The following is a 193,118-nucleotide window of genomic DNA, read 5'->3' on the forward strand; positions in this document are numbered from 1 at the left end:
TTATAAAAATTTATATGGTGAGATGAGATTAGATGGTGCTGAGGATTTTTATAGAGCTGAGCTTAGTCTGCCGTGCCATCAGATGATGAGCGATGATGATGCAAGAGTGGTTATATCAAGCTTAAATCAAATGTTAGAAAAATATAGTTTTGGGTGTGGGATTTGATGAATTTAGGATTTTAACACTCAAATTCCTACTCCCTAGCATCGGCTAAAACTAGGCCAAAAAGCACCCTAACTCCGGCTCTTTTCAAGAGCTTTTGAGCCTCTAGCATACTAGAGCCGGTGGTGATTATATCATCTACTAAGATTACAGGATATTTAATCTGCTTTAAAAGCTTGAATTGCCGTGGATTTTTGCGACGAAACTCCAAAGATTTTCCAGCATATTTCACGCTATTTGTAGCACGCAATGCCCTATAAAGCGGTGATAATTCTGAATTTGATAAAGCCTTGGCTAAGATCGCAGTATGAGAATATCCGCTTTTTGTATTATCATCAAGCGGAATTACTAAAACCTTGCTCCCAAAGCTAAACTCACTAGCAAATTTAGTTAGGCTCAAACTAGCCAAATTCGAAATCGCAAATGAGCCACAAAGATGATGCTTAGTAGATAAAATCTCTTTTATATCACTATATTTATAAAAATAATATACCTTAAATCCATCTACTAGCCTGCAACCTTGCTGATACTCACTAAGTATCTTTTGGCAATCTTTACATATCAATTTAAGCGATATTTTAGCACATTTCACACATCGCATTAATTTACCAAAATAGCCTTAGAAATGGCCTTTTATAAATTTGATATCTCTTGAGCAACTTTATTGGCTGATTGCTTGATTAGTAGATTCATATATAGGTCAAAATCCTCTATCTTGCTTACGCTTAGATCGCTTACATTTTGAGTTGTAGTGATATAGAGTGTTCTATTTTTATTGATATTTTTAATTTTTAGCGTACCAAAGAGTTTTGAATTTAAATAATTTGCACCTGGACTATAAATGCTTTTGATATTATCAAATTCAAACTGAACCCTATATGTATAAGGCGAATCACCATCACTTGCAACATAAATTCCACGAGCTTCTAGTTCAGCAGCTAATGTTTCGTAAAATACTTTAGCAAAATTTTTATCAAATTTAATATATTTACCATTAATTTTTATTAACTTTTGTGTTTCTATTAAATCGATAACTTTATGGATATATACCTTTTTTAGTGCTGCTGATGTATCGATTGTGCGGATATTTTCACAACAATTTATTGCTACATCGCTTCTGTATAATTTACCATCAATTAGCGTCTCATAGCCTCTTTGTGAGCAAGGCTCACACTTTGCATCTATGCGAAATAGTGTTTGTTTAGGTTTTTGCTCCTGGTTAGTTTGTGTGTTATTGCTTATAGCGCATCCACCTAAAATCATTGTTAAAACTAAAACCAAAAATACTCTCATTTTCTCTCCCTTATAGATTTTATACTCTCTCCTGCTAGGCCATAATTTTGCATATCTATCTCATCGATGATTACAACGGTACTAGATTTATTCCTGCCTAAGACCCGACTTACCAACTCTGTTACCCCCTCTATAAGCTGTGCTTTTTGCTCAGCTGTAGGCTCTCCATTTTCTTTAGTTACTCTAATGTTGATATATGGCATTATTTTCCTTTTAAATTATATTAGCAAATTTTGTGCCATTGTTAATTTTATATACTATTTTACTATTTGCCACTCTCCGTTATTATCTCTTTTGAGTTTGATCTTATCTCCATCTATGTGGGCATTAGCAGATCTGATTTTGATAGTTATATAGGCGTTATTTTCACTGATATCTTGGTCTAATATCTCTATATTTTTTATTATCTCATTTTGATTTTTATCCATAGCGTTTTGTATATACTCCATTGCTGGGTTGGATTTGATCTCTTCTGGCAAGGCAACCTTGATAATCTCTTGGATATTACCATCTTTTACGCTATTTAATATATCTGTCGCCTTAGAGCTATCAGAGTTACATCCAGCTATAATCAATGCTGGTATAATCCATAATCCCCTTTTCATCATCTCCCCTTAATCTATCTTAAGCACGCTTAAAAACGCCTCACTAGGCAAGGTTACCTTGCCTATGGCTTTCATACGCTTTTTACCCTCTTTTTGTTTTTCTAGAAGTTTTCTTTTGCGTGTTATATCGCCACCATAGCATTTAGCAGTTACATTTTTACCCATTGATTTGACCGTTTCTCTAGCGATAATTTTGCTTCCTATACTAGCTTGGATCGCTACTTCAAATAGCTGTCTTGGGACTATCTCTTTCATCGCTTTGACAAAATCCCTACCCTTGCTCATAGCCTTTTCTTCAGGCACTATGATAGATAGAGCATCTACGGTCTCGCCTGCTACTTTGATATCTAGCTTAACTAACTTGCCAATCCTATACTCACTTGGCTCATAATCAAAACTCGCATAGCCTTTTGTGGCGCTTTTGAGCTTATCATAAAAATCCATAACTATCTCATTCATCGGTATATCATACTCTAAAAGCACTCTTGAAGTGGTGATATAATCCATCTTAGTTTGAATAGCACGGCGTGAGCTTAAAAGAGTTATGATATTGCCTAAAAACTCGCTTGGCGTGATAATAGTAGCCTTGACATATGGCTCTTTTATATGCTCTATTTTATTTACTGGTGGTAGTTCGCTTGGGTTTTGAATATTTATAGTAGCTCCATCGGTGCATACTACTTGATAGGTAACTGTCGGTGCGGTAGCTATCAAATCTAGATTAAACTCACGCTCTAATCTCTCTTTGACAACTTCCATATGCAATAAACCCAAAAATCCAACCCTAAATCCAAAACCAAGAGCCGCTGAAGTCTCAGGCTCATAACTTATAGAGCTATCATTTAATTTTAATTTATCTAAAGCATCTCTTAAATCTTCAAATTTATCCGTATCAATAGGATATAATCCAGCAAAGACAAATGGCTTGGCCTTTTCAAATCCACCTATTGGCTCTGCGGCTCTATTTTTAGCTAGGGTTATGGTATCGCCTACACTTACACTAGCTACATCTTTTAGCCCCAAAACCACTATGCCTACCTCGCCAGCTTTTAGCTCATTAGTCTTGATAGGCGAAACGGGATTTGGATACATCAGGTCTAATACAATATGCCTTTTATCAGTTCCCATTACATAGACTTCATCACCCTTTTTAAGGCTACCATCGTATAATCTCACAAGAGCCAAAGCACCTAGATAGTTATCAAACCAACTATCATAAATAAGCGCTTTAAGTGGCAAATTTAAATCCGCTTTTGGTGGTGGAATCTTGCGAATTATCGTCTCTATTAGCTCTTTTATCCCAACTCCACTTTTAGCACTCACCTCTAAAGCCTCAGAGCAATCAAGCCCAATAACATGCTCTATCTCATTTTTGACTCTATCAGGATCGGCTGCTGGGAGATCTATTTTGTTTATTACTGGAATTATCTCAAGATTATTTTCAAGTGCGATATATACATTTGCTATTGTCTGGGCCTCGACTCCTTGAGAGGCATCTACTACTAGCAAAGCCCCTTCACAACTTGCCAAACTCCTACTAACTTCATAGCTAAAATCCACATGCCCCGGGGTATCAATCAAATTTAATATATAATTCTGTCCATCAAGTGTATAGCCAAGCCTTACAGATTGCGCTTTTATAGTGATTCCACGCTCTTTTTCTATATCCATTGTATCCATGACTTGAGAACTCATAGATCTCTCATCAACAGCGCCACACTCTGTTATAATGCGGTCTGCTAGCGTGCTTTTACCATGATCTATATGGGCTATAATGCTGAAATTTCTTATATTTTCCATAATTTTCCTAACTATTTGATAAAATCTGCGGCTCTCCAAACAGCCGTTTTAACTCTTTTAAATTCATATCCTCTTGGCTTATTGATGATTTTAGTGCCTCTAATCCTTTTGGCTCATCGGTTGGTTTTGAATTTGGATTTTGCTTATTTAGCGTAGTCTGCTCTATTATTGGTGGCATTGGAGCACGGCTAAGCGGGCTTTGCTTTTTTGGTTCACTTTTTTGTACATTTAGCTTGCTATTATCTCCATAAATACTACGAACAGATGGTAAAATTACATCATTATAAAATTTCCTAGCCAAAATTAGCTGATCATCACTCATAGCAAACTCAAGATTTAAAGTGTTATCTTTAAACCCTTTAAAACTCACACACTCATCAAAAATTACACCTAGTTCATAGCTTTTATCATAAATGGCATCAACAAATAGTTGATAGTTATTTTTTGATTTTGGCTTAACTGATGTTAAATTAGAATGGTTTTGCTCTGTTGGCTGCGAGGTTAAATTTGACACTGAATTTAGCGATAAATTTGAATTGGGTGATTGAGATTTTAGTGATGATATCGCATCATCAATATTTGTAAGATTAAATGCCTCAAGCATCATAAATAATGTGATAAATAAAACAAATTCTGGATCGGCTGAGTTATTTAGCATAGCTTTAGCTTCGCTTAATATCCTAAAAAATCTCTCAAAAATCAAAAGTGAAAAGTCGCCATTTTGGTGTATAAATTTATACTTTAAATGCTCGATTAATTCATCAATTATTGAGCTAGAATCATAATTTTGAAGCTCATTTAAAAGCTGTAAAAGATTATTTTTATCCCTTGAATTTATTATTGCAAATATCTCATCAATCTTGACTGGATCAAGCAGTCCTAGCATATCTACAACAACCTTATGCGTGAGCTTTTCGTGTGAGTAGATAATAGCTTGATCAAGTAAGGTAAGAGTATCTCTAAGGCTACCACCACCACTTCTAGCTAGCACTTCTAAGGCTCTTGGCTCAAATTCAATCCCTTCTTTATTTAATATAAACTCCAAATGCTTCACCACACTAGCCTTAGCAATAGAGTGAAATCTAAAATGCTGAGTCCGTGATAAAACAGTAGCTGGAAGTTTCAGCGGATCAGTAGTCGCTAAAATAAATTTAACATAATCAGGTGGCTCTTCAAGCGTCTTTAAAAGTGCATTAAAGGCCTCTTTGGTTAGCATATGAACCTCATCAATGATAAATATCTTAAATCTCGCACTACTTGGTGAGTATTTTGTCTGCTCGATTAACTCTCTGATATCATCGATTTTACGATGGCTTGCTGCGTCCATCTCTATGATATCCATATGTCGATTTTCATTAGCCATTATACAATTTGGACAAACTTCGCACGGATGAGCGCTTATACCCTTTTGACACAATAAAGCCTTAGCAAAAATCCTAGCGCTACTAGTCTTGCCACTCCCTCTAAGCCCCGAAAATAGATACGCATGGCCTAATCTATTAGAATCTAAGGCGTGAGATAGCGTATTTGCCACCACATCTTGACCTATTAATTCATCAAAGCTCTTTGGGCGATATTTGAGTGCTAAAGCTTTCAAATTTAGTCCTTATTCATTCATTATGCTTAAAAGCTCTTTATTGTTTTTGGTTTTTAACATTTTAGAGTATAGGAATTTAAGAGCCTCTATATCATCCATAGTAGCTATAATATTTCGTATAGCCCAAATTTTGCCTAAATCATCGCTACCTTGTAGTAATTCATCTTTTCTAGTGCCAGATTTGAGTATATTTACAGCTGGATAAATTCTACGATCTGAAATGGTGCGATCTAAGATAATTTCGCTATTGCCCGTGCCTTTAAACTCTTCAAATATCACATCATCCATTCTAGAACCTGTATCGATCAAAGCAGTCGCTACTATCGTTAGACTTCCGCCATTTTCTATATTTCTAGCTGCACCAAAAAATCTCTTTGGTTTATGAAGGGCATTGGCATCCACACCACCGCTTAAAACCTTACCGCTACTTGGGGTTACTGTGTTATACGCTCTAGCAAGGCGAGTAATGCTATCAAGCAATATCACAACATCTTTTCCCATCTCTACTAGCCTTTTAGCCTTTTCTATCACCAATTCAGCCACCCTTACATGATTTGACGCTGGTAAGTCAAATGTAGAGCTAAATACCTCACCACGCACACTGCGTTGCATATCTGTAACCTCTTCTGGCCTCTCATCTATTAAAAGCACTATTAGCTCAACTTCTGGATGATTTCTTGTAATGCCGTGAGCTAGCTCTTTCATAAGCTCAGTTTTACCTGTTCTAGGTGGGGCAACTATAAGTCCCCTTTGCCCCTTGCCTATCGGGGTGAAAAGATCAAGCACACGACCTGTAAGCTTCATTGGATCATATTCTAATTGAATTTTTTGATTTGGAAATAGCGGAGTTAGATTATCAAATAATGGGCGCTCTTTGGCTTCGGCTATGGATTTATAATTTATCGCTTCTATCTTTAAAAGAGCGTAATATTTCTCTTGTTCTCTTGGCTCTCTTACTTGTCCGGTTATGATATCACCGACTCTTAGGGCGAATTTTTTAATCTGGCTTAGGCTAACATATGTATCATTAGCAGAATCACTCAAATTTGCATCAGTAGAGCGTAAAAAGCCATATCCGCCCTCAACTATCTCTAAAATTCCAGTAAATAAGATAAATCCGCCTTGCTTGGTTTGGGCCTTTAAAATTTCAAATACTAGCTCTTGGCGGCGAAATTCTCTAGGGTTTTGGACGCCTACTTCTTCAGCGATTGCTACTAAGCTATCTAGGTCTTGGAGTCTTAACTCTTCTATTTTATAGCCATCAACTGGCGTGTGTGTGCGTGTGTGTTGTTTTTTGGTTGGTTGGTTTGATTGTTGAGCAGTTTCCTTATTTTCCATTAGTCCTCTTTAATATAGTGAATAAATAGCAGTACAACGAATAAAATTGTAGTTTGAAAGAACCAATTTTATACAAATTTTCTTAAATTGTCAATAAAATTTGAATTTAAATAAATGAATAAAATTTCAAAATTAAATCTACCATTAAGCCAAATCTAGATAAAATATCGTATTAAAAAAAGGGGCAAAAATGGCATACTCCAAAAAGGATCTCATCTCTACAAAAGATCTTACCACTGAGGATATATATCAAATTTTAAACCTAGCTAAAGATTATAAAAATCTAAATTTACAAAATGAGAAAAAGTCTCCACTTCTAAAAGGTGTAACGGTTGTAAATTCATTTTTCGAAAACTCCACTAGAACTCGCACAAGCTTTGAAATTGCGGCCAAAAGGCTATCTAGCGATGCTATAAATTTCACTGCTAGTAACTCAAGCACCAATAAAGGCGAAACCCTAATAGATACAATCAAAAATATAGAATCTATGCAAACAGATATCTTTATAATGCGTCATAGTAGTTCAGGTGCAGCACAATTTGTCGCTTCTCGCACTCCTAGCTGTGTGATAAATGCAGGAGATGGTTGCAATGAGCATCCTACTCAAGCGTTATTAGATCTTTTTACAATATATGAAAAATTTGGCTCATTTAATAATCTTACAGTTTCAATCATTGGTGATATAGCTCACTCTAGGGTAGCTAGATCAAATATTTATGCTATGCAAACATTAGGTATAAAAGTTAAACTATTTGGCCCACCCCAAATGATGCAATATGCTAAGGTTTTTGGTTGTGAAATTTGCAAAGATATGGATGAGGCAGTAAGCGGTAGTGATGCTATTATCATGCTTAGAATTCAGCTAGAAAGAAGCGATGATGAGACTCCATTTCCAAGCATTAGAGAGTATTGCAGATATTTTGGACTAAGCAAAACTAGAATGCAAAAAGCAAAAGAAAATGTAATAATTCTCCATCCAGGACCAATCAATCGTGGAGTAGAGTTAAATAGCGATGTAGCTGATGACCCACGCATATCTACAATCTTATCACAAGTAGAAAATGGCGTAGCTGTGCGTATGGCTATATTAGATATAGTTTATAAAAATCTAAAAGGGCTATAATGAAAACTTTAATAAAAAATGGAACAATAATCAATGCCAACGAGAGTAAAAAAGCAAATATATTAATACAAGATGATAAAATTATCTCTATTACCACAGATGAGCCATCTGCTGATATAGTAATAGATGCTAATGGCAAACTAGTTATGCCAGGATTAATTGATATCCATGTGCATTTTAGAGATCCGGGGTTTGAGTATAAAGATGATATTATCACTGGATCGCAAACTGCAGTAGCTGGTGGAGTAACTGCTTGTTGTCCAATGGCAAATACAAACCCAGTAAATGATAATGCTACAATAACTAGAGATATGATAGAAAAGGCTAAAAAACGAGGCCTAATAGATTTAATGCCAATTGGAGCTATAACAAAAGGTATGAAAGGCGGTGGAATTACTGAGATGGGAGAGATGAGTGAGGCTGGATGCGTGGCATTTAGCGATGATGGATTGCCTGTTAGCTCTAGCGATGTTATGAGAGCTGCGCTTGAGTATTCAGCGTTTCACGGCTCATTTATCATAAATCACTCTCAAGACTGCTCACTATGTAGAAATGGCCACATGAATGAAGGTCTAATGTCTATGAAGCTAGGTATCAAAGGTATGCCAAGAGAGCAAGAAGAGATAATGATAAGTCGTGATATGCTCTTAGCTAAACTCACAGGCGGCCATATCCATATAGCTCATGTTAGTAGTGCATGGAGTTTAAAACTAATAGAAACAGCTAAAAAAGAGGGCATAAATATCACTTGTGAAGTCTGCCCGCACCACTTTACTTTTGATGAAAGTGAGCTAGAAAACTACGATACAAATTACAAAATGTCTCCACCACTTCGCACCAAAGCTGATGTAGAGGCTATGAGAGATGGATTAAAAAATGGCGTGATAGATATCATCTGTACTGATCACGCTCCGCATCATAATGATGAAAAACAAAGAGAATTTGATAAGGCTCCATTTGGAATTTTAGGTCTTCAAACGCTCATTCCACTTACTTTAAATTTAGTTCGTGATGGGGTGATAAGCTTAAATAAAATGGTAGAGCTAACTAGCCTAAATCCAGCCAAACTACTAAAACTAAACGATAGAGGAGTTATCGCTGAGGGTTATTTGGCTGATATTACAATTGTCGATCCTGATTTTGAATATCTCTACGATGAGAAGCTAAACAAATCTAAATCACAAAACTCACCACTTCTAGGTAAAAAACTAAAAGGTGCTGCAATCAAAACTATAAAATCTGGAAGATTAGTATATGATTTTCCAAATGTGGTGGCGTGATGAGAAGCGCATTTACAATGATTGAGCTAGTCTTTGTCATTGTGGTGCTTGGCATTTTAGCTAGTATCGCAGTACCTAGGCTAGTTGCTACTAAGGACGATGCAAGTGCTGTAACATCAGCTACTTTACTAAAAGATACCATCGTCCAGCTTACTGCATATTACACTATAAATGGCAAACTACCAGCTGGTGAATTAAAATCTCAAAGCAATCTAGAAAATCTCGCTCCAACATATAAAAAATCACTAGATAAAAACGAAGCTTGGACAAGTTGCCTAAATATCACGCTCGCAAGCGATACTATTAGTGTTGATGATGCTAGTAATTCAAGCGAGCCATTATGCAAAACTTTAGTTAAAATCCCAGCTGTTAAAGAGTGGATAGATAATGATATCACCCTAAGCAGTAGCGGAATATTTAATTAATTTTTACTATTAAAAGGTAAATTTGCTTATTATCTGGATCGACTGGAGCGTTAGCTAACTGGATATTAAAAAACCGTCCTGAATTTGGCCGTACAGCTTACTCGATTTATTCATTAATGGTTTGGGGTAAGGATGCTAAAATGCTTGCTAATCTTAATAATATCGATGCCTTTGGGAGTTACTTGCCATTTGGTTATATGTATAAATTTGATGCGAAAATGGTCTTTTTTAATGTAGCAATCAATATGGGAATTACATTTACACACTATGTAGAATAGGCTTTGCAAGTTCCATATCGCTATTTTAAGCCTTTTACGGCTGGATATATTGATGCTAATGGCGTAGAGACTAAGAGAACTTATGTGATGTATGTTCGTGCTGCTGGGGTAAAAAAATATGCCAAATAGTTTTTATGAAAGTATTTTAAAGGAAGTTAAATTTGATAATTATTATATCAAGCTGCTTGGTTCTTGTGATACTTTTAGAATTACAGATAATGATTTATTAAATAATGGCGGTAAAAATCTTTATACATTTATTGATTATGAACTTGATTGGAATAAAGGGGTGTTTGTTAGTGAAAAATAAGATATTTAAGGTAGCGTGATGATTAGCAATATTTATGAATTTCTAGATAAAAGTGTAGCAAAATATCCAAATAAAACACTATTTGTAAGCGGTAAGAATTGTATTAGTTATCTTGAATTTAGCCATAAAAGTAGTGCTTTGGCTAGCAAGATTTTAGAATTTGGGTTAAATAAAAAGCCAGTTTTAATAATTTTGCCAAAATCCATCGAAGCACTTATAGCGATGTTTGGCGTGGCTAGAAGTGGAAATTTTTATAGTATTATAGATGAGAAAATGCCATTTGAGCGAGTGCAAAAAATTATAAATATTTTAAAACCTGCACTTATTATTACAGCAAGGGATTTAGGTGCTAATAATTATGATATTCCAATGATTTATAGCGATGAATTTGATAGCTTTAAGCCAAATTTATCACTGCTTAGTAGAGTTGAGATTATTGATACTGACTTGCTTTATGTGCTATTTACTAGCGGAAGCACAGGTGAGCCAAAAGGTGTGAGTATCAGTCATAAAAGTGTGATTGATTATATATTTTGGGTTAGTAAAACCTTTGATGTTGGAAATGATGAAATATTGGTAAATCAAGCACCATTTTATTTTGATAACTCAATTTTAGATATCTTTACTACAGTTAGATGCGGAGCGACTTTACATCTTTTATCTACTTTTGAATTTGCCTTTCCAGCTAGAGTAGTGGAGTATTTAAAAACTCACGGTGTTACGATGATATTTTGGGTTCCTAGCGTGTTAATATACTTTGCTAATACAAGAGCGTTAGAACATCAAGAGTTAAAAACACTTAAAAAGGTGCTATTTTGTGGTGAGATAATGCCAAATCGTCAGTTAAATATCTGGAGAAAAGCCTTGCCAAATGCACTTTATGCTAATTTATATGGGCCAACTGAGATAACTGATGTGTGCTGCTACTATGTGTGTGATAGAGAATTTGGCGATGATGAGCTACTACCAATTGGCAAAGCGTGTAAAAATACACAAATTTTACTTTTTGATGAAGATAATAACCTTATTACTCAGCCATTTATCAAAGGTGAATTATGCGTGCGTGGTAGTAGTCTTAGCCTTGGTTATTATGGCGATAGGTCTAAGAGTGCGCAGGTATTTATCCAAAATCCACTTCATAATAACTTCTACGACCCAATTTATAAAACTGGCGATATTGCAGCTTATAATGAGTATAATGAGTTAATCTGTTATGGCAGGCTAGATTCTCAAATCAAGCTAAATGGTCATAGGATTGAGCTAGGTGAGATAGAAGTGGCATTAAATTCACATCCGCAAATCAAGCGTTCAGCGTGTAAATTTACTGGTGAGAAAATTGTAGCGTTTTATGAAGCTAGTAGAGATATAGATAAGATTAGAGAGTTTTTAAGTAAAAAAATTCAAGAGTATATGATCCCAAAAATATTTATAAGATTGGATAAGTTTACTCTAAATGCCAATGGCAAAATCGATAGAAATGCGCTTGATGATAAGCTTTGAGAGTATTATAGTAATTGGTAAAGGATAAGGCGATTTAATAAAAATATCTATTTATTAAATCGCTTCATTTATGCTTATTCTTGCAATGACTAAAAGCTTAGCCATTGCAAATATTTAAGTGAATTTAAAATTTAAATTCGCTAATTTTATCCCTTAAATTCTCAGCTTTATGCTCTAGTGTATCAGAAACTGAGCTAATTTTATCCATTGAATTTGAGATATTTTGTAGCCTATCATTTAACGTTTTATTATTACTTAGTAGGTTATTGGTTTTATCATTTAACTCTTTTGAACTAGCCATTGCTTGGGTAGCTAGGGCGATGACATGATCAATGTTATCATTTGCTGTTTGGATTGTATTTTGAATATTTTGCGCTTCATCGACAAATGTCGTAAAATCTCTTGAGGTTTGTGTGATTTTTGAGCTTACATCATTAATTGACTTAGTAATAGCATTGATAGTTATATCAATCTCATCTAAAGATTTGCCAGTTCTTTCAGCTAGCTGTCTAACCTCATCAGCAACAACTGCAAATCCTCTGCCATGTTCGCCTGCTCTTGCTGCTTCGATGGCAGCATTAAGTGCAAGAAGGTTGGTTTGATCAGCAATATCTGATATAGTTGTTAGAATATTCTTAACATTTTGAGCATCATTATTTAGCATTGAGATATTAGTTAATAGCTCTTGTTGGCGACTTGCATCAAGCGTTACTAGCTCAGAGAATTCAGATATAACGCTAGAGGTTGAGCTTAGTTCATTTTTAGCTGTGATGATATTGTTCATTGTATCATTGCTTTTTAAAGCATTATCGCTTAGGCTATCTTCTACGCTATGACCGATTATTTGTGAATCTTTTGATAGTTTAAAGCCCTCTTGAGTATCATTTTGAATTACTTTTGACTCGCTTAGTAAGTCATTTGCAATTTGTAGATTTTGCTGAATTTGTCCATCAAGCTGACCAAATAGCTGTCTAATAACTTTTAAAAATCCTTCTATTTGTTCATAGATTAGCCCAATCTCATCTTTGCCTTTGTTTAGAACATTGTTTGGTCTAATATCTTTTGTTTTTTGGACATATACTAGATAGTTTAGGATTTTAGCAATTCTACTATTAATATTATGGATTATAATGTAGCTAAATCCAAATGTAGCAATAAACGCAAAGGCTAAAATTCCAATTGAGAAAACAAGCACATTAATATTGCTTTGTCTTATCTGGTCTATGTCTTGAATCAATCTAGCTGCTAGTCTATCTTCTATCTGTTTTAAGATATCAATCTTTTTGGTAATAGTAGCAAACCAGTATGTACCACTAGTCTCAAATCCGCCAGTAAATGCATTTTTCATCGCCACAGCTCTCATACGCTCAACTTCTTGAAAATCTTTGTTTCCACTAGTTATATTGTTATAATTGATTAGCTCCTCAGGGTCTACATATTTTTTAAACTCTTCTGTATATAGATTTTGAGCTACAACTAATGCGATAAATTTGTTATAAATTCCATCGCCGAATTTATCAGCTGAGAATGTATTTGATAAGACTGCTCTTTCTTGACCGGCATTTTCTTTAGCATTTATAAAGCTCACAAATGCAGTTAAAGAGCGGATTATTTTGTAGTTGTTTGAGATATTAGAGATTACTACTATATTATTGATTAGTTTTGAGATAGTATTTGTATAGTATCCTAAAACATCTCCTACTTTAACGCTAAAATTATCTACACCTCTTCTTATAGATTGGATATTATTTAGTGCATTTATTGTATCTTTTATAGAGTCCCTAAGCTCAACTGGATATGCATCTATTTCAAATTTAGATAGATTTTCATTAAGCTTATTTATCTCTTTATCGCTTAGTTGGCGTTGATTTAGTAGAATTTTTTTAAAATCCTCACTTTTACTACCTAGATATCCTGATGATGAACCTCTTTCTTTTTGTAGTTCATGTATTACAAGTGAAATTTGAGATGAGAGCAAGATTCCATCTTCGAGTAATTGAGTGCGTTTATAGGTATCATACTCTTTATTGATGAGATTGCCAGCTATGATCATAGCGACGATGAGCGGAATGACGATGAGAATAAGCATCTTATTCTTAATCTTGAAATTGTCAAATATCGACATATTTTATCCTTTCAAAATATGAATTAATTCGTCTGATATTTTACTATTAATAAATTATTTTTAGATTAAAAGTTTGGATTTGAGATTAAAAAATTTATTTTTATGAGAGAATTTGGAGTTTGATTGTATTATTATATAATTATTATTGATAGTTAGTATCACTTGGCTTTGATGCTGCTTAGATTTTGGCATAGATTACTACGCCAAAATTTTTACTCTACTAAGATTATAAGCAAAATCCATCATCTACAATTATATTTTGTCCATTAATAAACTGGCTATAATCGCTAAGTAAAAATATTAAAGCCCCGCAGATATCATCTGGGTCTAACATACCTTTATTTAGACAGACATCTTTGTATTGACTTAGAAATATCTCATTTTGGTTATCTAGTATTCCACCTGGACTTATGCAATTGACTCTAATATTATCCCCTTTTAGATATTTAGCTAGGTAGCGACTTAGATGAATAACTCCAGATTTAATAGCGCTATAGGCTACTGGAGAACTCATCTGTGTATTTTTATAGGTTTGAAATTTAGGTGCTACTACGCCTTGAATAGATGAGAGTGTAATTATATTGCCATATCCTTGTGATTTAAAAAATTTAGCAAATCTTTGCATAACCAAAAACGCTCCACCAAGTTGAAGATTGGTATTAGTGCAAAAATCCTCATACTCTACATCAAAAAAGTGGTTAGAAAAGCTTTTTGTTCTTGGATAGGCAGAATTTACCACAGCGTCTATTTTGCCATATTTTTGACTGATTAATTCTATTAGATTATCAAGCGAATTTTTGCTAGTGATATCAGTATGGATAAACTCACAATCTAGTTTTGTGTTTGGCTGATTTATATCTGCGTTGATTACTGTAGCGTGATTTTGTATAGCTGATTTTACAAAAGCTTTGCCGATTAATCCTGAACCGCCAATTATTATAACTACTTTATCTTTAAGCATTTTTACTCCTTAAAATATGCTCTACTATCATAAAATCAAGCTCATCATCTATATCAATGCTGCGATTTGCAGGCATTACATATAGTCCAGTTTTAGGTAAAAACAAGGTATCGTTATTTAATAAAACTAAAGATTTCCATATATAAATTGAAGCGTTCATATCATATGTAGCCGGAGCATCTTGACGGCGTAAAATTTGATTTGGTAGAGTTTTGCTAAGATTTATCTTGCCATCTATTTTTTCTATTAGATTAAAGTATGGACTTCTACGACTTGGCGTAGCAGTAATAAGAATATCATTATCATCTTGTATAAACTGCTCAAAAGCCATATTAATATCGCTAGATAGACGCAAAGGAGATGTAGCATCAAGGTCTATAATATAATCAAATTTATGTTTATAATACTCTTGACTTTTTAGTAAGGCATCACGGATTACAGCTAGTTTGCCAGCAGTATCACTAGCTAAAGCGCTATCTCGTTTAAAAAAGACCTCCGCTCCATATTTTTGTGCTGTAGAGGCTATCTCATCGCTATCAGTACTAATTACAATATGCTTAAATAAACCGCACTCTTTGGCTTGATTTATAGTGTGAGCAATGAGCGGAAGACCAGCAATTGGGCGGATATTTTTATTTTTTACACCTTTGCTACCGCCTCTAGCGCAAATGGTACATAGTATATTGCTCATATATTTTCCTTTTGAATTTGATCTATTAGTCGCATTGTATCCATAGCTTGAGAAAATGTACATATATGATTTTGCATATTTAAAGCATCTATATGCATCGCTTTGAAAGTATCGTTTCTTTGTAAATTTGGTTTTTGTATTTGAGTGATTTTTCCATCTTGATCTACTATTTTAAGTGTATTTGCGATGAGGTCAAGATTATAGGTATTATTATTTGTCTCAATTAAAATTTGACGATATGGTGCTTTGCTTAGATAATTTAGGCTGATATTTATTAAAGTCTTATTGCATTTAGCTAAAATCATACAAATATCATCGCTAGTGATATTTAAATTTGATACTTTGGCTTGATAAGATTTAATCAATTCTAATTTAGAATTGCATAAAAAGCTAAGATAATCAATCTCATGACTAAGATCTAACAAAACGCCTCCGCCAAGCTCCTTTTTAGCGCTATAAGAGCTAGTATATTTTCGTTTTCGCCATGATGGCAAATATTGACCGCAGCGTGCTTCAATAGTTAAAATATCGCTTGGATTTAGCATATTTTTTAGCTCTAAAATTAGTGGATGAAAACGCAGATTATACCCAATAAAAATCTTATTGTTTGGATTAAAATCTCTAAATTTATCAAATAATGGCTTTTCGCAAAGTATTATTTTATTACAGACATTTAAATCAATATAGCTTAAATGTTTAAAATGCAAATATGTAGGCGAGGCAATGATAAAGTAATCAAACTGATTTATATCTACTGTTTCAAGCTCTTTATAACATTTTATATCAATAATTTTTTGTGATGAAATGGCGCTAATATCAAATCCTAATGAGCGCAAAACATCAGCGTGGCGGCGGCCAATTGACCCCATAGAAAGTATAAGCGCTCTCATGAGAAAATCTCACTATAAAGCTCATTTGCCAGGTTATACTCTTCGATTCTGCCTATATCTAGCCACTCTTCATTAATTAGATAAGCTTTTGGATTTTGATTCTTAGTAGCTAAAGAGTTAAAAAGATCTGGCATATCTAGATACTCATTTTTTGGAATAAAATTTAGGATTTGTGGGTTTAACATATAGATTCCAGCACTTACATGGAATTTTTGGCGTGGCTTTTCAGTGATAGATTTGATAGTATTATCATCTAAATTTACCACTCCATATGGCACTTGCATCTCATATTCTCGCACACACATTGTAGCAACAGATTTGTGAGCTGTATGATAGTCGTGAAGTTTAGTAAAATCAGTATTTGTTAGCAGGTCGCCATTCATTACAAAAAAATCATCTTTTGGTGGATTTATCAAGCTTAGCGCCCCAGCTGTACCAAGGCGTTTATCTTCAAAAACATAGTTTATGTTTACACCAAATTTTTTTCCATCGCCAAAGTAGTTTGTAATAATCTCAGCCTTGTAATTGACACAAATAGTAAAATCGCTATACCCATTTGCAAGAAAGCTTTCTATGATTGTTTGTAGAATTGGTTTTGGACCTACATGAAGCATTGGCTTTGGAATTTGATTAGTTAGTGGGCGAAGCCTTGTGCCTAATCCGCCAGCCATTAATATAACCTGGTTTGGTTTTTTAAAGTTTGGTTCATAAATATTAACAATAGCAGTTGGGATATCATTTTCATCGATAATTGGAATGTAGCGTATATTTTTAGCTTTGGCTTTAGCAATGATATCTGGAGAGACATGCAATGAGTGCGAAACTATAGGCGTGCGATAGTATAGGGATTCAATACTTTGAGTTAGCTCCATTGAGCTTAATAATCCTCGCCTAATATCACCATCACTAATTGTACCTAAAAGTTTGCCATCGCTATTTACAACTAGCGCCATTTGGAGTGCGCCACTATCGATTATTTTAAGAGCCTCTTTTATACTGCTAGTTGGGCTTAGCTTTAGAGAGTTTATATTCATATTATGGCCTTTTTGAGGTAGAACCCCCCCCCAATTTAAAGTCATACCAAATCCTTAAATCTTTTGACTGTGATATCTTTTAAATTTATATTTTTTAGAACTTTGACTATGGTTTTACTAGGCTTTGAGTCGCCATATGGATTTTGTTTTTTCTGGACTATTTTTTGAAATTTTGAACTATAGGCAAGTTTTATTGCTTTTAAAATTTGCGCCTTTATAGGCTTGATATCTATGATGCTTGGTGCTTTTAGTCTGCCATCTTGTCTTGGGCCTATATTTATGGTTGCAACTCCCATACTAGGGGCTTCTAAAAGTCCGCTAGAGCTATTACCTAAAATTATATCTACATGCTTAAGTGCGCTTAGGTATCTTAGGCTTCCAAGGGAGGCAAAGGCGATACAATTAGGGCGAGATTTGACATATTCATCTATCATTTTATTTATAGCTATTCCACCAGCATCACTATTAGCTTTTGTAAAAATTATATTTGTATCTTTTAGTTCATTTAGTGCTTTTAAAATCTCTTTAAAATCTTTTTTATTATCTGTTTGAGTAGTAAGTGGATGGTAGGTTACTAGGATATTTTTTTTATTTAGATTAAATTTAATTGAGTCTTGAAATTTGGATTTATTTAATAGCTTTAGCCTTTTTATATTTTCAATTCCCATACCGCCAACATTAAAGATATATTTAGGATCTTCGCCTAATTGAGCTACTCTTTTAGCATACTCTTTATTTGCAGTAAAATGGATATGCGACATCTTTGTAATGCTATGCCTAAATGACTCATCAATAGCTCCAGCGCTGAGTTCCCCACCATGAATGTGAGCTATTGGAATCCCTAATACTAGGGCCGCAGATGCTGCACAAAATATCTCATATCTATCGCCTAAAACCACAACAATATCAGGAGCTAGTTCGCTTAAGGCTTTGCCAATCTCGCTAGTAGCTACTCCCATAGATTTGCATACACCAAGAGCATCATTGGCAAAATTTAAAATATCAACCTTTTTATTGATATTAAACTCATCTTGAATTTGTAAATATGTATTGCCAAAATCGCTTCGCAAATGACTACCTGTTACAATTAATTGAAGTTGCAGACTTTTGCTAATGCTAAGCTCTTTAATCAGCCAGTAAAGTAGACCATATTCAGCTCTTGATCCAGTTATTACGCATATTTTTCTCATATTATCTCATCTTTTTTATAATTTTTTTGTGCTGGAGTTCCTATTATTTCATCCCATTTCATTGGGCTAATTCCTGCTGGCGTGGTACGTTTTGTAGTGATATTATCATCGGTAAAAATTTCACCTTTTTTAATATCAAATTTAGCTACAATAGACTTTCTAGCAATGTTTATATTTTTTATCTCGCTTGGGCTTGGGCTTTTGATTCCATCGCCTAGGGCTAGCTCAATTGCTCGAATTCCAGCTACCATTTGAGCTAATTCGTTTGGTTCTAAACTAGCCTTGTGATCTGGGCCTGGCTGAGTCTTATCTAGGGTAAAGTGCTTTTCAATCACACTTGCCCCAAGTGCAACCGCTGCAATTGGCACAGCAATTCCTAATGTGTGATCACTATATCCAAATTTAACTCCAAATTCAGCCCCAATACTAACCATTGCTTTTAAATTAACATCGCAAAAAGGTGTAGGATATTCAGTATTTGCATGTAAAATCGTGATATCTTCTAGTGCTACATTGGTAGTAAGAATATTAAAAGCATCCCAAATCTCAGCCATTGTAGCCATCCCAGTTGATAAAATTATTGGTTTTTTAAATTTAGCAATAGTACGAAGTAGTGGTAGATTTGTTAGTTCGCCACTTGGGATTTTAAATTTGCTCAGACCAAGTTCAAAAAGTAAATTTGCTGAATCAATATCAAATGGAGTAGATAAAAACTCAATTCCAATATTTTTGGTATGCTCTATTAGTTTAGTATGGGATTTAATACTTAGCTCAAGGGCCTTTAGCATCTCATATTGGCTTTGTTTAGAATCTGTAGTTTGTTTTTGATAGGCTGCCTTTAAAGCAGTTTTACTAGCTAAATTTTCAGCTTTAAAGGTTTGAAATTTAACAGCATCAGCACCGGCCTTTTTAGCTTCATCTATTAATTTTTTAGCTGTGTTTAAATCTCCATTGTGATTTACTCCAGCTTCTGCTATTATATAGACTTTTTGCATAGCTTACTCAAAGTCGCTAAGTTCTAAAGGCTTAGCAAATTTAAGATCTTTTGTAGCTTTTTTGCCAATGGCTTGTTCATAATATCGTGGGTGAAGACCTTGAGCTGGGCGAATAGAGCGGATATTTTCAGGGGTTAAAATTTCTCCTTTTTTAATATCTTTTGTTACAAAAAGCGATCTAGCATATTTACGATTTTGCTCGCTAAAGCTATAATCAACCTTACCAAGGGCTTTATATGCATTTTTAACCGCTTGAGCCATTACGCTAAATTCATCTTTGTTTAGCGAAAATCCGCTATCTTCTCCACCTAAGGCTCTATCAAGAGTAAAGTGCTTTTCAATCACACTAGCTCCAAGAGCCACAGCAGTGATTGGTACTTCTAAGCTCATTGAGTGATCGCTTAGCCCAACCTTTACACCAAGTGGAGCAAATCTAGCCATCATATCAGATATTGTTGCTATATTCATATCTTCTATTTGAGCTGGGTAGTTAGAGGTACATTTTAGGATTGTAATATCGTGATTACCAACACTTTTGCATGCGTCAATTGCCTCGTAAATTTCATCAATTGTGCTAACTCCAGTAGATATTATCATTGGCTTTTTATGCTTTGCAGCATATCGAATAAGTGGATAATCCATCGCTTCAAAAGAGGCTATTTTATAGCGACTGACATTGATGCTTTCTAAAAAATCAACTGCGCTAAAATCAAACGGTGTGCTAAAAAACTCAATCCCAATCTCATCAGCATAAGCTTTTAAATCAGCCTGCCACTGCCACGGCGTGTAGGCCTTTTGGTATAATTCATAAAGGCTTTGTCCAGCCCAAAGTCCATCATCTCTAGTCATAAATATCTCATCACGGCAATCAATCGTAATAGTATCTGCTGTGTATGTTTGAACTTTAATAGCATCAGCACCGCACTCTTTGGCAGCTTTGATAATTTTAAATGCTAAATCTTTATCTCCGCAGTGATTAGCCGACATCTCAGCTATAACAAATGGATTCATGATAACTCCAAATTTGATTTTATAGATTGTATCTAAAAAAGGTCAAAATATAGCTACAAATGTAGAAATTTAATCTAAATTTTAATCCAAATCCAAATCGCCCAAAGACAAGATGAGCAAATTTAGTAGTTTTTAGTTTATTTTATAAACTAGCGGGATTTGAATTTGAACGGTTTTATCGTGTTTTGGAAAACTTTTAGCCGCTGTTGTTATTGTAGCTAGTGCAGCTTCATTTAGAGCTTTGTGCTGGGAAGATTTTAGAATTTTTAACCCTTTTAACTCCATATTTTTTGTCCATATAAACTCAACTAATACATTGCCTTGTTGTCTTAGTCTTTTAGCGGTGCGTGGGTATATGTGATTATCATTTATAGCTGATTTTATCGCTGCTAAAAATGGATCTGGTGTAGCACTAGTTATATTATATGTTTGTATTTGTTCTACTGGTTGGGCTTGTGCTGCTGGAGTGGTTTGTGTTGCTTGTGTAGTTTGTTCTATTTTTTTAGCTGGTTTAGATTCTATAGGCATTGGTTTTGTAGTTGGAGTTGGCTTTGGTTTGACTGGAGCTGGTTTTGGGGTTTTGATTGGTTCGATTTTTTGAACTTGTTTTGGTGTCTCAAATTTAGGTGTTTGCACTGGAGCTGGTTTTGGAATTTGGACTATCTGATTTAGGCTAATGCTTTGTGTAGTGATAGCTGGAACGATTGGTTTTAATACATTTAGACCAAACCAAATAAATGGAATAAATAGCATACTAGTTAAGCAAAATGATTGGGTTTTGCTTGAGTAAATTGCTCGCATCATCGTGTTTTCTCCGTAATGATTGAGAAATTTTGGTGATTATTGACCTTTAAAATATCAATAATTTTGACAAAGCTATCAAATTTAGCACCTTTGTCGCTTTTTAATTCAACTACTGTTTGTTTTGGCGTAGCAGCAATTTTAGCCTCAAGGTCGTTAATATCTATGATAGTATCGTTGAGATAAAAGTTATCATTTTGGTCGATTATGATGGTTAGTTTTTCTTTGGATTCTAGCGGTTGAGCTGAGCTAGCACTTGGCAAATCAACCTTAATCTGCCCACTAGCAATAAATGTAGAAATGCTAAGCACCATAGCCAAAACAACAAGCATAATATCTATAAATGGGATTATATTTAGCCCTTCGTTTTTAGGTAAATTTATCAATTTTGCGCCTTATTTGTGTATTGACTAGAGATGAGATTTACCCAGCGTAATAGATAATTATAAGCTATTAGACTTGGTATAGCAACTAATAGGCCAAGGGCTGTGGCCTTAAGCGCAAGTGAGAGGCCTAAAACTACACTTTTGACATCAATAGTAGCTGAAATACTCATATCATAAAAGCTAATCATAATACCAATAACAGTTCCTAAAAGTCCGACATATGGAGCGTTTGAGTAGATTATATATAGTGTTGTAAGATTATAGCTTAGAGCATTATCAAGCTTGGTTTGGCTAGTGTAGCTGTTTATATCTACTTTGCGTAAGAACAACACTCTTTCTATCACGCACCAGCAGGCTATAAACGCCATAATTCCTAAGGTAGCAAATATAATATAATCTATATATTCTTTTAAAAATTCCATATAATTCTCCAAATCTTTTTGATAATTATACTCAATTTAACTTTAAATTAAGATTATAAAAATAGCATAAATTAGGAAATAAATTTGATATAAATTATTAAATATCTTTTTAATTTCATAATCTTAAGAATTATTATCATAGTTGAGATGTGATTTTGGAAAATTAGTACGGCATTAATGGCTAAATAATTTATTATAATTATTTTTATGTTTTTAAATTTACAATATTTAAATAATTTGATATATTATTAATTTAAGTGATAAATTTATATTTAGAGCTAAATTTGAGATTGAAATTTTAATCCCAAATTTAGCAATAAAATAAATTTATTAAAAATACTCTAAAATTACTTAGTATTTTTAATTAGCAATTTTAAAATTGAGCAATCCTTAGCAAAATCATCTAAATTATCTTTGCTATCCTTGATTGTTTCAATTGCTAAAAATTCCCCGCCGCACAAAAGCTTTAATACCCTTGCTAAATCAATACTCCCATCACCAAAATGCATATGTGCATCAAGTTTTGCGTTCTCATCGTTATCGCTTAGATGATAAATTCTAGGATTTAGCTCGTTTAATTTAGCAATATACTCATAAGGATTTAATCCTTGATAGTTTGCACTACAAAGCGCATGTCCAGCATCAAGGCAAAACTCACATCCTACTTCGTCTAAAATTCGCTTAATACTTAAAAAATCTGCCCCTACGCAAAATGCGGTTCCATTGTCCATTGGTACGATATATGGTTTATTTTCGATAGCAAATTTGAGATTTTTTACCATTTTCATCTGTCGCACGCTCTCATCAATGCTTCCACCAATTCCAGGATGAAATACAGTATAAACGGCCTCTAGCTCGCCGCTATAGCGTTTTACTTGTTCGCATAATTCTAGATTATAACGCTGTTTATTAGGATTTGAAAAATCTAGCCCACTGCTAAAATGTGGCGCATGAATGGCAAATTTAACACCGCAATCTTTAGCTAAATTTTTCCACAAAGGTAGCATTTGCGAGCTATTAGGCACGGTATAAAGTTCTATATAATCATACTCGCCACACTCATAAAGCTCTTTAGCTGGTGCTATATAATTCTCATTTAAACTCCAAAGCTTTAGTCCAATTTTATAGCTCATTTTTTACCTTAAATTTAATCTCTGCCATCTTCCAATCCTCCATTGTATCGATATCTTGCGCTACAGATTCATCTATTATATATGGAATTATATTTTTACCATTTAGCTTTGTGCCTTTGTAAAAGTAAAACATTCCTACATCATGATACATAGGCTCTAAATCTTGACTTCTTTTAGATGCATTTTGCGGCTCTCTATACTCTAAAAAACCATCTTTAATCCTAAAGGATCTTTGAATCGGAAAATTAAATTTAACAACAGGAGTAAGTCCATCAGCGCCACTTGATTTAAATTTATCATAAGCTAAGCGTAAAATCTCTCCATTTAAAAATGGCACGCACGGATAAACGCAACAGACCACAGAAGGCTCAATTCCACGCTTTTTATACTGCTCTAAAACTTCAATTAATACATCATTTGTAGTCGCATAATCATCTGAGTTTTTAGAAGATCTCATAAATGGTACATTTGCACCAAACTCTCTTGCTACAGTTGCGATTTCATCATCATCAGTTGAGACCATAATCTCATCGAAAATCCCTGAATCTTTGCACGCATCAATAGCGTATGCGATCATAGGCTTTCCCATAAATTCTTTAATATTTTTGCGTGGAATTCGTTTTGAACCACCACGAGCAGTAATAATAGCTAAAGCGTTCATTATAATCCTAGTGTTTTAGCATCAATTAGCATAGGCACACCACGTACAGCACCGGTGGTAAAAATTTTATCAACTTGAGCTTTAAACTTATCAATCTCTTCTTGGCTAATCATTTTAGGCTCTTTGGCATTTGGGGCAAAATATTTTCTTAGGATTTTTATTTTAGCGGTATCATTTTTAGCACTTTTTACTTCGTTTAGTATCGCAATAGATTTTTTAATTGCAGGAATACCGTGGTTTGAGACTGGCGCTAGGATTATTTTTAAATTTGTGCTTTTTAGTTTAGCTTCAATTAGCTCTAAATCCTGGCGACAATATGGGCAATCTGGATCTGTAAATAGATATTTTGTCTCTTTGTTTTTATCATTGCCAATTGAGATTATATTATCTTTTGGTATTGATTTGATAAGTTCGCCTAGTTTTTTGGTTGCGTTTTCTATGGCGATTTTGGCTTGAGCGTTTTCAAAATTTGCTAGATAGCTGATTTTATTTTTAATATCAATCACATCAGGAAATATATAAGCCCCATCACTATAAAGTGCAATGTAAGCGCTATTTTCACCATCACTCATTTTGATTTTGATCTCTTCAAAATTTGTATTTGGTAGATTTTTGCGTGAGTCGATTGTGTATTTTAGCTCTTCATCGCCACCTTCAAAAACTTGTAAAATCTCAGCATCGCTAAGTGCGCCAAAAAGTAGGCTTGAACTAAGCAAAGAGCTTATAAAAATTTTTTTCATTATAATGTATCCTTGTTTAAAATGGCTAAGCCAAATTATATGGTTAAATTTTAAATAAAAATCAACAATTTTAAGGAAGATTTTAAGAATTTATACTAAATTTTGGTATTTTAGTAGGATAAAATTTACCAATGGTAACATTTTTACAATTTTATTTAATTTTTTTATTATAAATTTTTATTATAAATTTAGTTAAAGATATTTAAATGGTTGAGTCAACATTACCTTTTAAGGACTATTTTACCAATATAAAAAGATTAAATTTATCTTAATTAAAATAAGTAAAATTTATATTTAATACAAATAATTAATACTTAAAGAGTATTTTTAGCTTAAATTCGCTATTTTTTATTTACTTTCAATTATTATATTTCTAATCGCAAACCAAATTTTGTAAGGAGTTTCATTGTGAAAAGTAGATTACTTTTAAGTTCTGTATTAGTTGCTACATCTTTATTCGCTGCTAGTGATGCTGATCTTTTAAAAGCTGCTAAAGATGCTGGTTTAAAAGCACTTCCAACTACACAAGCTCAAGTAGATGAGTTGCTAAAAGAGATAGGCGTAAAACCAAATAAATTTACAAAAGCAAAAGCCGAACTCGGTAAAAAACTATATTTTGAGCCAAGATTATCAAAAAGCGGTATAATCAGCTGTAATACATGCCACAACCTAGGTCTAGGCGGAACTGATGGTATCGCTGCTGCTGTAGGTCATAAATGGACGGTAAATCCGCATCATCTAAATAGCCCAACAGTCTATAACTCAGTGCTAAACACAACACAATTTTGGGATGGTCGTGCTATGACTTTAGTAGATCAAGCCAAAGGCCCAATCGAAGCTGAACCAGAAATGGCAACTCCAGCTAAATTAGCTGTAGAAAGAATAAGCTCACTTCCAGAGTATCAGGCTGAATTTAAAAAAATATATAAAGATGGTATTACATTTGATAATATCGCCGATGCGATCGCAAGTTTCGAAAGAACACTTCTTACTCCATCTAAATTTGATAAATTTATGAATGGTGACTTAAAAGCTCTAAACAAAGCTGAAAAACAAGGCCTACAAACTTTCATTGACAAAGGTTGTGTTACTTGCCACACAGGTGTAAATCTAGGTGGATCTATGCAAGCATTTGAAGTAGCAGGTAAATATAAATTTGCTAATATTGGCGACTTTAAAGGTGATGCAAATGGCATGGTCAAAACTCCAACTCTAAGAAATGTAGCAGAGACTGCTCCATACTTCCACAATGGTGCTATATGGAAACTTGATGAAGCTGTAAAAGAGATGGGAAGTGTCCAATTAGGTATCGAAATCAGCGATGCTGAAGCAAAAAGCATTATTAGCTTCTTAAATGCTCTAACAGGCGAAAAACCAAAAGTTGTATATCCACAATTCCCAGCAAGCACAGAAGCTACTCCAAAACCAGAGCTATAATCTCAAAGCCTACCAACTCGGTAGGCTAAATTCAAATTTCACCCCAAATTTAGTCAAAATTTATAATAAATTTAGTATAATCACGCCTTAATATCCAAAATAGCTCCATAAATCTCTTTAATAAATTTTTATTTAAGAGTGCTTTTTGGTCTTACCAAATTTTAAAGGATAGTTTGATGTATGCGATTATCAAACATGGCTCAAAACAATATAAAGTTAGCGAAGGTGACTTCCTAAATTTAGATCATTTTGAAGCCGAAGCAAAATCAATTGTTGAAATCACCGAGGTTTTAGCAGTTAATGATGGCAGTTTAAAGGTAGGTGCGCCGTTTGTGAGTGGTGCAAAAGTTGTTTTAGAAGTTATACGAGAAGGTAAAGACAAAAAAGTTGTTATCTACAAAAAACGCAGAAGAAAAGATTCAAAATTAAAACGCGGTTTTAGAAGAGAATACACTCGTGTAAAAGTTACAAGTATAAAAGCCTAAGGAGAGTAAGGTATGGCACACAAGAAAGGTCAGGGTTCAACCCAAAATAACCGTGATAGTATAGGTCGCCGCTTAGGTGTTAAAAAATTCGGTGGCGAGTTCGTAAGAGCCGGAAATATCATAATCCGCCAAAGAGGAACAGCAACTCACCCAGGCAACAATGTAGGTATGGGAAAAGATCATACTATATTTGCTTTGGTTGATGGTTTTGTGAAATTCGAAAGAAAAGATAAAGATAGAAAAAAAGTTTCTGTCTATCCAGCTGCATAATTTAAGCTCCGTAACGGGGCTTTCTCTTTAATTAATTTATTCTTTAAATAGCCTTTAGATAAAGGATATCCAAAATGTTTATAGATAGTGTAAGTTTTACTGTAAGTAGTGGCAAAGGTGGGCCAGGCTGTGCTAGTTTTCGCCGTGAAAAGCATGTTCCTCTAGGTGGGCCAGATGGCGGTGATGGCGGAAATGGCGGTGATGTATATTTTATAGTTGATAATAATACGCATACTTTAGCAAACTACAAAGGTAAAAGAGTTTTAAAAGCTGCAAATGGCGTACCAGGACTTCCAAGAAATATGACTGGTAAAAAGGGTGAGAACCTTGAATTAATTGTACCACCAGGAACTGCTGTGTATGATAATGATAGTGGAGAGTTGCTACTAGACCTTACAACTGAGGGGCAAAAAGAGTTATTTTTACTTGGTGGCAAAGGCGGTCTTGGTAATATTCATTTTAAAACTAGCGTAAATCAAGCACCTTCAAAAGCTCAGCCAGGACTTTCAGGTGAGACTAAGAATATTAGACTTGAATTAAAGCTAATTGCCGATGTTGGTCTTGTTGGTTTTCCAAATGTTGGTAAATCTACCTTAATCTCAGCTGTATCAAATGCTAAACCACAAATTGCAAATTATGAATTTACTACGCTTACACCAAAGCTAGGATTGGTTGAAGTAGATCAATTCAATGGATTTGTGATGGCTGATATTCCAGGTATTATAGAAGGAGCTAGTGATGGCAAAGGGCTTGGAATTAAGTTTTTAAAACATATCGAAAGAACTAAAGTTTTGCTATATATGATAGATTTAGCAAACTATAGAAGCCTTGAAGAGCAGTTTGAAACTCTAAGATCTGAAGTTGAAAAATTCTCACCTTTACTTGCTAAACGAAGTTTTGCCATTGCTCTTACTAGAGCAGATGTGGCTGAGGATATTGATGAAAAAGTCCAAAATTTTATATCTAAATTTGGCTTTGAAATAAAACAAAGTGGATATAAAATTGATACTTCACTTCCATATTTTGTAATGCCAATTTCAAGCGTTAGCGGAGAAAATTTAAAAGAGCTCAAATTCGCTCTTTTAGAGATTTTAAAAGATGATACTACAGCCTAAAATTAGGTGATAAATTTAGATAAATTTAGATATAATTCTAGCCCTAAATAATTATAAAAAGGGCTAGAGTGAAACGCATAGTTATAAAAGTTGGCTCACATGTTTTAAGCGATGAGAAGGCAATTAGTCAAAGTAGAATAGACAATCTTTGTAAATTTTTAAGTGATTTAAGCAATAAATTTGAAGTTATTTTAGTTAGTAGTGGAGCAATTAGCGCTGGTCAAGCCAAATTTGATCTACCAAGAACAAGTGTTATAAATAAGCAAATTTTATCTAGTCTTGGGCAACCATATTTGATGGAAATCTACTCTAATACCTTATCAAAATATGGTAAAATGGCAGCTCAAATTTTGCTTACAGCAGGTGATTTTGACTCTAGAAAAATTACTAATCATGCCAAAAATGTAATTAATGGCTTGCTTGAAAATAAAATTCTACCAATTATAAATGAGAATGATTCTACAGGAATTAGCGAGATAGTTTATGGGGATAATGATAGATTATCAAGTGCGGTAGCGTACTATTTTGATGCTGATTTATTAGTGATATTAAGTGATATAGATGGTTATTATACAGCCGATCCAAGTTTAGATAAAACTGCTACAATAAGATCAGTAGTAACTAGTATCGATCAATCTGAATTAACTAAAAATTCGCAAACAGGCTCAAAGCATGGCACAGGTGGAATTACTACAAAGCTATTAGCGGCTGATTTTTTAATGCAAAATGGCAAAGATATGTTTTTAGCCAGCGGGTTTGATCTTAGTGTAGCAAAAGAGTTTTTGTTAAACTCAAACCAAATTGGCGGTACAATTTTTAAAGGTAAAAGATGAAAAATATAGTTTTTATGGGAACTCCAAGCTATGCTAGTAAGATTTTAGAAAAGATTTATAAGGCTAAATTTAATATTCTTGCTATCTATACTCAGCCTGATAAACCAGTAGGTAGAAGCCAAACTCTTACCCCGCCAGATGTAAAAAAACTAGCCATAGATTTAGGACTTAATGATATAGTTTATCAGCCAAAATCTTTAAAAGAGAGCGGAGTTAAAGAGCATATTAAATCACTAAATCCTGATATTATTATAGTAGCAGCTTATGGACAGATTCTACCGCATGAAATTTTAGATATTGCGCCTTGCGTGAATCTTCATGCATCTATTTTGCCAGCATATCGTGGTGCATCTCCTATACAATCGGCTATTTTAGATAAAAATAGTTTAAGCGGAGTTACAGCTATGGCAATGAATGAAGGGCTTGATAGCGGTGATATTTTAGCATTTAGTATTCTTGATATTACCAATATGAACTCATATGAATTATTTGATAAGTTAAGCATAATGGCTGCAAATTTGACTATTAAAATACTAAATGAGTATGAAAATATCAATCCAATCAAGCAGTTTGATGCTCTTAGTTCAAAGTGTAAAAAGATAAAAAAAGATGATGGTCTAGTTGATTTTAGTGTTGATAGTGCTAGTCAAATTTGGACAAAATTTTTAGCATATTATGGATGGCCAGGGATTTTTACTAAAAATGGAATAAAAATTTTAGATATAGAAGTAGCAAATTTAAATGGTGGAATTGGTGAAATTTTATCCATTAATGATAATGGTTTTGTAGTTGGTGTAAATAATGGAAGTATTTTAATAAAAACACTACAAGCAGCTGGTAAAAAATCAGTTGATGCAAAAAGTTATTTAAATGGCAAAAGGCTAGGTGTTGGAGATAGAGTATATTTGTGAGTGCCAATCGACACAAACTAAACTAATTGAAGATATAAAATCATTTAAAAAATATCCCCCGTGTGCTATAGTGGCTGATTGTCAAAGTCATGGCATAGGAAGTAGAGCAAATAACTGGCAGAGCCCAAAAGGCAATTTATACTTAAGCTTTGCAATAGATGTCAAGGATTTACCAAGCGACTTAGAGTCAGTATCTGCAAGCATATATTTTGCCTATATTTTAGTCTTGGCACTTAGAGAAAAGGGCTCAAAATTATGGCTAAAATGGCCAAATGATATTTATCTAGGAGAGCATAAAATTGCAGGTATCATTACAACAAAAATTAATAGCGTATATGTATGTGGAATAGGGCTAAATTTAAAAAGTGCTCCTAGCTTTGCTAAGTGCCTAGATATAGAGCTTAGTAGGGATTTTATACTAGATTTGTATTTTAAAAGTTTAAATGCTAAGCCGCAATGGAAGCAAATTTTTAGCAAATATTTGATAGAATTTGGATTGTCAAAGAATTTTTGTGTCCATATAGATGAGAAGCCAGTGAGCCTAAGCGGTGCTACATTGCAAAGCGATGGCTCGATAATAATAAATAATAAAAGGGTGTATTCAGCAAGATGAGTGAGGTTATAACCATTGCCAACCAAAAAGGTGGCGTAGGAAAGACTACTACAGCTGTCAATTTAGCAGCTTCGTTGGCTGTGGCTGAGAAGAGAGTTTTGCTACTTGATATTGATCCGCAAGCTAATGCGACGACTGGGCTAGGCTTTAAAAGAAGTGATTATGAATTTAATATCTATCATGTTTTAACTGGTAGAAAAAATATCAGCGAAATAATATTAAAAACAGAGCTGCAAATGCTTGATATTGCCCCATCAAATATTGGGCTAGTTGGTATTGAGCAGGAATTTAACGAGCAAAATCGTGACTATAAAAATATTTTAAAAAGCAAGCTAGCAACCATCCGTGATAGCTATGATTATATAATAATCGATAGCCCACCAACACTTGGAATTTTAACAATTAATGCACTAACTGCTAGTGATAGCGTTATTATTCCGATTCAATGCGAGTTTTATGCTATGGAGGGTTTAGCACAGATTTTTAACACTGTAAAAGTGATAAAAGAGACAACAAATCCAAAATTAGCTATCAAAGGATTCTTGCCTACGATGTATAGTTCGCAAAATAATCTCTCTAAAGAGACGGTTGCTGACTTGAAAAAACACTTTAGTAATAAGCTATTTAAGGCTGAAAACTGCGAAGATGGGTTTGTCATAATTCCTAGAAATGTTAAATTAGCTGAGAGTCCAAGCTTTGGTAAGCCAGTTATTTTATATGATATAAAATCTAGCGGCTCTTTAGCCTATCAAAAATTAGCTCACTCGATAATGGGGTAATATGGCACTTGGTAGAGGATTAGACTCCATCTTAGGTGATGTTGAGCAAGCATATAATAAGGAATTACACAAAGAGTTAGTAGCTGATATTGAAATTGATAGAATTGAGCCAAATCCGTTTCAGCCTAGACGAAATTTTAGCGATGAATCATTAAGAGAACTTAGTCAAAGTATCGAGCGTCACGGGCTAATTCAGCCAATTATTGTTATTAGAAAGGGTGATAATTTTACACTAATTGCTGGCGAAAGGCGTTTAAGGGCTACTAAACTTTTAGGAGAGGATAAAATCAAAGCAATCGTCGCAAATATCGGCGATAAAAATTTAAGAGAATTAGCACTAATTGAGAATATCCAAAGAGAGAATTTAAGCCCAATTGAACTAGCAAATGCATATCAAGAGCTAATTAATGAATATAAAATTACCCAAGAGGCTTTAGCGTCTATTGTTAAAAAAAGCAGAACGCAAATAACCAATACTCTAAGACTTTTAGGGCTTGATGAACATACTAAAGAGTTAATAGATGAGGGTAAAATTACTCAAGGTCATGCTAAGATTATGGTTGGTCTAAATAAAGATAATCAAAAACTAGTAGCTGATAGTATAATGGGGCAAAAGCTTAGCGTAAGAGATACTGAAAATTTAGTAAAAAGACTTAAAAATAGCAATCAAAGCAGACCAAGGATAGATTTTGAGGATAGAAAAAATTTAAATTTGCTTAAAGATTTAATTGAAGAACTTGGAATAAAATGTAAAATAAACGGGCAAAAAATTACTTTAAATTTAAATGATAGTAAAAAAATCGATAATATGATAAAAATAATTCAAAAAATTCAGTAGAATTTATTTTTTAATATTGTAAAATACTCGATTAGTTTAATGAAATTACATAAGGAGAACCGATGCTACAGATAGATCCGCCGTTGTTGCTGATTACATTAGTGATCTTTTTAGGGCTTATCTTTGTGCTAAATTCCATTCTCTACAAGCCTTTGCTTGGTTTCATTGATGATAGAAATAAATCTATCAAAAATGATGAAGAGAGCGTTAGTAAAAATGCTAGCGATACTGGAAATTACGAAGCCCAAATAGAGAAGATCATAGGTGATGCTAGAGCTGAAGCTCAGGCTAAAAAGCATGCTGCTTTAAGTGAAGCTAAAGAGAGAGCAGCTACTAAAGTTGCTATCAAAAAAGAGAGTTTAGAAGCTGATTTTGACAGCTTTATGGCTGGACTTGCCGATAGAAAAGCTGAGTTAAAATCTAATTTAACCGCTAAAATTCCAGAATTAAAAAGTACCCTTGCTGGTTCTTTATCAAAAATGTAGGAGATTTGTATGAATATTAAATTTATCCTATTATTAGCAGCTCCAATGCTTGCTTTTGGTGCTGGTAGCGGAAGCGGTGAGTATGATATCATTCCTAGGGTGATTAACTTTGTTATATTCTTTGCTATACTCTACTACTTAATAGCTAAGCCAGTTAAAGCTGCATATCATGGCAGAATTAACGCTATTGCAAATAGATTAAACGCTATTCAAGAGAAGCTAAAAGCCTCAAATGCTAAAAAAGAAGAGGCTGCCAAAAAGGTAGAAAATGCTAAAGTTATTGCAAATGACTTAACTCAAGCTGTTAAAAAAGAGATAGAAATCATGTTAGTTAAGATAGAAAAAGATACTCAAAATGAGATTGCTATCTTAGAAAAAAGTTATGAAGAACAAAAAGACTTTGAAGAAAGAAAGCTTGTTAGAGCCGTAGTTAGCGAAGTTTTAGATGAGCTATTTGCAAGTGATGCTATGAAAATAGATCAAAATGAGCTTATCAATCTTATTATGAAAAAGGTGAGCTAAATGAGAGAAATAGTAGCCAAAAAATATGTAAAAGCACTAATTTTAGCTTTAGACGCTGATGAATTTAATAGAGTAGGTGACGAGATTAGTAAGTTAGCTGCTGCGTTTGGCCTAGATAAATTTAACTACATAATAGACTCGCCAATCATTGATGCGAAGTCTAAAGTTGAGTTTTTGCTAACTTTAGTTAATGATAATAAAAATGAAAAACTTGCTAATTTCTTGATGCTTTTAAGCCATAGAGGTAGATTACATTTAATTCCAGAAATTGCAAGAGAATTTGAATATCAAAAAGCTTTAAGAGATGGTAAATTTAAAGGTTTAATCTCTGGAAATATAGAGTTAAGCGAAACTCAAAAGAGTGAGTTGGAGCAGAAATTTTCTAATAAATTTGATGTAAATATTGAATTTCAAACTGTAAAAAACGAATTTAATGGCATTAAAATCGAGATTGACGATTTAGGTGTTGAAGTTAGTTTTTCAATCGATAGATTAAAAGCTCAAATGAGCGAATATATATTAAAAGTAATTTAATAAGGAGTAAAAGCGTGAGTGTTAAGTTAAAAGCTGATGAGATTAGCAGTATCATCAAAGAACGCATAGAAAACTTTGATCTTAGCGTTAATATTGAAGAGACTGGCAAGGTTATATCAGTCGCTGATGGCGTGGCAAATGTTTATGGTCTTAAAAATGTCATGGCTGGCGAGATGGTTGAATTTGAAAATGGTCAAAAAGGTATGGCGCTAAACCTAGAAGAGAGCAGCGTTGGTGTTGTTGTTTTGGGTGGTTGTAATGATATTAAAGAAGGAAGTAGCGTAAAAAGACTTGGTAGACTTCTTAGAGTTCCAGTAGGTGATGCACTTATTGGTCGTGTTGTAAATGCCTTAGGAGAGCCAATTGATGGTAAAGGTACAATTGATGCTACTGAGACTAGATTTATTGAAGAAAAAGCTAAAGGCATTATGGCTAGAAAATCTGTTCATGAGCCACTTCAAACAGGTATTAAGGCGATTGATGCTCTTGTGCCAATTGGTAGAGGTCAAAGAGAGCTTATTATTGGTGACCGTCAAACTGGTAAAACTACAGTTGCAACTGATACAATTATCAACCAAAAAGGTCAAGATGTAATTTGTATTTATGTAGCAATTGGTCAAAAACAATCAACAGTAGCCCAAGTTGTTAAAAAACTTGAAGAATATGGCGCTATGGACTATACAATTGTTGTAAATGCAAGTGCTAGCGATGCAGCTGCTTTACAATATTTAGCACCATATGCTGGTGTAACAATGGGTGAATATTTCCGTGATAATTCTCGTCATGCGCTTATTATTTATGATGATTTAAGTAAACATGCTGTTGCATATCGTGAGATGTCACTTATTCTTCGCCGTCCACCAGGTCGTGAAGCTTATCCAGGTGATGTATTCTATCTACACTCAAGACTACTTGAAAGAGCAAGTAAGCTAAGTGATAAACTAGGAGCAGGAAGCTTAACAGCATTGCCTATTATTGAGACTCAAGCTGGCGACGTTTCAGCTTATATTCCAACCAATGTTATCTCTATTACAGATGGTCAAATTTTCCTTGAGAGTGATCTATTTAACTCAGGTATTCGCCCAGCAATTAATGTCGGTCTATCTGTATCTCGTGTTGGAGGTGCTGCACAAATTAAAGCTATCAAAAAAGTATCTGGTACTCTAAGACTAGACCTAGCTCAATACCGTGAATTACAAGCATTTGCTCAATTTGCAAGCGATCTAGATGAGAGTAGCCGTAAGCAATTAGAGCGTGGTCAAAGAATGGTTGAAGTTCTAAAACAACCACCATACAGCCCGCTTCCAGTTGAAAATCAAGTTGTAATTATTTTTGCAGGAAGCAATGGATATTTAGACGATCTTCCAGTGTCTGCTGTTACTAAATTTGAAGCTGAGCTTTATCCATATATCGAGGCTAAATACCCAGATATTTTTGAACAAATTCGTAACAAAAAAGCGCTTGATAAAGATATCGAAGAGGCACTAGATAAAGCATTAAATGAATTTAAAGCAATATTTAGCGCTGAATAAGGCTAAAATATGTCAAATTTAAAGGATATTAAAAGAAAGATCAAGAGCGTACAAAACACGCAAAAAACTACAAAAGCGATGAAGCTCGTCTCTACTGCGAAATTAAAAAAAGCAGAAGAGGCAGCTCGCCATTCTCGTGTTTATGCTCTAAAGATCAATGAGGTCTTAAGCGAGATAGCTTATGAGATTAATAAGTTTAAAATCGTTGGCGAAGGTAATAAATTTTTTGATACAGAGGCTAAGGTAGAAAAGGTTGATATAATTTTTGTTACTGCTGATAAAGGTCTTTGTGGAGGTTTTAATATCTCAACTATTAAAGCTGTAAGAAATATGATAGATGAGTTTAAATCTAAAAAAGTTAAAGTTCGCTTAAGAGCTGTGGGTAAAAAAGGTATTGAATTTTTCAATTTCCAAGGTATTGAGATTTTAGAAAGTTACCGTGGCGTAAGTTCAGCACCTACATATGAGAAAGCTCAAGAGGTTATTAAAGTAGCTATTGCTGATTTTGTAGCTGGAGTAACTGATAAAGTTATTTTAGTTCATAATGGCTATAAAAATATGATTTCTCAAGAACTAAGAGTAAATACCATAGTTCCAGTTGAACCACCAGTGATTGAAGATAATCAATTGCATAGTTCACTTATGGACTTTGAGCCAGAACATGATGAGAGAATACTCGATGAGCTTATGAGAAAGTATTTTGAGTATAGTATGTATTATGCTCTTATTGACTCTTTGGCGGCTGAACATAGTGCTAGAATGCAGGCTATGGATAATGCAACAAATAATGCTAAAGCTAGAGTAAAAGAGTTAAATCTTGCCTATAATAAAGCAAGACAAGAGAGTATCACAACAGAGCTTATAGAGATTATAAGTGGCGTTGAGAGTATGAAGTAAATTTATAAGGAGTGATAATGAAAGGTGTAATTAGCCAAGTTATGGGTCCTGTAGTTGATGTTGATTTCAAAGACTACTTACCTAAAATTAACGAAGCTATTGAAGTAAATTTTACTGTTGAGGGTAATAGACATAGATTAGTTTTAGAAACTGCTGCACATCTAGGCGATAATAGAGTTAGAACAATTGCTATGGATATGAGTGAGGGTCTAACTCGTGGTCTAGAGGCTACGGCTTTAGGCGCACCTATTAGTGTACCTGTTGGTGAAAAAGTTCTTGGTAGAATTTTTAATGTTGTTGGCGATTTGATAGATGAAGGCACTGAAGAAAAATTTGACAATAGATGGTCTATCCATAGAGATCCGCCTCCATTTGAAGAGCAAAGCACAAAAAGTGAAATCTTTGAAACTGGTATTAAAGTTGTTGACCTTCTAGCTCCATATGCAAAAGGTGGTAAGGTAGGTCTATTTGGTGGTGCTGGCGTTGGTAAAACAGTTATTATTATGGAACTTATTCATAATGTTGCATTCAAACACAGCGGTTACTCAGTATTTGCTGGTGTTGGTGAGAGAACTCGTGAAGGTAATGACCTTTATAATGAAATGAAAGAATCGGGCGTTTTAGATAAAGTTGCCCTATGCTATGGTCAAATGAACGAGCCACCAGGGGCAAGAAACAGAATTGCTTTAACTGGTCTAACAATGGCTGAGTATTTCCGTGATGAGATGGGACTAGATGTTCTTATGTTTATTGATAATATTTTTAGATTCTCTCAATCAGGTTCAGAAATGTCAGCACTTCTTGGACGTATTCCAAGTGCGGTTGGTTATCAACCTACACTTGCTAGTGAAATGGGTAAATTACAAGAGAGAATTACATCAACTAAAAAAGGCTCTATCACATCAGTTCAAGCTGTTTATGTACCTGCAGATGACCTTACTGACCCAGCTCCTGCGACTGTTTTTGCTCATCTTGATGCTACTACAGTTCTTAATAGAGCCATTGCTGAAAAAGGTATTTATCCAGCAGTTGATCCACTAGATTCAACATCTAGAATGCTAGATCCACAAATTTTAGGTGAAGAACACTATAGAATTGCTCGTGGCGTTCAAGCAGTATTGCAAAAATATAAAGACTTGCAAGATATTATTGCGATTTTAGGTATGGATGAGCTAAGCGAAGAAGATAAATTAACTGTCGATAGAGCTAGAAAAATTGAAAAATATCTATCTCAGCCATTCTTCGTTGCAGAAGTATTTACAGGTAGTCCTGGTAAATATGTAAGTCTAGAAGAGACAATCGCTGGATTTAAAGGTATTTTAGAAGGTAAATATGATCACCTACCAGAAAATGCATTTTATATGGTAGGAAATATTGATGAGGCTATCGCTAAAGCTGAAAAGATGAAATCGTAAGCCAAAAAAGGAAGCTATATGAATACAATACATTTAGAAATAGTCACCCCAGAAGGGCTAATATTTTCTAATGATGCTAAAATGGTAGTCCTTCCTGGTGCAGATGGCGAGTTTGGCGTTTTGCCAGGCCACGCCTCTTTGGTTTCCTTGCTTAAAATCGGCGTAGTAGATATAGAAAATCTAGATGGAAGTCATGACGCAGTTGCTATTGATTGGGGCTATGCTAAGATCGATGAAAACAAAATTAGCATCTTAGTTGATGGTGCTGTACATGTAAGTGGCAATAGCGAAAGTGAGATTGCTAAATCTATAGAAAACGCTAAAGCTCTTGTAAGAAAAATGCATGATAGCAATGGAATCTTAGCTACTGCATTATCTAAGATTGATAGTTCAGTAAGGGTTAGATAAGTGGAGTCTATAGAACTTCTTATAAGTTATCTATCTAAAAGTAGCTTGGTGACAATCGTCGTTCTTGCGTGGTTGTCACTCTACTTTGTTATTAGTTTTACTATTTTATTCTCAAGATATAATGGACTTAATCGCTGGATTAAAAGAGAGAAGCAATCTTTGGAGGCGATCTTGCTTGGAAATAAGCTTGAAAATACAGATTCAGTTTTAAAAAAATGCCCACAATCAAATTTAAGCAAAGAACGTCTAGAAGTCTTTATATCACTAGCTCAAACTAACTCTACAAGTGGCCTTACAGCTCTTGCAATTATCGCATCTACTTCACCATTTATAGGGCTTTTTGGGACTGTTATTAGTATATTAGAGACATTTGCAGCACTTGGTCAAGGTGGTGGTGCAGCATCTCTTTCAGTTATTGCGCCAGCTATTTCAGAAGCTTTAGTTGCTACTGGTTGTGGAATATTTGTAGCTATTCCAGCTTATAGTTTTAATCTATTGATTAAACGTAAAGCTTATGAATTAATAAGTCTTATACAAAGAGAAACAAATTTATTGCTTAGTAGTAAATAGATGATAAATTTTGATGAAAATCCAGAACTAAATATTACCCCTTTAGTTGATATTATGCTGGTGCTATTAGCTATTTTAATGGTAACAACACCAGCTATTATTTATGAAGAGCAAATTAGTTTGCCAGATGGTTCAAAATCTAAAGTATTAAGCCAAGAGTTAAAAAGTTTAACAGTTAGAATTGATAGTCAAAGACAAGTATATATTGATCAATCTAAAATGTCTTTAAATGAACTTAGCGATAATTTAGTATTATTATCTAAAAAGTATGATAAAAATTCACCAGTATATATAAAAGCTGATAAGAGACTTATATATGATGATGTTATGTTTGTTTTAAAAAGTATGAAAAATGCAGGTTTTTCTAAGGTTGCCTTAGAAACAAATGGTTAATGAATAGTAAATTTGGAATCTCATATAACACTACAGGCGCTTTTTGGTGTTCTGTAATATTATATTTTTTCATTATATTTTTTATATTTTTTAAACTCAGTAGATATGAAGAGAGCATAAAATATACAAATGACAAAGACGCATTTATGGATGTTTTTGTAGTAGAATCAGATATTAGTCAAAGTATCAAAGCGCCTGAGCAAAATGAACAAAAAATAGAAGAATTTATAATTAAAAAGCAAATAGAACAACCTTTAGAATTAAAACAAGAGACAACAAATAAAGATATTGTGTCACAAAAACAAGATAGACCAAGTGTAAATTTAAGCGATCTTTTTAGCGAGGCTGCACCTATAGATATTACTCCACAGACAACTCAAGCAGTTCAAAGCAATGCTAAAAGCGAGACAAAATCTAATTCAAAAAGTGCAGCCGATATTATCGCTTCGCTCCAAAAAGATATAGATAAAAAAGCACCAAAATCATCAATGACAGGCGTATATAATAAATATATGGGCGATATAGTAGAGATTATTCAAAATAGATGGGTGCGCTATAAAGCAGATACAAACAATAATGCTAAGGTTAAAATTATTATAGATAAATTTGGAAAACTAAGCTATCATATAGACGAGTATTCATTAAATAGTGCATTTAATAGCAAGGTTAGGGAGTTTTTAGAGCAGTTAAAAGCCATAGATTTCCCAGTTCCACCTAGTAAAGATGCTACTGTATTGGATATAAATTTAATTGATTTAATAGAAACGGAGTAAAAGTGAAAAAGCTATTTTTGTTACTTATGATCTGTATTGGGTTAATAGCTGCAGATGGTAGAGTCGATATTGTAAATAAGGGGCTTGTATTGCCAAAAATTATAGTTCAAGATGCTACGCAAAATTTTGGCAATAGAGCATTACAAGATAAATTTTTTAAGCTTATCGTAGGGGATTTAAAGGTTGGTTCAGCATTTGAAGTCTTAGATAAGTATTATACTAGTGATTTTAATGATAGCGCAATCCTTACTAGCGAGCAAAATGCTGATTTGATATACAGATATGCTCTAACTCAGTTAGGCAATCAATTAAGTCTAAAAGTTAAGGTGTTAAATGCTAAAAACAATCAGATAAGATTTAGTGGTGAGTATATCCAAAGCGTGGATAAATTTCCATTTTTAGCGCATAAAAGCATTGTAGAACTTGCTAGAAATCTAAATTTATCTCCAATTGAGTGGATGGATAAATCTATTATATTCTCTCAATATACAACACCTGGTAAGAGCAATATTGTAGTAGCAGATTATACGCTTACATATCAAAAAATTATAATTAGCGGTGGATTGAATATCTTTCCAAAATGGGCAAATGATGATCAAAGTGCTTTTTATTATACATCTTATGTAAATTTAACTCCGACTCTTTTTAAATTTGATTTACATACTAAACAAAAGAGTAAAATCATTCAAAGTAGCGGTATGATTGTAGCAAGTGATGTCAGTCGTGATGGTGCTAAATTGCTTTTAACAATGGCACCAAATGATCAAAGTGATATCTATCTATATGATATATTTACTAAAAACTTAAAACGAATTACTACATTTAGTGGAATCGATGTCAACGGTAATTTTGTAGATAATGATACTAAAGTAGTATTTATCAGTGATAGAATGGGATATCCAAATATATTTTCTACTAGTCTTGATGGCAATGGGTTAGTTGAACAGATGGTATTCCATGGTAAAAATAATAACTCAATTAGTACTTTTGATAATTATGTGGTATATTCAAGTCGTGAGAGTGCAAATGAATATGAGCAAAAGACTTTTAATTTATATTTAATTTCAACAAAAAGCGACTATATTAGACAACTTACAGCAGGCGGAGTTAATACTTATCCAAGATTTTCTAGTGATGGTGGAAGTATTGTATTTATCAAAAATATTAATGGAAGTAGTTTGGTTGGAATTATCAGGGTTCATGAAAACCGCAGTTTTCAGTTCCCTTTAAAAATTGGTAAATTACAGTCAATTGATTGGTAATAAATATTAAATTTATATCTAAAATTTGAATATTTATGCTATAATTCGCCCAAAATTTTTTTAAAAAGGAATGAGATGAAAAAATTAGTCCTAGTTTCTACTGTTGCTGCGGCTCTATTTATGGCTGGTTGTAGCTCAAAATCTCCAGAGGTAGATATGAGTGCAGACGCAAATAAAGCTAATCAAGGTGTTATCAGCGCTGCTGAGAGATTAAATTCATTACAAGCTCAAGTTCAAAATGTATATTTTGATTTTGATAAATTTAGCATTCGTCCAGATATGCAAAGCGTAATTAATCAAAATGCTTCTATTTTTAATCAAGCTGGCAACTACAAAGTAATGGTAGAAGGCAACTGTGATGAGTGGGGTAGTGATGAGTATAACTACGCTTTAGGTGTAAAAAGAGCAAAAGCTGCTAAAGATGCTTTAATAGCACAAGGTATCGCTGCAGATAGAATCGAAATTACCAGCAATGGTGAGAGCAAACCTGTATGTACTGAAAAAACAAAATCTTGCGATGCTCAAAATCGTCGTGATGAATTTAGACTACTTCCATAATTTTATCTAATAAATGAAAAAATTTATCCATGTTGCAGCCGTTTTGGCTGCAACTTCTATATTTGCTGAAGTTTCAGTATTTGATGCAGGTAATATAAATAAAGAAAATCCATATGGTCTTACAGAAAGTGAAAAGGTTTTATTAAATAATAAAAAAAAGGTAGATAGACTAGATCAAAATATAGGCTCAATGCAATCTGATGTGGCTCTAGCTCAGGAGAATATCGAAGGTGTTAAAAGCCTTTTAGATGGTATAAATCAGCGAATTTTAGCAATTGAAAGCAGAGTAACTCAGCTAGAAAATAGCCTAAATTTGCAAAAAACTACTACCGCCAAAGATATATCAAATTTAAAATCACAGATCAAAGCAAACAAAACTAAACATGATGAAGATGTTAAAAATATCACTAAAGCACTTGGTGAGCTAACTGCTTTAATAGATAGCAAACATCAAGAGACTTCAACTGCTCAGCCAAAAGCTCAAACAAAATCTGAAGATAAAAAAGCTGTAAACAAAGAAGTTAAAGAGCAAACATCTCAAAATAAAGAGACAAAATCAAATTTAAAACTTGATGATATACCAGCTTCTGAGATTTTAATAATGGCTGATAAGGCCTATAAAGCTAAGGAATATAAAAAAGCTAGTGAGTGTTTCACTCATTTAATTAGTAAAAACTATAAGCCAGCCTACTCAAATTTTATGCTTGGCGAGATTGAATATTTTAACAAAAGCTATAAAACTGCCGTACCATATTATGAAAAGAGTGTAGCAATTAGCCAAAAGGGTAATTATATGCCAAAGCTATTGTATCATACAGCAATCAGTTTTGATAAAATAGGCGATATAAAAAGTGCTAATAAATTTTATAAAGCATTAAAGCAAGCCTACCCAGATAGCGCAGAGGCAAAAGCTGCGCCTGATAGAAAATAATTTTAGGAGAGAGATATGTCAAAAGTTATTAAAATGTTTTATGAGCTAAAAGATGCTAATAGTGGCGAACTTTTAGAATCAAATATAGGCGGTCAAGAGATTGCATTTGTAAGCGGTAAAAATCAAGTTTTAGAAGCACTTGAGAGTGGTGTTTTAAATTTAGAAGTTGGTCAAAAAGCTACAATTAAAATTCCAGCTAGCCAAGGCGTAGGCGAATATGATGAAAACGCTTTGCAAGTACTTCCTAAAGAGCAGTTTGCAGGAATTGATTTAAATATCGGAATGGAGCTTTTTGGCGAAGGAGAAGATGGTAGCACAGTTCGTGTAACTGTAAAAGCTATCGGTGAAAATGATGTAACTGTAGATTTTAATCACCCATACGCTGGTAAAGATTTGGAATTTAATGTACAGATTACAGAAAATAGAGATGCTGATGCTGATGAGGAGCTAACAGGTGTTGTAGCTATGCCACATGTATGTGGTTGTGGTGGTCATAGTCATGAACATCATCATGGACATGGCGGCTGTGGTGGTCATGGTGGTTGCGGTGGTCATGGTCATCATCATGATGATGAAGATGAGTGTTGCAATGGTGCACACCATGATGAAAATGGTGGCGGATGCTGCGGTAAACACCACTAAGAGTTTGATATGAGAGTAGCTTTTATTTTCCCTGGTCAAGGCTCACAAAGTATTGGTATGGGGCAGGAAATATATAATGAATTTAGCAGTGCTAAGGAGCTATTAGATAGTGCTAGTCAGCATTGCGGGATTGATTTTAAATCCTTGCTTTTTGAGCCAAATGATAAGATTGGTGAGTCTGAATTTACTCAGCCAGCAATTGTGTTAAACTCATTAATGTGTTTTGAAGCGTTTAAAAGTCAATTAAATTTAAAACCAGAGCTTAGCTTTGGACACTCTTTAGGTGAGTTTAGCGCTCTTAGTGTAAGTGGAGCAATTAAACCTTTAGATGCTATTAAGGTTGTAAATTTGCGTGGTAAATTTATGGCTCAAGATTGTGCAGAAATTGGCGCTGGAATGATGGTGATTTTAGGTCTTAGCAATGAAAAGGTTGAAGAGATCTGTAAAAATAGTAATAAGCAAATTTGGGCAGCAAATTATAACTGTGATGGTCAAATAGTAGTAGCTGGTATCAAAAGTGATCTTCAAGCAACCGTAGATGAGTTTAAATCTGCTGGAGCCAAAAGAGCAATGCTGCTTGATATGAGTGTAGCAAGTCACTGTCCTTTGCTTCAAAATGCTAGTATAAAGCTTGCCAATGAGCTTGAAAATTTACTAAGTGAAGAGTTTGCGCCAGTAATTTCAAATGTTACAGCCAAGACTTATACTACTAAAAAAGAGGCTTTAGAATTATTAAAACTTCAATTAACTAGCCCAGTTTTATATCAAAATAGTGTAAAAAATTATGTTGATAAGGTTGATTGTTTTATTGAATTTGGTGCAAGTGTATTAAAAGGAATGAATAAAAAAATCTGCGATAAACCAACATATAGTATCACAAATTTAAGCTCACTCAATGAAGCTTTAGAGGCGTTAAGATGAGAATTGCTATACTTGGAGCTATGAGTGAAGAGATTGAGTTTTTGCTAAAAGCAGTTGGTGATTATCAAAAGATTGATCATGCTAGAAATTCATTTTATAAAGCACAGTGTGGCGATCATGAATTAGTAATAGCCTATTCAAAGATTGGAAAAGTCAATGCAGCTTTAACTGCAATAATTTTAGTTGAAAAATTTGGTTGCGAAAAGCTGATATTTACTGGCGTTGCTGGTGCTTTAAATGAAAATTTAAAGATCGGTGATATGCTATATGCCACTACTACAGCTCAACATGATTTAGATATTACAGCTTTTGGACATCCACATGGTTATGTGCCTGGAATTAATATTTTTGAAAATAGCGACGAGAAGTTAAATAGCGTAGCTAAAAAGGTGGCTGATTCTTTAGGTATTGGTTTAATTGGTGGAGTAGTTGCTACTGGCGATCAATTTATCTGCAATGAAGAAAAAAAAGAGTGGATAAAATCTGCTTTTAAAGCTGATGCTGTAGAGATGGAAGGGGCAAGCGTTGCTCAAGTTTGTGCTGCTCTTGGTGTTGGATTTTGTATGCTTAGAGCTATTAGCGATGAAGCTGGTGGTAAAGCAGAGGTTGATTTTGATACATTTTTAACTCAAGCAGCAGATAAATCGGCTAAATTTGTTCTAGAAATGGTAAAAAATATATGATAGAACTAAGCAAAAAATTAATTAGACAAGTTGGCCAAACTAACGCTAAGTATAAGATGTTTGAAAAAGGCGATAAGATTTTACTGGGTTTAAGCGGTGGTAAAGATAGCCTTAGTTTGGCACATATTCTTAAGCATTTTCAAAATGTAACCCCTGATAAATTTGAATTTGAAGCAGTAACGCTAAGCTATGGAATGGGTGAAAATTATGAATATTTAACCCAGCATTGCAATGCTCATGGAATCAAACACAGCGTAATTGATAGCTCCATATTTGAGATTAGTAAAGATAAAATTCGCAAAAATTCAAGCTTTTGTAGCTTTTTTAGTCGTATGAGACGAGGATATCTCTATACTTATGCACTAGCTAATGGATTTAATAAGCTTGCTATTGGACATCATTTAGATGATGCTGTAGAGAGTTTTTTTATGAATTTTACATACAATGGAGCTATGAGAACTCTAGCACCAAAATATACTGCTAAAAATGGCGTTATAGTGATTAGACCGCTTATTAATGTGCGTGAGCGTCAATTGCGTGATAATGCTACTAGAAATGAGCTTAGAGTGATTGGAGATGAGGCTTGTCCGGCTATGAGATTTGATGTTAAAATGCCACACGCTAGGGCTGAAACTAAAGAGCTTTTAGCTACTCTTGAAAAGCAAAATCCAAAACTATTTGTAAGTTTGCAAGCTGCTTTTGAAAATATACATTTAGATACATTTTTTTAAGATTAATTAATAGCCAATAGCTTTTATAGCTATTTGGCTTTATTTACAATTAGCTTTTAAGATTAAAATCTATATAAATTCCAAGTTGTTTATCTCCATCATAAAGCTCTAAACGATAATTCATCACCTCTACTACGCAAGAACTTAGCACAACTGTACCTATATATAGATTGCCTTTATTTTCTAAATTTGCTTTTATAGTTCCCATATCCATATTTAAACCATAAATTCTAGCATTTAAATTTTTATATTGACCATTTAGCCCTTCTACTTTAAGCGTAAGTGGTGCCATAGCTTCAAGTGGTCTTGGATAAAAAGAAAATCCAATCTCTTTTCCTTTATAGGATATATTGCAGTTTTGAGTATTTAAATCGCAAGTTATGTTTGAATCAGCAGAGATCTTTTGGGTTTGTTTATCATAAGAATTTATTATAAAAGCAAATAATGCACCAATGATAATAGCACTTAAAACATATAAAATATTTTTCATTATCAATCCTAATCTAAATAATCAATCAATTTTTTATTAATTTTACTAAATTCAAAAATCCTACTAGCTGAGTTATCATCGGCAAATTTTTTCGCATCTTCATAGCTAGCAAATGGTATTAAATCATCACCACTAAAACTTACTATATTGCTGCCAAAAACATAAAATGCCTCCGTAGCTTCGATAAGCTCTTTTGTTTTATAATCTGTAACATACATCTTTTTAAGCGGCACAACCTCTTTTGGTTTGCTTGTATAAAAGTAGTAAAACATCTGTTTGGCTGAGCTAAATAGTACTTTTTTACCATTTTTATATTCTAAAACTGCAATCCAATCAGGATATTTAAAAACATCTATGAATTTAATAGGACAAGTAGAGTTTGTATCCTTAAAAAACTCATTATCTTTTAAATTTGTCCCAAAAACTATTCCGGTAAAAAGAGCTAAAAGTATAAGTTTTTTCATACTAAATCCTTCTTAGAAAACGAAATATATCCAAATATCATGCAAATTATACCAAGTAAAGTTGGATATAGTGCTGAATATATTAAAAAATTAATCTTGCCAAATCCATCTAAAATAAAGTAAGCTGCTGGACCAATTACAGCTAAATTTGGATCAAATAGACTAATTGCTGCGATTCTAAAAACTTGCATAGGGTTTGCTAATGAGATGGAGTAGATGATATTTTCATTTATTGAGCTTTGCATCATTAGGCCTATTAATGCAAGATCTAAAAATGCTAACAAAAATAGCCAAAATAAAAATGAAAATCCAAGCCCAAGTTCGCTACTTTTAATAAGGCTTGAGATTAAAAATCCAAACGATAAAAAGGCAAAAGATAGCACTAAAAGCAATAAGGTGTAATAAAAAAATACTCCCCAAGGAATATCTACATTTTTAAAAATAGCTATAATAAGCGATAAGATAAGAGCTATAAGTATAGGTAAAAAGACTGTAAATGCACGTCCTAAAGCTTTGCCAAAATAGTACTCTTTAAGCGATATTGGAAAACTAAGAAGATACTCTAAAGCCCCAGTTTCTCTATCTGAGTTTATACTTCGCACAGTTGTGATGAGAATAAAGATTGGCAAGATTATTATACAAATTTGAATAAATAGCAAAAGCATTCTAGTAAGTCCACTAAATCCAGCAACTCTGCTATCAACAACTCCTGTTACAAAAAATATCGCAATTAAGCCAGCAAAGGTAACTAAATAAAAGAAAAACCATTTTGAAGCAAATGTCTCTTTTATATCAATTTTTGCTATTAGGATTAAATTTTTCACTATTATACCTCGCTATCTTTAATGATATTGCCTAAATCCATCTCAATAACACGATTTACTATGCCTTGGACCTCACTTACTCTGTGAGAGATAAATATAAGGGTGTGAGATTGGAATTTAGATTTTAATATATTTATAAACTTCTCTCTAGCTTGAGGATCGAGATTGGCAGTAGGTTCATCAAAGAGTATAGTCTTTGAATCTCTTGCAAGAGCTAGAGCGATTAAAACCTTTTGCTTCATACCGCCTGAGAGCTTATAAAATGGCTTTTTATGCTCTTTTTCATAGCTTAAATCTAGCTCTTTTAAATAGTTAATTATATTATTTAAATCTGTTTGGGTTGAGCTTATAGAGTATTCACATAGTTGAGCGACACTAAGTTTAAGAGGCGGAGGAGTTTGCGGGACGAAACTTAGATATCTTAAAGCATTTTTTCTATCTATGATTGGATTGATATTATCTATGAATATAGAGCCATTATCGCAGATTAACTCACCTAATATTGCCTTCATTAAAGTAGATTTTCCAGCTCCATTTTGTCCCATTATTAGAACTTTTTGACCATCTTGAATGTTTAAATTTAAGTTATTTAAAATAATTTGAGAGCCAAATTTTTTAGTTAAGTTTTCTATTTTTATCAATACCAATCCTTATAAAAGCTTTTTAAGCCTATTTTCGTAATTTAAAGCATCTTGATGGCACACATCGATACATCTACCACACATAGTGCAATCCCCGCTTATTATACTAAATTTCTCTCCTGGAACATCTTTATTTTTAGACTTTGTAATTTCTAGAACTTTTGGGACAATGCAAACATCCATACATACAGCACAGTGATCGCATTTTTCTTTATTCCAGCTAACTTTTATAGCTCTAAATTTAGATAATAATGAATATAATGTTCCAATAGGACAAACATATCTACACCAAAATCTTCTACTAAAGAATACTTCAGCTAAAAATACCAAAACAGCCCACCAAATTGCAGCACTATATCCATATATGATGAATCTTGATACTATACCTACAACATTAAAAATCTCAAATATTAAATATCCACTCACTAAGCTTAAAATCCAAAAAATTATCAAAAATATATATCTGATTTTTGTATCAAATTCTCTTTTTTTGATTATTTTTTTGCTAACTAATTTAGCATTTAATCTCTCAGCAAATTCGCCAAAAAAATTATATGGACAGACCCACGAACAAAAAGCACGTCCAGCAAAAAGCATATAAAAGGCCAAAATAGTAAAAGCCCCAATGAGTAGATTTACAGGTAATTCTGCTCTACTAAGGATAATTTGTGTGGTTATAAATGGATCAGCTAAGTGAAATCCTAGCATTCTAGACCCAGTAATATCACCTTCAATGACTTGAATATCTGCTACAAATGAAAGCACAAACAAAAGATGAATCAAAATCATCGTAAAATATCGGTAAAACCTTATGCTAGGACGCTTTTTGCCATCTTTTGTTGTGGTTATAAAAGTAGAGAAAAAACTAGTATTTGCTACTGTTTGGCGGCCTTGATATTTATTCATGATATTTATTTAAATTTAGATATCTCTTCAGCTAGAATTGTTAAATTCTCATCGCTGACATTATCTAAAAGTCCTTCCATTAAACTATTTGGTATTTTACCAGCTTTATACTCATTTAATCTAGCTAGAATAGCTTCTTTGCTTTTGCCAATAATTGATGGAGCTAAGATTCCAGAGCCATCTTTAGCATGGCATGGTGCGCAACTTTGTAAATATATCTTGCTTACTCCATCGCTGCTTAGAGATACGCTTTGTTTTAACTCTTTAATTTTATTCAACTCATCGCTTGTTTGAAATTCACTTGAATTGCTAGTGGTTTGCGTTACTGGCTTTGGTTCATTTTTTACTGGTTCTTGTGTTGCTTGAGTTGAGCTATCAGAGCTAAATAGCATAAAAAGCATTAAAACAACAATCAAACCGCCCAAAAATAGAGCTATTACTTTGCCTATATTCATTTTTTACTCCTAAATTGTTCATTGAATTGGCTAATTTCATTGGCAATATCTGCCACCTCTTTATCATCCATTGATTTTACAAGATCTGCCATTAATATATTGGCTTTTGTTTTAGTGCGATATGCAATTATCATATCATATATCTGCTCGCTTGTCTTATCTAATAGCGATGGACCAATTATTCCATTGGCATAATCATCATGGCAGGCTGAACATTTGGTAATGAAATTTTTACTTAATTGGCCTTTTAGCAAGGCTTTATTTATACTTTGAAGTGGTGGCCTAGTAAAGGCAATAGCGCCAATAGATTTTGTAGTTTCGTTTGATTCGCCAATGCCAAATTTAATATTTTTCTTTCCATCTATATCATATACTACCCATTCATCAGATTTTGTTTGATTAGCACTGCTGCCTTTTTTGATTGTAATTGAGTTTGTAGTAGCCGTTTTGTTTGACTCTTGTGGATCATTTTTAGAATTTGTTTGATTTGAACATCCTAGAAATATTATTGCACTTAGTATAATCGTAATTGACTTTTTCATTTTGATTCCTCATAAATTTCGTTATAGCTTTTTTGTGGTAAGATTTCAATCACTCCAGCAAAGCATACCTCTTGACAAACTCCACATCCTACGCAATTTGACTCTATTTTTACAACCTTTTTTTCATTTAGTTGTATAAAACTTATAGCCTTATCAACTGGACAAGAATTTACACATAATGAGCAGCTTTTATCAATATTATCTTCTATAATCTTTTTAGCATCGCTCTCTCTTTGGTTATAGGTTTGGCGATTTAGTAGGATACTAATATCATCTTGACTTACATTTTTATTTAGCGTTGCATAGCATTTTTGTATATCTCTTACTACAGCAACTCCCATTTTAACATCTTTTATAGAGTTTATACTATGGTCTAGTGCGCCACTAGGACAGGCTAATACACAAGGAAATAAATCACATAGATAGCAGCCTCTTTTGCTTGGATTGATATATGCTGAGGCTAAATTTATCCCATCATCAAGCCCCAAAAGTTCAATGCTATGATATGGACAGACTTGAACGCACTGGCCACATTTGATGCATAAAGATTCAAAATTCTGAACACTTCCTGGTGGTCTAAGGTGTAGTTTTGGTTCATAGAATTTATTTATTAAAACTCCACTACCAGCAGCGCATCCAATCGCAGCAATGCTAAAAATGCTAAACTCTCTTCTATTCATGATATGGCTCCATATGCGGACTTGTATCTGTGATTAATAGCTCTGGTTCAGAAAATGGGGCGAGTTTAGAGATGAAGTTTAAAATACTCATAATTGCACTTCCATAAAATAGCCTTAAATTTGGATAGTATTGCCAAAGTGAATCAAGATAGGTAAAATTCTTATACTCTATATCGCCAATTCCATCTTTATTTCTATCAAATCCAGCATAATCATCAAAGTAATTATTACTCCACTCATTTATATCAATTTTAGAACCAGGTGTATCGTTGATAGCAATCTCCATATTACCTATAAAATCATTACGATTAAATATGCTTTTATGCTGAGTAGCATGGAATTGAACTCCAACTGTGTTGTATAGTATCTGATTATCTTCATAAACATTTGTAGTGCCTGGTTGAAACGGAGATTGGTCTAGATATAATCCTCTAGCATTATAGGCTAATATATTATCTTGTATTATAAAATCACTAGTATCTTTCATACCAATACCAACTCCAAAGGCACCAGTAGAGTTTAAAACTTGATTTTTTCTAGCAGTTGTTCCTGAAGAGAACATAAAAAATATACCAACAGAGTTGTATTTAAATATATTTTCTTCAACTAAATTCTTTCCAGCATACATAAAGTGTAGTGAATATCTGCCATACTCGCCATAATTTTTGCGAATTTGGTTATTGCTAGAATACCATACTACCATATCTCTGCTCTTGCTTAGATGGTTGTTTTGTACTATATTGTCATGGCTATACCATAGGCGAATTCCATCACCTCTAAGTCCTAAATCAACAGGCTTTGAAGTGATAAAATTATCAACTATTTTAGACCCATTACACTGCTTGAAATTTACTCCAAAAAGTGAATTTTTGATAGCATTGTTGATAATCTCAACTCCACTAGCGCTATCACAACTTATAGCTGAATCAATAGTAGTGTGAGAATTACCGCTATTTTCAATGGTTAAATTTAATAGCTTTACATTTGAGCTATTGATTTTTATCACATCGCCTTTTCCATCGCCTTTAATGATAGCGCTTCTATCTTTTCCATCTATAGTAATTGACTTATTTATAATGATATTACCACTATAAACTCCACTGCTAAGCTCTATTATATCTCCACTACTTGCACTATCTATAGCATTTTGTAAGTCATTTCCAAAAGTAAAGCTATATAGCAGAGCTATTAAGCAGAGTTTTTTCACGCATTTTCCTTAAGATATTTATTTTTAGAAAATATTGCTAAAATTGATAAAACGCTCATAGTAATCATAACCCAAAATCCTATAGTAGGATATGAATGGGTGGTAAATTGTGCCACTTTGCCATCACCTAGAGCTGTTGGCATAAATGGCTTAATCTTAAATGCGCCCCATTCTTGCATATTATGACCATACCAGTATAGCCAGCCAGCAAATGCACTCATAAATAGTACTGGAGCGATAATCGTAGGGATTAGTAATAGCGAATTTCCTTTACCGTTATAGTATAGATATAGCAACATAAAGATAGTTGCAATAAGCAAATAGTATGGTGCGATTGCTCTTTCTACATTGCCACCATGCTCCATAGGATACATACCTATATAGTGATTTATAGTATTCATTTCATGCACATCACCACTATAACCATCTACATGAAAATATACTGGAATTCCATCTGGAAAGGCCTCTTTAGGATAGTTAGGAGCCTCTAAAGATACATACCATATAGGAAGGCTTGGCACTCCAATTTCAGATCTTGTTTCTATCATTTTTGCTAAATCATTTCTAACTTCTGGTGCCATTAGATGATTTTTATATTGAATTTTAGTGTAGAGATTATATATTGGATATACATAGCTTGGAATCTCAGCACCATTTTTAATCTTATTGGCTACACCATGATATGCAATTACAGGAATAGTAAATCCCACAGTCATTAAAATTAGAGCTAGTATGGTATAGAGTTGATACCTTTTCATTTTTACTCCTTTAATTAAATTTACTATCAGTCCATCTGGGCGGATAGTAAATTTAATTAATGAGGCGGAATCTCCGCCCCATTTGCTAAATTTTAATACAATCCAGCATTTTCATCGATCCATTTTAGATACTCAATTATATCTTTGATCTCTTGGTCAGTCATATGTTGATTTGGCATTCTTAGATTAAAGAAGTTAATCATAGCTTTAACATAATCTTCTTCATATTTGCTAGCTGGATCTTTGATAAAATCAAACACCCATTGTTCGGCATTTTCATGTCTTAGAAGAACACCGGTTAAATCTGGACCTGAGCTTACTTGACCGATAACATGGCAACCATTACATCCACCTTTTAAATAAGCTTCTTCACCACGAGCTTGCACAGCTGTCATAGGTGTAGCAAGGGCTTTTGTTAGGTTGTTTTTAGCTCTTAGACCAACATCAGCAGTTTTAACCATATATTGCCATACTTGATACTCCCAAAGAATAGCGCCATTGACATCGCCTTTTTTATAGGCTTCATCAGCTTTTGCTTTTACTTCAGGAATTTTGCCATATTGATCTAGTGCATCTTCAACAAGTTGTTTGACTTTTGGATATTTCTCAAAGTGTTTCTCTTTTAAGAATTTAACAACGCTTTGGATAACATCATCAGTTGCTTTATTTGTAGCGATTACTTTTTTGTATTCAGCTTCTAATTGAGCTGGGCTTAACTCTTTTAGTTTTGCTTTTTTGACTGATTCATATTTTTTCTTAGGATCTTTAACATATAGATACCCCATCATCTCTAGATGTAAAGCAGAACAAAACTCAGTACAGTAGTAAGGGAATACACCTTCCATATCAGCTTTGAAATTCACGCTCGCAGTTTTACCAGGCTCTATAGATGCATGAACATTATATAAGTCAATTGCAAAGCCGTGAGTCTCATCTTGAGCTCTTTCTAAGTTAGTTAGATAGATAGTAACATTATCATCTTTGTTTACTTCTATATGCTCAGGATTTATATGGCTTCTAACAAGAGTAGCATATACAGTTACATTTTTGCCATTTCTCTCGACTCTCTCTTGACCGGCTAGAGTCATACCGACTGATTGCTCGCCTGTTCTTGAGTTAGTTCCCATTTTATAAGTCATTGCAGGTTTTAATTTACTAGCTGCAATCGAGATAACATCATGAGGTTCACCAAGAGGAATTGGCATATCATAGATTAGCTCCATTTTTGCACCAGTTATATCGATTAATTGGTGATTTTGTGGATGAAGTGGGCCTACAGGATTGAATCTATCTATAGAGAGTTTATCTAATGCTAGGGCATATTTACCAACAGGCTTAGCTGATTTACCCTCCATAGTATCAAGGTGTCCGATATTGTAATGGACATTTACTCTATCTAGAGTTTTTAACTTTTTATAATCCCATTTTACGATTTGACTATCTACATATAGTGAGGTATAAACCACGCCATCTTTAGAATCAAAAGAGTTGTGAAGTGGTCCAAGACCTAGTTCTACTTGACCATGCAAAGATTTTTGCATATCTAAAATCGGAATTCCAAAAGGATCTTTACCTGCAAATTCTTTTTTATCTATTAAAGCTTTTATTTTTCTAAAGTCATATACGCTAGCGTGAGTATCTAACTTACCGCCTACTAGGATATATCTACCATCAGGGCTTACATCTACACCATGTGGAGATTTTGGTTCTGGAACTAAAAATAGTGCGTTATTAGCTACAGCTACACTAATAGGAATAACTCTGTGGTTATTAATTACTTTGTAGTTTTTAGGATCTTTTGCTAGTTTTTCTAGAATTTGCCAGTTATACATATGCATGTAGTCAGTATCATTTCTACTCATACCAGCTTCAAATGGAGGAAGACCCTTTTCAATACCACCAGTATACATCTCTGAGTTAAAGCTATTTGTAAATGCCCAACCCATTGATTCACCCTTACCAGCGTCGCTTAAGTCTTGCATATATGGAGGAAGCTCAAGTGAAAATGAAGCTTTTTCATCAATTTTACCTTTTGGATAATCAAATTTCCAAAATGTAATCGCACCTCTATATACAGACTCGTACTCTTCGATTGGATGATAATTATTATCTAATGGAGCTGCGTATTGGCTAGCTTCGATTACATACTCTGTATTTGGAGTAACAAAACTTCCACCGTGTTCGCTTTTCATGATTGGATTTACCACGATTTGAGTAGTTTCAAAATCATGAAGATTGATTACAGCTGTTCTTGGGTTTGCTTTATCGTTGATAAATAGATAATCGCCCACATATTCACCATTTTTTTCAGTGAAATTTGGGTGGTGAGTATCACCCCATGTGATTTCCTTGCCTCTGATAGCACCGCCTTTTAATACAGCCTTACTCTCGCTATCATAGCCATAACCTTGCCATGGCTCTGGAGTAAATACACCTATATATTTGTAAATTCTCATAGATGGGACGCCATATACGATTACTTGGCCACTTTGACCGCCAGAACTAAAGACGATATACTCATCTTTGCGACCACTTGGTTGATATGTTTTAGCTGCTGCTAAGACATCTTTTTCACTCAAGTTTCGCTCTTTCATGATAGTTTCAAGCTCACTAGCACCAAAAAGGCTAGATAAGCCTAAGCATAAGCCAGCGCCAAGCACTAATGGCTTTTTGATAAAACTATACATAAAGCTCTCCTTTTATAAAATTTGTATCAATTACTCAATACCAAAATTACAAGAAAAAATAGCACTATTCCATAGTGCAACTTGGCTATTTTTACTAATAAATATATCCAGAATTGAATCATAGCCGATTTTTGTGCTATTTTTTAAATTTAAATTAAAATCATAAATATATAAATTTGAATCCCAATCGCCAATATAAATATTATCTTTATAAATTTTTATTGTGCTTATTTGGTTGTTTGAGATTTTATAAATTTTATCTTTATAGATTATATTGCCATCTATTAGTCCTATGATTAGTTCTTGATTTAAATCTATCATTGCAGTTGGTAAATTTGATGTTTGCATAATTTTGTTGATTGTTATCGTATCTAATTCAACTTTATATATATTTCTATCAAAACTAGCGATATAAAGAGCGTTGTCAATTATATGTGTAGCAGTTATCTTTGAGTTTAGGTTTAAATTTGATTTTTTATATATATTATTAATTGTATCATAGATTATTAAAGTCGCATTGCCAAGAGTAAATATAATCTTATCTTTGATAAAATTTATAGATGTAATGCCATCTATTATATTGGTTTTTGTCGGGTCAATTAGAATTGATTTAACCCCTTTTGGGTTAATTTGTATAGCATAGCCACTATCTAGGCCAATTATAAGATTTAGATTATTAAATTTAATTACATTGATTTTATCAGATTTTATATCTATTTGAGATAGGATTTTGTAGGTTTTAAGATCTGCTATATATAAATTTTTTAGATTACTATATGCTATTTGTGTTTGGCTAACATCTACGCTATTTATATCATCACTAGGTTTTTGCACTAGTTGGCACTTTGCAAAGCCTATTATAACAAATACAAAGATACAAAGTAAAATTTTCATATCTTAATCTTTCCATGCTTATTAATTTTTATAATGTTAATATAAATTATGTAATTCATAATTATATCATATTTTTTTCTAAATGATTATTGAAATTATCAAATTTTATTAATTAAATTTGTATATTTATTACAATGTGTAATTTATAAATATTAAAATTATGTTGATAATAATTTTGGATTTAAAAAGTGTATTAAATTTAGATGAGGTAGCTAGGCGAATTCGCCTAGCTAAAAGGATTATAAGCTTAGTCCAAATACTGTAGTTGCAAGGAATACAACTGTTAGTGTGATTAGGAATACACCTATTATATTTAACCATAAACCAGCTTTGATCATATTGCTGATTTTGACATAGCCAGAACCATAGGCAATAGCATTTGGTGGAGTAGCTACTGGTAACATAAATGCACAAGTAGCAGCAAGAGCAACTGGAACTGTAAATAGCATTATATTTTGTCCTTCGTATCCTAGACCGATCGCCACACCAGCAATTACTGGCAAGAACGCTGCTGCGGTAGCTGTGTTTGATGTGATCTCTGTTAAGAATATAACAAGAGCTGTAACAATTAATATAATTAATATAATTGGCATAAATCCAAGAGCTGATACTTGATTTCCAATCCATAAGCTAAGACCAGTTTTACTAAATTGAGCTGAAAGCGCTAGACCACCACCAAATAAGATTAAGATATCCCACGGCAATTTTTTGGCCGTATTCCAATCTATCAATCTCTCATGATTTGAATTTGCTGGAATTATAAAGAGCAATACAGCAACACTCATAGCAATAACAGAATCCAAACTAGCGACTTTAATTCCATAGTGTTTAAATATAAATCCAAGGAATATCCAACAAAGCGCAGCCAAGACAAACACGCCACCTACTAGCCACTCAGCTCTACTCATTGAACCTAGTTTTTTGTATTCTGCATGAATGACCTCTCTACCGCCTGGAATCTCATTAATTTCAGGTTTAAACAATACATAAACCAAAAGCGCCCAACAAGCAATCAGCATAATAATAGATAGAGGAACACCCATCAACATCCACTCGCCAAAGCCAATTTCGATACCAAATTCATTTTTCATATGAGCTACTAAAAGCGCATTTGGCGGAGTGCCGATAATAGTGCCAAGAGAGCCAACAGATGCAGCATAAGCTATACCAAGCATTAAAGCAATACCGAAATTTGAAGTATAGGCTGCGGTTTTGTCTTTGATTTCGCTTACTACATCTTTTCCTTTATGGATAACAGCACTTGCAAATCCGCCTTGAGTGCCTTTGCGGCTTACTTCATCAAGGTGTTTTAAATCGCCTTCTACTGTGCCATCTTCTTTACCGGTTAATTTACTTACTAAATGAAGAACAGAAAGACCAACTGGAAGCATCATAACAGCAGTTGCAGTATTGCTAACCCACATAGACATAAAGCCAGTAGCTATCATAAATCCAGCCACAAGGCGTTTAGGGCTAGTACCTACTAAAAGTACAATGCCAAGAGCAATACGAGTATGGAGATTCCATTTTTGCATAGCAAGGGCTAAAACGAAACCACCCATGAATAGATATATAGTATCACTTGCGTATGGAGCGGCGGCGTTTTTGAATGTATCAACACCAAGAATAGGGAATAAAACCATTGGAAGAAGAGCCGTAGCAGGAAGCGCGATAGCCTCAGTCATCCACCATATACCCATTAAAACAGCCACAGCGGCAACTATGGGAAGAGCATTTACATTGAGTGTTTTGCCATTTGCGGCTGCTAAGGCTATCTCGCCAGCATTGCTAGGCATTATGTAGTAAACAAGCATAGCAGCTATAACACCACCGATTAAGCCGATGATTTGTACAGCATTTGTCTGCTTGTCAACAGGGATGTTTGGATTAGACATCTGTTAACCTTTATTATGAAATTATTTAAAATTGCATTATATCAGCAATATCTCAAATTTAATAAATTTAAGCCTAAATTCAGTAAAAAATTTATAAAAATGTGTAATTTAGTAACACTTTATTATAATTTTGATTTAAAATTTTATTTCAAGTTATATTTAAATTTAATAATTATTGGCCCAAATTTAATTCAATAGAAATTAATAACTATTATCATTTACAGAATATTTACTTCTTAGAGCTAATATTTCGCTATTAAAATTAAATTTCAGGAGAAAATGATGAGAAAGATTATCATAGCTGCACTACTTAGTGCTACGACTTTGGTATCAGCTGAACTCAATATATATTCAGCTAGACACTATGATGCTGACTTTGAGATATATAAAAAATTTGAGGCTCAAACTGGTATTAAGATAAATCACACAACTGCAAGAGCGCCTGAGCTAATTAAAAGATTGCAATTAGAAGGCAAGAATTCTCCAGCAGATATATTTATAACTGCCGATGTTTCAAATTTGACTGAGGCTAAAAATGCAAATGTATTATCCCCAGTAGATTCTAAATTTCTAAAAGATACAATAGCTCCAAATTTAAGAGATAAAGATGATATGTGGTTTGCTATTACTAAAAGAGCAAGAATTATCGCATATGATAAAAATGCTAAAATCGATCCAAATTTAGTAAAAAATTATGAAGATTTAGCAAAACCTGAACTAAAAGGTAAAATCTTAGTAAGAAGCGCTACAGCTGCATACTCTAAAACTTTACTTGCTTCAATTATTGCAAATGATGGCAAAGAAGAGGCTAAAAAATGGGCTAAAGGAGTATTGGATAATTTAGCAATGCCTCCAAAAGGTGGCGATAGAGACCAAGCTAGACAGATGGTATCTGGCGTAGCTCCATATGCTGTTATGAATACTTATTATATAGGACTTCTAAGAACATCTAAAAATCCAAAAGATGTAGAAGTAGGTAACTCAATTGGTATAATATTCCCAAATCAAGATGGCCGTGGTGCGCATATTAATGTAAGCGGAATTGCTATGACAGCATCAAGTAAAAACCAAGAAGCAGCTAAGAAATTTATGGAGTTTATGCTAAGCAAAGAGGTTCAAACAATGCTAACAAATATCAACTATGAGTATCCAGCAAGAAGTGATGTAGAACCTTCAGATGTAGTTAAATCATTTGGTAAATTTAAAGAAGATAGCATAGAAGTATCAAAAATCGCAGATAATGTAAAAGATGCAGTACTTATCTATGATGAAGTAGGATTTAGATGAGAGATAAAACAAAAGCTATAAAGATCCTTGGGCTTTTTATAGCTTTTTTAGTTGTTGTTCCTGTTATTAGTATTTTTATTGAATTTGGCTCATATCTATTTGAGGCTTTTGCTAGTAGTGATGATTCAAGACTAGCTCAAATTAGTGGAAATTTAAGCCACTTTTTTGAGTTTTTATTTTTTAGATTTGTTAAAGATACATTTATAGTGGCCTTTTTTGTGCTAATAATTTGTTATATTTTGGGTGTTTCTACGGCTTATTTGGTTAGTAATTATAATTTTTATTTTTGTAAAATTTTAGAAAATTTACTAATTTTACCGCTTGCTATTCCGGCTTATATTTTGGCTTTTGTTTATGTTGGAATTATGGATTATGGAGCCGAGTTTGAAAGTATATTTGGCTTTAGAATTGATATTTTTAATATTTATGGTGTTATTTTTGTGCTTAGTGTATCTTTATATCCATATGTATATTTATTTGCCAAGTCAGCTTTTAAGAGCGAATCAATGGCTATTTATGAAGTGGGAAAAATCAATGGATATAGCGAATTTAAGATATTTTATAAAGTTAGCATTAAGATAGCTATGCCAAGCATTATAGCTGGGCTTATGCTTGTGCTTATGGAGGTTTTGAGCGATTATGGAGCTAGTGCGTATCTTGGGGTAGATACATTTAGTGCAGGGATTTTTAAAACTTGGTATGATCTTGGAGATCCATACTCATCAAGTGCGCTTTCAGCAATTTTAATGCTTTGTGTTTTTGCTCTTATGTATGTAGAGTATAAAGAGCGTCAAAAGAGCAAATTTAGCTTTAATCAAGATATTAGTGAGTTTATTCAAAAAAGAGATCTTAGCAAATTTAAATCCATAATAGCAACTCTATATTGTTTTATAATATTATTTATAGGATTTATATTGCCATTTATATGGCTTGGATATTGGGGGCTTAAAGATTATAAGCTTTTTGAAATTGATTTTTATATTTTGAGTTTAAATTCGCTTATTTTAGCTGGAATTACTGGACTTGTTACTACTATTTTGGCATTTATTTTGTGTTTTGTAGCTAGAATTAACAAAGGTGGAAAATTTGGCTTTTGGATACTTAAGGCTAGTTCAGTAGGATATGCTATTCCAGGGGCTGCTATTGGTGTAAGTCTTATGATAGCAGCTGCATTTATAGGCGAGATTTTTAATGTGGCAATTTTAGGAATATCATTTAGCGTTTTAATTTTTGCCTATGTAGTTAGATTTTTAGCTACTGCTATATACTCTATTGATGGTGGTTTTGCTAAAATTCATACATCTATTGATGAGGCTGGATATATGCTACGCCCAAGCTATTTTATATTAATGATAAAGCTATATATGCCGCTATTAAAGCAGTTTTTCTTACTCTCGTTTTTAGTTGTATTTATAGACACTATTAAGGAGTTACCACTTACTCGTATGTTATCGCCATTTAGTTTTGAGACATTGAGCGTTAAGGCGTTTTGGTACGCTACTGATGAGAGAATTTATGATAGTGCATTACCATCTTTAATGATAGTGGTGTTATCGTTATTTGTATTGATTTTTACCCATATATTTATAAAGGCAAAACGTGCTAGAAATTAGAAATTTGCATAAAAAATTTGGTCAAAATGAGGTTTTAAAAGGGATTGATTTAAGTCTTAAAAGTAATGAAATTTTATCTATTTTAGGTAGTAGTGGAAGTGGAAAAAGTACGCTTTTAAGATGTATTGCTAAATTAGAAAATAGTCAATACGATGAGTTAAGATGTGGATCAAATGTTGGATTTATGTTTCAAAATTATGCTCTTTTTCCTCATCTTAGCGTATATGATAATATCGCTTTTGCTTTAAATAAACTAAGCAAAAAAGAAGCAGATGATAAAATAAATGAGCTTTTGACTAAATTTGGCATACAAGGACTAAAGGATAAAAAGCCAGATCAAATCTCAGGAGGACAAGCTCAAAGAGTTGCATTTGCTAGAGCGATTGCTGCTGGTGCTAAATTACTACTTTTAGATGAGCCGTTTTCAAATTTAGATCAAGGATTAAAGCAAGCTTTAAGAGTAGAATTAAAAGAGATGATTCAAAAAGAGGGCTTATCTGCTATTGTTGTTACTCATGATATTGATGATGCTTATTATTTAAGTGATAAAATAGCCTTAATTGATGGTGGTAAAATTTTAGATATCGGTACTCCAAATAAGCTTTTTTATAGTGTAAAAGATGAAAAAAGCGCTCAAATGCTAGGTGGATTGAACTATATACACAGCGATTTAACATCTCAAGATAAGTTTTTTGATTGGATTAAGTCTCGCAATAATATATTTGCTTATTCAGAAATTTATATGGGTGGAGAGTTTGAAGCAAATGTAATAAGCAAGAGTTTTATCGGACTATTTTATAAGATTGAATTAGAGTATAAAGGTATTAGATTTTACACACTTTGGCCATCTTGTTTAGAAATTTCAAATAGTGTTAAATTTGGATTTTATAATTAGACAAATATCTTATTATTAAATTTTAGATATAATCCAAGATTTTATTTAAAATATGGATTAAAGATGAATGAAATGATTAAGATTAGAGGTGCTAAAGAGCATAATCTAAAAAATATTAACCTAGATATTCCAAAAAATAAATTAGTGGTATTTACTGGTCTTAGTGGAAGTGGTAAGAGTACGCTTGCATTTGATACTTTATATGCTGAGGGTCAAAGACGATATATAGAATCTCTCTCAAGCTATGCTAGACAATTTCTTGATAGAGTTGGCAAGCCAGATGTCGATCATATCGAAGGATTAACCCCAGCTATAGCAATTGATCAAAAAAGTACTAGCAAAAACCCTCGCTCTACAGTTGGAACGATCACTGAAATTTATGATTATCTAAGACTTTTATATGCTAGAATAGGTATTCAGCACTGCCCCAAATGCGATCAAGTAGTATCTCAAATGAGTGCAAGTGATATTATAGATCAGATTCTTAAACTCCCAAATGGTGCTAAAATCACAATTCTTTCACCTATTGTAAGAGAGAAAAAGGGTAGCTTTGCTGATACATTAGAGAGTCTTGCAAATAAGGGCTTTATAAGAGCGATGATAGATGGCGTGATGGTGCGATTAGATGAAGAGATAGAACTATCAAAGACCAAAAAGCATACTATAAAAGCTGTTATAGATAGAGTTGTAGTAAATGAAGAAAATAGTGCAAGAATTGCAGATGATGTTCAAAAAGGGCTTTATGAAAGTTTTGGTGAGTTAGAAATTGAAATTTTAAATGCTGATGAGATAGGACTAGAGAGTTCTCATATTCACTTTAGCGAACATAATGCTTGTTTTAATTGTAAAATTAGCTTTAATACACTTGAGCCACTTAGTTTTAGCTTTAACTCGCCTAAGGGGGCATGTCCTAGCTGTGATGGGCTAGGGATTCGTTTTAGTTTAGATTTAAATAAGATAATAGATGATAGTTTAAGCATTGAAGATGGTGCTGTTAAGGTAATGTATGGATTTAATAAGAGCTATTATTATAAATTTATAATGGCATTTTGCGAACAAAATGATATTAGTGTTAAAACACCATATTATCAACTCGATGAAGATGCTAAAAGATTAATACTATATGGCAATGCAAAAAGTATTGATTTTTTATGGAAAAGCCATAGAATTAAAAAGCACTTTGAAGGAGTGCTAAAAGTTGCATATGAGATATTAAAAGATGATAAAGATTTTAGCGAGTATATGACTGAAAAAGTTTGTGAAAGCTGTAAAGGTAATAGGCTATGTAGCGATAGTTTGGCTGTTAAAGTAGCGTCTAAATCAATAGGCGATATTATTAACATGAGCATAGAAAATGCTACTAAATTTTTTAGTAATAATGATAGATTTGCTCACTTAAATCCTCAACAAACTCTAATAGCTACTCCAATTTTAAAAGAGATAAATGAAAGGCTATTTTTCTTATATGATGTTGGGCTTGGCTATATTAGCCTTGGTAGAGATGCTAGAACTATCAGTGGTGGCGAGGCGCAGCGTATTAGGATCGCTAGTCAGATAGGAAGCGGACTAAGTGGGGTTATGTATGTATTAGATGAGCCTAGTATTGGATTGCATGAAAGAGATACTCTAAAGCTGATTAAAACCTTGCGAAATTTGCAAGAAAAAGGCAATACAGTAATTGTAGTAGAGCATGATAAAAAGACTATTGAAGCTGCTGATTATATAGTAGATATTGGCCCTGGAGCTGGAATTTATGGTGGTAATGTAGTTTTTAATGGTACATATAAAGAGTTATTAGCAAGTCAAACTCAAACAGCAAAATATTTAAATGGTCAAAAAGATATTAATTACTATCAAGGCAGAAAACAAAAACAGTGGCTAAGCTTAAGTGGAGTAACTATAAACAATATATCAAATTTAAGCGTTAAATTTCCACTTAGTAACCTTGTAGGTGTAACTGGAGTAAGTGGTAGCGGCAAGAGTTCGCTAGTGCTTAAAGCTCTTTTGCCAGCAGCTGAGATAGATCTAAATCGTGCTAAAAAATTTCAAGCTTTAAAGGGTGTTAAAATAGAAGGCTTAGATCAGCTAGATAAGGTCATCTATCTAGACCAAAGTCCAATAGGCAGAACTCCACGCTCCAATCCAGCTACATATACAGGCGTAATGGATGAGATAAGAGCGTTATTTGCAGCGACTAAAGAGGCTCAGATTAGAGGGTATAAAATCGGACGCTTTAGCTTTAATGTCAAAGGTGGTAGATGCGAAAAATGTAGCGGTGAGGGCGAGATAAAGGTTGAGATGCACTTTTTACCTGATATTAATGTAATATGTGATGTATGTAAAGGTACTCGCTATAATGCTCAAACTTTAGAGATAAGATATAAAGGCAAAAACATATCTGAAGTATTGGCTATGAGCGCTGATGAAGCGTTGGAGTTTTTTGCTAAGGTTCCTAAAATTTATGCTAAGCTTAGCACTATTTGCTCAGTCGGTCTTGGCTATCTTACTTTGGGTCAGCCAGCTACTACTTTAAGCGGTGGTGAAGCTCAACGGATTAAACTAGCAAAAGAACTTAGTCGTACCGATACTGGCTCTACTCTTTATATCTTAGATGAGCCTACAACTGGATTGCATTTTGCTGATGTTGATAGACTTACTGGAGTTTTACATCATTTGGTTGAATTGGGAAATTCAGTTATAGTAATAGAGCATAATTTAGATGTGATTAAAAATTGTGATTATATTATAGATATGGGGCCTGAAGGTGGAGCAGGTGGTGGCAAGGTAATTGCTAAGGGTAGTCCAATAGAGTTAGCTAAAGGATATCAAAAGAGCGGTTCTCATACTGGTAAATTTTTAGCTTTAGAGCTTAAGATAGAATAAAATTAATTTTTAATTCATAGTAAAAGAATTCGGCTAGACCGAATTCTTTATTTTAAAGATCACCAAAGAGTGCTTTTAGATTTTTTAGACCCTCTTCGTTGTTGATTTGACCCGCTGGTGTGGCATTTGTCAATTCTTCTAGTTCAATCTCATATTTAGTTAACATACTTGCTAGTCTAATATTTATACCGCTTGCTCCAATTGCTTTTGATTTTTGTTCAGGTACTAGTGATACTATAGCCTTTTGTCCATCTATTTTTACAGAGCTTACTATAGCAGGAGCTAAAGCGCGTGCTACAAAAATAGCTGGTTCATTACTATACTCAATAGCGTCTATATTTTCACCATTTAACTCATTACTTACAGCATTAATTCTTACGCCTTTTATACCTACTGTTGCACCAACTGCATCGATATTTGGGGTAGTAGAATATAAAGCAATTTTGGCTTTTTTACCTGGTATTCTAGCGCTATTTTGAATGATTACACCACCATCTTTAATCTCAGGAACTTCAGCTTTTAAAAGCGCTTCAAGAAATTTGGGTGATGTACGAGAGAGTTCAACTTTTATACCATCTTTTTTATCTAGCCTTACGCTTTTAATAACACATTTTACAACATCACCAATTTTAAATTTTTCATCTTTAATACGATTTTTCATGCTCATTACAGCTCTGATCTCATCAATTTCGATGAATGTATTTTCTTCAGAATCAACTCGTGTAACTGAACCAAAGACAAGTGAACCAATCTTAGCATTATATTTTTCAAAAATTTTCTCTTCTATTAGGCGTTGGATATGATACTCTATCTCACGGCTAAGCGTTCCAGCAGCTGTGCGACCTAGATCTTCTATATTTATTTCATAGTTTAGACTATCGCCTATTTCAAGGCTTTTATCAAATTCATGAGCTTTATCAAGGCTGATAAAATGCTCATTATCTAGGCGTTCATCATCATTATTAACAACTAGAATTTTTTGATATAGAGTGATATTTTTAGTTGTTGGATTAATTAGTGCTTCATACTCGCACTCTGAACCATATAGTTTCTTAGCAGCTGATTCAAAGGCCTTTAAGATTCTGGCTTTTACATCATCAATGTTTAAATTTTTTTCATTAGCTATTGACTCGATTATATCTAATATTCTCTCCATAAAGTTGCCTTTTGTGATTAATTTGTCAAAATAATAAATTATTGAGATTTAAAATTTGCAAGCCCGTTATTTTATCTTATATTAGCTTTTATAATCTTTAAATATATTTATACTATATAATTTAAACGAAATTTTATAGCAAATTTGATATACTAATGAGTTAAAATCACTCAAAAAGGGATAAAAAATGGAGTTAAAATTAGCTAGAGCTGAGTTAGATGCAAAACCAAAAACAATTAGTCTAGAAAAGATCGAGAGTGCTGCGCTAAAAGATGGTGGAAAGATATTCTATTTTGATCGTGATAACTCACATAAGCAGCTTATTGCCTTAGTTGAGCATTTTGAGAACAAAGGATTAAGCGTATATCACCGCACGGTAAAATATGGCCTAGATGAGAATGACTATATGTATGAGGTGCATATACTTTGAGTGGGGAAAATAGTAAAAAAAAGCTCTTTATAGAGACTTTGGGGTGCGCTATGAATGTTCGTGATAGCGAGCATATCATAGCTGAATTAGATGATGAGTATGAGACTACTAATCAGATTGGCGAGGCTGATCTAATCCTTATAAATACTTGTTCTGTGCGTGAAAGACCAGTGCATAAGCTCTTTAGTGAGGTTGGCGGATTTGAAAAAGTCAAAAAACCAGGAGCAAAAATAGGTGTTTGTGGTTGTACGGCTAGCCATCTTGGCTCTGAAGTATTTAAGCGTGCGCCGTATGTGGATTTTGTCCTTGGAGCTAGAAATGTATCAAAGATCAAAACCGCAGTCAAAACGCCTAAATTTGTGAGCGTAGATATCAATCACGATGAGAGCGAGTATGCGTTTGGCGAGTTTCGCACTAGCCCATATAAAAGCTATGTAAATATCATGATAGGATGTGATAAGAAATGCACCTATTGTATAGTCCCGCACACTAGGGGCGATGAGCTAAGCATACCAAAAGATATAATTTTAAATGAGATTAAAAAAGCCGCTAATAATGGAGCTAAAGAGATATTTTTGCTAGGGCAAAATGTCAATAACTATGGCAAAAGATTTAGCAATTCTAATGGCCAAAAGATAGATTTTAGCGATCTTTTGAATTTAATTAGTCAAATTGATGGCGTAGAGAGAATTCGCTTTACTAGTCCGCATCCTTTGCATATGGATGATAAATTTTTATGCGAGTTTAGCTCAAATCCTAAAATTTGTAAATCTATGCATATGCCACTACAAAGTGGAAGTACAGCAATACTAAAAGCTATGAAACGTGGATATACTAAGGAGTGGTTTTTAGATAGAGCAAGTAAACTTAGAACGCTTTGTCCTGATGTTAGCATATCAACTGATATTATAGTAGGATTTCCTGGTGAGAGTGACGCAGATTTTGAAGATACGATGGATGTTTTAGAAAAAGTGAGATTTGAGCAAGTTTTTTCGTTTAAATACTCGGCCCGCCCACTAACTCCAGCAGCCACTATGCCAAATCAGATAGATGATAGCATAGCTGGGGCTAGGCTCACACGCTTACAGTCTAGACATAATGAAATTTTAGATGAGATTGTAGCTAGTAAAATAGGACAAATTTATGATGTCTATTTTGAAGAGCTTAGGGCTGATGGAATGATAGCTGGTCGTACAGATAATAACTTTTTGGTTCAGGCCAAAGGCAGCGAGGAGTTGCTAGGCAAATTTGCTAAGGTTCAAATCACTCAACCAAGAAGAATGGTATTAAATGGGCAGATTATTTAGGGCTAAATTTGTTAATAAAATAGTAGAAAATTTACTAGTTTTTATAATTAAGCTTATATATCTAACTTGCAAAAAGGAGTTTATTGGAAAAGCGCCAAAGAGCAAGCCAGTAGTAGCTCTTTTTTGGCATGAGAAGTTAGCATTTATGCCATTTATTTTTAGTAGTTGTTGGCAAGGCAGAAATGCGAATGTAATGATCTCAGATCATAAAGATGGTCAAGTAATTAGCGATATTATTAGCCATTTTGGTATTGGTTCGATTAGAGGAAGTTCATCAAAAGGAGCCTTGAAAGTTTTTCTATCAGCAATAAAATCAATCCATAATGGAATTGATGTAGTAATTACCCCAGATGGTCCACGAGGTCCAAGACATAGCATTAGCGATGGCTCAGTGGCAGTTGCACAAAAAACTGGAGTAAATTTGATAGTTTTAAGTTACACAGCTAGCAGGTTTTGGCAGTTTAATAGTTGGGATAAAATGATTTTGCCAAAGCCTTTTTGCAAGCTTACCTATTGCATTGGGAACGAATTTGGCTTAGAAGGTTTAGATATGCAAGAAGCTAAAGCATTAATAGCTAAAAAATTTAATGAGGTAGATAATATAATCTAAATTTAAAGCTAAATTGGCTAAAATTTTTAAAATTTAAGGTTTAATATGTCTGGTTTAATCTCTTGGGTTCGTGGATTTTTGACTACTTTATATGTTAGTGTTATTATTAAAGATAATCAGTGCTATCTGTACTCACGTGCTGTAAAAGGCGATAAGATTATAGGTAGTAATGAGGCTGTATTTGATGTTCATAATGGCGTAGTTGATTATAAACTTGTTGATTATCTTAAAAAGCGTACCAAGCAGTATCACTCAGTATATCTAGCTGCTATGCTTAATAGCCCTAAGCAGTGGGCGCTTCCAGCTGTAGATGCTAGAGGATTTGAAAAATTTAATATCTCATACAATCTAGTTGCTAAGATTAAAATGAAAGGTTGGAGTATTGTTGTGCCCGATAGTGAGCTAACTAGTTTTGAAGAGACATTAAATGGACTAAAGCCTGATCTTATTTATTCTCCATTTGGTATTTTGCACTCACTTATTAAAGAGTCCCCAAAAAAAGGTAAAATTTTATATATGCTACATATGAATGATAATAATACTATCATGATTTTTGATGGCGAAGATATGAAATTTGGTGCATATTTTGATACTAGAAAAGAAAATGATGGTTTTGATTATTATGATAAGGTCTTTAGTAAAGAGGAGAGCGCAGATTTAGATAATGTTATCGAAGAAGAGCAAGATAGACTAAGCAAACTTGGAGGCCTAGGTGATATTGGCGGTGGATTTAGCGATTTTGATAATGTAGATAAAGATGATTTTGAGGATATACAGCATGAAGAGATTGCTAATGCTAATAAAAAATTAGAAGATAGTGTACGAGATATTGGTAAAGAAGTTACACTAATTAGTAATATCAAGCTTGCCATTACTGAGTATTATCAAAATAAAAATTACTTGGGTGATTTTATCGAGAGTGTTGTAATATTTGATGGACTAAGTCTTGATAATGAGTTTTTGATTATGGCAGAAAATGAGCTAATGCTAGATATTAAGTTAATTAAGCAAGATATTGATAAGCTAATAAATAATATGATGATTAGAGAGATTTGCAATGAGTTATAGTTTTATCAAGCCACGAGTTAAGCCGTTATTTTCTCTTTTTACTAGAATTTGGCTTTGGACAATGTTTTTAATAGGAGCAGCTTTTATATCTGGAGCAATTTTTATTGGAATGCAAATTTTTAATATAAATTTACAATCTGATGAGTTACAAGCTCAATACGATGCTAAATTTAAAGCTATTAATGAGTTGAAAAATCAGACTAAAATCACTTCTATAAAGCGTGATATGACTCTTGATATCTATCATAAAAATGCAATTTTAAATAAAAGTTTGATGAATTTATTTAATCTAGTTCCTGATGGAGTAACTCTTAAAAGCGTTCATATGGAAGAGTATATGCTAAAAGTAAAAGGATTAACACCAACAAAAGATCGTTTTAAGTTACTATTTGAAGCACCATTAAAGTCAATATTTGCTGTATCAAATACCACATTTTATCAGCTTCCAAATGGTTGGTATAATTTTGTAAGTATTAATAAAAATAGCCCTAATGGAGAAGTTGGCAAATGAGAGTAGATAGAAGTCTAGAAAATATCGACCTTACTAAGCTAGCAATTTATAGTTTGATTTTTGTGATTTTTGTGCTAGTAATGGTTTTTGCTGTGGCTATGCCTTCAATTGATAAATACAAACAAGCTGCGCAGATTCGCAGTGAAAAAGAGGTAAATTTAGCTAAAATTAACCAGCTTTATAATGATCATTTAGCAACCTATGAAAAGTTAAAACAGCAAAATACAAAAGCGTTAGAGTCGCTTAAAAATAGCTTTAATCAGATGAAATTTATCGGTGTTGCTGGGAAGTATTTTGATAATATCTACTTTACTAAGCCAAAAACTATAACAAGCAATTCTAAATATATAATTAGCGAAGCTAATGTAAGTGCTACAATGAAAAATCCGCAAAATTTATATGATTTTATCGCTGATATGAATACACATGATAATCTTATCAGAGTTGATTTTCCAGTTAAGATGGAGTCAAGAGATGGATATATACAAACTAGCTTTGTGATAAAAATTTATCAAGAACCTTAAGACGTTCTAAATTATTTGCTAGATATGGACGAAGCAAGGCCGGAACTTTTAGGATTCTAAATTTATCTTTTAGTTTCTTATCCATTATGGTTTTTATAAATGGAGCGATAAAGTAATATTTTTTATTTGATGTAATTGTGATTTTATGCGATATTACGCAATCATTTTGAGTACAAATTTGACGAGTCTTTTGACTCATTAGTACGCCTAGCCTTTTGCAGGCTTGATCTATTAGATAGATTGAATTTTGCGATTTAGCCACTATAAAGAGCTCTCCATCATTATATTCAAACTCACCTAAAAGTAGCTTTGCATCATCCCTTAAAAGCTCTAAGCTTTTTTTAATTCCATTTCTAAATTGCTCTACAAAAGAATCACTAAATTCAGCCCTAATTTTATTACGGGTAAATTTTAGATTTTGATTGGAGTTATCTATGAAATATTTTATATTTTGAGAGTGTAGAAATTCTAAAATTTCACTACGGCTAACACTTAAAAGCGGACGAAATACTCCTATTTCTCTATTTTGAGATTTTAGGTACCTTGTACTAAATTCGCTCATTCCAGCTAGTCCCACAGCGCCACTACCTTTAGCTAGTTGCATTAATAGCCATTCAGTTGCATCATTTAGCTGGTGTGCTAAAATCAAAATTTCATAACCAAACTCACATATTATAGAGTCAAAAAACTCATATCTAATTTTACGAGCTGTCATCTCAAAATTGGAGCTGGTTAAATTTAAATTAGCTTTATGAATAAATATTTTTTTATTAAATTGTTTGCAAAGTTTTATAGCACTTTGTTCTTCAGTATTGCTACTAGGGCGAGTTTGATAGTTTACCATTGCACAATCAAAGCTTACTCCGGCTTTAACTAAAAGATAAAAAAGAGCTGTACTATCTACTCCGTGTGAAAAAGCTAGCAGGGCCTTTTTGTCTTTTAATGGTTCTAAATTTAACTGCAAACAATCTGTCCAATTAGTTTATCATTAACAAATTCAGTGATCTGACAATCATAAATTTGTCCTACTTTTGGATTTTCAATCTCGCTATCATTGATAAGAATCTCACCATCGATATCTCTATCCCAAATTATAGCCTTAGCGCCATAAAACATATCGCCTTCGCTGCTTGTACCATTAATTTGTACTTTGATAGTATTTCCAATTAAGCTTTTAAAGCTCTCATCAATGCTAGATTTTATAATCTTTTCGATCTTATTTAATCTTTGCGTGATAATCTTTGGCTCTACTTGTTCCATTTCATAAGCTAGAGTATCTTCTTCTTTGGAGTAAGCAAATGCACTGATTCTATCAAATTTAAATTTGCTTAAAAACTCACAAAGCTCATCAAAATAGCTATCTTTTTCTCCTGGATGGCCTATTATGATTCCAGTACGCAAAAAGCTATTAGGTGCTTCTCTCATCATTTTCAAAAGCTCAATTATCTTATCTTTATTAGCACCACGACGCATTATCTTTAGCATCTCATCATTTATATGCTGTATAGGCATATCAAAATAATTGACAAATACTTTGGAATCAATAATTTTTTGAATTAGTTTTGCGTTGGTAGTTGTAGGATATAGATATAAAATTCTAGCTGCATTTATCCCTTCTATCTTTTCAACCTCATCTATAAGAGCTATAAGCCCTTCATTTTCTCCATGATCACGCAAGAATGAGCTGCTATCTTGTGCGATAAAGCTAAAATCATTATATCCTCTACTAATTAGCTCTTTTATCTCATCAACGATACTTGAAATTTCTCTACTTTTTAGCTTTCCTTTAAAGCTAGGAATTGCACAAAAGCTACATTTTTGATTACAACCTTCAGAGATTTTGATATATGCGTGATAGCTTGAACCAGTAATTACTCTTTTGGTATTGGCTGCTTGCAAGTATGTTTCTGGACTAAATAGATTTTGTTTTTTAAGGATTATCTCATCTATTTTAGCATAATCTCCAACGCCAGTAAATATATCTACCTCTGGTAACTCACGCATAAGCTCATCTTTATATCTTTGCATTAAGCAGCCAGTAACTACTAAAACTGAATTTGGTTTTTTATAACTTGCTAGCTCTAAAATTGTACTTATGCTTTCGCTTTTAGCATCTTCTATAAAGCCACAGGTATTTACTATCATTACATCAGCTAAGCTAGGATCATCTACTAAATCATACGCACTTAGTCTTCCAAGCATGATCTCGCTATCAACTAGATTTTTATTACATCCAAGTGAAACTAAATATAAATTTGCCATATTACACCCACAAATTATCAATTAAGCGTGTATTGCTTACATATACAGCAATTAAAATAATAGTATTGCCAAGCTCAATGCTATCAATCGGTTTTAAATTCTTATCCACAATTGCTATATAATCAACTTTTAAAGGCTCTAGACAGCTACTCATTGCATCTTTTATCTCAAGAGAGTTTAATTTATTTGCTTTAATTAAATTGCTAGCTTTCATCAAAGACCTTGAGAGTTTTAATGCTTGAGCTAATTCATCATCATTTAAGTATGAGTTACGACTCGAAAGTGCTAAGCCATCGCTAGAGCGAACTATATCAACAGGAACTATATTAATTGGCATAAATAGCGATTTTACCATATGCTGTACTATTAAAAGCTGTTGAGCGTCCTTTTTGCCAAAGTATGCGTTTGTAGGATTTATGATATTAAAAAATTTAGTTAATACTGTACAAACACCATCAAAATGTCCAGGCCTTGTAGCGCCTTCGAGTGTGCTAGATAGCTCTTTTGGTGCTAAGATTTTTGGCTCTATTTGGCTATAAATTTCATTAGCATCAGGCATAAATATTGCATCTACTCCACATAATTCACATATTTTAATATCAGCCTCAGGTGTTCTAGGATATCTATCTAAATCCTCACCGGCTAAAAATTGTGTTGGATTGACAAAAATGCTTACTATAGTATGATCATTTTGTGATACAGAGCTTTTTAATAGCTGAGCATGACCGGCGTGCAAAGCACCCATTGTCGGCACAAAGCCTACATTTCCACTGCAAGTAGCACGGAATTGACGCACTTCTTGTACTGTTTTTAATATCTGCATAAGACTCTCTTTTGAAATTTTTAATCTATAATTTTAGCATAAATTTCTAAAAATTTTTCCTTTAAATAATTAAATTTTAACCATATTTTAGATAAAATTTCGCCAAAAATTTAAAAGGTAAAACTTTGGATAACTATGAGTATAACGAACTTTTAAAGGGTTTAAAGATCAAGGTTGATAATATTGCTAAAGTTGTAAATCCCTCTTTAATACAATCAAGACTTAAAGAGATTGAAGCTTTAGAACAAGACCCTAGCTTTTGGAGTGATGTCCAAATGGCTGGACAAATAGGTAAAGAAAAGACCAAATTAAACTCTATGCTAGCTAAATTTCAAAATGCTAAAAACTCATTAAATGATGCTATAGAATTATTTGATTTAGCAAATTCAGAAAATGATTTAGATACTATAAATTCGCTATTTGAGGACTCTGTTAAGTTAGAAGAGACTATTATAAATTTAGAAGTTGCCATGATGCTAAGCAGCGAAGATGATAGCAAAAATGCTATTGTAAGTATTCATCCAGGAGCTGGCGGAACTGAGAGTAATGACTGGGCTAGTATGCTATATAGAATGTATCTAAGATTTTGCGAAAGAGAAGGCTTTAAGGTTGAGACTTTAGATTTTCAAGAGGGCGATGAGGCTGGATTAAAAGATGTTAGCTTTATTGTAAAAGGTGAAAATGCTTATGGCTATTTAAAGGCTGAAAATGGAATTCATCGTCTAGTAAGAACCAGCCCATTTGATAGTGCTGGTAGGCGTCATACGAGCTTTTCAAGTGTAATGGTAAGTCCCGAGATTGATGATGATATCGAGATTGATATTGATGAAAAAGATATAAGATATGATTATTATAGAGCCAGTGGAGCAGGTGGCCAACATGTAAATAAAACTGAATCAGCCGTACGCATAACTCACCATCCAACCGGAATCGTAGTTCAATGTCAAAATGATAGAAGTCAGCATAAAAACAAAGCTACAGCTCTAAAAATGCTCAAATCAAGGCTATATGAGCTAGAGTTAGAAAAGCAAAGAGCAGCTAGCCAATCAGTAGAAAAAAGCGAAATGGGCTGGGGTCATCAAATTCGCTCATATGTTTTATTTCCATACAAACAAGTAAAAGATAATAGAAGTAATATCGCCTACTCGCAAGCTGATGCAGTTTTAGATGGTGATATCAAAAAGATAATAGAAGCTGTATTGATTAGTCAAAAATCAAGTAATTAAAGGGAGATAATGAGTGTAGAACTAGTGCTAACTGGACTTGGATATAATGTAAATGATGCGCTTGTAGAGCAGGTAAAAAGAGTTTTATCAGCATCTGATTTTGATGAAAAAGAGATTGAGCATATTATAAATTTACATGAAAAAATAAAACATAGCGATGGGTTTGTCGCTCTATCTAATAGTGAAGATAAATTTAAAATCAAATGTGAAAGTACTATTCCAGAGATTATTGATGAATTTAATGAGATTGTGCAGTCATGGGCTAGTAAGTATAAAATTATCATAGAAAAACTAGCTGGTAAGCAGACCTATTATATATTAAGGAGGGAGGATTGAGACAGGTTATAGTAGCAGTTTTAGCTGGGTTTATTCTGGCTGGTTGTGTGCAAAAATTCCCTGGGCCAATTACTGTTAAACCTGAGCCAATCAACATTAGCGAACAAGAGGTTAAGGCTAAGATTGATAACTTTTATAGTGAATGCTCAAAGCTAAAAGATGCCTTTAAATGCAAAAGAGTAGCTGATGATATTTATAAAAGTGGAGATTTTAGAAGTGCAGCAATCGCTTATGATATGGTTTGCTATGGTTTTCAATATATTCCAGCTTGTAAGCAGCTTGCAGATATGTTTGCTCATGGCGATGGTATGCCAAGAGATATTGACACTGCTGCAACAATCTATCAAATTGCTTGTAATAACGGTGATAATAACTCTTGTGATTTAGCTAGAAATTTAAGAGCGCAAAATCAAAATCGATAATCTTTAGCCAAAGAGAAAATCTCTTTGGCTATTTAATTAAAATTTATAGTTATAACCTAAATAAGCACCATAATCCATTCTATTTTATAACCTTCTAAACCTGTAGATGTGTAATCGCTTTTTAGATAAATTCAATCTCATTGCTATCATTTATCGCATAAATACTACCAAGCTTCAATCCAAAATACCGCCTGTTTTAGTATCACCTACTTTTTGTGTTGAGCCATTATTGTCTGTATCAATACTTTCTCCTTTTGTTATAGCTACCCAATTAAAGCTTTAAAACTATCATTAATCGATGGAGTGTATCTTGCTCCTAAGATGATGTTATGTGATTTGAATTTTATTTCATTATTGCTATAGTTTGAATCATTTATGTCAGATTTATCTCTAGACTACATTTTATAGCTGTATCCAGTCCAAACTCTATAGATGTCAAAATCTTTACCAAATTTAAGGCTTAATTCTCCAATTACATCTAAAGTAATTGGGCAAAATGTAGCAAAAGTTAGAAAAGAGCGCAAGGTTTCGCAATTATCTTTATCTTTATCTTTGGATATGGGGTATAAATCTGTAAGTGTAGTAAGTTTTGCTGAGATTAGTCTAAAAGGAGCCCATTTTAATATTGCTCACTTACTTCAAATATCTACGATTTTAAATGTGCCATTAATAGAGCAATTATCTAATTAAGTTAAATTTGGGTAAAAGGATTAAAGATATTTTAGGCCTAATGAGTAAAATAGATTAAAATTTAGCCAAGTTATACTAAAACCTGGCTAAATAGTCAATTATTCATAAGCTCCAACAGAGAGTATTTTTTCCATTCTAGCGCTTACTACTTCATCAATTGATAACTTCTCAAGCTCTTCTAGCTTAGTTCTGATATACTCACCAACAGCAGCTATAGCGCCATCTTTATCCCTATGCGCTCCCATAACTGGCTCATCAATAACATCATCGATTAAATTTAGCTCTTTTAAATCATCGGCTGTGATTTTCATAGCTTTTGTAGCAGCTTCGCTTTTGCTAGGGTCATTCCATAAAATTGCTGCACAACCCTCTGGCGAAATAACAGAAAATACTGAGTTTCTCATCATCGCAAGCCTATCGGCCACACCAATAGCTAAGGCGCCTCCACTACCACCTTCGCCAATAACTATAGCAATAGTGCGAGTTCTAAGCTCACTAAGTTCAAATAGGTTTTTAGCAATTGCCTCGCTTTGACCACGCTCTTCAGCACCAACACCAGGATAAGCACCCGGAGTATCAATCAAAAATATTACAGGAATTTCAAATTTTTCAGCCAATCTAGCTACACGAAGGGCTTTTCTATAGCCTTCAGGATGAGGCATACCGAAATTTCTCATAATTTTATATTTTGTTCCACGGCCTTTTTGTTCGGCTATGACAATTACCTTTTTATTGCCTATGTAGCCACTATAACAGACAATTGATGGATCATCAGCGTAAGTTCTATCGCCGTGAATTTCATAGCTATCAGTTAGAAGAGCTCTGATATAATCAAGTGCATAAGGGCGATCTGGATGTCTAGCTAAATTTAATCTTTGGAATTCATTTAAATTTTTATATGTTTTTGCTATCTCTTTTTCTAAATTTTTGCTTAGGATCTCAATAGCATGCTCATCGCCTTTAATTTTAGCATTGGCGATATCTTCATCAATCTGTTGAATACCTTTTTCAAAATCAAGATAGCTAGCCATTATTTTAGCCTTTTGAATATGACTGAGCCATTAGTTCCACCAAAGCCAAATGAGTTGCTCATTATAGCATTTAGTTCGCAATTTCTAGCATTATTTGGAGTATAGTCTAGATCGCATTCAGGCGCTCTGTCTGTTTGATTAATTGTTGGTGGGATAATGCCTTGATCCATTGCCATAATAGAAATAACGGCTTCAATAGCACCAGCAGCACCTAAGCAGTGGCCTGTCTGACCCTTAGTAGAGCTAATAGCTGGGATATTATCGCCAAATACAGCTTTGATAGCAGCAGTTTCATTGGCATCGTTTGCTGATGTTGATGTGCCATGAGCGTTGATGTAGTCAATTTTGATATCTCCAGCCATTGATAGGGCTTTACTCATAGCTCTTTGTGGGCCATCTTGACTTGGGCTTGTGATATGATGAGCATCACCGCTTTCTCCAAATCCTGCTACTTCAGCATAGATTTTTGCGCCTCTAGCTATTGCACTTTCATACTCTTCTAGCACTAATGCACCAGCACCTTCTCCCATTACAAAGCCATCTCTATTTGCATCAAATGGTCTTGATGCAGCTGCTGGATCGTCGTTTCTTGTAGATAGTGCTTTCATCGCAGCAAATCCGCCGATACCTACAGGGCAGATAGCAGATTCAGCACCAATTACTAGCATAGCCTTTGTCTCGCCTATCATTATACTTTTAGCTGCTTCGCATATAGCGTGAGTTGATGCAGCACACGCTGTTACGCTTGATAAGTTTGGACCTTTAAGATTGTGAGCTATACTAACTAATCCGCCAAGCATATTTACCAAAGCAGAAGGGATAAAAAACGGAGATATTTTTCTAGGGCCTTTTTCTAAGCATATATTAGAATTCTTTTCTATATTAGGTAGGCCACCGATGCCAGCAGCTGAGCTAACGCCAAATTCACTTGGATCAAAATCTTTGAAATTCGCATCATCCATAGCGTCTTTAGCGGCTTTTAAGCCTAATTGGATAAATCTATCTACCTTTTTTATCTCTTTTGCTTCCATTATAGTAGCTGGATCAAAATCATCTATTTGAGCAGCTATTTGTACTGGAAAATCAGTAGCATCAAATAGGGTTATCTTTTTTACACCTGTTTTGCCATCGCAAATATTTTTAAAAGATACATCTTTATCAAGACCTAGCGCAGTTATCATGCCTAAACCAGTTACTACCACTCTTTTCAATGCTACTTCTCCTAAAATTTAAATTTAATCACTTAATATTTTAATTATTTTTTTAGACCTTCAACATAATTTACAACATCTGCGATGCTAATTAATTTTTCGGCTTCGCTATCTGGGATTTCTACATCAAATTTTTCTTCTAAAGCCATAACAAGCTCAACAACATCTAGTGAATCAGCACCTAGATCTTCAATTATTTTTGACTCCATTTTTACTGCGTCAGCTGCAACACTTAGTTGTTCTACAACAACATCTCTAACTTCGTCAAATATTGCCATAATTTTCTCCTAAAATAAAAATGAGTGTAATCTTACTATAATTTGGCTTAAAGTTTTCTACATATATAGGCCACCATTGATTTTAAGGGTATCGCCTGTGATGTAGCTTGCATAATCGCTTAGCAAGAACGCTATTGCTGTGGCTACCTCTTTAGCTTCTCCAAATCTTTTTAATGGAATATTTGCTGAGTAGTGTGCTTTAATTTCATCACTTAGAGCATCGGTCATATCTGTAGCTATAAATCCTGGAGTTACGCTATTAAATCTGATATTTCTACTAGCACCTTCTTTGGCAAAACTTTTACTCATTGCTATCATGCCGCCTTTGCTAGCTGAGTAGTTGGTTTGGCCTGCATTACCCATTTCACCAACTATTGAAGCTACATTTACAACTGAACCAAAGCGTTTTTTGCTCATTACTTTAAGTGCCTCTTTACAACCAATAAATGCGCTTTTTAAATTTGCATCAATAACGCTATCAAAGTCATCTACACTCATTCTTAAAGCTAGTTTATCATTTGTAATTCCCGCATTATTTACTAGATAGCTTAACTCTCCATCGCTTTGAATAATTAGATTTATAGCTGCTATAAAATCTTCTTCATTTGTTGCATCAAATTTAACAACAGCAGCACTTCCGCCACCAGCTTCTATTTGAGCTTTTAAATCATCTGCAAGCTTAGGATTTGATCTATAATTTATCCAAACTTTAAGTCCAAAACTAGCTAAAACTTTACAAATTTCAGCACCAATTCCACGGCTTGCACCAGTAACTAAAACATTTTTTCCGCTAAATTTCATTTATTATCCTTTAAAATAGTGGTTTATCCATAACTTCTGGAATTTCTAAATCCATTAATTTTAGTATTGTTGGAGCTACATTGCTTAGCCCGCCGTATTCTATTGAGTTTATACCATCAGCTACTACATAGTTAAATACATCAAATGTTGTATGATTAGTTAGTAATTCGCCATCGCTACTTTGCATTGCTTCGCAGTTTCCATGATCGCTAATTTGCATATATGAGTAGCCATACTCTTTAGCTTTTGCAATCACTTTACCTAAGCATTCATCTACTGCTTCAACTGCTTTTATAGCTGCGTCATAGTTTCCAGTGTGACCGACCATATCACCATTTGCATAATTTACTACTATAAATTCAATCCCATTTTCTATGCCTTTTATCACCGCATCGGTTACTTCATATGCACTCATAGCTGGCTGTTCATCATATGTTTTAACTTTTGGACTTGGTATTAATACTCTTGTTTCATTCTCTACAAGATCCTCTTTGCCACCATTAAAAAAGAATGTTACATGAGCATATTTTTCAGTCTCGGCAGTGTGGAGTTGTCTTAATCCATTTTTTGCTATAACATCAGCTAATGTATCTTTAATATCATCATTTTTAAACATTATAGGAAAGCTAAATTTATCATCATAGTTTGTCATTGTAATTAGATTTTTGCAGTAAGTTTGACGATTAAACTCAGTAAAATCATCACTAGCCAAAGCAGCACAAATCTCCCTTGCTCTATCATTTCTAAAGTTGATAAAGATTATTCCATCATCTTTTTTAATTCCACCAAAATCTATAAAACTAGCTGGTTCTATAAACTCATCAAATATCTCTTTTTGATATGAATTTTCCATATATTGGACTGGAGTTATTGTTTGTAAATTTTCATTTTGAGCTATGATTTTATAAGCAGTTTCTACTCTATCCCATCTTTTATCCCTATCCATAGCATAAAATCTACCGCTGATTGAGGCAATGGTAAATTTGTTTTGTAGAGATTTGATGAAATTTAATCCAGTTTTTGGATTGACATCACGGCCATCAGTGATAGGGTGAGCATAAACCTCTTTTTTATTTGCGATACAAATTTGACATATAGCATCAAAATGATTTATATGTGAGTGTACACCACCATCGCTATAAAGACCAATAACATGAACTCTATTTACTTTATTTAGTAGCTCTTTTAATTCTGGATTATCTTTTAATTTGTCTGATTCTATTGCTTTGTCAATCTTAACTAAATTTTGATATAGGATTCTTCCACTGCCAATAGTCATATGGCCAACTTCGCTATTGCCCATTTGCCCATCAGGCAAGCCCACAGCTAGACCGCTAGTTTTTAATAAATTTTTAGCAGCATTTGCTTCTAACCACTCATATGTTGGCTTTTTAGCAGCATTAAATGCATTAAATTCATTGCTTGGATTATATCCAATTCCATCAGTGATTACCAGTATAGATTTTTTGCTCATTTGGTTATGTCCTTATTTAAGCATATTTTAGGCACAATTTTAACATTGATTTATAAATAATTATAATTTTTTTAAATTTTTAACTAGATTTATCCAAATATTATCAAAAAATTTATATAATTTTGTCTTAAATTTTTTAGTTATCGTCTTAGGATTTTTGGTGTTTTATTATATTTATGAAATTTTTGAATTTAATTTTTTTAGTTATATTAGCGTTCGTGCTGGGATTAGCTTTTTTTTAGCTTTTGTTTTGACTCTATTTTTTATGCCTAAATTTATAGCTTGGGCAAGGATTAAAAATGCTAATCAGCCTATATATGAGCTAGCTCCGCAATCTCATCAGCAAAAAGGTAAAACTCCGACAATGGGCGGTGTTGTTTTTGTTATTTGTGCTGTAGTGGCCACGCTTTTGAGTGCAAATTTAAGCAATGCTTTTGTGCTTATTGGGCTTTTTGTTTTGGGTGGATTTTGTTTGCTTGGTTTTTATGATGATTATAGCAAGATAGTTGGTCGCCAAAATCACGCTGGTTTGCACGCTAGGGTTAAATTTATTTTTCAAATTGTGCTTGGTGTGATAGCTGCTGTGCTTTTATATTTTTTTAGTGGACTTGATTCTTTATTTTATTTTCCATTTTATAAGCATGCGATTTTAGATATATCTATTTTTGCAATGTTATTTTGGGTTTTGGTATTTACTTCAGCATCTAATGCTGTAAATTTAACAGATGGATTAGATGGACTTGCTAGTGTGCCTTCTATTTTTGGATTAGTTAGTCTTGGAATATTTGCTTATTTGATGGGAAATGCAGTTTATAGCTCTTATTTATTGCTACCTAAGGTGGTAAATTTAGGCGAAATTGTGATCTTAGTTACTGCTGTTATTGGGGCGCTTTTTGGGTTTTTATGGTTTAATTGCTATCCGGCTGAGGTTTTTATGGGTGATAGTGGTAGCCTTAGTATCGGTGCATTTATCGGATATATGGGGATTGTTACAAAAAATGAGCTTTTGCTTATAATAATCGGGTTTGTATTTGTGGTTGAGACGCTCTCTGTAATTTTGCAAGTTGGTAGCTTTAAGATTAGAAAAAAGCGTATATTTTTAATGGCACCTTTACACCATCATTTCGAGATGAAAGGATGGAGCGAAAATAAGATTATTGTGCGGTTTTGGATGATAGCTTTGGTGGCAAATTTAATTGCTTTGATAGCTTTAAAATTAAGGTAAAATAATGATAAAATCTCTATTTGGATATGCTAATACAACAAAATCTATCGCCAAAAGTGGCGGCTGGAATATCTATGATGATAAATTTAAAGTAGCTAGTAGTGATGAGTATGGTAATGCTTTGTTACCGATTGATAAATTTGATCCTAATCTTAGTGAATTAGAGATTCCAAGTCCTGGATTTCCGCCATCTCATAAGCTGATAAAATCGGCTAAAAATCTCATAAGCGAGTATGATTATTTTAGAAATTCCACCCCCAAAAGTATCTGGATTAGTGGCACAAATGGCAAGACTACAACGACTAAAATGACTGAGCATTTATTAAGAGATCGTGGTGCTATAATGGGTGGCAATGTGGGTATTCCACTTGGTGAATTAGTAGGTAAAGGGGCTAAAATTTGGATTTTAGAGACTAGCTCTTTTACTATGCATTATACGAAATTTGCAACACCTGATATATATGCGTTACTGCCTATTAGCGATGATCATATAAGCTGGCATGGAAGTGCTAAAGAGTATATAAATGCTAAGTTAAAGCCACTATCAATGATGAAAGAAGGCAGTGTAGCAATTATTCCTAAAGAGTATGAAAAATCAGTAAAATCATATGCTAAGATAATATCTTATGATGATGAGATTGATTTAGCTAATAAATTTAGTATAGATATTGGTAGGATTGATTTTAGGGTTCCATTTTTGATGGATGCGATTATGGCGCTTTGTATTGAGAGCATAATATTTAGTCGTTGTAGCATTGATTTGCTTAATAAATTTATCATTGAGCCTCACAAGCTTGAAGAGTTAAAGGACGCCAAAGGTAGATTATGGGTCAATGATACTAAAGCTACAAATATAGACGCAACTCTTCAAGCCTTAGCCAGATATGAGGGGTCTAAGATTCATATTATATTAGGTGGCGATGATAAGGGTGTGAGTATAGAAAAAGTAGTCGCTACAGCTGCTAAGCAAGGCGCTACAATCTATGCTATTGGCTCAAATTGCGATGATATAGAAAAGATGAGCTATAAATTTGGCGCTAAAGTATTTAATGCTAAAGAGCTTTATAATGCTGTAAATTTGATAGATAAAATGATGGAAAAAGATGATGTTGCTTTGCTTAGTCCAGCGTGTGCTAGTTTAGATCAGTTTAGTTCATATGCACATCGTGGAGATAAATTTAAAGAATTTATAGCAAAAATTATATAAATTCTTAAATTTGAGTAGAATTTTATCTATATTTAAGTTTTAAAAAGGTATAATTACAACTCATTTTTAAGGTGGTTGGATAGCTCAGTCGGTAGAGCAGCAGACTGAAAATCTGCGTGTCGGCAGTTCGATTCTGCCTCTAACCACCATTTTTATTCAATTTACATTTTTATATCATATTTAATTTTTTATCTCTTCTAAAGCCGCTAAGTGATTAATTAAGAAAATGATGCTCGTTAAAGAAAATTCTACAAATATCGCTCAAATCAAGGATTATTAAATGATATCATATGGATATAATAAATTATGCAAAATATGAAAATATGAATAGAAAATAGCCATCAAAACATTTAAAAAAGCTAAGAATAAATATAAAAAATTCAATAAAAAATTAAAAAAGAATAATGAGTTGATTGAATTTTTAATGATTAAAGATAAATGTTGTTATTTTAGTAAATTTAATATATAATTATAGCTTTTAAATTATCATAATTTCAGGAACTAAAATGGCTAAATCCAAAGTTCAATCAGTAGAACCAAATGTTGCAGATTACATTAATTCCCAGTTAAAAAGCTATAAATTAGATTATAAACTCGAACAAGAATCTTTAAATAGTCAAATTGATAACGCATTAAATTTATACTATTCTAAAAATGGCGGCGCAGGTGGTAATCGCCCAGATGCTAAGCTACTAAAGCAAGACCCAAAAAGTCTAAAATATTATCCAGTTTTAATTGAATACAAAGGCTATAAAGATAAGCTAATTAAGCTTGATAAAGATGGTCAAATCGATAACAAAAATACTAAAAATGAGCCAAATTTCAAGAATATTAACGAATATGCGGTTAATGGTGCTGTGCATTATGCTAATGCTATTTTACACCATACTGACTATGATGAGATTATTGCTATTGGCGTTACTGGCTTTAAAGATACATTAAGCGACAAACTTGAGATAAAAATTGGCGTATATTATGTAAGCAAAGCCAACTTAGCTAAAGCTATAAAAGTAGGTGAATATAGCGATTTATCATTTTTAAAAGATGAGAATTTTATCAAATTTACTCAAAAACTAAAAGAGTTAAATCTAACCCCTCAAGAGCTAGAAGCGATAAAAACCAAAAAAGATGAAGAAATTTCTATAGTTTTAACTAAGTTAAATAATGATATTTATAGAGATGAAAAAGGCTTAAGCGAAAATGATAGAGTCTATCTTGTTGTAGCAACGATTATCGCTACTTTAGGTGTTGAGGGCGGTAAGGTTGCACCACTTACAAAAGATAAGCTAATATCATCTGAAGAAAACGGAGAGAGAGATGGCGATAAAATTTTAAGCAAAGTCAAAAATTTTCTCAAAGAAAAATCAATCCCAGAAGATAAACAAGGGCTAATAATTCGCACGCTAGCTAACACTCTAACAGCTGAAAATTTAAATAAGCCAATAAACGGTGAGAGCCAACTAAAGCGTGTATTTTGCAAAATCGTAGATGATTTAGGTGAGTATTATAAAAGTGAGTTAAATATCGATTTTACCGGTAAATTATTCAATGAAATGTATGCTTGGCTAGGCTTTACTCAAGATCAGTTAAATGATGTTGTTTTGACTCCGCCATATGTCGCAACACTCTTAGTTAAACTCGCTAGAGTAAATAAAGATAGCTTTGTTTGGGACTTTGCTACTGGTTCGGCTGGACTTTTGATTGCTGCGATGAACGAAATGATAGAAGATGCTAAAAATCAAATTCAATCCCCAGACTCTCAAAAGCAAAAAATCGCCACAATAAAAGCTGAACAGCTAATGGGCTTGGAAATTTTGCCAAATATTTATATGCTTGCTGTGTTAAATATGATCTTAATGGGCGATGGTAGCTCAAATATTTTAAATAAAGATAGCCTTAGAGATTTTGATGGAGATTATGCCTATGGCACAAAGCAGGGCAAATTCAAAGCTACTGCATTTATTCTAAATCCACCGTATTCAGCTGAGGGTAATGGAATGATATTTGTCCAAAAAGCCCTATCGATGATGGACAACGGCTATGCAGCTATAATTATCCAAAGTTCAGCCGGAAATGGCAAAGCCCAAGCTATCAATAAAGAAATTCTAAAATCTAACACTTTAATAGCTAGTATTAAAATGCCAATTGACCTATTTATCGGTAAATCTAGTGTTCAAACTAATATTTATGTCTTTAAAGTAGGTGAGGCTCATAATGCTAAACATGTGGTTAAATTTATAGATTTTAGCGATGATGGCTACGCAAGAGCAAACCGCAAAAAGGCCAAATCTAGCCTAAATTTACGAGATATTGGTAATGCTAAGGCCAGGTATGCTGAGGTTGTCGATCTAGTGCATTATGGCAAAAATTATCTAAATTTGCTTAGTTCAAATGACTACTTCGAAGGCGTGATAGACCCTAGTAATGGCTCTGACTGGAATCAATCAGCACCGATTGATACAACGCCGACTTTAGAGGATTTTAAAAAAACTGTAAGCGACTATCTAGCGTGGGAAGTTTCAAACATTATAAAAAACAAACAAAGCAACCCAAAGGACTTACCCAGTAGCAAAAGATTAGAAAATATAAAATGGGGCGAGTTTAGAATTGGGGATTTGTTTGAACAATATAGAGGTAAAGAAAAAGCCCCTAATCAATGTAAAGACGGCAATATTCCCTTAATAAATGAAATTAGCACTAATAATGGACTATCAAAATATGCAACGCCTACAAAAGTTTTTAGTAGAAATGCGATTACAATTTCCATAAATTATGCTACAACAGTATTTTATCAATCTATGGATTTTTGTGCATCTGTAAATATTGCAATATTGAAAAATGATAAAATTCTAAATAGAAAAAGAGCATTATTTATAATTTCTCAATTAAGAAAAATTAATCAAAAATATAACTATACTCAAAAAATATCAAAAGATAAAATAAATGATACAAAAATCCAACTCCCAATAAATAAAGATGGTGATATTGATTTTGAATTTATGGAGAGCTTCGTAGCAGAGCTAGAGGCGGAGCGAGTAGCAGAGCTAGAGGCGGAGCGAGTAGCAGAGCTAGAGGCGTATCTTGCCGCCGCGTCACTAAAAGATTACGAATTAACCGCCGCTGAATTATCCGCTCTTTCTAAATTTGAAAATTATAATTGGGGCGAATTTAGAATTGCAGATTATTTTAAAAAAGTAAATTTAAAAAATGCTAAATTTGATAAAAGAAGTGATACAAACAGCGAAAAAACCGAAAAATATAATTTACCGCTAGTTAATGCAAAACATGGCGATAATGGAATTATGTTTTATGGTAGTAGCGATATATTTGATTTTACTGAAATGTCAATATGTATAGTTCAAAATGGTGCAGTTGCGACTGGCGATGTGTATCCGCAACCTCAAAAAACAGGCGTTTTATGGGACGCATATTTGATTAAATGGGAGAATATTGAGAGCAATAACGAAATTTTATTTTATGCTACAACTGCTATACATAAAACAATTAAGCAAAAATTTTCTTATGATTTTAAAGCAACTTGGGAGAGGGTAAAAAAAGAAAAAATTTATTTGCCTACTAATAACGGTGATATTGATTTTGAATTTATGAATAATTTTATCAAAGCGATTAAGAAGCTAGTAATAAAAGATGTAGTTTTATACACTGATAACAAAATCAAAGCTACAAAAAGCATAGTAAGCTCAAATCAATGAATAAATTTAACTTTTTAGCGTTATTAATTCTAAGTTTATTCTAACTTTGATAAAATATGGCCATTAATTAATAGAGGAATATAATGGCTAGAGTTTTTTTAAGCGCACCATATATGGGCGGTAATGAGTTAAAGTATGTCAATGAAGCATTTAAAAGTAATTATATAGCACCACTTGGAGAGTTTGTAGATAGGTTTGAAAATAGTATAAAAGATTATACTAAATCACCAAATGCAGTAGCTCTTAGCTCAGCAACTGCTGGATTGCATTTAGCGCTTAGAGTTTTAAAAATAGGCGATGGCGATGCTGTTTTGGCTTCATCTTTTACATTTGCTGCTAGTGTAAATCCTATAATGTATGAAAGGTGTGAGCCTATATTTATAGATTGTGATGAGAGTTGGAATCTTAGCCCAAAACTCTTAAAAGATGCAATAAATAAAAGCGATAAAAAGCCAAAAGCACTAATTATAACCCACTTATATGGCCAAGCAGCAAAGATGGATGAGATAGTAGAAATTTGTACTGAAAATAATATAGCTATTATAGAAGATGCAGCTGAGGCTTTGGGTGGATTTTATAAAGGCAAAGCACTTGGAAGCATTGGTGATATTGGAGTTTATAGCTTTAATGGAAATAAGATCATAACCACAGGTGGTGGCGGTATGTTAGTTAGCCATGATAAAAACTTAGCTAATAAAGCTAGATATTATAGCACGCAAGCAAGAGAGCCATTGCTACACTATGAGCATTTAGATTATGGGTATAATTATAGACTTAGTAATGTTTTGGGTGCTATTGGAGTAGGGCAGATGGAGGTCTTGCAAAGCAGAGTAGAGAGAAAAAGGCAGATATTTGATATCTATTCAAATTTACTCAAAGATGTGGCTGAGTTTATGCCTGAAATTCCAAATTCTCGTGGTAATAGATGGCTTACTACGCTTTTATTTAAAGAGAAAAATAAGCATTTAAAAGTTATAGAAGCACTAAATAAACACGATATAGAAAGCAGACCACTATGGAAGCCAATGCATCTTCAACCAGTATTTAAAGGTGCTAAATGCGTTGTAGATGGCACGAGTGAGGATTATTTTAGTAGAGGAATGTGCCTTCCAAGTGGTGCTGATATGAGTGATGAATTAGTAGAAAAAGTTGCTAATATCGTTAGGAGTGCGCTGTGATTAGGGCGACTAAGAGGCGTAGAATAGCATTTTTTTTACTATGCGATACTTTGATATTTGCATTTAGTATATATTTTGCTTTTTTACTTAGATTTAGTGGGGATATACCTGAGATATTTATTCCTGGTATGATATATAGTGGAGTAATTTTGATTGTTATCAAGATTGCTATGCTATGGGCTTTTCAAATTTATAGAGTGCCGTGGAGATTTTTTGGATTAAATGAATCTAGAAAAATTTCACTAGCTTGTCTGCTTTGTGCGGGAATATTTTTTGGAATATTTTTATCTTATGAGGAGATCTTTGCTCCTTTTCCAAGAAGTGTTATTATTATAGATGCGCTTATTTCGGCTATTATGGTAGGCAGCTTAAGAATTTCAAAACGAGCTTTAATGGATTTTAAAAAGGCTAAAAATGGCAAACCTTGCGTTATTATAGGCTCTACTTCTAAAACTCTACAAATCCTAAAAGGACTCAAAAGTGGATATGCAAACTATTACGCCGTAGGTATAGTAGATGGTAGAAAAGATCTAGTAGGCACATATTGCGATGGCTATCAAGTAGGTCATAAAGATGAGCTAAAAAGCTATATAGAAGATGGCGTAAAAAGCGCTATAATAGCTCTAAAACTTATGCCAAATGAGCTTAAAGAACTATATGATGAGCTAGATACTTTAGGATTTAAAGATATTAAAATATTTTCTTTAATTGGGCAAAAAAATGAGGGAATTACAGATATTAGCATAGAAGATTTACTAGCTAGAAAACCAAAAGACCTAGATAGTGCAGCTGTTGAGTCATTTATAGGTGGTAAGGTAGTGATGGTTACTGGCGCTGGCGGGACAATAGGTAGCGAGATATGTAAGCAGTGCTTGAAATTTGGTGCTAAAGAGTTAATAATGGTAGAACATAGCGAGTATAATCTATATCAGATTAATGAAGCCACAAACGCTGATGAGCGTAATCGCTTAGTTATGTTAAATATCACTCATATTAATGAATTTGATTTTGTATTTTCTAAATTTCGCCCAGATATAGTGATCCATGCAGCTGCATATAAGCATGTTCCATTATGTGAGTTTAATCCATTAATTGCTGTGCAAAATAATATAATGGGAACTAAAAATGTTATAGATTTAGCCAAAAAATATGAAACTAAAAAGGTAGTGCTAATCTCAACTGATAAAGCTGTAAGGCCGACAAATATCATGGGAGCTACTAAAAGGGTTTGTGAATTATATGCGTTAAATTCAAATACTAGCTCTACTGAGATTGTTGCAGTTAGATTTGGTAATGTGCTAGGAAGTAGTGGTAGTGTTATACCTAAATTTAAAGCCCAAATAGCAGCCAATGAGCCACTTAGTGTAACTCACCCAGATATTACAAGATATTTTATGCTTGTTAGTGAGGCGTGTCAATTGGTTCTTCAAGCAGCTAGTATAGCTAAAGGCGGTGAGCTTTTTGTGCTTAATATGGGTGAGCCAGTTCGTATCGCTGATATGGCTAAAAGAATGCTAAGATTAAGCAATAAAGAGCATCTTGGAATCAAATTTGTAGGTTTGCGTCCGGGTGAGAAGCTGTATGAAGAGCTTTTGATTGATCCAAATGATGTAGCAACTAAATTTGAAAGTATCTTTGTAACCAAAAGCCAACCATATGATATCGATCTATTAAATAGTCAAATTTCTGATCTATTACAAAGTCAAAACGACGCAGAAGTTGAACAAAGATTAAAACTTATCGTGCCTGAGTTTCATCATAATAAAAATAGGAATTAATGTGATTTTTAAAGAGATTGAAGAATTTAGTGAGATACGCTATAAGGCTAGAGCCTATTTATGCCATCTTTTAGATAGAAATATACCAAATAATCTCCCTGGTGTAAATGTTCAAAGCATTAATGATGGTTTTGATAAGATCGCACATGAGGTTGATAGCTTTGATGCGTTTTATATATTAGATAAAAATGGAATTCAACTAGATAATACCATAAGTCTAGATTCTAAAAATATATCTGGTAAGGGAATAAATAGAAGTAATAAGGCGTATTATTATAGATGTGTTCGTGAGAAGCGATGCGTGCTAACTGATCCATATCCATCAAGCCTTACTAATCGCCTTTGTGTTACAGCTTCAATGCCTATATGTAATGATAAACAAGAGTTGCTTTATATAGCATGTGTGGATATTGGGTTAAAAGAGCTTTTGGCTATGATTAGTCCTAGTTCTGTAGATGGAATATTTGGCAAATTTACAAAGCTTATATATTCTGTTTTTTCTATTGCTCTTTTTGCGATCTCATTGGTTTTATTTGTTTATGGTATAAAGAGCTTTGTATTAAAAAGCTTTAATGAGATTAATATTAGTGAGGTTTTTGAATCCACTATTGTGCTTACTTTAGCACTTGCAATATTTGATCTTGTTAAGGCGATATTTGAAGCTGAGGTTTTAGGTCGGCCAAATCACCATCAAAATGGCGGCAGTAGAACAATGGTAAGATTTATAGGGAGTATTATTATAGCTTTAGCTATTGAATCTCTTATGTTGGTATTTAAATTTGCAATTACTGATCCAAGTCAGATATTATACGCTATCTATCTTATCGGTGGGGTAGGGCTTTTGATGGTTGCTTTGAGTTGCTATTTATTTGTTTTAAAAAGGGGTAGTGTTGATAGGGATTATTGATTATGGTGCTGGAAATATAAGAAGCGTTCAAAACGCTCTTGAGTTTGTCGGTGCTAAGAGTGAATTAGTAAGCGATGCAGATAGATTAAAAAGCTATGATAAGTTGCTTTTGCCTGGTGTAGGTGCTTTTGGTAAGGCGATACAAAGATTAAGAGATACAAATTTAGATAATGCAATTTTAGAGTTTATAGCTAGTGGTAAGCCGTTTCTTGGGATCTGTCTTGGGATGCAACTTTTGTTTAAAAAGAGCTATGAATTTGGTGAGCATAGTGGTCTTGGAGTGATTGATGGGAGTATTATTAAATTTGATGAATCTAAATTTGATAAGCCTCTTAAAGTGCCGCATATGGGCTGGAATATGGCTAAATTTACTAAACAAAGCAAAATTGTAGATGGTCTTGGCAAGAGTGCTTATTTGTATTTTGTTCATTCATATCATGCTGTTTGTGATAGTAAATTTGCTTTAGCTTATACTGAGTATGGGTATGATTTTGTCAGTGCTGTAGAATATGAAAATGTCTATGGATTTCAGCCTCATCCTGAAAAATCACATGAGAGCGGACTAAGAATAATTAAAAATTTTATGGAGATATAGATGGAAAAATATATGGCAATAGACTTAAAAGATGGCAAGGCAGTTAGGCTATCTAAAGGTCTTATGGATAGTGCTAAAATTTACTCAAATGAGCCGTGGGAGCTAGCTAAGAGATTTAGCGATGCTGGGGCTAAGTGGTTACATATTGTAGATTTAGATGGAGCATTTGCAGGAGATGCTGTAAATTTAAAAACTATAGAAAAAATTGTAAATGCTACAAATTTAAATATACAAATTGGCGGCGGAGTACGCAATGAAGAGCGTATAAAAAGCTATTTAAACTCAGGAGTTAGTAGGTTGATTTTGGGTTCTGTTGCACTTAAAAATCCTGAGTTTGTAAAAGAGATGGCTAAAAAATACAGAATAGTTGTAGGAATAGATGCTAAAGATGGGTTTGTAGCAGTAGAAGGATGGGCTGAGGTAAGTCAGATAAGAGCTACTGATCTTGCTAAGCTATATGCAGATGCTGGAGTTGAAGCAATAATTGCTACAGATATTAGTAAAGATGGTATGCTGTGTGGGTTAAATTTAGAATTTACATCAAGCATTGCACAAGCTAGTGGTATTGATACGATTGCAAGTGGTGGTGTGGCAAGTTTAGCCGATTTAGAGACTGCAAGTAAAACTAATGGAATATCTGGAGTTATAATTGGCAAAGCTTATTATGAAGGAAAAATAGCACTTAATGATATTTTTAATAACAATTTTTAACTGTTAAAGTATTTTAAAAGTAATTTTAGATAAAATATCGTCTAAAGTTGAGAAAGGATAGTTAGTGAAGTTATTGGTTGTTGATGATAGCTCTACTATGAGAAGAATTATAAAAAATACATTAGAAAGGCTTGGACATAACGAAGTGTTGCAGGCTGAGCATGGTGTAGAGGCTTGGGATATACTTTGCCAAAATCCAGATGTAGGCGTGTTAATTACTGACTGGAATATGCCTGAAATGAATGGTTTAGAGCTAGTTAAAAAGGTTAGGGCTGAGTCTAAGTATGAAAATATGCCTATTATAATGGTAACCACAGAGGGTGGTAAGGCTGAGGTTATTACAGCATTAAAAGCTGGAGTGAATAACTATATTGTTAAGCCTTTTACGCCGCAGGTTCTTAAAGAGAAACTTGAAGACGTTCTTGGATAATGAAAGATAAATATTACGAATTAAAAGTTACATCCCAGCAAATTGAGCCATTAAAAGATCTTGTTTTTGAATTTGGATTTACCTGTATAGAAGAGATCGATAGTGGCTTTATCATTAGGGATGAGCAGAGCTTGGAAGATACCAAGTGGGGACTTGAAGAGTTTGCTAGTCGCTTGGGCTGCAAAATAACTACTGATTTACAAATCAAAGATAATATAGACTGGATTAATGAATATAAAAAAGGCATAGCTCCGGTTGAAGTCGGTGAGTTTTATATTAGGCCAAGTTGGGAAACTCCAAAAGATGGACTAATAGATATTATTATCGATCCAGCATTAGCTTTTGGCTCTGGTCATCACGAGAGTACAAATTCATGTCTAAAGCTAATTTCAAAATATTCTAAAGGATATAAAAATGCTCTAGATGTTGGTTGCGGTAGTGGTATTTTAAGTATTGCTATGGCAAAGTTAGGGCTAAATGTAAGCGCTTGTGATACTGATGAACTAGCTGTTCAAAGCAGTCTTGAAAATGCGCAAAAAAACAATATAGCTATAGATAAAATTTGGACTGGTTCTATAACTAATAGTAATGAGTCTTATGATATTGTAGTAGCAAATATCATTGCTGATGTTATACTATTTCTTGCAAATGACCTAAAATTTAAGATAAAAGTCGGTGGCATAATAATTTTATCTGGAATTCTTACAAAATATAAAAATAGAATTATAAATGCTTTTAGCGAATTTGAGTTGATAGAGAATTTAACTCAAAATGAGTGGGAGAGTTTTGTATTTAAAAATCAAGGAAAATAATGGAAAATAAAAATCAACCAAATAATAATAGTTTTTTTAATAAAAATCCTATTTTAATGTTTGCGATTTTTGCTGTGGTAATGGTGCTGATTTTTCGTAGTATGAGCCCTGATGAGATGGGAATATCTGGTACGAATTCAAAAAATATCAGCTACTCAGAGCTAAAATCCCTAATTAAATCAAAGCAGATAAATGAGGTTGTAATCGGACAAACTACGATAAAAGCTAGTGGAAATGGTCAAGCATATGTAGTAAAAAAAGTTGCTAATGATCAAACTTTAGTTCCACTTTTAGAAGAGAATAACATCAGCTATGGAGCATATAGTGAGAGTAATTGGCTAAGCGATATGCTATTTTCATGGGTTATTCCTGTATTTATTTTCTTTGCAATTTGGATGTTTTTAGCCAGTAGAATGCAAAAAAATATGGGTAGCGGAATCCTTGGTATGGGAAGTAGTAAAAAGTTAATTAATAGCGAAAAGCCAAAAGTTAAATTTGATGATGTAGCTGGCGTAGAAGAGGCTAAAGATGAGGTAAAAGAGATCGTAGATTTCCTTAAAAATCCTGAACGCTATATTCGCTTAGGTGCTAAAATTCCAAAAGGTGTGCTATTAGTAGGCCCTCCAGGCACTGGTAAAACATTACTTGCCAAGGCTGTTGCTGGTGAGGCCGAGGTTCCATTTTTCTCAGTTTCTGGATCAAGTTTTATAGAGATGTTTGTAGGTGTGGGCGCAAGTCGTGTTAGAGATCTATTTGAAAATGCTAAGAAAGAAGCACCTGCTATCGTATTTATAGATGAAATTGATGCTATTGGTAAGAGTAGGGCGGCTGGTTCTATGATGGGTGGTAATGATGAAAGAGAGCAGACTCTAAATCAGCTTTTAGCTGAAATGGATGGATTTGATAGCGATAAAAGTCCTGTAATAGTTCTAGCAGCAACCAACCGCCCAGAGGTTTTAGATGCGGCACTTTTAAGACCAGGTAGATTTGACCGCCAAGTTTTAGTTGATAAACCTGATTTTAAAGGGCGTGTTGATATATTAAAAGTACATAGCAAAGAAGTCAAGCTTTCAAATGATGTAAATATGGATGAGATAGGTCGCTTAACTGCTGGTTTGGCTGGAGCAGATTTGGCTAATATCATTAATGAAGCTGCTCTTTTGGCTGGCCGTTCTAATAAAACTAAAATTGATCAAAAAGATCTAGTTGAAGCAGTTGAGAGAGCAATTGCAGGTTTAGAGAAAAAATCTCGCCGTATAAATCCAAAAGAGAAAAAGATAGTTACATATCATGAGTGCGGACACGCTTTAATAGCTGAAACTACAAAAGGGGCTGATAAGGTTACAAAAGTATCGGTAATACCGCGTGGTATTGCAGCTTTAGGTTATACGCTTAACGCCCCAGAAGAGAATAAATTTTTAATGCAAAAACATGAGTTGATTGCTAAGGTTGATGTATTGCTAGGCGGTAGAGCTGCTGAACAGGTCTTTATCAAAGAGATTAGTACAGGTGCAAGTAACGATCTTGAACGCGCTACTGATATTATAAAAGCAATGGTATCAATGTATGGAATGACTGATGTAGCTGGCCTTATGGTATTAGAAAAACAACGCAATGTATTTTTAAATGGAGGCCAAACTCTAAAAGATTATAGCGATGATATGGCACAAAAACTTGATGAGTTTGTAAAGAGCTTTTTAAATGAGAGATATGAAGCAGTTCTTGCTACGCTTGAGCTTTATCGTGGTGCGATAGAAAAAATGGTAGAATCTTTATATGAAGAAGAGACTATAGAGGGCGATAAAGTTAGGGCGATTATTAAAGAATTTGAAGAAGCAAATGGTTTGCCTACACGCTTAATAGATGTTGAAGATGAGAATTCAGACATTAAAAAAGCAAAAGAGAATCAAGTAGATGAATAATCTAGGAATCATAAGCAGATATGGATATAAATGCATCACTATTTCAGTGGTGCTTTTAATACTATCTTGGATTTTTGATTTTTGGTTTAGTTTTTTTACTATCTTACTTTTAGCTACTTTGTGGGTTTATAGAAACCCTGAAAGACTACCGCAAAGTGAAGATTCTAAAGCTATATTATCTCCTATTGATGGAGTTGTAGAAGATATTAAAAAATGCAATTATAATGGCCGTGGTTATAGTGAAATTTTAATTCGCTCAAGAATTATTGACTGTGGTGTTTTGCGTGCTACTTGTGATATGGAGATATCCGATATTAAAAGGCGTAATGGTCTAAATTTACATAGCAGCGATTCAAACTTAAATTTATTAAATAACCGAGCTACCATAATATCTAAAAATCAAGATATTATACTTCGTATTAGCACTTCAGCACTTACTTCTAAGATTTATTTAGAAAGTATAAATTATGTTAAATCTGGTCGTAGAATAGGCTTTATTAAAGATGGCAAAATCTCTCTTTTGATGCCTTTAAATACGAGAATATCTCTTACTAAAGGTGATAAAGTAAAAGCTTGTAATATTATAGGTTATATAGATGAATAGTAATAATAAATTAATATATATACTTCCAAATTTATTTACAGCAGGTAGTGCATTTACTGGTATTATCAGTATTTTAGCTAGTGCTAATGGCGAATTTGGAAAGGCTATTTTTTATCTTGTAATCTCTCTTGTGCTTGATGGGCTAGATGGTAGAGTAGCAAGATTAACCAAAACCACATCTAAATTTGGTGTTGAATTTGATAGTTTGGCTGATTTAGTTGCTTTTGGTGTAGCTCCAGCTATGTTATTTTATTTTAGTATCGGAAGTGAATTTGGTAGATTTGGTTCACTTATTACGGCTATGTTTGTAGTTTTTGGGGCTATTAGACTAGCTAGATTTAATGTTACAACTAATGAAAATGAACCAAATATGTTTATTGGATTGCCGATTCCTACAGCTGCTATAGTCGCTGGATTTTGGATTGGAATTTATAATAAATATGAAATTTTAATTGGTTTTGAATGGGTATTTATCATTTTAATGGCGGCACTTTCGATACTTATGGTCTCAAATGTACGCTATCCAAGCTTTAAAAAGGTTGATTTTAGTCGTGCTAATTATATTAAAGCTCTCGTAATGCTTGTAATACTATTTTCACTTTTATATTTATATCCTTTAGAATCAGCTACTGCTTTGATTTCTATTTATACTACATATGGTATAATTCGTGCTGTTTGGGCGAGATTTTTTGCCAAAAATATCAAGATAAAGGAACAAAAATGATAGCAAATAGTAAAAAAATTTATATATTTATCTATAAACTTTCTCTCCTTAATCTGCTCTGTAGCTCCTTTTAATAACTCTATGCATAGCATACTATAAAATATATTAAATTTAAGGATAATAAAATGGATAAAAATAAAATTATAATTTTTGATACAACATTAAGAGATGGTGAGCAAAGCCCTGGTGCCTCTATGAATACTGAAGAGAAAATTCAAATTGCTCTTCAATTAGAACGCCTTGGCGTTGATGTTATGGAGGCTGGATTTGCTGCTGCTAGTCCTGGAGATTTTGATGCGATTAATCAAATAGCCAAACAAGTAGAATCCATTAAAGTTACTAGTCTTTCAAGAGCTCTTGAGCGTGATATAAAAGTAGCAGCCGATGCAATCGCTCCAGCAAAAAATAGAAGAATTCACACCTTCATCGCTACTAGTCCAATTCATATGGAACACAAGCTTAAGATGAAGCCTGATGAGGTTATCAAAAGAGCAGTTGAAGCGGTACAATATGCTAAAAGTTTTGTAGATGATGTTGAGTTTAGCTGTGAAGATGCTGGTAGAAGCGATATATCATTTTTAAAAGAGATATGTGATGCAGTGGTAAATGCTGGTGCTAAGACTTTAAATTTACCTGATACTGTAGGTTTTAGATTGCCATATGAGATAGCTGATATGGTTAGAATTATGAGTGAATACATCGGAGATAGAGCTATTATATCAGTTCATAATCACAATGACCTTGGACTTGCAGTAGCAAATACTCTAGCAAGTATTAAGGCTGGAGCAAGACAGGTAGAATGTACTATTAATGGTTTGGGTGAAAGAGCTGGTAATGCAGCTTTAGAAGAGATCGTTATGGCGATCAAAACAAGAAGCGATGAATTTAGTGGATTATATACTGATATCGTTACTAAAGAGATATATGCTACAAGTCGTTTAGTAGCTAGTATTACAGGTATAGAACCACAACCAAATAAAGCAATTGTAGGCAAAAATGCCTTTGCCCACGAGAGTGGTATTCATCAAGATGGTGTGTTAAAATGCGCTCAAACATATGAAATAATCAAAGCTGAAGATATAGGAGCAGAGAAAAATGCTCTAGTTTTAGGTAAGCATAGCGGTCGTCATGCCTTTAAAGATAAGCTAGTAAATTTAGGTTTTGATCTAAATGATGAAGAGGTAAATGAAGCGTTTAGCAAATTTAAATTACTTTGTGATAAGAAAAAAGAGATTTTTGATGATGATATTAGAGCACTTGTAAGTGATGAGATTATCAAAATACCTGAGATTTATACAATCGAAACTTTAAGCACTAGCTCATGTAACTCAGGCCATTCAAGTGCAGCTATTAGTATTAAATTTAATGGTGAGATTATTAGTGATGCAGCTCTTGGCAATGGTACGGCTGATGCGATATTTAAGGTAATTGATAGAATAAGCAAGGTTGCTGGAGAGCTAAAAGATTATAAAGTTTCAGCCGTATCTCAAGGCAAAGATGCTCTTGCTAAGGTTACTGTAAAGGTGGCCTTTGGTTCTAGTGAGCCTCCATTTATAGGTCATGGTTTAGATATAGATACTATGATGGCAAGTGCTAAAGCCTATGTAAGTGCTTTAAATAGCTATTTAAGTATGAAAAAATAGGTTTAAATTTGAATTTGGCTACTCTTTTAGCCAAATTCACTCAAAAATTAAATTTACCCACTAAAATACAACATATTTAACTAAAAAATCCGATATCTATAATAAACTTCTAAAAGGAGAAAATATGCAAATAAATGGCACAAATAGCTTAGATTTTTTAAGCATTAATCCAAATTCGAAAGATAGCATTGAAAGAATTAAAGAAGCTGCAAGCAAGATTGACGCAAGTGAGTTAACAAGAGGCTATCATATGCAGTTTATGCAACAAAGCTTTGAATTATCAAATGGTAATTTTAATATGCAAGTTGGCTTTATGAGTCTTAGCTTTGGGTTTAATAATCAAGATAATAGCGCAAATAATTTTACTCAAGAATTAAAAGATTTACTAAATCAAAATATAGATATTACTGGTTATAGCGGTAAGCCAATTGGCGACCTAAGCCCACAAGAGGCAAGCAACCTAATAAGCGATAGTGGATATTTTGGTATTGATAATACCGCAAATCGCATAGCTGATTTTGTTATTAATGGGGCTGGAGATGATGTAGAAAAGATGAAAAGCGGCTTAGAAGGGGTCAAAAATGGCTTCGCTCAGGCTCAAGCTATGTGGGGTCAAGCCTTGCCAGATATCTCTGAGCAAACAATGAATAAAACTCTAGATAGGATTAATCAAGCCATTATGGAGCTTAGCGGTAATGCTATTAATGTTACTGCGTAGTCTATCCTTATTTATATTACTATTCTTAGTAGCTGGATGTACAGCTGCTAAGAATCACACGGAAATTGCTAAAAACAGCTATATAAAAGGCATTGTAACTTCAATTAGTAAATTTAATAGCGGTTATGTTTATACTATTGAATCTACTGATACTAGCAATGGTAAGCTCACATCAGCTCAGGGATTTAGCTCTAAGCCTTGCAATGTCGGTGATTTGGTATATGCTAGATTAAATGGTGCTAAATTTGACTATTTTGCTGTTTTGGTTACCGGATTTGAGCGAGTGCAAGAACCGGCCATTATCAAAAAACATCACAGAACCAAGCAAAATCTCACAGTAGATAGTATTCCAGTAGTAGAGAGTATTGAATTTTAATAAATTTATATTATTTAGTGATTAAATATTCTAATAAAAATTATCTCAATTTAAATTTATTTAAAGCAAAAATAGATATAATCAAAGTATAAATTCATAATTTTATTTTTATAATATTTAAAAAATACTGAATTTAACATATTTTATATATTTTAAGGTAAAAAGTTGAAAAAGAGTAGCTTGGTCTGCGTTGATTTATATAAAAATGTAATTTATGACTACTCAAATCACTTTAATCCTAAAGTAAAATATAAAGTAAAAAATAATGAATTTAGTATTTGTTTTATACCAGCTAAAGCTTTAACAACTCTAAAATATTATACTGATGAGAAAGAGAATCTAGGTATAAAGATTATCAAATTTGCATACGATGAGCTGCTTTTAAATCCGCAAAAAGAGTATAAGATTAGCTATTTTGATGATAGTGATGGTGGTTATATGCTTTATATCATCGATATTGAATTAGCTTTGAAGGAATTAGATACTCAAGCAATTAATATCTTAAAAAATATTAATATAATTATTCCATCTCCTTTGTTAATGGGTGGATTTTATAGCTCTAATTTACTTGATAAATCTAGCATAGATTGTTTTATATTTTATGATAATGATGAGAGTTATTTATGCTTTTATCGTAATGGGCGATATGTTATGCATCATGGAATTATATGTGATACTTTGCCTAAGATAGCTAGGAATTACAAAATTGAATGCACGGCTAAGATTATAGATCAAAATAGCAATAAATTTACTGAGTTATTAAATATAACTATTCAAACTATCCAAAGTATTGCAAATATCGATAAAATCATACCAGATAGGATATATCTTAGTTCATTTATAGGAGATATTATAGGTCTTAATACTGCTTTATCTAATAAGCTTGGGCAAGAGGTTAGAGGGTTTGAGTTTTTAGATAATTTTAAAAGTCCAGCACCGCTTAATTTAATGATGGCAATATACGCTAAGGAGCTAATACATAAAGGGCAGCTGCTAAATTTTACACTATTTAACAAGCCTAAACCGCTATATAAAAGAGCTGATGGTAGGCTATTTATTAGTATTGCTGCTGGAGCGATTTTGGGATTGATTTATCCGATTTATATGCTAATATTAACTTTTAATATAGAGGCTAAATCTACAAAACTTGGAGCAAATTTGACTTTGCAAAACTCAAGCGTGAGTAGTTTAAATAGTAGTCTAATAGCACTAAATAATGAGATTAAAAGTATAACCATACAAATTCAAAATATAAAAAATAATATAAATAAAAACTTAGCTACAATCGATATTATTGCAAGTAAATTTAATAACCAAAATCTAGCTATAATTTTAGCAAATATCGCAAATTTGATGGATAAATATTCGCTTCAAGCAAGGAATATAGAATTAAAAAATAATCAAATCAACATTGCAATCATCTCACAAGATACTCAAAATATTAATAATTTTATAAACTCTTTTAGCGCTAAAACTTACATTGGCCAACTCATTAGCAATCAAAATATTTTTGAATCAAACCTTACGATAGAACAAGAAAATGGATTTTAAATCCTTGTTAGAATCACGCAGCCAAAGAGAACAACATATGATATTTATGGGTGGATTTTTGATTATGTTTTATCTACTTTATCTTAGCTGGGACTATTTTGATAGACTCTATCAAAGCGCTTTAACTAATTATGAATTACAGTTAAATAACTATATCAGTATGAATTCTCCGCAGCAAATTCAAAATCGCTTAGAGCTAGCAACAAAAAGATTGCAAGACAGTAAAATTGAACTAGAAAATTTAAAAGCTGAGAATAGCTTTATCCAATCTCACACTAAAAATCTAGTCGCAATCTTGGATAAATTTAGTTCTAGTAGTGAGATTTTAAGCTTTATTGCGGATAAGGCAAAAGAACATAATATAAAGATTTCTCAAATTACGCCAAATAATATAAAAGAAAATAGTGCTATTTTATATGATTATAATCTATCTTTTAGTTCGACTTTTACTCAAACACTAGCTTTTATAGATGAGCTTAAAGGGGGCTTTATAGATATTAAAGAGGCTAGATTTGAGCCATATAGTAGTCAAATTAGACTAAGTTTGCAGAGCGTCAAATGAGATTGCTTTGTTTATTTTTAACCATGACTACTTTGCTATTTTCTCAAGATTTAAGTACTAAATACAAATATATATTAGATTTATACAATAAAAGCCCATTAAGGGCAAATTTAAGCGATATAAACCAAGTAAAATCGCCATTTTACATCACTCAAAATGTTCAAACAGACTTTAATTCTAGCACTTTAAAATTAGAGGCTATAATAGAAAATAGAGCCAAAATCAACTCTAATTGGTATGAACTAGGTCAAAGTTGTCAAGAGATTTGCATTTTAGGGATAGAAAACCAAACTGTAATAATACTGCATAATAATAATAAAATTAGGCTTTCAATCTCAGAGGTAAATAATGATATTAAAGTTTTTTAAAATATTAAGCCTAGCTGCATTAACTATAAATCTAAATGCAAATGAGTGCAAAAATAAGAAATTAGATATGAGTCTAAGCCCAAATATAACATCATATGAAATTTTAGCTCAGCTTGCAAATATTTGCAAATTTAGCATTGCTTTAAGCGATTCAAATGCCACTAATGCATTAAAAACTCCAACAAATTTAATAAATATTTCACGCCTTAGTCTTGATGAAATTATACGCTTAGTAGCTGAGTCAAATGATCTTAGTTATGAGTTTAATGACAAAATGTTAAGTTTGTCATATATACAAACTAAAACCTTTAAAATGGATTATATTATCTCAGCTAGACAAGGTCAAGCAATTACTAAAGCTTCTGTAGATTCAGCTCCGATAGAGATTGGCGAGGATTATCAAAATAGTAGTCAAAATGATGAAAATAATCAAGATAATATAATAAAAACTACAGAAAAATTTGATTTTTGGCAAGATCTTGCTAATGAGCTAAAATTAGTATTAAATAGCCATAATGATTCATTTATTGCTCCAGCCCCAATCATTAATCCAGCAGCTGGGCTAATTCATATCACTGGTACTGCAAATCAACTACAAAGAGTACAAAACTATCTAAATTTGCTCTCAAACCGACTTAAAAAGCAGGTTTTAATCGATGTAAAAATAATCTCTGTTGAGCTAGATAATAGCTATACAAAAGGTGTTGATTGGAGTAAATTTGAGCTTGGTTTTAAAAGTTATTTAAGCGATGGTACTTCATCACGCCTAATCTTTAATAAAGGCACTACTCAAAATCCAGCCCATAGCCTAAAGAATATCTCTGGCGGATTTATCATTGGCGGAGATTTACGTCTTAGCCTTGATGGCGTATTAAATTTTTTAAATACTAATGGGAAAAGTCAAATAATCTCAAGTCCTAAAATAATGGCAATGAACAATCAACAAGCTCTAATCTCAGTAGGTGATAATATCAATTATAGAATTGCTGAAGATATTACTAATAATGATACTAGTGAGATTACTAAAACTACTTATAAACAGCACTCTGTATTTATAGGAATTTTACTAAACCTCTTACCTGAAATTAGCGATGAGAATCGCATAATGCTGCGTATAAATCCTAGCTTAAGCAGCTTTAAATATTCAGCTGATGATGCTAAGCAGACACAACCTCGTGTAATCGCTCCAGATACTATGCAAAAAAAGTTATCTACTGTGGTAGAAATTTCTAGTGGTGATAGTATAATTTTAGGTGGTTTAATCGCTAAAAGTCTAGGTAATGAGATTAATAAAGTTCCAATTTTGGGTGATATTCCTTTGCTTGGGTATCTATTTAAAAGCGACCGACAAACTAGCAAAACTAGTGAATTAATCTTTATTATCACTCCAACTATAATTAACGGCCCGATTTTACCAAATGAACTTGGATTTGATGGAGTAGAAATATTTAATAAATAGCGTTTTGTTTAATATTTTAGTGATTTTATAAATGCAAAAAAGTTAATAAGCTTAAGAATAATTTAGTGTTTTTATCGTATATTCAAACCAAAGAGTCAAGAAAACTTTTAGAAACTTCAGCTAGCATTTTATAACTTCTAGTAGTTTCGTTTAGTTTAGAGCCATTGCTTGAATAAAAGTTTGTTTCAAAAGCATAAATGCAATTATTGGTTTTAACTACATAATCAAATCTTTTAGCAACTTTACCTAGATTTGAAATTAGGTCAGATAAACCAGTTTTTCTCATAAATCTTTTTAACAATTCAATATTGTCAATATTAGTAAAGTTATATTTTAATTTTTTCCATTATCTATTACTTTGATTTCTTTTTCTTTTACAGCAATAAGTAGAGGTAAACATTTTCTTATTTTAGGGTATTTATTAAATAATAAATCAAAGTCATATTTCATATTTTTTGAACCTATTAAAGAGCTCATAATATTCAACTCAACTTTGATTTTATCTATGTTTTTTATAAACAATGCTAAAAGTCTGTGTAATATTCGTAAGTTGCTATACTATCAGTAAAATTTGCAAACCATTCATTAAAATTTCTTTTTATATTAAAAACCTCTTTTTTGACATTCTTGTAACAATATTACAGCACGTTTTCCTCTGCTAAAATTTGCAGCTTCATAGGCCGATAGATTTTCCATCATAATTTGATGAAACCCTAATCGTTTAATTTTTTTCTTTAGTATTGCATTAGCTTTTCTTTCTTCAGCCACCATTCCTAGATATATCACGGTAAACCATTTATCAACCCACAAGGAATTTTCTCCATACGAAACACTTATTTCAGTTATTAGGTTAAGTATTGCATTGTTAACAACATTAGTTGTTTTATCATATATCAAACAAAAATCATTATATATTTTACTATTACCATAAATTTTAGTTAAATCAATGAAATATTGAAAATATTCAATATCTCTGGGAGCTTTTGCAGATAAATCTTTTTCTTTTAGATACACACAATAGTCGTCAAATTTACCACGATCATAATATACTATAGAATTATCAATAAATGTTTTTAAAATATTCATTCTATTTTCTCCTTTTGTAGTTCATTATAACAATTTCAGTTATATCGCCACGCTTACTTGCTGAAGAGTTTATCATTCTTTTTGCAAAAACCCTCTCAATTTCAAAACCTTTATAAATATCATCAAAGAAATTGTCTTCTTCGTTTGTATTTTTAGGGTCAGAATTTGAAAGCATTAACAGACATTTTTTATTATCTAAAAATTTATAATTCTCTGTAAGTTTTATTTGATCATTATCATCAAATCCAGATTTATCATAACTCACAAATGAATTCTTTTCCATAAGTGGTCTATATGGTGGGTCAAAATATACAAATGTGTTATTATCTGCTTTTTCTAAGACTTGTTCATAACTACCAAAACTTATTTCAACTTTTTGTAATAGAGTAGAACACAACCTTAAATTTTCTTTATCGCAAATTAGTGGATTTTTATATTTGCCGTGTGGTACATTGAATTTTCCATCTTTATTAACCCTATAAAGTCCATTAAAACAAGTTTTGTTTAAAAATATAAAATCAGCACATTTTTCAAAGTCATAGTGTTCGTTTAAATGAATTTTATTGTATCTATCTCTAACTTTATAAAAATAATTAGTTCTATCTTCGCTTGTCAAATATTCTTTTTCTAATATATCTAATTGTTTTATTACTTCTTTAAGATCTGCCTTAATACAACGATAGCAGTTAATAAGCTCTTTGTTAATATCATTTATATATGCTTTTTCAATTTGATAATTTTGTAAAATATCAAAAAGAACAGCACCACCACCGACAAATGGCTCAATATATATTTTAATTTCTCCATTTATTAATTCTTGTGGATATAGCTCTTTAAATTTATTTAAAAGCTGCCCTTTTCCACCAGCCCATTTTAAAAATGGTTTAGATAATTTTTTGTTCATTTTAATATTCTTTCAAAATTACAACTCAATAATTTAATATATTTATCCAACTAAAAGCGTATTTAGCTCACTTTCGAAATCATCAGTTACGCTAAATTCAGTTACAAACTGCATAATTTGCGTTTTATTCTCATCTAAAACCCTTAAAATCAAGCTCTTTTTGGTTCCGATTATGGAGTTGTGTCTGTGTGCGAGTTGGTAAATTTGATTGATTTTATTTTTGTTTAAAGCGCTTAATTTTAGCTCAATTTCTAATTTTCCAACGATATTTGAGCTAGGTTTTTCGGTAGTGGCTTCTATATTTGCGGCTCGTTTTTTAGGTGCGTTTCTAAGGGTTATATCGCCATTTTTTGCCTCGTCTATATCGATGATTTGATTGACTATCATTTTTGAGTTTGTGTCTCTTGGTGGTGTGACTTTGAGCGCGTATAATCTATCTGTGTTGATTATCTCGCTAGCTTGAGTACAAGCCACATCAAAGGCAAACATATCGGCATTTGAGCTTTTGTCAGTTACGCTTAATACCGCCATTTTATTGCCTGATTTTGTGTCTTTGATGCTGATATCATTTAGTTTAGCGATGATGAGATGTTCGCCGTTTTTAGCACTTTTTAAGATATCTAGGATTGTAGAGTGCTTGATGGCGTCGAAATACTCTTTATTCTCTTCTATCTCTTCGGCGGTGATTTTGTTGGATTTTAGTGTGATTTTGGTATTTTCAGCCTCTTCAAGAGTGTAAATTTCATTTACTTTTAGTTTGACTTGTTGGTCGTCTCTATTAAAAAGCATCTTAAATACAAGCGGTTTATTTAGCTCATCTTTTGGCATTGATTCTATCTTTTGTATGTGAGAAAATACCGTAGCTTCCATACTTCCATACATATCAAGGATGGTTATGATACCCATTTTATTGCCAGATTTTGTCAGCTTGATTGAAATATCTTCTATCTTGCCTATTACGATAATCTCATTGCCATCTTCGATAGTGTCAAACTGCGTTGAATTCGTATGTGAAATGGCTTCAATGCTACTTTTAAACTCATCTAATGGATGCCCGCTGATATATACACCTAGATACTCTTGTTCGAAGCTTAAAAGCTCTCTTTGAGTGAATTCATCTGGGGCTAAGCTTAGATTAAGCACCATTTTACTCATACTCTCATCATCGCCAAATAGCGAGAATTGCGCCTCTTTTTTGATATCGGAGCTCTTTTTGGATTGGTCTGTGAGATACTCAATATTTTGCATCAAAGTTTTTCTAGTGTAGCCAAATTCATCCAAGGCACCTGATTTTATGAGTGATTCATAAACTCGCTTATTTACTGCGGTACAATCGCTCTTAGATACTAGATCTTCTAAGCTATTTAGGCCATCTTTTCTGATATTTGTGATATCTTCAATCGCAGATCCACCAACGCCTTTGATAGCGCCCAGTCCATAGATGATAGCATCCTTACCATCCTTGCTAATAACGCTAAATTCACTACTACTTTTAGTAACACTAGGTGGGAGTAGCTCTATATCTAAACGGCGGATCTCTTCTATATATTTGGTGACTTTATCGGCGTTATTCTCTTCACTACTTAAAAGAGCAGCCATAAATTCAGCCGGATAATATGTCTTTAAATATGCTGTTTGAAAGGTGATAAGAGCGTAAGCTGCGGAGTGGGATTTGTTAAATCCATATTCGGCAAATTTCATAATCAGCTCAAAGAGCGCATCAGCCTTATCTCTATCAAAGCCATTTTGAGAAGCGCCATCTAGATACTGAGTTTTGAGCCTTAGCATCTCATCTTCTTTTTTCTTACTCATTGCTCTACGGACTAAATCTGCTCCACCAAGGCTAAATCCACCCACAGTTTGGACTACTTGCATGACTTGTTCTTGATAGACTATAACTCCATAAGTCGGCTCCAATATCGGTCGCAAGGCATCAAAAGCGTATTCTACACTCTTTTTACCGTGTTTAATATCTATGAAGTCATCCACCATACCTGAATTTAGCGGCCCTGGGCGATAGAGTGCGATCATAGCGATTATATCTTCGAAGCAATCTGGCCTAAGCTTAGCGGCCAATTTTTGCATTCCGCTAGATTCTATCTGAAAAATTCCAAGAGTGTTGCCGCTTTGTATAGTTTGATAGGTTTTAGGGTCGTTAAAATCGATCTTTTCCCATAAAATATCTTGATTAAATCTAGCTTTAATAAGCTTAATCGCATCATCAATCACAGTTAGCGTTTTAAGCCCTAAAAAGTCAAATTTAATAAGATCTACATCTTCAAGATAATCCTTAGTATATTGCGTGACATAGTGGCCATCTTCGGCGTTGCTTTGTCGCCATAGTGGTGCCTTTTTCCATAGTTCTTCATTGCTGATTACTATACCAGCAGCGTGCATACCGGGATTTCTATTTAAGCCTTCAAGCTCGCAAGCATATTGCCACACGCTTCTAGCTAGCTCATTACTCTCTATCAATTCAGCGATTTTTGGCTCTTTTTCAAAGGCTCCAGGCTCAAATTCACCATTTTTATTTGTGTAGCCTTTTAAGCTATGCTCATCAGGAATTAGCTTTGCCATCGCATCAGCATCAGCGTATGGCATACCCATAACCCTAGCGACATCTCTTATAACGCCTTTGGCTAAGAGCTTACTAAATGTAGCTACTTGAGCGACATTATACTGGCCATACTTTTCAATCACATAATCAATAACTTCGCCTCTGCGATTTTGACAAAAATCCACATCAATATCAGGCATACTTATACGCTCAGGATTTAAAAACCTCTCAAATAGCAAGTTATATGGGATCGGATCAAGGTCAGTTATACGAAGGGCGTAAGCTACCAAGCTTCCAGCGGCCGAGCCACGCCCAGGGCCTACTGGGATACCACGCTTTTTGGCTTCGTTTATAAAATCAGCCACGATAAGCATGTAGCCTGGGAATTTCATATTTTTAATGGTGTTTATCTCTAAGTCTAGCCTATCTTTGTAAATTTGATGTTTGCTAGGATCGATAAACTCTAAACGCTTTTTAAGCCCCTCTTTACACTCATATTCAAACAAAAGGCTATCATTATCCAAATCATACTCTAAATCTGGGTTTGGCAAGGCTAGATCCCTTGCTTTGGCATATTCTTGAGTGAATTTGAAATTTGGCGGAGTGGCGTTGCCTAATTTAATCTCTAAATTACACTTATTTACTATCTCTTGGGTATTAGATATCACTTCTGGGATATCAGCGAAAATCTCGCTCATCTGCTCTGGGGATTTAGCATAAAATTCACTTAAAACCTGCTCTTTGACACTCTCATCAAAATTTTTATTGGCTGAGATATAGACAAAGATTTTTTGTGCTATGGCGTTATCTTTGCTGGTATAGTGAGCGTCATTTGTGGCGATTAATTTAATACCAGTCTCTTTAGATAATCTGATAATATCGCTATCGATTCGCTGCTGGTCAAATATCCCATGACGCATAATCTCAAGATAAAAATCATCGCCAAATATATCTTTATATTCTAGTGCTGCGGCCTTAGCTGCTTCATATCCGCCTGCACCCCTTTTGATATTTCTCTCACTTAAATTTAGATGAAAATTCACCTCTCCAGCCAAACAAGCCGAGCTACAAACTAGCCCCTCACTATGCTCTCTTAATAGCTTTTTATTGATTCTTGGATAGTAGTAATAGCCCTTGATATAGCTCATTGAGCTAAGATACATTAAATTTTGATATCCTATCTCATTTTTGGCAAATAAGCATAGATGAAATCTATATCTACTCTCTTTAGAGCTTATATCATCACTATTATGAATGTAGGCCTCAAGACCTATAATTGGCTTTATCCCCTCAGCTCTCATCCCTTTATAAAACTCAATTGCTCCAAACATATTTCCATGATCAGTAATAGCACAAGATTTTATATTCATCTCTTTTAGTCTTTTAGCTAAAGTTTTAATCTTATTAGCTCCATCTAAAAGCGAATACTCAGTATGTAAATGCAGATGGGTAAAATCTAAACTCATATATAAATCCTAAATTAATTTTTATTTGATACTACGCTATCTATGCTTTTAAAGATAAAACTACTATTTTGTTCTATGGTATTAAATTTATCAACAAGTTTATCTATATCTTGTCTATTTTCATCTCTTAAAACTTTAATTATCAACTCTAAAGCCTCTTTGATTTTAGCAGTTTGTTCTGGGCTGAATTTAGCAAAATTACTCTCACAATCATGCAATAACTCATCTATATGCGCTTTTTGCTCTGGAGTAAATTTTAGCTCATTTAATGCGTTATTATAAGCTGTGGTTTTGGCTAAAATAAGATCAATTTTGGTTAAAATTCCAATAGTTTTATTTTGCGTTAATTCTGAGACTTTAGCTGTAGTAGCTGCGTCAGTACTAAAATTTTCTAAAGCCTCTTTTAATTTATCTGTGTTATCTAAAGCGGTTTGGGCCACTTGATTTATCATATCAGTTGAGCGGTTTAATTCATCGGCGTCTTGACTTAGCATTGTTACGGTACTTTCAATATCAGCAGTAGCCCTAGTTGTATTTTCTGCTAATTTTCTAACTTCATCAGCAACAACTGCAAATCCTCTACCATGCTCACCGGCACGAGCTGCTTCAATGGCGGCATTTAGAGCAAGAAGATTAGTTTGGTCAGCTATATCTTTAATTAAATTTACTACACTACTAATATCGGTTGCTCTTTGATATATATTTTGAGTAGTTTGGTTAGTATTTGATGTTATTATATGAAAATTTGAACTTAGCTCTTCGACTTTGCTTATGCTCTGGGCGGCAATAGCGGCAGTTTGCTGACTAGAATTTACTACCTTAGCTAAATCACTTACACTTGCGATTAGATCTCTTTGAACGCTATCCATTCCATTTGTGCCATTGCCAAGTTCGGTAAATTTTTGGCTTAAAATTCCTCTGATTTTTCCTTTTTGCCCCTCTAAAACACCGGTTACGCCTTCGCTTAGAGATTCTGCGTTATTTCTAAAAATTCCTTTAAATCCCTCAACATAGATATTTCGATACTCTTTGCCACTTCTGGCTGCTAAAATGCTACTTTGAGTCTCTCTTTGCAAGGCTTCTACTTGATCTAAAAGGTCATTGATATACTTAGCTATCGTTACTAATCTAGAATCATTATCAATATTTGTAATCCTAGCTTCTAATTTGCCTTTTGATGCGCCACATACTACTGCTACTATCTCATTATAAACAATATCATCAAATTTACTTTTTTTGCTAAATATACCCATTTACTATCCTTTTGTTCTTTGTAGTTCATTGACAAAGCGGTCGTATGTAGTGTTGTGTGTAGCTAATAAATCGGCTATATATTTTTGGCTAGCTTCGATTCCGCTGAATTTTTCTAATTCTAACATTTTTTGGTATATTGGGATGATTTTCTCCACGGCTTGTGGATTGGCTTTGCGTCGCACTGAGTAGTAGCCTATGATATTGCCACTTTCATCAAGAGAGCTTGTAACATTGGCAAATACCCAGTAATATCCACCATCAAAGGTTATATTTTTAACAAAAGCAAATATCTCTTGTTTATTTTTTATCCTATCCCAAAGTAGCTTAAATACATACTTTGGCATATCGGGATGGCGAACTATATTGTGATTTTTGCCTATGAGATCTGAATTTTTGGCATTTACGATATTTAAAAAATAGCTATTAGCATAAGTAATGTAGCCTTTTAAATCTGTCTTTGTAGTAATGAAAGCTTCATCGCCAATCTCTTTTTGCTGATTATTTAGTAGATTAGTACTCATTTTGCTCTCCCGCAATTTTCTAAACTACAAATTTTATAAAAAAATATATTAAATTCTAATATATTTAGTGTAAAATAGTGCTTTTTAGTTTTAGATTATATCATATTGCCGTCATAATAACTTGCAAAGTAAATACTTATTAAAATATTTACTTTAATACTTTTGATTTATTTTATTATTATTTTCTTGATATGTTTTAGAAGATAAAGCAATCCATATAAACAAAAAATTAAAACCCCTCTAAAAGGATAAAATATAACTCTTTGATTTGCGTATCGTTTAAGTGAGCAGTTGAAGCAGTAGAAAGAAATTTGATCACGCTATCATAGTTGAATGGATTTTTGCCTATGCATTCAGGATGGGCAAGTAAAAATGCTCTACCAAGTCCGACTTGTTCATTAAGCTTGCCATCGCAGATAAAACAACTAGTATCAATATGCAATCGCCCCTCAAATTTTAAAATCATTGCATAGGATTCAAGTACGACTCTAATAGGGTTTTGGCGGTGAAATTTCTTAGCACACATTTCAAGTATTTCAAAATAAAACTCATCACTCTCTTGTACATCACGTAAATGATCAGCCATTAGCCGCATAAAATTTTGCCAAACTAAAAGTCGTTCACGCTCGATTAACCAGCTAAATCCTAGATGCATAGTCGAGCGAAGATGTGGCAAAAAGCTTTTACTTTCAACTAATTCAAAATCAAGTTTAAATCCTTGAGTGATAATAGGGTGACGAGCGCCATAAAACCTATAGCATTTGATCTGTTTGTGCGGAGAGAGAATTGTGACAATACAGTCTTCATCTCTTACTTTTTGAACCTTTAAGATATAGCCCTGCATGGGTCAAAAAATTGTTCAATCTGCTCTCTCATCTGCTCTGGAGAGTGTATTTGATTAACGCTAGATCTAAATTCGCTAGCCCCATTAAGACCTTTGGAGTATTCGTGTAAATGTTTGCGAAAAATCCCTATAGCATGATTACCATAAGTATTAAGCATTAGTTCAAAATGTTCTTTAATTACTTGTCTTTTTTCATCTGGATTTATACTTTGATTTTCTTTAATCTCTTTAAATATCCATGGAGAACCAATACTAGCTCTGCCAATCATCAGTCCATCACAACCAGTAGTTTTTAATACATTTTGATAGTTATCTAGATTAATGTCGCCATTGGCAATAACTGGAATTGTTGTATTTGATTTTATTTTAGCGATGGCTTCATAATCAACTGGTGCGCTATATCCACCAGCTCTAGTTCGTCCATGCACACAGATAAAATCAGCCCCAGCGTTAGATAAATCTTGAGCTATTAGGTGTGCCATTTTGGTGTTAAATCCTAGACGAATTTTAACCGAAGTATAGCGTTTATTTGATTTAGTTTTAATCGTTTCAATGATATTACATAGCAATTTTGGTTCATTTAATAAGGCTGAACCGGCATTTTGTTTTATTACTTTTGGCACTGGACAACCACAGTTTAAATCAATCCCATCAATCCCATCAAATTCATTTAAAATCTCTACTGCTCTAGCGATTACGCCTGTGTCGCTACCTGCTAGCTGAACTATATATGGCGTTTCTAGTGGAGATTTTTCTAGCATTGCTAAGGTCTTATCATGTTCATATACAAGAGCATTTGAGCTAATCATTTCACTAACTGTACAATCGCAGCCAAAACGCTTAGCTAGGCTGCGAAGTGGTAGATCAGAAAAGCCCGCTAAAGGGGCTAAAAATAACGGTTTTGAGCTAAAATCAATCATTAATAAAATAGATCCGCTCTAGCGATTTTACCATGATCTCTTAAAAAGAGTAAGGTCTCAATACGCTCAAATTTAGCATTACCGCTCATTATCGCTTCTCTAAGCTTTTCTATCATTTGGAAGTCATAAAGTAGATATAAATATGCTTCAAATGCAGCCCCTTCATCATTTCTAAGATGCTCAAACATAGATATAAGCAGATCTGGCTCAACTTTTGTTTTAAGCATTTTAGCAATTTTAATATATTCATCTGAGGTAAATTTAACTTTATTAATAATTCCAAACATATCATTTGTACTAATTTCAAATTTGTCTTTAGAGTATCTATTTACCAGTGTTAATACATCGCTATTTGTGTAGATTGGATTGAATTTAGATAGTTCTAAAAACGAACCATTTTCTACGAGTGCATTTGAAGCAAAAGCTCTTAATTCTTCGTTTGCATCATTACTAGATAAGATGGTAATAGCGTATTTATAGTCAGCTTGAATTTTGTTTTTTTCATTTTGGATATAGAGTGGATTAGTTTTTAAAAGCTTAAATCTTTTTAACTCACATACTTTTCCAGTTTTTACATCATTGTAAAGCTCATAGGCGGCTCTTAAATCATCGTTATGAAGAACTGGTTTGCCTAAATTTAGCCATGGAGAAAGAGATTTTGTAACCTCACTTGAAGCTGCAAAAAGATCGGTTTTAAAATCTTTATTTGACTCTAGTCCAAGGTAAATTTCCTTAGCTAAAACATTATAAATTTGAGCATCGCTTTTCATTGCTCTACCTTCTAGGTAGATTTTAAACCCATAGTAGCTCATATGCAAAAGTGCTAAAATCGCAAAGATACAAAGTGGCACCACAAGCCATGTAGCTACTGGTAATTCAAGTGTATAGCTAAGAATATTTATAGCATAATTTTGGTCAGCAAACGAAAAAGTGACCAGCCAAACAAGCCCAATATAGATAACAGAATATAAGAAAAATCGTCTAGTTTTCATCTTTTACCCTTATTTTATTATTGTTTTTTCAGCAATTTCACGACACGTAATGCAGTAGCGTGCGTGTGGTTTTACTTTTAGGCGTTCTATATCAATATCATCTTCGCACATATCGCAAATACCATAAATTCCAGATTCAATTTTTGTTAATGATTGATCAATTTCATTAAGCTCTTGTTGTTGTTTAGCTGAGATTGAGTGTTCTAGTTCTTCATCAGCACTAATACTAGCAAAGTCAAGCTCATCAGTAGCACCACTTTGTCTAAGTCCATCAATCTCGCTAGCTGCATCATTGATATTTCTTTGAATTTGCTCTTTTCTCTCTAAAAGCAACTCTTTAAAATACTCTAGTTGGCTTGTTGTCATATAACTCCTTTTTATTTATGATAGGGGTGGTTTGCATTAATGCAAAGAGCGCGAAAAATCTGCTCATATAGTACGAGTTTAGCTATTTTATGCGCAAATGTTAGCCGTGATAAACTCACTAACTTATCCATCTCTCCCCGTAAATTATCACCTAAACCATAAGCCCCGCCAATAAAAAATGAAATTTGATTTCTATCTTTAAGAAGCTTTGCAAACTCAAAGCTATCAAGCATTTCACCACGCTCATCAAGTCCGATGCAAAAACCATTTAAACAAGGCTTATATGCCTCTTCATATGCTCTATGCGATGCGGCTTGGCCTTGAATTTGAGCTTTAGCAATTTGTGGGCTAAATTTATTAATCTCTTTAATATTAGCCCATTTGCTACTCATCTTGATATAATCTTTTATATCTTTATCATCATCAAGCTTTTGAAGACAATGGACTAGAATTTGCACTAAATAGCCTCATTAATTGGGCTATAAAAATTATCATTTTTCATAAAAAATCTTATCATATCACTAAGATATTTTTTATGCTCATCTCTTGGGACTATAGCATCTATTAATCCATGCTCTAGCAAGAACTCAGCTCTTTGAAAACCTTCAGGTAGGCTTGCTTTAATAGTTTGTTCAATAACTCTTTGGCCTGCAAAACCTATTAAAGCTTTTGGCTCAGCAATGATTAAATCACCTAGCCAAGCAAATGAGGCTGAAACTCCACCCATAGTAGGGTCAGTAAGAACTGAGATATATGGCAATCTATTATCGCTTAAAAGTTTGAGTGCAGCACTAGTTTTGCTCATTTGCATAAGACTAAATGTACTCTCTTGCATTCTTGCGCCACCGCTTGCACTTACTATAATAAGTGGATTTCTCTTTTCTATCGCTCTGCGAACTGCACGAGTGATTTTTTCACCTTCAACTGAGCTTAGGCTACCACCCATAAAGCTAAAATCAAAAACCACAAGCTGAACTGGTTGGCCATCAATTGTAGCCTCTCCTGAGATTACTGAGCTTGTTTTGCCATTTTTACTTTGACCTTCTTCAATTCTCTTTTTATATGATTTTTTATCTACGAAATTTAATGGATCTATTGGTCTTAAATTTGCATCAAATTCAACAAAACTTCCAACATCGCTAATTAATTCTATTCTTTTTTGAGCGCTAAGTCTCATATGATATCCACATTTTGGACAAACATTATAGCATGCTTCAACTTCTTTAAAATACATTAAAGAGCTACAACTGCTGCACTTTACCCAGTGACTTGGAGCTTCACTTGGGTGAGATTGTTTTTTGCGTATTTTTGAAAAAAAATCACCTAGCATTTTTTTCCTTTAATAAAAAATTGGGCGATTATAGCAAATTTTTCTTTAAATTCATATTTTTATTACTTTTAAATTGATTTTATAGATTGTTTTATCTGCGTTTAATTATAGTTAAATTTACACAGATACAATTTCGCAATTCATAAAAATTATTAAGGAGATTTAGTATGATAGTTACTAATAAAGCACCACAACTAAGTGGCGTAGCAGTTCTAGGCAATGGTCAAATTGAAGAAAATTTTGATCTATATAAAAACATTGGACCAAAAGGTGCAGTAGTATTTTTCTATCCAAAAGATTTTACATTTGTTTGCCCAAGCGAAATCATCGCTTTTGACAAAAGATATAAAGAATTTAAAGATAGAGGTATTGAAGTTATCGGCGTTAGCACAGATAATGAATACTGCCACTTTGCATGGAGAGAAACAGATATTAAACAAGGCGGTATCGGTAGAGTACAATTCTCTCTAGTAGCTGACCTTAAAAAAGAGTGGGCAAGAGGATTTGATGTACTATTTGATGAAGCAGTTGCTCTAAGAGGTAGCTTCCTACTAGATAAAGATGGTACAGTTCGCCACGCAGTAATAAACGATTTACCACTTGGTAGAAATATCGATGAAATGGTAAGAATGGTTGATACAATGCTATTTACAAACGAGCATGGTGAAGTTTGTCCAGCTGGCTGGAACAAAGGTGATAAAGGTATGAAACCTACAACTGAAGGTGTAGCAAGCTACCTATCAACTGATGGCGACAAACTATAATTCTACCTTTTAATTAATTTGGCTGCGACTCGCAAGGGTCGTAGCCTTTTTTTATGTCTAATTTTTACAATCAGATATTTTGTATTTAATATAAAATTTAAAAGCCCTTTAAATAGAGTTTAACTACCTAAAAGGCTTAAAAATTATCCATGTGTTCTTTGGAATTCCTTCATAAATTCACATAGAGTTTGTACGCTTTGTTGTGTTACGGCATTATATATAGAAGCTCTTAAACCACCTAAGATTCTATGACCTTTTAATCCTATCATTCCATTTTGTTCAGCTAATTTAACAAAAGCTCCATCAAGTTCAGCACTTGGAGTAGCAAAACTAACATTCATTAAACTTCTTGAACCTGGTTTTGCAAATGCTTTGTAAAAATCTGAATTATCTATAAGTTCATATAAAGCAGCTGCTTTTTGCTCATTTACAGCATTTATAGCATTTAAACCACCTTGATCTTTGATCCAATCAAGAACCAAATCAAACATATAAATTCCAAATGTTGGAGGTGTATTAGCTAGTGAATTAGCCTCTATTTGCGTTGTATAACGAAGCGGAGTAGGAACGCTATCTTTAACTCTTGCGGCTAAATCTTTTTTAACTATAATAATAGTTATACCAGCTGGGCCAGCATTTTTTTGTGCTCCACCATAAAACAGACCGATATTATGTGCCTTAAAATCAATTTCACGGCTTAAAAGATCAGAACTGCTATCTACTACTAGTGGGCATTTTGGGCTTGGAAGTGTGGCGTATTGTGTGCCATAAATCGTGTTATTTGAGCAGATATAACCATAATCAGCATCATCACTAAAATTAAAATTTGGAATGTGATCAAATTTAGTATCTTCGCTACTTGCTATTACCTTGTAATTGATATTTTGGATTTTGGCTTCTTTGATTGCTTTTTGCGTCCAAACACCGGTATTTACATATTCGGCCACGCCACCAGTGTAAATATTCATCGGAATTTGAGCAAATTGCAAAGTCGCACCACCTTGTAAAAATAGCACCGCATAATCATCGCCGATATTATAAAAACTTTTTAGTTTAGCAATGGCGTTATTGTGTAACTCTTCAAAAACTTTCCCCCTATGGCTAACCTCCATAATACTAAAGCCAAGACCATGATAATTAGTAAATTCAGCCTGTGCACGCTCTAAAACTGCTAATGGAATCGCACTTGGACCAGCACTAAAATTTAAAACTCTACTCATTTTATCCCCTTATTTTATTATTGCTTGTTTGCATAAATTTTGTGAACTAATAGTAATCTCATCGCCGCTTTTTAGCTCAGATAATGAGATGATTTGCGAATCTTTTATAATATGTGCCATATTTTTTGTTACCTTGTAAAAATACTCTTGTCTTTTAAAAACTAACTCAAATTTATCAATTTTTGATTGAGCTAAATTAAATTTTTTATGTAAAAAGTTATCTAAATTTGACTTAAAACTATCTAAAGTAAGAGTAGCTAAGTTGATTTTTTGTTCTATTGCTTTAGATTTTATCTGTGCTTTGGCTAAATTTAAATAGCTTTCACATTTGTTGAATTTAGATGATATAATCGCTTCAAGAGTATTTTGAAAAATATCAAGTTTTTGATGAAGTTCATTACTATCAGGCAAGAGATCAACCATCGCAGCAGTGGGTGTAAGCGATCTGTGATCAGCTACAAAATCACTAATACTATAATCAATCTCATGCCCTATAGCTGAGATAATAGGCGTTTTTGCTTCATAAATTGCATAAGCCAAGCCTTCATCATTAAAACACCACAAATCCTCTTTAGACCCGCCGCCTCTAGCAATGACAATTATATCTAACTCCATAGAATCAGCAAGCTTTAACATCTTAATTAAATTTGCTGGAGCGCTATTTCCTTGAACTAAGGAATTAAATAGATAAAACTTAGGCAAAACATACCTATCACTAATAACCTTACACATATCAGCAAATGCTGCAGAACTAGCACTTGTAATGATTCCTACTTTGCTTGGATATTTTGGTAGTGGTTTTTTATCTGCTCTATTAAATAAACCAGCAAGAGCTAGACGCTCTTTGAGCTGATTAAATGCAAGCTCAAGCTCACCTACACCAATTGGAATAATGCGACTAGCGATAAACTGATAGCTACCATTTGGGCTATAGATTGAAAGCTTACCAATTAGCGTAACTTTCATTCCATCTTTTATTTCAAATTTTATATTTTGATTAGCAAATTTATACATAGCGACGCTGATGGCAGATTTCTCATCTTTGAGCGTAAAGTACCAGTGACCACTACTATGTTTTGTTAAGCGACTTATCTCACCTTCAACTTCAACTACGCTAAAGTGCGACTCTAATAACGCCTTAGCCGACTCATTTAGATCGCTTACTGTCATATATTTTTAACCTTTTTAGCAATAAACATAGTGCTAATATTCATACTAAACCCTTTAACTATCACCATCTCAAAACCACTTCCTTCAAGTTCACGACAAAACTCATTTGAGTCTAAAAAACCTTCAATGCTTCTAGGTAGATACTCATAAGCCTCTTTATTTTTGCTTATAAATCCACCGATTGCAGGCAAAATATTGTGTAGATAAAAATCCCTAATCTTTGCTATTGGGCCACTTTTATCCCTTTTGGTAAATTCTAAAACAACTAAATATCCGCCAATTTTTAAAACCCTATTAAACTCATGTAAAGCCTGAGTTCTAGCTACAACATTTCTAATACCATAACTTATGCTAACTATATCCTGGGTATTTGGGTTTAATTCTGTATTATCAGCTTTTGCCTCTTTAAATTCACAATTTGGGAGCTTTTCTTTGGCTACTTTTAACATCTGCTTACTTGGGTCAATTCCGGTAATTTTTTCAATTTTTAAATTTGCTTTTTTGGCGCTATTAATCCATGCTTGAATCATATCTCCAGTGCCGCAAGCGACATCTGCAATATTTAGCGAGGAGTTAAAATTTTTTAAAACTTGATCACAGGCTGAGCTTCTCCAAGAAGCGTCGATTCCAAAGCTTAATATTTTATTAGCTTTATCATAAGTGGGCGCAATTTCATTAAACATATCTATGATTTTTTCTTGGTTTTGCACTAGATTTCCTTTTGATAGTATGGTTTTAGTTTTTTTGAGATTTTAGCTAGCTTTTTATCGAATTTTTTTAGCTTTTTATTTAACTCTTTATTTATTGATTTGCTATCTTTTTGGTTGGATTTTTTGAATTTATAGACTAAATTTGTGATTTTTGAGAGTTTTTGCTCAAATTTAGTTAATCCAAAAATCTGATAAAATGCATTAACAAGCACAAAAAGTTCGCTTAGAGTGTTTGAATTTAAGGCGGTTTTGGCTTTAATTTCTTGGCGTAAATTTACTATACTTTTGCGGATTGCATATGCTGATGATGAAGAAATTTTACACTCTTTAATGCAGTAAAATGAGTGTGTATCGTATAAAAAAATCTCCAATTCAAAGCATAATGATTGAAACCCATTCTCAAAATATATCTGAATTTGAGCTAAAATATCTTTTAATTCAGAATCATTTTGCCCTTTTAAAATTTGGCCTAAATGTTCAAATAGCGGTAAAATTTGATCTAGAAGTTTGCTAAATTTAACAACAACAAGCTTATCAAATATAAAATCAAAGCTATTAATTAGGCAGTTTATTTCTATTAAATGCTTTCCAATTATAGCCAAAATCGCACTATTTTTATCTTTTTGGTAGAGTTTTCTAAGCCCATCAATTAAAAAGAGCTTTTGCAAAATTAGCAATCTAACCCCATCATAAGCACTAATATCGATACCAAAATATAGCATTTTGTTGCCTATTTTTGGGAGTTTGGATGTGATTTCTAAATAGTTGATATTTTGCAAAATTTTTCCTTGAATAAAAGTGAAGAATTTTACACTAAAACTACTAAAATATAGCTTTAAAACCCCGTATTTAGGGCTTTAAATTTAGCAACACTTTGAACAATTTGAGACATTTGCAACGATATTTAATCTATTTATTAAGTTACCTATCTTTTGTTCTAGATGGGTTTGATATGAGATCATCTGCGCATCGTTGGCGCTAATATCTGTAATGTTGCCACAATTGCTACATACTAAATGAATGTGTTGTTGCTCGTAAATATCATATTTTGCTTTTTGGTTTGGGCTATTAACCTCAATTACTAAATTTTCATTTATAAGGGTACTTAGATTTTTATATACTGTTGCAAGTGATATAGATGGGTATTCGCTTTTAATTTGTTCATAAAGCTCATCTATAGTTGGATGCGTGTGATTGCTCAGTATTTTTAACACACACAGTCTTTGTGGAGTGGCTTTAAGTTTGGCTTGTTTTAAAAGCTCCATGTAATCCATACTTTTTTCCTCTTAATTAAATGGGCATATTTTATCCAAAAAATATTTAAATTCAACTTTATTAATTAATATTTTTTATCTATTAGCCTATCTTGTTTAAAGTATGATTTTTTTAGCAATCTCTTCAATACTGATGTTTAAGCTATTTTCTACTAAATTTATAGATCCATGCGTTATAAACTTATCTTCATACTCAAAGCTTATAATATTTACATCTTTAATATTATTCTCTTGCAAAAATCCAGATAAAATCTCGCCAACCCCACCACGCTTAGCACTATCGCTAAAAATATACCATTTTTTATGCTCTTTAGCAAGGTTTAAAAGCAGCTCTTTATCAAGTGGTTTTATAAAGATAAGATCTATAATTGTAGGATTAATGTCTAAAAATTTAGCCACCTTGTATGCTTTAGCTACCGCATTACCGTATCCAATAAATGCGACATTTTCATTATTTTGCGATAAAATTTGGGATTTTCCAAGCTCTACTTTAACTGGTTTAAACTCATCACTAAGCCCAAAATTTCCCCTAGGATATCTAATAGCAAGTGGCGAATTAAAACTATAAGAAAATTCTATAATCTCTTTAAACATTAATTCATCTCTAGGTGCTGCAAGAGTAAAATTTGGTATAGCGTTTAAAAAACTAATATCAAAAGCTCCTTGATGCGTCTCACCATCTTCTCCTACTATGCCAGCTCTATCCATGCACAAAACTACAGGTAAATTTAAAATAGCACAATCATGAATGACTTGATCATAGGCTCTTTGCATAAATGTTGAATATATTGCAATATAGGGTTTAAAGCCTTCTTTTGCCATTGCTGCCATAGATGTAACTGCATGCTGTTCTGCAATTGCAGTATCCCAAAATCTATCTGGAAATTTCTCAATCAAAGCCCCAAGTCCTGTGCCACTAGGCATAGCAGCTGTTACGCCTACTATATTATCATATTTACTAGCAAGTTCTAAAAGTAAACTGCTAAAAATTTCAGTAGCATTTTTTTGACTAGATTTTTGTAGTGCTATACCATTTTGCGGATTAAATGGGCTTACTCCATGCCACTTCTCTTTTGGGCCTTCGGCAATCTCATAGCCTTTGCCTTTTATAGTTTGAGCATGGACTATAACTGGTTTTTTCATATTTTTTGCTACGCTAAAAGCTGAGATTAAATCCTTGATATTATGCCCATCTACTGGACCTATATATTCTAATCCAAGCTCTTCAAAAAACATTCCAGGAGTAATGAGTCTAATGCCTTCTTCTAATCTTTTAGCCATATAAGCCGCTGAGTCTGGCATAAGCTCTAAAAGTTGATTAATTTTGCTTTTAAATTTTTGATAAAATGGCCCCGCCATCATCTGTGATAGGTATTTGCTCATAGCGCCAATCGGTTTTGAGATACTCATCTCATTGTCATTTAAGATAATAACGCATGGATATTTAAGATCGCCTAGCTCATTTAAAGCTTCATACGCCATCCCAGCGCTTAATGCCCCATCGCCGATTAGAGCTACGGGTAATCTATCTTCGTTTTTAAGCTTAATAGCCTTAGCAGCGCCTACTGCAAGACTAATAGATGTAGAACTATGTCCAGCTATAAAATAATCATATTCACTCTCGCTAGGTTTAGTATATCCACTAATTCCACCAAATTTACGCAAACTATCAAACTCATTCCAACGCCCGCTTAAGAGCTTATGAGTGTAGCTTTGGTGGCTAACATCAAATATAAATGGATCATTTGGGGGATTAAATACATAGTGCATCGCAATACTAAGCTCTACAACTCCTAAATTTGAGCTTAAATGTCCGCCATTGGTGCTAACTACACTTAAAATTCGTTCCCTGATATCACAGGCTAGAGATTCTAGTTCGCCTAGCTTTAGAGATTTTATATTCATTTTATTCGCTTAATATTTTTTTAATTTTCTCAAATCTAGCCATTACGCTGCCATCGATATTGCCTATATCGCTTAGAACGATTACACCACCAACTGATACAGCCTCATCACTGCTAAGTTTTATATTAGATTTTAGAGTTAAATTTGATTTTATAAACTCATAATCTTTTGGGTTGGCTTTTATCTCAATTGTTGTAGCTTGGTTTAGTTCATCAATTAAGCTTTTAGCGATATTTAAGGCAATCTGAGCTGAGCTGTCTTTTATCTCTTTTAAGACTACTTCTTTAGCAATCTCAATAGCAGTTGCTGCGATTTCACTTTGGCTAGTTGCTAGTAAAGCTTCAAGTTTAGCAGTTTGCTCATCGAGCTTATCAATGGAACTTGAATACTTTTTGCTAGTTTCATTTAAAGCTGCATCATACTCAGCTTTAGCCTGTTCGTGTCCTTCTCTTAACCCTTCTTCTTTGGCTCTTTGAGTCTCATTTTCTAGGCGAATTTTAAATTCATTCTCTTGATGTTCAATCTGCATTTGAAGCTTAACGATATTACCGCTTAGATCATCAGTTCGCTTTAAAAGCTCTTCAATAAATGTTGATTCTATTAAATTTGACGACTCTTGAGCTGGAGTTGAGCTTGATTCAGTATTTTGTGTATTTGACTCAAAATCATCTCTTGCATCGCTATTTGTATCTTGGATTGGCTCCTTGACTGGTTGCTCTTTTGGTGATTCATTTGATTGGAGCGCTAAAACCTTAAATCTATATGGCTCGACTATATGCTCTTCGTTGTTTTTATGTATTACACTACTTGCTATCATTCTATCATCTCTTCGCTTACGCCGACTTGGAATACTCCATCTTCAGCTAGTTTTTGAACTAGTTCTACAACTTTTCTTTGCGCCTCTTCAACCTCTTTTACACGTACAGCACCAATAAATTGCATCTCTTCGATAAATGCTTCACTTGCCCTTTGGCTCATATTGGCTAGGAATTTGCGTTTTAACTCTTCGCCGCTGCCTTTTAAACCAACCATAAGTACCTTTTTATCCACAACTTTGAGAATTTCTCTAATAGCATTGTTATCAAGAGAGCTAATATCATCAAATGTAAACATAAGATCTTTAATGATCGTAGCAAGAGCCGGATCATTTTTCTCAATAATTTCGATTGTAGATTTGCTTGCTTTTTGACCAAGACGGTTAAGAACTTCTGCAACAGCTCTTGGTCCACCAACTTCAACTTTATAGCTTGTAAGGCTATCAAGCTTGGATTCAAGTACGGTTGAAACACGTTTGACAACAGATGGGCTAATATCGCCTAGGTTTGCCATACGCATTACAACTTCGCTTCTAATATCATCTGGTAGATAAACTAGGGTTTCAGCAGCACTTGATGAATCCATATGGGCTACGATTAGAGCGATTGTTTGTGGGTGTTCTTTGACGATAAAGTCAGCTAACTGCTGAGGTCGCACCTGGCCAAGATAGCCAAAAGATTTGGTGGTTTCGAGTGATTTTTGGAGTTTATCCATAATTTTTTGAGCGATTTCTGGACCAAATGTTCTAAATAAAATCTCTTTAGCATATTCGATACCGCCACTTTGTAAATATTGGTTAGACTGACTAACTACATAAAATTCTTCTAGCACTGCAGCTGCTATTGATTTATCGATAGTTTTGGCAGTGGCAATATATTTTGAGATTTCAGTGATAATATCTATATCCATATGCGCAAAAAGCATCGTAGTAACATCTTCACCTAGCTGAATGAGCAAGATGGCTATTTTTTCAGCCATGCTCAAATCTTCATATACTGCCTTTTGTTCTTCGTTTAGCTTCATTAGAATTCCTTATTGGAGTTAAATCCAGTATCATTTTTAAGCATATTTTGCAACAATGTAGCGATCTCATCGCTTCTTTCAGTGGCAATGAGTTTGAGTTTTTCTAGCATAACTTCGTATTTAAGCTCATTTTCATCAAAATTCTCACCAATTCCAAGTTCATCTTCAACCCGTTTTCTAGCAGCTTTGAATTTCTCCAATGTATCCTCGGCTTCTTCTTGGATAGTAGATTCATGTGAGAGCGGCTCAAGACCTTCGTCTTTAGACTCTTCAAGCATTTTATTAAGAAATGGAGTAATAACTTGTTTATAAAATACATATAAAATTATTAAAACTATTAGATATTTTAATACCGGTACAATTGGTTTAAAATATGTATCTACAACTTTTTGGAAGCCTGTTACCTGTGTAATTTTGCCAGTTTGTCTAAATTCAAAATTACTTACTGTAACTTCATCGCCCCTATCAGCATTATATCCGATTGCTTGCTGGACTAGACTTTTTATTGAGTTTAATTCATCTTGATTTAATGGAATATAGGTTGGAGTCTGAGCTTGTGAGCCATCTTCAAGGGTTTGGAATTCATACTTTCCATCTACGACTACGGCTGCGGTTACTCTTTTTATCGTGGCGTATTGATCTTTTACTTTTATTGTTTGTTTTGAAATTTCATAGTTGGTATTGGCGACATTTTTGGAGTATAGCTCGGTTGGTTTATTATCTTCTAAACCTTGAACTGGGCCGATATTACTAACTGCACCCGGCACACCACCAACATCTTTTGGCTCTTTACCTTCCCTTTTTTCTTCTATATTTTGCTCACTTCTAATAACTGAGTTTGGATCATAAATCTCATTTATGCTATCTTTGGTTGAAAAATCAAATTCAATGCTAACTTTAGCTGTTACTTTATCTTTTCCGCCAATAAATTTGCCAATCATATCAATGATTTTTCTCTCATATGAATCTTCAAATTGGCTTCTATATTTAATTTGTGCAGCTACTAATTCATTCTCTAATGCAATCTCATCATCGCCAAGTGCTACGCCATCTTGTGTTACTATTTTTACATCTTCTAGTTTTAAATTTGGAACTGAACCAGCTACGATTCTTTTAATTCCATCAATCTGTCTACGATTTAACTTAGCGCCATCTTTAATTTTTACTACAACTGAAGCTGTTGGTGGGACTTGACGCTCGGTAAATACGCTATCTTTAGGAAAAGCTATATACACACTAGCCTTATCAATTGGCTCTAGACTTTCGATGGTTTTAGATAGCTCGCCTTGAATTGCACGTTGGAATTTAACTCTTTGTTCGTTTTCGGTTGCTCCAAAATCTTGTGTATCGTAAATTTCAAAACCCTTTTTATTATCACCCATTATGCCAAGGCTAGCTACGGCTATTCTTTGGCGATAGACATCACTTGTAGGAACTAAAATCGTACCTTCATCAGCTAGTTTATATTTTACGCCTTGAGCCTCTAATTCGTTGATAATTTGAGAAGATATAGTAGGATCAACATTGCGAAATAATACGCTATAGCCTTCATACTCAGCCTCTGGGTTTTTATTACTACTGCTAAATAGAGTCAAAAACACCAAAAATCCAATAACCAAAACAACAGAGCTAATAACTACAATTTTTTGCTTTTTGGTTAGATTTTGAACGACTTGACTAATTTGTTGAAAAAGAGCTTTAAAATCCATAATCTATTAAATTTCCTTTTTAAGAGTTTCTAAAACTTTTATATTTTGTTTGCTGGTACCTATTGTTATGCGTATTGCATTTAATCCATAGCTTTTTAGATTACGCAAAATTATACCTTGTCTTAGTAGATTATCACAAATTTGAGTTGAGTCTCTACTAGTATCAAATTTAAAAGTAATAAAATTTGTATAACTTGGAATAAAGTCAATCCCATTTTCAGTAGCAAATTTTTCAAAAATTTTCATTTCTTTAAAGTTATTTTCTAAAGTTTGCGTTATAAAGGCTTGATCTTTAATAGCTGCAATGGCTGCTGCTAGACTAGGAGTTGTAATATTAAATGGCGCTCTAAGCTTGCTAATGGCAGTAATTATTTGATCATTTGCAATACCATAGCCAACTCTCATTCCGCCTAATCCATAAGCTTTAGAAAATGTACCAAGATATATAGAGTTATTTAGTTTTACTATATCACTTGGATTTATAGCTTTTTTGCTATCTTTAAATTTAGCAAACTCCATATATGCTCCATCAATTACTACAATAGTATCACTATCAACACTAGATATAAACTCATATACATCATTAGCATCTAAACATTCACCAAGTGGGTTATTTGGTAGACATAAAAATATAACCTTTATCTCATCTTTGTGTGCTAGATATTGCTCTTTTAGTTGATTTAGGTTGTGTGTAGCACTTGAGGTTTTATAAATTTTAGCCCCAATATGTTTAGCATAAATTTCATACATTGCAAAAGTTACACCTGCACTTAGCATTGCTGTATTTGGATTAAGCTTTGCGTGCATGATAAACTCTATTACTTGGTCGCTACCACTACCAATTACAATATTTTTACTACTTACATGATATAAATTTGCCAAAGACTCTTTAAGTTCATAATAGCTATCATCTGGATATAAATTTGCACATTTGATTGACTCTTTCATAGCTTCAAGTGCAAGCGGTGAACAGCCTAGTGGATTTTCATTACTAGCTAGTTTTACTACATTTTGTGGCTCAATGCCAAACTCTCTAATAACAAGCTCGATTGGCTTGCCAGCTTCATATATTGGTAAATTTGATATTTGTGAATTGAAATTCATTCTTGTCCTTCTTGGTTTAAGTAGCTACCCAGCCAGGTGATCTCATGTCCGTTTTGGCTAGCATTTTTTAGCACTGCTTCGACATTTTCATCATCGATGTGCCCCTCAAAATCTATATAAAATACCGTTTTAAAATCTTTTTGTTTGATTGGTCTACTCTCAAGCTTGGTTAAATTTATTCCACCCTCTTTAAACATATTAAGCAGCTCTACAAGGCCGCCTGGACGGTGAGCAGTGAGTGCTAGGATGCTGGTTTTATTGCAGCTACTTTTGATATTTTTAAAATCACTTAGTACAAAAAATCTTGTTCTATTTGCCATATTATCTTCGATTTTTTCAAACATTATTGGCACTTTGTTTATATGTGCGGCTATTTTAGAGCAGATTGCTGCTGAACTAGGATCTTGTGAGGCTAAATAGGCAGCTTGAGCAGTTGATTTAGTTGGTATAAACTCTATTGAATTTAGATTATGATCATCTAGAAATTTATGACACTGATTATAGCCTTGCGGATGAGAATATATCTTTTTTATATCGCTTAAATTCTCATTTAAACTAACAAAACTATGGTGAATATCCATATAAATTTCAGCTACGATTTTTACATTTTCATATTTTCTTAAGCAATCAAGGGTAATCCCCACAGCACCTTCTGTATTATTTTCAATTGGTACAACTCCATATTTAGCCTCACCATTGTTAAGTTCCCTAAAAACACCCTCTATAGAACTGATTGGCGTATAGCTGCTCATTGCCCCAAATCTACTCTCAGCTGCTTGATGTGTATAGGTCCCAACTGGGCCTAAAAATGCTACTTTTTGTGGTAGTTCTAGATTACGACTAACAGCAAAAATCTCTAAATATATCGCCTCGATAGCTTTGCTGCTTAGAGTATTATTAGGTAATGATTTTAATCTTTCTAGTATTGCTCTTTCACGTTCTGGGCGGTAAATTGGAGCATTTGAACCAACCTTTAATTCGCCAATTTTTTTGACAAATTCCATACGCTGATTAAGTAGGCCTAAAATCTCATTATCAATCTTATCGATGCCAACTCTTAACTCATCAATGCTCATTTTAAAATCTCCCAAATTTTACTCACATCATCATATATATTATCAATTTTATCTCTATTTAAATTTGTGGCACTACTTTTATCTATTTTACCACTTAAAACCAAAGCCGTACTCATATTCAACTCTTTAGCTCCATAAAGATCGCCAGTTGCGTCATCGCTAATTATTGTTATATCTTTAAATTCAGCCTTAGGATTTTGCAATTTTAAAAGCTCAAGCGCAGCTGTATAAAATCCTAAGCTTGGCTTGCCAATACTGCTAAATTGCACTCCAGTAGCGTAACTAATCATATTAGCAATAGCGCCAACTCCTGGATATAATCTACCATTTTTTTTGTAGATACTAGTCTCATGCATAGCTATAATTTTTATCCCTTTTAGGGCAAGTTCGTTGATAGTAGCAAAGTCATCAAAGCTAAATTTATCCCAGCTAGCTATTAAAACTGCTTTTGGATTGCTAAAATCTTGTGTGTAGCCTATATTTTGCATAGTAGAAATAAACTCATTAGCTCCAAAAAGCGCCACAGGGCAAGGTGAAATAGTTTTATTTAATACACAAAATGGATCTAAATAAGCACCATCTTTTATTGCCAATCCTTTATCTCTTAGCGTTTGTAAAAACTCATCACTTTTAATTTTTGTATTATTTGTTATAACTACATATGGAATTTGTTTTTGATTTAATTTCTTAAGTAGTTCACAAGCGCCATTAATTGGACTTTTATCGCTATCGCTTATTAAGGTTCCTTGAACATCGATAAAATACATTATATAAACTCTCTCTCATTTTGTATCATATATTCAAAGCTCTCTCTTTTGCCTATTAAGCGATCTTTGCCGCCTTCAATAGCGACTTGTGCAGCTCTGCCTCTTGTATTGTAGTTACTAGACATTGAATATCCATATGCCCCAGCGCTTTTAATCACAAGCAAGTCACCATGATTTAGGCTTGGAAGCTCGATATCTTTACCTAAAAAATCACCGCTTTCACAAATTGGGCCTACTACATCACAATTAGTTTTATCTCCATCTTTTAATGCTATTATCTCATGATAAGCCTCATATAAACTTGGACGAATAAGATCATTCATAGCCGCATCGACAATGACAAAACGCTTATCACCATTAGTTTTTTCATATAATACTTGAGTGAGTAATTCCCCGCTATTTCCTACTATAAATCTACCTGGTTCGCATACGATGGTTACATCTTGACCCTTTAGTGCTGCTAAAATTCCTTGAGCATATTCATATAAATTTGGCTCATTTTCATCACTATATCTAATGCCAATACCGCCACCTATATCAAAGAATTTAATATTTATATCAGCTGCTCTTAACTCTCTTAATAGATCGCTAGTAATATTTGCTGCTTCAATAATTGGGCTAATATCACTTAGCTGACTTCCAATATGGCAGTGAATACCAACTGGATCTAGATTATCACTTCTATGAGCATGTAGATAAATTTTCCTAGCTTCATTTATACTAACACCAAATTTATTTTCATGTAATCCTGTAGAGATATACGGATGAGTTTTTGGATCTACATTTGGATTAACTCTAACTGAGATTCTAGCCTTTTTACCTAACTCTTTGGCTATTAATTCAACTCTTTGCATCTCAGCAAAGCTCTCTAAATTTATCATTAAAATATCTAAATTTAAAGCCTCTTTAATCTCTTCATCGCTCTTTCCAACTCCGCTATAAATTATCTTATAGTTACTAGCGCCTGCTAGCAAGGCTCTTTTTACTTCGCCTATACTCACACAATCAAACCCGCCACCAAGAGTAGCAATATGCTTTAAAAGGCTCAAATTTGAATTGGCTTTTACAGCGTAGCAAATAAGTGACTTTCTAGCATTAAATTCCTTTTTTAATCTCTCATATTGAGTAGTAATATGATCAAAATCATACACATAAAGCGGTGTTTGATACTTATGAGCTAGTTCTAAATAATCCATAAGACTGTCCTTGATAATTTTAGAATTCGTAATGCTACCCAAATTTGGCTTAAATTTAAGACTAAATTTTAGTAAAAATTTGCAAAATTTATTTTTAAAGTTAGGCAAAATATGGGCTTGTTTTTTAAATTTTTTGTGCTAAATTTAACATTTTTTATATTAAATTTAGATTTATTAACTTTAATAATTTTTGATTAAAGCAAAGAATTATTTAAATTTAGTTAGAATTCAACCTAAATCTATCCAAATATTCAAGGAAAAATAGCCCGTTATGTATCTAAATTTGCTTACAACTATTATTGTTTTTGCTCTACAAACAGCTATTAATTTTTTTCTTACTCCATATATTTTGCGTGTTTTAGGCGATGAAGCTTATGGATTTTTAGCACTTGCTAATTCGCTGGTAAATTATGGATTTATCTTAACACTTGTGATTAACTCTGTAGCTAGTAGATTTATTGCCTCTAGCTATCATAAAGGCAATTTTGCTAGGGCTAGCAAATTTTATAGTTCAGTGATTGTAGCTAATCTGATTTTTAGTCTTATCGTTGCGCTAGTTTCGTTTGTGTTTTTGGTTAAAATTCAATCAATAATAAATATATCACAGGCCCTTTTAAACGATGTAAGAGCTACAATGGCAATATATTTTATCAACTTTAGTATTGGGCTATTTAATGCACTTTTTAGCGTGCATGCATTTATTAAAAACCAGATGTATTTAATCTCTATTCGCAATGCTATATCCACTGCTATTTATGCTGGGTGCGTGTTAGGGTTATTTTGGGCGTTTGAGGCTATGATTTACTACACAGCAATTGCAGCTTTAATATCCTCAATTTTTGTATTTTTTAGTGCTCTATTTTTAAATCATAAATTTGGGCTAAATTTACACTTTAATTCCAAGCTTTTTAGAACAAAATTTGTCTATGTTTTAGCTAGAAGCGGGCTTTTTAATAGCTTAAATATGCTTAGTCAAGTGCTTATTAGTGGCGCTAGCTTGCTTTTGGTTAATATTTTTATTAGTGCATTTAGTATGGGGATACTAGCGCTTTCTCGCTCAGTTACTATGATTATTGAGAGTTTTGTAGTTACTACTGCAGTAGCGTGGAATCCACGGCTGGTTGCCTTGCATGCAGGCGCTAAGCCTCTTAAAGATGAGGTTATTTTAGCTATTAAGAGTGTAAGCTTTGTCTCGCTTCCATTGATTGCGACTTTTGGGATTTTAGCTGATGAGTTTTATACACTTTGGCTGCCATTTAAGAGCAAAGAGGAGATTGAATTTATTTATGAGCTAGTTTTAATTTCGCTTGTACCATCTATTATTTTTGCTAGTTCACGTCCATTAATTAGCATAAATTTGATCACTGATAAACTTAAAAAACCAGCACTTGTAACGCTATTTATGGCTGTTTGCGTATTTTGTATACAGCTTATTGGGCTTAGTTTTTTTGAGTTTGGACTCAAAGAGATAGCAATTGTAATAACCATTGGAATTGCGCTTAAGATTAGTCTGTTTGATATTGCAAATGCTGGGGCAAATTTGGGGTTAAAACTAAGTACATTTTATCCAATCTATATAAAATGTCTTGCTGTTTTTGCTTTAATCACTGGAATAATTTATCCTATTTCAAATATGTTAAGTGTAACTAATTGGCTGGAGTTTTTACTCTGTTGTACTTTGATGAGCGGGCTTGGTTATTTAGTAGGGTTTGTTATGATATTTAATTTGGCACAAAGGGCGATATTTATAGCTAAAATTAGGGGGCGTTTTTGAAGATTGGATTTGTGATTTCTACGCTTGGATTTGGTGGAGCAGAACGGGTGCTAAGTATTTTAGCAAATAATTTAAGTTCTAAGCATGAAATAACTATTTTTAAATTTGATAGCAAGGCGCCATTTTATGAGATTGATGAGCAAGTGCGTGTAGTAAGCTTAAGCTTACCAAATAGCGGTATTTTAGGTAATCTCAAAAGAGTAATTAGCAAGATTTTTGTATTGCGTAAGATTTTTAAAAGTGGTGAGTTTGATCTTATAATTAGCTTTATGGATAGTACAAATTTATTATGTTTAATGGCAAATTTAGGCTTAAAACAGAGGCTAATAATATCAGAACATAGCGAGCATAGCTTTTTATCTTTAAAGTGGAGAGTGGCTAAAAGATTACTATATCCATTTTGTGATGCTTTATCACTTTTAAGCAAAAACGATTATGAATATTATAAATATGTCAAAAATCGTGCGGTGATTTATAATCCATTTTTTGGAGAGATTGGTGCTGATTTTGATGAAAGTAAAAAAGAAAATTTAATAATTTTTGTTGGTAGACTTGAGAGTGTAAAAGGGTGCGATATATTTTTAAATTCACTTAAATTTTGCAATATTGGGGATTTTAGTGTGGAGATTTGTGGAGATGGAAGTGAGTTTGAAAAATTTAAAAGCGAGTTTAAAAGCGATAGAGTTAAATTCAAAGGAAGCGTAAGCGATATATCAAGCTATTATAAGCGAGCTAAAATTATAGTTTCAAGCTCAAGAAGCGAAGGGTTAGGAAATGTATTAATTGAGGCGTGCTTTTATAAGGTTGCTAGAATTGCTACGCCTACAGTTGGCGCATGCGAATTAATAGAAGATGGTAAAAATGGGCTAATAAGTAGCGATTTTACCCCACAAAGTCTAGCTAAAAAGCTAAACTTGGCTATACAAGATGAGAATTTAAGAGCTAAAATTGCTCAAAATGGCTATAAAAATAGAGCTAGTTTTATGCCTCAAAATATCACTCAAGAGTGGTTAAATCTTATAAATAGAGTATTAAAATGAAAATTATGTTAGTAATTTCTGCACTTAGAAATGGTGGAGCTGAGCGTGTAGTAGAGCTTTTAAGCCGTGAGTTAAGTAAAAATTATGAGATTGAGACCATCTACTTTGAAGAGAATCAAAACCACTATAAAATTAGTGGTAAGCTTACTCATTTAGATATTTATAATCAAAAAGGCTGGTTAAGTAAATTTAGTAAATTTTTAAAAATTAGATCCTATATAAAGAGTGCAAAACCTGATATTATAATCACTTTTATGGATCAAACCAATATAAATGTGCTAATTGCCACAGCATTTATGGGAAAAAAAATTATAGCTACTGAACATGTGAGTTATGATTTACTAAGTTCGCAAATTTGGCGAAAAATTAGAAATTTTAGTTATAGATTTTGCGATGCATTAGTGGTTTTAAGTAAAAGAGATAAAGATTATTACAGTTTTGTTAAGCATTGTGAAATAATATATAATCCGCTATTTATGGTTGAAAACTTAGCTAAAATTTCATCAAATTTAGGTGTTAATTTAGCTAAAAAAGATAAACTTATTTTAAGTGTTGGTAGGCTTGAAGCAGTAAAAGGCTATGAGTTATATCTAAACGCTTTAGCTCTTGTAGATAAAAATTTGTTAAAAGATTATAAAATCGCTATTGCAGGTGAGGGGTCTCAAAGACAAAATTTAGAAAATTTAGCTAAAAATTTAAATTTAAATATTGAATTTTTAGGTCATATTAAGAGTGTTGAGACTCTCTATCAAAGGGCTGAGATTTTGGTTTTGCCTAGCCTTAGTGAGGCTTTTGGTAATGTGTTAAATGAAGCTGCAGCTTATAAAGTTGCTAGAATATCTACACCCACAGCTGGAGCTATGGAGATTTTATCTCATAGAAAGGACGCTTTAATTGCTAAAGATTTTAGCCCTAAGGCGCTAAGTGAATGCATAAGTGAAGTTCTAAGCGATCCGAATTTAAAAGAAAATTTGGTAAAAAATATAAATTTAACTAAATTTACTCCACAAAATATTATTTCCCAATGGAGTGAATTAATCGGTAAATTAAAAGGAAAATAATGAAAAAATTAGCAGTATTTATATATTCAATGGCTGGCGGTGGAGCTGAGCGTGTGGTGTCAAATCTGCTTAGAGAGCTAGTAGGGCGTTATGAGATTTATCTAATTTTAATGAATGATCGCATAGCCTACCCAATCCCACATGATGTTAAAATATATTATTTGGAGAATTCTAAGCCTTTTGAAAATGGACTGATTAAATTTGCAAAATTACCATTTTTGGCATTAAAATATAAGCGACTTTGCCTAGCACTTGATGTGGATTTGCATTTTGTATGGATGAATCGCCCTTGTTATGTTGCAGCTTTAGCTAGGATTTTAGGAGATAAACGCCCATTAGTGTTAAATGAGTGTTCAACACCATCGGTACTGTATGCTAATGATACACTAAAGTCTAGGATTAGTAAATTTTTACTTAAATGGCTATATCCAAAAGGTGATTTTATCTATCCAAATAGTCTTGGTAATTTGGCCGATTTGCGGGATAATTTTGGCATTGATGAGCGTAAAATGAGAGTGCTATATAATGCACTTGATCTTGATGATATTGCTCGTAAATCTAGTGAACCTATAGAATTTAAGGGTGAATTTTTCTTAAGTGTTGGGCGGCTTGATAGTGGTAAAAATCATGAACTTTTAATTAGAGCCTATGCTAGACTTAAAAATTGTGATAAATCTTTAATAATCTTAGGTGATGGAATTTTGCGCTCTAGACTTGAAAATCTAATAAAAGAGCTAAATTTAGAAGATAGAGTCTTTTTACCTGGCTTTGATAATAATCCATATAAATATATATCAAAATGTTATGCATTTGTATTTGTGAGTCTTTTTGAGGGATTTTCAAATGCTTTAATTGAGGCTTTGGCGTGCGGTAAGCTAGTAATTACAAGTGAGCATAAAAGTGGAGCAAAAGAGCTAATAGGGGAGAATGAGTGGGGTTATTTGGTTCCTGTAGGCGATCAAGATGCTACACAAAAAGCTATGCAAAGAGCTATTGATGAGCCAAACTTTGTAAAATATTATGAAAAAAACGCTATCATAAGAGCTAAAGAATTTGACAAAAAAATAATAGCTAAAAATCTTATAAATGAATTAGAGGAGATATATGCAGCTTCTAAATAGATATCAAATTTCAATATTTATAATTATTGCCTACCTTTTTGCTTTGTTATGCCGTATGGAGTGGGTATTGTGGGCTGGAGGTTATAGCGATTTTATTTGGAATAATCAGTTGATGATTAGCACAAATGATGGATATGCTTATGCTGAAGGCGCTAGAGATATGATAGCTGGATTTCACCAGCCAAACGATCTTAGCTACTATGGTACTCCGCTTTCTACATTGACATTTTTGCTTTGTAAGGTTTTGCCATTTAGCTTAGAGACTATTATGGTCTATTTAAGCATATTTTTAGCCTCGCTTATTGTTGTGCCAATGATTTTAATAGGCAAAGAATTTGGCCATGTTAAAGAATTTTTCGTTGCTAGTCTCCTTGCATCAATCGCAAATAGCTACTACAATCGCACAATGGCTGGATATTATGATACTGATATGTTGGTAATTGTTTTACCACTTTTTGCTATTTGGGGAATAATCAGACTACATTTTAAAGGCGATTTGATATCTTTTTTAGTTATCTCGCTTTCAATGTTGACATATAATTGGTGGTATCCATCTAGCTATACACTATGCGTGGCTATAACGCTATTTTATGCTATTTATACTGTAGTTTTAGAACGTAGAAATTTAAAGAATTATCAAGCGATTTTATTTATGATTTTAGCTATTACTGCTGCGCCTTATGCAGTTAGATTGGGGCTAATTATAGCGCTTTTTGGCTTGATTTATTTTAGGGCAAATTTACTTAGCGTTAGGGTTATGATTGGGCTTTTTGTATCTGTTTTGGCGCTATTTGTTATATTTGGTGGATTAAATCCGATATGGTTTCAGGCTAAATTTTATCTATTTAGAAGTCTTGGTGATAGTAGTTCAGTATCATTTTATTTTTATAATGTTAATCAAACAATTATGGAATCTGGGCGAATTGATTTAGATCTATTTACTCAGCGTATTAGCGGACATTGGAGTGTGTTTATTGCTGGTGTAATTGGCTATGTTTTGCTATGTTTTAAATTTAGAATATTTTTAGTAGCTATTCCAATGATTGGTCTTGGTTTTTTAGCACTTAAAGGTGGGCTAAGATTTACAATTTATGCTGTACCGATTGTGGCGATGGGATTTGGATATTTATTATATTATTTACTCAAAAGAGCCAAAATAGCAAAGATAAATTTAATAGCTTTTATTATTACAGTAGTAGCATTGATTCCATCTATTGTTCATATATATTATTACAAACCATCAAGCGTACTATTTAAAACTGAAGTGAATGTTTTAGATAAGCTTGGCAAGATTGCAAAAAGAGATGATTATACCTTGGCATGGTGGGATTATGGTTATGCGATTAGATATTATAGCGATACAAAAACATTAATTGATGGTGGTAAACATTTAGGTAGAGAAAACTATGCAGTTAGTTATGCTTTAACTATGCCACCATTAAATTCTGCTAATATGGCACGATTAGAGGTTGAATATACTGAAAAAGGCTATACGCAAAACTTTGGCGGTAAGAATTTAGAGCAAATTTTAAAAGATTATAACTATATCGAGCTTGGAGAATTTTTAAGTGATATTAAAAAAGAGACTTTTAGTCTGCCTCTAAAGAGTCGTGATATATATTATTTCTTACCTGATAGAATGATGGGGATTTTCCCAGTTGTAGCTAAATTTAGTCGTCTTGATCTACTAAATGGCAAGGAGTGGGCTGAACCATTTTTTGTCATTGCGACCAATTTTGCTCAAACCCAAAATGGAATTGCTTTAGATAATGGTATAATTATCTCAAATGATGCTACGCATATTGAGCTAGGTGGGCAGAAATTTAGGGTAAATAGTTATATTGAAACTAAATATGATGAAAATATGAAGCTAAATAAAACTATTCATAATATAGATAATTTAGCTGATATATATCTGATTTATATGGTTGATTATGGGCGATTTGTTATAATGGATAGGGAGATGTTTAATAGTAGCTATGTTCAGCTTTTTGTGCTAGAAAATTACGCTGATACACCATTTGAGCCTGTTATTTTAGAACCAGCAGCTAAAGTATATAAACTTAAAAGGTAGAGCGTGGTAATAGGGTTTTTATCTCATTCAGATATGAGTATTTATCACTTTCGTTTGCCAATAATGAGAGCATTAAAGGCGCTTGGGCATGAAGTGATTGCTATTGCGCCAAAGGGAGAGTATAGTAGTCTTATTGGTGCTGAGTTTAGACTAGTGCATTATGATATTGATAAGGCTAGTTTAAATCCTCTTAAAGTTTTTAAAGATACAGCAAATTTAGCTAGACTTTTAGGTGGATTAAATTTAGATATGCTCCAAACATCAGCACATAAATCAAATGTATTTGGGACACTTGCAGCTAAGCAAGCAGGCGTAAAATGTGTGATAAATTTAGTAGAGGGCTTAGGTAGCTTTTATATATCCAATACTCTAAAAAGTAGGCTTATAAGAGTAGCTATTGAAGGGCTATATTTTATCACATTTAGACTATCAAGGGCTACGATTTTTGTCAATGATTCAGATCCTAATTATATGTTAAGCCGCCACTTAATCCAAAAAAACAAGATAAAACGAATTAAAAGTGTAGGAGTAGATGCAAGTGAATTTGACCCACAAAAAGTAACGCCATATGATTTTAAAAGTGATAAGAAAATCGTTTTAATGATAGCTAGAGCGTTAAAAGATAAAGGGGTGATGGAATTTTATGAAGCAGCTAAGATCTTAAGCGGGCGTAAAGATTGTGAGTTTGTATTTGTAGGTTCAAGTGATTTAGGTAATACATCTAGTCTAGATGAGGAGTTTTTACGCTCACCATATGTGCGTCATATAGGCTGGAGTGATAAGGTAGCCAATATGCTTTCATCGTGCTATCTTTTTACTTTACCAAGTTATAAAGAGGGTTTTCCACGTACGGTGTTAGAGGCAATGAGTATGGCAAAACCATCAGTTGTAAGCGACTGCGATGGCTGCAAGGAAGCAATAACTGATGGTTTGCATGGTTTAATTTGTAAAGCTAGAGATGCTAATGATTTAGCTATAAAAATATCTAAGTTGCTCGATGATGAAAAAGAAGCTACAAAGATGGGGCAAAATGCGAGAAATACTGTACTAAAACACTATAATCAGCCGATAATTACGGCAAAATATATTGAGTTTTATAAGGAAATTGCGAGTGTATAGATATTTTTTTAAGCGGATTTTTGATATTTTAGGGGCGTTAATTTTAATAATCTTAACTGCACCAGTGATGGCGTGGGCATATTTTGCGATTAAAAAACATCTTGGGACACCTGTAATATTTACCCAAGCACGACCCGGTAAAAATGCTAAAATTTTTAAAATTTATAAATTTCGCTCTATGAGTGATGCTCGTGATGAAAATGGTAATTTGCTTAGCGATGAGGTTCGACTTGGAGAATTTGGAAAGAGGATTAGAGCGCTTAGTATAGATGAGCTTCCGCAGCTTTTTAATGTTTTAAAAGGCGATATGAGTTTTATTGGGCCACGACCATTGTTAGTTGAGTATTTGCCACTATATTCTAAAGAACAGAGTCGTCGCCATAATGTCCGTCCAGGAATTACAGGCCTTGCGCAGGTAAATGGTAGAAATGCTATTAGTTGGAAGCAAAAATTTGAATTTGATACATATTATGCTGATAATCTAAGTCTAAATTTAGATATTAAAATTGCTTTTTTAACTATTAAAAAGGTTATAAAAAAAGATGGAATAAATAAAGATGGTATGGTAACTACGGAGAAATTTAGTGGCAATAACTAGTTTGTATATCTATGGAAATGGTGGTCACGCTAAAGTTGTAGCTGATATAGCTCGTATAAATGGTTATAATGATTTAATATTTTTAGATGATGTAAACGGAGTGAAATTTAGCCCTAAATTGCCCAAATATCCTATAATCATAGCTATTGGCAATACTATAGCTAGGGAGCGACTTCAAAGGCTTGTAGTTGAAAGTGGATTTGAGTTAGCTACACTCATCCACCCAAGTGCGATTATTAGCACTAGTGTAAAAATTGGCACTGGAAGCGTGGTAATGCCTAGGGCTATTATCAATGCTAATAGTATAATTGGAGATGGTGTTATCATAAATAGTGGTGCTATAGTAGAACACGATTGCATAATCGGCAATTTTGCGCATATTTGCCCTGGTGTGGCTTTAGCAGGCGGTGTAAATATTGGTGAGCGTACTTGGATAGGGATTGGTTCGAGTATTATTCAAGGGATTAAAATCAAATCAGATATAACTATTGGAGCTGGTAGCGTGGTAGTATCTGATATAGATAGTGGTAGTATAGCTTATGGTAATCCATGTAAGGTACGAAAGTAAATTGGGCTTAATGATTGATTGTGATATTTATCTTAAATTCAATGAAATTTAACTAATATTTTATTTTAAAAATTTAAAGTAAAACCGGATACAAAATAAAAATGAGATATAACAGATTTTTAATTCGCCATTTGGGTATTTATTATATGCTTATTGCCTCTTTGCTTTTTGCTGGGACTGGAGCATTATCTAAAATTTTAAGCAGCGAGCTAAGTTCTATTGAGATTGTATTTTTTCGCAATATCATAGGACTTGGGCTAATAATTTGGATGATTTATAAAAGGCCACTTCATCAAGCTGGTGGCAAGTTTTGGCTACTTGCTTTTCGTGGAATTATTGGGACAATTGGGCTGTATGCATTTTTTTACAATATTGCTCATATAGACCTTGCAACAGCCTTTACATTTTCTAAGACTAGTCCAATTTTTACAGCACTTTTGGCTGCTTTTATTTTCAAAGAGAGACTTAGCTATCTAGGCTGGTTTGCGATTTTTATCGGATTTATTGGAATTTTATTTGTTATTGAACCAACTCTTGGCGTAAGCAAAGATGAATATATAGGCCTACTTAGTGGAATTGGTGCGGCTCTTGCTTATACTAGTATTAGAGGGCTTAGAAAGCACTATGATACTCGTGCTATTGTATTATCATTTATGCTATGTGGGAGTGCTATGCCTTTATTATCTATGATTATAGGAAGTTTTTATTATAGGCCAGATTTAGACTTCTTAATCAGTCCATTTATTATGCCTAGTTTAACTAGCTGGGTAATGGTGATATTAATGGGATTATTAGCTACTGGATTTCAAATTTATCTTACCAAAGCTTATGCAGCAAGTAAAAAAGCAGGAGTTGTAGCAGCTGTAGGCTATAGCGATGTAATCTTTAGTATGATTTTTGGGTTAATTTTGGGCGATTCTTTGCCTGGTGCGTGGGCATTTTTAGGTATTGTAATGATTATTGGTGCTGGAATTTTAGTTGCTCGTGAGCGGTAATTTAGCAATATTTGGGTATAATCATAGCTAAAATGAAATTTAAGGTGTAAAAATGATATTAATAGCAGGACCTTGCGTAATAGAAAGTAGAGATTTGGTATTTAAGGTTGCTAGTAAGCTTAGAGAGTTTGCAAATTTAGATTGGATAGATTTTTATTTTAAATCTAGTTTTGATAAAGCTAATCGCACAAGTATTAGTAGCTTTAGAGGGCCAGGACTTGATGAGGGTTTAAAAATTTTAGATGAAGTTAAGAGCGAATTTGGCTTTAAAATCTTAACAGATATCCACGAAAGCTATCAAGCCCAGCCAGCAGCGCAAGTAGCAGATGCCCTGCAGATACCAGCATTTTTATGTCGCCAGACAGATTTGCTAGTAGCAGCAGCCAAAACCAAAGCGATAGTAAATATCAAAAAGGGTCAATTCCTAAGCCCTGATGCGATGAAACACAGCGTTAAAAAGGTCTTAGAGACTCGTGGCGTAAGCGAATTTGGCTATGAAGTTGCTAGGGATAATGGAGTATTTTTATGCGAGAGAGGCTCTACATTTGGTTATGGGAATTTAGTAGTGGATATGAGAAGTTTGCCTATTATGAGAGAGTTTGCGCCTGTTGTTTTCGATGCTACTCATAGCGTACAAATGCCAAGTGCAAACGGCGCTACAAGTGGTGGCGATAGCAGATTTGTACCATATCTTGCTAGGGCAGCAGCTGCTGTGGGTGTGGATGGATTTTTCTATGAAACGCATATTAATCCATGTGAGGCTATGTGCGATGGGCCAAATATGCTAAATCTTGAAGCTCTTAAAGCAAATTTAGAACAGATCAAAAAAATCAAGGACGCTTTAGGTGAATAATAAAGGATTTTTTTGGGTCATTAGTGGAGCTAGTGTTGAAGCTGGCTGGGCTTATGGCTTAAAGTATGCTAATACACCATTTGAATGGGTGATTACTGCTTTGCTTGCTTGTTGTAGTTTTTGGGCATTTATGATGAGCTTTAAATATCTTAGCGCAAGTATAGCTTATACAATGTTTATTGGATTTGGGACAATTTTCATCGTAGGTGCCGAGATAATTACAAACTATTTTAATAATCAAAGCATTAGTTTCCTTAGAATTTTATTTATTTTGCTTATTATTATCGGCGTTTTAGGGCTTAAAAGGAGTGAAACGTGATATATATAGCTGCGCTCTTTGGTGCTGGAGTTTGTGAGGTTTTAGGCGTCGTATTTTTAAATCAAATGGCAAAAAGTCAAAATATCAAAAAGATTGCACTTTTTATGCTTGTAGTAGTAACTTTTGGAATATCTTTAAGTCTGCTTGGCTTTGCGATGAATATATTGCCAATGTCAGTAGCCTACTCAGTTTGGACTGGGATTGGAGCTGTTGGAGCTGTTGGAGTTGGAGTAATATTTAATAAAGAAAAGATAGGTATCAAAAAGGCAGTTTATCTATTTTTGATAGTTTTTAGTGTAATAATGTTAAAATTAATATAAGGAGTTAAAATGAATATAATAGAAGGCAATTTAGCCCTAAAAGGCAGTGAAAAAATAGCTATAATCAACGCTAGATTTAATCATATTATAACTGATAGGCTTGTAGAAGGTGCAAAAGATGCGTTTTTACGCCATGGCGGTAAAGAAGAAAATCTATCTTTAATCTTAGTTCCTGGTGCATTTGAGATACCAATGGCACTCCAAAAAGCTTTAGAAAGTGGCAAATTCGACGCTGTAGTATGCGTAGGAGCTGTAATTCGTGGTTCTACTCCGCATTTTGATTATGTAAGCGCAGAAACTACTAAAGGCGTAGCAAATATAACGCTAAAATACGCTAAGCCAGTAACATTTGGCGTATTAACAGTTGATAATCTAGAACAAGCCATAGAAAGAGCCGGCTCAAAAGCTGGAAATAAAGGCTTTGAAGCAATGGCTGGAGTTATTGAGTTGCTTAGTTTGTATGAAAATTTAAAGGGATAAAATGGCTACTAGACATCAAGTAAGACAGTGCGTCGTTAGTTTGCTATATGCTAAGGAGATGGGTAGCGAGATGGAGCATTTTAGCGATGAGTTCTTAGAAGAAAAAAAGATAAGAAACGACCAAAAGAGCTTTACAATCAGCTTATATAATGGTATTTTAGAAAATTTATCTAGCATTGATGAACAGCTAGATAACTATCTTGGCAAGTGGAAAATAGGCGAGATAGGTAGCGTAGAAAGACAAATTCTACGACTTGGAGCCTATGAGATGAGATATAGTGATATAGACTCAGCTATTGCGATTAATGAGGCTGTGATGCTAGCTAATGAATTAGCCAGTGAATCTTCTATCAAACTTATAAATGGTGTTTTAGACGCTATCGCAAAGGATAAAAAGTGAAGCTTTGTATCGCATTAGATATGGCGCAAAAAGATGAGTGTCTAGCACTAGCTAGAAAGCTTAAAGGGCTTGATTTATGGCTAAAGGTTGGACTTAGAGCCTATTTGCGTGATGGAGCAAAATTTATAGAAGAGTTAAAAAGCATTAGTGATTTTAAGATCTTTTTAGACCTTAAAATTTATGATATACCAAACACTATGGCAGATGCTTGCGAGGTGGTATCTAGAGTTGGTGCTGATATGATAAATATTCACGCTAGTGCTGGAGTAGTAGCCATGAAAACAGTAATGGATAGATTAAATGCTTTGCCTAGTAGGCCACTAGTATTGGCAGTGTCAGCTCTTACTAGCTTTGATGAGAGTGAATTTAAAGCCGTGTATAACTCTAGTATTAAAAAAAGCGTAGTAAATATGTCACAGATGGCATACGCAAGCGGCCTAGATGGAATGGTCTGTTCAGTATATGAAAGTCTAGCTATTAAAGAGGCTACTAGCAGAGAGTTTTTAACCTTAACGCCAGGTATTAGGCCGTTTGGTGAGGATAATGCAGATCAAAAAAGAGTAGCTGATATAGCTACTGCGGTGCAAAATCAAGCTGATTTTATAGTAGTTGGCAGGCCTATATATAAAGCAAATAGTCCAAAAGAGATTACTCAAAGGATTTTAGAGCATATTTAAGCGGTTTTTAAGTAAAAAGCTTGTATAATTTCAGCTCTTTTTAGGACAGATGGGTGAGCGGCTGAAACCACACCCCTGCTAAGGGTGCAAGTCTTAATCGGGCTTCGAGGGTTCAAATCCCTCTCTGTCCGCCACTTAAAGAAATTTTACCTTTATCCAAATCCTTTTTTAAGTTTTTAGCAGTATTTTTAATAAAAATTATATTGTTCAAATTTGATTAATATTTTTTCATCTTTAATTATCTATATTATTTTGGCTTGAAAGTCGATATATTTTTATTTAATTTATTATTTTAATATCTAATGGTAATGCAAAGTAAAATAGATGCAGTATGTTAAGAATATACCGCATCTAGATCGCTACCTAAACTATCACAGCTAAATAATATAGCTATTTTCTCATCTGAGTATATACATAATCTGCTAATACTTGCATAATAGTATTATATTTTGTTAAATCTTGGAATAATGAAGTGTATGCTTCTTGTGATTGCTTATAGCTTTCTTGAGCGACATTATTAAATATATTAGGGAATATATCATTAAATATTTTAGGTTCAGTTTTAGCTAGGATATCTTAAATGTTAGACGAAAATCCAGTCAAATAGTCTTTAAAGTTAGCTTCAATATTTTGTGGGTCAGCTAATAATGAATCAAATGTGATTTGCTTATATTATAGAATTTATAACCAGAAGCTGTAGTTAAGAAGCCATCTATAACAGCTAGGTGTTTATATTTCTGATAATCTTCTTGTACTTTATTGTGAGTAGGCATTAAACAATCATTAAATCTTTTAACTACAGTCATAGGTAGAATAACTAAGCCATACTCATGGGGTTTAAAAGGACCTCTTAGCATATCTGCTACATTCCAGATAACAGTTGCTTTCTCTTGTATATTAACACCTGTGTTTGATATTGTATTTAAGCTCATATTGACCACCTTTTAATGTGTTATTGTATCATAAATAAGTAATATAAGGGATTTGAAACGAATTGTAAAAGATTGATTAAAACTTAAAAAATAAAAATGGTGGAGGTGTGCGGGATCGAACCGCAGTCCAAAAATAACAAACCCACAGCCTCTACATGCTTAGCAGAAGTGAAGATTTCACCCAGCCGTGCTCACTTCCCAAAACAACTAGCCAAGCTAAGACTAAATTTCACCTTACTACTCGTCAAATAGCAAAGCTACACTATCTAAGATTACTCGCTGATTTAGCTAGATAGTATCGCCAAATAGCAAGGCTCAACTGAACTTACGCAGCTTTAGCGTAAGCAGGAGCGAATTTAACGTTGTTTGCGTTTAATTTTATTTAGGCTTTTTAAGCTATGCCAAAAGCTGCATGCCACCGTGACCTCACTACTCCTGTCGAAGCCAAGTCACCCCCATAAAAAGGCGATTATAATACTCAAATTTGTCTTAAAATTTAATTAAATATCTCATTAGGGATAGCGATGATTTTGGGATTTAGAATTCTTAAATATATCTCATCGTTTTCTATATCATCTAAATAGCCTTGCATCTGATCAGCTACTAAAAGTAGCCAGTCGATAATCTCATTTGAAGCAGTCGCACCTGTTCCACGCTTAGATTTTAGTTTTGCTGTGATATCTTCAGCCAGCGTAGTTAGTTTGACTACTGGGGTTAGTTCTAAGTATTGGCTTGCAGTTTTGATATTGTGAAAAATTCTATTAAGCTCATAGCTACTAGCATCAAATTTATCATTCCTACCCAAATTTACAATGAGCTTATCGAGTAATCCATTCATCACGCCAAAGTGTGTTAAATAGTCCTCGATAATGTCTAGATCGTAATCTGCTTCTAGCTCTTTTAATAAACCCATCATTTACTCTTTGATTTTTTGCCAAATTGTAACAAAATTTAGGTTAAATTTAGTAAAATATTTCAAAAAATTAAAGGAAAAGCGTGAAAAAAATAAAAATCACTGATTTAATCGCTAAGAAAAATAGAGAAAAAATCGTTATGATAACAGCCTATGATGCTTTGTTTGCTCGGCTTTTTGATGATTATGCTGATATGATTTTAGTAGGTGATAGCTTAAATATGAGTTTTGGCGGTGCTAATGAGACTTTGGGGATAAGTGTTGATGAGATGATATATCACGCAAGAGCCGTTCAAAGGGGTGCTAAAAGGGCGTTTTTGGTTGTGGATATGCCTTTTGGCTCTACTATCACGCCAGAAATTAGTTTGAAAAATGCTGTGAAGATTTACAAAAATACCCTTTGCGATGCTGTAAAAATAGAAGGCTCAAAAGAGATAGCGCCTACAATAAAATTATTAAATGAAAATGGAATCGCTGTGATCGCTCACATAGGTTTAAAGCCTCAACTCTCACGCCAAGAAGGTGGATATAGAGTTGCTGGCAAGGATGAGAGTGAGGCAAAATCCATCCTTGAAGATGCTTTGGCCTTAGAGTCTGCTGGGGCGAAAATGGTCTTAATAGAAGGTGTCCCAAGTGATCTAGCCAAAGAGATAACAAAAGCTCTTAAAGTGCCTACTATCGGGATTGGGGCTGGTGCTAGCTGTGATGGGCAGGTGCTTGTGTGGAGTGATGCGTTTGGGTTTTATGATGAGTTTAGGCCTAAATTTGTTAAAAGATATATGGATGGGGCGAATTTGATCCGTGAAGCGATGAAAAATTACGCTGATGAAGTAAGAAATATTAAATTCCCAAGTAGTCAATATGAATATACCAAATAGCAAAATAGTAGATATCAGGTTGCCTAGTGAATGGCTGGAATTTGGGATTTTAGATGGGTCGCATTTGATAACTTATGCGAATTTAAGTGGCAAGGTAAATCCGCTATTTGTAAGCTCTGTGGAGAAGGTATTTAAAAAAGATGATGAATTCTATCTAATGTGTGCTACGGCAACTCGCTCTAAAGAGGCTTTAAAGCTCTTGCAAAAGCATGGATTTAAGGCGGTTAAGGAGATTAGGGGCGGGGCGTATTATTATGAAAAAATGGGTGCGAAATTTGATAAATTTGATTTGTAGGACTAGGATTTGGATAGGATTGTAGAGATTGAGAAAGTTAGCTTTGATGCTGAATATGAAGTGAGCTTAAGGCCTTCAAATTTTGATGAGTATATCGGTCAAGATAAGATTAAAGCGAATTTAGAGGTTTTTATCGCAGCGGCTAAAAAGCGTGGTGAGTGCCTAGATCACGCCTTGTTTTATGGGCCACCAGGACTTGGTAAGACAACTTTAGCTCATATAATTGCTTCTAAGATGAACGCAAATATCAAGATAACATCAGCGCCAATGATAGAAAAAAGTGGAGATTTAGCAGCGATTTTGACAAATTTAGAAGAGGGTGATGTGCTATTTATAGATGAAATTCACCGCCTAAGCCCAGCTATTGAAGAGGTGCTTTACTCGGCTATGGAGGATTTTCGCTTGGATATTATAATAGGTAGTGGGCCAGCGGCTCAAACGATTAAGATCGATATACCTAAATTTACGCTAATTGGAGCTACAACTAGAGCAGGGATGATCTCAGCTCCACTTCGTGATCGCTTTGGGATGCAATTTAGATTACAATTTTATAACGCTGATGAGTTAGCTCAAATCATCTCTTTAGCGGCTAATAAACTAGGTAAATTGGCTAGTAAAGAGGCTAGTTTAGAGATAGCAAGGCGTAGTCGTGGGACGCCTAGAATCGCTCTTAGGTTGCTTAGGCGAATTCGTGATTTTGCTGAAGTTGCTGATGAGAGCAAAATTAGCCACGAAAGAGCTAAAATAGCGCTTGATAGCTTAGGGGTAAATGAGCTTGGATTTGATGAGATGGATCTGAAATATCTAAATATTTTAGCTTATTCTACTCGTGCGCTTGGGCTTTCTACTATAGCGGCAGCACTAAGCGAAGATGAGGGAACCATAGAGGATGTTATAGAGCCGTATCTACTAAGTAATGGATATATCCAAAGGACAGCTAAAGGTAGAATTCTAAGCGATCAAACTTATAAAATGTTTGGCAAAAAACCACCAGTACATATAATGAGTGAGTCTGAAAAAGGACTTTTTGATCAGTAGGTTGATTTAAGAGTTTAAAGCAATTAAAATGGGGAAATTTAAATTAGATAAAACCACTCTTAAGCTTATTGGAATTTGGGATTATAAAGCACCAAAATCCCAACTAAAAGAGTTAAAAAAACTAAAAATAGATAAGCTAGATTTAGAAAATTTAGAGCATATTGATTATGCGATGGCAATTTTTATCTCAAAAAATTTTGGAGATTTTAAGCTGATTAATTCAAATGATAAATTTGATAAAATCTTTGCTTTAGTACGTGATAATGATATTTTAGGGCTAAAAATTTATAAACCAAGCAGTATAAATTCACTTGAGAAAATTGGCAAAATATTTATTGATATACGGCTAAATATTATTAATTTTTGTATATTTTTGGGTAAGTTTTTATTTTCACTTTTAGATGGGATTAAAAAACCTACTAAAATTCGGTTTGCTGAATTATCTAATCATATAGTTAGCGCTGGTTTTGGGGCTATAGGAATTGTAGGGCTTACAAGTTTTTTAATTGGAGTAGTGTTGGCCTATCAAGGGGCAAGTATGCTTAGCCAGTTTGGAGCTAGTATTTATGTAGTTGATATTATGGGTATTATGACGCTGCGTGAGGTTGGGCCGCTTATTGCTGCGATTGTGATTGCTGGACGCTCTGCATCTAGCTATACAGCGCAAATTGGAGTTATGAAAATAACTGAGGAGATTGAAGCGATGAATACAATGGGCTTTGATCCATTTAAATTTATTGTTATGCCTAGGATTATGGCGCTGATAATTGCAGTACCACTAGTAGTATTTTTGGCTAATGCTATTAGTATTTTTGCTCAGATGATTGTATGTAAAATTTATTTAGATTTTAGCTTTTATGAATATTTACAAAGATTTAAAGAGAGTGTAGAATTACGGCATTTTTTTGTTGGAATGCTTAAGACGCCATTTTTTGGTGCAATGATAGGGCTGATTGGGTGTATGAGGGGATTTGAAGTTAGTGGGAGTACTAGTAGCGTAGGTGAGCTAACTACTAAAAGCGTGGTAAATGCGATATTTTGGATTATTGCTTTAGATGCGTTATTTTCAGTGATTTATACAGAGCTTAAAATATGATAGTTTGTAAAGATATAGTAACTACATATGGTGGCAAAGTAATACATGAAGGAGCAAATTTTCATATAAAAAGCGGTGAAATTTACGGCCTTTTAGGTGGATCTGGAAGTGGTAAAACTACACTACTTAAAACTATGATATTTTTAAAAAAACCAGCTAGTGGTAGTGTAAAAATTGGCGGCGTTGATATCTGGAGAGCTACACAAGAAGAACAACAAAATATTAAGTTACAAATGGGTGTTATGTTCCAGTTTGGTGCACTTTTTAGCAATATGAGTGTATTAGATAATATTGCAATTATGTTAAAAGAGTATAGCAAATTTGACTCAAGCGACATTGATGAGATTGCTAAAATGTGGTTAATAAAAGTTGGTCTTAAGCCAAATGCAATGAGTCTATATCCTAGCGAGTTAAGCGGTGGAATGAAAAAAAGAGTAGCTTTAGCTCGTGCTTTAGCACTTAGTCCTAAAGTTTTATTTTTAGATGAGCCAAATTCTGGTCTAGATCCTATCAGTGCTAGAGCAATGGATAGACTAGTATGTGAGCTGCGTGATAGCTTAGGTATTACTGTGGTGATGGTGACTCACGATGTAGATAGTATATTTAATATTTTGGATAGGTTTTTGATAGTGGATAATAAAAAAATCGCTTTTGAAGGGGATTTAAAACAGGCTTTAGCATTTAAAGATAATCCCCTAAAAGATCTATTTTTGATGAGGTAGGAGATGGAAAATAAAAATTCATATTTTATAGCTGGACTATTTTTTTGCTTAGTTGTAGGGTTTATTGGAATATTTTTATTATTTATGCAAGGATATAATAGCAAGGAAACAAGGGATTATTATATAGTTACAAAAGAGCTACCAAATGGGCTTAAAAAAGATGGTGAGGTACGATTTATAGGTGTACCAGTAGGGCATATAAGAGATATATATTTTAGCGATCCACACTCAGCAACGATTGAGATTTGGCTTAGTATAGATGATAATTTGCCTATTAAAACTGATAGTCAAGCTATTGTAGAACGCTCAGGTATTAGTGGAATTGCTTATATAAATATTACTAAAGGTAGCGATACGGCTAGAATTTTTAATAAAAATGAAAGAGCTCAAATTAGCTTAGGTGAGGGTTTATTGGATAAAATAGGCTCAAGAACGGCAAATTTAACCGTAAGTTTAGATAAAATTGCTAGCAAAATCGATGAAGCCTTAAGGCAAGAAAATTTAGATAAATTGCTAAATTCAATCAATAAAATAAATTCACTAATGAATGTTATCGCAAGCGATAAGAATTTGGATAAAATCGATGGAATTATCGATAATTTATATATTGTTTCTCAAGATTTAAAGAGTGCTAATTTAGATAGACTCGCAGCTAATTTAGATAAGAGTATTAGCGATATAAATACTGCATGGAACAATATCGATGAGCGTATAAGTAGTGGCCAGATCGATTTTAAAACTATGCTAGCGCCAACTATTAAGTCCGTTCAGCAAAGCATAGATGAACTAAATGATTTAGCAGAACAAATAAAAAATAATTTAAATAATTTGGAGGATAACCCTTATGAATTTTTCTTTAAAAGTAGAGATTAAAAGCACTATTTTAGCAGTGATGTTTGGCGTATTGATGTCTGGATGTTTAGCCAAGGATGCTCCAAAATTAAGCTATTATGAGTTGGGATATAATAACGATAGCAATGCAACTCAAATTTGCGATAGAAGAGCTGATTTGATGCTAAATTTAGCCTATATCAAAGTACAAGATGGTTACAATAGTCGTGATATTATTACAAAAGATGGTATAAATGTATCAAAAATGAATAATGCAAAATATATCGCTAGTCCCAAAGATATGTTAAAAAAAGCACTGGTATTATATTTAAATAGCAATTGCCATTTAAAATTAAGTAGTGATGCAAGTTTGCAAATGGGATTAAATATTACTGAAATGAGTATTCAACCAAGATATGCATTTATTCAGATTGCACTAGAACTAAGCCAAAATGGAAAAGTAATATCAAATGAGATAATTAGTGCTAAAAAAAGCTTTGATGGTTTAAATAATGCTACGAGTAGTGAAAATATTGCAATGAATGCTATGAATGTGGCACTAGAAAATGCTTTATGGCAAATTCATCAAGCAGCATTAAGGTATAGATAAATGCTGTGATCACCCTAGCACAACCCAATCTTGCTAGGGTGAATCCAATGCTAAAACCTAAAATTATCTATAAACCAAAAACTATCAAATTCACTCTTATCCCATAGCCAACCCATTAACCTCCCAACAACCACAAATTTAATTACACCCCCATAATATTTAATATCTCACCTAATCCAATCTAAATTCCACTCTAAAAATTATAAAATCACTTAGCCTAAATCTATAATATATAATCTAAATTTTATAAATTACTCAAATTTATTAAAAATTTGCAATATTTTCTTCAAATTTATCAAAATCCCCCCCCCATATATAAACTTTTTAATATTTGGTTCGATATAATAAAAACAACCCCTAAATGGATTTAAGTTTTATAGGGAAATCTTAACACAAAGGAAAAGTTATGAGCTTTAGAATAAATACTAACATCGCAGCGATGAATGCTCACGCAAACTCACAAATCACAGATAGAGAGCTTACTAGCTCACTTGGTCGCCTAAGCTCAGGTCTTAGAATTCAAACAGCAGCTGATGATGCATCAGGTCTTGTTATTGCTGATTCATTAAAAAGCCAAGCTAGCTCTTTAGGTCAAGCCATATCTAACGGTAATGATGCAATTGGTATTGTTCAAACTGCTGATAAAGCTATGGATGAACAGATTAAAATACTAGATACTATTAAAACCAAAGCTGTTCAAGCAGCACAAGATGGTCAAAATGCTGATTCTAGAAGAGCTTTACAAAACGATATTAGCAGACTTCTTGAAGAACTAGATATGATAGCTACTACTACAAGCTTTAATGGCCAACAGCTACTAAATGGAAATTTTTCAAACAAAAACTTCCAAATTGGTGCTTATAGTAATGAAACAGCTAAAGTAAGCATAGGTGCTACAAACTCAAATACTATAGGGCATACTAGGTTTGAGACTGTTTTTAATACTGTTGTATCTACTGTCTCTACTTTATCAGCTCAAACCCTAACAGTAAAACTTAGTGGTGTTGATGGATATCCTAATGGTTATGAATTTCAAGCAATTGCTGGTACGGTATTAGCAAAAGATGGCTATAAAGCCGTAGCTGATATGATGAATGGCGTTTCAGATAAAACTGGTGTAAAAGTTAAAGTTAATAATACTCAGATTATGTCAGAAGCTGTTGGTGCTGGTACAATACAAGATTTAACAATTAATGGCGTAACAATCGGAAATATTACTGTAAAAGCTAATGATTCTGACAATGCTCTAATCGCTGCAATTAACGCTAAAAAAGATGAAACCGGAGTAGAGGCTAGTTTGCAAAATGGTCGCTTAGTTTTAGCTGCTAAAGATGGTAGAGCTATTAATGTAGATACACATTCTGACGCCACATTTACAATAGCTGGAGGCGTGAAAGGTAATTTTTCAGAAAAAGGTATTACATATTTAGGTCAATTGACTTTCATTCGCCAAGACGCTAGAGATATCAAAATAGGCCTACAAAATATGTCATTAATCGCTTCTCATGTATTTAGTGGCAATGCTGCAATATCTAATGCGGCTAACGCTAGCAAGGCATATAATCAAACATCGGTAAATCTTAAATATATGAACTCTGGTACAATTAGTGCTACAATGGCTAAAGCAATGGGATTTTTTAATGGTAACGTATCTAATGCCAATCAAGAAGTAGACCAAGCTGGTGGCGTAAATACCTATGGTGGTGCTCAAGCTATGATAGATGTAGCTGAAGCAGCTAGAAAAACTCTAGATAAGTTAAGAGCCGACCTAGGTTCAGTACAAAATCAATTAGTAGCTACTATAAATAATATTACAGTTACCCAAGTAAATGTAAAATCAGCTGAATCTCAAATAAGAGATGTAGACTTTGCTAGTGAGAGTGCAAACTTCTCTAAATTTAACATACTAGCCCAAAGTGGAAGCTACGCTATGAGCCAGGCAAATGCTGTACAACAAAATATATTAAGACTACTACAGTAGCTTAAATTAAAATCTTTAATAGCTTAAATTTACTCGCAATGCTTAGTCATTGCGAGGGTTTATATACAATATATCAAGCTTTTTATATTATCAATTAAAATGGATTTATAAATTAGGGTAATTGATAAAAATTACTATGACAAATATTAAATCTAAATTATCAAAGCCTAAATCAAATTCCGCTTTGCTTAGCACAATCAATATAAATTCTATCTGTCACATATCTGACAAACTTAAACTTTATTTTAGCTTATAATTATACAATCACTTTTTAAAAGGATTTAGGATGAAAAAGTTAATATTGGCTAGCCTACTCGTATCTAGTACGCTTAGCGCTAGCATGCTATACCCTACAGATGTCAAGCCAGTATATCTAGCCCCAGACTCAAAAGATATCGCTGGTAAGCTTTTGCCAACAAATGGCATTGATGTAATCGAAGAATCAGGAGATAAGATCAAATTTAGCCTAAAGGGATTTGTAAATCCTGCTGCATCAAATGTTATATATTATAGTAATGGTGAGCGTATTATAGCATTATCATTTGCTAAAACTAAAATGCCAAAATATGAGATAATCAAAAAAGGCGAGACTGGTAAGTGGGACGAGGTTAAAGTAATAGCCTATACTACAAAAGATAACCTAGAAAAAGATCTAAAACCTATGCTAGATAGAGCTAAACAGACATATCAAGAGAGCTGTTCGATCTGTCATCATTTGCACAAAGAGAGTCAATATAACCCAAATCAATGGCCATCGCTATTTAAATCAATGCTATCACGCACGCCAATTGATAAAAAAGATGAATGGCTAATAATTCAATATCTACAAAAAGCTTCAAAAGGAGATGTAAAATGAAAACAAATAGAAGAGAATTTTTAAAATTAGGTGCTGCTTTAAGTCTTGCTCCAATGCTACCTAGCAATCTATTTGCTGGGCCAAATACACAAGTGGTTAAAAATGGTGAAATATTCACAGCAGCTCACTGGGGTATGCTAAAAGCTACAGTAAAAGATGGTAAAATTATAAGCTCTAAGCCATATCAAACTCTATCAAAAATCCCAAATCCGCTTCAAGATACAATGGCGGATTTGGTATATAAAACTAGAATAACAGCTCCAATGGTAAGAAAAAGCTACCTAGAAAACCCAGATAGTCCAAAACCAGAATTAAGAGGTATAGATGAGTGGGTAGAGGTAAAATACGAAGATGCTATTAAGCTAGTAGCAAGAGAGCTGAAAAAAACAAGAGAACAAAAAGGTATGCAAAGCATATTTGCAGGAAGTTATGGTTGGTATAGTAGTGGTAAATTACACAATCCTAGAATTTTGCTACATAGATTTATGAATTTAAGTGGCGGTTTTGTAGGAACCTTGGGTGATTATTCAACTGGAGCTAGTCAGGTTATTATGCCACATGTAGTTGGAAGTATTGAAGTTTATGAGCAACAAACTAGCTGGCCAGTAGTACTAGAACACTCAAAAGTTGTAGTTTTATGGGGTATGAATCCGATCTCAACGCTAAGAATTGCATGGAGCGCTACAGATGATCAAGGGTTTAAATATTTTGAGCAGTTAAGAGATAGCGGCAAAGAGATTATTATAATCGATCCATTATGGAGTGAAACTGGTAAATTCTTTGGCGATAAAGCCAAATGGATTGCACCAAGACCAAATACAGATACAGCTATGATGCTTGGTATGGCACATCACCTATATACTACAGGTAAATATGATAAAGAATTTATAGCTAACTATACAACTGGATTTGATAAATTCTTGCCATATCTACTAGGTAAAAGTGATAAAACTCCAAAATCAGCTAAATGGGCATCAAAAATTTGTGGCCTAAAAGAGAGTGTGATCAAAAATTTAGCTGAAACAATATATGCTAATCGCACAATGCTAATGAGTGGCTGGGCTATGCAAAGAGCTCATCACGGTGAACAACCTCACTGGATGCTCGTAACTTTAGCTTCTATGTTGGGTCAAATTGGCTTACCAGGCGGTGGGTTTGGTCTTAGCTATCATTACAGCAATGGTGGCGCTCCAACATGTGCTGGTGGTGTTTTAGGCGGTATAAATGCTGCAAGCGTAGGCATAGTAGAAAATGGAAAATATAAAGGTCTAGCTAGTCAAGCTAAAGGCGATGAATCAGCTCAAAGCTGGTTAAATGCTGGTACAGACTATGCATTTCCAGTGGCAAGAGTAGCTGAGGCTATTTTAAATCCAGGTAAAACTTTAGAGCATAATGGTACAAAAATAACATATCCAGATATTGATTTTATCTACTGGGCGGGTGGAAACCCTATAACTCAGCATCAAGATGTTAATACAAATATAAAAGCATGGCGTCGCCCAAGAACTGTTGTAGTAAATGAAATTTACTGGACTCCAACTGCCAAAATGGCTGATATCGTATTCCCAGTAACTACTCAATATGAAAGAAATGATTTGACAATGACTGGAGATTATTCAAATCAAAATATCGCTCCAATGAAGCAAGTAGTAGAAAAACAACATGGGGCAAAAGATGACTATCAAATCTTTAGCGATCTATCTAAAGCCTATGCAGATGGCCTTGTAGAGGCATTTACAGAAGGTGGCAAAACTGAGATGGATTGGCTAGAAGAGTTTTATAATGTAGCTGCTAATGCAGTTAATGCCAATACAGCATTAGGTATTACTATGCCTAATTTTGATGAGTGGTGGAATAAAAATGAGCCAACTACATTTGCTCCAACTTTAGAGAGCGAAAGCTGGGTAAGGATGGCTGAATTTAGAGAAGATCCAATCTTAAATGCTTTAGGAACTCCATCTGGATTAATAGAAATTTATAGTGATACAATAGCGGCTATGAACTATGATGATTGTGCTGCACATCCAAAATGGTTTGAACCAGTTGAGTGGCTAGGAATGAAAAATAAACCGGCTAAATTCCATCTAATTACAGTTCACCCAACTGATAGATTGCATTCTCAGCAAAACAATACATCTTTAAGAGATAATTATGCTGTAGCAAATCGTGAACCGCTACTTATCAACACTAAAGATGCCGCTAAGCTAGGTATTAAAAATGGCGATCTAGTACGAGTATATAATGCTCGTGGTGAGGCATTAGTTGGTGCTGAGGTTAGTGATGATATTATCTCTGGTGTTGTAAGACTTAGAGAGGGTGCGTGGTATGATGGATTTGATGGTGGTCTATGTAAAAATGGATGCGCTAATACTCTAACGCTAGATATCCCAACTAGTAAATTAGCAAATGGTAATATTTCTCATACGGGTCTTGTAAATATAGAAAAATATAAAGGCACAGCCCCAGAACTCACAGCATTTAAAGCTCCAAAAGGTGCTAAAAATAGCTAATAATCTTAATCTCTCTCTTACAAAGAGGGAGATTAAATATTAAAATTTAATTAATCTAAAGATGCAGATTGAGTTTGCAATTTTAGATTAATTAAATTTATGCTAAATTTGAAAAATTTAAATGGTGGCATGCGATGAATATTAGTAGATTTGATCAAGATAATTATGCCGATTTTGAGCTGCTTAGCAGTGAGGATTTGGCATTATTTCGTCAAATAAAATATAATAAATCTGAATTAGTATATGCGCAAAATATTAAATTTATAATTCTCAAAAGCGGCCATGCAAAGTTAAGCTATATAAGTGGAATAAATGAATTTATCATAAATTTTATAAGCAAAGGCTCTATAGTTTTGGTGGATAAAGATAGTGTTTTGGAGTTTTTGAGTTATTCTGAGACAATGGAGCTAAATCTTTGCGATATAAAAGAGCTTTTTGAAAATGAGAAATTTAGTATGGCAATGGTAAATTCGCTAATTCGTACTACGATAATGACACGCCAGATTGTAGCTGATATAGTATTTGGTAGTTTAGAAAGCAGGATTGTAAGCTTTTTGCATAACTTAGCAGATGAACAGCATATGATGGTGCGGGATAAAAAGCTAGTTGAGATTCCATTTTCTATTGCTACGCTATCTAATCTTTTAGGAGCGCAACGCCAAAGTGTATCGACTATATTTAATAAACTTATCAAAACTGGAAAGCTTATTAAATATGGTAAAAGCAGCTATATAATAGCTTAAATTTAACTTTATCTTTAATATATTAATAATGCCAATATATTAACGTTATTAAATTTTAATATACTTAGTGACGCTAAAATAAATAAACTTTTATCTCTGGTAATGATAGCATTCTTTGTAAATTTATACTATCACGCCTTATATTTGCAAAACCCACAACGGAAAAAATTTTTAAATTTAGATAAATCATAGAATTAAAAGCTACTCCACCAAACAAAGTCCGTGTGTAAAAGGTATATCGATATTTATTTTTCCGTTCATTAGTGATTTTATTAGCTCTGCATCGCTCTCTCTTTGTTCTAGCTGTTTTTGGCGTCTTTGCTCATCGATTTTAAGGATTATCACTACATCAGCAAAGTTTATTCTTACTGGATTTGCACAGATATAAAAAATTATTTTGACATATGGAGGTAGAAATTTTGTAAATGGTTTTAGATTATCTTTTAGATTGTGTTGGGGGGGGGTATTGCGAATTTTAGGGCGTGCAATAAATAGGTTTAAGCTCATCACATTATCATCTATGACGGCGATTTGGTACGGGGCAAAGTTACCAAAGCCTTTTTTGCGAATTGTCTTGCCAAGTGTGCTTTTGCCACTACCACATAGCCCAGTTAGTGCTACTATTAGTCGTGGTTTTTCTTTTAATGTTTGAATACAAATTTGATTTAATTGCTCAAGTAGTTGCGAGCGATTTTGATATATTTTCATTAATTACCTTTTTAATTTATGTTAATTATATCTAAAATTTGATTGTAAATTAGATAAATTTAATGTTATATAAAAATTACTTAATTAGCTTTACAATCTTTTAGTAATAATAACATAATGCTATAGATTATCTAAATTTAAATTTCATTCTAATATTTAAAATATTCCTTATAAAAAGGAAAAAAATAAAACAAAATTTGCAAAAATAGCGCTAAAATTTGATTTTCAAACTTATTTTGGGTATAATTCGCATCTTTTGATGAGAAGCGTAAGCTTTGCTTGCATGCTTGAGAGATTGATAATAAGCCTCTGCAAGAGCATTATATCAAAAGGTCGCAAGTTAGCGATAAGTTATTTTTAAAGGAAAAAACATGGAAAGAATTAGGCTTAAGCTAAAAGCTTATGACCACAGAGTTCTAGACCGCACAGTTGCAGCCATCGTAGAAGCTGTCAAACGCACTGGTGCCGATGTTCGTGGGCCAGTACCTATGCCTACAAAGATTAAACGCTACACAGTGTTAAAATCTCCACATGTAAATAAAGATTCTCGTGAGCAATTTGAGATGAGAATTCACGCTCGTATGCTAGATATCGTAGCAGCTACGCCTGATACAGTTGATAGCCTAACAAAGCTTGACTTAGCTCCAGAAGTTAATGTCGAAGTTCGCGCTATGGGCAAGTAAGCATAAAAGGAAGAGATGATGGAATATATCGTAGAAAAAATAGGTATGAGCAGAACTATCTCAAACCCAAGCACTCCTGTTACATTGCTTAGACTTTTACCAGCTAAAGTATGCGAAGTAGGCGAAAATAGCAGAGCTATCGTAGCATATGCGCACACAAAAGCAAATAACAAAGCTATAAAAGGTCAGCAAAAAAAATATGGTTTAAGTAGCGAATTTAACCAATTTGCGACTTTAAGCGTAGCAAATAGCGAAGCTGGGGATTTAGATACTACTCCACTAAATGAAGCAAAAGTTTTAAAAGTTAGCTTTAATACAAAAGGTAGAGGCTTCCAAGGTGTTATAAAAAGACATGGATTTTCAGGTGGTCCTGCAAGTCATGGTTCGAGATTTCACCGCAGACCAGGTTCTATAGGTAACTGCGAATGGCCAGGCCGTGTCCAACCAGGTAGAAAAATGGCCGGACACTATGGTAATGAAAAAACTACCGTTAAAAACGAAGTTGTAAGCTTTGATAGTGCTAATGGAATTTTAGTATTAAAAGGCTCAGTTCCAGGATTTAATGGTGCGATGGGTAGAGTAAGGATAGTTAAATGAGTAAAATAGCAGTTTTAAATGATAAATTTGAAAAAACAAGTGAATTAGAACTTCCAGCTAGTTACGCTGAAGTAAATTCGCACAATTTATATCTCTATGTCAAAAGCTACCTTGCTAGTATGAGAGCAAACTCAGCCCACACAAAAGGTCGCTCAGATGTAAGTGGTGGCGGTAAAAAACCTTGGCGTCAAAAAGGCCGTGGTGGCGCAAGAGCTGGTTCAACTAGAACAAATGTTTGGGTTGGCGGTGCTGTGGCATTTGGTCCTAAAAATAATAGAAATTATAATCAAAAAGTTAATAAAAAACAAAAAAGATTAGCGCTTGAATTTGCTCTAAACGAAAAAGTAGCAAATGGCAAATTTTACGCAGTAGATAGCATCGCTATCGAAAGTGGCAAAACAAAAGACGCAGCAGCTATCATCAAAAAATTAGGCGTTAGAGATGCGTTAATCATCAAAAATGAGCTTGATGCTAAGACTCTTTTGGCATTTAGAAACCTAGCAAATTGCTATGTAATTGATGCTAGTGAAGTAAATGCATATTTAGTCTCAGTCTATAGTGCGGTTATAGCAGAGAAATCAGCACTACAATCAATAGTAAAAGAGGGCTAAAAATGGCAGATATAACAGATATCAAAACTATAGTATATACAGAAAAAACTCTTGGCCTTCAAGAACAAGGTGTAGTAGTGATCCAAACTTCACCAAAAATGACTAAAAATGGCCTAAAAGAGGTATTAAGAGAGTATTTTGGCGTAACGCCACTTAGAGTAAATTCACTTAGAATAGACGGCAAAGTTAAGCGTTTTAGAGGTAGAGTTGGCGTAAGAAACGATTATAAAAAATTCTATGTCAAATTACCAGATGGCGTAAGCCTAGCAAGTCAGGAGGCATAAGATGGCAATAAGAAGTTTTAAACCTTATACCCCAAGTAGAAGATTTATGACAAGTCTTAGCAGCGAAGATATCACAGCTAAAGCTAGTGTAAGAAGCCTACTTGTTAAAATTCCTGCCGCAGCTGGTAGAAATAATAATGGTAGAATCACAAGTCGCCATAAAGAAGCAGGTGCTAAAAAATTATATCGTATAATTGACTTTAAGCGTCGTAAATTTGGAATTCCAGGCAAGGTTGAAGCTATTGAGTATGATCCAAATAGAAATTGCCGTATCGCTCTAATCTCATATGTAGATGGCGAAAAAAGATATATTATCCGCCCTAGTGGCTTAAATGTAGGCGATGTTATCAGTGCAGCCGAAGCCGGTCTTGATATAAAACCAGGTAACGCTATGAAGTTAAAAAGCATTCCAGTTGGTACAATCGTCCATAATATCGAGCTAAAACCAGGCAAAGGTGCCCAAATGGCAAGAAGTGCGGGTGGATATGCTCAACTTATGGGTAAAGAAGAAAAATATGTAATCCTAAGACTTCCAAGCGGTGAGATGAGACAAGTATTAGCTGAATGTATGGCTACAGTTGGCGTAGTTGGTAATGAAGATTGGGCAAATGTAACTATCGGTAAAGCAGGTCGCAATCGCTATAGAGGTATCCGCCCGCAAACTAGAGGTAGTGCGATGAACCCAGTAGATCACCCACACGGCGGTGGTGAAGGTAAGAAAAATTCAGGTCGTCACCCAGTTACTCCATGGGGCAAACCAACTAAAGGTGCTAAAACTCGCCGTAAAAAAGCTAGTGATAGACTTATAATTTCTAGAAGAAAGGGTAAATAACGATGGCTAGATCGCTAAAAAAAGGTCCTTTTGTAGATGACCATGTAATGAAAAAAGTCATCGCTGCAAAAGCCGCTAATGATAATAAACCAATCAAAACTTGGTCAAGAAGAAGCACAATTACACCTGAAATGATAGGTTTGACATTTAATGTGCATAATGGCAAAAGCTTTATCCCTGTATATATAACAGAAAATCATATAGGTTACAAGCTAGGCGAATTCGCTCCAACAAGAACATTTAAGGGTCATAAAGGCTCTGTTCAGAAAAAAATAGGTAAATAAGGGGAAGTTATGAGTAGAGCGATTATTAAATTCATCAGACTATCTCCAACAAAAGCTAGATTAATAGCTGATGAAGTTCAAGGCATGAATGCTGAATTAGCATTAGCTAGCCTTAGCTTTATGCCAAATCGTGGCGCAAAATATATCGCAAATGCTATCAGCTCAGCTGTAGCTAATGGCGGATTTGAGCCTGAAGAGGTAGTTGTGAAAAGTTGTAGAGTAGATGCAGGTCCTGTCTTAAAAAGATTCCGCCCAAGAGCAAGAGGAAGCGCAAGTAGAATTCGCAAACCTACTAGCCATATCTTAGTAGAAGTAGCTAGACCAGCAAAAACAGAGAAGGAAGCATAAAATGGGACAAAAAGTTAATCCAATAGGTCTTAGACTAGGTATAAACAGAAACTGGGAGTCTAGATGGTTTCCATCAAAAGCAACTCTTCCAGAAAGCATAGGCGAAGACTATAAAATAAGAAAATTCCTAAAAGCTAAGCTATATTACGCTGGTGTTAGCCAAATTTTAGTTGAAAGAACAGCTAAAAAACTAAGAGTTACAGTAGTTGCGGCTCGTCCTGGTATCATCATCGGCAAAAAAGGTGGCGAAGTAGAAAATTTAAGACTAGAAGTTGCTAAATTAGTTAATAAAGATGTAGCTATCAATATCAAAGAAGAGCGTAAAGCAGGAAGCTCAGCTCAATTAGCAGCTGAAAATGTAGCGATGCAACTTGAGCGTCGTGTAGCATTCCGCCGTGCTATGAAAAAGGTAATTCAAGGCGCTCAAAAAGCTGGTGCCAAAGGTATTAAAGTAAGCGTAGCAGGTCGCTTAGGCGGTGCTGAAATGGCTAGAACAGAGTGGTATCTTGAAGGTCGTGTGCCTTTGCATACTTTAAGAGCTAGAATAGATTATGGTTTTGCTGAAGCTCACACAACTTATGGCAATATAGGTGTCAAAGTATGGATATTTAAAGGCGAAGTACTTCAAAAAGGTATCCAAGCTGATAAGAGTGAAGAGACAACTTCTAAAAAAGCAAAACGCGCTAGAAGGGGTAAATAATGTTATTACCAAAAAGAACGAAATATCGCAAAATGATGAAAGGCCGCAATCGTGGCTACGCAACTCGTGGTACAGCTCTAGCACTTGGCGAATTTGGATTAAAAGCTGTAGAAGCTGGTAGAATCAACTCTCGTCAAATAGAATCTGCTCGTCAAGCATATACTCGTCATGTTAAAAGACAGGCTAAAACTTGGATTAGAGTATTTCCAGATAAACCAATAACCAAAAAACCATTAGAAACTCGTATGGGTAAAGGTAAAGGCGGTGTTGAAGAGTGGGTTATGAATATTAAACCAGGTAGAATAATATTTGAAATGGCTGGAGTATCTGAAGAGCTTGCTAGAGAGGCTCTGACATTAGCTATGCACAAACTACCATTTAAAACTAAGTTTGTAACAAGAGAGAGCGAAAATGAAATATACTGATATAAGTGGAAAAAATTTAAGCGAACTTAACGCTTTGTTAAAAGAGAAAAAGGTGCTTTTATTTACACTTAGACAAAAGCTAAAAACTATGCAGCTAACTAACCCAAATGAGATCCGTGAAGCTAAAAAAGATATCGCTAGGATCAATACTGCAATTAGTGCTGCGAAGTAAGGGGTAAATGATGGCAGTAGAAATGAAAAGAGAAATTCAAGGTGTCGTAGTAGCGATAGCTGGGAATAAAACTGCAACTATATTAGTTGAAAGAAGAGTTATGCACCCAAGATATCACAAATTCGTAAAACGCTTTAAAAAGTATCTAGTTCATGATGAAAAAAATGAGCTAAAAGTGGGAGATACTATATCAGCTGTTGAGTGCAGACCGCTAAGCGCTAGAAAAAAATTCCGCTTACAATCAGTTTTGAAAACAGGAGTTGAATAATGATACAAAGTTTTACAAGACTAGCAGTAGCAGATAATAGTGGCGCAAAAGAGTTAATGTGTATAAAAGTTTTAGGTGGTAGCAAAAGACGATATGCAAGCCTAGGTGATGTTATCGTTTGCTCAGTTAAGAAAGCTCTACCAAATGGCAAAATTAAAAAAGGTCAAGTGGTAAAAGCAGTAGTGGTAAGGACTAAAAAAGAGGTTCAAAGAGATAATGGATCTTTAATTAGATTTGATGAAAATGCTGCTGTTATACTTGATAACAAAAGAGAGCCAGTAGGTACTCGTATATTTGGCCCAGTGGGTAGAGAAGTAAGATATGCGAATTTTATGAAAATCGTATCTCTTGCACCGGAGGTTCTATAATGGCAGTAAAATATAAAATCAAAAAAGGCGATGAAGTAAAAGTAATCGCAGGTGATGATAAAGGCAAAGTTGCTAAAGTTTTAGCAGTACTTCCTAAAAAAGGTCAAGTGATAGTAGAGGGTGTAAAAGTTGCTAAAAAAGCTGTAAAACCAAGTGAGAAAAATCCAAATGGTGGCTTTATAAGCAAAGAGATGCCTATTGATATTTCAAATGTAAGCAAAGTTGAGGGCTAAGTATGAGATTAAAAACTAAATACGCAGATAGTATTAAACCGGCTTTGGTTAAAGAATTTGATATCAAAAATCCTATGCTTATTCCAGCAATTGAGAAAATTGTGATTAGCGTCGGAGCTGGCGAGGGTGCTAAGGATCAAAAATTACTTCAAAATATGGCTGATACAATATCTTTAATAGCCGGCCAAAAAGCAGTTGTTACAAATGCTAAAAAATCGGTTGCTGGCTTTAAAGTAAGAGAAGGTTTCCCTGTTGGTATAAAAGTAACTCTAAGAAAAGAGCAAATGTATGCATTCTTAGATAAGCTAATTAGCATCGCACTTCCTAGGGTAAAAGACTTCCGTGGTTTGCCTAGAGATGGATTTGATGGTCGTGGTAATTATAACTTTGGTTTAAATGAACAACTAATGTTTCCAGAAGTTGTATTTGATCAAATTCTAAGAACACATGGTATGAATATAACTATAGTTACAACAACTAACGATGACAAACAAGCGTTCAAGCTACTTGAACTCTTTGGCATTCCATTTGCAAAAGGAAAGTAATATGGCAAAAAAATCAATGATAGCAAAAGCAGCACGCAAACCTAAATTTAGCGTGCGTGGATACACTAGATGTCAAATTTGTGGTCGCCCACACTCTGTTTATAAAGATTTTGGAATTTGCCGTGTGTGCCTAAGAAAAATGGCTAACGAAGGACTAATACCAGGTCTTAAAAAAGCAAGTTGGTAAGGGAAGCAAGATGATAAATGATTTAATTTCAGATGGATTAACACGCATTAGAAATGCGGCTATGAGAAGATTAGAGACTACTCAACTTCTACACTCAAATGTTGTTGAGGCGACTTTAAAAATTCTAGCACAAAAAGGTTATATTGAAAGCTACAATGTTATTGAAGAGAATAATAAAAAATTCATTAATGTAGTTTTAAAATATGACGAGCGTGGTAGAAGTGTTATCAATGAGCTAAAAAGAGTTTCAAAACCAGGCCGTAGAGTTTATCAAGGCAAAGACGAGATTAAAAGATTTAAAAATGGTTATGGGACAATTATCGTTAGCACAAGTAAAGGTGTTTTAAGCAATGATGAAGCACACAAAGCTGGTGTTGGCGGTGAGGTGCTTTGTACAGTTTGGTAAGAGTGGAATTAGCCTTTTTAAATTTGAAAGGCTAATCTTTTTATGGTATTGGGTATCCATTCGCATAGCGTAGAAATACCCTAGACAAGTAAAAAGGAAAAATATGTCAAGAATTGGAAAACAGCCAATATCTATCCCAAGCGGTTTAGATGTTAGTTTAAATGGTGCAGTTTTAGTGTTTAAAAAGGGCAACGCTACTAAAGAACTAGACACTAAAGGTAATGTAAATGTAGAAGTTAAAGATGGTCTTATCACTTTTGCTAGCAAGGGCGATGATAGACAAAGCAGAGCCTACTGGGGTACATATCGTGCTTTGGCTAATAATATAGTAATTGGCCTAACTGCTGGATTTACTAGACAGTTAGAGATCAATGGTGTTGGTTATAAAGCTGCGGCAAAAGGTAAAGTATTAGAGTTAGCATTAGGCTTTTCTCACCCTATTAATTATGAGCTTCCTGAAGGTGTAGAAGTAAGTGTTGAGAAAAACATTATTACAATCAAAGGTAGTGATAAACAAGTAGTAGGCCAAGTAGCAGCTGAAGTAAGAGGCTTTAGACCACCAGAACCTTACAAAGGCAAAGGTGTCAAATATGTTGAAGAGCGCATAATCCGCAAAGCCGGTAAAACATCTAAGAAATAAGGGTAAGCAATGGTAGCAAATGTATTAAAAAGAAAATTATCTCTAAGAATTAAGAGAAAAAGAAGAATAAGAGCTAAAATTAGCGGTACTGCGTCTTGCCCTAGAATTTCTATATTCAAATCTAATAGAACTCTATATGTCCAAGCGATAGAAGATATCAACGCTACTACGCTTTGTGCTAGTGATGGTAGAAAACTAGGCATAAAAGCAAATAAAGCCGGTGCGGCAGTGCTAGCTAAAGATATTGCTGCAAAACTAGAAAAAGCTGGAATTAAAGAAGCGGTATTTGATAGAAATGGCTATCTTTATCATGGTGTAGTTGCAGCATTTGCTGAAGCTCTAAGAGAAAATGGCATTAAGCTATAACGCAAGGATTGTTGATGGAAAAGTATAATAGAGAAGAATTTGAAGAAGTAATCGTCGATATCGGTCGTGTTACTAAGGTTGTAAAAGGCGGTAGAAGATTTAGATTTACAGCTCTTGTTGTTGTAGGTGATAAAAAAGGTCGTGTTGGATTTGGATTTGGTAAAGCCAAAGAGGTGCCAGATGCGATGAGAAAGGCTACTGATGATGCGTTTAAAAACATTGTAGAAGTCAAATTAAAAGGCAATACAATTCCTCACGATATCGAAGTTAAATACAACGCAAGTAGAATTCTACTAAAACCAGCTAGCGAAGGTACCGGAGTTATCGCTGGTGGTGGTGCTCGTCCAGTTGTAGAGTTGGCAGGTATCAAAAATATACTTACTAAATCTCTTGGTTCAAACAACTCTGCAAATGTCGTTCGTGCTACAATTAAAGCATTAAGTATGCTAAAAGGTTAAGGAGAGAGCATGGGACTAGAAAATTTACAAAAAGCTGCTGGCTCAACTCGCAACACTAAAAGAATCGGTCGTGGTCAAGGTAGTGGCTGGGGTAAAACGGCTACAAAAGGCGGTAAAGGTCAAACAGCTAGAAAAGGTTATAACGAAAAAAGAGGCTTTGAAGGTGGCCAACAACCACTTCAAAGAAGACTACCAAAAGTAGGCTTTACTTCTAAATTTGAAAAACCATATGCGATTAGCGTTGATAAAAATCCTGCTATTAAAGAGTTAAGCGAAATTACGCTAGATACTCTTAAAACAGTACATAAATTCTCAAACAGCATTAAAAAAGTTAAACTCATTGGTGCTGGTGCTAAAGATTTAGCAAGTAAAATAAAAGATGAGAATATAAAGGCAACTGGAATTAACTAATGAACAGAGCATTAATCAACAAGATATTAATTACGCTTGGATTTTTGTTTGCTTACAGGGTGCTGGCTTATGTGCCAGTGCCTGGTGTAAATATTGATGTTATTAGGGAATTTTTTACTTCAAATAGCTCAAATGCACTTGGTATGTTTAATATGTTTAGCGGTGGTGCTGCTGAGCGTCTAAGCATTATTTCGCTAGGCATTATGCCTTATATTACAGCTTCAATTATTATGGAGCTTTTAGCTGCTACATTTCCAAATTTAGGCAAGATGAAAAAAGAGCGTGATGGTATGCAAAAATATATGCAGATTATCCGCTATGCTACTATCGTAATTACTGTGATACAAGCTATAGGTGTAAGTATCGGATTACAAAGCCTAACTGGCAAAGATGGATCTAGTGCGATAATGATAGATATGAATTTATTTATCGGAATTAGCTGTGTATCTATGCTAACTGGCACGATGTTACTTATGTGGATAGGTGAGCAGATCACTCAAAGAGGTATTGGTAATGGTATTAGTCTTATAATCTTTGCTGGTATCGTAAGTGGAATACCAAGTGCTATTGGCGGAACAATTGATCTAGTCAATACCGGCGAGTTAAATTTCTTAGTAGTTATAGCAATTGCTTTGATTATCCTAGCTACTGTTGGTGTGGTAATATATGTAGAGATGGGCGAAAGAAGGGTGCCGATTTCATATTCTCGTAAAACTGTTATGCAAAATCAAAATAAGAGAATAATGAATTACATCCCTATTAAAGTAAATTTAAGTGGTGTTATTCCACCGATTTTTGCTAGTGCTATTTTGATGTTCCCAGGGACAATTTTACAAGCAAGTACAAATGAGTTTATAGTAGCTATCAATGATTTCTTAAATCCAAATAGCTATTTTTTCAATATTTTAACATTTTTGTTTATTCTATTTTTTGCATATTTTTATGCTTCAATCACATTTAACGCAAAAGACATAAGCGAAAATTTAAAAAGACAAGGTGGATTTATTCCTGGTGTTAGACCTGGCGAAAGCACCGCTAACTTCTTAAATGAAGTAGCTAGCAGACTTACCTTAACTGGTTCTATATATCTTGGTCTTATCTCTACTTTGCCTTGGGTTTTGGTTAAATTTATGGGAGTTCCTTTCTATTTTGGTGGTACATCTGTATTGATTGTAGTTCAAGTAGCGCTTGATACTATGAGAAAGATAGAAGCTCAAGTATATATGAGTAAATATCAAACTCTAAGTGCGGTTGGGTTATAACATGGCTATAGGTATAAAAACTCCAAAAGAGATAGAGAGTATGCGTGCGGCTAATAAGATAGTCGCAGCTACTCTAGATCATCTCCATACTATTATTAAGCCTGGAATTTCGCTACTTGAAATTGACAAAATTTGCGAAGATATGATAGTCTCTGCTGGGGCTAAACCAGCTTTTAAAGGACTTTACGGCTTTCCAAATACAGCTTGTATCAGTGTAAATGAGGTTGTAATTCATGGAATTCCAAATGGCTATATTTTACAAGATGGCGATATAGTTTCAGTTGATATTGGTTCAAATTTAAATGGATTTTTTGGCGATAGTGCTAGGACATATCCAGTAGGTAATATCTCAAAAAGCGATGAAGATTTGATAGCTTGTAGCAAAGATGCTTTGTATTATGCCATTGATGAGATTAGGGTTGGTATGCATTTTAAAGAATTGTGCTATAAGTTGGAGCAATTTATACTATCTCGTGGGTATGTGCCTTTGAAGGGATTTTGTGGTCATGGCATAGGTCGCAAACCACATGAAGAGCCTGAAATTCCAAATTATTTAGAAGGGACAACTCCAAAAGCTGGGCCAAAGATCAGAAATGGTATGGTCTTTTGTATCGAGCCGATGATTTGTCAAAAAGATGGCACCCCAAAGATTGCCGCAGACAAATGGACTGTTACTAGCGTAGATGGTATGCGAACTAGCCATTATGAGCACTGCGTGGCTGTGATAAATGGCAAGGCTGAAATTTTAAGTAGCGTTAGCTAAAGGTTGCTTTGAGTTTAAAGAAATTTAAATTCAATTTAATTTTCTTTAAATTTGTAATAGCTGATAATAACGAAAGGAATAAATTTGGCAAAAGATGATGTTATAGAGATTGATGGCAATGTAGTTGAAGCCCTACCAAATGCCACTTTCAAAGTAGAATTAGATAATAAGCATGTGATTTTATGCCACATTGCAGGCAAGATGAGAATGCACTATATCAAAATAATGCCAGGTGATAGGGTTAAAGTGGAGCTTACGCCATATAGTCTAGATAAAGGCAGAATCACATATCGTTATAAATAATCTATGATAGAGATTTTAAAAGATAAGCTTAAAAGATTTGGTGTATCTTCGCAAGATTTAGATGAGATAGAAGAATCTTTACAAATTAAAAAATTTAGCGATGGTAGCTCCCTTGCAAAGAGCCATTATGGACTGCTGATGATAGGCTCTGGATCCCTTAGAGTTTATACTATTTTTGGCTCTCAAGAGCAGACAATTCTCACCCTTGAAAAGGGTGATGAATGGGTAATATGCCAAATTTGTACTCAAAAATCACTTCAATTAGAATTAAATCTTCAAGCTCTTGGCGATTTAGAAATTATCGCAATCCCAGATAATATTTTTAGAAATTTAAGGGAGAAATATCCTAAGCTTAGTGAGTATATTTTGACTATTTTTGCTAAGCAATTTGCTAAGAGTATAGAGGTAGCTTCAAAAAGCAAAACTATACCATTTCGTGATAGGCTGATTGAATTTATCAATAAAAATGTTATAAATAACAGCATAAAAATAACTCATCAGCAAATAGCAAATCATCTAGGCGTAACAAGAGAGAGCGTATCTAAAAATCTCAAACAGCTAGAAAAAAATGGATTTTTAACCCTATCAAGAGGTGAAATTTGTTTAGTTGTGTGAAGCGGTTACATACAAAAATATAAAAATTCTATAAAATCCAAATTTAATTTATTTTAAAGGATTTTTATGGATTTAGAGATGTTTTGTCATCAATGTGAGATGAGTGCTAATGATGGATGTGGCTCTAAAGGACAAAGTATCGGAACTTGCGGTAAAGACGCCACGCTAGCAAGACTACAAGATATGATGATATTTGCCCTAAAGGGTTTGAGCGCATATCGCCACCACGCAAATGAATTAGGGGCTAATACAAAAAATGTAGATGATGTAATGGCTCAAACCCTGTATTTTACACTTACAAATATGAATTTTAACTTTGATCAGCATATTGAACAATTGCTAAAAGTAGGCAAAGCCGGAGTAGAAGTTATGGATATTCTAAGCAATGCTCATACAAGCAAATTCGGTATCCCGACGCCCGTAAAAATCACTCAAAACAGAGCAGAAGGCAAAGCTATTTTAGTAAGCGGGCATAATCTTCATGCGCTAAAAGAGTTGTTAGAACAGACCAAAGACAAAGGGATTAATATCTATACTCACTCTGAAATGCTTCCAGCTCATGGCTATCCAGAGCTTAAAAAGTATCCTCATTTAAAAGGGAATTTAGGCAAAGCTTGGTTTGACCAAACTGAGCTTTTTAATAAATTTAACGGGGCTATTTTGATGACTACAAATTGTATTATCCCACTTCGCAAAAGTGCCAAGTATAGCGATAGATTGTTTGGATATGATATTGCTAGTACTAAAGGCATAGCTCATATTATCGGCGACGACTTTACTCCATTAATTAATAAGGCTTTAGAGCTTGATGATGTAAGCGGCTTTGATAGCGATGAAGTAATCAGCACAGGCCATCACTATAAGGCTGTTTTGCCTATGGCTGGTGAGATTTTAGAGGCAATTAAAAGTGGTAAAATTCGTAGATTTTTTGTTATAGCAGGATGTGATGCGCCTGGCAAGGGTAGAGAGTATTATAGAGAGCTAGCTCTTAGTGTGCCAAAGGATTGTGTGATTTTGACTTCAAGTTGTGGTAAATTTAGATTTAATGATATAGATTTTGGCTTAATTGAAGGGACAAATATCCCAAGATATTTAGATTTGGGTCAGTGCAATGATAGCAATGGCGGAGTAAAAATAGCTATGGCTTTAAGCGAAGCTACAGGGATAGCTATCAATGACTTGCCGCTTTCAATAGTGTTAATGTGGATGGAACAAAAAGCTATAATAATATTAGTAGCACTCTTATATTTAGGTGTAAAAAATATCCATATAGGGCCTAGCTTGCCAAAATTTTTAAATAGCGAGATATTAAATTTCTTAGTAGAAAAATATAATCTATCACTAATCAGCGAAGATCCAAAAGCGGATTTAGAGAAATTTTTAAACTCTTAAGTTTTTAACAGAGCTACGGCTCTGTTAAGCGTAATCCCATTTTGATTTAAATTCAAATTTATAAATTTTAAAGCCAATTTTAGATACAATTTTGCGCTTTGCATCCAAACTGGATAAAGAAGTGTTTTCAAAGCGTGCCACTTGTTTTGAAAATAGTTGGTTTAGGCGTGTTCTTAGACCTAAGTGCAGTCTAGTAAAAGTGGTAAATAATTTTTAGGAGACTCAGATGAAAGTTCGTCCTTCTGTAAAGAAGATGTGTGACAAATGTAAAATTGTCAAACGCAAAGGCATAGTTCATGTAATTTGCGAAAATCCAAAACATAAACAAAGACAAGGATAAGGTATGGCTCGTATTGCAGGTGTTGATTTACCAAAGAAAAAAAGAGTTGAGTATGGCCTTACATATATCTATGGTATAGGGCTATATACTTCAAGAAAAATTCTTGATGCTGTAGGTATCTCTTATGACAAGAGAGTTTATGAGCTAAGTGAAGATGAAGCCGCTGCGATCAGAAAAGAGATCCAAGAGCACTATATGGTTGAAGGTGACCTAAGAAAAAGTGTAGCTATGGATATTAAGGCTTTAATGGATTTAGGTAGCTTTAGAGGCTTAAGACACAGAAAAGGTCTGCCAGTGCGTGGTCAAAAAACAAAAACAAACGCAAGAACTAGAAAAGGCAGAAGAAAAACTGTTGGCGCTGCTACTAAATAAGGATAAAATATGGCAAAGAGAAAAGTAATTAAGAAAAAAGTAGTTAAAAAAAATATAGCTAGAGGCATAGTATATGTTTCTGCTACATTTAATAATACAATGGTTACGGTTACTGATGAGATGGGTAATGCTATTGCTTGGAGTAGTGCTGGTGGCTTAGGCTTTAAAGGTAGCAAAAAATCAACCCCATACGCAGCTCAACAAGCTGTAGAAGATGCATTAAATAAAGCTAAAGAGCATGGCATTAAAGAAGTAGGCATCAAAGTCCAAGGCCCAGGTAGTGGTAGAGAAACAGCAGTTAAAAGTATCGGCGCATTAGAAGGAATTAAGGTGCTATATCTAAAAGATATAACTCCTCTAGCTCACAATGGCTGCAGACCACCAAAACGCCGCCGCGTGTAATTGTAGATAGAATTTAGGAGAATTATAATGGCAAGATATAGAGGACCAGTTGAAAAATTAGAAAGACGCCTAGGTGTATCTCTTGCACTTAAAGGCGAAAGAAGACTAGCTGGCAAGAGCGCATTAGAAAAAAGACCATACGCTCCAGGCCAACACGGACAAAGAAAAGCTAAAGTAAGCGAATATGGCTTACAATTAAGAGAGAAACAAAAAGCTAAATTTATGTATGGCGTAAGTGAAAAACAATTTAGAAGATTATTTGCCGAAGCCGCAAGAAGAGAGGGAAATACCGGTGCACTTCTTATCTCTTTATTAGAGCAAAGACTTGATAATGTAGTTTATAGAATGGGCTTTGCATCTACTAGAAGATTCGCAAGACAGCTAGTAACTCACGGCCATATCTTAGTAAATGGCAAAAGGGTTGATATCCCTTCATACAGAGTAAGAGCCGGTGAAAAGATAGAAATTGTCGAGAAAAGCAAAGAAAACCCACAAATCGTTCGTGCTATAGAGCTTACTAATCAAACAGGCATGGTGGCTTGGGTTGATGTAGAAAAAGATAAAAAATATGGAATTTTCACTAGAATTCCAGAACGAGAAGAGGTTATCATTCCAGTTGAGGAAAGATATATAGTCGAGCTTTACTCTAAATAATAAGGAGAGTATGATGAGAAAGATAACAACATCAGCTTACATGCCTACTGATATAGAGGTTATCCCAGTAAGTGAAAATGTAGCTAAAATAGTAGCATATCCATTTGAAACTGGTTATGCAGTTACTCTAGCTCATCCGCTTCGCAGACTACTTTATACAAGTACAGTTGGATTTGCTCCAACTGCTGTTAAAATCGAGGGCGTATCGCACGAATTCGATAGTATGCGTGGTATGCTAGAAGATGTAACACTATTTATCATAAATCTCAAAAATTTACGATTTAAGCTAAAAAATGACTCAGAACATGAAGTTATCGAGTATAGCTTCAAAGGGCCAAAAGAGATAACTGGTGCTGATTTATGTAACGATATCGTTAGTATAGTAAATCCTGAAGCATATCTAGCAACAATCAATGAAGATGCTGAGCTTAAATTTACACTGGTAATAGAAAAAGGTATCGGTTATGTTCCTAGTGAAGAGATTAGAGAGAGTGTAGAGAGTGGCTATATCGCTCTTGATGCGTTTTTTACACCAGTTAAACATGCAGTTTATGAGATTGAAAATGTCCTAGTTGAGGATAATCCAGACTATGAAAAAATAGTTTTAACTATAACTACTGATGGTCAGGTGTCACCTTTAGAGGCGTTTAAAAACTCAATTGAGGCTATGTACAAGCAAATGGCAATATTTAATAATATTTTAAGTATAGACGTAAATATGGCTATGACATCATCTCAAGGTTCTAGTGAGCATTCAAAATTACTAGAGAGCATCGAAAATTTAAATCTATCAGCTAGAAGTTTTAACTGCTTAGATAAGGCTGAGATTAAATTTATCGGTGAGCTTGCTTTGATGGAAGAGAGCGAGTTAAAAGAGCTTAAAAATTTAGGTAAAAAATCTCTTGATGAGATTAAGGCTGTAATGGCTGAAATTGGCTATCCATTTAGCGAGAATAAGCTAGGCGATAGCAAAGAATCACTCAGAAAAAAGATAGCTGAGTTAAAATCATAAAAGCGAAGGAAAGATAATGAGACACAATCACGGATATAGAAAACTAGGCCGCACTAGCTCTCACCGTGCTGCTTTGCTTAAAAACCTTACGATCGCAATCGTTAAGGCTGGTAGAATTGAAACTACACTGCCAAAAGCAAAAGAGCTAAGAAGCTACGTAGAAAAATTAATTACAAGAGCTAGAAAAGGCGATTTTAACGCTCATAAATTTGTATTTGCATCTTTACAAGATAAAGAAGCTACTAACAAATTAGTTACTCAAATCGCACCAAAATATGCAAATAGAAATGGTGGCTACACTAGAATTATCAAAACACGCACCAGAAAAGGTGACGCAGCTGAAATGGCTTATATCGAGCTAGTATCTGAATAAAATTATTTGCTAGGAGAGATCCTAGCAAGTTGCTTAATTAAGTATTCTAAATTTACAAACCATACATTTTAAAAATCAAATGGGGTTATATTTATAATATCTGCTCTACAAACCAAGTCAAGTTCATCTCTAGGCTCTGAATTGATATTTAAAAATGAGATAAGTAGTGCTAAAAAATATATAAAAATTCTAAAAGATACTTACCAAATTTCAAACTCCATTATATGTTAATCAAACCGCTATAGTTTCAGCAAATGAATGGGGTAAATATGTAGGCAAGGCAAAGCTAATAATAAAAGATAAAAAACTAGTTGATATACAATGGAAAGATACAGCTATTACAGAGCAAGAGTTTGTTGCCGATCCTAAATTTCTAAAATTTTAAAGCCATATATAAAAGAGGCAAACCAAAGCTTAAACGAAGTTATCGGCGTCTCTAGTGATAAATTTGAGTTTAAAAACAATATAACCCGCTACCAAGAGAGCACCATAGGCAATCTTGTTTGTGATAGTGTAGTTGGATATCTAAAAGAACGTAATATTAGTGTAGATTTTGCTATGATGAATGGTGGAGGTATACGCTTTGGACTACTAAAAGGAGATAAAAAAAGAGCATATCCTTACAGCATTGCTATATAAAAATAATGCATATGTGGTAAAAATCGATGGTAAAACTCTTTTAGAGCTTTTTGATGCAGTTGCTAAAGTGCCACAAGGAAGCGGATCATTTATGCAAGTATCTTCGGCTGTTTCTCATACTATTTTGTATGAAAAAGATGAAAAAAATAGCAAACTTTTAAATCTTAAATTAAATTAAGCTCCCATAGATATAAATCGCACCTACTACTTAGCGACTAATGATTATGTGATTTATAGCGATCCGCGCTATAAAGATATATTTAGCAATTTAGAAATATTTGATAATTCAGTGCTACTTAGTCAAGCGGTAATAGACTACATCAAAAGCCAAAAAACCAAAATAACCCCAATAATAGATGGTAGAATTACAATAATTAAGCAATAATTCTAATAATGAAGTAGGCAAAAGAATTTCAAATGTTACAACTCGCTCAAATGCAAGCCAACTTGCAAATTTCATCGAATCTCTTGAAGGGCAAAAATTTGCTGATGTTAGTAGCGGTGTGCTTCTTTCAATGATGGCTGATGAGATGGCTGCGTATCAAAACTCATTTTATCTAAATGCCATAGGCGCTAAAGGCGACTTTAAAGATGGCACAAATCCAAAAATCTACGGCGCAATTTTAGGCTATGATAGAATGATAGATGACTTGCTAATTGGTGGTTACTTCTCATATACAAATTCCCAAACTGAAAATATCAAGCTTGATAGCGATGTCTATGAACTTGGCCTTTATTCTAGATATTTTTTAGATAATAATGAATTTGGCTTTAATATAGCTGGAGGTTATGGTAAAAATGATTTAAGCTATACTCAAAATATCTTTGGGACAAATAAAATATTGCAGTCTAATTTTAACTCATCATATATTGCTTTAGGATTAGATTATGGTTATAGATTTGCCATCAATGATAATGCAAGTATTAAACCATATATTGGAGCAGATTATCTATATTCTAAAATTCAAAACTACACTCTAAAAGATGAAACCGGAGCAGACTTTCAAAAAGTACAGAGCAATACAGTTAAGAATTTAAAAGCTAAACTAGGTCTTGAAATGGTTAAAAACTTTGATGAAATTTCAATATATGCTAATGCTAAAATTAAAAGAGACTTAATCAATGATGAAGGATTTACTAGAAGCTCATTTGCAGGTTCAAGCGCTGGATTTAATATCAAAGGCAATGATAAAAAACATACAAATTTTGCACTTGATACTGGAATTGCATATAATGCAACCAAAAATCTAAGTTTAAATCTAAACCTAGGAGCTGATGTAAATAGCGATGATAAAATATATAGCACAAGTTTTGGAGCTGCTTATAAATTCTAATAACTCGAGCCTAGAAATAGGCTCCATTTAATCTAAATTTTTTATACTACTATATAATTATTAAAAATATAAAAGGATAAAAATGATACCATTTAGCGATGAAGAGCTATATGAGCCAGTTTGGCAGAGCCTTAAAGTTGTAATGCCTATGCTTGAGCGTGATGGTGGCGGTATGAAGCTTTTGGGGATTAAAAATGGAGTTGTTTATGTGCGTTTAACTGGGCATTGTAACGGCTGTGCTGCAAGTGGTCAGACGCTTAAATTTGGGATTGAAAAGCAGATTCGCAACGATATTCATCCAGAATTGACAGTAGTAAATATTCCAATCGGTCAAGAATTTGATATATCAAAGATGTAAAATCTTACAATGTTTCAAACTAAATTCAGATAAAATTTATTATATTTTATAAAAGATAGTGGAGGATTTTGTTGTACTTTTAGTCTTAAGCAGTGAAAATGGTAAATTTTGAATTATCTCTTTTGGCGTGTGGTTATAGCATCTACTAATGCAACTAAAATCTAAGTTGAAATTTAAACCTAGGAGATGATATAAATAGCGATGATAAAATCTATAGCACAAACTTTAGAACTACTTATAAATTCTATTAATAGAGCCTAAAAATAGGCTCTATTTAATCTAAATTTTTTATATTTTGTGTATAATTAGTCAAAATTTTTTTAAATTTATGCTATATCCAGGGGAATAGATGGAGCAAAATTACAAAGAAATTGCGATAAAATTATTTAAGCAAGGTCAATTTGAGCTAGCTAAAATAAGCCTTAGCATGGCGTATAATAAATTGCCAAGCGATGAGTTGCTTGCATTTATTGAGTTTTGCGATATAGCAAAGGATAATCCAAATGATGCTTTCTCGCTCTTTGCGATATACTTTGATTCAGCTCAAGATGACAATACGCAAATATTTAATGAGATGATTGAGATTATGCAAAGCTCAGCCCAAGAGAGCAATATGGAGATTGAAAGCCAAAATGCTATTACTTATGCTGATTTTAAAAATTTGTTAAATGAAAATAATTTTAAAAGTCTATTTGAGAGCATTTTATTTTCAACTAAAATCATAATTATGCATAAAGATGAGCTTTTTGAGCTGGTAAATTTCCTTGTAGATAATGGATTTACGGAAATTGGACTAAAGTATTTAGAGGGTTCAACTAAGATGTTTGCAGGAGATGAGCGCTTAGCAATTATGCTAGAAAAGATTAAGGATAAAGATGAAAATAGCCTTAAATAATGGATTTTTAACTGATAATTCTAATGATGTTACGACTGGGGCTTATTTTGTAGTTACTAATTCAAATTCAAAATATGCAGATGATGCACTAGATGCTGGAGCAAAACTAATTAGCCCACGACAAGCTATAGAGATTTTAGGACTTAAAGAACGTATAAAAATTATTGGAATTACAGGTACAAATGGCAAGACTACAACGGCGTTTTTACTTGCTCATACTCTCTCAAATTTAGGCTATAAATGTGCTATTAGCGGGACATGTGGATCATTTGTAGATGGTAGGCAGATTGCTAAAAAAGGGTTGACAACTAGTCAAATTCTAGAGACTCTAAGCTATATAAAAGAAGCAGTTGAATGTGATTGTAAATATTTTATAATGGAGGTTAGCTCACACGCAATAGCTCAAAATCGCATTGAAGGCTTGAGTTTTGCGTTAAAAATTTTTACGAATTTAAGTCAAGACCATTTAGATTTTCATAAAAGCTTTGATGAGTACGCTAGAGTAAAATCAAGCTTTTTATCAGATTCAAGCGATAAAATTATAAATTGCGACGATAAAAATATTAGCTATAATGCTTTAAATGCACTTACCTACTCATTAAAAAACGGCAACATAATCGCTAGTAATTTTGAGTTAAAAGATGGCATAATAGCAACTATACAAAGCAAGAGCGAAATAGCAAATTTAAGCCTAAATTTGCATGGCAAATTTAATCTTTATAATGCTCTTGGCGTTATTGCTGCAAGCAAGAAGTTGCTAAATTTAGACCTTCAATCTATTTGCAATGCTCTAAAAGGCTTTAGTGGAGTAGCTGGTAGAATGGAGATAGTATCTCCTGATATTATTGTAGATTTTGCACATACACCAGATGGGATAGAAAAAGTTTTAAGCTCCATAACAGAAAGAGAGTTGATAGTAGTCTTTGGTGCTGGTGGCGATAGAGATAAAAGTAAGCGAGCTATAATGGGACAAATAGTTGCAAAATATGCTAAGGTTGCAATCGTAACAAGCGATAACCCTCGTAGCGAAGATCCAAATTCAATAATAGAACAAGTCGCTTCTAAAATGCCGCCAAATACCATTAAAATTACCGATCGTAAAGAGGCCATTAAAAGGGCAATAGATATACAAAATGGCGAAGTTTTACTCATTTTAGGTAAGGGAGATGAGGATTATCAAGAGATAAATGGGATAAAGTATCCATTTAGCGATCAAAAAATAGTAAAAGAAATATTAAGCAATAAAGGATAAAAATGAAAATAGAGATGCTAGCTAGCAAAATTCACAGAGCCACAGTAACTGATGCAAATTTAAACTATGTAGGCTCTATTACAATTGATGAAAATCTGATGAAGGCTGCAAATTTAATCGAATTTCAAAAGGTTGAAATCTTAGATGTAAATAATGGTGAGAGATTTGCAACTTATGTAATAAAAGGGGAAAAAGAGGGCGAAATATGTTTAAATGGAGCAGCTGCTAGAAAGGTTTGTATAGGTGATATTATTATAATAGTTAGCTATGCTACAATGAGTGTAAAAAAGGCTAAAAAATTTAAACCAGCTATTGTTCATGTAGATTCAAATAATAAAATAGATGACTAAAAAAGCCAAATTTAATGGCTCATTTGTTATAATCGCCAAAATTTAAAGGTTAAGTATGTTTAAGGATTTTGATTTTTCAAAAATGGGTGAAATGTTGGCTCAAGCCCAGCAAAAAGCAAGCGAATTTGAGGCGCAGATTGCCGCAAAAGAGTTTGAGAGTAAATCAGGCGGTGGATTAATTAGTGTTAAGATTAATGGCAAGGCCGAAATTCTAGATATTTGCATAGATGATTCCTTGCTTGAAGATAAGGATAGCTTGCAAATTTTGCTAATTTCAGCTGTGAATGATGCTATTAAACTAGCTAACGATGAAAAGCAAAATGCAGCCGCATCTTTACTTGGCGGTTTTGGAGGTATAAGGTGAGAAAGATTTTGGCTGCTATTTTAGTGGTTGGGGCGATTTTGCATGCCGCCCCAGAGCCGACAATCGCTGATAGAACGGCGATTTATGATAAAATGCGTGAGTCGCAGTTTAACTACAAAGATCAAATAGCAATCTCTTTAAATGGTGAATATGCTGCTGTTGTTTATGATAAGGCAAACCCGCTAAATAAAAAGGATTATATTAAATTTGACCCATATTTAGGGCTATATTTGGTTAGACCAGGGTTTTCTTTGCGTGGTGCATTTATGCTTGATGAGATCGATAGTAAGCAAGATATGTGGGTTATGACGCTACAAGAAAACATTACAAATATGGGGCATATTAAGAGTTTTGGTAGTGAATTAGGTCAATTTGATGAGCTTAGCTTTAAAACAGGTAAGGTTGGAATGCTAGTATGCGATTGCGCTTCAATGGTAGGAATTAGCCTAGGCGATGATAAATTTATTCCAAATAGATATTTAAAGCATTTTATGCGATATGACGATGTGTATTATGGTGATATTGGAGTTAAATTTAGCGAAGATAATGCTACTATAAAAGTTCAAAGTGTAAATCCATTTGGTTCAGGCAAGGAGCTTAAAAGCTCTGATATAGTCGTCTCAGTAAATGGCAAAACGCCAAAAAATTTAAGAGAAATAAATGAGATGGTGCTATTTGCCGATAAGGGTTCGGTGCTTAAATTTGAGATAAAGCGTGATGGAAAACCACTAAGCTACGATGTAAAAATGGCAAATATTACAGTTAAAAATTTAGATATAAAAGAAGCTGAGAGCAATAAAACTGCAATTAAAAAAACACAGCCAAAGTCTAAATTTTCATCTGAATTTGGTGCTAGCTTGAATAAATCATTAGTTATTACAAGCATTAAGGCTAATTCAAAAGCTGCAAAATTAGGACTAAAAGCTGGTGATAAGATTATGCAAATTGATGGCGTAGCAATTAAAAGTATTTCTAAAATAGATGAGTTAATGAAAAATAAAAGTGGATTAGTATATATTTTGGTTTCTAGAGATGATTTTCAGTTTTTTGTGCGAGTAAATAGATGAGCTTTCTAGAGTATCTAGAATCAAATTTGCCTAGCGTAGAGAGTTTTCATCCGCATTTTAATGAGGCTCTTGCTTGGGTTTTAAAAGCTGGAGGAAAGCATTTTCGTGCCCAATTAGTTATAGGCACTGCAAAGGCCATTAATCCATTGTGCGATCCATATGCAGCAGCTTTAGCTGTGGAGCTTTTGCATACATATTCGCTCATTCACGATGATCTTCCAGCGATGGATAATGCCAATCTTCGCCGTGGTGTGCCAACCTTGCATGTAAAATATGATGAGGTTACTGCAATCTTAGCTGGAGATGCACTAAATACTGCAGCATTTGGAGTGTTGGCTAATTCAAATTTACCGCCACACATTGCTATAAAATGCATACAAGTATTAAGTAAAAATGGCGGCCTTGATGGAATGGTAATTGGTCAAGCCATTGATTGCTATTTTGAAAATAAAAAATTAAGCTTAGATGAGCTTGAGTTTTTACATCTGCATAAAACAGGTGCATTGATTGCTGCTAGTATGCAAATTGGTGCAATAGTAGCTGGTGCAAGCGATGAAGAGTCTAATGATATATATAAGGCCGGTTTAAAACTAGGTCTTGCATTTCAAATTCACGATGATATAATAGATGCTACAAGTAGTAGCGATAAAGCTGGAAAACCTACAAATAATGATAGTTCCAAAAACTCATTTACAAATTTACTTGGTGTTGATAAAGCCATAGAAGCTAGAGATGAGCTAGAAAAGCAAATTATCAATCAAATTCAAAATCAAGATGTAAAAGAGTTGGTTTCAAACTTAATAAACAAATACCTAAAAGGATAAAAATGTATAAAAAACAGGCCGATACAATAAGATTTTTATGTGCTGACATGGTACAAAAGGCAAATTCAGGTCACCCAGGCGCACCAATGGGGCTAGCTGATATAATTGCAGTTTTGAGCACTCATCTAAATCACAATCCCAAAAATCCATCTTGGTTAAATAGAGATAGATTGATCTTTAGTGGTGGTCATGCTAGTAGCTTGGTTTATAGCTTTTTATATCTTAGTGGATATGATATTAGCTTAGATGATTTAAAGGCGTTTCGCCAACTCCACTCTAAGACTCCAGGCCATCCCGAGATCGAGACTGCTGGTGTAGAGATTGCTACTGGGCCTCTTGGTCAGGGCGTGGCAAATGCTGTTGGCTTTGCTATGGCGGCTAAATCGGCTGCGAATTTGCTAGGTAGTGATATCATAAATCACAAGATCTATTGTCTATGTGGAGATGGCGATTTACAAGAAGGGATTAGCTATGAGGCCTGTGCGCTTGCGGGTAAGCATAATTTGGATAATTTAGTAATAATCTATGATAGCAATGAGATTACCATTGAAGGAGATACAGCTATAGCGTGGTCTGAGGATGTAAAGGTGAGATTTGAAGCGGCTGGATTTGAGGTAGCTAAGATAGATGGTCATTGCTATGATGAGATTGAATTTGCCCTAAATGAAGCCAAACACAAAACCAAGCCATATCTAATAATAGCCAAAACCAAAATCGCTAAAGGCGCTGGCGAGCTAGAAGGGAGCCACCACGCTCATGGCGCTCCGCTTGGTGCTGAGATTATCGCTAAGGCTAAAGAAGCGGCCGGATTTGATCCGAATTTGAGTTTTTTTGTAGATGATGATGTGAAATTTTGGTTTAATCTAGCCTTAGAAAGGGGTGATTTGGCAAATGCTTTATGGGATAAGAAAGTAAGCGAGTTAAGCCAAGATAAAAAAGAGCTGCTAAATTCGCTCTTAAATCCTGATTTTAGCAAGATAGAATTTCCTGTTTTTAACGCTCAAAAGATAGCTACAAGAGATAGTAATGGTAAAATTTTAAACGCTATCGCCGCTGCTTTGCCAGGTTTTATAGGTGGTAGTGCAGATTTAGCGCCTAGTAATAAAACAGAGTTAAAGGGCTTTGGTGAGTATCCAAACGGCAAAAATCTACACTTTGGTATCAGAGAACACGCTATGGCTGCGATCTGTAATGCCTATGCTAGGTATGGAATTTTCATCCCATTTAGTGCGACATTTTTTATATTTAGCGACTATCTCAAAGCTGGAGCTAGACTTGCGGCGTTAATGAGACTTAAACACTATTTTATCTGGACGCACGATAGTATCGGAGTAGGTGAAGATGGCCCAACACATGAGCCAATTGAGCAGCTTAGTACATTTAGAGCAATGCCGAATTTCTATACATTTCGCCCAGCTGATGGCGTGGAAAATGTAGAGTGCTGGAAGGTTGCGCTTAGGCTCAATGCGCCGTGTGCTTTTGTCTGTTCAAGACAGGGATTAAATCCATTAGATGAGCCTAAATTTGGTGGCGTGGCAAATGGTGCTTATCTCATCCAAGAGAGCCAAAATTCGCAAATTACACTAGTAGCTAGCGGTAGTGAGGTTGGATTATGCCTTGAAGCATCTAAATTATTAGAAAATAGTGGTATTGGCGTAAATGTCGTCTCTGCGCCTTGCTTTGAGCTTTTATGCGAGCAAGATGATGATTATATCAAGCGTATATTTTCGCCTAATACTAAAATTTTAGCCGTAGAGGCAGCAAGTGCGCTTGAGTGGTATAAATTTGCTGATAATGTGCTTGGAATGAGTTCATTTGGTGCTTCAGCTCCAGCTGATGAGCTATTTAAATATTTTGGATTTAGTGCTACAAATGTAGCTAATATCGCTAAAGAGATGATCAAATAAACTCTAGCCAATTGGCTAGAGTTATAATACAAATTTAGAGTGTTTTTTAAGTAGAGTAAATAGCTCTAAACGCTCTGTGTTGTTATTTACTAATACACTTAGATTAAAGCTTTTGAATTTGGCATTTTTACTAGTGTGAGAGCTTTGAAGTTTGTATTCTCTATCACCTACGCACTCTTTTATAATGCTTTTTTCATCGCTTAAACTATCAAATATTACCTTATATTCCCAAAATATTGGATAGATTATTTCTGGTTTTTTATTATTAAAATCGCAAATTTCAGCCATCATTTCTCCTATATTCTCCACTTTTACCGCCACTTTTAGATTCTAGGGTTATACCACTAATTACCATGGATTTATCAATAGCTTTTATCATATCATAAATAGTCAAAAGCCCAATACTAACACTGTTTAAAGCCTCCATCTCTACGCCTGTTTTACCATGAGTTATAACCTTAGAAATGAGCTTAAAACCTGGCAAATTTGGCATATCTTCTATATCGATATCAACTGAATTTATATAAAGTGGATGGCACATAGGAATTAGCTCGCTAGTGCGTTTAGCCCCCATAATTGCAGCGATAACAGCAGTTTGTAAGACAGGGCCCTTTTTACCTGTGTTTTGCTTAATCGCATTGTAAGCTTCTTGCGACATTGTGATAGTGCCACTAGCGATTGCGACTCTTTTGGTGGTATCTTTATCGCCTACATCTACCATTTTGGGCATATTTTTTTCATTTAAATGTGTTAGCATTTTTATCCTTTTTTGATTGATTATATCAAATTTTATCTTAATTATTTTCACTTTATCTTATATTTATCATATATTAAAAAATTAATTATATAATTAAAGCTCCTAAACAAATAACCTCCTTTTTGTAAAGACACTCGCTCTTTTGAGTGGGTGTTTTATACGTTTTTAACCAGTTTTATTTTACTTATTGTTTTGGGCAGATGTCCGAGTGGTTGAAGGAGCACGCCTGGAACGCGTGTAAGGTGAAAGCCTTCGGGGGTTCAAATCCCTCTCTGTCCGCCATGAATTATAAAAAATATATTAAAGTTTTAATTTATATGGATTATTTAAATAATAAAAAGACCGCCGAAGCGGCCTTATGGTATTAGAGTCTTGACTCATAGCGTCTAAGCATATAAAGTCTTTTAAGCATTTTTTTGCGAGCTGAAATTTTCTGTTTTTTGCGAATTTCAGTCATTGGCTCAAAAAAGCGTCTAGCACGAACTTCAGTAACAACTAAGTTACGATCAGTTTGCTTTTTAAAGCGTCTGTAAGCTTCATCAAAAGACTCATTTGGATGTACCTTAACTCCTGGCACGATCCTCACCACCTTTCGTTAAAATTTGAGCGGTGATTATAGCCAAAAATAACTTAAATTTAAATTTCTTAAACAAATAATAAAATTTGATTTAACTATATTTTAATATAATAAGGTTATAATTACGCCAAAAATCAATAAGGAATTATCAATGTCTTGTATGCCTACACACTATACCAAACGGCGATATATTGGGTATTTGATCGTTACGATTGTCGCTTTGCTGCTTCCATTTATCCGCATTAATGGCAATCATCTATTTTTACTTAGTTTTGATAAAAAGCAACTCCATCTATTTTTTACTGCTTTTGATATGCAAGAGCTCTATTTAATGCCGTTTTTGCTTATTATTTTGTTTTTGAGTATATTTTTTCTCACTACTTTGGGCGGTAGGGTTTGGTGTGGATGGACCTGTCCGCAGACAATTTTTCGTGTAATTTATAGGGATTTGATCTGTACTAAAATTCTTAAAATTCGCAAAAATATCAAAGATAAACAAAAAGAATTTGATGAGAATATAATCAAAAAAACTATCTCAGTAATTATTTGGGCAGCTCTTGCATTTGTAGCTGCTAGTAATTTTATGTGGTATTTTGTACCACCTGAGGATTTTTTTGCTTATCTTGCTAATCCAGCCGAGCATAAACTTTTAGTTGGAATTTTGATAGGTATTACAACATTTTTAGTTTTTGATGTGGTGTTTTTGGCTGAGAATTTTTGTATATATGTTTGCCCGTATGCTAGAGTGCAAAGCGTTATGTTTGACAATGATACAATTCAGGTGATTTATGATGAAAATCGTGGAGGTAAATTATATGATGGCCATACAAAATTAGGTAAAAAGCCAACTACTCCAGGTGCTGAGTGTATAGGTTGTGAGGCTTGTGTAAGAGTATGCCCAACTCATATAGATATTAGAAAGGGTATGCAGCTTGAGTGTATTAACTGTCTTGAATGTAGTGATGCTTGTAGCGAGGTAATGGGCAAACTAGGCAAAGAGAGCTTAATTAATTGGACTAGCGCTAAGGCTATTAAAACTAGAAGTAAGGTTAAATATTTTAGATTTAGAACAATTGGCTATATGATTGCATTATCTATTGCTGTGATTGCGCTAGGGCTAATGACAACCAAAAAAGAGCATATGTTATTAAATATAAATAGGGCTACTCAACTTTATAGTATTAAGGTACTTGATGATAATACACCAAAAGTGCAAAATGCATATACATTTTTAATACAAAATACTGATAATGTTGAGCATTCATACTATTTTGATATCAATGAGACTAGAATTAAAATCGATAGACCGCTTGAGCCTATTAAATTAAAAGCTGGTGGAAAGAAAAAAGTAATTGTGGTATTAAGCACAACACAGACGCTAGTAGATGATACAAGACGAGATACTCCAATAGATATTACAATTAATGCATATGCCAAAGATGCTAAGGAGACAATTAGTATTGATCGCAAAACTATCTTTGTATATCCTAAGCAGATTGAGCTAGAAAAAGCTATACAATCAAAATAAATTCACCTAAAAGGAGACTAATTGCTCTCCTTTTAGGTAATGAATATCAAAAATAATTTACCATATTAATTTTTTCTTAACAAAATTTTTGTAGAATATCAAAATTTAATTCAGTTCAAATACGTAATTTGAAAGGTTATTATTATGAATAAATTTGGCAAATTTTTAACTCTTGGCTTTGCTGCTTTGATGATAGTAGGTTGCGGTGATAGCAAAAAAAGCAATGCTCCACAAGCCGCTCGAGCACTTCCAGTAAGTGTAACTGTAGCAAAAATGGGCGATATTCCTATTAATCTTGAATTTAACGGTCAAGTTGTAAGCGAGATGGATGTAATAATCAAAGGCAAGGTAACTGGCTCTATTGAAAAGCAGTTTTTTACTCCAGGTAGTATGGTTAAGCAAGGCGATAAACTATATCAAATTGATGAATCAAAATATAGAGCAATCTATAATGATAGATTAGCAAATTTTAAAAACGCTAAAGCTCAATATGATAGAGCAGTAAATCTAAAAGCTAAAAATGCAATATCGGCTAAGGAATTTGACGCAGCTAGTAGCGCATACGGCTCAGCTTTAGCAAATTTAAATAACGCTAAAATTGATTTAGATTACTCTGTGGTGACTGCACCTTTTGATGGAGTTATTGGCGATACACTTAAAGATGTTGGTTCATATGTTAGCACTACTGATAATGATTTAGTTCGAATCACAAAACTAAATCCAATATTTGTTGAATTTGGAATATCAGATCGTGATAGGCTTGATATTGATGAAAAAAGCAAAAGTGGCCAGTGGAAACAGCTACATTCAACAGTGCAGATAAAGTTAGCCAATGGTAATGAGTATAATGGAACCATAAGCTTTCTTGATAGCGTAGTAGATTCAAAAAGCGGAACTGTAAAAGCAAAAGCTAAATTTGATAATAATCAAACTCAAATTCGCCCAGGCGTATTTGCTGCTGTAAAAGTATATGGATTTTATCAAAAAGATGGATTTAAAATCCCGCAAATTGCAGTATTACAAGATTTAGTAAATCCGTTTGTATATGTAGTAGAAAATGGCAAAGTATCAAAAAGAGCTATTAAAATAGCCTCTCAAGATGCCATTAGTGTTGTTGTATCAAGTGGATTAAAAGATGGAGATAAGGTAATTTTGGATAATTTTAAAAAGATTCAAGATGGCTCATCAGTCCAAATAGTAGAAACAAAAGGCAAGTAGATGTTTTCTAAATTTTTTATCAATCGTCCAGTTTTTGCCTGCGTAATATCTATTATTATAGTTTTAGCAGGTCTTATCGGTCTTAAAAATGCTGCTATAGAGGAGTATCCACAGCTTACGCCACCACAAATTGTGGTACAAGCTACATATAGTGGCGCAGATGCTCAAACTATCGCAAGTGCAGTTGCAGCTCCATTAGAAGAGGCTATAAATGGCGTTGATGATATGATATATATGCAAAGTACATCAAGTTCAGCTGGTACAATGAGCTTAAATATTTTCTTTGAGATTGGCACAGATCCTCAAACTGCTTCAGTAAATGTAAATAATAGAGTAAGTCCAATTTTATCAAAACTTCCAGAAGAAGTTCGTAGAGTCGGTGTAAAAGTAGATGAAAGAAGTAGTAATATCTTAGAGGTTTTGGCTTTTTATGACCCAAGTAAAAAGATGAACGATACTGAGCTATCTAATTATGTAAGTATCAATGTTGCTGATGAGTTAAAACGCGTTAAGGGTGTAGGTGATGCTGTTGTAATTGGTAATAAAGAGTACTCTATGAGAGTATGGATAAAGCCAGATTTATTAAAGCATTATGATATGACTGTTAATGAAGTAATTAATGCTATCAAAGAACAAAACTCACAATATGCAGCTGGAAAGATAGGCGAACAACCTATGGCTACTGGAAATCCATATGTATATTCTATTAAGCCAGAAGGAAGACTAACTCAAATTAGCGAATTTGAAAATATCATAATTAGAGCTGATTTAAACGGAAATATTATTAGGTTAAAAGATATTGCTAATGTTGAGCTTGGAGCTCAAAGTTATGCATTTTCTGGACGCTTTAATGGCGGTAGTATGATTCCAGTACTTATATTTTTACAAAGTGGAGCCAATGCTTTAGAAACCGCCCAAGCAGTTCAAGCCAGAGTTGAAGAGTTAAAAGATAATTTTCCAGGAGATATGACGTATAGAATAGCATATGATACGACTGAGTTTGTTCAAGTTTCAATTGATGAGGTTGTTAAGACTTTTATAGAAGCTATTATTTTAGTTGTAATTGTTATCTATATGTTCCTTGGAAATATTAGGGCCACATTTATTCCGCTGCTTACTGTTCCAGTATCAATTTTAGGTGCATTTGCTGGAATTTATGTAATGGGATTTTCGGTAAATTTAATTACACTTTTTGCACTTATTTTAGCAATTGGAATTGTCGTTGATGATGCTATTATTGTTATAGAAAATGTCGAGCGGATACTTCACGAAGAGCCAAATTTAAGTGTCAAAGACGCTACTATCAAGGCTATGGATGAGATTATGGCACCGGTTATATCTATCGTTTTGGTGCTTTCGGCGGTATTTATTCCGGTTGCATTTATGGAGGGCTTTGTAGGCGTGATACAAAGGCAGTTTGCCCTAACCTTAGTTGTATCTGTGTGTATATCAGGACTTGTAGCCCTTACGCTTACTCCAGCACTTTGTGCGATAATACTACGCAAAAAAGAGAAACCGCCATTTTGGTTTGTGCGTAAATTTAATGAATTTTTTGATTTTTCGACTAGGATTTTCTCTGCTGGTGTAGCTAAGATTTTACGTCATGTTATTATTAGTTTGATTAGTGTAGCGATTATTATATTTATGATGATTGAGCTATTTAAGGTTATTCCTAGCGGGCTTGTACCAGCTGAGGATAAAGGTAGTGTATTAACTATTATCAATCTACCTCCAGCATCTACTCTACCTAGAACGCTTGAAGATGCTGCGTTTATAGAGAGTATAGTATCTAAAAACCCAAATGTAAAAAGTGTTACTACACTAACAGGCTATGATATGATGGCTGGATCGCTTAGAGAAAATGCTGGTATGATGTTTATCACGCTTCAGCCGTGGGATGAGCGTCCAGGTAAAGAGAATGCAGCTGGGACAATAGCAGGGCAGTTTATGGGAACTCTATATGGTTCCGATAGAAACTCATTAGCCTTTGTTACAACCCCACCTCCTATTATGGGGTTATCAATGACTGGAGGATTTGAGCTTTATGCGCAAAATATAACCGGTAAAAACTATAATCAAATAGAAGCTGATGTGCAAAGAGTTGTGGCTAAAGCAAATCAAAGCCCAGTTTTAACTCAAGTTAGAACGACACTTGATACAAATTTCCCTCTATATAATTTAACTTTAGATAGAGAGAAAATCAAGATGATGGGAATCTCATTTAGCGATATATTTGATACGATAAATTCAACTATTGGTCAGTATTATGTAAATGATTTTAATATTCTTGGTAAAACGTATAAAGTAAATATTAGAGCATATGAGAGTTATAGAGATTCGCCTGAAGATTTAGGGTTGCTTTATGTACGTAGTAGAAGTGGTGATTTAGTACCATTGGATTCTATTATGACTCTTACAAGAGGTTTGGGGCCTGATAATGTAGATAGATTTAATGGTTTCCCAGCAGCTAAGATTATGGGTGAGCCAAGGCCTGGATACACTTCAGGTGATTCTATTAAAGAGATTGAAAGAATCATTAAAGAGGAGCTTGGTAAAGAGTATAATATAGGCTGGGCAGGATCGGCATATCAAGAAGTTAGCAGTACTGGCAAAGGCGCTCAAGCTTTTGCGTTTGGACTTATATTTGTATTTTTGATTCTTGCAGCACAGTATGAGAGATGGCTAATGCCACTAGCAGTTGTAACAGCTGTGCCATTTTCGGTATTTGGAGCGTTAGCATTTACATATTTAAGAGGGCTTAGCAACGATGTTTATTTTGAGATTGGGTTACTTCTTTTAATAGGTTTAGCAGCCAAAAATGCGATTTTGATCGTTGAGTTTGCGATGCAAGAGCATTTAGCAGGCAAAAGTATAAAAGAGGCCGCCATTAGTGCGTCTAAGATGAGATTTAGGCCGATTGTTATGACCTCTTTGGCATTTACTCTTGGGGTATTGCCTATGGCCTTAGCTACCGGCGCTGGAGCAGCATCACGCCACGCATTAGGCACTGGCGTTATCGGTGGTATGATAGCAGCATCTACTATTGCGATATTCTTTGTGCCACTATTTTTCTATATATTAGAAAGTTTCAATGAGTGGCTAGATAGAAAACGAGCTAAATTTGGAGCAAAAGATGAATAAGGTTATAACAATTTTAATAGCAGCTATTATAAGTGGTTGCTCTCTTCGCCCTGATATGATAGAGATACAACAAGAGTATAGATATCAGATGGACTATTATAGTGTTAATGAGAAGTGGTGGGAGAGTTTTGGCGATGAGAAATTAAATTTATTAATCGAAAAATCACTACAAAACAATAGCGATCTACTCATTGCTTTAAACAATATAGAAAAAGCTAGAATAAGCCTTAGGCTAGATAGACTTGAATACCTTCCAAATATCACGCTAGAAGGCCAAGCAATCAAAGATAGTAGAGCAGATAGCAGTAATAATAATATAAATAACTTCTCTCTAAGTGCGGTTTTGAGCTATGAGCTTGATCTATGGGGTAGAGTAAGAGACCAAGCAAATGCGAGTGAGGCTTTATATAATGCTACTAAATTTGATTATGAAAGCGCTAGAATCAGCCTAGCAAGTAGTGTGGCTAATGCCTATTTTTTGCTAATTTCATTAAGAGAACAAGAACAAATTTTAAAAGATACCCTAATCTCATATATCCAAAGTGTAGAGTATAGGGCTATGCAATTAGCTAGTGGTGAAATAGATGAGCTAGTATATGCCCAAACAGTAGCAACCGCAGATGAAGCTAGGGCCCAGCTAGCCGGATTACAAACTCAAATTTCACAAGCCAATTCAGCTTTAGCGATATTAGTCGGTGGAAGCTTGAATGAGATATTGTATGACAATATGAATGTGGCAATCTCTTTACCGATGCTTCCAGATGTCCCAAGTGGAGTTAGCTCAGATATCTTGCTAAAAAGAGCCGATGTAGCAAGTGCACTTGAGAGATTAAAATCTAGCAATTTTTTGGTCGGCGTAGCTAGAACGCAGTGGCTACCACAAATTTCAATTACTGGAATGTTTGGCTACTCTAGTAATGAATTAGATACACTAATCAGCTCCAATCAATCTGTATGGAGCGTAGGTGGAAGCTTGCTTGCTCCTTTAATAGATTTTGGTCGCACATACAATAGAGTAGAATTAGCAAATTTAGATCAAAACGCATCTTTTTTGGCTTATGATAAAGCGGTTAAAAATGCTTTTAGCGAGATTAGAACAGCCCTAGATAGTAGAAAAAACTCAATGATAAAAGCCCAAAGCACGGCAAATTTAGTCGCTAGCCAACAAAAGGTCTATGATATAGCTCAAAGTCGCTATGAGGCTGGATATAGCACTCATTTGGAGTTATTAGACTCACAAAGAAATCTACTATCAGCTAAGCTTAGTCTCTCTAGCGCAAATTTAGAAGCGGCAAATAGCATTGTCTCTGTATTTAAAGCATTTGGTGGCGGATTTGAGTATGAGAGCGATGAAGAGACAAGGCAAAAATTAACCCAAGATGGCTTAAATTAGCAAAAATTTTTAAAATTTATGCTATAATTGGAGCTATTTATCTAAATTTTTAAGGACATATTTTGGAGAGTTACCCCATTATTATGATAATTTTGGCGGCCATTTTTATACTATTAAATGGCTTTTTTGTTTTATCTGAATTTTGTATTGTTAAGGTTAGAAGATCACGCTTAGAGGAGCTTGTCAAAGAAAAACGCCCTAATGCCAAACTCGCTCTAAGAATGTCAAATTCCCTAGATACCTATCTTAGTGCCACGCAGCTTGGCATTACACTTAGCTCTCTTGCACTTGGCTGGATCGGCGAGCCAGCTGTGGCCGATATCATCAGAGAGCCATTAAAAATTATATTTGATATTGATAATACCACTACTTTACACACGGTATCTTTTGTTATTGCTTTTAGCTTCATCACTCTTTTACATGTTGTCTTAGGCGAGCTAGTGCCAAAATCAGTAGCAATTGCCAAAGCCGAACAAGCCGTGCTTTTGGTCGCTAGACCATTATACTTTTTTTGGCTTATATTTTTTCCTGTTATACGCACATTTGATTTTGTAGCGGCTATGTTTTTAAAGCTTATTGGCATTAGACCTGCTAGAGAGAGCGAGTTAGCACACTCAGAAGAAGAGATTAAAATCATAGTCGGAGAGAGCTTAAAAGGCGGTGTTTTAGATAGTATGGAGAGCGAAATAATCAAAAATGCTGTGGATTTTAGCGATACAGTAGCCAAAGAGATTATGACGCCTCGTAAAGATGTGATCTGCTTAAATAAAAGATTAAGCTTTGAAGAGAATATGAGAATTGTAAGCCAAAGCAAATATACTAGATTTCCATATATAGATGGTAGCAAAGATAGTGTTTTGGGCATGATTCACATTAGAGATATATTGCAAAATGACCTAGATGGCAAGATAGAAAATCTTGATAAAATAGTAAGAAAGCTTATTATTGTACCTGAAAATAGTTCAATTTCAAAGATTCTTGTAATGATGAATAAAGATAGAATCTCAGCTGCGCTAGTTGTTGATGAGTATGGCGGAACTGCTGGATTAGTAACTATGGAAGATATCATTGAAGAGATCGTAGGCGATATCAACGATGAACACGATGATAAAGATCAAAGCTATAAAAAAATCTCCGATGATACATATGAATTTAATGGTAGATTTGAGCTTGAAGGTGTTGAGGAGATTATGAGAATTCACTTTGATGAAGAGACTGAGCAGCTTACGATTGGCGGATATGTCTTTAATTTATTTGAGCGTCTACCAGTAGTAGGCGATACTATAGAGGATCAAAACTGCTTATACGAAGTTGTTAAAATGGATGGAGCAAGTATTGGAGCTCTTAAAGTTACACTACTAAGCTCAAGTAGCGATGAAGAGGATTTTGATTAATAATCATCTTTAATATTTGAGCAATAAGCAAAATTTATAATTAAATTTTCTTATTGCTTTTTTCTTTAATTACATCCGTTTTTCATTTTCTTTTTACTTTACTATAATCCAATATAGTATATAAACCAAAAACTATCAAATTCACTCTTATCCCATAGCCAACCTATTAACCTCCCCCATCTCCTCAATTTAATTACACCCCCATAATATTTAATATCTCACCTAATCCAATCTAAATTCCACTCTAAAAATTATAAAATCACTTAGCCTAAAT

The 193,118-nt window shown here is 33.8% G+C and carries 212 protein-coding genes, 3 tRNA genes, 1 other RNA gene and 4 pseudogenes; 143 read left to right on the top strand and 77 right to left on the bottom strand.

What is annotated here, in order from left to right:
• Nucleotides 1-194: 194 nt before the first annotated feature.
• From CIGNP109_RS04780 to rho, 7 genes are read right to left on the bottom strand one after another with little or no spacing between them, the layout of a single operon-like run.
• The gene (locus CIGNP109_RS04780; protein ID WP_086228423.1) at nucleotides 195-764 is read right to left on the bottom strand and encodes a ComF family protein; all 570 of its coding nucleotides are present in this window, start codon (nucleotides 762-764) and stop codon (nucleotides 195-197) included.
• A gap of 32 nt (nucleotides 765-796) precedes the next feature.
• Nucleotides 797-1,456 (bottom strand): hypothetical protein, encoded by a 660-nt coding sequence (locus tag CIGNP109_RS04785; protein WP_086228424.1) that lies wholly within the window; start codon nucleotides 1,454-1,456, stop codon nucleotides 797-799.
• Complete coding sequence (locus CIGNP109_RS04790; protein ID WP_086225014.1) at nucleotides 1,453-1,659, bottom strand: 2-hydroxymuconate tautomerase family protein; 207 nt, start codon at nucleotides 1,657-1,659, stop codon at nucleotides 1,453-1,455. Before CIGNP109_RS04790 ends, CIGNP109_RS04785 begins: the two co-directional genes overlap by 4 nt.
• A gap of 54 nt (nucleotides 1,660-1,713) precedes the next feature.
• Nucleotides 1,714-2,061: a DUF4878 domain-containing protein gene (locus CIGNP109_RS04795; RefSeq protein WP_180380019.1), complete on the bottom strand. Its 348-nt coding sequence runs from the start codon at nucleotides 2,059-2,061 to the stop codon at nucleotides 1,714-1,716.
• 9 nt (nucleotides 2,062-2,070) lie between these two features.
• A complete protein-coding gene (gene lepA, locus CIGNP109_RS04800) occupies nucleotides 2,071-3,861 on the bottom strand; it encodes a translation elongation factor 4 (protein ID WP_086228426.1) in 1,791 nt (596 codons plus the stop codon).
• Between the two features lie 7 nt (nucleotides 3,862-3,868).
• Nucleotides 3,869-5,458, bottom strand: coding sequence for a DNA polymerase III subunit gamma/tau (locus CIGNP109_RS04805; RefSeq protein ID WP_086228427.1), 1,590 nt, complete (start codon nucleotides 5,456-5,458; stop codon nucleotides 3,869-3,871).
• A 9-nt stretch (nucleotides 5,459-5,467) separates the two neighbouring features.
• A complete protein-coding gene (rho, locus tag CIGNP109_RS04810; RefSeq protein ID WP_086225018.1) occupies nucleotides 5,468-6,796 on the bottom strand; it encodes a transcription termination factor Rho in 1,329 nt (442 codons plus the stop codon).
• Between the two features lie 190 nt (nucleotides 6,797-6,986).
• Between rho and CIGNP109_RS04815 the strand changes: the two genes are divergently transcribed.
• Genes CIGNP109_RS04815 through CIGNP109_RS04840 form a run of 7 tightly spaced genes read left to right on the top strand, consistent with a single transcriptional unit; the run spans nucleotide 6,987 to nucleotide 11,712 of the window.
• Nucleotides 6,987-7,919 (top strand): aspartate carbamoyltransferase catalytic subunit, encoded by a 933-nt coding sequence (locus tag CIGNP109_RS04815; protein WP_086225023.1) that lies wholly within the window; start codon nucleotides 6,987-6,989, stop codon nucleotides 7,917-7,919.
• Nucleotides 7,919-9,199, top strand: coding sequence for a dihydroorotase (locus tag CIGNP109_RS04820; protein ID WP_086228428.1), 1,281 nt, complete (start codon nucleotides 7,919-7,921; stop codon nucleotides 9,197-9,199). Before CIGNP109_RS04815 ends, CIGNP109_RS04820 begins: the two co-directional genes overlap by 1 nt.
• On the top strand, nucleotides 9,199-9,624 hold the full coding sequence (locus tag CIGNP109_RS08760; RefSeq protein ID WP_086226815.1) for a type II secretion system protein: 426 nt from the start codon (nucleotides 9,199-9,201) through the stop codon (nucleotides 9,622-9,624). Before CIGNP109_RS04820 ends, CIGNP109_RS08760 begins: the two co-directional genes overlap by 1 nt.
• A gap of 20 nt (nucleotides 9,625-9,644) precedes the next feature.
• Nucleotides 9,645-9,902 (top strand): AAC(3) family N-acetyltransferase, encoded by a 258-nt coding sequence (locus CIGNP109_RS04830; RefSeq protein WP_086228429.1) that lies wholly within the window; start codon nucleotides 9,645-9,647, stop codon nucleotides 9,900-9,902.
• 3 nt (nucleotides 9,903-9,905) lie between these two features.
• Nucleotides 9,906-10,031, top strand: coding sequence for a hypothetical protein (locus CIGNP109_RS08765; RefSeq protein WP_272887906.1), 126 nt, complete (start codon nucleotides 9,906-9,908; stop codon nucleotides 10,029-10,031).
• On the top strand, nucleotides 10,021-10,212 hold the full coding sequence (locus tag CIGNP109_RS04835) for a hypothetical protein (RefSeq protein ID WP_086228430.1): 192 nt from the start codon (nucleotides 10,021-10,023) through the stop codon (nucleotides 10,210-10,212). The genes CIGNP109_RS08765 and CIGNP109_RS04835 overlap by 11 nt, the downstream gene beginning before the upstream one ends.
• 18 nt (nucleotides 10,213-10,230) lie before the next feature.
• Nucleotides 10,231-11,712 carry an amino acid adenylation domain-containing protein gene (locus CIGNP109_RS04840; RefSeq protein ID WP_086228431.1) on the top strand — a complete coding sequence of 494 codons (1,482 nt, stop codon included), beginning with the start codon at nucleotides 10,231-10,233 and terminating at the stop codon, nucleotides 11,710-11,712.
• A 124-nt stretch (nucleotides 11,713-11,836) separates the two neighbouring features.
• Here the strand turns inward: CIGNP109_RS04840 and CIGNP109_RS08850 are convergent, their stop codons facing one another.
• The 15 genes and pseudogenes from CIGNP109_RS08850 to CIGNP109_RS04910 all read right to left on the bottom strand — a co-directional run bounded on the left by CIGNP109_RS08850 (nucleotide 11,837) and on the right by CIGNP109_RS04910 (nucleotide 24,752).
• Complete coding sequence (locus CIGNP109_RS08850) at nucleotides 11,837-12,496, bottom strand: methyl-accepting chemotaxis protein (RefSeq protein ID WP_236847370.1); 660 nt, start codon at nucleotides 12,494-12,496, stop codon at nucleotides 11,837-11,839.
• A 462-nt stretch (nucleotides 12,497-12,958) separates the two neighbouring features.
• A pseudogene (locus CIGNP109_RS08855) lies at nucleotides 12,959-13,837 on the bottom strand (nitrate- and nitrite sensing domain-containing protein); the annotation flags it as partial.
• Between the two features lie 226 nt (nucleotides 13,838-14,063).
• The gene (locus CIGNP109_RS04850) at nucleotides 14,064-14,798 is read right to left on the bottom strand and encodes an oxidoreductase (RefSeq protein ID WP_086228433.1); all 735 of its coding nucleotides are present in this window, start codon (nucleotides 14,796-14,798) and stop codon (nucleotides 14,064-14,066) included.
• Nucleotides 14,791-15,489: an acylneuraminate cytidylyltransferase family protein gene (locus CIGNP109_RS04855; RefSeq protein ID WP_086225031.1), complete on the bottom strand. Its 699-nt coding sequence runs from the start codon at nucleotides 15,487-15,489 to the stop codon at nucleotides 14,791-14,793. Before CIGNP109_RS04855 ends, CIGNP109_RS04850 begins: the two co-directional genes overlap by 8 nt.
• On the bottom strand, nucleotides 15,486-16,379 hold the full coding sequence (locus tag CIGNP109_RS04860) for a Gfo/Idh/MocA family protein (protein WP_086228434.1): 894 nt from the start codon (nucleotides 16,377-16,379) through the stop codon (nucleotides 15,486-15,488). The genes CIGNP109_RS04855 and CIGNP109_RS04860 overlap by 4 nt, the downstream gene beginning before the upstream one ends.
• Nucleotides 16,376-17,458, bottom strand: a complete 1,083-nt coding sequence (locus tag CIGNP109_RS04865) for a nucleotidyltransferase family protein (RefSeq protein ID WP_236847564.1) — start codon at nucleotides 17,456-17,458, stop codon at nucleotides 16,376-16,378. The genes CIGNP109_RS04860 and CIGNP109_RS04865 overlap by 4 nt, the downstream gene beginning before the upstream one ends.
• Entirely contained in the window at nucleotides 17,455-18,603 is a 1,149-nt protein-coding gene (gene neuC, locus CIGNP109_RS04870) for a UDP-N-acetylglucosamine 2-epimerase (RefSeq protein WP_086228435.1), read from the bottom strand. The genes CIGNP109_RS04865 and neuC overlap by 4 nt, the downstream gene beginning before the upstream one ends.
• On the bottom strand, nucleotides 18,600-19,598 hold the full coding sequence (gene neuB, locus CIGNP109_RS04875; RefSeq protein WP_086226806.1) for an N-acetylneuraminate synthase: 999 nt from the start codon (nucleotides 19,596-19,598) through the stop codon (nucleotides 18,600-18,602). The genes neuC and neuB overlap by 4 nt, the downstream gene beginning before the upstream one ends.
• Nucleotides 19,599-19,601: 3 nt before the next feature.
• On the bottom strand, nucleotides 19,602-20,609 hold the full coding sequence (pseI, locus tag CIGNP109_RS04880; protein ID WP_086228436.1) for a pseudaminic acid synthase: 1,008 nt from the start codon (nucleotides 20,607-20,609) through the stop codon (nucleotides 19,602-19,604).
• 132 nt (nucleotides 20,610-20,741) lie between these two features.
• The gene (locus CIGNP109_RS04885) at nucleotides 20,742-21,413 is read right to left on the bottom strand and encodes a TonB family protein (RefSeq protein ID WP_086228437.1); all 672 of its coding nucleotides are present in this window, start codon (nucleotides 21,411-21,413) and stop codon (nucleotides 20,742-20,744) included.
• A complete protein-coding gene (exbD, locus tag CIGNP109_RS04890; protein WP_086228438.1) occupies nucleotides 21,410-21,796 on the bottom strand; it encodes a TonB system transport protein ExbD in 387 nt (128 codons plus the stop codon). The genes CIGNP109_RS04885 and exbD overlap by 4 nt, the downstream gene beginning before the upstream one ends.
• Nucleotides 21,793-22,218 (bottom strand): TonB-system energizer ExbB, encoded by a 426-nt coding sequence (exbB, locus tag CIGNP109_RS04895; RefSeq protein WP_086225039.1) that lies wholly within the window; start codon nucleotides 22,216-22,218, stop codon nucleotides 21,793-21,795. The genes exbD and exbB overlap by 4 nt, the downstream gene beginning before the upstream one ends.
• Before the next feature lie 347 nt (nucleotides 22,219-22,565).
• Nucleotides 22,566-23,351, bottom strand: a complete 786-nt coding sequence (locus CIGNP109_RS04900; RefSeq protein ID WP_086228439.1) for a sugar phosphate isomerase/epimerase family protein — start codon at nucleotides 23,349-23,351, stop codon at nucleotides 22,566-22,568.
• Nucleotides 23,341-24,012, bottom strand: coding sequence for a pseudaminic acid cytidylyltransferase (gene pseF, locus CIGNP109_RS04905; RefSeq protein ID WP_180380020.1), 672 nt, complete (start codon nucleotides 24,010-24,012; stop codon nucleotides 23,341-23,343). The genes CIGNP109_RS04900 and pseF overlap by 11 nt, the downstream gene beginning before the upstream one ends.
• A complete protein-coding gene (locus CIGNP109_RS04910) occupies nucleotides 24,012-24,752 on the bottom strand; it encodes a thioredoxin domain-containing protein (RefSeq protein ID WP_086228441.1) in 741 nt (246 codons plus the stop codon). The genes pseF and CIGNP109_RS04910 overlap by 1 nt, the downstream gene beginning before the upstream one ends.
• Nucleotides 24,753-25,121: 369 nt before the next feature.
• Here CIGNP109_RS04910 and CIGNP109_RS04915 point away from each other — a divergent pair, with 369 nt between their 5' ends.
• From CIGNP109_RS04915 to CIGNP109_RS05040, 26 genes are all read left to right on the top strand, one after another.
• Nucleotides 25,122-26,189, top strand: a complete 1,068-nt coding sequence (locus CIGNP109_RS04915; protein ID WP_438939260.1) for a cytochrome-c peroxidase — start codon at nucleotides 25,122-25,124, stop codon at nucleotides 26,187-26,189.
• Between the two features lie 176 nt (nucleotides 26,190-26,365).
• Nucleotides 26,366-26,674, top strand: coding sequence for a 50S ribosomal protein L21 (rplU, locus tag CIGNP109_RS04920; RefSeq protein WP_086225044.1), 309 nt, complete (start codon nucleotides 26,366-26,368; stop codon nucleotides 26,672-26,674).
• 12 nt (nucleotides 26,675-26,686) lie between these two features.
• Nucleotides 26,687-26,944: a 50S ribosomal protein L27 gene (gene rpmA / locus CIGNP109_RS04925; protein ID WP_038455086.1), complete on the top strand. Its 258-nt coding sequence runs from the start codon at nucleotides 26,687-26,689 to the stop codon at nucleotides 26,942-26,944.
• A gap of 74 nt (nucleotides 26,945-27,018) precedes the next feature.
• Nucleotides 27,019-28,059 (top strand): GTPase ObgE, encoded by a 1,041-nt coding sequence (gene obgE, locus CIGNP109_RS04930; RefSeq protein ID WP_086228442.1) that lies wholly within the window; start codon nucleotides 27,019-27,021, stop codon nucleotides 28,057-28,059.
• 68 nt (nucleotides 28,060-28,127) lie between these two features.
• Nucleotides 28,128-28,892 carry a glutamate 5-kinase gene (gene proB / locus CIGNP109_RS04935; RefSeq protein WP_086228443.1) on the top strand — a complete coding sequence of 255 codons (765 nt, stop codon included), beginning with the start codon at nucleotides 28,128-28,130 and terminating at the stop codon, nucleotides 28,890-28,892.
• Complete coding sequence (gene fmt, locus CIGNP109_RS04940; protein ID WP_086228444.1) at nucleotides 28,889-29,803, top strand: methionyl-tRNA formyltransferase; 915 nt, start codon at nucleotides 28,889-28,891, stop codon at nucleotides 29,801-29,803. The genes proB and fmt overlap by 4 nt, the downstream gene beginning before the upstream one ends.
• Nucleotides 29,778-30,416, top strand: coding sequence for a biotin--[acetyl-CoA-carboxylase] ligase (locus CIGNP109_RS04945; protein ID WP_336526415.1), 639 nt, complete (start codon nucleotides 29,778-29,780; stop codon nucleotides 30,414-30,416). The genes fmt and CIGNP109_RS04945 overlap by 26 nt, the downstream gene beginning before the upstream one ends.
• Entirely contained in the window at nucleotides 30,413-31,195 is a 783-nt protein-coding gene (locus tag CIGNP109_RS04950) for a ParA family protein (RefSeq protein ID WP_086225049.1), read from the top strand. The genes CIGNP109_RS04945 and CIGNP109_RS04950 overlap by 4 nt, the downstream gene beginning before the upstream one ends.
• A gap of 1 nt (nucleotide 31,196) precedes the next feature.
• The gene (locus CIGNP109_RS04955; RefSeq protein WP_086225050.1) at nucleotides 31,197-32,033 is read left to right on the top strand and encodes a ParB/RepB/Spo0J family partition protein; all 837 of its coding nucleotides are present in this window, start codon (nucleotides 31,197-31,199) and stop codon (nucleotides 32,031-32,033) included.
• Between the two features lie 62 nt (nucleotides 32,034-32,095).
• A complete protein-coding gene (locus CIGNP109_RS04960) occupies nucleotides 32,096-32,518 on the top strand; it encodes a FoF1 ATP synthase subunit B' (RefSeq protein ID WP_086225051.1) in 423 nt (140 codons plus the stop codon).
• A gap of 9 nt (nucleotides 32,519-32,527) precedes the next feature.
• On the top strand, nucleotides 32,528-33,040 hold the full coding sequence (locus CIGNP109_RS04965; protein WP_086225052.1) for a F0F1 ATP synthase subunit B: 513 nt from the start codon (nucleotides 32,528-32,530) through the stop codon (nucleotides 33,038-33,040).
• Nucleotides 33,041-33,574 (top strand): F0F1 ATP synthase subunit delta, encoded by a 534-nt coding sequence (locus CIGNP109_RS04970; RefSeq protein ID WP_086228446.1) that lies wholly within the window; start codon nucleotides 33,041-33,043, stop codon nucleotides 33,572-33,574.
• A 14-nt stretch (nucleotides 33,575-33,588) separates the two neighbouring features.
• Nucleotides 33,589-35,106: a F0F1 ATP synthase subunit alpha gene (atpA, locus tag CIGNP109_RS04975; RefSeq protein WP_086225054.1), complete on the top strand. Its 1,518-nt coding sequence runs from the start codon at nucleotides 33,589-33,591 to the stop codon at nucleotides 35,104-35,106.
• Nucleotides 35,107-35,115: 9 nt separating this feature from the next.
• Nucleotides 35,116-36,003, top strand: coding sequence for an ATP synthase F1 subunit gamma (atpG, locus tag CIGNP109_RS04980; RefSeq protein WP_086228447.1), 888 nt, complete (start codon nucleotides 35,116-35,118; stop codon nucleotides 36,001-36,003).
• Nucleotides 36,004-36,020: 17 nt separating this feature from the next.
• Nucleotides 36,021-37,418 carry a F0F1 ATP synthase subunit beta gene (atpD, locus tag CIGNP109_RS04985; protein ID WP_086228448.1) on the top strand — a complete coding sequence of 466 codons (1,398 nt, stop codon included), beginning with the start codon at nucleotides 36,021-36,023 and terminating at the stop codon, nucleotides 37,416-37,418.
• A gap of 18 nt (nucleotides 37,419-37,436) precedes the next feature.
• Complete coding sequence (atpC, locus tag CIGNP109_RS04990; RefSeq protein WP_086226793.1) at nucleotides 37,437-37,826, top strand: ATP synthase F1 subunit epsilon; 390 nt, start codon at nucleotides 37,437-37,439, stop codon at nucleotides 37,824-37,826.
• Nucleotides 37,827-38,396: a MotA/TolQ/ExbB proton channel family protein gene (locus CIGNP109_RS04995; protein WP_086225058.1), complete on the top strand. Its 570-nt coding sequence runs from the start codon at nucleotides 37,827-37,829 to the stop codon at nucleotides 38,394-38,396.
• Entirely contained in the window at nucleotides 38,397-38,789 is a 393-nt protein-coding gene (locus CIGNP109_RS05000) for a biopolymer transporter ExbD (protein WP_086225059.1), read from the top strand.
• Nucleotides 38,789-39,562, top strand: a complete 774-nt coding sequence (locus tag CIGNP109_RS05005; protein WP_086228449.1) for a TonB C-terminal domain-containing protein — start codon at nucleotides 38,789-38,791, stop codon at nucleotides 39,560-39,562. Before CIGNP109_RS05000 ends, CIGNP109_RS05005 begins: the two co-directional genes overlap by 1 nt.
• A gap of 2 nt (nucleotides 39,563-39,564) precedes the next feature.
• On the top strand, nucleotides 39,565-40,824 hold the full coding sequence (gene tolB / locus CIGNP109_RS05010; protein ID WP_086228450.1) for a Tol-Pal system protein TolB: 1,260 nt from the start codon (nucleotides 39,565-39,567) through the stop codon (nucleotides 40,822-40,824).
• Between the two features lie 75 nt (nucleotides 40,825-40,899).
• Nucleotides 40,900-41,382, top strand: a complete 483-nt coding sequence (locus CIGNP109_RS05015) for an OmpA family protein (protein ID WP_086225062.1) — start codon at nucleotides 40,900-40,902, stop codon at nucleotides 41,380-41,382.
• A gap of 13 nt (nucleotides 41,383-41,395) precedes the next feature.
• Entirely contained in the window at nucleotides 41,396-42,313 is a 918-nt protein-coding gene (locus CIGNP109_RS05020) for a hypothetical protein (RefSeq protein ID WP_086228451.1), read from the top strand.
• Nucleotides 42,314-42,328: 15 nt separating this feature from the next.
• Nucleotides 42,329-42,955 carry an FKBP-type peptidyl-prolyl cis-trans isomerase gene (locus CIGNP109_RS05025; RefSeq protein WP_086228452.1) on the top strand — a complete coding sequence of 209 codons (627 nt, stop codon included), beginning with the start codon at nucleotides 42,329-42,331 and terminating at the stop codon, nucleotides 42,953-42,955.
• A gap of 9 nt (nucleotides 42,956-42,964) precedes the next feature.
• The gene (gene fabD / locus CIGNP109_RS05030; RefSeq protein ID WP_086228453.1) at nucleotides 42,965-43,876 is read left to right on the top strand and encodes an ACP S-malonyltransferase; all 912 of its coding nucleotides are present in this window, start codon (nucleotides 42,965-42,967) and stop codon (nucleotides 43,874-43,876) included.
• The gene (locus CIGNP109_RS05035; RefSeq protein WP_086228454.1) at nucleotides 43,873-44,559 is read left to right on the top strand and encodes a 5'-methylthioadenosine/adenosylhomocysteine nucleosidase; all 687 of its coding nucleotides are present in this window, start codon (nucleotides 43,873-43,875) and stop codon (nucleotides 44,557-44,559) included. Before fabD ends, CIGNP109_RS05035 begins: the two co-directional genes overlap by 4 nt.
• Nucleotides 44,556-45,290: a tRNA 2-thiocytidine biosynthesis TtcA family protein gene (locus tag CIGNP109_RS05040; protein WP_086228455.1), complete on the top strand. Its 735-nt coding sequence runs from the start codon at nucleotides 44,556-44,558 to the stop codon at nucleotides 45,288-45,290. Before CIGNP109_RS05035 ends, CIGNP109_RS05040 begins: the two co-directional genes overlap by 4 nt.
• A 49-nt stretch (nucleotides 45,291-45,339) precedes the next feature.
• On the opposite strand, the gene CIGNP109_RS05045 is transcribed toward CIGNP109_RS05040, so the two are convergent.
• The 13 genes from CIGNP109_RS05045 to CIGNP109_RS05105 form a co-directional block, all read right to left on the bottom strand.
• Nucleotides 45,340-45,780, bottom strand: a complete 441-nt coding sequence (locus tag CIGNP109_RS05045) for a hypothetical protein (protein WP_086228456.1) — start codon at nucleotides 45,778-45,780, stop codon at nucleotides 45,340-45,342.
• Nucleotides 45,781-45,788: 8 nt separating this feature from the next.
• Complete coding sequence (locus CIGNP109_RS05050; RefSeq protein WP_086228457.1) at nucleotides 45,789-46,244, bottom strand: nitrous oxide reductase accessory protein NosL; 456 nt, start codon at nucleotides 46,242-46,244, stop codon at nucleotides 45,789-45,791.
• Nucleotides 46,241-47,068 (bottom strand): ABC transporter permease, encoded by an 828-nt coding sequence (locus CIGNP109_RS05055; RefSeq protein WP_086225070.1) that lies wholly within the window; start codon nucleotides 47,066-47,068, stop codon nucleotides 46,241-46,243. Before CIGNP109_RS05055 ends, CIGNP109_RS05050 begins: the two co-directional genes overlap by 4 nt.
• A gap of 2 nt (nucleotides 47,069-47,070) precedes the next feature.
• The gene (locus CIGNP109_RS05060; RefSeq protein ID WP_086228458.1) at nucleotides 47,071-47,709 is read right to left on the bottom strand and encodes an ATP-binding cassette domain-containing protein; all 639 of its coding nucleotides are present in this window, start codon (nucleotides 47,707-47,709) and stop codon (nucleotides 47,071-47,073) included.
• A gap of 9 nt (nucleotides 47,710-47,718) precedes the next feature.
• Nucleotides 47,719-48,615, bottom strand: coding sequence for a NapH/MauN family ferredoxin-type protein (locus CIGNP109_RS05065; protein WP_086228459.1), 897 nt, complete (start codon nucleotides 48,613-48,615; stop codon nucleotides 47,719-47,721).
• Nucleotides 48,616-48,620: 5 nt separating this feature from the next.
• The gene (locus CIGNP109_RS05070) at nucleotides 48,621-49,070 is read right to left on the bottom strand and encodes a c-type cytochrome (RefSeq protein WP_236845204.1); all 450 of its coding nucleotides are present in this window, start codon (nucleotides 49,068-49,070) and stop codon (nucleotides 48,621-48,623) included.
• Nucleotides 49,067-49,612, bottom strand: a complete 546-nt coding sequence (locus CIGNP109_RS05075) for a c-type cytochrome (RefSeq protein ID WP_086225073.1) — start codon at nucleotides 49,610-49,612, stop codon at nucleotides 49,067-49,069. The genes CIGNP109_RS05070 and CIGNP109_RS05075 overlap by 4 nt, the downstream gene beginning before the upstream one ends.
• Complete coding sequence (locus tag CIGNP109_RS05080; RefSeq protein ID WP_086226779.1) at nucleotides 49,609-50,292, bottom strand: 4Fe-4S dicluster domain-containing protein; 684 nt, start codon at nucleotides 50,290-50,292, stop codon at nucleotides 49,609-49,611. The genes CIGNP109_RS05075 and CIGNP109_RS05080 overlap by 4 nt, the downstream gene beginning before the upstream one ends.
• Nucleotides 50,285-51,499, bottom strand: coding sequence for a nitrous oxide reductase family maturation protein NosD (locus CIGNP109_RS05085; RefSeq protein ID WP_086228460.1), 1,215 nt, complete (start codon nucleotides 51,497-51,499; stop codon nucleotides 50,285-50,287). Before CIGNP109_RS05085 ends, CIGNP109_RS05080 begins: the two co-directional genes overlap by 8 nt.
• Nucleotides 51,496-52,257, bottom strand: a complete 762-nt coding sequence (locus tag CIGNP109_RS05090; protein ID WP_086225076.1) for a cytochrome C — start codon at nucleotides 52,255-52,257, stop codon at nucleotides 51,496-51,498. Before CIGNP109_RS05090 ends, CIGNP109_RS05085 begins: the two co-directional genes overlap by 4 nt.
• A 92-nt stretch (nucleotides 52,258-52,349) precedes the next feature.
• On the bottom strand, nucleotides 52,350-54,944 hold the full coding sequence (nosZ, locus tag CIGNP109_RS05095; protein WP_096025565.1) for a Sec-dependent nitrous-oxide reductase: 2,595 nt from the start codon (nucleotides 54,942-54,944) through the stop codon (nucleotides 52,350-52,352).
• Between the two features lie 30 nt (nucleotides 54,945-54,974).
• Entirely contained in the window at nucleotides 54,975-55,838 is an 864-nt protein-coding gene (locus tag CIGNP109_RS05100; RefSeq protein ID WP_086228461.1) for a hypothetical protein, read from the bottom strand.
• 239 nt (nucleotides 55,839-56,077) lie between these two features.
• The gene (locus CIGNP109_RS05105) at nucleotides 56,078-57,733 is read right to left on the bottom strand and encodes a DASS family sodium-coupled anion symporter (RefSeq protein WP_086228462.1); all 1,656 of its coding nucleotides are present in this window, start codon (nucleotides 57,731-57,733) and stop codon (nucleotides 56,078-56,080) included.
• Between the two features lie 282 nt (nucleotides 57,734-58,015).
• On the opposite strand from CIGNP109_RS05105, the gene CIGNP109_RS05115 reads away from it, so the two are divergent.
• From CIGNP109_RS05115 to uvrA, 4 genes are all read left to right on the top strand, one after another.
• Entirely contained in the window at nucleotides 58,016-59,020 is a 1,005-nt protein-coding gene (locus CIGNP109_RS05115) for a Fe(3+) ABC transporter substrate-binding protein (protein WP_086228463.1), read from the top strand.
• Nucleotides 59,017-60,633 carry an ABC transporter permease gene (locus CIGNP109_RS05120; protein WP_086228464.1) on the top strand — a complete coding sequence of 539 codons (1,617 nt, stop codon included), beginning with the start codon at nucleotides 59,017-59,019 and terminating at the stop codon, nucleotides 60,631-60,633. The genes CIGNP109_RS05115 and CIGNP109_RS05120 overlap by 4 nt, the downstream gene beginning before the upstream one ends.
• Nucleotides 60,620-61,528 (top strand): ABC transporter ATP-binding protein, encoded by a 909-nt coding sequence (locus CIGNP109_RS05125; RefSeq protein WP_086228465.1) that lies wholly within the window; start codon nucleotides 60,620-60,622, stop codon nucleotides 61,526-61,528. Before CIGNP109_RS05120 ends, CIGNP109_RS05125 begins: the two co-directional genes overlap by 14 nt.
• A 63-nt stretch (nucleotides 61,529-61,591) precedes the next feature.
• A complete protein-coding gene (gene uvrA / locus CIGNP109_RS05130; RefSeq protein ID WP_086228466.1) occupies nucleotides 61,592-64,411 on the top strand; it encodes an excinuclease ABC subunit UvrA in 2,820 nt (939 codons plus the stop codon).
• 52 nt (nucleotides 64,412-64,463) lie between these two features.
• Here uvrA and nusA read toward each other — a convergent pair whose 3' ends face one another.
• Nucleotides 64,464-65,567: a transcription termination factor NusA gene (gene nusA / locus CIGNP109_RS05135; protein WP_086228467.1), complete on the bottom strand. Its 1,104-nt coding sequence runs from the start codon at nucleotides 65,565-65,567 to the stop codon at nucleotides 64,464-64,466.
• Between the two features lie 187 nt (nucleotides 65,568-65,754).
• Here nusA and CIGNP109_RS05140 point away from each other — a divergent pair, with 187 nt between their 5' ends.
• Genes CIGNP109_RS05140 through CIGNP109_RS05165 form a run of 6 tightly spaced genes read left to right on the top strand, consistent with a single transcriptional unit; the run spans nucleotide 65,755 to nucleotide 70,017 of the window.
• On the top strand, nucleotides 65,755-65,997 hold the full coding sequence (locus CIGNP109_RS05140; RefSeq protein ID WP_086225084.1) for an HP0268 family nuclease: 243 nt from the start codon (nucleotides 65,755-65,757) through the stop codon (nucleotides 65,995-65,997).
• Entirely contained in the window at nucleotides 65,994-67,304 is a 1,311-nt protein-coding gene (miaB, locus tag CIGNP109_RS05145; RefSeq protein ID WP_272887907.1) for a tRNA (N6-isopentenyl adenosine(37)-C2)-methylthiotransferase MiaB, read from the top strand. The genes CIGNP109_RS05140 and miaB overlap by 4 nt, the downstream gene beginning before the upstream one ends.
• Nucleotides 67,288-67,914, top strand: coding sequence for a lysophospholipid acyltransferase family protein (locus CIGNP109_RS05150; protein WP_086228468.1), 627 nt, complete (start codon nucleotides 67,288-67,290; stop codon nucleotides 67,912-67,914). The genes miaB and CIGNP109_RS05150 overlap by 17 nt, the downstream gene beginning before the upstream one ends.
• A 45-nt stretch (nucleotides 67,915-67,959) precedes the next feature.
• Nucleotides 67,960-68,982 (top strand): hypothetical protein, encoded by a 1,023-nt coding sequence (locus tag CIGNP109_RS05155; RefSeq protein ID WP_086225086.1) that lies wholly within the window; start codon nucleotides 67,960-67,962, stop codon nucleotides 68,980-68,982.
• Complete coding sequence (locus tag CIGNP109_RS05160) at nucleotides 68,972-69,493, top strand: hypothetical protein (RefSeq protein WP_086225087.1); 522 nt, start codon at nucleotides 68,972-68,974, stop codon at nucleotides 69,491-69,493. Before CIGNP109_RS05155 ends, CIGNP109_RS05160 begins: the two co-directional genes overlap by 11 nt.
• Nucleotides 69,490-70,017, top strand: a complete 528-nt coding sequence (locus CIGNP109_RS05165; protein WP_086225088.1) for a hypothetical protein — start codon at nucleotides 69,490-69,492, stop codon at nucleotides 70,015-70,017. The genes CIGNP109_RS05160 and CIGNP109_RS05165 overlap by 4 nt, the downstream gene beginning before the upstream one ends.
• Here the strand turns inward: CIGNP109_RS05165 and tilS are convergent.
• The 3 genes from tilS to panC are packed head-to-tail and all read right to left on the bottom strand — an operon-like array spanning nucleotide 69,983 to nucleotide 73,102.
• Nucleotides 69,983-70,981, bottom strand: a complete 999-nt coding sequence (gene tilS, locus CIGNP109_RS05170) for a tRNA lysidine(34) synthetase TilS (RefSeq protein ID WP_086228469.1) — start codon at nucleotides 70,979-70,981, stop codon at nucleotides 69,983-69,985. The two genes, CIGNP109_RS05165 and tilS, sit on opposite strands and share 35 nt — an antisense overlap.
• Nucleotides 70,972-72,279, bottom strand: a complete 1,308-nt coding sequence (gene rimO / locus CIGNP109_RS05175; RefSeq protein ID WP_086228470.1) for a 30S ribosomal protein S12 methylthiotransferase RimO — start codon at nucleotides 72,277-72,279, stop codon at nucleotides 70,972-70,974. Before rimO ends, tilS begins: the two co-directional genes overlap by 10 nt.
• A 1-nt stretch (nucleotide 72,280) precedes the next feature.
• Nucleotides 72,281-73,102 carry a pantoate--beta-alanine ligase gene (panC, locus tag CIGNP109_RS05180; protein ID WP_086228471.1) on the bottom strand — a complete coding sequence of 274 codons (822 nt, stop codon included), beginning with the start codon at nucleotides 73,100-73,102 and terminating at the stop codon, nucleotides 72,281-72,283.
• Between the two features lie 125 nt (nucleotides 73,103-73,227).
• Here panC and prfB point away from each other — a divergent pair, with 125 nt between their 5' ends.
• The 4 genes from prfB to CIGNP109_RS05200 all read left to right on the top strand — a co-directional run bounded on the left by prfB (nucleotide 73,228) and on the right by CIGNP109_RS05200 (nucleotide 75,776).
• Nucleotides 73,228-74,328, top strand: coding sequence for a peptide chain release factor 2 (prfB, locus tag CIGNP109_RS05185; RefSeq protein WP_086225092.1), 1,101 nt, complete (start codon nucleotides 73,228-73,230; stop codon nucleotides 74,326-74,328).
• A gap of 9 nt (nucleotides 74,329-74,337) precedes the next feature.
• Entirely contained in the window at nucleotides 74,338-74,664 is a 327-nt protein-coding gene (locus CIGNP109_RS05190; protein ID WP_086228472.1) for a type II secretion system protein, read from the top strand.
• Complete coding sequence (locus CIGNP109_RS05195) at nucleotides 74,661-75,086, top strand: SEL1-like repeat protein (RefSeq protein ID WP_086228473.1); 426 nt, start codon at nucleotides 74,661-74,663, stop codon at nucleotides 75,084-75,086. The genes CIGNP109_RS05190 and CIGNP109_RS05195 overlap by 4 nt, the downstream gene beginning before the upstream one ends.
• Nucleotides 75,087-75,518: 432 nt before the next feature.
• A complete protein-coding gene (locus tag CIGNP109_RS05200) occupies nucleotides 75,519-75,776 on the top strand; it encodes a hypothetical protein (RefSeq protein ID WP_086228474.1) in 258 nt (85 codons plus the stop codon).
• A 98-nt stretch (nucleotides 75,777-75,874) separates the two neighbouring features.
• Here the strand turns inward: CIGNP109_RS05200 and accA are convergent, their stop codons facing one another.
• The 5 genes from accA to gpmI are packed head-to-tail and all read right to left on the bottom strand — an operon-like array spanning nucleotide 75,875 to nucleotide 80,571.
• On the bottom strand, nucleotides 75,875-76,807 hold the full coding sequence (gene accA / locus CIGNP109_RS05205) for an acetyl-CoA carboxylase carboxyl transferase subunit alpha (RefSeq protein ID WP_086228475.1): 933 nt from the start codon (nucleotides 76,805-76,807) through the stop codon (nucleotides 75,875-75,877).
• Complete coding sequence (locus CIGNP109_RS05210) at nucleotides 76,807-78,018, bottom strand: beta-ketoacyl-ACP synthase II (RefSeq protein WP_086228476.1); 1,212 nt, start codon at nucleotides 78,016-78,018, stop codon at nucleotides 76,807-76,809. The genes accA and CIGNP109_RS05210 overlap by 1 nt, the downstream gene beginning before the upstream one ends.
• 44 nt (nucleotides 78,019-78,062) lie before the next feature.
• On the bottom strand, nucleotides 78,063-78,296 hold the full coding sequence (gene acpP, locus CIGNP109_RS05215) for an acyl carrier protein (RefSeq protein ID WP_086225098.1): 234 nt from the start codon (nucleotides 78,294-78,296) through the stop codon (nucleotides 78,063-78,065).
• Between the two features lie 57 nt (nucleotides 78,297-78,353).
• Nucleotides 78,354-79,097: a 3-oxoacyl-ACP reductase FabG gene (fabG, locus tag CIGNP109_RS05220; RefSeq protein ID WP_086228477.1), complete on the bottom strand. Its 744-nt coding sequence runs from the start codon at nucleotides 79,095-79,097 to the stop codon at nucleotides 78,354-78,356.
• Nucleotides 79,098-79,107: 10 nt separating this feature from the next.
• The gene (gene gpmI / locus CIGNP109_RS05225; protein WP_086228478.1) at nucleotides 79,108-80,571 is read right to left on the bottom strand and encodes a 2,3-bisphosphoglycerate-independent phosphoglycerate mutase; all 1,464 of its coding nucleotides are present in this window, start codon (nucleotides 80,569-80,571) and stop codon (nucleotides 79,108-79,110) included.
• 160 nt (nucleotides 80,572-80,731) lie between these two features.
• On the opposite strand from gpmI, the gene mraY reads away from it, so the two are divergent.
• The 21 genes from mraY (at nucleotide 80,732) to mshL (ending at nucleotide 103,054) form a co-directional block, all read left to right on the top strand.
• A complete protein-coding gene (gene mraY / locus CIGNP109_RS05230) occupies nucleotides 80,732-81,796 on the top strand; it encodes a phospho-N-acetylmuramoyl-pentapeptide-transferase (protein WP_086226758.1) in 1,065 nt (354 codons plus the stop codon).
• Nucleotides 81,797-81,800: 4 nt separating this feature from the next.
• Nucleotides 81,801-83,003: a UDP-N-acetylmuramoyl-L-alanine--D-glutamate ligase gene (gene murD / locus CIGNP109_RS05235; RefSeq protein ID WP_086228479.1), complete on the top strand. Its 1,203-nt coding sequence runs from the start codon at nucleotides 81,801-81,803 to the stop codon at nucleotides 83,001-83,003.
• 73 nt (nucleotides 83,004-83,076) lie between these two features.
• Nucleotides 83,077-83,152: transfer RNA gene (locus tag CIGNP109_RS05240), tRNA-Phe, on the top strand.
• Between the two features lie 357 nt (nucleotides 83,153-83,509).
• Nucleotides 83,510-86,716 carry an N-6 DNA methylase gene (locus CIGNP109_RS08815; RefSeq protein WP_086228480.1) on the top strand — a complete coding sequence of 1,069 codons (3,207 nt, stop codon included), beginning with the start codon at nucleotides 83,510-83,512 and terminating at the stop codon, nucleotides 86,714-86,716.
• 83 nt (nucleotides 86,717-86,799) lie between these two features.
• Nucleotides 86,800-87,894 (top strand): UDP-N-acetylbacillosamine transaminase, encoded by a 1,095-nt coding sequence (gene pglE / locus CIGNP109_RS05250; RefSeq protein ID WP_086228481.1) that lies wholly within the window; start codon nucleotides 86,800-86,802, stop codon nucleotides 87,892-87,894.
• Nucleotides 87,891-89,672, top strand: coding sequence for a UDP-N-acetylglucosamine 4,6-dehydratase (configuration-retaining) (gene pglF / locus CIGNP109_RS05255; RefSeq protein ID WP_086228482.1), 1,782 nt, complete (start codon nucleotides 87,891-87,893; stop codon nucleotides 89,670-89,672). The genes pglE and pglF overlap by 4 nt, the downstream gene beginning before the upstream one ends.
• 1 nt (nucleotide 89,673) lies before the next feature.
• On the top strand, nucleotides 89,674-90,579 hold the full coding sequence (locus CIGNP109_RS05260; protein WP_086228483.1) for a PDC sensor domain-containing protein: 906 nt from the start codon (nucleotides 89,674-89,676) through the stop codon (nucleotides 90,577-90,579).
• Complete coding sequence (hisH, locus tag CIGNP109_RS05265) at nucleotides 90,563-91,174, top strand: imidazole glycerol phosphate synthase subunit HisH (RefSeq protein WP_086225109.1); 612 nt, start codon at nucleotides 90,563-90,565, stop codon at nucleotides 91,172-91,174. Before CIGNP109_RS05260 ends, hisH begins: the two co-directional genes overlap by 17 nt.
• Nucleotides 91,175-91,885 (top strand): 1-(5-phosphoribosyl)-5-[(5-phosphoribosylamino)methylideneamino]imidazole-4-carboxamide isomerase, encoded by a 711-nt coding sequence (gene hisA / locus CIGNP109_RS05270; RefSeq protein WP_086226750.1) that lies wholly within the window; start codon nucleotides 91,175-91,177, stop codon nucleotides 91,883-91,885.
• Nucleotides 91,886-91,949: 64 nt separating this feature from the next.
• Nucleotides 91,950-92,315, top strand: coding sequence for a chemotaxis response regulator CheY (locus CIGNP109_RS05275; RefSeq protein WP_086225111.1), 366 nt, complete (start codon nucleotides 91,950-91,952; stop codon nucleotides 92,313-92,315).
• Nucleotides 92,315-93,127 carry a 50S ribosomal protein L11 methyltransferase gene (locus tag CIGNP109_RS05280; protein ID WP_086228484.1) on the top strand — a complete coding sequence of 271 codons (813 nt, stop codon included), beginning with the start codon at nucleotides 92,315-92,317 and terminating at the stop codon, nucleotides 93,125-93,127. The genes CIGNP109_RS05275 and CIGNP109_RS05280 overlap by 1 nt, the downstream gene beginning before the upstream one ends.
• Complete coding sequence (gene ftsH / locus CIGNP109_RS05285; protein ID WP_086225113.1) at nucleotides 93,127-95,049, top strand: ATP-dependent zinc metalloprotease FtsH; 1,923 nt, start codon at nucleotides 93,127-93,129, stop codon at nucleotides 95,047-95,049. The genes CIGNP109_RS05280 and ftsH overlap by 1 nt, the downstream gene beginning before the upstream one ends.
• A complete protein-coding gene (locus tag CIGNP109_RS05290; protein WP_086228485.1) occupies nucleotides 95,042-95,653 on the top strand; it encodes a phosphatidylserine decarboxylase in 612 nt (203 codons plus the stop codon). The genes ftsH and CIGNP109_RS05290 overlap by 8 nt, the downstream gene beginning before the upstream one ends.
• Complete coding sequence (gene pssA, locus CIGNP109_RS05295; protein ID WP_086225115.1) at nucleotides 95,646-96,377, top strand: CDP-diacylglycerol--serine O-phosphatidyltransferase; 732 nt, start codon at nucleotides 95,646-95,648, stop codon at nucleotides 96,375-96,377. The genes CIGNP109_RS05290 and pssA overlap by 8 nt, the downstream gene beginning before the upstream one ends.
• 125 nt (nucleotides 96,378-96,502) lie before the next feature.
• Nucleotides 96,503-98,020: a 2-isopropylmalate synthase gene (locus CIGNP109_RS05300; protein ID WP_086228486.1), complete on the top strand. Its 1,518-nt coding sequence runs from the start codon at nucleotides 96,503-96,505 to the stop codon at nucleotides 98,018-98,020.
• 124 nt (nucleotides 98,021-98,144) lie between these two features.
• Nucleotides 98,145-98,738 (top strand): hypothetical protein, encoded by a 594-nt coding sequence (locus CIGNP109_RS05305; RefSeq protein WP_086228487.1) that lies wholly within the window; start codon nucleotides 98,145-98,147, stop codon nucleotides 98,736-98,738.
• The gene (locus CIGNP109_RS05310) at nucleotides 98,725-99,114 is read left to right on the top strand and encodes a hypothetical protein (protein ID WP_141081047.1); all 390 of its coding nucleotides are present in this window, start codon (nucleotides 98,725-98,727) and stop codon (nucleotides 99,112-99,114) included. Before CIGNP109_RS05305 ends, CIGNP109_RS05310 begins: the two co-directional genes overlap by 14 nt.
• A gap of 165 nt (nucleotides 99,115-99,279) precedes the next feature.
• Nucleotides 99,280-100,665, top strand: a complete 1,386-nt coding sequence (locus tag CIGNP109_RS05315) for a hypothetical protein (RefSeq protein WP_086228489.1) — start codon at nucleotides 99,280-99,282, stop codon at nucleotides 100,663-100,665.
• A complete protein-coding gene (locus CIGNP109_RS05320; protein ID WP_086228490.1) occupies nucleotides 100,655-101,227 on the top strand; it encodes a hypothetical protein in 573 nt (190 codons plus the stop codon). The genes CIGNP109_RS05315 and CIGNP109_RS05320 overlap by 11 nt, the downstream gene beginning before the upstream one ends.
• A complete protein-coding gene (locus CIGNP109_RS05325) occupies nucleotides 101,224-101,595 on the top strand; it encodes a hypothetical protein (RefSeq protein WP_086228491.1) in 372 nt (123 codons plus the stop codon). Before CIGNP109_RS05320 ends, CIGNP109_RS05325 begins: the two co-directional genes overlap by 4 nt.
• A complete protein-coding gene (gene mshL / locus CIGNP109_RS05330) occupies nucleotides 101,576-103,054 on the top strand; it encodes a pilus (MSHA type) biogenesis protein MshL (protein ID WP_086225122.1) in 1,479 nt (492 codons plus the stop codon). The genes CIGNP109_RS05325 and mshL overlap by 20 nt, the downstream gene beginning before the upstream one ends.
• Before the next feature lie 82 nt (nucleotides 103,055-103,136).
• On the opposite strand, the gene CIGNP109_RS05335 is transcribed toward mshL, so the two are convergent.
• The 13 genes and pseudogenes from CIGNP109_RS05335 to accD all read right to left on the bottom strand — a co-directional run bounded on the left by CIGNP109_RS05335 (nucleotide 103,137) and on the right by accD (nucleotide 115,294).
• Nucleotides 103,137-103,340 carry a DpnII family type II restriction endonuclease gene (locus CIGNP109_RS05335; protein ID WP_086228492.1) on the bottom strand — a complete coding sequence of 68 codons (204 nt, stop codon included), beginning with the start codon at nucleotides 103,338-103,340 and terminating at the stop codon, nucleotides 103,137-103,139.
• A gap of 47 nt (nucleotides 103,341-103,387) precedes the next feature.
• Nucleotides 103,388-103,576 carry a DpnII family type II restriction endonuclease gene (locus CIGNP109_RS08860; protein WP_442861892.1) on the bottom strand — a complete coding sequence of 63 codons (189 nt, stop codon included), beginning with the start codon at nucleotides 103,574-103,576 and terminating at the stop codon, nucleotides 103,388-103,390.
• Between the two features lie 81 nt (nucleotides 103,577-103,657).
• A complete protein-coding gene (locus tag CIGNP109_RS05345) occupies nucleotides 103,658-104,140 on the bottom strand; it encodes a DUF7004 family protein (protein ID WP_086228494.1) in 483 nt (160 codons plus the stop codon).
• A gap of 1 nt (nucleotide 104,141) precedes the next feature.
• Nucleotides 104,142-105,044 carry a DNA adenine methylase gene (locus tag CIGNP109_RS05350; RefSeq protein ID WP_086228495.1) on the bottom strand — a complete coding sequence of 301 codons (903 nt, stop codon included), beginning with the start codon at nucleotides 105,042-105,044 and terminating at the stop codon, nucleotides 104,142-104,144.
• A gap of 42 nt (nucleotides 105,045-105,086) precedes the next feature.
• Nucleotides 105,087-109,067, bottom strand: a complete 3,981-nt coding sequence (dnaE, locus tag CIGNP109_RS05355) for a DNA polymerase III subunit alpha (protein ID WP_086228496.1) — start codon at nucleotides 109,065-109,067, stop codon at nucleotides 105,087-105,089.
• Nucleotides 109,068-109,081: 14 nt separating this feature from the next.
• Nucleotides 109,082-109,750: pseudogene (locus CIGNP109_RS08865) on the bottom strand (methyl-accepting chemotaxis protein); the annotation flags it as partial.
• Nucleotides 109,751-110,323: 573 nt separating this feature from the next.
• A complete protein-coding gene (locus CIGNP109_RS05365; protein ID WP_086228497.1) occupies nucleotides 110,324-110,842 on the bottom strand; it encodes a PAS domain-containing protein in 519 nt (172 codons plus the stop codon).
• Nucleotides 110,843-111,071: 229 nt separating this feature from the next.
• Nucleotides 111,072-111,686 (bottom strand): recombination protein RecO, encoded by a 615-nt coding sequence (gene recO / locus CIGNP109_RS05370; protein WP_086228498.1) that lies wholly within the window; start codon nucleotides 111,684-111,686, stop codon nucleotides 111,072-111,074.
• Nucleotides 111,668-112,606, bottom strand: coding sequence for a tRNA dihydrouridine synthase (locus CIGNP109_RS05375; RefSeq protein WP_086228499.1), 939 nt, complete (start codon nucleotides 112,604-112,606; stop codon nucleotides 111,668-111,670). The genes recO and CIGNP109_RS05375 overlap by 19 nt, the downstream gene beginning before the upstream one ends.
• The gene (locus CIGNP109_RS05380) at nucleotides 112,606-113,598 is read right to left on the bottom strand and encodes a hypothetical protein (protein WP_086228500.1); all 993 of its coding nucleotides are present in this window, start codon (nucleotides 113,596-113,598) and stop codon (nucleotides 112,606-112,608) included. The genes CIGNP109_RS05375 and CIGNP109_RS05380 overlap by 1 nt, the downstream gene beginning before the upstream one ends.
• A 9-nt stretch (nucleotides 113,599-113,607) precedes the next feature.
• A complete protein-coding gene (gene dksA, locus CIGNP109_RS05385; protein WP_086228501.1) occupies nucleotides 113,608-113,964 on the bottom strand; it encodes an RNA polymerase-binding protein DksA in 357 nt (118 codons plus the stop codon).
• An 11-nt stretch (nucleotides 113,965-113,975) separates the two neighbouring features.
• Nucleotides 113,976-114,422, bottom strand: a complete 447-nt coding sequence (locus CIGNP109_RS05390; protein ID WP_086228502.1) for a 23S rRNA (pseudouridine(1915)-N(3))-methyltransferase RlmH — start codon at nucleotides 114,420-114,422, stop codon at nucleotides 113,976-113,978.
• Nucleotides 114,422-115,294 (bottom strand): acetyl-CoA carboxylase, carboxyltransferase subunit beta, encoded by an 873-nt coding sequence (gene accD / locus CIGNP109_RS05395; RefSeq protein ID WP_086225134.1) that lies wholly within the window; start codon nucleotides 115,292-115,294, stop codon nucleotides 114,422-114,424. The genes CIGNP109_RS05390 and accD overlap by 1 nt, the downstream gene beginning before the upstream one ends.
• Before the next feature lie 167 nt (nucleotides 115,295-115,461).
• Between accD and CIGNP109_RS05400 the strand changes: the two genes are divergently transcribed.
• Nucleotides 115,462-116,058 carry a peroxiredoxin gene (locus CIGNP109_RS05400; protein WP_086228503.1) on the top strand — a complete coding sequence of 199 codons (597 nt, stop codon included), beginning with the start codon at nucleotides 115,462-115,464 and terminating at the stop codon, nucleotides 116,056-116,058.
• Between the two features lie 143 nt (nucleotides 116,059-116,201).
• On the opposite strand, the gene serC is transcribed toward CIGNP109_RS05400, so the two are convergent.
• The 13 genes from serC to lysA all read right to left on the bottom strand — a co-directional run bounded on the left by serC (nucleotide 116,202) and on the right by lysA (nucleotide 130,028).
• On the bottom strand, nucleotides 116,202-117,278 hold the full coding sequence (gene serC / locus CIGNP109_RS05405) for a 3-phosphoserine/phosphohydroxythreonine transaminase (protein ID WP_086228504.1): 1,077 nt from the start codon (nucleotides 117,276-117,278) through the stop codon (nucleotides 116,202-116,204).
• Nucleotides 117,279-117,287: 9 nt separating this feature from the next.
• On the bottom strand, nucleotides 117,288-118,448 hold the full coding sequence (xseA, locus tag CIGNP109_RS05410; RefSeq protein ID WP_086228505.1) for an exodeoxyribonuclease VII large subunit: 1,161 nt from the start codon (nucleotides 118,446-118,448) through the stop codon (nucleotides 117,288-117,290).
• On the bottom strand, nucleotides 118,445-119,158 hold the full coding sequence (gene ubiE, locus CIGNP109_RS05415; RefSeq protein WP_086228506.1) for a bifunctional demethylmenaquinone methyltransferase/2-methoxy-6-polyprenyl-1,4-benzoquinol methylase UbiE: 714 nt from the start codon (nucleotides 119,156-119,158) through the stop codon (nucleotides 118,445-118,447). Before ubiE ends, xseA begins: the two co-directional genes overlap by 4 nt.
• Nucleotides 119,158-119,937 (bottom strand): hypothetical protein, encoded by a 780-nt coding sequence (locus CIGNP109_RS05420; protein ID WP_086228507.1) that lies wholly within the window; start codon nucleotides 119,935-119,937, stop codon nucleotides 119,158-119,160. The genes ubiE and CIGNP109_RS05420 overlap by 1 nt, the downstream gene beginning before the upstream one ends.
• Nucleotides 119,938-120,021: 84 nt before the next feature.
• Complete coding sequence (locus tag CIGNP109_RS05425) at nucleotides 120,022-120,432, bottom strand: Fur family transcriptional regulator (protein WP_086228508.1); 411 nt, start codon at nucleotides 120,430-120,432, stop codon at nucleotides 120,022-120,024.
• 96 nt (nucleotides 120,433-120,528) lie between these two features.
• Nucleotides 120,529-122,337 (bottom strand): 1-deoxy-D-xylulose-5-phosphate synthase, encoded by a 1,809-nt coding sequence (gene dxs / locus CIGNP109_RS05430; RefSeq protein ID WP_086228509.1) that lies wholly within the window; start codon nucleotides 122,335-122,337, stop codon nucleotides 120,529-120,531.
• A 1-nt stretch (nucleotide 122,338) separates the two neighbouring features.
• Complete coding sequence (fliH, locus tag CIGNP109_RS05435; protein ID WP_086228510.1) at nucleotides 122,339-123,154, bottom strand: flagellar assembly protein FliH; 816 nt, start codon at nucleotides 123,152-123,154, stop codon at nucleotides 122,339-122,341.
• Entirely contained in the window at nucleotides 123,151-124,176 is a 1,026-nt protein-coding gene (gene fliG, locus CIGNP109_RS05440; protein ID WP_086225143.1) for a flagellar motor switch protein FliG, read from the bottom strand. Before fliG ends, fliH begins: the two co-directional genes overlap by 4 nt.
• Nucleotides 124,176-125,885, bottom strand: coding sequence for a flagellar basal-body MS-ring/collar protein FliF (gene fliF / locus CIGNP109_RS05445; RefSeq protein WP_086226725.1), 1,710 nt, complete (start codon nucleotides 125,883-125,885; stop codon nucleotides 124,176-124,178). The genes fliG and fliF overlap by 1 nt, the downstream gene beginning before the upstream one ends.
• Before the next feature lie 6 nt (nucleotides 125,886-125,891).
• The gene (gene hisC, locus CIGNP109_RS05450) at nucleotides 125,892-126,989 is read right to left on the bottom strand and encodes a histidinol-phosphate transaminase (RefSeq protein ID WP_086228511.1); all 1,098 of its coding nucleotides are present in this window, start codon (nucleotides 126,987-126,989) and stop codon (nucleotides 125,892-125,894) included.
• On the bottom strand, nucleotides 126,986-128,065 hold the full coding sequence (gene pheA, locus CIGNP109_RS05455) for a prephenate dehydratase (protein ID WP_086228512.1): 1,080 nt from the start codon (nucleotides 128,063-128,065) through the stop codon (nucleotides 126,986-126,988). The genes hisC and pheA overlap by 4 nt, the downstream gene beginning before the upstream one ends.
• Nucleotides 128,062-128,832: an HAD-IIA family hydrolase gene (locus tag CIGNP109_RS05460; protein WP_086226722.1), complete on the bottom strand. Its 771-nt coding sequence runs from the start codon at nucleotides 128,830-128,832 to the stop codon at nucleotides 128,062-128,064. The genes pheA and CIGNP109_RS05460 overlap by 4 nt, the downstream gene beginning before the upstream one ends.
• A complete protein-coding gene (gene lysA, locus CIGNP109_RS05465) occupies nucleotides 128,832-130,028 on the bottom strand; it encodes a diaminopimelate decarboxylase (protein ID WP_086228513.1) in 1,197 nt (398 codons plus the stop codon). Before lysA ends, CIGNP109_RS05460 begins: the two co-directional genes overlap by 1 nt.
• A gap of 271 nt (nucleotides 130,029-130,299) precedes the next feature.
• On the opposite strand from lysA, the gene CIGNP109_RS05470 reads away from it, so the two are divergent.
• The 16 genes from CIGNP109_RS05470 (at nucleotide 130,300) to CIGNP109_RS05545 (ending at nucleotide 143,561) form a co-directional block, all read left to right on the top strand.
• A complete protein-coding gene (locus CIGNP109_RS05470; protein ID WP_086228514.1) occupies nucleotides 130,300-131,802 on the top strand; it encodes an MATE family efflux transporter in 1,503 nt (500 codons plus the stop codon).
• Entirely contained in the window at nucleotides 131,799-132,842 is a 1,044-nt protein-coding gene (locus tag CIGNP109_RS05475) for a glycosyltransferase (RefSeq protein ID WP_086228515.1), read from the top strand. Before CIGNP109_RS05470 ends, CIGNP109_RS05475 begins: the two co-directional genes overlap by 4 nt.
• Nucleotides 132,839-133,903, top strand: coding sequence for a glycosyltransferase (locus tag CIGNP109_RS05480; protein WP_086228516.1), 1,065 nt, complete (start codon nucleotides 132,839-132,841; stop codon nucleotides 133,901-133,903). Before CIGNP109_RS05475 ends, CIGNP109_RS05480 begins: the two co-directional genes overlap by 4 nt.
• Entirely contained in the window at nucleotides 133,903-135,024 is a 1,122-nt protein-coding gene (gene pglJ, locus CIGNP109_RS05485) for an N-acetylgalactosamine-N,N'-diacetylbacillosaminyl-diphospho-undecaprenol 4-alpha-N-acetylgalactosaminyltransferase (protein ID WP_086228517.1), read from the top strand. Before CIGNP109_RS05480 ends, pglJ begins: the two co-directional genes overlap by 1 nt.
• Nucleotides 135,008-137,098 carry an STT3 domain-containing protein gene (locus CIGNP109_RS05490; RefSeq protein WP_086228518.1) on the top strand — a complete coding sequence of 697 codons (2,091 nt, stop codon included), beginning with the start codon at nucleotides 135,008-135,010 and terminating at the stop codon, nucleotides 137,096-137,098. The genes pglJ and CIGNP109_RS05490 overlap by 17 nt, the downstream gene beginning before the upstream one ends.
• Before the next feature lie 3 nt (nucleotides 137,099-137,101).
• Nucleotides 137,102-138,217, top strand: coding sequence for a N,N'-diacetylbacillosaminyl-diphospho-undecaprenol alpha-1,3-N-acetylgalactosaminyltransferase (gene pglA, locus CIGNP109_RS05495; protein ID WP_101244939.1), 1,116 nt, complete (start codon nucleotides 137,102-137,104; stop codon nucleotides 138,215-138,217).
• On the top strand, nucleotides 138,210-138,815 hold the full coding sequence (gene pglC, locus CIGNP109_RS05500; RefSeq protein ID WP_086226716.1) for an undecaprenyl phosphate N,N'-diacetylbacillosamine 1-phosphate transferase: 606 nt from the start codon (nucleotides 138,210-138,212) through the stop codon (nucleotides 138,813-138,815). Before pglA ends, pglC begins: the two co-directional genes overlap by 8 nt.
• The gene (pglD, locus tag CIGNP109_RS05505) at nucleotides 138,802-139,383 is read left to right on the top strand and encodes a UDP-N-acetylbacillosamine N-acetyltransferase (RefSeq protein ID WP_101244929.1); all 582 of its coding nucleotides are present in this window, start codon (nucleotides 138,802-138,804) and stop codon (nucleotides 139,381-139,383) included. The genes pglC and pglD overlap by 14 nt, the downstream gene beginning before the upstream one ends.
• A gap of 101 nt (nucleotides 139,384-139,484) precedes the next feature.
• Nucleotides 139,485-140,378, top strand: coding sequence for a DMT family transporter (locus CIGNP109_RS05510; RefSeq protein WP_086228519.1), 894 nt, complete (start codon nucleotides 139,485-139,487; stop codon nucleotides 140,376-140,378).
• A gap of 52 nt (nucleotides 140,379-140,430) precedes the next feature.
• Nucleotides 140,431-141,231 carry a 3-deoxy-8-phosphooctulonate synthase gene (kdsA, locus tag CIGNP109_RS05515; protein WP_086228520.1) on the top strand — a complete coding sequence of 267 codons (801 nt, stop codon included), beginning with the start codon at nucleotides 140,431-140,433 and terminating at the stop codon, nucleotides 141,229-141,231.
• A complete protein-coding gene (locus tag CIGNP109_RS05520; RefSeq protein WP_086226713.1) occupies nucleotides 141,224-141,550 on the top strand; it encodes an SMR family transporter in 327 nt (108 codons plus the stop codon). The genes kdsA and CIGNP109_RS05520 overlap by 8 nt, the downstream gene beginning before the upstream one ends.
• Nucleotides 141,547-141,870, top strand: coding sequence for a DMT family transporter (locus CIGNP109_RS05525; RefSeq protein ID WP_180380021.1), 324 nt, complete (start codon nucleotides 141,547-141,549; stop codon nucleotides 141,868-141,870). Before CIGNP109_RS05520 ends, CIGNP109_RS05525 begins: the two co-directional genes overlap by 4 nt.
• Before the next feature lie 9 nt (nucleotides 141,871-141,879).
• The gene (gene ribH, locus CIGNP109_RS05530) at nucleotides 141,880-142,350 is read left to right on the top strand and encodes a 6,7-dimethyl-8-ribityllumazine synthase (protein WP_086228521.1); all 471 of its coding nucleotides are present in this window, start codon (nucleotides 141,880-141,882) and stop codon (nucleotides 142,348-142,350) included.
• 1 nt (nucleotide 142,351) lies between these two features.
• Complete coding sequence (nusB, locus tag CIGNP109_RS05535; RefSeq protein ID WP_086225159.1) at nucleotides 142,352-142,750, top strand: transcription antitermination factor NusB; 399 nt, start codon at nucleotides 142,352-142,354, stop codon at nucleotides 142,748-142,750.
• Nucleotides 142,747-143,427, top strand: coding sequence for an orotidine-5'-phosphate decarboxylase (pyrF, locus tag CIGNP109_RS05540; RefSeq protein ID WP_086228522.1), 681 nt, complete (start codon nucleotides 142,747-142,749; stop codon nucleotides 143,425-143,427). The genes nusB and pyrF overlap by 4 nt, the downstream gene beginning before the upstream one ends.
• Before the next feature lie 43 nt (nucleotides 143,428-143,470).
• A tRNA-Ser gene (locus CIGNP109_RS05545) sits at nucleotides 143,471-143,561 on the top strand.
• A 507-nt stretch (nucleotides 143,562-144,068) separates the two neighbouring features.
• Here CIGNP109_RS05545 and CIGNP109_RS05550 read toward each other — a convergent pair.
• From CIGNP109_RS05550 to CIGNP109_RS05560, 3 genes are all read right to left on the bottom strand, one after another.
• On the bottom strand, nucleotides 144,069-144,359 hold the full coding sequence (locus tag CIGNP109_RS05550) for a type I restriction-modification system subunit M N-terminal domain-containing protein (protein ID WP_201789955.1): 291 nt from the start codon (nucleotides 144,357-144,359) through the stop codon (nucleotides 144,069-144,071).
• A gap of 97 nt (nucleotides 144,360-144,456) precedes the next feature.
• Nucleotides 144,457-144,816, bottom strand: a transfer-messenger RNA (tmRNA) gene (ssrA, locus tag CIGNP109_RS05555).
• A gap of 39 nt (nucleotides 144,817-144,855) precedes the next feature.
• Nucleotides 144,856-145,272, bottom strand: a complete 417-nt coding sequence (locus tag CIGNP109_RS05560) for a phosphorelay protein (protein ID WP_086228523.1) — start codon at nucleotides 145,270-145,272, stop codon at nucleotides 144,856-144,858.
• A gap of 83 nt (nucleotides 145,273-145,355) precedes the next feature.
• Here CIGNP109_RS05560 and panB point away from each other — a divergent pair, with 83 nt between their 5' ends.
• From panB to CIGNP109_RS05615, 11 genes are all read left to right on the top strand, one after another.
• Nucleotides 145,356-146,150: a 3-methyl-2-oxobutanoate hydroxymethyltransferase gene (gene panB, locus CIGNP109_RS05565; RefSeq protein WP_086228524.1), complete on the top strand. Its 795-nt coding sequence runs from the start codon at nucleotides 145,356-145,358 to the stop codon at nucleotides 146,148-146,150.
• Nucleotides 146,134-146,445, top strand: a complete 312-nt coding sequence (locus CIGNP109_RS05570; protein ID WP_086228525.1) for a rhodanese-like domain-containing protein — start codon at nucleotides 146,134-146,136, stop codon at nucleotides 146,443-146,445. The genes panB and CIGNP109_RS05570 overlap by 17 nt, the downstream gene beginning before the upstream one ends.
• A gap of 9 nt (nucleotides 146,446-146,454) precedes the next feature.
• Nucleotides 146,455-147,483, top strand: a complete 1,029-nt coding sequence (gene ruvB / locus CIGNP109_RS05575; protein ID WP_086228526.1) for a Holliday junction branch migration DNA helicase RuvB — start codon at nucleotides 146,455-146,457, stop codon at nucleotides 147,481-147,483.
• 28 nt (nucleotides 147,484-147,511) lie between these two features.
• Nucleotides 147,512-148,579 (top strand): MlaE family ABC transporter permease, encoded by a 1,068-nt coding sequence (locus CIGNP109_RS05580; protein WP_086225165.1) that lies wholly within the window; start codon nucleotides 147,512-147,514, stop codon nucleotides 148,577-148,579.
• Nucleotides 148,576-149,301, top strand: a complete 726-nt coding sequence (locus tag CIGNP109_RS05585; protein ID WP_086226642.1) for an ABC transporter ATP-binding protein — start codon at nucleotides 148,576-148,578, stop codon at nucleotides 149,299-149,301. Before CIGNP109_RS05580 ends, CIGNP109_RS05585 begins: the two co-directional genes overlap by 4 nt.
• 3 nt (nucleotides 149,302-149,304) lie before the next feature.
• Nucleotides 149,305-150,174, top strand: a complete 870-nt coding sequence (locus CIGNP109_RS05590) for an MlaD family protein (RefSeq protein ID WP_086228527.1) — start codon at nucleotides 149,305-149,307, stop codon at nucleotides 150,172-150,174.
• Entirely contained in the window at nucleotides 150,146-150,742 is a 597-nt protein-coding gene (locus tag CIGNP109_RS05595) for a hypothetical protein (RefSeq protein ID WP_086228528.1), read from the top strand. Before CIGNP109_RS05590 ends, CIGNP109_RS05595 begins: the two co-directional genes overlap by 29 nt.
• A gap of 406 nt (nucleotides 150,743-151,148) precedes the next feature.
• Nucleotides 151,149-152,723, top strand: a complete 1,575-nt coding sequence (locus tag CIGNP109_RS05600; protein ID WP_086228529.1) for a flagellin B — start codon at nucleotides 151,149-151,151, stop codon at nucleotides 152,721-152,723.
• A 286-nt stretch (nucleotides 152,724-153,009) separates the two neighbouring features.
• Nucleotides 153,010-153,579, top strand: coding sequence for a cytochrome C (locus CIGNP109_RS05605; protein ID WP_086228530.1), 570 nt, complete (start codon nucleotides 153,010-153,012; stop codon nucleotides 153,577-153,579).
• Entirely contained in the window at nucleotides 153,576-156,089 is a 2,514-nt protein-coding gene (locus CIGNP109_RS05610) for a molybdopterin guanine dinucleotide-containing S/N-oxide reductase (protein WP_086225383.1), read from the top strand. The genes CIGNP109_RS05605 and CIGNP109_RS05610 overlap by 4 nt, the downstream gene beginning before the upstream one ends.
• A 134-nt stretch (nucleotides 156,090-156,223) precedes the next feature.
• Nucleotides 156,224-156,832, top strand: a complete 609-nt coding sequence (locus CIGNP109_RS05615; protein WP_086228531.1) for a Crp/Fnr family transcriptional regulator — start codon at nucleotides 156,224-156,226, stop codon at nucleotides 156,830-156,832.
• A gap of 201 nt (nucleotides 156,833-157,033) precedes the next feature.
• On the opposite strand, the gene CIGNP109_RS08455 is transcribed toward CIGNP109_RS05615, so the two are convergent.
• Nucleotides 157,034-157,540 carry an AAA family ATPase gene (locus CIGNP109_RS08455; RefSeq protein ID WP_180380022.1) on the bottom strand — a complete coding sequence of 169 codons (507 nt, stop codon included), beginning with the start codon at nucleotides 157,538-157,540 and terminating at the stop codon, nucleotides 157,034-157,036.
• A 371-nt stretch (nucleotides 157,541-157,911) separates the two neighbouring features.
• Between CIGNP109_RS08455 and rpsJ the strand changes: the two genes are divergently transcribed.
• The 41 genes and pseudogenes from rpsJ to tkt all read left to right on the top strand — a co-directional run bounded on the left by rpsJ (nucleotide 157,912) and on the right by tkt (nucleotide 182,836).
• The gene (gene rpsJ, locus CIGNP109_RS05625; RefSeq protein ID WP_002847957.1) at nucleotides 157,912-158,223 is read left to right on the top strand and encodes a 30S ribosomal protein S10; all 312 of its coding nucleotides are present in this window, start codon (nucleotides 157,912-157,914) and stop codon (nucleotides 158,221-158,223) included.
• An 18-nt stretch (nucleotides 158,224-158,241) separates the two neighbouring features.
• Nucleotides 158,242-158,820, top strand: coding sequence for a 50S ribosomal protein L3 (gene rplC / locus CIGNP109_RS05630; RefSeq protein WP_086225385.1), 579 nt, complete (start codon nucleotides 158,242-158,244; stop codon nucleotides 158,818-158,820).
• On the top strand, nucleotides 158,817-159,431 hold the full coding sequence (gene rplD, locus CIGNP109_RS05635; RefSeq protein ID WP_063997497.1) for a 50S ribosomal protein L4: 615 nt from the start codon (nucleotides 158,817-158,819) through the stop codon (nucleotides 159,429-159,431). The genes rplC and rplD overlap by 4 nt, the downstream gene beginning before the upstream one ends.
• A gap of 2 nt (nucleotides 159,432-159,433) precedes the next feature.
• Nucleotides 159,434-159,715: a 50S ribosomal protein L23 gene (locus CIGNP109_RS05640; RefSeq protein ID WP_086225386.1), complete on the top strand. Its 282-nt coding sequence runs from the start codon at nucleotides 159,434-159,436 to the stop codon at nucleotides 159,713-159,715.
• Nucleotide 159,716: 1 nt separating this feature from the next.
• Nucleotides 159,717-160,547, top strand: a complete 831-nt coding sequence (rplB, locus tag CIGNP109_RS05645) for a 50S ribosomal protein L2 (protein WP_086226585.1) — start codon at nucleotides 159,717-159,719, stop codon at nucleotides 160,545-160,547.
• 2 nt (nucleotides 160,548-160,549) lie between these two features.
• The gene (gene rpsS / locus CIGNP109_RS05650; RefSeq protein WP_086225388.1) at nucleotides 160,550-160,831 is read left to right on the top strand and encodes a 30S ribosomal protein S19; all 282 of its coding nucleotides are present in this window, start codon (nucleotides 160,550-160,552) and stop codon (nucleotides 160,829-160,831) included.
• A 9-nt stretch (nucleotides 160,832-160,840) separates the two neighbouring features.
• Nucleotides 160,841-161,173, top strand: a pseudogene (gene rplV, locus CIGNP109_RS05655) (50S ribosomal protein L22); the annotation flags it as partial.
• A gap of 7 nt (nucleotides 161,174-161,180) precedes the next feature.
• Nucleotides 161,181-161,879, top strand: a complete 699-nt coding sequence (gene rpsC / locus CIGNP109_RS05660) for a 30S ribosomal protein S3 (RefSeq protein ID WP_086228532.1) — start codon at nucleotides 161,181-161,183, stop codon at nucleotides 161,877-161,879.
• On the top strand, nucleotides 161,879-162,304 hold the full coding sequence (gene rplP / locus CIGNP109_RS05665; protein ID WP_086225391.1) for a 50S ribosomal protein L16: 426 nt from the start codon (nucleotides 161,879-161,881) through the stop codon (nucleotides 162,302-162,304). Before rpsC ends, rplP begins: the two co-directional genes overlap by 1 nt.
• The gene (gene rpmC, locus CIGNP109_RS05670; protein WP_086225392.1) at nucleotides 162,291-162,476 is read left to right on the top strand and encodes a 50S ribosomal protein L29; all 186 of its coding nucleotides are present in this window, start codon (nucleotides 162,291-162,293) and stop codon (nucleotides 162,474-162,476) included. Before rplP ends, rpmC begins: the two co-directional genes overlap by 14 nt.
• A gap of 22 nt (nucleotides 162,477-162,498) precedes the next feature.
• Nucleotides 162,499-162,744: a 30S ribosomal protein S17 gene (gene rpsQ, locus CIGNP109_RS05675; protein ID WP_407712977.1), complete on the top strand. Its 246-nt coding sequence runs from the start codon at nucleotides 162,499-162,501 to the stop codon at nucleotides 162,742-162,744.
• Nucleotides 162,744-163,112: a 50S ribosomal protein L14 gene (gene rplN / locus CIGNP109_RS05680; protein WP_086225394.1), complete on the top strand. Its 369-nt coding sequence runs from the start codon at nucleotides 162,744-162,746 to the stop codon at nucleotides 163,110-163,112. The genes rpsQ and rplN overlap by 1 nt, the downstream gene beginning before the upstream one ends.
• Nucleotides 163,112-163,345, top strand: coding sequence for a 50S ribosomal protein L24 (gene rplX, locus CIGNP109_RS05685; protein WP_086225395.1), 234 nt, complete (start codon nucleotides 163,112-163,114; stop codon nucleotides 163,343-163,345). The genes rplN and rplX overlap by 1 nt, the downstream gene beginning before the upstream one ends.
• Before the next feature lie 2 nt (nucleotides 163,346-163,347).
• Entirely contained in the window at nucleotides 163,348-163,890 is a 543-nt protein-coding gene (rplE, locus tag CIGNP109_RS05690; RefSeq protein WP_086228533.1) for a 50S ribosomal protein L5, read from the top strand.
• A gap of 1 nt (nucleotide 163,891) precedes the next feature.
• Entirely contained in the window at nucleotides 163,892-164,077 is a 186-nt protein-coding gene (locus CIGNP109_RS05695; RefSeq protein WP_038452543.1) for a type Z 30S ribosomal protein S14, read from the top strand.
• Nucleotides 164,078-164,087: 10 nt separating this feature from the next.
• Complete coding sequence (gene rpsH / locus CIGNP109_RS05700) at nucleotides 164,088-164,483, top strand: 30S ribosomal protein S8 (RefSeq protein ID WP_086225397.1); 396 nt, start codon at nucleotides 164,088-164,090, stop codon at nucleotides 164,481-164,483.
• A gap of 103 nt (nucleotides 164,484-164,586) precedes the next feature.
• Nucleotides 164,587-165,123 (top strand): 50S ribosomal protein L6, encoded by a 537-nt coding sequence (rplF, locus tag CIGNP109_RS05705; RefSeq protein ID WP_086226581.1) that lies wholly within the window; start codon nucleotides 164,587-164,589, stop codon nucleotides 165,121-165,123.
• 9 nt (nucleotides 165,124-165,132) lie between these two features.
• A complete protein-coding gene (rplR, locus tag CIGNP109_RS05710) occupies nucleotides 165,133-165,489 on the top strand; it encodes a 50S ribosomal protein L18 (protein ID WP_086225399.1) in 357 nt (118 codons plus the stop codon).
• A 14-nt stretch (nucleotides 165,490-165,503) separates the two neighbouring features.
• A complete protein-coding gene (gene rpsE / locus CIGNP109_RS05715; RefSeq protein ID WP_086225400.1) occupies nucleotides 165,504-165,947 on the top strand; it encodes a 30S ribosomal protein S5 in 444 nt (147 codons plus the stop codon).
• Between the two features lie 9 nt (nucleotides 165,948-165,956).
• Nucleotides 165,957-166,358 carry a 50S ribosomal protein L15 gene (gene rplO / locus CIGNP109_RS05720; RefSeq protein ID WP_086225401.1) on the top strand — a complete coding sequence of 134 codons (402 nt, stop codon included), beginning with the start codon at nucleotides 165,957-165,959 and terminating at the stop codon, nucleotides 166,356-166,358.
• Complete coding sequence (secY, locus tag CIGNP109_RS05725; protein WP_086225402.1) at nucleotides 166,358-167,620, top strand: preprotein translocase subunit SecY; 1,263 nt, start codon at nucleotides 166,358-166,360, stop codon at nucleotides 167,618-167,620. Before rplO ends, secY begins: the two co-directional genes overlap by 1 nt.
• Nucleotide 167,621: 1 nt before the next feature.
• Nucleotides 167,622-168,383, top strand: a complete 762-nt coding sequence (map, locus tag CIGNP109_RS05730; RefSeq protein WP_086225403.1) for a type I methionyl aminopeptidase — start codon at nucleotides 167,622-167,624, stop codon at nucleotides 168,381-168,383.
• Between the two features lie 84 nt (nucleotides 168,384-168,467).
• On the top strand, nucleotides 168,468-168,686 hold the full coding sequence (gene infA, locus CIGNP109_RS05735) for a translation initiation factor IF-1 (RefSeq protein ID WP_009649712.1): 219 nt from the start codon (nucleotides 168,468-168,470) through the stop codon (nucleotides 168,684-168,686).
• 3 nt (nucleotides 168,687-168,689) lie between these two features.
• Nucleotides 168,690-169,301, top strand: coding sequence for a Crp/Fnr family transcriptional regulator (locus CIGNP109_RS05740; protein ID WP_086228534.1), 612 nt, complete (start codon nucleotides 168,690-168,692; stop codon nucleotides 169,299-169,301).
• Between the two features lie 66 nt (nucleotides 169,302-169,367).
• A complete protein-coding gene (hcp, locus tag CIGNP109_RS05745) occupies nucleotides 169,368-170,693 on the top strand; it encodes a hydroxylamine reductase (RefSeq protein ID WP_086228535.1) in 1,326 nt (441 codons plus the stop codon).
• 226 nt (nucleotides 170,694-170,919) lie between these two features.
• Complete coding sequence (gene rpmJ, locus CIGNP109_RS05750; RefSeq protein WP_002848032.1) at nucleotides 170,920-171,033, top strand: 50S ribosomal protein L36; 114 nt, start codon at nucleotides 170,920-170,922, stop codon at nucleotides 171,031-171,033.
• A gap of 3 nt (nucleotides 171,034-171,036) precedes the next feature.
• On the top strand, nucleotides 171,037-171,405 hold the full coding sequence (gene rpsM, locus CIGNP109_RS05755) for a 30S ribosomal protein S13 (protein ID WP_086225406.1): 369 nt from the start codon (nucleotides 171,037-171,039) through the stop codon (nucleotides 171,403-171,405).
• A gap of 9 nt (nucleotides 171,406-171,414) precedes the next feature.
• Nucleotides 171,415-171,807 carry a 30S ribosomal protein S11 gene (gene rpsK / locus CIGNP109_RS05760; protein WP_086228536.1) on the top strand — a complete coding sequence of 131 codons (393 nt, stop codon included), beginning with the start codon at nucleotides 171,415-171,417 and terminating at the stop codon, nucleotides 171,805-171,807.
• 27 nt (nucleotides 171,808-171,834) lie between these two features.
• Nucleotides 171,835-172,461: a 30S ribosomal protein S4 gene (rpsD, locus tag CIGNP109_RS05765; protein WP_086225408.1), complete on the top strand. Its 627-nt coding sequence runs from the start codon at nucleotides 171,835-171,837 to the stop codon at nucleotides 172,459-172,461.
• Nucleotides 172,462-172,474: 13 nt separating this feature from the next.
• A complete protein-coding gene (locus CIGNP109_RS05770) occupies nucleotides 172,475-173,473 on the top strand; it encodes a DNA-directed RNA polymerase subunit alpha (protein WP_086225409.1) in 999 nt (332 codons plus the stop codon).
• Between the two features lie 16 nt (nucleotides 173,474-173,489).
• Entirely contained in the window at nucleotides 173,490-173,846 is a 357-nt protein-coding gene (gene rplQ, locus CIGNP109_RS05775; protein WP_086225410.1) for a 50S ribosomal protein L17, read from the top strand.
• A gap of 465 nt (nucleotides 173,847-174,311) precedes the next feature.
• Nucleotides 174,312-174,663: pseudogene (locus CIGNP109_RS08645) on the top strand (5'-nucleotidase C-terminal domain-containing protein).
• 325 nt (nucleotides 174,664-174,988) lie between these two features.
• Complete coding sequence (locus CIGNP109_RS05790; RefSeq protein ID WP_086228539.1) at nucleotides 174,989-175,819, top strand: autotransporter outer membrane beta-barrel domain-containing protein; 831 nt, start codon at nucleotides 174,989-174,991, stop codon at nucleotides 175,817-175,819.
• An 82-nt stretch (nucleotides 175,820-175,901) separates the two neighbouring features.
• Nucleotides 175,902-176,177 (top strand): NifU family protein, encoded by a 276-nt coding sequence (locus tag CIGNP109_RS05795; RefSeq protein WP_086228540.1) that lies wholly within the window; start codon nucleotides 175,902-175,904, stop codon nucleotides 176,175-176,177.
• 349 nt (nucleotides 176,178-176,526) lie between these two features.
• Nucleotides 176,527-177,072 (top strand): hypothetical protein, encoded by a 546-nt coding sequence (locus CIGNP109_RS05800; RefSeq protein ID WP_086228541.1) that lies wholly within the window; start codon nucleotides 176,527-176,529, stop codon nucleotides 177,070-177,072.
• Nucleotides 177,053-178,324, top strand: coding sequence for a UDP-N-acetylmuramoyl-L-alanyl-D-glutamate--2,6-diaminopimelate ligase (locus CIGNP109_RS05805; RefSeq protein ID WP_086228542.1), 1,272 nt, complete (start codon nucleotides 177,053-177,055; stop codon nucleotides 178,322-178,324). The genes CIGNP109_RS05800 and CIGNP109_RS05805 overlap by 20 nt, the downstream gene beginning before the upstream one ends.
• A gap of 2 nt (nucleotides 178,325-178,326) precedes the next feature.
• A complete protein-coding gene (gene panD / locus CIGNP109_RS05810; protein WP_086228543.1) occupies nucleotides 178,327-178,674 on the top strand; it encodes an aspartate 1-decarboxylase in 348 nt (115 codons plus the stop codon).
• Nucleotides 178,675-178,729: 55 nt separating this feature from the next.
• Nucleotides 178,730-179,038 (top strand): YbaB/EbfC family nucleoid-associated protein, encoded by a 309-nt coding sequence (locus CIGNP109_RS05815; RefSeq protein ID WP_086226570.1) that lies wholly within the window; start codon nucleotides 178,730-178,732, stop codon nucleotides 179,036-179,038.
• On the top strand, nucleotides 179,035-180,105 hold the full coding sequence (locus CIGNP109_RS05820) for a DUF7488 domain-containing protein (protein WP_086228544.1): 1,071 nt from the start codon (nucleotides 179,035-179,037) through the stop codon (nucleotides 180,103-180,105). Before CIGNP109_RS05815 ends, CIGNP109_RS05820 begins: the two co-directional genes overlap by 4 nt.
• Nucleotides 180,102-180,929 (top strand): polyprenyl synthetase family protein, encoded by an 828-nt coding sequence (locus CIGNP109_RS05825; RefSeq protein ID WP_086228545.1) that lies wholly within the window; start codon nucleotides 180,102-180,104, stop codon nucleotides 180,927-180,929. The genes CIGNP109_RS05820 and CIGNP109_RS05825 overlap by 4 nt, the downstream gene beginning before the upstream one ends.
• Before the next feature lie 2 nt (nucleotides 180,930-180,931).
• Nucleotides 180,932-182,836, top strand: coding sequence for a transketolase (gene tkt / locus CIGNP109_RS05830; protein WP_086228546.1), 1,905 nt, complete (start codon nucleotides 180,932-180,934; stop codon nucleotides 182,834-182,836).
• A 21-nt stretch (nucleotides 182,837-182,857) separates the two neighbouring features.
• Here tkt and CIGNP109_RS05835 read toward each other — a convergent pair whose 3' ends face one another.
• Both CIGNP109_RS05835 and moaC read right to left on the bottom strand, forming a co-directional pair.
• Nucleotides 182,858-183,124 (bottom strand): HP0495 family protein, encoded by a 267-nt coding sequence (locus CIGNP109_RS05835; protein WP_086225421.1) that lies wholly within the window; start codon nucleotides 183,122-183,124, stop codon nucleotides 182,858-182,860.
• The gene (gene moaC / locus CIGNP109_RS05840; RefSeq protein WP_086228547.1) at nucleotides 183,117-183,593 is read right to left on the bottom strand and encodes a cyclic pyranopterin monophosphate synthase MoaC; all 477 of its coding nucleotides are present in this window, start codon (nucleotides 183,591-183,593) and stop codon (nucleotides 183,117-183,119) included. Before moaC ends, CIGNP109_RS05835 begins: the two co-directional genes overlap by 8 nt.
• A 194-nt stretch (nucleotides 183,594-183,787) precedes the next feature.
• Here moaC and CIGNP109_RS05845 point away from each other — a divergent pair.
• A tRNA-Ser gene (locus CIGNP109_RS05845) sits at nucleotides 183,788-183,875 on the top strand.
• 82 nt (nucleotides 183,876-183,957) lie between these two features.
• Here the strand turns inward: CIGNP109_RS05845 and rpsU are convergent.
• Nucleotides 183,958-184,170, bottom strand: a complete 213-nt coding sequence (gene rpsU / locus CIGNP109_RS05850) for a 30S ribosomal protein S21 (RefSeq protein ID WP_002848116.1) — start codon at nucleotides 184,168-184,170, stop codon at nucleotides 183,958-183,960.
• 151 nt (nucleotides 184,171-184,321) lie between these two features.
• On the opposite strand from rpsU, the gene ccoG reads away from it, so the two are divergent.
• The 5 genes from ccoG (at nucleotide 184,322) to CIGNP109_RS05875 (ending at nucleotide 192,844) form a co-directional block, all read left to right on the top strand.
• The gene (gene ccoG, locus CIGNP109_RS05855; RefSeq protein WP_086228548.1) at nucleotides 184,322-185,698 is read left to right on the top strand and encodes a cytochrome c oxidase accessory protein CcoG; all 1,377 of its coding nucleotides are present in this window, start codon (nucleotides 184,322-184,324) and stop codon (nucleotides 185,696-185,698) included.
• Between the two features lie 144 nt (nucleotides 185,699-185,842).
• Entirely contained in the window at nucleotides 185,843-186,916 is a 1,074-nt protein-coding gene (locus CIGNP109_RS05860) for an efflux RND transporter periplasmic adaptor subunit (protein WP_086228549.1), read from the top strand.
• On the top strand, nucleotides 186,917-190,057 hold the full coding sequence (locus CIGNP109_RS05865) for an efflux RND transporter permease subunit (RefSeq protein WP_086228550.1): 3,141 nt from the start codon (nucleotides 186,917-186,919) through the stop codon (nucleotides 190,055-190,057). It abuts the gene before it with no gap.
• Nucleotides 190,050-191,450, top strand: coding sequence for an efflux transporter outer membrane subunit (locus CIGNP109_RS05870; protein ID WP_086228551.1), 1,401 nt, complete (start codon nucleotides 190,050-190,052; stop codon nucleotides 191,448-191,450). The genes CIGNP109_RS05865 and CIGNP109_RS05870 overlap by 8 nt, the downstream gene beginning before the upstream one ends.
• Before the next feature lie 83 nt (nucleotides 191,451-191,533).
• On the top strand, nucleotides 191,534-192,844 hold the full coding sequence (locus CIGNP109_RS05875) for a hemolysin family protein (RefSeq protein WP_086228556.1): 1,311 nt from the start codon (nucleotides 191,534-191,536) through the stop codon (nucleotides 192,842-192,844).
• The last annotated feature ends 274 nt before the right edge of the window (nucleotides 192,845-193,118 follow it).

The sequence above is a fragment of the Campylobacter sp. P0109 genome (assembly GCF_002138755.1).
Taxonomy (GTDB): Bacteria; Campylobacterota; Campylobacteria; order Campylobacterales; family Campylobacteraceae; genus Campylobacter; species Campylobacter devanensis.

Excerpts from the sequence above, each read along its gene's own strand:
- CIGNP109_RS04780 (WP_086228423.1), bottom strand. The coding sequence starts at position 764 with ATGCGATGTGTGAAATGTGCTAAAATATCGCTTAAATTGATATGTAAA.
- CIGNP109_RS04785 (WP_086228424.1), bottom strand. The coding sequence starts at position 1,456 with ATGAGAGTATTTTTGGTTTTAGTTTTAACAATGATTTTAGGTGGATGC.
- CIGNP109_RS04790 (WP_086225014.1), bottom strand. The coding sequence starts at position 1,659 with ATGCCATATATCAACATTAGAGTAACTAAAGAAAATGGAGAGCCTACA.
- CIGNP109_RS04795 (WP_180380019.1), bottom strand. The coding sequence starts at position 2,061 with ATGAAAAGGGGATTATGGATTATACCAGCATTGATTATAGCTGGATGT.
- lepA (WP_086228426.1), bottom strand. The coding sequence starts at position 3,861 with ATGGAAAATATAAGAAATTTCAGCATTATAGCCCATATAGATCATGGT.
- rho (WP_086225018.1), bottom strand. The coding sequence starts at position 6,796 with ATGGAAAATAAGGAAACTGCTCAACAATCAAACCAACCAACCAAAAAA.
- CIGNP109_RS04815 (WP_086225023.1), top strand. The coding sequence starts at position 6,987 with ATGGCATACTCCAAAAAGGATCTCATCTCTACAAAAGATCTTACCACT.
- CIGNP109_RS04820 (WP_086228428.1), top strand. The coding sequence starts at position 7,919 with ATGAAAACTTTAATAAAAAATGGAACAATAATCAATGCCAACGAGAGT.
- CIGNP109_RS08760 (WP_086226815.1), top strand. The coding sequence starts at position 9,199 with ATGAGAAGCGCATTTACAATGATTGAGCTAGTCTTTGTCATTGTGGTG.
- CIGNP109_RS04835 (WP_086228430.1), top strand. The coding sequence starts at position 10,021 with ATGCCAAATAGTTTTTATGAAAGTATTTTAAAGGAAGTTAAATTTGAT.
- CIGNP109_RS04840 (WP_086228431.1), top strand. The coding sequence starts at position 10,231 with ATGATTAGCAATATTTATGAATTTCTAGATAAAAGTGTAGCAAAATAT.
- CIGNP109_RS08850 (WP_236847370.1), bottom strand. The coding sequence starts at position 12,496 with ATGAACAATATCATCACAGCTAAAAATGAACTAAGCTCAACCTCTAGC.
- CIGNP109_RS04850 (WP_086228433.1), bottom strand. The coding sequence starts at position 14,798 with ATGCTTAAAGATAAAGTAGTTATAATAATTGGCGGTTCAGGATTAATC.
- CIGNP109_RS04855 (WP_086225031.1), bottom strand. The coding sequence starts at position 15,489 with ATGAGCAATATACTATGTACCATTTGCGCTAGAGGCGGTAGCAAAGGT.
- CIGNP109_RS04860 (WP_086228434.1), bottom strand. The coding sequence starts at position 16,379 with ATGAGAGCGCTTATACTTTCTATGGGGTCAATTGGCCGCCGCCACGCT.
- CIGNP109_RS04865 (WP_236847564.1), bottom strand. The coding sequence starts at position 17,458 with ATGACTTTAAATTGGGGGGGGGTTCTACCTCAAAAAGGCCATAATATG.
- neuC (WP_086228435.1), bottom strand. The coding sequence starts at position 18,603 with ATGAGAAAAATATGCGTAATAACTGGATCAAGAGCTGAATATGGTCTA.
- neuB (WP_086226806.1), bottom strand. The coding sequence starts at position 19,598 with ATGCAAAAAGTCTATATAATAGCAGAAGCTGGAGTAAATCACAATGGA.
- pseI (WP_086228436.1), bottom strand. The coding sequence starts at position 20,609 with ATGAATCCATTTGTTATAGCTGAGATGTCGGCTAATCACTGCGGAGAT.
- CIGNP109_RS04885 (WP_086228437.1), bottom strand. The coding sequence starts at position 21,413 with ATGATGCGAGCAATTTACTCAAGCAAAACCCAATCATTTTGCTTAACT.
- exbB (WP_086225039.1), bottom strand. The coding sequence starts at position 22,218 with ATGGAATTTTTAAAAGAATATATAGATTATATTATATTTGCTACCTTA.
- CIGNP109_RS04900 (WP_086228439.1), bottom strand. The coding sequence starts at position 23,351 with ATGAGCTATAAAATTGGACTAAAGCTTTGGAGTTTAAATGAGAATTAT.
- pseF (WP_180380020.1), bottom strand. The coding sequence starts at position 24,012 with ATGAACGCTTTAGCTATTATTACTGCTCGTGGTGGTTCAAAACGAATT.
- CIGNP109_RS04910 (WP_086228441.1), bottom strand. The coding sequence starts at position 24,752 with ATGAAAAAAATTTTTATAAGCTCTTTGCTTAGTTCAAGCCTACTTTTT.
- rplU (WP_086225044.1), top strand. The coding sequence starts at position 26,366 with ATGTATGCGATTATCAAACATGGCTCAAAACAATATAAAGTTAGCGAA.
- rpmA (WP_038455086.1), top strand. The coding sequence starts at position 26,687 with ATGGCACACAAGAAAGGTCAGGGTTCAACCCAAAATAACCGTGATAGT.
- obgE (WP_086228442.1), top strand. The coding sequence starts at position 27,019 with ATGTTTATAGATAGTGTAAGTTTTACTGTAAGTAGTGGCAAAGGTGGG.
- fmt (WP_086228444.1), top strand. The coding sequence starts at position 28,889 with ATGAAAAATATAGTTTTTATGGGAACTCCAAGCTATGCTAGTAAGATT.
- CIGNP109_RS04950 (WP_086225049.1), top strand. The coding sequence starts at position 30,413 with ATGAGTGAGGTTATAACCATTGCCAACCAAAAAGGTGGCGTAGGAAAG.
- CIGNP109_RS04955 (WP_086225050.1), top strand. The coding sequence starts at position 31,197 with ATGGCACTTGGTAGAGGATTAGACTCCATCTTAGGTGATGTTGAGCAA.
- CIGNP109_RS04960 (WP_086225051.1), top strand. The coding sequence starts at position 32,096 with ATGCTACAGATAGATCCGCCGTTGTTGCTGATTACATTAGTGATCTTT.
- CIGNP109_RS04965 (WP_086225052.1), top strand. The coding sequence starts at position 32,528 with ATGAATATTAAATTTATCCTATTATTAGCAGCTCCAATGCTTGCTTTT.
- CIGNP109_RS04970 (WP_086228446.1), top strand. The coding sequence starts at position 33,041 with ATGAGAGAAATAGTAGCCAAAAAATATGTAAAAGCACTAATTTTAGCT.
- atpG (WP_086228447.1), top strand. The coding sequence starts at position 35,116 with ATGTCAAATTTAAAGGATATTAAAAGAAAGATCAAGAGCGTACAAAAC.
- atpD (WP_086228448.1), top strand. The coding sequence starts at position 36,021 with ATGAAAGGTGTAATTAGCCAAGTTATGGGTCCTGTAGTTGATGTTGAT.
- atpC (WP_086226793.1), top strand. The coding sequence starts at position 37,437 with ATGAATACAATACATTTAGAAATAGTCACCCCAGAAGGGCTAATATTT.
- CIGNP109_RS05000 (WP_086225059.1), top strand. The coding sequence starts at position 38,397 with ATGATAAATTTTGATGAAAATCCAGAACTAAATATTACCCCTTTAGTT.
- CIGNP109_RS05005 (WP_086228449.1), top strand. The coding sequence starts at position 38,789 with ATGAATAGTAAATTTGGAATCTCATATAACACTACAGGCGCTTTTTGG.
- CIGNP109_RS05015 (WP_086225062.1), top strand. The coding sequence starts at position 40,900 with ATGAAAAAATTAGTCCTAGTTTCTACTGTTGCTGCGGCTCTATTTATG.
- CIGNP109_RS05020 (WP_086228451.1), top strand. The coding sequence starts at position 41,396 with ATGAAAAAATTTATCCATGTTGCAGCCGTTTTGGCTGCAACTTCTATA.
- CIGNP109_RS05025 (WP_086228452.1), top strand. The coding sequence starts at position 42,329 with ATGTCAAAAGTTATTAAAATGTTTTATGAGCTAAAAGATGCTAATAGT.
- fabD (WP_086228453.1), top strand. The coding sequence starts at position 42,965 with ATGAGAGTAGCTTTTATTTTCCCTGGTCAAGGCTCACAAAGTATTGGT.
- CIGNP109_RS05035 (WP_086228454.1), top strand. The coding sequence starts at position 43,873 with ATGAGAATTGCTATACTTGGAGCTATGAGTGAAGAGATTGAGTTTTTG.
- CIGNP109_RS05040 (WP_086228455.1), top strand. The coding sequence starts at position 44,556 with ATGATAGAACTAAGCAAAAAATTAATTAGACAAGTTGGCCAAACTAAC.
- CIGNP109_RS05045 (WP_086228456.1), bottom strand. The coding sequence starts at position 45,780 with ATGAAAAATATTTTATATGTTTTAAGTGCTATTATCATTGGTGCATTA.
- CIGNP109_RS05050 (WP_086228457.1), bottom strand. The coding sequence starts at position 46,244 with ATGAAAAAACTTATACTTTTAGCTCTTTTTACCGGAATAGTTTTTGGG.
- CIGNP109_RS05065 (WP_086228459.1), bottom strand. The coding sequence starts at position 48,615 with ATGAATAAATATCAAGGCCGCCAAACAGTAGCAAATACTAGTTTTTTC.
- CIGNP109_RS05070 (WP_236845204.1), bottom strand. The coding sequence starts at position 49,070 with ATGAATATAGGCAAAGTAATAGCTCTATTTTTGGGCGGTTTGATTGTT.
- CIGNP109_RS05075 (WP_086225073.1), bottom strand. The coding sequence starts at position 49,612 with ATGAAAAAGTCAATTACGATTATACTAAGTGCAATAATATTTCTAGGA.
- CIGNP109_RS05080 (WP_086226779.1), bottom strand. The coding sequence starts at position 50,292 with ATGAATAGAAGAGAGTTTAGCATTTTTAGCATTGCTGCGATTGGATGC.
- CIGNP109_RS05090 (WP_086225076.1), bottom strand. The coding sequence starts at position 52,257 with ATGAAAAGGTATCAACTCTATACCATACTAGCTCTAATTTTAATGACT.
- nosZ (WP_096025565.1), bottom strand. The coding sequence starts at position 54,944 with ATGTATAGTTTTATCAAAAAGCCATTAGTGCTTGGCGCTGGCTTATGC.
- CIGNP109_RS05100 (WP_086228461.1), bottom strand. The coding sequence starts at position 55,838 with ATGAAAATTTTACTTTGTATCTTTGTATTTGTTATAATAGGCTTTGCA.
- CIGNP109_RS05105 (WP_086228462.1), bottom strand. The coding sequence starts at position 57,733 with ATGTCTAATCCAAACATCCCTGTTGACAAGCAGACAAATGCTGTACAA.
- CIGNP109_RS05115 (WP_086228463.1), top strand. The coding sequence starts at position 58,016 with ATGAGAAAGATTATCATAGCTGCACTACTTAGTGCTACGACTTTGGTA.
- CIGNP109_RS05120 (WP_086228464.1), top strand. The coding sequence starts at position 59,017 with ATGAGAGATAAAACAAAAGCTATAAAGATCCTTGGGCTTTTTATAGCT.
- uvrA (WP_086228466.1), top strand. The coding sequence starts at position 61,592 with ATGAATGAAATGATTAAGATTAGAGGTGCTAAAGAGCATAATCTAAAA.
- nusA (WP_086228467.1), bottom strand. The coding sequence starts at position 65,567 with ATGGAGAGAATATTAGATATAATCGAGTCAATAGCTAATGAAAAAAAT.
- CIGNP109_RS05140 (WP_086225084.1), top strand. The coding sequence starts at position 65,755 with ATGGAGTTAAAATTAGCTAGAGCTGAGTTAGATGCAAAACCAAAAACA.
- CIGNP109_RS05150 (WP_086228468.1), top strand. The coding sequence starts at position 67,288 with ATGGGCAGATTATTTAGGGCTAAATTTGTTAATAAAATAGTAGAAAAT.
- CIGNP109_RS05155 (WP_086225086.1), top strand. The coding sequence starts at position 67,960 with ATGTCTGGTTTAATCTCTTGGGTTCGTGGATTTTTGACTACTTTATAT.
- CIGNP109_RS05160 (WP_086225087.1), top strand. The coding sequence starts at position 68,972 with ATGAGTTATAGTTTTATCAAGCCACGAGTTAAGCCGTTATTTTCTCTT.
- CIGNP109_RS05165 (WP_086225088.1), top strand. The coding sequence starts at position 69,490 with ATGAGAGTAGATAGAAGTCTAGAAAATATCGACCTTACTAAGCTAGCA.
- rimO (WP_086228470.1), bottom strand. The coding sequence starts at position 72,279 with ATGGCAAATTTATATTTAGTTTCACTTGGATGTAATAAAAATCTAGTT.
- panC (WP_086228471.1), bottom strand. The coding sequence starts at position 73,102 with ATGCAGATATTAAAAACAGTACAAGAAGTGCGTCAATTCCGTGCTACT.
- CIGNP109_RS05190 (WP_086228472.1), top strand. The coding sequence starts at position 74,338 with ATGAGTGTAGAACTAGTGCTAACTGGACTTGGATATAATGTAAATGAT.
- CIGNP109_RS05200 (WP_086228474.1), top strand. The coding sequence starts at position 75,519 with ATGTCAAAATCTTTACCAAATTTAAGGCTTAATTCTCCAATTACATCT.
- accA (WP_086228475.1), bottom strand. The coding sequence starts at position 76,807 with ATGGCTAGCTATCTTGATTTTGAAAAAGGTATTCAACAGATTGATGAA.
- acpP (WP_086225098.1), bottom strand. The coding sequence starts at position 78,296 with ATGGCAATATTTGACGAAGTTAGAGATGTTGTTGTAGAACAACTAAGT.
- fabG (WP_086228477.1), bottom strand. The coding sequence starts at position 79,097 with ATGAAATTTAGCGGAAAAAATGTTTTAGTTACTGGTGCAAGCCGTGGA.
- gpmI (WP_086228478.1), bottom strand. The coding sequence starts at position 80,571 with ATGAGCAAAAAATCTATACTGGTAATCACTGATGGAATTGGATATAAT.
- murD (WP_086228479.1), top strand. The coding sequence starts at position 81,801 with ATGATAAAATCTCTATTTGGATATGCTAATACAACAAAATCTATCGCC.
- CIGNP109_RS08815 (WP_086228480.1), top strand. The coding sequence starts at position 83,510 with ATGGCTAAATCCAAAGTTCAATCAGTAGAACCAAATGTTGCAGATTAC.
- pglE (WP_086228481.1), top strand. The coding sequence starts at position 86,800 with ATGGCTAGAGTTTTTTTAAGCGCACCATATATGGGCGGTAATGAGTTA.
- hisA (WP_086226750.1), top strand. The coding sequence starts at position 91,175 with ATGGAAAAATATATGGCAATAGACTTAAAAGATGGCAAGGCAGTTAGG.
- CIGNP109_RS05280 (WP_086228484.1), top strand. The coding sequence starts at position 92,315 with ATGAAAGATAAATATTACGAATTAAAAGTTACATCCCAGCAAATTGAG.
- ftsH (WP_086225113.1), top strand. The coding sequence starts at position 93,127 with ATGGAAAATAAAAATCAACCAAATAATAATAGTTTTTTTAATAAAAAT.
- CIGNP109_RS05290 (WP_086228485.1), top strand. The coding sequence starts at position 95,042 with ATGAATAATCTAGGAATCATAAGCAGATATGGATATAAATGCATCACT.
- pssA (WP_086225115.1), top strand. The coding sequence starts at position 95,646 with ATGAATAGTAATAATAAATTAATATATATACTTCCAAATTTATTTACA.
- CIGNP109_RS05300 (WP_086228486.1), top strand. The coding sequence starts at position 96,503 with ATGGATAAAAATAAAATTATAATTTTTGATACAACATTAAGAGATGGT.
- CIGNP109_RS05305 (WP_086228487.1), top strand. The coding sequence starts at position 98,145 with ATGCAAATAAATGGCACAAATAGCTTAGATTTTTTAAGCATTAATCCA.
- CIGNP109_RS05310 (WP_141081047.1), top strand. The coding sequence starts at position 98,725 with ATGTTACTGCGTAGTCTATCCTTATTTATATTACTATTCTTAGTAGCT.
- CIGNP109_RS05320 (WP_086228490.1), top strand. The coding sequence starts at position 100,655 with ATGGATTTTAAATCCTTGTTAGAATCACGCAGCCAAAGAGAACAACAT.
- CIGNP109_RS05325 (WP_086228491.1), top strand. The coding sequence starts at position 101,224 with ATGAGATTGCTTTGTTTATTTTTAACCATGACTACTTTGCTATTTTCT.
- mshL (WP_086225122.1), top strand. The coding sequence starts at position 101,576 with ATGATATTAAAGTTTTTTAAAATATTAAGCCTAGCTGCATTAACTATA.
- CIGNP109_RS05335 (WP_086228492.1), bottom strand. The coding sequence starts at position 103,340 with ATGAGAAAAACTGGTTTATCTGACCTAATTTCAAATCTAGGTAAAGTT.
- CIGNP109_RS05345 (WP_086228494.1), bottom strand. The coding sequence starts at position 104,140 with ATGAATATTTTAAAAACATTTATTGATAATTCTATAGTATATTATGAT.
- CIGNP109_RS05350 (WP_086228495.1), bottom strand. The coding sequence starts at position 105,044 with ATGAACAAAAAATTATCTAAACCATTTTTAAAATGGGCTGGTGGAAAA.
- dnaE (WP_086228496.1), bottom strand. The coding sequence starts at position 109,067 with ATGAGTTTAGATTTTACCCATCTGCATTTACATACTGAGTATTCGCTT.
- CIGNP109_RS05365 (WP_086228497.1), bottom strand. The coding sequence starts at position 110,842 with ATGAGTACTAATCTACTAAATAATCAGCAAAAAGAGATTGGCGATGAA.
- recO (WP_086228498.1), bottom strand. The coding sequence starts at position 111,686 with ATGCAGGGCTATATCTTAAAGGTTCAAAAAGTAAGAGATGAAGACTGT.
- CIGNP109_RS05375 (WP_086228499.1), bottom strand. The coding sequence starts at position 112,606 with ATGATTGATTTTAGCTCAAAACCGTTATTTTTAGCCCCTTTAGCGGGC.
- CIGNP109_RS05380 (WP_086228500.1), bottom strand. The coding sequence starts at position 113,598 with ATGAAAACTAGACGATTTTTCTTATATTCTGTTATCTATATTGGGCTT.
- dksA (WP_086228501.1), bottom strand. The coding sequence starts at position 113,964 with ATGACAACAAGCCAACTAGAGTATTTTAAAGAGTTGCTTTTAGAGAGA.
- accD (WP_086225134.1), bottom strand. The coding sequence starts at position 115,294 with ATGCTAGGTGATTTTTTTTCAAAAATACGCAAAAAACAATCTCACCCA.
- CIGNP109_RS05400 (WP_086228503.1), top strand. The coding sequence starts at position 115,462 with ATGATAGTTACTAATAAAGCACCACAACTAAGTGGCGTAGCAGTTCTA.
- serC (WP_086228504.1), bottom strand. The coding sequence starts at position 117,278 with ATGAGTAGAGTTTTAAATTTTAGTGCTGGTCCAAGTGCGATTCCATTA.
- xseA (WP_086228505.1), bottom strand. The coding sequence starts at position 118,448 with ATGACAGTAAGCGATCTAAATGAGTCGGCTAAGGCGTTATTAGAGTCG.
- CIGNP109_RS05425 (WP_086228508.1), bottom strand. The coding sequence starts at position 120,432 with ATGGATTACATGGAGCTTTTAAAACAAGCCAAACTTAAAGCCACTCCA.
- dxs (WP_086228509.1), bottom strand. The coding sequence starts at position 122,337 with ATGAATATAAAATCTCTAAAGCTAGGCGAACTAGAATCTCTAGCCTGT.
- fliH (WP_086228510.1), bottom strand. The coding sequence starts at position 123,154 with ATGATAGCAAGTAGTGTAATACATAAAAACAACGAAGAGCATATAGTC.
- fliG (WP_086225143.1), bottom strand. The coding sequence starts at position 124,176 with ATGAAGCTAAACGAAGAACAAAAGGCAGTATATGAAGATTTGAGCATG.
- fliF (WP_086226725.1), bottom strand. The coding sequence starts at position 125,885 with ATGGATTTTAAAGCTCTTTTTCAACAAATTAGTCAAGTCGTTCAAAAT.
- hisC (WP_086228511.1), bottom strand. The coding sequence starts at position 126,989 with ATGAATTTCAATTCACAAATATCAAATTTACCAATATATGAAGCTGGC.
- pheA (WP_086228512.1), bottom strand. The coding sequence starts at position 128,065 with ATGAGCATTGATGAGTTAAGAGTTGGCATCGATAAGATTGATAATGAG.
- CIGNP109_RS05460 (WP_086226722.1), bottom strand. The coding sequence starts at position 128,832 with ATGTATTTTATCGATGTTCAAGGAACCTTAATAAGCGATAGCGATAAA.
- lysA (WP_086228513.1), bottom strand. The coding sequence starts at position 130,028 with ATGGATTATTTAGAACTAGCTCATAAGTATCAAACACCGCTTTATGTG.
- CIGNP109_RS05470 (WP_086228514.1), top strand. The coding sequence starts at position 130,300 with ATGTATCTAAATTTGCTTACAACTATTATTGTTTTTGCTCTACAAACA.
- CIGNP109_RS05480 (WP_086228516.1), top strand. The coding sequence starts at position 132,839 with ATGAAAATTATGTTAGTAATTTCTGCACTTAGAAATGGTGGAGCTGAG.
- pglJ (WP_086228517.1), top strand. The coding sequence starts at position 133,903 with ATGAAAAAATTAGCAGTATTTATATATTCAATGGCTGGCGGTGGAGCT.
- CIGNP109_RS05490 (WP_086228518.1), top strand. The coding sequence starts at position 135,008 with ATGCAGCTTCTAAATAGATATCAAATTTCAATATTTATAATTATTGCC.
- CIGNP109_RS05510 (WP_086228519.1), top strand. The coding sequence starts at position 139,485 with ATGAGATATAACAGATTTTTAATTCGCCATTTGGGTATTTATTATATG.
- kdsA (WP_086228520.1), top strand. The coding sequence starts at position 140,431 with ATGATATTAATAGCAGGACCTTGCGTAATAGAAAGTAGAGATTTGGTA.
- ribH (WP_086228521.1), top strand. The coding sequence starts at position 141,880 with ATGAATATAATAGAAGGCAATTTAGCCCTAAAAGGCAGTGAAAAAATA.
- nusB (WP_086225159.1), top strand. The coding sequence starts at position 142,352 with ATGGCTACTAGACATCAAGTAAGACAGTGCGTCGTTAGTTTGCTATAT.
- CIGNP109_RS05550 (WP_201789955.1), bottom strand. The coding sequence starts at position 144,359 with ATGAGCTTAAATACAATATCAAACACAGGTGTTAATATACAAGAGAAA.
- CIGNP109_RS05560 (WP_086228523.1), bottom strand. The coding sequence starts at position 145,272 with ATGGGTTTATTAAAAGAGCTAGAAGCAGATTACGATCTAGACATTATC.
- CIGNP109_RS05570 (WP_086228525.1), top strand. The coding sequence starts at position 146,134 with ATGAATATACCAAATAGCAAAATAGTAGATATCAGGTTGCCTAGTGAA.
- CIGNP109_RS05580 (WP_086225165.1), top strand. The coding sequence starts at position 147,512 with ATGGGGAAATTTAAATTAGATAAAACCACTCTTAAGCTTATTGGAATT.
- CIGNP109_RS05585 (WP_086226642.1), top strand. The coding sequence starts at position 148,576 with ATGATAGTTTGTAAAGATATAGTAACTACATATGGTGGCAAAGTAATA.
- CIGNP109_RS05590 (WP_086228527.1), top strand. The coding sequence starts at position 149,305 with ATGGAAAATAAAAATTCATATTTTATAGCTGGACTATTTTTTTGCTTA.
- CIGNP109_RS05595 (WP_086228528.1), top strand. The coding sequence starts at position 150,146 with ATGAATTTTTCTTTAAAAGTAGAGATTAAAAGCACTATTTTAGCAGTG.
- CIGNP109_RS05600 (WP_086228529.1), top strand. The coding sequence starts at position 151,149 with ATGAGCTTTAGAATAAATACTAACATCGCAGCGATGAATGCTCACGCA.
- CIGNP109_RS05605 (WP_086228530.1), top strand. The coding sequence starts at position 153,010 with ATGAAAAAGTTAATATTGGCTAGCCTACTCGTATCTAGTACGCTTAGC.
- CIGNP109_RS05610 (WP_086225383.1), top strand. The coding sequence starts at position 153,576 with ATGAAAACAAATAGAAGAGAATTTTTAAAATTAGGTGCTGCTTTAAGT.
- CIGNP109_RS05615 (WP_086228531.1), top strand. The coding sequence starts at position 156,224 with ATGAATATTAGTAGATTTGATCAAGATAATTATGCCGATTTTGAGCTG.
- CIGNP109_RS08455 (WP_180380022.1), bottom strand. The coding sequence starts at position 157,540 with ATGAAAATATATCAAAATCGCTCGCAACTACTTGAGCAATTAAATCAA.
- rpsJ (WP_002847957.1), top strand. The coding sequence starts at position 157,912 with ATGGAAAGAATTAGGCTTAAGCTAAAAGCTTATGACCACAGAGTTCTA.
- rplC (WP_086225385.1), top strand. The coding sequence starts at position 158,242 with ATGGAATATATCGTAGAAAAAATAGGTATGAGCAGAACTATCTCAAAC.
- rplD (WP_063997497.1), top strand. The coding sequence starts at position 158,817 with ATGAGTAAAATAGCAGTTTTAAATGATAAATTTGAAAAAACAAGTGAA.
- CIGNP109_RS05640 (WP_086225386.1), top strand. The coding sequence starts at position 159,434 with ATGGCAGATATAACAGATATCAAAACTATAGTATATACAGAAAAAACT.
- rplB (WP_086226585.1), top strand. The coding sequence starts at position 159,717 with ATGGCAATAAGAAGTTTTAAACCTTATACCCCAAGTAGAAGATTTATG.
- rpsS (WP_086225388.1), top strand. The coding sequence starts at position 160,550 with ATGGCTAGATCGCTAAAAAAAGGTCCTTTTGTAGATGACCATGTAATG.
- rpsC (WP_086228532.1), top strand. The coding sequence starts at position 161,181 with ATGGGACAAAAAGTTAATCCAATAGGTCTTAGACTAGGTATAAACAGA.
- rplP (WP_086225391.1), top strand. The coding sequence starts at position 161,879 with ATGTTATTACCAAAAAGAACGAAATATCGCAAAATGATGAAAGGCCGC.
- rpmC (WP_086225392.1), top strand. The coding sequence starts at position 162,291 with ATGAAATATACTGATATAAGTGGAAAAAATTTAAGCGAACTTAACGCT.
- rpsQ (WP_407712977.1), top strand. The coding sequence starts at position 162,499 with ATGAAAAGAGAAATTCAAGGTGTCGTAGTAGCGATAGCTGGGAATAAA.
- rplN (WP_086225394.1), top strand. The coding sequence starts at position 162,744 with ATGATACAAAGTTTTACAAGACTAGCAGTAGCAGATAATAGTGGCGCA.
- rplX (WP_086225395.1), top strand. The coding sequence starts at position 163,112 with ATGGCAGTAAAATATAAAATCAAAAAAGGCGATGAAGTAAAAGTAATC.
- rplE (WP_086228533.1), top strand. The coding sequence starts at position 163,348 with ATGAGATTAAAAACTAAATACGCAGATAGTATTAAACCGGCTTTGGTT.
- CIGNP109_RS05695 (WP_038452543.1), top strand. The coding sequence starts at position 163,892 with ATGGCAAAAAAATCAATGATAGCAAAAGCAGCACGCAAACCTAAATTT.
- rpsH (WP_086225397.1), top strand. The coding sequence starts at position 164,088 with ATGATAAATGATTTAATTTCAGATGGATTAACACGCATTAGAAATGCG.
- rplF (WP_086226581.1), top strand. The coding sequence starts at position 164,587 with ATGTCAAGAATTGGAAAACAGCCAATATCTATCCCAAGCGGTTTAGAT.
- rplR (WP_086225399.1), top strand. The coding sequence starts at position 165,133 with ATGGTAGCAAATGTATTAAAAAGAAAATTATCTCTAAGAATTAAGAGA.
- rpsE (WP_086225400.1), top strand. The coding sequence starts at position 165,504 with ATGGAAAAGTATAATAGAGAAGAATTTGAAGAAGTAATCGTCGATATC.
- rplO (WP_086225401.1), top strand. The coding sequence starts at position 165,957 with ATGGGACTAGAAAATTTACAAAAAGCTGCTGGCTCAACTCGCAACACT.
- secY (WP_086225402.1), top strand. The coding sequence starts at position 166,358 with ATGAACAGAGCATTAATCAACAAGATATTAATTACGCTTGGATTTTTG.
- map (WP_086225403.1), top strand. The coding sequence starts at position 167,622 with ATGGCTATAGGTATAAAAACTCCAAAAGAGATAGAGAGTATGCGTGCG.
- CIGNP109_RS05740 (WP_086228534.1), top strand. The coding sequence starts at position 168,690 with ATGATAGAGATTTTAAAAGATAAGCTTAAAAGATTTGGTGTATCTTCG.
- hcp (WP_086228535.1), top strand. The coding sequence starts at position 169,368 with ATGGATTTAGAGATGTTTTGTCATCAATGTGAGATGAGTGCTAATGAT.
- rpmJ (WP_002848032.1), top strand. The coding sequence starts at position 170,920 with ATGAAAGTTCGTCCTTCTGTAAAGAAGATGTGTGACAAATGTAAAATT.
- rpsM (WP_086225406.1), top strand. The coding sequence starts at position 171,037 with ATGGCTCGTATTGCAGGTGTTGATTTACCAAAGAAAAAAAGAGTTGAG.
- rpsK (WP_086228536.1), top strand. The coding sequence starts at position 171,415 with ATGGCAAAGAGAAAAGTAATTAAGAAAAAAGTAGTTAAAAAAAATATA.
- rpsD (WP_086225408.1), top strand. The coding sequence starts at position 171,835 with ATGGCAAGATATAGAGGACCAGTTGAAAAATTAGAAAGACGCCTAGGT.
- CIGNP109_RS05770 (WP_086225409.1), top strand. The coding sequence starts at position 172,475 with ATGAGAAAGATAACAACATCAGCTTACATGCCTACTGATATAGAGGTT.
- rplQ (WP_086225410.1), top strand. The coding sequence starts at position 173,490 with ATGAGACACAATCACGGATATAGAAAACTAGGCCGCACTAGCTCTCAC.
- CIGNP109_RS05795 (WP_086228540.1), top strand. The coding sequence starts at position 175,902 with ATGATACCATTTAGCGATGAAGAGCTATATGAGCCAGTTTGGCAGAGC.
- CIGNP109_RS05800 (WP_086228541.1), top strand. The coding sequence starts at position 176,527 with ATGGAGCAAAATTACAAAGAAATTGCGATAAAATTATTTAAGCAAGGT.
- CIGNP109_RS05805 (WP_086228542.1), top strand. The coding sequence starts at position 177,053 with ATGAAAATAGCCTTAAATAATGGATTTTTAACTGATAATTCTAATGAT.
- panD (WP_086228543.1), top strand. The coding sequence starts at position 178,327 with ATGAAAATAGAGATGCTAGCTAGCAAAATTCACAGAGCCACAGTAACT.
- CIGNP109_RS05815 (WP_086226570.1), top strand. The coding sequence starts at position 178,730 with ATGTTTAAGGATTTTGATTTTTCAAAAATGGGTGAAATGTTGGCTCAA.
- CIGNP109_RS05825 (WP_086228545.1), top strand. The coding sequence starts at position 180,102 with ATGAGCTTTCTAGAGTATCTAGAATCAAATTTGCCTAGCGTAGAGAGT.
- tkt (WP_086228546.1), top strand. The coding sequence starts at position 180,932 with ATGTATAAAAAACAGGCCGATACAATAAGATTTTTATGTGCTGACATG.
- CIGNP109_RS05835 (WP_086225421.1), bottom strand. The coding sequence starts at position 183,124 with ATGGCTGAAATTTGCGATTTTAATAATAAAAAACCAGAAATAATCTAT.
- moaC (WP_086228547.1), bottom strand. The coding sequence starts at position 183,593 with ATGCTAACACATTTAAATGAAAAAAATATGCCCAAAATGGTAGATGTA.
- ccoG (WP_086228548.1), top strand. The coding sequence starts at position 184,322 with ATGTCTTGTATGCCTACACACTATACCAAACGGCGATATATTGGGTAT.
- CIGNP109_RS05860 (WP_086228549.1), top strand. The coding sequence starts at position 185,843 with ATGAATAAATTTGGCAAATTTTTAACTCTTGGCTTTGCTGCTTTGATG.
- CIGNP109_RS05865 (WP_086228550.1), top strand. The coding sequence starts at position 186,917 with ATGTTTTCTAAATTTTTTATCAATCGTCCAGTTTTTGCCTGCGTAATA.
- CIGNP109_RS05870 (WP_086228551.1), top strand. The coding sequence starts at position 190,050 with ATGAATAAGGTTATAACAATTTTAATAGCAGCTATTATAAGTGGTTGC.
- CIGNP109_RS05875 (WP_086228556.1), top strand. The coding sequence starts at position 191,534 with ATGATAATTTTGGCGGCCATTTTTATACTATTAAATGGCTTTTTTGTT.